The 218,697-nt window shown below is 71.5% G+C and carries 247 protein-coding genes, 2 tRNA genes and 4 pseudogenes (1 of these 253 only partly in view); 152 read left to right on the top strand and 101 right to left on the bottom strand.

The features are described 5' to 3' along the window. The 11 genes from ACRRSS_RS01265 to ACRRSS_RS01215 all read right to left on the bottom strand — a co-directional run. On the bottom strand, positions 1-1,091 hold the 5' portion of the coding sequence (locus tag ACRRSS_RS01265) for an FtsX-like permease family protein (RefSeq protein ID WP_435969372.1). It extends 1,390 nt beyond the left edge of the window; 1,091 of the gene's 2,481 nt are visible here — the first part of the coding sequence; the start codon lies at positions 1,089-1,091; the stop codon falls past the left edge of the window. Then, positions 1,088-1,885: an ABC transporter ATP-binding protein gene (locus ACRRSS_RS01260; RefSeq protein ID WP_435969371.1), complete on the bottom strand. Its 798-nt coding sequence runs from the start codon at positions 1,883-1,885 to the stop codon at positions 1,088-1,090. Before ACRRSS_RS01260 ends, ACRRSS_RS01265 begins: the two co-directional genes overlap by 4 nt. Positions 1,886-1,978: 93 nt before the next feature. Continuing rightward, on the bottom strand, positions 1,979-5,446 hold the full coding sequence (gene tmk, locus ACRRSS_RS01255) for a dTMP kinase (RefSeq protein ID WP_435969370.1): 3,468 nt from the start codon (positions 5,444-5,446) through the stop codon (positions 1,979-1,981). Between the two features lie 168 nt (positions 5,447-5,614). Next, on the bottom strand, positions 5,615-8,455 hold the full coding sequence (topA, locus tag ACRRSS_RS01250) for a type I DNA topoisomerase (protein WP_435969369.1): 2,841 nt from the start codon (positions 8,453-8,455) through the stop codon (positions 5,615-5,617). 273 nt (positions 8,456-8,728) lie between these two features. Continuing rightward, complete coding sequence (locus tag ACRRSS_RS01245) at positions 8,729-8,926, bottom strand: hypothetical protein (RefSeq protein ID WP_435969368.1); 198 nt, start codon at positions 8,924-8,926, stop codon at positions 8,729-8,731. A 144-nt stretch (positions 8,927-9,070) separates the two neighbouring features. Continuing rightward, on the bottom strand, positions 9,071-9,559 hold the full coding sequence (locus ACRRSS_RS01240) for a hypothetical protein (RefSeq protein ID WP_435969367.1): 489 nt from the start codon (positions 9,557-9,559) through the stop codon (positions 9,071-9,073). Further along, positions 9,556-11,136: a DUF7059 domain-containing protein gene (locus ACRRSS_RS01235; protein ID WP_435969366.1), complete on the bottom strand. Its 1,581-nt coding sequence runs from the start codon at positions 11,134-11,136 to the stop codon at positions 9,556-9,558. Before ACRRSS_RS01235 ends, ACRRSS_RS01240 begins: the two co-directional genes overlap by 4 nt. A gap of 183 nt (positions 11,137-11,319) precedes the next feature. Beyond that, entirely contained in the window at positions 11,320-12,030 is a 711-nt protein-coding gene (locus ACRRSS_RS01230; RefSeq protein ID WP_435969365.1) for a small secreted protein, read from the bottom strand. Positions 12,031-12,191: 161 nt separating this feature from the next. Beyond that, a complete protein-coding gene (locus ACRRSS_RS01225) occupies positions 12,192-14,501 on the bottom strand; it encodes a sodium-translocating pyrophosphatase (RefSeq protein WP_435969364.1) in 2,310 nt (769 codons plus the stop codon). Positions 14,502-14,660: 159 nt separating this feature from the next. Then, the gene (locus ACRRSS_RS01220; protein WP_435969363.1) at positions 14,661-15,119 is read right to left on the bottom strand and encodes an ATP-binding protein; all 459 of its coding nucleotides are present in this window, start codon (positions 15,117-15,119) and stop codon (positions 14,661-14,663) included. 15 nt (positions 15,120-15,134) lie between these two features. Continuing rightward, positions 15,135-15,488, bottom strand: a complete 354-nt coding sequence (locus ACRRSS_RS01215) for an STAS domain-containing protein (RefSeq protein ID WP_015034520.1) — start codon at positions 15,486-15,488, stop codon at positions 15,135-15,137. Positions 15,489-15,568: 80 nt separating this feature from the next. On the opposite strand from ACRRSS_RS01215, the gene ACRRSS_RS01210 reads away from it, so the two are divergent. Continuing rightward, a complete protein-coding gene (locus tag ACRRSS_RS01210) occupies positions 15,569-18,241 on the top strand; it encodes a DEAD/DEAH box helicase (RefSeq protein WP_435969362.1) in 2,673 nt (890 codons plus the stop codon). A 40-nt stretch (positions 18,242-18,281) separates the two neighbouring features. On the opposite strand, the pseudogene ACRRSS_RS01205 reads toward ACRRSS_RS01210, so the two are convergent. From ACRRSS_RS01205 to ACRRSS_RS01180, 6 genes and pseudogenes are all read right to left on the bottom strand, one after another. Then, positions 18,282-18,572: pseudogene (locus tag ACRRSS_RS01205) on the bottom strand (Rv3654c family TadE-like protein); the annotation flags it as partial. Then, complete coding sequence (locus ACRRSS_RS01200) at positions 18,569-18,961, bottom strand: TadE family type IV pilus minor pilin (protein WP_435969361.1); 393 nt, start codon at positions 18,959-18,961, stop codon at positions 18,569-18,571. The gene ACRRSS_RS01200 and the pseudogene ACRRSS_RS01205, both read right to left, overlap by 4 nt. Then, complete coding sequence (locus tag ACRRSS_RS01195) at positions 18,948-19,154, bottom strand: DUF4244 domain-containing protein (protein ID WP_435969360.1); 207 nt, start codon at positions 19,152-19,154, stop codon at positions 18,948-18,950. Before ACRRSS_RS01195 ends, ACRRSS_RS01200 begins: the two co-directional genes overlap by 14 nt. 141 nt (positions 19,155-19,295) lie before the next feature. After that, a complete protein-coding gene (locus ACRRSS_RS01190) occupies positions 19,296-20,060 on the bottom strand; it encodes a type II secretion system F family protein (protein ID WP_435969359.1) in 765 nt (254 codons plus the stop codon). Then, complete coding sequence (locus ACRRSS_RS01185; protein ID WP_435969358.1) at positions 20,057-20,983, bottom strand: type II secretion system F family protein; 927 nt, start codon at positions 20,981-20,983, stop codon at positions 20,057-20,059. Before ACRRSS_RS01185 ends, ACRRSS_RS01190 begins: the two co-directional genes overlap by 4 nt. After that, positions 20,983-21,294, bottom strand: a pseudogene (locus tag ACRRSS_RS01180) (TadA family conjugal transfer-associated ATPase); the annotation flags it as partial. The gene ACRRSS_RS01185 and the pseudogene ACRRSS_RS01180, both read right to left, overlap by 1 nt. Before the next feature lie 53 nt (positions 21,295-21,347). Between ACRRSS_RS01180 and ACRRSS_RS01175 the strand changes: the two are divergent. From ACRRSS_RS01175 to ACRRSS_RS01130, 10 genes are all read left to right on the top strand, one after another. Further along, complete coding sequence (locus ACRRSS_RS01175; protein ID WP_435969357.1) at positions 21,348-22,895, top strand: recombinase family protein; 1,548 nt, start codon at positions 21,348-21,350, stop codon at positions 22,893-22,895. A gap of 198 nt (positions 22,896-23,093) precedes the next feature. After that, positions 23,094-23,279: a hypothetical protein gene (locus ACRRSS_RS01170; RefSeq protein ID WP_435969356.1), complete on the top strand. Its 186-nt coding sequence runs from the start codon at positions 23,094-23,096 to the stop codon at positions 23,277-23,279. Between the two features lie 1,365 nt (positions 23,280-24,644). Then, on the top strand, positions 24,645-24,887 hold the full coding sequence (locus tag ACRRSS_RS01165) for a hypothetical protein (protein WP_435969355.1): 243 nt from the start codon (positions 24,645-24,647) through the stop codon (positions 24,885-24,887). A 2-nt stretch (positions 24,888-24,889) separates the two neighbouring features. Then, positions 24,890-25,765: a P22 phage major capsid protein family protein gene (locus ACRRSS_RS01160; protein ID WP_435969354.1), complete on the top strand. Its 876-nt coding sequence runs from the start codon at positions 24,890-24,892 to the stop codon at positions 25,763-25,765. Positions 25,766-25,777: 12 nt separating this feature from the next. Further along, positions 25,778-26,248 carry a hypothetical protein gene (locus ACRRSS_RS01155; protein ID WP_435969353.1) on the top strand — a complete coding sequence of 157 codons (471 nt, stop codon included), beginning with the start codon at positions 25,778-25,780 and terminating at the stop codon, positions 26,246-26,248. Then, positions 26,248-27,033: a hypothetical protein gene (locus ACRRSS_RS01150; protein WP_435969352.1), complete on the top strand. Its 786-nt coding sequence runs from the start codon at positions 26,248-26,250 to the stop codon at positions 27,031-27,033. The genes ACRRSS_RS01155 and ACRRSS_RS01150 overlap by 1 nt, the downstream gene beginning before the upstream one ends. A 574-nt stretch (positions 27,034-27,607) precedes the next feature. After that, positions 27,608-27,850 carry a hypothetical protein gene (locus tag ACRRSS_RS01145; RefSeq protein ID WP_435969351.1) on the top strand — a complete coding sequence of 81 codons (243 nt, stop codon included), beginning with the start codon at positions 27,608-27,610 and terminating at the stop codon, positions 27,848-27,850. Positions 27,851-27,856: 6 nt separating this feature from the next. Next, positions 27,857-28,369, top strand: coding sequence for a DUF6879 family protein (locus ACRRSS_RS01140; RefSeq protein ID WP_435969350.1), 513 nt, complete (start codon positions 27,857-27,859; stop codon positions 28,367-28,369). Between the two features lie 12 nt (positions 28,370-28,381). Then, positions 28,382-29,230, top strand: a complete 849-nt coding sequence (locus tag ACRRSS_RS01135; RefSeq protein ID WP_435969349.1) for a helix-turn-helix domain-containing protein — start codon at positions 28,382-28,384, stop codon at positions 29,228-29,230. A gap of 1,050 nt (positions 29,231-30,280) precedes the next feature. Then, positions 30,281-31,807, top strand: a complete 1,527-nt coding sequence (locus ACRRSS_RS01130) for a recombinase family protein (RefSeq protein ID WP_435969346.1) — start codon at positions 30,281-30,283, stop codon at positions 31,805-31,807. 36 nt (positions 31,808-31,843) lie between these two features. Here the strand turns inward: ACRRSS_RS01130 and ACRRSS_RS01125 are convergent, their stop codons facing one another. Further along, positions 31,844-32,281, bottom strand: coding sequence for a hypothetical protein (locus ACRRSS_RS01125; RefSeq protein WP_435969345.1), 438 nt, complete (start codon positions 32,279-32,281; stop codon positions 31,844-31,846). 150 nt (positions 32,282-32,431) lie between these two features. Then, complete coding sequence (locus ACRRSS_RS01120; RefSeq protein ID WP_435969344.1) at positions 32,432-32,848, bottom strand: hypothetical protein; 417 nt, start codon at positions 32,846-32,848, stop codon at positions 32,432-32,434. Between the two features lie 262 nt (positions 32,849-33,110). Between ACRRSS_RS01120 and ACRRSS_RS01115 the strand changes: the two genes are divergently transcribed. From ACRRSS_RS01115 to ACRRSS_RS00875, 49 genes are all read left to right on the top strand, one after another. Next, on the top strand, positions 33,111-33,404 hold the full coding sequence (locus ACRRSS_RS01115; RefSeq protein WP_435969343.1) for a helix-turn-helix domain-containing protein: 294 nt from the start codon (positions 33,111-33,113) through the stop codon (positions 33,402-33,404). Then, positions 33,401-33,580 carry a hypothetical protein gene (locus ACRRSS_RS01110; protein ID WP_435969342.1) on the top strand — a complete coding sequence of 60 codons (180 nt, stop codon included), beginning with the start codon at positions 33,401-33,403 and terminating at the stop codon, positions 33,578-33,580. The genes ACRRSS_RS01115 and ACRRSS_RS01110 overlap by 4 nt, the downstream gene beginning before the upstream one ends. A 73-nt stretch (positions 33,581-33,653) precedes the next feature. Next, complete coding sequence (locus tag ACRRSS_RS01105; RefSeq protein WP_435969341.1) at positions 33,654-33,890, top strand: hypothetical protein; 237 nt, start codon at positions 33,654-33,656, stop codon at positions 33,888-33,890. Continuing rightward, positions 33,887-34,009 carry a hypothetical protein gene (locus ACRRSS_RS01100; RefSeq protein ID WP_435969340.1) on the top strand — a complete coding sequence of 41 codons (123 nt, stop codon included), beginning with the start codon at positions 33,887-33,889 and terminating at the stop codon, positions 34,007-34,009. Before ACRRSS_RS01105 ends, ACRRSS_RS01100 begins: the two co-directional genes overlap by 4 nt. Further along, positions 34,006-34,479 (top strand): hypothetical protein, encoded by a 474-nt coding sequence (locus tag ACRRSS_RS01095; RefSeq protein WP_435969339.1) that lies wholly within the window; start codon positions 34,006-34,008, stop codon positions 34,477-34,479. Before ACRRSS_RS01100 ends, ACRRSS_RS01095 begins: the two co-directional genes overlap by 4 nt. Next, positions 34,479-34,853, top strand: coding sequence for a hypothetical protein (locus ACRRSS_RS01090; RefSeq protein ID WP_435969338.1), 375 nt, complete (start codon positions 34,479-34,481; stop codon positions 34,851-34,853). Before ACRRSS_RS01095 ends, ACRRSS_RS01090 begins: the two co-directional genes overlap by 1 nt. Then, entirely contained in the window at positions 34,850-35,296 is a 447-nt protein-coding gene (locus tag ACRRSS_RS01085) for a hypothetical protein (protein ID WP_435969337.1), read from the top strand. Before ACRRSS_RS01090 ends, ACRRSS_RS01085 begins: the two co-directional genes overlap by 4 nt. Further along, on the top strand, positions 35,293-35,880 hold the full coding sequence (locus tag ACRRSS_RS01080; RefSeq protein ID WP_435969336.1) for a zinc finger domain-containing protein: 588 nt from the start codon (positions 35,293-35,295) through the stop codon (positions 35,878-35,880). The genes ACRRSS_RS01085 and ACRRSS_RS01080 overlap by 4 nt, the downstream gene beginning before the upstream one ends. After that, positions 35,873-36,157, top strand: a complete 285-nt coding sequence (locus tag ACRRSS_RS01075; protein ID WP_435969335.1) for a hypothetical protein — start codon at positions 35,873-35,875, stop codon at positions 36,155-36,157. Before ACRRSS_RS01080 ends, ACRRSS_RS01075 begins: the two co-directional genes overlap by 8 nt. Then, positions 36,154-36,357 carry a hypothetical protein gene (locus ACRRSS_RS01070; protein ID WP_435969334.1) on the top strand — a complete coding sequence of 68 codons (204 nt, stop codon included), beginning with the start codon at positions 36,154-36,156 and terminating at the stop codon, positions 36,355-36,357. The genes ACRRSS_RS01075 and ACRRSS_RS01070 overlap by 4 nt, the downstream gene beginning before the upstream one ends. 3 nt (positions 36,358-36,360) lie before the next feature. Beyond that, the gene (locus ACRRSS_RS01065) at positions 36,361-36,768 is read left to right on the top strand and encodes a hypothetical protein (RefSeq protein ID WP_435969333.1); all 408 of its coding nucleotides are present in this window, start codon (positions 36,361-36,363) and stop codon (positions 36,766-36,768) included. A gap of 72 nt (positions 36,769-36,840) precedes the next feature. Then, a complete protein-coding gene (locus ACRRSS_RS01060) occupies positions 36,841-37,920 on the top strand; it encodes a hypothetical protein (protein ID WP_435969332.1) in 1,080 nt (359 codons plus the stop codon). Between the two features lie 39 nt (positions 37,921-37,959). Further along, complete coding sequence (locus ACRRSS_RS01055; protein ID WP_435969331.1) at positions 37,960-38,241, top strand: hypothetical protein; 282 nt, start codon at positions 37,960-37,962, stop codon at positions 38,239-38,241. Further along, entirely contained in the window at positions 38,238-38,900 is a 663-nt protein-coding gene (locus ACRRSS_RS01050; RefSeq protein ID WP_435969330.1) for a LuxR C-terminal-related transcriptional regulator, read from the top strand. Before ACRRSS_RS01055 ends, ACRRSS_RS01050 begins: the two co-directional genes overlap by 4 nt. Positions 38,901-38,909: 9 nt before the next feature. Further along, the gene (locus tag ACRRSS_RS01045; RefSeq protein ID WP_435969329.1) at positions 38,910-39,197 is read left to right on the top strand and encodes a WhiB family transcriptional regulator; all 288 of its coding nucleotides are present in this window, start codon (positions 38,910-38,912) and stop codon (positions 39,195-39,197) included. After that, entirely contained in the window at positions 39,194-39,325 is a 132-nt protein-coding gene (locus ACRRSS_RS01040; protein ID WP_435969328.1) for a hypothetical protein, read from the top strand. Before ACRRSS_RS01045 ends, ACRRSS_RS01040 begins: the two co-directional genes overlap by 4 nt. Beyond that, the gene (locus ACRRSS_RS01035) at positions 39,325-39,957 is read left to right on the top strand and encodes a hypothetical protein (protein WP_435969348.1); all 633 of its coding nucleotides are present in this window, start codon (positions 39,325-39,327) and stop codon (positions 39,955-39,957) included. Before ACRRSS_RS01040 ends, ACRRSS_RS01035 begins: the two co-directional genes overlap by 1 nt. Next, entirely contained in the window at positions 39,899-40,750 is an 852-nt protein-coding gene (locus tag ACRRSS_RS01030; RefSeq protein WP_435969347.1) for a hypothetical protein, read from the top strand. The genes ACRRSS_RS01035 and ACRRSS_RS01030 overlap by 59 nt, the downstream gene beginning before the upstream one ends. Then, entirely contained in the window at positions 40,747-41,193 is a 447-nt protein-coding gene (locus ACRRSS_RS01025) for a hypothetical protein (protein WP_435969326.1), read from the top strand. Before ACRRSS_RS01030 ends, ACRRSS_RS01025 begins: the two co-directional genes overlap by 4 nt. Further along, a complete protein-coding gene (locus ACRRSS_RS01020) occupies positions 41,190-41,882 on the top strand; it encodes a hypothetical protein (RefSeq protein ID WP_435969325.1) in 693 nt (230 codons plus the stop codon). The genes ACRRSS_RS01025 and ACRRSS_RS01020 overlap by 4 nt, the downstream gene beginning before the upstream one ends. After that, complete coding sequence (locus tag ACRRSS_RS01015) at positions 41,879-42,382, top strand: helix-turn-helix domain-containing protein (RefSeq protein WP_435969324.1); 504 nt, start codon at positions 41,879-41,881, stop codon at positions 42,380-42,382. Before ACRRSS_RS01020 ends, ACRRSS_RS01015 begins: the two co-directional genes overlap by 4 nt. A gap of 130 nt (positions 42,383-42,512) precedes the next feature. After that, entirely contained in the window at positions 42,513-42,761 is a 249-nt protein-coding gene (locus tag ACRRSS_RS01010) for a MerR family transcriptional regulator (RefSeq protein WP_435969323.1), read from the top strand. A 165-nt stretch (positions 42,762-42,926) separates the two neighbouring features. After that, positions 42,927-43,139: a hypothetical protein gene (locus tag ACRRSS_RS01005; protein ID WP_435969322.1), complete on the top strand. Its 213-nt coding sequence runs from the start codon at positions 42,927-42,929 to the stop codon at positions 43,137-43,139. Continuing rightward, positions 43,136-43,336, top strand: coding sequence for a hypothetical protein (locus ACRRSS_RS01000; protein ID WP_435969321.1), 201 nt, complete (start codon positions 43,136-43,138; stop codon positions 43,334-43,336). The genes ACRRSS_RS01005 and ACRRSS_RS01000 overlap by 4 nt, the downstream gene beginning before the upstream one ends. After that, positions 43,333-43,506 (top strand): hypothetical protein, encoded by a 174-nt coding sequence (locus tag ACRRSS_RS00995; protein ID WP_435969320.1) that lies wholly within the window; start codon positions 43,333-43,335, stop codon positions 43,504-43,506. The genes ACRRSS_RS01000 and ACRRSS_RS00995 overlap by 4 nt, the downstream gene beginning before the upstream one ends. Before the next feature lie 339 nt (positions 43,507-43,845). Beyond that, positions 43,846-44,328 carry a phage terminase small subunit P27 family gene (locus ACRRSS_RS00990; RefSeq protein ID WP_435969318.1) on the top strand — a complete coding sequence of 161 codons (483 nt, stop codon included), beginning with the start codon at positions 43,846-43,848 and terminating at the stop codon, positions 44,326-44,328. A gap of 18 nt (positions 44,329-44,346) precedes the next feature. Then, positions 44,347-46,155, top strand: coding sequence for a terminase large subunit (locus tag ACRRSS_RS00985; RefSeq protein ID WP_435969317.1), 1,809 nt, complete (start codon positions 44,347-44,349; stop codon positions 46,153-46,155). A 17-nt stretch (positions 46,156-46,172) separates the two neighbouring features. Beyond that, on the top strand, positions 46,173-46,355 hold the full coding sequence (locus tag ACRRSS_RS00980; RefSeq protein ID WP_435969316.1) for a hypothetical protein: 183 nt from the start codon (positions 46,173-46,175) through the stop codon (positions 46,353-46,355). A 2-nt stretch (positions 46,356-46,357) separates the two neighbouring features. Next, a complete protein-coding gene (locus tag ACRRSS_RS00975) occupies positions 46,358-48,370 on the top strand; it encodes a phage portal protein (RefSeq protein WP_435969315.1) in 2,013 nt (670 codons plus the stop codon). Between the two features lie 177 nt (positions 48,371-48,547). Further along, positions 48,548-49,243 (top strand): hypothetical protein, encoded by a 696-nt coding sequence (locus tag ACRRSS_RS00970; RefSeq protein ID WP_435969314.1) that lies wholly within the window; start codon positions 48,548-48,550, stop codon positions 49,241-49,243. A 55-nt stretch (positions 49,244-49,298) separates the two neighbouring features. Next, positions 49,299-50,519 (top strand): phage major capsid protein, encoded by a 1,221-nt coding sequence (locus ACRRSS_RS00965; protein WP_435969313.1) that lies wholly within the window; start codon positions 49,299-49,301, stop codon positions 50,517-50,519. Positions 50,520-50,573: 54 nt separating this feature from the next. Further along, positions 50,574-50,951, top strand: a complete 378-nt coding sequence (locus ACRRSS_RS00960; protein WP_435969312.1) for a hypothetical protein — start codon at positions 50,574-50,576, stop codon at positions 50,949-50,951. An 81-nt stretch (positions 50,952-51,032) separates the two neighbouring features. After that, complete coding sequence (locus ACRRSS_RS00955) at positions 51,033-51,404, top strand: hypothetical protein (RefSeq protein WP_435969311.1); 372 nt, start codon at positions 51,033-51,035, stop codon at positions 51,402-51,404. Between the two features lies 1 nt (position 51,405). Then, positions 51,406-51,990 carry a hypothetical protein gene (locus tag ACRRSS_RS00950; protein WP_435969310.1) on the top strand — a complete coding sequence of 195 codons (585 nt, stop codon included), beginning with the start codon at positions 51,406-51,408 and terminating at the stop codon, positions 51,988-51,990. Then, positions 51,987-52,313 carry a phage head closure protein gene (locus ACRRSS_RS00945; RefSeq protein WP_435969309.1) on the top strand — a complete coding sequence of 109 codons (327 nt, stop codon included), beginning with the start codon at positions 51,987-51,989 and terminating at the stop codon, positions 52,311-52,313. Before ACRRSS_RS00950 ends, ACRRSS_RS00945 begins: the two co-directional genes overlap by 4 nt. Before the next feature lies 1 nt (position 52,314). After that, positions 52,315-52,689: an HK97-gp10 family putative phage morphogenesis protein gene (locus ACRRSS_RS00940; protein ID WP_435969308.1), complete on the top strand. Its 375-nt coding sequence runs from the start codon at positions 52,315-52,317 to the stop codon at positions 52,687-52,689. Continuing rightward, entirely contained in the window at positions 52,686-53,114 is a 429-nt protein-coding gene (locus ACRRSS_RS00935; protein WP_435969307.1) for a DUF3168 domain-containing protein, read from the top strand. The genes ACRRSS_RS00940 and ACRRSS_RS00935 overlap by 4 nt, the downstream gene beginning before the upstream one ends. A gap of 70 nt (positions 53,115-53,184) precedes the next feature. Next, complete coding sequence (locus ACRRSS_RS00930) at positions 53,185-53,523, top strand: hypothetical protein (RefSeq protein ID WP_435969306.1); 339 nt, start codon at positions 53,185-53,187, stop codon at positions 53,521-53,523. 3 nt (positions 53,524-53,526) lie between these two features. Then, on the top strand, positions 53,527-53,958 hold the full coding sequence (locus tag ACRRSS_RS00925; RefSeq protein ID WP_435969305.1) for a phage tail tube protein: 432 nt from the start codon (positions 53,527-53,529) through the stop codon (positions 53,956-53,958). Between the two features lie 16 nt (positions 53,959-53,974). Beyond that, positions 53,975-54,388: a hypothetical protein gene (locus tag ACRRSS_RS00920; protein ID WP_435969304.1), complete on the top strand. Its 414-nt coding sequence runs from the start codon at positions 53,975-53,977 to the stop codon at positions 54,386-54,388. Beyond that, the gene (locus ACRRSS_RS00915) at positions 54,385-54,705 is read left to right on the top strand and encodes a phage tail assembly protein T (RefSeq protein ID WP_435975218.1); all 321 of its coding nucleotides are present in this window, start codon (positions 54,385-54,387) and stop codon (positions 54,703-54,705) included. The genes ACRRSS_RS00920 and ACRRSS_RS00915 overlap by 4 nt, the downstream gene beginning before the upstream one ends. Continuing rightward, a complete protein-coding gene (locus ACRRSS_RS00910) occupies positions 54,702-56,732 on the top strand; it encodes a phage tail tape measure protein (protein WP_435969303.1) in 2,031 nt (676 codons plus the stop codon). The genes ACRRSS_RS00915 and ACRRSS_RS00910 overlap by 4 nt, the downstream gene beginning before the upstream one ends. Positions 56,733-56,734: 2 nt before the next feature. After that, positions 56,735-59,473, top strand: a complete 2,739-nt coding sequence (locus ACRRSS_RS00905; RefSeq protein ID WP_435969302.1) for a hypothetical protein — start codon at positions 56,735-56,737, stop codon at positions 59,471-59,473. A 9-nt stretch (positions 59,474-59,482) separates the two neighbouring features. Continuing rightward, positions 59,483-59,968 carry a hypothetical protein gene (locus ACRRSS_RS00900; protein ID WP_435969301.1) on the top strand — a complete coding sequence of 162 codons (486 nt, stop codon included), beginning with the start codon at positions 59,483-59,485 and terminating at the stop codon, positions 59,966-59,968. 12 nt (positions 59,969-59,980) lie between these two features. After that, positions 59,981-60,250: a hypothetical protein gene (locus ACRRSS_RS00895; RefSeq protein ID WP_435969300.1), complete on the top strand. Its 270-nt coding sequence runs from the start codon at positions 59,981-59,983 to the stop codon at positions 60,248-60,250. Between the two features lie 67 nt (positions 60,251-60,317). Continuing rightward, the gene (locus tag ACRRSS_RS00890) at positions 60,318-61,160 is read left to right on the top strand and encodes a hypothetical protein (RefSeq protein ID WP_435969299.1); all 843 of its coding nucleotides are present in this window, start codon (positions 60,318-60,320) and stop codon (positions 61,158-61,160) included. A 2-nt stretch (positions 61,161-61,162) separates the two neighbouring features. Next, a complete protein-coding gene (locus ACRRSS_RS00885; RefSeq protein WP_435969298.1) occupies positions 61,163-61,405 on the top strand; it encodes a hypothetical protein in 243 nt (80 codons plus the stop codon). A 30-nt stretch (positions 61,406-61,435) separates the two neighbouring features. Beyond that, entirely contained in the window at positions 61,436-61,768 is a 333-nt protein-coding gene (locus tag ACRRSS_RS00880; protein ID WP_435969297.1) for a hypothetical protein, read from the top strand. Continuing rightward, positions 61,765-62,487, top strand: coding sequence for a collagen-like protein (locus ACRRSS_RS00875; protein WP_435969296.1), 723 nt, complete (start codon positions 61,765-61,767; stop codon positions 62,485-62,487). The genes ACRRSS_RS00880 and ACRRSS_RS00875 overlap by 4 nt, the downstream gene beginning before the upstream one ends. 47 nt (positions 62,488-62,534) lie before the next feature. Here ACRRSS_RS00875 and ACRRSS_RS00870 read toward each other — a convergent pair whose 3' ends face one another. Genes ACRRSS_RS00870 through ACRRSS_RS00860 form a run of 3 tightly spaced genes read right to left on the bottom strand, consistent with a single transcriptional unit; the run spans position 62,535 to position 64,191 of the window. After that, complete coding sequence (locus ACRRSS_RS00870) at positions 62,535-63,410, bottom strand: helix-turn-helix domain-containing protein (protein ID WP_435969295.1); 876 nt, start codon at positions 63,408-63,410, stop codon at positions 62,535-62,537. 12 nt (positions 63,411-63,422) lie between these two features. Continuing rightward, positions 63,423-63,959: a DUF6879 family protein gene (locus tag ACRRSS_RS00865; RefSeq protein ID WP_435969294.1), complete on the bottom strand. Its 537-nt coding sequence runs from the start codon at positions 63,957-63,959 to the stop codon at positions 63,423-63,425. Continuing rightward, a complete protein-coding gene (locus tag ACRRSS_RS00860; RefSeq protein ID WP_435969293.1) occupies positions 63,928-64,191 on the bottom strand; it encodes a hypothetical protein in 264 nt (87 codons plus the stop codon). The genes ACRRSS_RS00865 and ACRRSS_RS00860 overlap by 32 nt, the downstream gene beginning before the upstream one ends. Positions 64,192-64,818: 627 nt before the next feature. Here ACRRSS_RS00860 and ACRRSS_RS00855 point away from each other — a divergent pair. Both ACRRSS_RS00855 and ACRRSS_RS00850 read left to right on the top strand, forming a co-directional pair. Then, positions 64,819-65,307, top strand: coding sequence for a glycine-rich domain-containing protein (locus tag ACRRSS_RS00855; RefSeq protein WP_435969292.1), 489 nt, complete (start codon positions 64,819-64,821; stop codon positions 65,305-65,307). Positions 65,308-65,322: 15 nt separating this feature from the next. After that, positions 65,323-65,556 carry a hypothetical protein gene (locus ACRRSS_RS00850; protein ID WP_435969291.1) on the top strand — a complete coding sequence of 78 codons (234 nt, stop codon included), beginning with the start codon at positions 65,323-65,325 and terminating at the stop codon, positions 65,554-65,556. Here the strand turns inward: ACRRSS_RS00850 and ACRRSS_RS00845 are convergent. After that, on the bottom strand, positions 65,537-65,767 hold the full coding sequence (locus ACRRSS_RS00845; RefSeq protein ID WP_435969290.1) for a helix-turn-helix transcriptional regulator: 231 nt from the start codon (positions 65,765-65,767) through the stop codon (positions 65,537-65,539). The two genes, ACRRSS_RS00850 and ACRRSS_RS00845, sit on opposite strands and share 20 nt — an antisense overlap. Before the next feature lie 281 nt (positions 65,768-66,048). Here ACRRSS_RS00845 and ACRRSS_RS00840 point away from each other — a divergent pair, with 281 nt between their 5' ends. Further along, on the top strand, positions 66,049-67,575 hold the full coding sequence (locus ACRRSS_RS00840; RefSeq protein WP_435969346.1) for a recombinase family protein: 1,527 nt from the start codon (positions 66,049-66,051) through the stop codon (positions 67,573-67,575). A gap of 36 nt (positions 67,576-67,611) precedes the next feature. Here ACRRSS_RS00840 and ACRRSS_RS00835 read toward each other — a convergent pair whose 3' ends face one another. Next, positions 67,612-68,049 (bottom strand): hypothetical protein, encoded by a 438-nt coding sequence (locus tag ACRRSS_RS00835; RefSeq protein ID WP_435969345.1) that lies wholly within the window; start codon positions 68,047-68,049, stop codon positions 67,612-67,614. A 150-nt stretch (positions 68,050-68,199) separates the two neighbouring features. Further along, the gene (locus tag ACRRSS_RS00830) at positions 68,200-68,616 is read right to left on the bottom strand and encodes a hypothetical protein (protein ID WP_435969344.1); all 417 of its coding nucleotides are present in this window, start codon (positions 68,614-68,616) and stop codon (positions 68,200-68,202) included. Between the two features lie 262 nt (positions 68,617-68,878). Here ACRRSS_RS00830 and ACRRSS_RS00825 point away from each other — a divergent pair, with 262 nt between their 5' ends. From ACRRSS_RS00825 to ACRRSS_RS00585, 49 genes are all read left to right on the top strand, one after another. Continuing rightward, a complete protein-coding gene (locus ACRRSS_RS00825) occupies positions 68,879-69,172 on the top strand; it encodes a helix-turn-helix domain-containing protein (RefSeq protein ID WP_435969343.1) in 294 nt (97 codons plus the stop codon). Then, the gene (locus ACRRSS_RS00820) at positions 69,169-69,348 is read left to right on the top strand and encodes a hypothetical protein (protein WP_435969342.1); all 180 of its coding nucleotides are present in this window, start codon (positions 69,169-69,171) and stop codon (positions 69,346-69,348) included. Before ACRRSS_RS00825 ends, ACRRSS_RS00820 begins: the two co-directional genes overlap by 4 nt. A 73-nt stretch (positions 69,349-69,421) precedes the next feature. Next, positions 69,422-69,658, top strand: coding sequence for a hypothetical protein (locus tag ACRRSS_RS00815; RefSeq protein ID WP_435969341.1), 237 nt, complete (start codon positions 69,422-69,424; stop codon positions 69,656-69,658). Continuing rightward, positions 69,655-69,777 carry a hypothetical protein gene (locus ACRRSS_RS00810; RefSeq protein WP_435969340.1) on the top strand — a complete coding sequence of 41 codons (123 nt, stop codon included), beginning with the start codon at positions 69,655-69,657 and terminating at the stop codon, positions 69,775-69,777. The genes ACRRSS_RS00815 and ACRRSS_RS00810 overlap by 4 nt, the downstream gene beginning before the upstream one ends. After that, positions 69,774-70,247 carry a hypothetical protein gene (locus ACRRSS_RS00805; RefSeq protein ID WP_435969339.1) on the top strand — a complete coding sequence of 158 codons (474 nt, stop codon included), beginning with the start codon at positions 69,774-69,776 and terminating at the stop codon, positions 70,245-70,247. The genes ACRRSS_RS00810 and ACRRSS_RS00805 overlap by 4 nt, the downstream gene beginning before the upstream one ends. After that, a complete protein-coding gene (locus ACRRSS_RS00800; protein WP_435969338.1) occupies positions 70,247-70,621 on the top strand; it encodes a hypothetical protein in 375 nt (124 codons plus the stop codon). Before ACRRSS_RS00805 ends, ACRRSS_RS00800 begins: the two co-directional genes overlap by 1 nt. Continuing rightward, positions 70,618-71,064: a hypothetical protein gene (locus ACRRSS_RS00795; RefSeq protein ID WP_435969337.1), complete on the top strand. Its 447-nt coding sequence runs from the start codon at positions 70,618-70,620 to the stop codon at positions 71,062-71,064. The genes ACRRSS_RS00800 and ACRRSS_RS00795 overlap by 4 nt, the downstream gene beginning before the upstream one ends. After that, on the top strand, positions 71,061-71,648 hold the full coding sequence (locus tag ACRRSS_RS00790) for a zinc finger domain-containing protein (RefSeq protein WP_435969336.1): 588 nt from the start codon (positions 71,061-71,063) through the stop codon (positions 71,646-71,648). The genes ACRRSS_RS00795 and ACRRSS_RS00790 overlap by 4 nt, the downstream gene beginning before the upstream one ends. Next, the gene (locus ACRRSS_RS00785) at positions 71,641-71,925 is read left to right on the top strand and encodes a hypothetical protein (protein ID WP_435969335.1); all 285 of its coding nucleotides are present in this window, start codon (positions 71,641-71,643) and stop codon (positions 71,923-71,925) included. The genes ACRRSS_RS00790 and ACRRSS_RS00785 overlap by 8 nt, the downstream gene beginning before the upstream one ends. Beyond that, positions 71,922-72,125, top strand: coding sequence for a hypothetical protein (locus ACRRSS_RS00780; RefSeq protein ID WP_435969334.1), 204 nt, complete (start codon positions 71,922-71,924; stop codon positions 72,123-72,125). The genes ACRRSS_RS00785 and ACRRSS_RS00780 overlap by 4 nt, the downstream gene beginning before the upstream one ends. 3 nt (positions 72,126-72,128) lie before the next feature. After that, a complete protein-coding gene (locus ACRRSS_RS00775; RefSeq protein ID WP_435969333.1) occupies positions 72,129-72,536 on the top strand; it encodes a hypothetical protein in 408 nt (135 codons plus the stop codon). 72 nt (positions 72,537-72,608) lie between these two features. Next, entirely contained in the window at positions 72,609-73,688 is a 1,080-nt protein-coding gene (locus ACRRSS_RS00770) for a hypothetical protein (protein ID WP_435969332.1), read from the top strand. Positions 73,689-73,727: 39 nt separating this feature from the next. Beyond that, positions 73,728-74,009 carry a hypothetical protein gene (locus ACRRSS_RS00765; protein ID WP_435969331.1) on the top strand — a complete coding sequence of 94 codons (282 nt, stop codon included), beginning with the start codon at positions 73,728-73,730 and terminating at the stop codon, positions 74,007-74,009. Next, entirely contained in the window at positions 74,006-74,668 is a 663-nt protein-coding gene (locus ACRRSS_RS00760; RefSeq protein ID WP_435969330.1) for a LuxR C-terminal-related transcriptional regulator, read from the top strand. Before ACRRSS_RS00765 ends, ACRRSS_RS00760 begins: the two co-directional genes overlap by 4 nt. A gap of 9 nt (positions 74,669-74,677) precedes the next feature. After that, entirely contained in the window at positions 74,678-74,965 is a 288-nt protein-coding gene (locus ACRRSS_RS00755; RefSeq protein ID WP_435969329.1) for a WhiB family transcriptional regulator, read from the top strand. Next, the gene (locus ACRRSS_RS00750) at positions 74,962-75,093 is read left to right on the top strand and encodes a hypothetical protein (RefSeq protein ID WP_435969328.1); all 132 of its coding nucleotides are present in this window, start codon (positions 74,962-74,964) and stop codon (positions 75,091-75,093) included. The genes ACRRSS_RS00755 and ACRRSS_RS00750 overlap by 4 nt, the downstream gene beginning before the upstream one ends. After that, on the top strand, positions 75,093-76,517 hold the full coding sequence (locus tag ACRRSS_RS00745) for a hypothetical protein (RefSeq protein ID WP_435969327.1): 1,425 nt from the start codon (positions 75,093-75,095) through the stop codon (positions 76,515-76,517). Before ACRRSS_RS00750 ends, ACRRSS_RS00745 begins: the two co-directional genes overlap by 1 nt. After that, positions 76,514-76,960 (top strand): hypothetical protein, encoded by a 447-nt coding sequence (locus ACRRSS_RS00740; RefSeq protein WP_435969326.1) that lies wholly within the window; start codon positions 76,514-76,516, stop codon positions 76,958-76,960. The genes ACRRSS_RS00745 and ACRRSS_RS00740 overlap by 4 nt, the downstream gene beginning before the upstream one ends. Beyond that, on the top strand, positions 76,957-77,649 hold the full coding sequence (locus tag ACRRSS_RS00735; RefSeq protein ID WP_435969325.1) for a hypothetical protein: 693 nt from the start codon (positions 76,957-76,959) through the stop codon (positions 77,647-77,649). Before ACRRSS_RS00740 ends, ACRRSS_RS00735 begins: the two co-directional genes overlap by 4 nt. Continuing rightward, positions 77,646-78,149 carry a helix-turn-helix domain-containing protein gene (locus tag ACRRSS_RS00730; RefSeq protein WP_435969324.1) on the top strand — a complete coding sequence of 168 codons (504 nt, stop codon included), beginning with the start codon at positions 77,646-77,648 and terminating at the stop codon, positions 78,147-78,149. The genes ACRRSS_RS00735 and ACRRSS_RS00730 overlap by 4 nt, the downstream gene beginning before the upstream one ends. Before the next feature lie 130 nt (positions 78,150-78,279). Continuing rightward, entirely contained in the window at positions 78,280-78,528 is a 249-nt protein-coding gene (locus tag ACRRSS_RS00725) for a MerR family transcriptional regulator (protein ID WP_435969323.1), read from the top strand. Between the two features lie 165 nt (positions 78,529-78,693). Further along, a complete protein-coding gene (locus tag ACRRSS_RS00720; protein ID WP_435969322.1) occupies positions 78,694-78,906 on the top strand; it encodes a hypothetical protein in 213 nt (70 codons plus the stop codon). Then, the gene (locus tag ACRRSS_RS00715) at positions 78,903-79,103 is read left to right on the top strand and encodes a hypothetical protein (RefSeq protein WP_435969321.1); all 201 of its coding nucleotides are present in this window, start codon (positions 78,903-78,905) and stop codon (positions 79,101-79,103) included. Before ACRRSS_RS00720 ends, ACRRSS_RS00715 begins: the two co-directional genes overlap by 4 nt. Further along, the gene (locus ACRRSS_RS00710; protein ID WP_435969320.1) at positions 79,100-79,273 is read left to right on the top strand and encodes a hypothetical protein; all 174 of its coding nucleotides are present in this window, start codon (positions 79,100-79,102) and stop codon (positions 79,271-79,273) included. The genes ACRRSS_RS00715 and ACRRSS_RS00710 overlap by 4 nt, the downstream gene beginning before the upstream one ends. A gap of 49 nt (positions 79,274-79,322) precedes the next feature. After that, positions 79,323-79,640 (top strand): holin, encoded by a 318-nt coding sequence (locus ACRRSS_RS00705; RefSeq protein ID WP_435969319.1) that lies wholly within the window; start codon positions 79,323-79,325, stop codon positions 79,638-79,640. 119 nt (positions 79,641-79,759) lie between these two features. Continuing rightward, complete coding sequence (locus ACRRSS_RS00700; protein WP_435969318.1) at positions 79,760-80,242, top strand: phage terminase small subunit P27 family; 483 nt, start codon at positions 79,760-79,762, stop codon at positions 80,240-80,242. An 18-nt stretch (positions 80,243-80,260) separates the two neighbouring features. Then, a complete protein-coding gene (locus tag ACRRSS_RS00695) occupies positions 80,261-82,069 on the top strand; it encodes a terminase large subunit (protein ID WP_435969317.1) in 1,809 nt (602 codons plus the stop codon). 17 nt (positions 82,070-82,086) lie between these two features. Further along, positions 82,087-82,269 (top strand): hypothetical protein, encoded by a 183-nt coding sequence (locus tag ACRRSS_RS00690; RefSeq protein WP_435969316.1) that lies wholly within the window; start codon positions 82,087-82,089, stop codon positions 82,267-82,269. 2 nt (positions 82,270-82,271) lie between these two features. Continuing rightward, the gene (locus ACRRSS_RS00685) at positions 82,272-84,284 is read left to right on the top strand and encodes a phage portal protein (RefSeq protein WP_435969315.1); all 2,013 of its coding nucleotides are present in this window, start codon (positions 82,272-82,274) and stop codon (positions 84,282-84,284) included. Between the two features lie 177 nt (positions 84,285-84,461). Continuing rightward, complete coding sequence (locus tag ACRRSS_RS00680) at positions 84,462-85,157, top strand: hypothetical protein (protein ID WP_435969314.1); 696 nt, start codon at positions 84,462-84,464, stop codon at positions 85,155-85,157. Positions 85,158-85,212: 55 nt separating this feature from the next. Further along, the gene (locus tag ACRRSS_RS00675; protein ID WP_435969313.1) at positions 85,213-86,433 is read left to right on the top strand and encodes a phage major capsid protein; all 1,221 of its coding nucleotides are present in this window, start codon (positions 85,213-85,215) and stop codon (positions 86,431-86,433) included. Between the two features lie 54 nt (positions 86,434-86,487). Further along, on the top strand, positions 86,488-86,865 hold the full coding sequence (locus ACRRSS_RS00670; RefSeq protein WP_435969312.1) for a hypothetical protein: 378 nt from the start codon (positions 86,488-86,490) through the stop codon (positions 86,863-86,865). Positions 86,866-86,946: 81 nt separating this feature from the next. Then, the gene (locus ACRRSS_RS00665) at positions 86,947-87,318 is read left to right on the top strand and encodes a hypothetical protein (RefSeq protein ID WP_435969311.1); all 372 of its coding nucleotides are present in this window, start codon (positions 86,947-86,949) and stop codon (positions 87,316-87,318) included. A gap of 1 nt (position 87,319) precedes the next feature. After that, complete coding sequence (locus ACRRSS_RS00660; protein WP_435969310.1) at positions 87,320-87,904, top strand: hypothetical protein; 585 nt, start codon at positions 87,320-87,322, stop codon at positions 87,902-87,904. Further along, positions 87,901-88,227: a phage head closure protein gene (locus ACRRSS_RS00655; RefSeq protein ID WP_435969309.1), complete on the top strand. Its 327-nt coding sequence runs from the start codon at positions 87,901-87,903 to the stop codon at positions 88,225-88,227. The genes ACRRSS_RS00660 and ACRRSS_RS00655 overlap by 4 nt, the downstream gene beginning before the upstream one ends. A gap of 1 nt (position 88,228) precedes the next feature. Next, positions 88,229-88,603 carry an HK97-gp10 family putative phage morphogenesis protein gene (locus ACRRSS_RS00650; protein ID WP_435969308.1) on the top strand — a complete coding sequence of 125 codons (375 nt, stop codon included), beginning with the start codon at positions 88,229-88,231 and terminating at the stop codon, positions 88,601-88,603. Next, the gene (locus ACRRSS_RS00645; RefSeq protein ID WP_435969307.1) at positions 88,600-89,028 is read left to right on the top strand and encodes a DUF3168 domain-containing protein; all 429 of its coding nucleotides are present in this window, start codon (positions 88,600-88,602) and stop codon (positions 89,026-89,028) included. Before ACRRSS_RS00650 ends, ACRRSS_RS00645 begins: the two co-directional genes overlap by 4 nt. 70 nt (positions 89,029-89,098) lie before the next feature. Then, positions 89,099-89,437 (top strand): hypothetical protein, encoded by a 339-nt coding sequence (locus ACRRSS_RS00640; RefSeq protein ID WP_435969306.1) that lies wholly within the window; start codon positions 89,099-89,101, stop codon positions 89,435-89,437. A gap of 3 nt (positions 89,438-89,440) precedes the next feature. After that, entirely contained in the window at positions 89,441-89,872 is a 432-nt protein-coding gene (locus ACRRSS_RS00635; RefSeq protein ID WP_435969305.1) for a phage tail tube protein, read from the top strand. A gap of 16 nt (positions 89,873-89,888) precedes the next feature. Next, positions 89,889-90,302 (top strand): hypothetical protein, encoded by a 414-nt coding sequence (locus ACRRSS_RS00630; protein ID WP_435969304.1) that lies wholly within the window; start codon positions 89,889-89,891, stop codon positions 90,300-90,302. Then, positions 90,299-90,619 (top strand): phage tail assembly protein T, encoded by a 321-nt coding sequence (locus tag ACRRSS_RS00625; RefSeq protein ID WP_435975218.1) that lies wholly within the window; start codon positions 90,299-90,301, stop codon positions 90,617-90,619. The genes ACRRSS_RS00630 and ACRRSS_RS00625 overlap by 4 nt, the downstream gene beginning before the upstream one ends. Continuing rightward, positions 90,616-92,646, top strand: a complete 2,031-nt coding sequence (locus tag ACRRSS_RS00620) for a phage tail tape measure protein (protein WP_435969303.1) — start codon at positions 90,616-90,618, stop codon at positions 92,644-92,646. Before ACRRSS_RS00625 ends, ACRRSS_RS00620 begins: the two co-directional genes overlap by 4 nt. Before the next feature lie 2 nt (positions 92,647-92,648). Then, the gene (locus ACRRSS_RS00615; protein WP_435969302.1) at positions 92,649-95,387 is read left to right on the top strand and encodes a hypothetical protein; all 2,739 of its coding nucleotides are present in this window, start codon (positions 92,649-92,651) and stop codon (positions 95,385-95,387) included. 9 nt (positions 95,388-95,396) lie between these two features. Next, positions 95,397-95,882 (top strand): hypothetical protein, encoded by a 486-nt coding sequence (locus ACRRSS_RS00610; RefSeq protein WP_435969301.1) that lies wholly within the window; start codon positions 95,397-95,399, stop codon positions 95,880-95,882. A 12-nt stretch (positions 95,883-95,894) separates the two neighbouring features. Next, the gene (locus tag ACRRSS_RS00605) at positions 95,895-96,164 is read left to right on the top strand and encodes a hypothetical protein (protein ID WP_435969300.1); all 270 of its coding nucleotides are present in this window, start codon (positions 95,895-95,897) and stop codon (positions 96,162-96,164) included. A 67-nt stretch (positions 96,165-96,231) separates the two neighbouring features. Beyond that, positions 96,232-97,074: a hypothetical protein gene (locus tag ACRRSS_RS00600; RefSeq protein ID WP_435969299.1), complete on the top strand. Its 843-nt coding sequence runs from the start codon at positions 96,232-96,234 to the stop codon at positions 97,072-97,074. A 2-nt stretch (positions 97,075-97,076) separates the two neighbouring features. Beyond that, positions 97,077-97,319 (top strand): hypothetical protein, encoded by a 243-nt coding sequence (locus tag ACRRSS_RS00595; RefSeq protein ID WP_435969298.1) that lies wholly within the window; start codon positions 97,077-97,079, stop codon positions 97,317-97,319. A gap of 30 nt (positions 97,320-97,349) precedes the next feature. Next, on the top strand, positions 97,350-97,682 hold the full coding sequence (locus ACRRSS_RS00590) for a hypothetical protein (RefSeq protein ID WP_435969297.1): 333 nt from the start codon (positions 97,350-97,352) through the stop codon (positions 97,680-97,682). Next, positions 97,679-98,401, top strand: a complete 723-nt coding sequence (locus tag ACRRSS_RS00585; protein ID WP_435969296.1) for a collagen-like protein — start codon at positions 97,679-97,681, stop codon at positions 98,399-98,401. The genes ACRRSS_RS00590 and ACRRSS_RS00585 overlap by 4 nt, the downstream gene beginning before the upstream one ends. A gap of 47 nt (positions 98,402-98,448) precedes the next feature. On the opposite strand, the gene ACRRSS_RS00580 is transcribed toward ACRRSS_RS00585, so the two are convergent. Genes ACRRSS_RS00580 through ACRRSS_RS00570 form a run of 3 tightly spaced genes read right to left on the bottom strand, consistent with a single transcriptional unit; the run spans position 98,449 to position 100,105 of the window. Continuing rightward, the gene (locus tag ACRRSS_RS00580) at positions 98,449-99,324 is read right to left on the bottom strand and encodes a helix-turn-helix domain-containing protein (RefSeq protein ID WP_435969295.1); all 876 of its coding nucleotides are present in this window, start codon (positions 99,322-99,324) and stop codon (positions 98,449-98,451) included. A 12-nt stretch (positions 99,325-99,336) separates the two neighbouring features. Next, positions 99,337-99,873, bottom strand: coding sequence for a DUF6879 family protein (locus tag ACRRSS_RS00575; RefSeq protein ID WP_435969294.1), 537 nt, complete (start codon positions 99,871-99,873; stop codon positions 99,337-99,339). Further along, positions 99,842-100,105, bottom strand: a complete 264-nt coding sequence (locus ACRRSS_RS00570; protein ID WP_435969293.1) for a hypothetical protein — start codon at positions 100,103-100,105, stop codon at positions 99,842-99,844. Before ACRRSS_RS00570 ends, ACRRSS_RS00575 begins: the two co-directional genes overlap by 32 nt. A gap of 627 nt (positions 100,106-100,732) precedes the next feature. On the opposite strand from ACRRSS_RS00570, the gene ACRRSS_RS00565 reads away from it, so the two are divergent. Both ACRRSS_RS00565 and ACRRSS_RS00560 read left to right on the top strand, forming a co-directional pair. After that, the gene (locus tag ACRRSS_RS00565) at positions 100,733-101,221 is read left to right on the top strand and encodes a glycine-rich domain-containing protein (RefSeq protein WP_435969292.1); all 489 of its coding nucleotides are present in this window, start codon (positions 100,733-100,735) and stop codon (positions 101,219-101,221) included. Between the two features lie 15 nt (positions 101,222-101,236). Continuing rightward, positions 101,237-101,470: a hypothetical protein gene (locus tag ACRRSS_RS00560; protein WP_435969291.1), complete on the top strand. Its 234-nt coding sequence runs from the start codon at positions 101,237-101,239 to the stop codon at positions 101,468-101,470. On the opposite strand, the gene ACRRSS_RS00555 is transcribed toward ACRRSS_RS00560, so the two are convergent. The 3 genes and pseudogenes from ACRRSS_RS00555 to ssd form a co-directional block, all read right to left on the bottom strand. Further along, the gene (locus tag ACRRSS_RS00555) at positions 101,451-101,681 is read right to left on the bottom strand and encodes a helix-turn-helix transcriptional regulator (protein ID WP_435969290.1); all 231 of its coding nucleotides are present in this window, start codon (positions 101,679-101,681) and stop codon (positions 101,451-101,453) included. The two genes, ACRRSS_RS00560 and ACRRSS_RS00555, sit on opposite strands and share 20 nt — an antisense overlap. Before the next feature lie 233 nt (positions 101,682-101,914). Then, positions 101,915-102,757, bottom strand: a pseudogene (locus ACRRSS_RS00550) (TadA family conjugal transfer-associated ATPase); the annotation flags it as partial. Beyond that, positions 102,754-103,899 carry a septum site-determining protein Ssd gene (gene ssd, locus ACRRSS_RS00545; RefSeq protein ID WP_435969289.1) on the bottom strand — a complete coding sequence of 382 codons (1,146 nt, stop codon included), beginning with the start codon at positions 103,897-103,899 and terminating at the stop codon, positions 102,754-102,756. The gene ssd and the pseudogene ACRRSS_RS00550, both read right to left, overlap by 4 nt. Positions 103,900-104,351: 452 nt before the next feature. On the opposite strand from ssd, the gene ACRRSS_RS00540 reads away from it, so the two are divergent. Then, positions 104,352-105,203, top strand: coding sequence for an HAD family hydrolase (locus ACRRSS_RS00540; RefSeq protein ID WP_435969288.1), 852 nt, complete (start codon positions 104,352-104,354; stop codon positions 105,201-105,203). Between the two features lie 472 nt (positions 105,204-105,675). Here ACRRSS_RS00540 and ACRRSS_RS00535 read toward each other — a convergent pair whose 3' ends face one another. Next, entirely contained in the window at positions 105,676-106,494 is an 819-nt protein-coding gene (locus tag ACRRSS_RS00535; RefSeq protein WP_435969287.1) for an oxidoreductase, read from the bottom strand. Positions 106,495-106,596: 102 nt separating this feature from the next. Between ACRRSS_RS00535 and ACRRSS_RS00530 the strand changes: the two genes are divergently transcribed. Next, the gene (locus ACRRSS_RS00530; protein ID WP_435969286.1) at positions 106,597-107,583 is read left to right on the top strand and encodes an ATP-binding protein; all 987 of its coding nucleotides are present in this window, start codon (positions 106,597-106,599) and stop codon (positions 107,581-107,583) included. Positions 107,584-107,600: 17 nt separating this feature from the next. Here ACRRSS_RS00530 and ACRRSS_RS00525 read toward each other — a convergent pair whose 3' ends face one another. Further along, entirely contained in the window at positions 107,601-108,977 is a 1,377-nt protein-coding gene (locus tag ACRRSS_RS00525; protein WP_435969285.1) for a hypothetical protein, read from the bottom strand. 302 nt (positions 108,978-109,279) lie between these two features. On the opposite strand from ACRRSS_RS00525, the gene ACRRSS_RS00520 reads away from it, so the two are divergent. The 6 genes from ACRRSS_RS00520 (at position 109,280) to ACRRSS_RS00495 (ending at position 117,444) form a co-directional block, all read left to right on the top strand. Continuing rightward, the gene (locus ACRRSS_RS00520; protein ID WP_435969284.1) at positions 109,280-111,670 is read left to right on the top strand and encodes a SulP family inorganic anion transporter; all 2,391 of its coding nucleotides are present in this window, start codon (positions 109,280-109,282) and stop codon (positions 111,668-111,670) included. 325 nt (positions 111,671-111,995) lie between these two features. Then, positions 111,996-113,951, top strand: a complete 1,956-nt coding sequence (acs, locus tag ACRRSS_RS00515; RefSeq protein WP_435969283.1) for an acetate--CoA ligase — start codon at positions 111,996-111,998, stop codon at positions 113,949-113,951. A 301-nt stretch (positions 113,952-114,252) separates the two neighbouring features. Next, a complete protein-coding gene (nhaA, locus tag ACRRSS_RS00510) occupies positions 114,253-115,650 on the top strand; it encodes a Na+/H+ antiporter NhaA (RefSeq protein ID WP_435969282.1) in 1,398 nt (465 codons plus the stop codon). Positions 115,651-115,707: 57 nt separating this feature from the next. Next, a complete protein-coding gene (locus ACRRSS_RS00505; RefSeq protein WP_435969281.1) occupies positions 115,708-116,193 on the top strand; it encodes a phage holin family protein in 486 nt (161 codons plus the stop codon). Beyond that, positions 116,190-117,128, top strand: a complete 939-nt coding sequence (locus ACRRSS_RS00500) for an alpha/beta fold hydrolase (protein ID WP_435969280.1) — start codon at positions 116,190-116,192, stop codon at positions 117,126-117,128. The genes ACRRSS_RS00505 and ACRRSS_RS00500 overlap by 4 nt, the downstream gene beginning before the upstream one ends. Before the next feature lie 118 nt (positions 117,129-117,246). After that, positions 117,247-117,444 (top strand): hypothetical protein, encoded by a 198-nt coding sequence (locus ACRRSS_RS00495; RefSeq protein WP_435969279.1) that lies wholly within the window; start codon positions 117,247-117,249, stop codon positions 117,442-117,444. A 12-nt stretch (positions 117,445-117,456) separates the two neighbouring features. On the opposite strand, the gene ACRRSS_RS00490 is transcribed toward ACRRSS_RS00495, so the two are convergent. The 3 genes from ACRRSS_RS00490 to nth form a co-directional block, all read right to left on the bottom strand. Further along, the gene (locus ACRRSS_RS00490; RefSeq protein ID WP_435969278.1) at positions 117,457-118,656 is read right to left on the bottom strand and encodes a MarP family serine protease; all 1,200 of its coding nucleotides are present in this window, start codon (positions 118,654-118,656) and stop codon (positions 117,457-117,459) included. Between the two features lie 66 nt (positions 118,657-118,722). Beyond that, positions 118,723-119,532, bottom strand: a complete 810-nt coding sequence (locus ACRRSS_RS00485) for an NUDIX hydrolase (protein ID WP_435969277.1) — start codon at positions 119,530-119,532, stop codon at positions 118,723-118,725. Between the two features lie 70 nt (positions 119,533-119,602). Continuing rightward, positions 119,603-120,427: an endonuclease III gene (gene nth / locus ACRRSS_RS00480; protein WP_435969276.1), complete on the bottom strand. Its 825-nt coding sequence runs from the start codon at positions 120,425-120,427 to the stop codon at positions 119,603-119,605. 254 nt (positions 120,428-120,681) lie between these two features. On the opposite strand from nth, the gene ACRRSS_RS00475 reads away from it, so the two are divergent. Next, positions 120,682-121,356, top strand: a complete 675-nt coding sequence (locus tag ACRRSS_RS00475; protein ID WP_015034542.1) for a Crp/Fnr family transcriptional regulator — start codon at positions 120,682-120,684, stop codon at positions 121,354-121,356. A gap of 77 nt (positions 121,357-121,433) precedes the next feature. Here the strand turns inward: ACRRSS_RS00475 and ACRRSS_RS00470 are convergent, their stop codons facing one another. From ACRRSS_RS00470 to ACRRSS_RS00450, 5 genes are all read right to left on the bottom strand, one after another. Then, on the bottom strand, positions 121,434-122,318 hold the full coding sequence (locus ACRRSS_RS00470) for a prohibitin family protein (RefSeq protein WP_435969275.1): 885 nt from the start codon (positions 122,316-122,318) through the stop codon (positions 121,434-121,436). A gap of 170 nt (positions 122,319-122,488) precedes the next feature. Then, positions 122,489-123,319 (bottom strand): MBL fold metallo-hydrolase, encoded by an 831-nt coding sequence (locus tag ACRRSS_RS00465; protein WP_435969274.1) that lies wholly within the window; start codon positions 123,317-123,319, stop codon positions 122,489-122,491. Beyond that, positions 123,316-124,329, bottom strand: a complete 1,014-nt coding sequence (locus ACRRSS_RS00460) for an NUDIX hydrolase (protein ID WP_435969273.1) — start codon at positions 124,327-124,329, stop codon at positions 123,316-123,318. The genes ACRRSS_RS00465 and ACRRSS_RS00460 overlap by 4 nt, the downstream gene beginning before the upstream one ends. A gap of 87 nt (positions 124,330-124,416) precedes the next feature. Further along, a complete protein-coding gene (locus ACRRSS_RS00455) occupies positions 124,417-124,887 on the bottom strand; it encodes a RidA family protein (RefSeq protein ID WP_435969272.1) in 471 nt (156 codons plus the stop codon). Continuing rightward, complete coding sequence (locus ACRRSS_RS00450; protein WP_015034547.1) at positions 124,884-125,042, bottom strand: DUF4177 domain-containing protein; 159 nt, start codon at positions 125,040-125,042, stop codon at positions 124,884-124,886. Before ACRRSS_RS00450 ends, ACRRSS_RS00455 begins: the two co-directional genes overlap by 4 nt. Before the next feature lie 123 nt (positions 125,043-125,165). Here ACRRSS_RS00450 and ACRRSS_RS00445 point away from each other — a divergent pair, with 123 nt between their 5' ends. After that, complete coding sequence (locus ACRRSS_RS00445) at positions 125,166-126,128, top strand: ArsA family ATPase (RefSeq protein ID WP_435969271.1); 963 nt, start codon at positions 125,166-125,168, stop codon at positions 126,126-126,128. Between the two features lie 152 nt (positions 126,129-126,280). Then, positions 126,281-127,558 (top strand): ArsA family ATPase, encoded by a 1,278-nt coding sequence (locus tag ACRRSS_RS00440; protein ID WP_435975217.1) that lies wholly within the window; start codon positions 126,281-126,283, stop codon positions 127,556-127,558. A gap of 120 nt (positions 127,559-127,678) precedes the next feature. Here ACRRSS_RS00440 and ACRRSS_RS00435 read toward each other — a convergent pair whose 3' ends face one another. Next, a complete protein-coding gene (locus ACRRSS_RS00435; RefSeq protein WP_015034550.1) occupies positions 127,679-128,023 on the bottom strand; it encodes a WhiB family transcriptional regulator in 345 nt (114 codons plus the stop codon). 583 nt (positions 128,024-128,606) lie between these two features. Here ACRRSS_RS00435 and ACRRSS_RS00430 point away from each other — a divergent pair. Beyond that, on the top strand, positions 128,607-130,850 hold the full coding sequence (locus ACRRSS_RS00430; RefSeq protein ID WP_435969270.1) for a transglycosylase domain-containing protein: 2,244 nt from the start codon (positions 128,607-128,609) through the stop codon (positions 130,848-130,850). A 124-nt stretch (positions 130,851-130,974) separates the two neighbouring features. Here ACRRSS_RS00430 and ACRRSS_RS00425 read toward each other — a convergent pair whose 3' ends face one another. Beyond that, positions 130,975-131,439, bottom strand: coding sequence for a GatB/YqeY domain-containing protein (locus ACRRSS_RS00425; RefSeq protein ID WP_435969269.1), 465 nt, complete (start codon positions 131,437-131,439; stop codon positions 130,975-130,977). 74 nt (positions 131,440-131,513) lie between these two features. On the opposite strand from ACRRSS_RS00425, the gene ACRRSS_RS00420 reads away from it, so the two are divergent. The 3 genes from ACRRSS_RS00420 (at position 131,514) to ACRRSS_RS00410 (ending at position 133,318) form a co-directional block, all read left to right on the top strand. Then, positions 131,514-132,452 (top strand): metallophosphoesterase, encoded by a 939-nt coding sequence (locus ACRRSS_RS00420; RefSeq protein WP_435969268.1) that lies wholly within the window; start codon positions 131,514-131,516, stop codon positions 132,450-132,452. A 16-nt stretch (positions 132,453-132,468) separates the two neighbouring features. Next, positions 132,469-133,206 (top strand): Pr6Pr family membrane protein, encoded by a 738-nt coding sequence (locus ACRRSS_RS00415; protein ID WP_435969267.1) that lies wholly within the window; start codon positions 132,469-132,471, stop codon positions 133,204-133,206. A 38-nt stretch (positions 133,207-133,244) separates the two neighbouring features. Next, positions 133,245-133,318: transfer RNA gene (locus ACRRSS_RS00410), tRNA-Pro, on the top strand. A gap of 120 nt (positions 133,319-133,438) precedes the next feature. On the opposite strand, the gene ACRRSS_RS00405 is transcribed toward ACRRSS_RS00410, so the two are convergent. Then, a complete protein-coding gene (locus ACRRSS_RS00405; protein ID WP_435969266.1) occupies positions 133,439-134,317 on the bottom strand; it encodes a glycosyltransferase family 2 protein in 879 nt (292 codons plus the stop codon). A gap of 287 nt (positions 134,318-134,604) precedes the next feature. On the opposite strand from ACRRSS_RS00405, the gene ACRRSS_RS00400 reads away from it, so the two are divergent. Beyond that, positions 134,605-135,780: a protein kinase domain-containing protein gene (locus ACRRSS_RS00400; RefSeq protein WP_435969265.1), complete on the top strand. Its 1,176-nt coding sequence runs from the start codon at positions 134,605-134,607 to the stop codon at positions 135,778-135,780. A gap of 30 nt (positions 135,781-135,810) precedes the next feature. Here the strand turns inward: ACRRSS_RS00400 and ACRRSS_RS00395 are convergent, their stop codons facing one another. Then, the gene (locus ACRRSS_RS00395) at positions 135,811-136,092 is read right to left on the bottom strand and encodes a hypothetical protein (protein ID WP_435969264.1); all 282 of its coding nucleotides are present in this window, start codon (positions 136,090-136,092) and stop codon (positions 135,811-135,813) included. 173 nt (positions 136,093-136,265) lie between these two features. On the opposite strand from ACRRSS_RS00395, the gene ACRRSS_RS00390 reads away from it, so the two are divergent. Continuing rightward, the gene (locus ACRRSS_RS00390; RefSeq protein ID WP_435969263.1) at positions 136,266-138,104 is read left to right on the top strand and encodes an alkyl/aryl-sulfatase; all 1,839 of its coding nucleotides are present in this window, start codon (positions 136,266-136,268) and stop codon (positions 138,102-138,104) included. A 27-nt stretch (positions 138,105-138,131) separates the two neighbouring features. Here ACRRSS_RS00390 and ACRRSS_RS00385 read toward each other — a convergent pair whose 3' ends face one another. Continuing rightward, complete coding sequence (locus ACRRSS_RS00385) at positions 138,132-139,151, bottom strand: YdcF family protein (RefSeq protein ID WP_435969262.1); 1,020 nt, start codon at positions 139,149-139,151, stop codon at positions 138,132-138,134. A 141-nt stretch (positions 139,152-139,292) separates the two neighbouring features. Beyond that, a complete protein-coding gene (locus ACRRSS_RS00380; protein ID WP_435969261.1) occupies positions 139,293-140,636 on the bottom strand; it encodes a tetratricopeptide repeat protein in 1,344 nt (447 codons plus the stop codon). 209 nt (positions 140,637-140,845) lie between these two features. On the opposite strand from ACRRSS_RS00380, the gene ACRRSS_RS00375 reads away from it, so the two are divergent. Beyond that, positions 140,846-141,880 carry an Lrp/AsnC family transcriptional regulator gene (locus tag ACRRSS_RS00375; protein ID WP_435969260.1) on the top strand — a complete coding sequence of 345 codons (1,035 nt, stop codon included), beginning with the start codon at positions 140,846-140,848 and terminating at the stop codon, positions 141,878-141,880. A 26-nt stretch (positions 141,881-141,906) separates the two neighbouring features. On the opposite strand, the gene ACRRSS_RS00370 is transcribed toward ACRRSS_RS00375, so the two are convergent. Then, positions 141,907-142,737 carry a class I SAM-dependent methyltransferase gene (locus ACRRSS_RS00370; RefSeq protein WP_351895207.1) on the bottom strand — a complete coding sequence of 277 codons (831 nt, stop codon included), beginning with the start codon at positions 142,735-142,737 and terminating at the stop codon, positions 141,907-141,909. 62 nt (positions 142,738-142,799) lie between these two features. Between ACRRSS_RS00370 and ACRRSS_RS00365 the strand changes: the two genes are divergently transcribed. Both ACRRSS_RS00365 and ACRRSS_RS00360 read left to right on the top strand, forming a co-directional pair. Then, entirely contained in the window at positions 142,800-144,644 is a 1,845-nt protein-coding gene (locus ACRRSS_RS00365; protein WP_435969259.1) for a prolyl oligopeptidase family serine peptidase, read from the top strand. Positions 144,645-144,667: 23 nt separating this feature from the next. Continuing rightward, on the top strand, positions 144,668-145,408 hold the full coding sequence (locus ACRRSS_RS00360; RefSeq protein WP_435969258.1) for an SURF1 family protein: 741 nt from the start codon (positions 144,668-144,670) through the stop codon (positions 145,406-145,408). Between the two features lie 113 nt (positions 145,409-145,521). Here the strand turns inward: ACRRSS_RS00360 and ACRRSS_RS00355 are convergent, their stop codons facing one another. The 7 genes from ACRRSS_RS00355 to ACRRSS_RS00325 all read right to left on the bottom strand — a co-directional run bounded on the left by ACRRSS_RS00355 (position 145,522) and on the right by ACRRSS_RS00325 (position 151,867). Continuing rightward, positions 145,522-146,691 carry a hypothetical protein gene (locus ACRRSS_RS00355; protein ID WP_435969257.1) on the bottom strand — a complete coding sequence of 390 codons (1,170 nt, stop codon included), beginning with the start codon at positions 146,689-146,691 and terminating at the stop codon, positions 145,522-145,524. Further along, positions 146,688-147,419 (bottom strand): SigE family RNA polymerase sigma factor, encoded by a 732-nt coding sequence (locus ACRRSS_RS00350; RefSeq protein ID WP_435969256.1) that lies wholly within the window; start codon positions 147,417-147,419, stop codon positions 146,688-146,690. The genes ACRRSS_RS00355 and ACRRSS_RS00350 overlap by 4 nt, the downstream gene beginning before the upstream one ends. A 264-nt stretch (positions 147,420-147,683) precedes the next feature. Beyond that, positions 147,684-148,742 (bottom strand): aspartate-semialdehyde dehydrogenase, encoded by a 1,059-nt coding sequence (locus tag ACRRSS_RS00345; protein ID WP_435969255.1) that lies wholly within the window; start codon positions 148,740-148,742, stop codon positions 147,684-147,686. Then, a complete protein-coding gene (locus ACRRSS_RS00340; RefSeq protein ID WP_435969254.1) occupies positions 148,739-150,019 on the bottom strand; it encodes an aspartate kinase in 1,281 nt (426 codons plus the stop codon). The genes ACRRSS_RS00345 and ACRRSS_RS00340 overlap by 4 nt, the downstream gene beginning before the upstream one ends. Before the next feature lie 128 nt (positions 150,020-150,147). Continuing rightward, positions 150,148-150,807 (bottom strand): DUF5063 domain-containing protein, encoded by a 660-nt coding sequence (locus ACRRSS_RS00335; protein ID WP_435969253.1) that lies wholly within the window; start codon positions 150,805-150,807, stop codon positions 150,148-150,150. Between the two features lie 35 nt (positions 150,808-150,842). Further along, positions 150,843-151,442, bottom strand: a complete 600-nt coding sequence (recR, locus tag ACRRSS_RS00330) for a recombination mediator RecR (protein WP_351895192.1) — start codon at positions 151,440-151,442, stop codon at positions 150,843-150,845. Positions 151,443-151,531: 89 nt separating this feature from the next. Further along, entirely contained in the window at positions 151,532-151,867 is a 336-nt protein-coding gene (locus ACRRSS_RS00325; protein WP_030209773.1) for a YbaB/EbfC family nucleoid-associated protein, read from the bottom strand. Positions 151,868-152,135: 268 nt separating this feature from the next. Between ACRRSS_RS00325 and ACRRSS_RS00320 the strand changes: the two genes are divergently transcribed. Continuing rightward, positions 152,136-152,840: an SLATT domain-containing protein gene (locus ACRRSS_RS00320; RefSeq protein WP_435975216.1), complete on the top strand. Its 705-nt coding sequence runs from the start codon at positions 152,136-152,138 to the stop codon at positions 152,838-152,840. A 115-nt stretch (positions 152,841-152,955) separates the two neighbouring features. On the opposite strand, the gene ACRRSS_RS00315 is transcribed toward ACRRSS_RS00320, so the two are convergent. The 3 genes from ACRRSS_RS00315 to ACRRSS_RS00305 all read right to left on the bottom strand — a co-directional run bounded on the left by ACRRSS_RS00315 (position 152,956) and on the right by ACRRSS_RS00305 (position 155,947). Then, the gene (locus ACRRSS_RS00315; protein WP_435969252.1) at positions 152,956-153,606 is read right to left on the bottom strand and encodes a hypothetical protein; all 651 of its coding nucleotides are present in this window, start codon (positions 153,604-153,606) and stop codon (positions 152,956-152,958) included. A gap of 198 nt (positions 153,607-153,804) precedes the next feature. Continuing rightward, positions 153,805-154,515 (bottom strand): GntR family transcriptional regulator, encoded by a 711-nt coding sequence (locus tag ACRRSS_RS00310; protein ID WP_435969251.1) that lies wholly within the window; start codon positions 154,513-154,515, stop codon positions 153,805-153,807. Positions 154,516-154,582: 67 nt separating this feature from the next. Next, complete coding sequence (locus ACRRSS_RS00305) at positions 154,583-155,947, bottom strand: aspartate aminotransferase family protein (protein ID WP_435969250.1); 1,365 nt, start codon at positions 155,945-155,947, stop codon at positions 154,583-154,585. 210 nt (positions 155,948-156,157) lie between these two features. On the opposite strand from ACRRSS_RS00305, the gene ACRRSS_RS00300 reads away from it, so the two are divergent. Both ACRRSS_RS00300 and ACRRSS_RS00295 read left to right on the top strand, forming a co-directional pair. Continuing rightward, positions 156,158-156,781 carry a DJ-1/PfpI family protein gene (locus tag ACRRSS_RS00300; protein WP_435969249.1) on the top strand — a complete coding sequence of 208 codons (624 nt, stop codon included), beginning with the start codon at positions 156,158-156,160 and terminating at the stop codon, positions 156,779-156,781. A gap of 7 nt (positions 156,782-156,788) precedes the next feature. After that, entirely contained in the window at positions 156,789-157,280 is a 492-nt protein-coding gene (locus ACRRSS_RS00295) for a MarR family winged helix-turn-helix transcriptional regulator (protein WP_435969248.1), read from the top strand. 136 nt (positions 157,281-157,416) lie between these two features. Here ACRRSS_RS00295 and ACRRSS_RS00290 read toward each other — a convergent pair whose 3' ends face one another. From ACRRSS_RS00290 to ACRRSS_RS00280, 3 genes are all read right to left on the bottom strand, one after another. Next, positions 157,417-158,304, bottom strand: a complete 888-nt coding sequence (locus ACRRSS_RS00290) for a glycoside hydrolase family 19 protein (RefSeq protein ID WP_435969247.1) — start codon at positions 158,302-158,304, stop codon at positions 157,417-157,419. 179 nt (positions 158,305-158,483) lie between these two features. Further along, positions 158,484-159,425: an FG-GAP repeat domain-containing protein gene (locus ACRRSS_RS00285; protein ID WP_435969246.1), complete on the bottom strand. Its 942-nt coding sequence runs from the start codon at positions 159,423-159,425 to the stop codon at positions 158,484-158,486. A gap of 243 nt (positions 159,426-159,668) precedes the next feature. Further along, entirely contained in the window at positions 159,669-160,610 is a 942-nt protein-coding gene (locus tag ACRRSS_RS00280) for an NADP-dependent oxidoreductase (protein WP_435969245.1), read from the bottom strand. Between the two features lie 183 nt (positions 160,611-160,793). On the opposite strand from ACRRSS_RS00280, the gene ACRRSS_RS00275 reads away from it, so the two are divergent. After that, positions 160,794-162,338, top strand: a complete 1,545-nt coding sequence (locus ACRRSS_RS00275) for a substrate-binding domain-containing protein (RefSeq protein ID WP_435969244.1) — start codon at positions 160,794-160,796, stop codon at positions 162,336-162,338. 26 nt (positions 162,339-162,364) lie between these two features. Continuing rightward, positions 162,365-164,293: a serine/threonine-protein kinase gene (locus tag ACRRSS_RS00270; RefSeq protein WP_435969243.1), complete on the top strand. Its 1,929-nt coding sequence runs from the start codon at positions 162,365-162,367 to the stop codon at positions 164,291-164,293. Positions 164,294-164,394: 101 nt separating this feature from the next. Here ACRRSS_RS00270 and ACRRSS_RS00265 read toward each other — a convergent pair whose 3' ends face one another. Then, positions 164,395-165,678, bottom strand: a complete 1,284-nt coding sequence (locus tag ACRRSS_RS00265; RefSeq protein WP_435969242.1) for an adenylosuccinate synthase — start codon at positions 165,676-165,678, stop codon at positions 164,395-164,397. Positions 165,679-165,820: 142 nt separating this feature from the next. On the opposite strand from ACRRSS_RS00265, the gene ACRRSS_RS00260 reads away from it, so the two are divergent. Further along, positions 165,821-166,669, top strand: a complete 849-nt coding sequence (locus ACRRSS_RS00260) for a diacylglycerol kinase (RefSeq protein ID WP_435969241.1) — start codon at positions 165,821-165,823, stop codon at positions 166,667-166,669. A gap of 31 nt (positions 166,670-166,700) precedes the next feature. Here ACRRSS_RS00260 and ACRRSS_RS00255 read toward each other — a convergent pair whose 3' ends face one another. The 18 genes from ACRRSS_RS00255 to ACRRSS_RS00170 form a co-directional block, all read right to left on the bottom strand. Continuing rightward, complete coding sequence (locus tag ACRRSS_RS00255; RefSeq protein ID WP_435969240.1) at positions 166,701-167,897, bottom strand: cytochrome P450; 1,197 nt, start codon at positions 167,895-167,897, stop codon at positions 166,701-166,703. Positions 167,898-167,923: 26 nt separating this feature from the next. Beyond that, positions 167,924-168,586, bottom strand: a complete 663-nt coding sequence (locus tag ACRRSS_RS00250) for a response regulator (RefSeq protein WP_435969239.1) — start codon at positions 168,584-168,586, stop codon at positions 167,924-167,926. After that, positions 168,583-169,929 carry a sensor histidine kinase gene (locus ACRRSS_RS00245; RefSeq protein WP_435969238.1) on the bottom strand — a complete coding sequence of 449 codons (1,347 nt, stop codon included), beginning with the start codon at positions 169,927-169,929 and terminating at the stop codon, positions 168,583-168,585. The genes ACRRSS_RS00250 and ACRRSS_RS00245 overlap by 4 nt, the downstream gene beginning before the upstream one ends. 85 nt (positions 169,930-170,014) lie before the next feature. Beyond that, positions 170,015-170,884 (bottom strand): alpha/beta hydrolase family protein, encoded by an 870-nt coding sequence (locus ACRRSS_RS00240; RefSeq protein WP_435969237.1) that lies wholly within the window; start codon positions 170,882-170,884, stop codon positions 170,015-170,017. 103 nt (positions 170,885-170,987) lie between these two features. Beyond that, the gene (kynU, locus tag ACRRSS_RS00235) at positions 170,988-172,241 is read right to left on the bottom strand and encodes a kynureninase (protein WP_435969236.1); all 1,254 of its coding nucleotides are present in this window, start codon (positions 172,239-172,241) and stop codon (positions 170,988-170,990) included. Next, the gene (locus tag ACRRSS_RS00230; protein ID WP_435969235.1) at positions 172,234-173,082 is read right to left on the bottom strand and encodes a tryptophan 2,3-dioxygenase; all 849 of its coding nucleotides are present in this window, start codon (positions 173,080-173,082) and stop codon (positions 172,234-172,236) included. The genes kynU and ACRRSS_RS00230 overlap by 8 nt, the downstream gene beginning before the upstream one ends. A gap of 118 nt (positions 173,083-173,200) precedes the next feature. After that, positions 173,201-174,103 (bottom strand): DUF3152 domain-containing protein, encoded by a 903-nt coding sequence (locus ACRRSS_RS00225; protein WP_435969234.1) that lies wholly within the window; start codon positions 174,101-174,103, stop codon positions 173,201-173,203. 108 nt (positions 174,104-174,211) lie between these two features. Then, positions 174,212-174,625: a DUF3151 domain-containing protein gene (locus ACRRSS_RS00220; protein WP_435969233.1), complete on the bottom strand. Its 414-nt coding sequence runs from the start codon at positions 174,623-174,625 to the stop codon at positions 174,212-174,214. 174 nt (positions 174,626-174,799) lie between these two features. Continuing rightward, on the bottom strand, positions 174,800-176,254 hold the full coding sequence (locus tag ACRRSS_RS00215; RefSeq protein WP_435969232.1) for an MFS transporter: 1,455 nt from the start codon (positions 176,252-176,254) through the stop codon (positions 174,800-174,802). Positions 176,255-176,335: 81 nt separating this feature from the next. Continuing rightward, complete coding sequence (locus tag ACRRSS_RS00210) at positions 176,336-178,321, bottom strand: Ig-like domain repeat protein (RefSeq protein ID WP_435969231.1); 1,986 nt, start codon at positions 178,319-178,321, stop codon at positions 176,336-176,338. Positions 178,322-178,471: 150 nt separating this feature from the next. Further along, positions 178,472-179,632: a MalY/PatB family protein gene (locus ACRRSS_RS00205; protein WP_435969230.1), complete on the bottom strand. Its 1,161-nt coding sequence runs from the start codon at positions 179,630-179,632 to the stop codon at positions 178,472-178,474. A gap of 78 nt (positions 179,633-179,710) precedes the next feature. After that, positions 179,711-180,733 (bottom strand): class II fructose-bisphosphate aldolase, encoded by a 1,023-nt coding sequence (fbaA, locus tag ACRRSS_RS00200; protein WP_435969229.1) that lies wholly within the window; start codon positions 180,731-180,733, stop codon positions 179,711-179,713. A 221-nt stretch (positions 180,734-180,954) separates the two neighbouring features. After that, entirely contained in the window at positions 180,955-181,494 is a 540-nt protein-coding gene (gene pyrE / locus ACRRSS_RS00195; RefSeq protein WP_351895139.1) for an orotate phosphoribosyltransferase, read from the bottom strand. Between the two features lie 113 nt (positions 181,495-181,607). Further along, positions 181,608-182,393 (bottom strand): aldose 1-epimerase, encoded by a 786-nt coding sequence (locus ACRRSS_RS00190; protein ID WP_435975215.1) that lies wholly within the window; start codon positions 182,391-182,393, stop codon positions 181,608-181,610. Positions 182,394-182,471: 78 nt separating this feature from the next. Further along, positions 182,472-183,485, bottom strand: a complete 1,014-nt coding sequence (locus tag ACRRSS_RS00185; protein ID WP_435969228.1) for an SRPBCC family protein — start codon at positions 183,483-183,485, stop codon at positions 182,472-182,474. Positions 183,486-183,561: 76 nt separating this feature from the next. Further along, positions 183,562-185,277, bottom strand: coding sequence for a spermidine synthase (locus ACRRSS_RS00180; protein ID WP_435975214.1), 1,716 nt, complete (start codon positions 185,275-185,277; stop codon positions 183,562-183,564). A gap of 96 nt (positions 185,278-185,373) precedes the next feature. After that, positions 185,374-185,892 (bottom strand): DUF2617 family protein, encoded by a 519-nt coding sequence (locus tag ACRRSS_RS00175; RefSeq protein ID WP_435969227.1) that lies wholly within the window; start codon positions 185,890-185,892, stop codon positions 185,374-185,376. Positions 185,893-186,307: 415 nt separating this feature from the next. Beyond that, entirely contained in the window at positions 186,308-186,574 is a 267-nt protein-coding gene (locus ACRRSS_RS00170; protein WP_435969226.1) for a hypothetical protein, read from the bottom strand. A gap of 92 nt (positions 186,575-186,666) precedes the next feature. Between ACRRSS_RS00170 and ACRRSS_RS00165 the strand changes: the two genes are divergently transcribed. Continuing rightward, positions 186,667-187,845 (top strand): pyridoxal phosphate-dependent aminotransferase, encoded by a 1,179-nt coding sequence (locus tag ACRRSS_RS00165; protein WP_435969225.1) that lies wholly within the window; start codon positions 186,667-186,669, stop codon positions 187,843-187,845. A 65-nt stretch (positions 187,846-187,910) separates the two neighbouring features. Here the strand turns inward: ACRRSS_RS00165 and ACRRSS_RS00160 are convergent, their stop codons facing one another. The 4 genes from ACRRSS_RS00160 to clpB form a co-directional block, all read right to left on the bottom strand. After that, positions 187,911-188,447, bottom strand: a complete 537-nt coding sequence (locus tag ACRRSS_RS00160; RefSeq protein WP_351895128.1) for a YbjN domain-containing protein — start codon at positions 188,445-188,447, stop codon at positions 187,911-187,913. A 72-nt stretch (positions 188,448-188,519) separates the two neighbouring features. After that, on the bottom strand, positions 188,520-188,843 hold the full coding sequence (locus ACRRSS_RS00155; RefSeq protein ID WP_435969224.1) for a type II toxin-antitoxin system PemK/MazF family toxin: 324 nt from the start codon (positions 188,841-188,843) through the stop codon (positions 188,520-188,522). Then, on the bottom strand, positions 188,840-189,064 hold the full coding sequence (locus tag ACRRSS_RS00150; RefSeq protein ID WP_223834870.1) for a hypothetical protein: 225 nt from the start codon (positions 189,062-189,064) through the stop codon (positions 188,840-188,842). The genes ACRRSS_RS00155 and ACRRSS_RS00150 overlap by 4 nt, the downstream gene beginning before the upstream one ends. A gap of 24 nt (positions 189,065-189,088) precedes the next feature. Continuing rightward, a complete protein-coding gene (clpB, locus tag ACRRSS_RS00145; protein WP_435969223.1) occupies positions 189,089-191,692 on the bottom strand; it encodes an ATP-dependent chaperone ClpB in 2,604 nt (867 codons plus the stop codon). A 121-nt stretch (positions 191,693-191,813) separates the two neighbouring features. On the opposite strand from clpB, the gene ACRRSS_RS00140 reads away from it, so the two are divergent. Next, positions 191,814-192,218: a pyridoxamine 5'-phosphate oxidase family protein gene (locus tag ACRRSS_RS00140; RefSeq protein WP_435969222.1), complete on the top strand. Its 405-nt coding sequence runs from the start codon at positions 191,814-191,816 to the stop codon at positions 192,216-192,218. Between the two features lie 187 nt (positions 192,219-192,405). Here ACRRSS_RS00140 and ACRRSS_RS00135 read toward each other — a convergent pair whose 3' ends face one another. Together ACRRSS_RS00135 and ACRRSS_RS00130 are read right to left on the bottom strand one after the other, a co-directional pair. Beyond that, complete coding sequence (locus tag ACRRSS_RS00135; RefSeq protein ID WP_024755935.1) at positions 192,406-192,726, bottom strand: hypothetical protein; 321 nt, start codon at positions 192,724-192,726, stop codon at positions 192,406-192,408. Then, positions 192,723-193,022 carry a hypothetical protein gene (locus tag ACRRSS_RS00130; RefSeq protein WP_435969221.1) on the bottom strand — a complete coding sequence of 100 codons (300 nt, stop codon included), beginning with the start codon at positions 193,020-193,022 and terminating at the stop codon, positions 192,723-192,725. The genes ACRRSS_RS00135 and ACRRSS_RS00130 overlap by 4 nt, the downstream gene beginning before the upstream one ends. 107 nt (positions 193,023-193,129) lie before the next feature. On the opposite strand from ACRRSS_RS00130, the gene ACRRSS_RS00125 reads away from it, so the two are divergent. After that, complete coding sequence (locus ACRRSS_RS00125; RefSeq protein ID WP_351895116.1) at positions 193,130-194,134, top strand: helix-turn-helix transcriptional regulator; 1,005 nt, start codon at positions 193,130-193,132, stop codon at positions 194,132-194,134. 28 nt (positions 194,135-194,162) lie between these two features. Beyond that, positions 194,163-194,636 carry a hypothetical protein gene (locus ACRRSS_RS00120; RefSeq protein WP_435969220.1) on the top strand — a complete coding sequence of 158 codons (474 nt, stop codon included), beginning with the start codon at positions 194,163-194,165 and terminating at the stop codon, positions 194,634-194,636. A gap of 102 nt (positions 194,637-194,738) precedes the next feature. Here ACRRSS_RS00120 and ACRRSS_RS00115 read toward each other — a convergent pair whose 3' ends face one another. The 4 genes from ACRRSS_RS00115 to dnaK form a co-directional block, all read right to left on the bottom strand. Next, on the bottom strand, positions 194,739-195,182 hold the full coding sequence (locus ACRRSS_RS00115) for a heat shock protein transcriptional repressor HspR (protein WP_435969219.1): 444 nt from the start codon (positions 195,180-195,182) through the stop codon (positions 194,739-194,741). A gap of 4 nt (positions 195,183-195,186) precedes the next feature. Further along, the gene (gene dnaJ / locus ACRRSS_RS00110; RefSeq protein ID WP_435969218.1) at positions 195,187-196,371 is read right to left on the bottom strand and encodes a molecular chaperone DnaJ; all 1,185 of its coding nucleotides are present in this window, start codon (positions 196,369-196,371) and stop codon (positions 195,187-195,189) included. A gap of 93 nt (positions 196,372-196,464) precedes the next feature. Next, positions 196,465-197,115, bottom strand: a complete 651-nt coding sequence (gene grpE / locus ACRRSS_RS00105) for a nucleotide exchange factor GrpE (protein ID WP_435969217.1) — start codon at positions 197,113-197,115, stop codon at positions 196,465-196,467. Next, positions 197,115-198,959, bottom strand: coding sequence for a molecular chaperone DnaK (dnaK, locus tag ACRRSS_RS00100; RefSeq protein WP_435969216.1), 1,845 nt, complete (start codon positions 198,957-198,959; stop codon positions 197,115-197,117). Before dnaK ends, grpE begins: the two co-directional genes overlap by 1 nt. A gap of 292 nt (positions 198,960-199,251) precedes the next feature. On the opposite strand from dnaK, the gene ACRRSS_RS00095 reads away from it, so the two are divergent. Both ACRRSS_RS00095 and ACRRSS_RS00090 read left to right on the top strand, forming a co-directional pair. Next, positions 199,252-199,740 (top strand): sugar transferase, encoded by a 489-nt coding sequence (locus ACRRSS_RS00095; RefSeq protein WP_351895106.1) that lies wholly within the window; start codon positions 199,252-199,254, stop codon positions 199,738-199,740. Positions 199,741-199,847: 107 nt separating this feature from the next. After that, positions 199,848-202,127, top strand: a complete 2,280-nt coding sequence (locus ACRRSS_RS00090; protein ID WP_435969215.1) for a (Fe-S)-binding protein — start codon at positions 199,848-199,850, stop codon at positions 202,125-202,127. A 57-nt stretch (positions 202,128-202,184) separates the two neighbouring features. Here the strand turns inward: ACRRSS_RS00090 and ACRRSS_RS00085 are convergent, their stop codons facing one another. Beyond that, complete coding sequence (locus ACRRSS_RS00085) at positions 202,185-202,910, bottom strand: hypothetical protein (RefSeq protein ID WP_435969214.1); 726 nt, start codon at positions 202,908-202,910, stop codon at positions 202,185-202,187. A gap of 175 nt (positions 202,911-203,085) precedes the next feature. On the opposite strand from ACRRSS_RS00085, the gene ACRRSS_RS00080 reads away from it, so the two are divergent. Continuing rightward, complete coding sequence (locus tag ACRRSS_RS00080; RefSeq protein ID WP_435969213.1) at positions 203,086-203,970, top strand: Yip1 family protein; 885 nt, start codon at positions 203,086-203,088, stop codon at positions 203,968-203,970. A 196-nt stretch (positions 203,971-204,166) separates the two neighbouring features. Then, positions 204,167-205,600 carry a recombinase family protein gene (locus ACRRSS_RS00075; protein WP_435969212.1) on the top strand — a complete coding sequence of 478 codons (1,434 nt, stop codon included), beginning with the start codon at positions 204,167-204,169 and terminating at the stop codon, positions 205,598-205,600. Positions 205,601-205,742: 142 nt separating this feature from the next. Here the strand turns inward: ACRRSS_RS00075 and repSA are convergent, their stop codons facing one another. Further along, a complete protein-coding gene (gene repSA / locus ACRRSS_RS00070; protein WP_435969211.1) occupies positions 205,743-207,122 on the bottom strand; it encodes a replication initiator protein RepSA in 1,380 nt (459 codons plus the stop codon). A gap of 35 nt (positions 207,123-207,157) precedes the next feature. Further along, a complete protein-coding gene (locus ACRRSS_RS00065) occupies positions 207,158-207,586 on the bottom strand; it encodes a hypothetical protein (RefSeq protein WP_435969210.1) in 429 nt (142 codons plus the stop codon). Positions 207,587-207,791: 205 nt separating this feature from the next. On the opposite strand from ACRRSS_RS00065, the gene ACRRSS_RS00060 reads away from it, so the two are divergent. Both ACRRSS_RS00060 and ACRRSS_RS00055 read left to right on the top strand, forming a co-directional pair. After that, the gene (locus ACRRSS_RS00060) at positions 207,792-208,565 is read left to right on the top strand and encodes a GntR family transcriptional regulator (protein WP_386400850.1); all 774 of its coding nucleotides are present in this window, start codon (positions 207,792-207,794) and stop codon (positions 208,563-208,565) included. After that, a complete protein-coding gene (locus tag ACRRSS_RS00055) occupies positions 208,562-209,125 on the top strand; it encodes a GNAT family N-acetyltransferase (RefSeq protein WP_435969209.1) in 564 nt (187 codons plus the stop codon). The genes ACRRSS_RS00060 and ACRRSS_RS00055 overlap by 4 nt, the downstream gene beginning before the upstream one ends. A 1,159-nt stretch (positions 209,126-210,284) precedes the next feature. On the opposite strand, the gene ACRRSS_RS00050 is transcribed toward ACRRSS_RS00055, so the two are convergent. Then, complete coding sequence (locus ACRRSS_RS00050; RefSeq protein ID WP_435969208.1) at positions 210,285-210,794, bottom strand: phosphoribosyltransferase; 510 nt, start codon at positions 210,792-210,794, stop codon at positions 210,285-210,287. Positions 210,795-210,807: 13 nt separating this feature from the next. Continuing rightward, positions 210,808-211,383, bottom strand: coding sequence for a dCTP deaminase (gene dcd, locus ACRRSS_RS00045; protein ID WP_351895094.1), 576 nt, complete (start codon positions 211,381-211,383; stop codon positions 210,808-210,810). 402 nt (positions 211,384-211,785) lie between these two features. On the opposite strand from dcd, the gene ACRRSS_RS00040 reads away from it, so the two are divergent. Then, positions 211,786-211,856 (top strand) — tRNA-Gly (locus tag ACRRSS_RS00040). A 224-nt stretch (positions 211,857-212,080) separates the two neighbouring features. Here the strand turns inward: ACRRSS_RS00040 and ACRRSS_RS00035 are convergent. The 3 genes from ACRRSS_RS00035 to ACRRSS_RS00025 are packed head-to-tail and all read right to left on the bottom strand — an operon-like array spanning position 212,081 to position 214,146. Next, positions 212,081-212,284, bottom strand: a complete 204-nt coding sequence (locus tag ACRRSS_RS00035; protein ID WP_435969207.1) for a hypothetical protein — start codon at positions 212,282-212,284, stop codon at positions 212,081-212,083. A gap of 51 nt (positions 212,285-212,335) precedes the next feature. Beyond that, positions 212,336-213,019, bottom strand: a complete 684-nt coding sequence (locus ACRRSS_RS00030; protein WP_435969206.1) for a response regulator — start codon at positions 213,017-213,019, stop codon at positions 212,336-212,338. After that, on the bottom strand, positions 213,016-214,146 hold the full coding sequence (locus ACRRSS_RS00025) for a sensor histidine kinase (protein ID WP_435969205.1): 1,131 nt from the start codon (positions 214,144-214,146) through the stop codon (positions 213,016-213,018). The genes ACRRSS_RS00030 and ACRRSS_RS00025 overlap by 4 nt, the downstream gene beginning before the upstream one ends. Before the next feature lie 196 nt (positions 214,147-214,342). Here ACRRSS_RS00025 and ACRRSS_RS00020 point away from each other — a divergent pair, with 196 nt between their 5' ends. Beyond that, on the top strand, positions 214,343-214,711 hold the full coding sequence (locus ACRRSS_RS00020; RefSeq protein ID WP_435969204.1) for a DUF6223 family protein: 369 nt from the start codon (positions 214,343-214,345) through the stop codon (positions 214,709-214,711). Between the two features lie 32 nt (positions 214,712-214,743). Here ACRRSS_RS00020 and ACRRSS_RS00015 read toward each other — a convergent pair. From ACRRSS_RS00015 to ACRRSS_RS00005, 3 genes and pseudogenes are all read right to left on the bottom strand, one after another. Then, positions 214,744-215,432: pseudogene (locus ACRRSS_RS00015) on the bottom strand (APC family permease); the annotation flags it as partial. 71 nt (positions 215,433-215,503) lie between these two features. Further along, entirely contained in the window at positions 215,504-217,141 is a 1,638-nt protein-coding gene (locus ACRRSS_RS00010) for a flavin monoamine oxidase family protein (protein WP_435969203.1), read from the bottom strand. A gap of 20 nt (positions 217,142-217,161) precedes the next feature. After that, positions 217,162-218,697 (bottom strand): APC family permease, encoded by a 1,536-nt coding sequence (locus tag ACRRSS_RS00005; RefSeq protein ID WP_435969202.1) that lies wholly within the window; start codon positions 218,695-218,697, stop codon positions 217,162-217,164.

The raw sequence follows: 218,697 nt of genomic DNA, 5'->3' as shown, positions 1-218,697 counted from the left end.
CCCAGGAACACGGGTACGGCCAGGGCCGCGCCGACCAGGGCCGCGAGGCCCGCCACCCGGGTCACCTCCCGGCCGGCCGCCGCCCGCACCTGACGGGGGGTCGCGCCGACCGAGAGGAGCAGTTCCCGCTCGCCGGCGCGCTGCTGGAGCGCCTGGGCGACGAGCGAGGCGAGGACGAGGACGGCGACGAGGACGAAGGTGCCGGAGACGGCGGCGAGGAGCTGGAGGAGCTCCATGCGCGCGGGGGGCGCGGCAAGGTGCTCGGCGCCGCCCCGTCCGTCGCCGGTGAGCGCCCGCAGCGGCTGCCCCGAGGCGGTGTCCTTGAGCCCGGCCCGGTCCAGGGCGGCCCGCACGCGCGCGTGGAGGGTGTCCACGGACACACCGGGCTCGGCGAGAACCCCGACGGCGTCGACGGCACCACCGGGAGTGGCGGTCCCAGCGGCCCCAGTGGCCTCAGCGGCTCTGTCGGCCCCGTTGGCCCCGGCGTTCCCGGCGAGCCTCTCCGCCTCGCCCGCCGTGACGTACAGCGCGGCGGGCCCTTCGGCGACGCCGACGACCTCACGGCCGGCGACGGTGTCCCCGACCCGGGCCCCCGCACCGGATCCCAGGACGGCCTCCCCGGCCCCGCGCGGCTCCCGCCCGTCGAGCAGGCGGTACGGGGCGAGCCGGGCCGCCTCCCAGGAGCGCCCGGTGAAGGTCGTGCTCCCGGCCGCGCCCGCCCCCGGCTCCCGTACGACGAAGGTGGGGTCCGGCACCGCGGCCAGGACGCCCGGCACCGCCCGCAGCAGGTCGACGGCCGCGCCGGGTACCCGTACCCGCTCCGTCAGACCGGCCGTCTCCGTGGTCGGCTCACCGCCCCACGGCTTCGTCGTCCAGCTGATCTCCTGGTCGCCGGCGACGACGACGGGCGCGGCCGCGTACCGCTCCACGCGCGCGTGGCCCAGTCCGGTCGAACCGAGGGCGAGGGCCAGGGCGCCGAGGAGCGCGGAGGTGACGGCGACGGCGGCGAACACCGCCGCCCACGCCTTCCTGTGGGTCCGCAGGGACCGGGCCGCGAGCAGCCGGACCGCGGGATTCCGCAGCGGCTTCACCGGGCCACCGCCGTACGCCTGCGTCCCGCGTCGACGTGAGCGCCGAACATCTCCCGTACGCCGGGCTCGTCCGGACGGTGCAGGTGACCGACGAGCCGGCCCCGGTCGAGGAAGACGGCCTCGTCCGTCCAGGCGGCGGCCACCGGGTCGTGGGTGACGAGGACGACGGTGGTCCCCCGCTCGTCGACCGCGCGGCGCAGCAGCGCGAGGACGCCGGCCGCCGTGACCGGGTCGAGGGCGGCGGTCGGCTCGTCGGCGAAGACGACCTCGGGGTCGTTGACCAGAGCGCGGGCGATCGCCACCCGCTGCCGCTGGCCGCCGGACAGGTTCTCCGGCATGTCCCCGGCCCGGTCGGCGAGTCCGACGGCGGCGAGTCCGGCGAGGGCGCGGGCGTCGAGTTCCCGGCCTTCGCGGGCTCCGGCGAGGAGCAGGGGCAGGGTGACGTTCTCCCGCACGTCGAGGGCGGAGACGAGGTTCAGCGACTGGAAGACGAAGCCGACGCGGTCCCGCCGGAGCCGGGTGAGTCCGGCGGCCTTCAGCGTGGCGAGGTCGGTGCCGCCGATCCGTACGGTCCCGGTCGTCGGCCGTTCTAGTCCCGCCGCGCACCGCAGCAGGGTGGACTTGCCGGATCCCGACCGGCCCATCACCGCCACGAACCGGCCGCGCGGCACGGCCAGGCTCACCCCGTCGAGGGCGGGGGCCCCGCGTCCGTACGTCCGGCCCACCCCGTCGAGGGTGAGGGCGGCGTCCAGGGCGCGGGGGGTACCGCTCTCCGTCACTGCAGTCGTCGTCATGCCGACAACGCTAGAAAAGACCAGCTCACAGCGGTATGGGGCTGGCTTCCGACTGGAGGGTGGAGCTAGCTCCACCCTCCAGCGCGAAAGGGCTCAGCGGCGGCGTCGGCGGCCCTCGTCCTCGTCGTCGTGCGGGCCGAACAGCTCGTCCGCGAGCGTCGGCAGATCGTCGAGCGGGGTCTCCTCCGCCCAGTCGGAGCGGCGACGCGGCCGGCCGTTCTCGTCGAGCTGGGGCAGCTCGCGGGTCCGGTCGTTCGCACCGTCCGCCTCCTCCCGCGCGTCGCGGAAGATGCCCTGCGGCACCCGGTCGACGGGGTCGGACGCCCGCGCGTCCCGCACGGGAGGCAGCACGGCGGTCGACTCGGCGTCCCGCACGGCGGCCGGCTCCGCGTCCCGTACGGGGGGCAGGACGGCGGTCTCGTCGGCGCCGCGCGTCTCACGGATCCGGGGCAGGACGGCCGTCTCGGCCTCCGGCTTCCCGGTCTTCCCGATCTTCACGACGGGCGTGGCGACGGTGACCTCTTCGGGCGATACGGTCGGCGCGTCGGGCTCGCGGTCCCGCCGGGGGTCCGCCGACGTGTCCGCCGGGGCCTCCTGCTTCCCGTCCCGCCGCCCGGCCGTCCGGGGATCGGTCCGCGGGTCCGGCTTCACGATCGGGGTCGCCTGGGTGACCTCGTTCGCCGAGATCTCGGTGGCCCGGGCCTCGGCCTCGGCGGCCGCCTTCTCCTGAGCCGCCTCGGCCTCCGCCGCGGCCTTCGTCGCGGCGGCGGCCTGCTTCTCGGCCGCGGCCCGCTCCCGGGCCGCCTTCGCCGCCTCGGCCCGCCGGGCGGCGGCCAGCTCCGCCGCCGCCTGCTCGGCGGCCGCCCGCTCCGCGGCGGCCTTGGCGGCGGCCTCGGCCGCGATCCTCTCGGCCGCCGCCTTCGCCGCGGCCTCCTCCGCCGCCTTCGCGGCGGCGGCGGCCTCGGCCATCCGGCGGGCCTCCTCGGCGCGGAGCAGCGCCGCTTCGGCCTTGCGCTGCTTCTCCAGGCGGCGTTCCTCCGCCTCGGCCCGCAGCCGGGCCTCCTCCTCGGCCTCCGCGCGGAGGCGTTCCTGCTCCTCCTGGCGGGCCTTCTCCTCGGCCGCGAGGCGCTTGCGCTCCTCCTCGGCGGCGATCCGGGCCTCCTCGGCCTTGCGCCGGGCCTCCTCCGCCTGCCGTTCGGCCTCCAGGCGGCGCGCTTCCTCCTCCTCGCGCCGCTTGCGCTCCTCCTCCTCGGCGCGGAGCTTGGCGAGCTGTGCCTGGCGCTCGCGCTCCAGGCGCTCCTCCTCGGCCTTGCGGGCGGCCTCTTCCTCCGCGCGGCGCCGCGCCTCCTCCTCGGCCTTCCGGCGGGCCTCCTCGACGGCCTTCACCTCGGCCTCGGAGAGCGGCAGCATCCGGTCGAGCCGGTGGCGTACGACGGTGGTGACGGCCTCGGGCTCCTGGCCCGCGTCGACGACGAGGTAGCGGCTGGGGTCGGCGGCGGCGAGGGCGAGGAATCCGGCCCGTACGCGCGCGTGGAACTCCGGCGGCTCGGACTCCAGGCGGTCGGGCGCCTCGGTGAACCGTTCCCGCGCGGTCTCCGGGGAGACGTCGAGGACCACGGTCAGGTGCGGGACGAGACCGTCGGTCGCCCAGCGCGAGATACGGGCGATCTCGGTCGGGGAGAGGTCGCGGCCGGCGCCCTGGTAGGCCACGGACGAGTCGATGTAGCGGTCGGAGAGGACGATCGCGCCCCGCTCCAGGGCGGGCCGGACCAGGGAGTCGACGTGTTCGGCGCGGTCGGCCGCGTACAGCAGGGCCTCCGCGCGGTTGGAGAGCCCCGCCGACGACACGTCGAGGAGGATCGAGCGGAGCCGCTTGCCGATCGGGGTGGCGCCGGGCTCGCGGGTGACGACGACCTCGTGGCCCTTGGCGCGGATCCACTCGGCGAGCGCCTGGACCTGCGTGGACTTGCCGGCCCCGTCGCCGCCCTCCAGGGCGATGAAGAAGCCGGTCGGCGAGGGCGCCTGCGCCGGGTCGGAGCCGCGGACCGCGTCGCGCAGGTCGCGGCGGAGCGGGACGCCCGCGCGGTCGTCGGTCTTCGCGAGGACGAGCGCGGCGACCGGCAGCAGCAGGGCGCCGATCAGCGCGAGGGTGAAGGCGGCGCCGCCGTGCGCGAAGACGAAGTCGCCGGAGGCGAGGCGGTGCGGGCCGATCGCGGCGGCGAGCAGCGGGGCGGCGAGCGCGCCGATGCCCATGCCGACGCGGGCAGTGGCCTGGAGGTGCTCGGTGGTCCGGGCCCTGCGGGGCTCCTCGGTCTCCTGGTCGACGAGGGTGTGACCGGTGTTCGCGGCGACGCCGGCGGCGTAGCCGGCGAGGACGGCGAGGAACAGCACGGTCGCCGTGTCCGGGACCAGGCCCATGGCGATCAGCGCGATCCCGGTGACGGCGGTCACGAGGGCGAGCAGCCGGCGCCGGGACAGGACGGGCAGGACGGAGCCCGCGGTGCGGATGCCGACGGCGGTGGCGCCGCTGAGCGCCAGGATCAGGAGCGCGTACGTGACGGGGCCGCCGCCCAGGTCGTACGCGTGGAGCACGGCGAGGGACGCGGCCGCGGCGATGGCGCCGGCGACGGTGGCGCAGGTCAGGACGAAGAGGGAGAGGGCCCCGGTACGGCCCTTCTCGACGCCGCCCGTGGAAGCCTCGTCGGACGCTGCCTTGCCGCTCTTCTCGGCGGCCGGCCGGCGAAGGCCCTCCAGGGGCGAGCGCGGCCGGGGCGTCGCCCCGCCGGGCAGTGCCATCGCGTAGAGGACGGTGACGGAGGCCGCGAAGAGGCCGGCGGCGACGTACGAGGCGAGGGCGGCCTGGTGCAGCGAGAACCAGTCGATCCCGGCGCCGAGCAGGTTGCCGACGAGCGTGGCGACGAGCAGGATCCCGGCCGCGGCCGGGACGGCGAGGAAGCCGGTGCGCTGGGAGAGCCGCCGGAGCGCGGCGAGGTGGTCGGGCAGCGGCCGTACGGCGCCGCCCTCGATCGGCGGGGCGGGCAGCAGCGCGGGCGCGGCGCCCTCGCGGCTGATGGTCCAGAGCCGTTCGGCCGCGCCGGTGACGAAGACGGTGCCGAGCAGGTACCAGAGGGCGCTGCCGGGGGTCCAGTCGATCCACAGGGGGGCGATGACGAGCAGCGCGATCCGGACACCGTCGGCGCCGATCATGGTCCAGCGCCGGTCGAGCGCGCCGCCGGGCCCGGTGAGGGCGGTCAGCGGTCCGAGCAGGACGGCGCCGAAGAGGACGGAGGCGAGCAGCCGCGCGCCGACGACGGCGGCCACGGCGAGCGCGGCCCCCCGGTAGCCCCCTCCGAGCGCGCCCTCGGTCACGGCGGCCTGGAGGCCGAGGAGGACGAGGACGAGGAGGGCGAGGACATCGCCGGTGCCGCCGACGAGGTGGGCGCTCCACAACCTGCGCAGTGGCTGATGGCGCAACAGGGCGCGTACGGCACGCTCCCCGGAATCCGCGACGAGTGCGGCGTCGGAATCGCCGAGGCGGTCTGGCTGCTCTGCTCGCGTCATCCGTCCACCCTATCCGGACGGGATCGCTCCCCGCGGCCCCCGCCCGAACATCCGGACGAGCCTGTGACACGGCGAACGGTGGGGGCGGAGGCACCCGCCTCCGCCCCCACCGTGCTCACGCCGTCGCGCTCACCCGCTGCCGCGCGGGAGGGCTCCCGCGCGGAGGGACTACTCCGGCTTCGCCGCCGCCGTCTTCTTGGCCGCGGTCGTCTTCTTCGCCGTCGTGGTCTTCTTGGCGGCCGTCTTCTTGGTGGCGGTGGTCTTCTTCGCCGCCGTCTTCGTGGCCGTCTTCTTCGCGGTGGTCGCCTTCTTGGCCGGGGCCTTCTTGGCGGTCTTCTTCGCCGGTCCCTTGGCCCGCTTCTCGGCGAGCAGCTCGTAGCCGCGCTCGGGAGTGATCGTCTCCACGCTGTCGTCGGTGCGCAGGGTGGCGTTGGTCTCGCCGTCCGTCACGTACGGGCCGAAGCGCCCGTCCTTGACGACCACGGGCTTCTCGCTGACGGGGTCGGTGCCCAGCTCCTTCAGCGGCGGCTTGGCCGCGGCCCGGCCCCGCTGCTTGGGCTGGGCGTAGATCGCGAGCGCCTCTTCGAGGGTGACCGTGAAGAGCTGCTCCTCGTCGGTGAGCGACCGCGAGTCCGTGCCCTTCTTCAGGTACGGGCCGTAGCGGCCGTTCTGCGCGGTGATCTCGACGCCCTCGGCGTCCGCGCCGACGACCCTGGGCAGGGACATCAGCCGGAGCGCGTCCTCCAGGGTGACGGTGTCGAGGGTCATCGACTTGAAGAGGGAGGCCGTGCGCGGCTTCACCGCGTTCTTGCCGGTCTTCGGGGTGCCCTCGGGCAGGATCTCGGTGACGTACGGGCCGTAGCGGCCGTCCTTCGCGACGATCTGGTGGCCGCTGACCGGGTCGGCGCCCAGCTCGAAGTCGCCGCTCGGCTTGGCGAGCAGTTCCTCCGCGAGCTCGACGGTCAGCTCGTCGGGCGCGAGCTCCTCGGGGACGTCGGCGCGCTGGTGGCCCTCGGCGTCCTTCTCGCCGCGCTCGACGTACGGGCCGTAGCGGCCGACGCGGAGCACGATGTCGTTGCCGACGGGGAACGAGGAGATCTCGCGGGCGTCGATCGCGCCGAGGTCGGTGACCAGCTCCTTGAGGCCGCCGAGGTGGTCGCCGTCGCCGTTGCCCGCGTCGGCGGCACCGCTGGAGGCGGCCGTACCGCCCTCGGTCTCACCGAAGTAGAAACGCTTCAGCCACGGCACGGACTTGGCCTCGCCGCGGGCGATGCGGTCGAGGTCGTCCTCCATCCGGGCGGTGAAGTCGTAGTCGACGAGGCGCCCGAAGTGGGTCTCCAGGAGGTTGACGACGGCGAAGCTCAGGAAGGACGGCACGAGGGCCGTGCCCTTCTTGAAGACGTAGCCGCGGTCGAGGATCGTGCCGATGATCGACGCGTACGTCGACGGGCGGCCGATCTCGCGCTCTTCCAGCTCCTTGACCAGCGAGGCCTCGGTGTAGCGGGCCGGCGGCTTGGTCGCGTGGCCGTCCACCGTGATCTCGTCGGCGGTGAGCGCGTCGCCCTCGGCGACCTGCGGCAGGCGCCGCTCGCGGTCGTCGAGCTCCGCGTTCGGGTCGTCGGCGCCTTCGACGTACGCCTTCATGAAGCCGTGGAAGGTGATCGTCTTGCCGGAGGCGCTGAACTCGGCGTCCCGGCCGTCGGACGCCCGGCCGCCGATCTTCACGGTGACCGAGTTCCCGGTCGCGTCCTTCATCTGGGAGGCGACGGTCCGCTTCCAGATCAGCTCGTAGAGGCGGAACTGGTCGCCGGTCAGGCCGGTCTCCGCCGGAGTGCGGAAACGATCACCCGAAGGACGAATCGCCTCGTGCGCCTCCTGGGCGTTCTTGACCTTGCCGGCGTAGACGCGCGGCTTCTCCGGCAGGTAGTCGGCGCCGTACAACTGCGTGACCTGGGCCCGCGCCGCCGAGACGGCGGTGTCGGACAGGGTCGTGGAGTCCGTACGCATGTAGGTGATGAAGCCGTTCTCGTACAGCTTCTGCGCCACCTGCATGGTCGCCTTCGCACCGAAGCCCAGCTTGCGGCTCGCCTCCTGCTGGAGGGTGGTGGTCCGGAAGGGGGCGTACGGGGAGCGGCGGTACGGCTTCGACTCGACCGAGCGCACGGAGAACGAGGTGTCGGCGAGCGCGGCGGACAGGGCCCGCGCGTTCGTCTCGTCCAGGTGGAGCACGCTCTCGCTCTTCAGACGACCGTCGGAGCCGAAGTCACGGCCCTGTGCGACGCGCTTGCCGTCGACCGACGCGAGGCGCGCGACCAGCTGGGACGGGTCCGAGGCGTCACCGGAGCGGCCGGTGCCGAAGGTGCCGGTGAGGTCCCAGTACTCGGCGGAACGGAAGGCGATGCGCTCGCGCTCCCGCTCGACGACGAGCCGGGTGGCGACGGACTGCACGCGGCCGGCGGAGAGCCGCGGCATGACCTTCTTCCACAGGACCGGCGAGACCTCGTAGCCGTACAGCCGGTCGAGGATGCGGCGGGTCTCCTGGGCGTCGACCATGCGCTGGTTCAGCTCGCGCGGGTTGGCGACGGCCTCGCGGATCGCGTCCTTGGTGATCTCGTGGAAGACCATCCGGTGGACCGGGACCTTGGGCTTCAGGACTTCCTGGAGGTGCCACGCGATGGCCTCGCCCTCGCGGTCCTCATCGGTGGCGAGGTAGAGCTCGTCGGACTCGGCCAGCAGCTCCTTGAGCTTCCTGACCTGCGCCTTCTTGTCGGCGTTGACGACGTAGATGGGCTGGAAGTCGTGCTCGACGTCGACTCCGAGCCTTCGCACCTCACCCGTGTACTTCTCGGGCACCTCGGCGGCGCCGCTGGGGAGGTCTCGGATGTGCCCGACGCTCGCCTCGACGACGTAGCCGGGGCCGAGGTAGCCCTTGATCGTCTTCGCCTTGGCAGGCGACTCGACGATGACGAGTCGGCGGCCGCCGTGTGCGGCTTCGCTGGTCGGGGACAACTTCGCTCTTCTCTCCGGATCGACACTCTCTGGGCACGTACGGTGCTGGCACGCACGGCAGCGGCACGGACGGTGACGCTTCCGTCGCTGCGGAGTGTGACGGTACAACCCGCCCCCGTGTCAAACGGCGAAAGCCCGCAACGGCCACTCGAACGGTAACCCGAGTCCTGGCATTCCTGCCGCCCGGACTCCCGGTCGGGCGGGGCGGGACCTCCGCGCCGGGGCGTGGAGAGAGATCCGGAGCGAGGTCCGGAGAGGGGGTCGGAGCCCGGTTCAGAGCCTGCCGAAGCACCAGACGCCGAGGAGGAGGAAGGCGGCTCCGGAGAGGCTCGTGACCGCCATGGCCGTCCGCGGGGCGACCCCGTACGCCACGGGCTCACGGTGCAGCGTCCGCACGGTGGTCCACAGCAGCAGCGCACCTCCGAACAGCGTGAACGCCGCCCCCGCGAAGATCGCCGGCCCGCTCTCCATGCCCGTACCCCGTTCCGTCCACGTGCGGTGTTCGTCTCCCGAGGCCGAGGCTGACACCTCCGGGCGTCATGGGTGCGAATTCCGGGTGAACGACGCGGAGCGTCTCGTACGGTTTCACGAAGATGGCCGGTAGTGACCCATTCCTCACATGGTGTCGAGCGTGGTCCGGCGGCGGCTGCCGCGTCCGAGGAGGCCGAGCAGGGCGACGGCGAGTCGGGCCCAGCCGGCGCCCACCGCGAGCTCCGCCCCGAGCAGGGCCCCGTCCGGACCGCCGCCCGCGGTCAGCCCGCGCGCCGCGTCCGCCGCCCGGTCGGCCGAGCACTGCTCGCGGACGAACGCGGGGTCGGTGGCCCGCGGCGGGTCCAGCTCCTCGTGGACGTGGGCGGTGCCGACGGGGCGGGGCAGCAGGAAGTCGGAGACCTCGTACCGCCCGTCGGCGAACAGGTCCCACAGCGGCCGGAGCCGGTCGTCCTCCCGCCACACCGCCCGCACCCGCCCCACCCGCTCCTGGTACGGCCAGGAGGGGGCGCGGTGCGGCGGCGCGAGGTGCGTGGAGCAGAACGCGTCCCGCGGCGGGCTGTTCACGATCCTGGTCGCCCCGAGCGAGACCTCGTCCGGCTCGATGCGGATCAAGCCCCGTACTCCTCGGACGTCCGCTCCCCGGCGGGGGTCTCCTCCCCCACGGGCAGCAGGAAGCCCTCCTCGACGAGCAGCCGGATGGCCTGCGGGGTGCGGTCCCGCAGTATCACCGGATCCTCGCCCATCAACTGCCCGATCGCGTCGAGGATGCGGCCCGCGGTCAGGGTGCCGTCGCAGACGCCGGCGAACCCCGCGCCGATGTGGTCCACCCTGGTGGCGCGGCGCATGCCCCGGTTCTGCCTGAGCACGACGTGCTCGGGGTCCTCGGCGCCCGGCAGCCCGACCTGCTCCTGCACCACCTCGGGCGCGAGCGTGAACCGGTCGGCGAGGAGCGCGGCGTCGTCGTGGGCGCGCAGGTAGTCCTGGCGCTCGAAGTGGGCGCGGACGGTGGGGCCGAGGGGCTGCTCGACCGGGTGCGGCCACTCCTCGACGAGGATCGACGGCTCGACGGCTCCGGAGGCCACGGCCCCGTTCCGCCGGATCGTGATCCAGCCGAAGCCCACCGCGCGCGTCTTGCGGGCCTCGAACTCGTCGAGCCAGCGGCCGTACGCCTCCTGGTACGCGTCCGGGTCGCCGTGGTGGTCGCCGCTGTCCCGCAGCCAGAGCTCCGCGTACTGGGTGACGTCCTGGACCTCGCGCTGCACGATCCAGGCGTCGCAGCCCGCGGGCACCCAGGACCGCAGCCGGTCCTGCCACTCCTCGCCGTCGACGTGCTGCCAGTTGGCGAGGAACTGGGCGTACCCGCCGTCGTTGAGCCGCTCGCCCGCCTGCTGCACGAGCGTGCGGCACAGGTCGTCGCCGCCCATCCCGCCGTCCCGGTAGGTGAGGCGGGCACCGGGGGAGATCACGAACGGCGGGTTGGAGACGATCAGGTCGTACGTGTCGCCGTCGACGGGCTCGAAGAGCGAACCCGTGAGCAGCTCGGCCTCGCGGGCCCCGGAGAGGGCGAGCGTGAGCCGCGTGAAGTCCAGGGCGCGCGGGTTGAGGTCGGTGGCGGTCACCAGGGTGGCGTGCTGGGCGGCGTGCAGCGCCTGGATGCCGGAGCCGGTGCCGAGGTCGAGCGCGGACGAGACGGTCGTGGGGACGGTGATGCCGGCGAGGGTGGTGGAGGCACCGCCGACGCCGAGGACGACGGCCTCCTCCGCCTGGCGGCCGCCCCTGCCGCTGCCGCCGGCGCCGCCGACCGCGCAGCCGAGGTCGGAGACGATGAACCAGTCCTCGCCGTCCGGCCCGCCGTACGGCCGGACGTCGACCGTCGCGGACACGGAGTCGCCCTCGCGGACCACCCAGCCGTCGGCGAGGGCCTCGGCGAGCGGGAGCGCGGCGGCGGCCCGGTCGTGCCCGACGGCCTCCTGGAGCAGGAAGAGCCGGACGAGGGTCGCCAGTGGGGAGTCGCCGCGGGTGGCGCGCAGGGCGGGCACGGTCTCGCTGCGGGCGAGCGCCGCGTAGGCCGGGGCGCCGAGCAGCTCGAGCAGCCCGTCGGCGGTGAAGTCGGCGGCGAGCAGGGCCTCGCGCAGACGGGTGGCGTGCGCGGGCACCGGGAGGCGGGGGGGCAGGCTGGTCGTACTCACCGCTCCATTGTGACCGCCGCCACCGACAACAGGGCGGCCGACCCGACGGGGGCCGCCGGATCGGCCCGGGGACCACGACCCGCCCGCGGTCGGATCGGCCGGGGCGAGTGGCCCACCCGCGGCCGGACCGGCACGGGCGTGCGGCCCGTCCAGGACCGGATCGGCCCCGGGCGGGCGGTCCGGCTACTCCTCGGTCTTGGCCGTCGTCGACTTCTTGGACGGCTTGGTGGACGCCTTCCCCGTGGGCTCGGCGGAGTCCGAGCCCTTGCCCGATGCGTCGGAGGTGTCGGAGGAGTCCGGGGTGGAGCCGGGCTTCGGGGAGGCCGAGCCGGAGGCCTTCGGCGGGACCGAGGCCGTGGGCTTCTGGCAGCCGGGCTGCTTGGCCATCGCCTGGCCCAGCTCGCCCTCCTCCAGCTTGGACAGGGCGTTCTGGTCCATCTTCTCGATGCGGGTCAGACCGTCGGCGACGCCCTGGAGGCCGTCCGCGAACTTCTGCTGGTTCGTCGGGTCCAGCGCGTCGACCTGCTTCTTGAGCCCCTCGTACGCCACCGCGGTGGCGTTGAGCTCCTTGATCGCGTCCTGCTGGACCTTCTCGCCGTTCTCGACGGGCGGGGCGCCGGCGCTCTCCACGGCCTTGGCTAGCGCCCGGTCGGCGTTCGCGATGTCCTGGAACGCCTTCGAGTCGGCGGCCTGGATCTCCGCGGGCTTGCTGTCGGCAGCCGTCGAGATGATGATCTGGTGGGCGTCGGCCCGCTTCTGGATCTGGGGCTTCGCCTGGTCGCAGAACGTCTTCGCCCAGTCGTCCACCTTGTTGCCCTCGTCGTCGCTGCAACCCGACAGCGCGAGCACCAGTACCGCGCCGCCGGACAGTGCGGCCGCAAGCTTCTTGTTCACCGGATCGGTCCCTTCCAAGGCTCTCGGCCCCGGAACATACACGCCGAACGGGCTACATCCACCTTTCGTAGGACTGATTCGTCCTGTATTGCAGCCTTTTGAACCAAGGGAGAGACCTCTCACGTTCTTCGCGGGCATACGGAAATGAGACGGACGCCACGTCAGGAGACGGTCACCGAACGCCTCTTGGAGACCCACACGGCCACCACGACGACGAGGAGCGCGAACCCCGCGACGGCCCACCGGAGTCCGGGGCTGGCGTCGGCCCCGTAACCGAACTGCACGACCGCCGGAGCGATCAGGAGGGCGACCAGGTTCATCACCTTCAGAAGCGGGTTGAGCGCCGGGCCCGCTGTGTCCTTGAACGGGTCTCCGACCGTGTCCCCGATGACGGTCGCCTCGTGCGCCTCGCTGCCCTTGCCGCCGTGGTTCCCGTCCTCCACCAGCTTCTTCGCGTTGTCCCAGGCGCCACCGGAGTTGGCGAGGAAGACCGCCATCAGCGCGCCCGTGCCGATCGCTCCGGCGAGGTACGAGCCGAGCGCGCCGACGCCGAGCCCGAAGCCGACCGCGATCGGGGCCATCACGGCGAGCAGCCCGGGCGTGGCGAGTTCACGCAGCGCGTCCCTGGTGCAGATGTCGACGACCCGTCCGTACTCCGGCTTCTCGGTGTAGTCCATGATCCCGGGGTGCTCGCGGAACTGCCTCCGCACCTCGTAGACCACCGATCCCGCCGACCGGGACACGGCGTTGATCGCGAGCCCCGAGAAGAGGAAGACGACCGCCGAGCCGAGGATCAGCCCGAAGAGGTTGTTGGGCTGCGAGATGTCCATCGAGAGCGTCAGCTCGTCCGCCCTCGCGCCGACCTCGACGACCGAGGTCGCGATCGCGTCGCGGTACGAGCCGAAGAGCGCCGAGGCCGCCAGGACGGCGGTGGCGATGGCGATGCCCTTGGTGATGGCCTTCGTCGTGTTGCCGACGGCGTCCAGCTCGGTGAGGACCTGGGCCCCCGCGCCCCGCACGTCCCCGGACATCTCCGCGATGCCCTGGGCGTTGTCGGCGACCGGGCCGAAGGTGTCCATGGCGACGATCACCCCGACGGTGGTGAGCAGGCCCGTGCCGGCGAGGGCGACCGCGAACAGCGCGAGCATGATCGAGGCTCCGCCGAGCAGGAACGCCCCGTACAGCGTGAGCCCGATCAGGAGCGCCGTGTAGACGGCGGACTCCATGCCGAGGGCCACGCCCGCGAGGACGACGGTCGCGGGGCCGGTGAGCGAGGACTTGCCGACGTCCCTGACCGGTCGCCGGCTCGTCTCCGTGAAGTAGCCGGTGAGCTGCTGGATCAGCGCCGCCAGGACGATGCCGAGGGCGACGGCGACCAGCGCCAGGACCCGGGGGTCGCCGGGGTGGTCGCGGATGCCCGGCACCGTGACGCCCTCGAGCTCGGCGTAGGAGGACGGCAGGTACGCGAAGGCGGCGACGGCGACACCGGCGAGCGAGATCACCGCCGAGACGAGGAATCCGCGGTTGATCGCGCTCATCCCGCTTCGGTCGGTGCGCCGTGGGGAGACCGCGAAGATGCCGATCACCGCGGTGACCACGCCGATCGCGGGCACGATCAGGGGGAACGCGAGGCCGTGGTCGCCGAAGGCCGCCGTGCCGAGGATGAGCGCCGCGACCAGCGTCACGGCGTACGACTCGAAGAGGTCGGCCGCCATGCCCGCGCAGTCGCCGACGTTGTCGCCCACGTTGTCGGCGATGGTGGCCGCGTTGCGCGGGTCGTCCTCCGGGATGCCCTTCTCGACCTTGCCGACCAGGTCGGCGCCGACGTCGGCGGCCTTGGTGAAGATGCCGCCGCCCACGCGCATGAACATGGCGATGAGCGCGGCACCGAGCCCGAATCCCTCAAGGACCTTGGGCGCGTCGGCGGCGTAGACGAGGACGACACAGACCGCCCCGAGCAGTCCGAGGCCCACCGTGCACATCCCGACGACCCCGCCCGTACGGAACGCGATCCGCATGGCCCGGTGCGCGACCTCGCCCGGGTTCCGCTCCGGCTCGCCCTCCGCGGGGGTGGCCTCTCTGGCGGCCGCGGCGACACGCACGTTCGCCCGTACGGCGAGCCGCATGCCGATGTACCCGGTGACCGCCGAGAAGAGCGCCCCGACCAGGAAGAACAGGGAACGCCCCGAGCGCTGCGACCAGTTGTCCGCGGGCAGCAGCAACAGCAGGAAGAACACGGCGACCGCGAAGACGGCGAGGGTCCGCAGCTGCCGCGCGAGGTAGGCGTTGGCCCCCTCCTGCACGGCGGCGGCGATCTCCCTCATCTTCGCGGTGCCCTCGCCGGCCTTGAGCACCTGGCCGACGAGGAGCCGCGCGACGAGCAGCGCGACGAGGGCGACGGCGCCGACGACGTACACGATCGTGCGGTTCCCGCTCGTCAGCACTGCCGCGGCGAGAGAAGTGGGGTACATGGGGACGGATCATAGGGAGACGAACCGGTGCATACGGGGATGCGGCTGCCCCCCGCGCGGATGCACCAACGAGATACACGGCGTGACGAGAAGAGGCCCTGCGGGGCAGGGCCTCTTCTCGTCACGCGTACAGCGGGCCTCTCGCCTGACCCGTACGGGTCAGGACAGGACGTCCGCCGAATTCACCGGCCAGCTCATCCGGATCGTGCCGCCGTCCTCGCCGGCGCTCACCTCGACGTCGTCGACGAGCCCGCGGATCACCGCGAGACCCATCTCGTCCTCGCCGTCGGCGTCGTCGAAGTCCTCGACCGGGGCCGCACTCCGCGCGCCGGGGACACCGGCGGCATCGGCCGCCGCGACCCCCGCGCCCGGGACCTCGTCGCCGACCTCGATGGAGAACGTCTTCTCCTCCTCGGTCAGCACGACTCTGATCGGCGTGGTGACGTCGTTGCTGCGGTGCAGCCCGACCGCACGGGAACAGGCCTCACCGACGGCGAGACGCACCTCGTCGAGGACCGCCTCGTCCACCCCTGCCCGGCGCGCCACCGCGGCCGCCACCAGGCGGGCCGTGCGGACGTGCTCGGGCTGAGCGCTGAAGCGGAGTTCAACGGTGGCCATACGAACCCCCTGGGCTCAGTCGACGGCGTTGACGGCCTCGTCGACCGAGGTGTGGATCGGGAACACCTTGGTGAGACCCGTGATCCGGAAAATCTTCAGAATGCGCTCCTGGTTGCAGACCAGACGCAGCGAGCCCTCATGCGCGCGAACGCGCTTCAGGCCGCCGACCAGCACACCGAGGCCGGTGGAGTCGAGGAAGTCCACGCCCTCCATGTCGACGACCAGGTGGTAGCTGCCGTCGTTCACCAACTCGACCAACTGCTCGCGCAGCTTGGGCGCGGTATACACATCAATCTCGCCACCGACCTCGACGACCGTACGGTCGCCACCAGCGCCGGACACATTGCGAGTCGACAGGGACAGGTCCACGGATCCTCCAGCACCTTGCTATCGAACGATCGTTCTCTCGGGTCTCCAGGGCGGAGTCGGGGAACCGATCGCCAGCCGCGATGGCATTCAATCACTTACCAGCAGCCATGCACGACGCCTTGGAAGCATTGTCCGTCATGGCAGTGACACACTCGGTGCCGATGGCCAAGAACCACCGCCCCCGTCGTCCGGCCGGGGAAACGGGCAGCCGCCCCTCCCCCGGCATGGTCCTCGACCGGCTCTCCTCGGGCGAGAGCCGGGCCGCGCGCATCACTCATACGGAGCACATGCCCGCCCGGGAGGGTCGTCATGCAGTCTGGCCGCACCGCATCCGTCCGGAGGTGATCGCGGCGATCCAGGCGGCCGGAATCGAGCACCCCTGGGCCCACCAGGCGGAGGCCGCCGAGCACGCCCTGGACGGCGAGTCCGTGGTGATCGCCACCGGCACCGCCTCGGGCAAGTCGCTCGCCTACCTCGCCCCGGTCCTCACCACCCTCCTGGACGGCGCGGAGGCCCCCAACGGACGCGGGACCACCGCCCTCTACCTCTCGCCCACCAAAGCCCTCGCCGCCGACCAGCGGCGCGCCGTGCGGGAGCTGGCCGCCCCGCTCGGCAACCGGATCCGCCCCGCCGTCTACGACGGCGACACGCCGGTCGAGGAACGCGAGTGGGTCCGCCAGTACGCGAACTACGTCCTGACCAACCCCGACATGCTGCACCGGGGCATACTCCCGTCCCACCCCAGATGGGCCTCCTTCCTGCGCTCCCTGCGCTATGTCGTGATCGACGAGTGCCACACCTACCGGGGCGTCTTCGGCTCCCACGTCGCCCAGGTGCTGCGGCGCCTGCGCCGGATCTGCGCCCGGTACGGCTCCGACCCGGTCTTCCTCCTCGCCTCCGCCACCTCCGCCGAGCCCGCCCTCGCCGCCGGCCGGCTCACCGGCCTGCCCGTCACCGAGGTCTCCGACGACGCCTCCCCGCGCGGCGAACTGGTCTTCGCCCTGTGGGAGCCGCCCCTGACCGATCTGCACGGCGAGCGCGGCGCGCCCGTACGCCGCACCGCCACCGCCGAGACCGCCGACCTGCTGACCGACCTGACCCGGCAGGGCGTCCGCTCGGTCGCCTTCGTCCGCTCCCGGCGCGGCGCCGAACTGATCTCGGTGATCGCCCAGGAACGGCTCGCCGAGACCGACCGCTCGCTCGCCCGCCGGGTCGCCGCCTACCGGGGCGGCTACCTGCCCGAGGAGCGCCGCGCCCTGGAACGCGCCCTGCACTCCGGCGAGCTCCTCGGCCTGGCCGCCACGACCGCCCTGGAACTGGGCGTGGACGTCTCGGGCCTGGACGCCGTCCTGATCGCCGGCTACCCGGGCACCCGGGCCTCCCTCTGGCAGCAGGCGGGCCGGGCGGGTCGCTCGGGCGAGGGCGCCCTCGCGATCCTGATCGCCCGCGACGACCCGCTGGACACCTTCCTGGTCCACCACCCGGAGGCGATCTTCGACCAGCCGGTGGAATCGACCGTCCTGGACCCCGACAACCCCTACGTGCTCGCCCCCCATCTCTGCGCCGCCGCCGCGGAGCTCCCCCTCACCGAACCCGACCTGGCCCTCTTCGGCCCGGCCGTCCCCGACCTGCTGCCCCAGCTGGAGGCCGCGGGCCTGCTGCGCCGCCGCTCCACCGGCTGGTACTGGACCCGCCGCGAGCGGGCCGCCGACCTCACCGACATCCGGGGCGGCGGCGGCAGCCCCGTCCGGATCGTGGAGTCCGGCACCGGCCGGCTGCTCGGCACCGTCGACGAGGCCGCCTCCCACACCGCCGTCCACGAGGGCGCCGTCCACCTCCACCAGGGCCGCACCTACCTGGTGCGGGAACTCGACCTGAAGGACTCCGTGGCCCTCGTGGAGGAGGCCGTCCCGCCGTACTCCACCACCGCCCGCGACACCACCTCCATCACCGTCCTCGACACCGACACCGAGATCCCCTGGGGAGCCGGACGCCTCTGCTTCGGCTCCGTCGAGGTCACCAACCAGGTCGTCTCCTTCCTGCGCCGCCGGCTGATCACGGGCGAGGTCCTCGGCGAGACCAGGCTCGACCTGCCGCCCCGCACCCTGCGCACCCGGGCCGTGTGGTGGACGGTCACCGAGGACCAGCTCGACGCCGCCCGGATCACCCCGGAGATCCTCGGGGGCGCCCTGCACGCCGCCGAGCACGCCTCCATCGGCATGCTGCCGCTGTTCGCCACCTGCGACCGCTGGGACATCGGCGGCGTCTCCGTACCGCTCCACCCCGACACCCTGCTGCCCACCGTCTTCGTGTACGACGGGCATCCGGGCGGCGCGGGCTTCGCCGAGCGCGCCTTCCACACGGCTCGCGCCTGGCTGACGGCCACGCGGGAGGCCATCGCCTCCTGCGAGTGCGAGGCAGGCTGCCCCTCCTGCATCCAGTCCCCGAAGTGCGGCAACGGCAACGACCCGCTCCACAAACGAGGCGCTGTGCGCCTCCTCACGGAACTCCTCCGGGAGGCCCCGGAGGAGGGGCCGGAGGAGCAGCCGGAGGGGCCGTCGGAGGTCCCGGCGCAGGGGCTGTCGGAGCAGTCGGAGGTCCCGGCGCAGGGGCCGGAGACCCGGGGGGCCCTGGAGCGGCCTGAGGCACCTGCCGAGGTCCCGGAAGCCCCACTGACCCCTCGGGCGCCGGGGGAGGTCCCGCAGGCCCCTGGGACCCCGCGGGAGGGCCCGGAGGTCCCGCCCGCGACCTGACCTCCGGCCGGTAGGGTCCCCGCACGACCCGGGCGGTCACCTCCGCGAGGTCGCCCCGCACGGCGCACGCCACCAGCTCGGCACCCTGCGCGGCGGCCACCCGGGAGGCGGCCCCGCAGGCCTCGGCCTCGCCCCACAGCGCCCGGTCGGCGGCGGCGAGGGCGGCCAGGTCGGCGGCCCCACCGGCCCGGTGCCGCGCCGCCACCGCCTGACCGAGCGCGAGCACCGCTCCGAACACGACACACAGCGCACAGGCAGCGAAGGCCACCCACACGGTCGCCGCCCCCCGGTCGGACCGGCGGCCTCCCCCTTCCCGGACCTCGGGCGTCATGGTGCGCTCCCTGCCACCGGATCGCCGCCCGCCGTTCCAGCCCCCACGGCCGCCGTGTCCTCCGCGAGAGCCGCCGCCTCCGCCCGCAGGGTCAGCCCCATGCCCCGGGGGCCCGGAGCCGCGACCTCCACCGACACCCGCCACAGTTCCCCGGACCGCTTCACCGACACCCGGGCGCCCTCGGGCGCGGCGGCCCGGGCGGCCGACTCGGCGGCCGGCACGGGCTCGGCACGGGCCGCGACCCGTGCTCCCGCCCGTGCCGCGTCCACGCACCGGATCTGAGCGGCCGCGGCCGCCAGAGCCCAGAGCAGGGCCACCGTGAACAGGGCGAGGACGGGCAGCACCATCGCCGCCTCCACCGTCACGAAGCCCCGGTCAGAACGGCGCATCGAGGGCCTTCCCGATCACCGACTCCAGCGTTCCGGAAACCGTCCCGCTGGTCACGATCTTGTAGAGCACCGCGGCGAAACCAGCCGCCGCGATCGTCCCCACCGCGTACTCGGACGTGGTCATCCCCGCGTCCCCGCGTGCGGCCGCCCGCCGAGCCCGCCACCAACCCCGAACCGTCACCTTGCCTGCCATGCCGACCTCCTCGAATCGTCGTGCCATGTCGTCCCTCGCCATGTCCTGCCGTGCCTTGCCGTGTCCGGCGATGTCGCGCCGCGTCCAGCCGCGCCGATGCCGTGTTCCCGTCGTCCGTCCTTCATCCGTCCATCCGTCCCGTCACCCGCCCAGGAGGGCCGTCGCGAGGCCGATCACCACCGGGGCCACCCCCACCGCGAGGAAGGCGGGCAGGAAGCAGAGCCCCACGGGCGCACTGATCAGGACCTGCGCCCTGCGCGCCCTGGCCGCCGCCGCACGGGCGCGGGCCGACCGCAGCGCGGCCGCGTGCCGGGCGACCGCCTCGGCGGCGGGCGCCCCCGAGGAACCGGCCCGTTCCATGCAGCGAGCCAGGCCCTCGGCTCCCGGTATCGCGCCGAACCTCCGCCACACCTCGGCCGGTTCTCCCCCGAGCCGCAGCTCGGCCGCCGTACGGGTCAGGCGCTCGCCCAACAGGCCGCCCAGGGACCGCCCGACGGCCTCCGCCGCCTCCCCGGGCCCGGCACCAGCAGAGGCGCAGGCCGCCAGCAGATCGGCGGCGAGCGGAAGATCACGCACCGCCTCCTCGCCGTCCACCGGCGGAGTGGACCGGCGCGCCGAGCCCTGCCGCACCCCCGCGCCCACCAGGCCCCCGGCCAACAGGCCGCCGAACACGCCGAACAGCACCCAGGCGAGTCCGGCCGCCCCCAGAGGAACCGCCCAGTGCCCCACCCACCGGGGCAGCCCGGACCGCGCTTTCGGAGGCCGTGGCGCCGGGGCCGGAAGCAGACCCCTCAGGCGTCGCCGCATCCCGCGCGCCCGTCGCCCGCACACCACCTCCACGATCGCCCGGTCGCACCAGACCACCACCGCCACGACGACAGCCACCACCCGCAGGGCCTCGATCACGCCCGCTCCCCTCCCCGTACGATCCGCGCGGCCCACCAGAGCCCGGCCGCCTCCAGAGCACCGCCCACGACGAGGCAGCCCAGGCCGGCCGGGGTGTGCAGCAAGACCCGTAACGGGTCCGCGCCGAGCGCCGTCCCGAGGGCGACGCCGGCCAGCGGAAGCAGCGCAAGGACCGCCACCGTCGCCCAGGCGCCGGCCAGTTCGGCGCGCAACCGATCCCGCTGTTCGTGGTGGTCCCGCAGGGCGGCTTCGAGCCGTTCGAGCCCGGCGGCCAGGCCCGCGCCACCGTCCACGGCCACCTGCCAGCAGGCCGCCATGCCCGCGAGTCCGTCGGCGCCGTCCTGCCCGGCCGCCCTGCGCAGCGCCTCCGGCACGTCCCCGCCGAACCGGGCCGCCGCCAGCACCGCCGCCTCCTCACCGCCCAGCGCGCCCGTCTCCCGGGCAGCGAAGGACAGGGCCTGGGAGGGCTGCCATCCGGCTCTCAGTTCGCCGACGACGGCCCCGCACAGCGCCACCACACGCTCCGCCCCCGCCTCGCACTCCTTGCGCCGCTCGGCCGCCCGCAGTCGCCGCCCCACCAGCGGCACCGCGACCGCCCCCGCCACCAGCGGAAGCGGGGACCCGCCGAGCAGCGCGACCACTCCCGCCACCGGCAGGCACAGCCAGGCGCGGCGCGCCCGCACGACGGTCCACCAGCGCGCGAGCACCGCGGGCCGCAGCGCACCGAGCACAGCGCGCACACCGGACACACCCCGAGAACCGGCCGCACCACCGGCACTCCGCTCACCAGGACCGGCACCGACGAGCACCGCCCGCGCCCTGCCTTCACCCCGCCGCCACTCGACCGCCCACCAGAGCGCCCGCAGCGCGCAGACCGCCAACGCCGCCTGGGCCACCGCCCGTACCGGCTGTTCCACCAACATCACGACCCCTCTCCGATCAGCGATCCGAGGCGCTCCCAGCCGCGCTCCCGCACGAACCCGGTGGCGCCCCAGCGCAGCGCGGGAACCGTCCGCACGAGGCCCTCCCGGTCCCGCTCCAGGACGTGCACCTCGGCGATGCGCCGCCGCCCGTCCCGGTCCCGCGCCAGGTGGAGCACGGCCGACAGGCCGGCCCCCAACTGGCTGTGCAGGGCCGCCCGGTCGAGTCCCGCCGCCGTCCCCAGGGCTTCGAGCCGGGCCGGTACGTCCGCCGCCGTGTTGGCGTGGACGGTTCCCGAGCCGCCCGGGTGTCCGGCCTAACCGTGCACAACGGTCCAGGTCTTTACAGACACACCTAGAGGTCTGCATGAGCCCCAAGACCGTAGTCATCTATGACCGCCTGTCCCGCCTCTTTGCCGAGGAAGCACCCGACCACCGCATAGCCATCTGCAAGGCGTACGCCGCACAGCGCGGGTGGAGGGTGGTACACGTCGCCACGGACACCAACGTCAGCGGTGCCAGCAAGCTGGAAGACCGGCCCGGTATGCGCGAGGTGCTGACCTGGCTTCCCCGCGCTGACTACGTGCTCGCCGCGAAGCTGGACCGGTACGCGCGAAGCGTCCACGAATTTTCACGCTTGGTTGAGGCCGCTGCTTCAACCAGGGCAACGGTCGTCACAGCAGACGGGATGGTGTCTCCGGAAAACGGATCGTTCCTCGCTAACCTGCTTGCCGCGTTCGCCGAGTACGAGCGCGACATGATCACGTCCCGCATCACCGCCAGCAAGGAGCACTTCCGGTCGCGCGGCAACCACCTCGGCGGGTTGGCGCCCTACGGCTACGCGGTTAGCGGTCCGATTAATGACAAGCGGTGGGTCATTGACGAGAGCGCAGCCGCAGTAATTCGGGACTGCGCTGACAAGCTCATCAATCATGGCGCAACGCTGACAGGACTTACCCGCGAACTCAACGAACGGGGGGTCCTTCCTCCCGCTGATCACGCAAGGCAGCGGGACGGCCGGAAACTGCGCGGCAATAGGTGGCATCTGACCACGCTTCGCGACGTGCTTTATACGCCTGCCGTTCGCGGGTGGCTTGTGCAGTCCGTGCCCGGCCAGAAGCGAAGCGCCGTCACGAATCAGCCCGTACTCGACTCAGAAGCTAAGCCCATTTCTACCGGCCCCGAAATCCTCGACGGAGAGACGTGGGCAGCCGTACGCGCAATCATCGACGGAAAGTCGAAGGGGCGCGGCGCCGAGCGGACCGGTAAGGCGCTACTCCTGCACATCGCACTGTGCTCGGAATGCGACGGGCCCATGTACCGGCAGCGTCGCGAGGTGAACGGCAAGGACTACAGCACGTACGTTTGTCGCGCCGGAGTGGGAAAGCAGGGAATCCACCGACCCAACGTCATTACCGCGCATTACCTAGACGAACTCGTTACCACCGACTACCTCAAGCGGTTCGGCTCGTTCGAGCTTAAGCGTTGGGCGGAACCGGATGGCAGCGCGGTACTGCAAATCTCCGAAGTGACGACACAGATTGAGCGCTTGGCCGGAAACCTCGCGCAGCTTGACCCGAACGGGATGGCGGCGCGGCTCGCCATTACCCAACTGGCAGCACTTGAGAAGCGAGAGGCTGAATTGCGCACGGAAGCCGACCACGCCGAAGGCCGATGGGTGGCGACCAACGGCACGGTGGCCGACGAATGGGAGCGGCGTAACGACGAGGGGAGAAGGGCATTGCTGGCCGACTTGGGCGCGCGGGTGATCGTACGTCCGGCTACACCGGGGGCACCGAAGCGGTTCGATGCCTCGCGGGCGTCCGCAACATTCGAGGGTCCGGCATGGGTTCGGGAGACCGACCCGGCTACCGCTGAACTGAGAGCGATCGCGATGGACGAGGCAGCAGTGTAAGGCAGCAGAGGCCGCGTAAGCGTCTCCGAGAGCCCCGGTGAGGGATTCCCCCGCCGGGGCTTTCCCATGCCCGCAGGCGCCCGCTCGGTGGCGCTTTACTCGCACACTCCCTGTCCCTCGAAGGCGGGCTTAACCGGCTCACCTAATGGACAGCAGCAGGCCGCCGAACCGGCGCACCGAAACCCAAGAGGACGAAAGATGTTTGAAACTCCCGCCGCCGCCTCCCTCTACGTGCTCGACGAAATGCTTCCCACGCTGCGGGGAATTATCGCCAAGCTTGCTATCAGCGACCCCGGGGTAATGGCTTCACTCGACGGCTACACCGACATTATTGAAGACGTTATGGCGTTCGACGTGCTGGGCTTCCGAGAGATTGAACGCTGATACCGGGGTTTCCCCTTAGGAATTTAGGCGGACTAACGCGGAATGGCCACCGCCTTACGCGGACTTTCGCGAAATCGCCCCGGAGTCCGTAGCCCCTTAAGCGGACTAACGCGGGACACCCAACCACATACGACGGACATTAGAGGAGACCACTCAGTGAATAACCTCCCTTCCACTCTCGGCCAGGGAAGCCGCCGCATGATCCGCAATCACCTACAGCAGGCGGAGCAGGCAGCGCGAGAAGCCCTATTCGCGGGCACCCTCACAGCGCCACAGGTGCACGATTCCATCGTTAGCGCACTGGAGATTGCCGACGCCCTCTTGTTTCCCATTGGCGGTTGCGCCGGGCCCGACTGCACACACCCCGTACCAGACAGGGGAATAGGGCGCCCCGCCTACTACTGCTCGCGCCGCTGCAAGGACCGGGCCGCCTACCGAAAGAAGCGGGAAAAGGCACAGCGGAGCCAGCGAGGAGAGGGATAGGTTTTCTCTCTTTATGTTGAGTGTTGATTCTGAGAGAAAATCTCTTGAGTGTAAGGGTTTCCTAGTAGCTCAAGAACTCTTGTCGCAGAACCAGCACTCGACACACCGGCCACCTCCTAACGTTAGGAGATGGGTACAAATATTCGAATTCTCTAACCCCCAGCCGGCTGGAATCTGGGGGTTTTCTCATTTGGGGGTTCCTCTTGCATTTCCGCCGTGCCCACGATTGGACTGCCGCCGCTTCGCTGCTAGGCATCGAGTACAACCCATCCGCCACGTCCGCACGTTCCGCCATCGAGGAAGCGGGGTTCATCACCCGCGACCTGACCGCCGAGGCCGATGGGGAGTCGCACCGTGCGCGGGGCCGTGAGGGCGATATCCCGCAGCCTTACCCCGAGGTCGCTGTACGGGCTTCTGCGGCCCGTTCCCTGCGTGACGCGATGGATGACCCTTGGCGGCCCCTGTGGGAGCTTCACACGGGCGCTGAACGGCTTCTGAGGCTCACTGTCCGGCAGCGCTCCCGAACCCTTGCCGTATCTAAGTCGTGGGCGACGGCCGCCGGTTGGGTGGACATGAGCCACGGACAGAAGCGGTTTACGGGCAACTGCCGTGAGTGCGCACGGGATTTCAGCGTCACCCGCCCCGCTGTCTCGTCTCGCCGCTGGCCGCAGATATGTGACGGATGCAAGGTCGAGCGGGAGCGCGCCCGGAAGCGGGATTGGGCACGGCGCAACCGCGCCAAGGCCGCGTAGACGCCTACTTATGAATATGGGCCGGAGACGTTAACCGGCCTGCCCCTTAGAAATAGCGCGGTTAGTTGGTGCGCCCCCTGGCGGTCATTGCGACTGCTGGGGGGCGCTTCTGTTTTGATTGGAATTCTCTATGTCCCCTGACCTCAAGGCTGACGCGCAGTTCGCCTTTAACCAGTACCGCACGGGCGCTGTGACCGACCCCTATTCGGTTCTCGACGCTCACCGCCTATTCGCCGTCGAGCTGCTTTGCGATGACCTCGTGACCGCCGACGACGTACGCGAGTCGATTCACGGCCTTATCGCTGTGCTCAACATCGTGACCGATTATCGCAAGACGCACCCGACCAACACCGTTCTTTCTGAGGAGGTCTAACAATGGCCAACATCTTTGCCGTAAGCAATGTCGTTGCCAAGAACGCTGCCTCGCTACTCAAGGCCGAGCTAGTTCTAGGTCGCCTCGTATTCCGCGAGGCCGAGGCCGAGTTCATCGGCGGCCGGGGCGACACGGTACGCGTGCGCATCCCGCGCATTCTCCAGGCGTCCAAGTTCACCGGGTCCACCTCGGCTATCAGCACGCCGCTAAATGAGCAGACGATTTCCGTCAAGCTCAACACTCACGCGATGCAGCCGCTAGAGCTGACCGCTAAGGACATGACGCTTGAGGTAGAGAACTTCAGCGCACAGGTTCTCATGCCGCAGGTCGCCGGTGTCGCGGAGATGATCGAGGAAGAGATTGCCGGTGTGATGCAGCCTGTTATCAACGCTGCCACCCTGACGATTAATCCCGCCAATCCACGTGATGCGATTACCGAGGCGGGCGAGATTCTCGACACCCGCAAGGTTGGCGCTAAGTCTCGCGTCCTAGTGGTGAGTCCAAAGGTAAAGCGCATTCTCCTTATGGACCCGAACCTTTCGGCCGTGGATTCTGCCGGTTCGCCGTCCGCGCTCCGTGACGCCATTGTGGGCCGCCTGCACGGATTCGACGTCTACATGTCGCCATTCATCACCGGCGGGGCCGTGGCAATGACTACAGAGGCTTTCGCCGCTGCCATCAAGGCACCTGCCAAGCCTGAGTCCGTTTCCGGCGCGTCGGCAACGGATGACGATAACCAGGGCTACGCGATGACTTGGTTTGTTTCTTTCAATGGCGAGACCCGAACGGAAATGAGCGTCGTTGAAGCGTTCGTTGGCGCTACCGTCCTGGATTCGCAGCGAGCAGTTGGCCTCAAGCTGGCCACCACCCCGGCATAAGGAGGGGTGATTGTGGCCGAGATCGAGAATGCACCCGAGGCGCCACAGGAGCCCGCTGGAAGCCCCAATGAGGCACCCGAGGTGGGATCGGTCCCCGAGATCGGCTCCACCTCGGAGGTGGGCACTGAGGGCCCCTCGCTAGACGGTCTGCGGGCGGAACTGGAGCAAGTCTCTATGTCGCTCCGAACGTCCGAGGACCTACGCCAGCAAATCAACGCGCAATTGGACGACGTCGAGGCTCGCGTAAAGACTGCTGAGACGGCCCTAGAACGTGAACGTGCGGCTCGCCGTTACGGCCTGCCGGATGACCTGATGGGTTTCCTTCGAGGCGAGTCTGCCGAGGAGCTGGCAGCGGAAGCCGCAACGCTGGCTAAGTACGCGTCGGCGCGCGGCTCTGGCCTTGGCGAGGGAGGTCTTGACCCGAGCGATAGCGGTAACGGGGGAGCCGTCGATCGAATTCTCCGAAAGGCGCGTGAGCTTTAGTGAGTCGTCAATCTGAATTTGACGCCGCTTCGCTGGCCTATCGGCAAGCTCAGGTAGAACTCTCCGAATTGCTTGTGGGTCGGGTCATGTCCTGGTGGCGTGGCCTGACTCCGCAGCGAGCGGCCGAGGGATCACCCGCTGTGGTACGAGAGTTCCAGGCTCTCGTCAGTTCGTCGCGTACCCGCTCACACGCCGAGGGCCTGAAGTACCACAATGCAGCGCGGGAGGCGGCGACCGGCAAACCGGCGCCCGAATCCGTATGGGCGGGTCGGGACCTATCCGCCGAGGCAGGCCAGTCCAAGGCGTCGTACTACGTCCACACGGCCCCGCTGCGCGAGGAAGTACGGCGCGGGCGGTTGGATGACCCGGATTTCCTCAAGTCCCTTGACGAGACGATGAGTAAGGCGGGCCGGACTCTCGCGCTAGACGCTGGCCGACTCGCTGAATCGGGCGGCCGCGATGCTCTGGCCGAGGCTCGGGAGAATGATGCCGAGGTGATCGGTTGGTATCGCAAGACAGACCCCGATCCGTGCGGATTCTGCGCAATGATTGCCAGCCGAGGGGCGGCCTATTCCAAGTACATGGAGCCCGACCAATTCCATCGGGGATGCCACTGTCAGACGCTACCGCTGTTCCGAGGGGTCGAGATTCCCGCCGAGGATGCCGCCAAGCGGGATGAGTACCTAGCGCGCTGGAATGCGACGGACGGCAGCGGGGCCGACCAACTGAGCAATTTTCAGACGGAGTTCAATGCAGAGCGAAAGGCGCGACGTGATGGACAGTGAGAGCAAACCCTCTTGCCGGTACTGCGGCGTTAAAGAGATCAGCCCCCGGTGTCCTCTCCGAGGGGTGCGAGAGGGAGCATGCCGCATGGTCACGACCATGTCTTGGGATGAGTTCCATAAGTGGAAGGCAGAAGGGAAGCAGCGCCGCTGACCGCGCAGCCTTGCTTTCAACGGTGACATTCGGTGGCGAAAGGGGTGGGGGAGGACCCAAAAACCGATCCTTTGGGCACCGCAAGGTCTTGGCACCTCTCTCCGTGTACAGGTTTTGGAGTCGCCCAAACTCCCTTGGACCGCAGTTGAACACGGATTGTCACGCAGCCTCGCCGGGCCGCCTTCGAAATTCGGCGACTTCCCGGCCGGCTGCGACCCTGGCCCCAGCATTCCCAAGGGTTCCACAGCCTTCGATCCCAAACCCGAGCCCCCGTGGCCGCTCCTCCCTGGGGCTGGCGACGGGGGCTTGTCTATGTGTCCGACATCGGCTCAACCTCGTTGTCTGGACGCCCTCTTGCGCTGTTCAGCCGTTGGGGGGAGGCTCGTGCACGTTGGTGCAACCCACTCGACAACGGGAGCGGACATGGCCCTACGGTTCCTTGGAATCATCCCGAACAGCCCGGACACGGATTCGCCCACGATCTGGCTGGATGAGGAAACGGGAGATCTTCTGATCCAGTCGTACACAGCGACTGAGGAGGAGGTGAAGGCGTGCAAGGAAATCGGTTCGATTTCTGGCCATTCCTCGGATGTGCCGGAACACGAGACGATCATTCGCCTCCCCAAGGTCATGCTCAAATTCCTTCCTAAGCCCGACAGCGAGTAAGAGGCAATGACAAACCCGGTACTTGAGGGCCTGGCCAAGGCCAAGGAGTCGGCCGTACATCTTGAGATGCGCGACGCCTACCAACCCAACGACCCCGAGTTCATTGCCTGGCAGCAGGGCAAGCGGCTCGACCCCGCTGATAGGTCGTCGTGGTGGCGTCCATTCCTGGACGTGGTATCCGAGGTGACGGGGCGCGGGGTTGTAATGCAGCGTGCCCGGATCGTCTCTGAGCCGGTGACGGACTACATTCGCTACGAGCATGACGTGACGTTTCCGAACGTGGCGGCTGGCGAACAGGTACGCTGGTTGCCCCGGCGCAATGCTGCGGATATCGCGCTGCCAGGCACAGATTTCTGGTTGTTCGATGGCGAGACGGTTCTATTCACCTACTTCTCCGGGATTGGTGAAGTCGTAGACCGTGAATGGCGCACCGAACCCGCCGTTGTGGACCTGGTGAGGTCGGCATTCGCATCGGTCTGGGAACGGGCCACGCCTCACGACGAATACCGGGTTCGCTGAGTTCTAGAAACCATGGGCGTCTCTCCATCTTCCAGCGCGCAGCAGGCCCGGCAGGCTCTAGCGGATCGACTCGCTGAGCTTTGCCGGGATGCTGGCCTGACGGGCCGCGATATCGCCGAGCGCTGCGATTGGCACCCGTCCAAGTCCTCTCGGATCATGAACGCCAAGACGCCGCCGTCGGCTGACGATATTCGGGCGTGGTGCCGGGCGACTGGTGCCGAGGATCAAACAGACGATCTTGTTGCCTCGCTGCGGACTGCCGAGGGTGCATGGATCGGTTGGCGGCGCATGGAACGCACTGGCCTAAAGCAGGCGCAGGAAGCCCGCTTGCCGCTGTACGAACGCACCCTGCGTTTTCGTTGCTATTCCTCGTGGCTCGTACCGGGATTGATTCAGACGCGCGCATATACGGAATCTGTTTTGCGGGCGGTTCAGCGGAGGCGCGTGGAAATTGACGACGTTGCCGAGGCGGTTGCCGCGCGGATGGAACGTCAGCGTGTGCTCGACGAGGGTGGCCACCGCTTTGCGTTCCTCTTTGAGGAATCTGTGTTGCGGAACAGCCTTGGCGAAATTGATGTTCAAATTGGCCAACTCGAACACCTACTTACACTCGGTTCGCTTCCCAATATCAGTTTGGGAATTGTGCCCACGCGCCTAGCTCGGTCGCGAATGCCAGTCGAGGGGTTTTGGATCTTCGATTCTGCACAGGTAAACGTCGAGTTGGTGTCGGGCTACCTCACGCTGACACAGCCCAGCGAGGTAGCCATGTATGCCGACACGTTCGCGGAGCTGGCCGATCTCGCTGTCTACGGAACGAACGCGCGTCGGCTGATCACATCGGCAATGGATGCCCTCGGGTAAGTGGCGTGCAATCGCGTGCAATCTCCTGTGAGTTCACTCGGTGCGCTCCCTAGCGTGGTCGGCACACGGACGACTGCGAAGGGGCGGACCGGGCATGAAGACCGAGCCGACTAGGTACAGCACCGCACCGATTGAACTCCCCTACCGGCTTGACGAGTTGGAGCCAACGCCCGTAGACGGATGCGCCGGTTGCAGGGAGCTAGCCAACGTCCGGGACCGTGCGCGAACGGGTGGCGACTGGACGACCGTGTCTGACTGCAACGTCCTCATGCGGAAGCACCCCGAGGGGCACTAGTGACGACGGCCCCAGAAAGGCCGCGTACGGCCCTCAGGGCGCCTCGGAGGCGGCGGGCGGTGGAACCCTCCGAGTCGTCCCGTCCGGCGTCCTACTGCGGCATCTGTGCCGGGCATCGTGCCATCTGGTGCGACGGGTGCTGTGGGTTCGCTGGATGCGAGCTATGCCGCTGGACCTACAAGCGCCCATGCCCCGAGTGCGTCGGCGGGGAAGCGGGGCGCATTCGATGGTGAGGCGGTATCACTGGCGGCTCGCTGGACTCTTCCTGTGGGGAGTCCTCGGGTACGTCCTCACGGCCTCTCGTTAGGTTTCCCGTCCCTCCCGTGATCGCGGCGGTGCGAAGCGGTAGGGGCGGGAGGACAGACCCGGCCGGTTGGGTCACTCCGATGGCCCGGCCGACCGGACGGTGACGCTCCCGACCGGACAAGCCTTGTGCAGGGGCAGGACGTGCCCCATCTGAGCTGACGTGCTCAGGCACTCGCCCCGGTCCGCCCTCGTATGCGGGGTGCCGCTTCGGCGGTGAGGGCGTCGCGCTGGCCCCGTCTGTGTGCTGCCCCCGTGGCGCATGGGCGGGGCTTCTGCGCTCCCCCAACGGGTCGCGTTTCCAAGCAAGTTGGGCTGCTGGCGGGTTCTCTCCGAGCGGCAACCCCCTGCATGTATGGTTTGGGCAGGCACTCACCTTCATGGCCCGTGTTGAGGGCGGCCAGGAGGTCACTTAACCTCGACCAAGCACCAATACTTTGGGGAGGGACAGCATGGCCCCCAGCTCAGACCGGCTGCCGACACGGGCCGGTATCTACTGTCGGCTTTCGTACGCACCGGATGGCAGCCTGGAGAAGGTCGAACGGCAGGAGGCCGACTGCCGCGAGCTCGCGCGACGGCTCGGGTGGCCGGTGTCGGAGGCGCATGTCTTCCCCGACAACAGTCGCTCGGCGTGGCAGAAGAACCGGAAGCGCCCGCAGTGGGACCGGATGCTGTCCTCGATCGAGGCCGGCGAGATCGACGCCGTGATCGTCTACCACGGCGACCGGCTGATCCGGCAGCCGTACGACCTGGAGAAGCTCATCGGCATCGCCGAGAGCAAGGGGATCCGGGTGGCCTCTCCCTCCGGCACCCGCAACCTCGACTCGCCCGATGACAGGTTCATTCTGCGCATCGAGGCGGCGCAGGCCTGCCGCGAGTCCGACAATACGTCCCGCCGCGTGCTGCGCGGGCACGCCAGTCGGCGCGCGAAGGGGCTCACGACCGTGGGAGGCCGCCGGCCCTTCGCCTTCGGCGTCCAGGTCGGCACGAAGATGCGGCCGGACCGGGAGACCGGAGAGGATGTGGAGGTTCCCGTCTTCGACCTGACCCGGCACTGTGAGGCCGAGGCCGAGGGGGCCAGAGGGGCAGCTGACTACCTCCTGGCGAGCCGGAACCAGTCCGCGACCGTCCGGTGGATCAACGAGCGACACACGACCACCGAGGGCAACCCGTTCAACGCGAAGAGCCTGAGGAACGTACTGACGGCACCCCGCATCGCTGGGCTCATCGAACACGAGGGGGAGCTCTACAAGGCTGCGTGGCCGCCAGTGCTCCCTCGGGACGTCTGGGAGGCCGTACGGGCCTACTACCAGGCTTCGGCCTCCGTAACGCCGTACTACGGCAGCGAGCGCACGAACTTGCTCTCGGGGGTCGGCGGGGCGGAGTGTGGTCCGTGCAGCGAGGACCAGGCTCAGTCCGGAGTGAAGGAGGTCAAGCCCAGCTTCCTCCGTACGAAGCCGAGCGGCGGCCGGAACCGGAAGCATGTTCGGCTCTACTACTGCCCCGTGTGCCGGCGGGTTGGGCGGAACCAGGCCCTGCTCGACGGTTACGTCGAGGGCCGCGCCGTGGCACTGCTGAACGACCCGCGGTTCCTCACCGAGCTCAGCACCGCGCCGGACCACCCGGACCTGACGGCCGAGCTCCTCCAGCTGGAGGAGCGCAAGGCGACGCTGACGCATCAGGTGGAGAACATGGCGCAGTTCCCGAACGTGCGCCCCGAGCTCGCGTTCGCGGCGCTGGCTTCGTTTGACGCGGAGATCGCGAGGATCCGGTCTCAGATCGCCGCCACGGCCGAGCAGCGGCTACTGGCTCGCGTGGCCGGCGTCACCCTGGAACGGTGGAAGGCCCTGCCCGTGGACGTGCGGTCCGCGACCGTGCGGGCGTTGTTCCGGGTGGTGGTCCTGCCGACTCAGCAGAGGGGCCCCGGGTTCGACACGAGCAGCGTCCGAATCGAACGGAAGCGTTCGAAGCGCTCGTAGCGAAGAGGGCCGGGCCGCGTGGCCCGGCCCTCTTCGCTAGCTCGCGGTGACCCAGGTCTGACGCCAGAGGCCGTCGCCGACGATCCGTGCGAGGTAACGATTCATCTCGCGACAGAGCCGCTCGGTCGCGTCGTCCTTGTGGATGAGCCAGGTGAAGCGGGAGGGCCCCTCCAGGGGGGCACAGGGGAGGGAGCCGGGCAGGGGGCGTCGCTCCCAGCGGGCATCGGCAACGCCGAGCCCCTCGGCCGGTTGTTCGAATCTCTGGGGGTCGGTGATGGGGGTCTGCTCCCATCGCCTCTCGGCGAGGAGGGCGCGATGGAAAATGTTCAGCTCTACGCACAACCTTTCCGTGGCTTCGCTGGTCAGAATCTCCACAACCGCCAGACCCGGCGTTTCCCTGATGCGACATACCTTGCCCAGGGGCAGCGTCGAGCCAGACACGAGCTCGTAGCGCGCTTCTGTCACCTCTTGCATACGTGGCACACCCCCACAGGAGCCGACACATATCGCATGTATGTTCGAATCATGCGGCGTATCGGAGCTTACGGTTCCGCCCCCAGGCAGGCCCCCATAATGCACCGCATATGCCGCACGGACTAGCGGTTACTCGAAAGTCACCGAGAGTCAGTCAGTCTGGGACCCCATCCGGCTCCAGTCCTCAGCGATCTTCCGCAGCTTCAACCGGTCCTCGGGACTCAGCGTCTCGTAATGCCGCAGCATGAGGAGCGTGTCACCGTCCAGGGTCTCGCCCTCGACGCGCACCGAGTCGATGCCGTGAAACTGGGCGCGGCTGGCGTCCTGGACCAGCCGTACCGGGAGCCCGAGGCCGGCCGCGAGCCCGCGCAACCGCTCAGGCCCGGGCGTCTTCACGGGCTTGCCGTTGATCAGGTTCTCCAGCGTGCCGCGGGTCCACTGGGGCCCCTCGTCCGGACGCTCCGGGTCAACAGTGCGGCTGGCTAGCGTCCGGTAGCTCACTGCCAGCTTGTCCTTCTGGGACGCCACCAGATCTGCCAGATCTCTTCGTGCCGTTCCTTCGGGCATGACCATCCTCATCTCAGGCCGCGTGGGCTCAGTGTCCATGTGACCGGGGGAGTGCGCGCGCCGTCTCCCCAGTACAACGCGCCGCACTACTCAGTGTTCTAGGCACAGTGTCCAGGTTCTTGGGCGCCGCGCGCCAGTCCGTCCGCTTGATGTTGACCGAATCCGTACACCCACCCTGCCCAACTTTCTGGACAGTCTGCCCAACAGGTGCCATGCTGGCCCTGCCCAAGTTTTTGGACAACTCGCCCAAGTTGAGGTTTGCATGGATCCCGTCCAGAAGTACCGGCTGATCAACCCGGCTCTGATGCGCACCCTCATGCAGCGCACTGGCACGGGATCCAGCATCAGCAACCGCGAGCTCGCGGCAGCCGCAGGCGTCTCGCACGGAACGATCGACAACCTCCTCAACGGAGTCCACAAGATCCAGAAGGAGCCGGTGGCGTACGCCATATGCCAGACCATCGGCGTCGACCTGCTCATCCTCTGGGCGCCCATCGGGCGCGCAGTTCCCGCCACCGACGACGTTCGCTCGGGCCCGATGGCGGTGGCCCTGTGATCTGCCGGACGCCCGAGGAGGCGTTCGAGGCCGGCCTGCACGAGGCCTGCGAACACGGCGTGCACCCGGCGGCCTGCCAGACGTGCCAGCTGAGCGAGCCGGAAATCACCCGCCTCGTCGTGCTCTACCGCGACCACCTGCCGCAGACCGCCGCCTCGTCGTCGCGCGCGGCCTGATCCACAAGTTCGGGCGGTGGGCCCTGCATGGCCCACCCGACCCCTCGGCACCTCAACCACGAATCGAGGAACCGTGAATCACCGTACCCAACTCCCGACCGAGCCCGAGCCCGAGGCCTCCCGCCTCGTCCAGGCCGCCAACGGGAGCCGTTGGCGCACCGCCGGCCGCGCCTCGAACGGCGAGCAGCTCTACGTGCTCGACGGCACCCCGCTCGACACGTGCCCGATGTGGGTCCGCGCGAGGGAGAGCGAGCTCGTCGACATCACCGGTGGCCCGCTCACGGCCGTGGACGAGGGGGCGGCCGCATGAGCGACACCGCCGTCGCCGCCGTCGCGGCCCTCGTCTGGGTCCTGGGCGTCCTCGCCCTCCGGGCCGCCCTCACCTCCGACGTCCGCCGTACGGCGCGCCCGAAGGGGAGGCACCGGTGACCGGCCTCATCACCCCCGAGCGGCTCGCCGAGATCCTCGCGGGTCAGCACACCTACCGCACGACGGAGCAGCTGGATCGGGACGTCCGTGACCTCCTGGCCGAGCGCGAGCAGCTGCTCGCCGATGCGGCGGCCCGGGGGAAGGACACCGGCACCGCTGGCGAGTCCACCCCCGCGCCGTACCGCGCCACGTCGGCCGAGGTCAGGTTCACCGTCTACGGCTCCGTGCAGCTGCTCGACCCGGCCGTCCGCAGCCTCCCGGCGGATTACTACGGCCACTACTACCGCCAGCTCGGCGGCTGGCTCCCCGACACGTGGAGTGGCGAAGTGCCGCGCGGCACGGAGCACATGGAGTTCGCGCACCTGCCGGGCCTCGTCATGCCGGCCGACATCAACGTCCAGGTCTCGACGACGACGACCCGAGACGGCTCGCGGTACATGGCGATCGAGTGGCGACGGGAGCGCCCCTGATGGCCACCGACCCCAGCGACTTCTGTCCCAACGAGCAGTGCGGCGGCCACCGGGACGCGTGCGGCTGCCCGGCCGACCTCAACACCCAGTCCCTCATGGTCTGCCTGGTCTGCGGCGGTCGGTGGTGGCGGCCGTACGGCGGCACCTCGACCCGCTGCCCGCACCCCGACTGCGGCCAGGACATGTCCCTCGTCTCCGTCCCGGCCGCCCGCCGGCCGGAGCGCGGCGAGGACGGCCAGCCGCTCGACACCGACGACGACCCCGACGGGGACGAGTGCCACGCCGAGTTCATCGACGGCTCCTGGACCAACTGCGGCTGCCCGGACTGCGAGCAGCGCCAGGACGACGACAACGAGATGGAGCTGTACGGATGACCGGCCCCGAGCACTACCGCGAGGCGGAACGCCTCCTGGCCATGGCCCACCGCTTCACGTACGGCGACGGCGCGGACCCGGCCACCGGCGCCGCGCTGGCCGCCGAGGCCCAGGGCCACGCCACGCTCGCCCTGGCCGCCGCGCAGCTGACGCCCGCCGCGTCCTCGGGGGCCGTCACGGTCTACCGCGCCACGTACGAGCACAGCCCGTTCCCGGTCGGCCTGTACGCGAACCCCGAGGCCGCCCGGGCGCACTGCGAGGCCCTCGTCAGCGACGAGCACCCCGCGGACGTCGCGCTGCTCTTCGAGTGGGCCGTGGACGAGGACGAGCCCGAGACGGTGTGCGAGCTGGACGTGCGGATCGGCGACGAGCTGACGCCCACCGGCTACAGCGTCACGGCTGTGGTGGCCGAGGCCGCCTACGACCCGGAGGCCGACGCGTGATGGAAGCCCCCGCCCTGACTCTCCCGCAGCTCTCCGTGGCGTGCCCGGCGTGCGGGTCGGCCGCCAGCCGACTGTGCACCAGCCACAGTGGGAGCCGCTCCCGCCGCGACACCGTCCACCAGGAGCGCCGCGCCGCCTGGGGCGCGCTCCAGACCGAGAAGGCGAAGGCCCGGGCCGCCCACGTGGCCGCGCCGACGCCGACGCCCGTCGAGGTGCCGCCCGTCGACACGATCGAGCACGGCACGACCCGCGGGTACGAGCAGCACCGGCGCCGGAAGGTGCCCCAGTGCCAGCCGTGCCGGGACGCCCTCAACGCCCAGAACCGTGAGCGTCGGGCGGCGCGCCAGGGATGGAACGGTGGGCTGGCCGGTACGCCGAAGGCCCCGGCCCCGGTGCCGACCGGCCGGGACTGCCCGGTCCTGGGGTGCGGCGAGCTCGCCTCGACCCCGCAGCCCGCGGCCTCGATGGTCCACGTCGTGTGGCCCTTCTCCCGCGAGCCCGGTCGCTGGTACTGCCCCGGCGCGTGCCAGGCGTACGGGCTGGCCCTTGCCGAGGTCCGCGCGATCGGAGACCGCGATGCGTGACGCCCTCGCCCTGGCCGTCCTCGGCCTGCTCCTCCTCGGCGCGGCCACCGTCGTCGTCGGCGCCGTGTGCATCACGGTCGCCGGCGGGCGGGCGGCGCACCGGTTCTTCTTCCCCCGGCCCCGGGTCCGGCTGCACCGGGTCGTCCCGGCCCCGCTCCAGTACGTGTGGGTGGTCTGCCACACCCCGCGCTGCGCCCACCTGGAGACCCAGCACTACCCGGCCGGTCCCGGCTACGTGGCCTGCCACGGCTGCGGCACCGTCCGCCCCCGGCCGTGACCCGCCCGTCCCGGCCGTGCGAGCTTCCCGGCCCGCACGGCCAGGGGCCGCCCCGCCTGTACGTCACCGGCTGGCGCTGCGACCGCCACACCCCCGCCGCCCTCGCCGGACGCCCCGAGGCCCCGCCCGGGCCCGGCTGGCCCCCCGGCAACTACCTCAACGCCCGTACCACCGAACCGCCTCCACGCACCCAGGAGTAGCCCATGAGCACCATCCCCACCCCCGGCGACGTCTACCACCGCACGGCGCACCCGCTCATCGCCCCCGGCCCGCACGACCCCGCCGTGGACGAGCCGTTCCGCTCCCTGTGGGAGCGCGGGATCAACGGCTCCCACCTGCTCAGCCACACGAAGTTGGTCGCGCTGACGCTGGCCACGCAGGCCGACTGGGCCACCGGCGACATCCCCATCCCCGGGCGGGTCAGCCTCGGCCATCTCATCGAGCTGACGGCTCTCCACCCGGGCCGTGTCGTCGTCTCGCTGAACGTCCTGGAGGAGCGCGGGTGGATCGCCCGCGACAGCCGTCGACGGCGCTGGAACGTCGCGACCGTCTCGCTCACGATCCCCGGCCCGATCATGCGCCGTCTCAAGGCCGGCGGCCCCGCCTCCTGATGGCCCCGGCCGGGGCCCGCGCCCCGGCCTCCAGGCCCCGCACCGCCTGTACCGACCTGAGAGGCACACCCCGTGGACGACGAGCAGCAGACCCGACCGACGGGCGGCAGCGTGCCGCACGCCTGGGGCAACGCGCTCGCACGCCAGTGGGCCGCGCAGATGCCCCGCCCCCTCACCGGAGGATTCCTCACCACCTTGTACGCGGTGCGCCAACTCGCGTCCGCTGACGGCCGTCTGCGCTACGAGCGGGACGGCGCCGCCATCACCCTGCCGCAGATCGCCACAGCGAGCCGCTGCGACCTCAAAGACGTCCGCGTGTACCTGACGGCGGCCGTCGCCGCAGGCGTCCTGGCGATCGTCGAGGACGGCCACGGCCAGGGCCGGACGAGGGGGCGCGCCGTGATGTACGCCCTGCTCCTGAGCCCCTCGCCGGACTGGGAGCGCGCCGCCGGCCTCGTCTGGATCGCGCAGCAGGAGAAGAAGGAGAAGCGTGCGGCCGCCGCCGCCCGCAAGGCCGCCCAGGCTGCCGCTACCTCGGGGGACAGTGCCCCTACCTCCGACGCCGCTACCTCGGGGGACAGTCCCCCTACCTCTGAGGGGTCTACCTCGGGGGACAGTGCCCCTAGGTCGGCCGAGGAGGGGTGGGGGGACAGTGCCCCTACCCAGGTAGGGGGACAGTCCCCCGAGGGGGTAGGGGCACAGTGCCCCGACCACCCAGGAAGTACCCATGTACTACCCCATGACGTAGCTGAGGTTGTACCTCAGCTACAGGACGTGCGCGGGCCCGCGAGCGAGACGACGATCCCTCAGCAGCCCGACAAGGCACACCACCGCCGCTGCGCGGGCGGCTGCGGCCAGCCCGTCATCCGGTCCGGCCGGATGCTGTGCACCGGATGCGAGCGCCGCGCCCAACAGCCCCCTCAGCAGCCCTCAGGGCCCATACAGGGCGCGTTCATGATCTCGATGCCCTCCGGGACCCCTCCGGCCCCACGAAGCGCCCCACAGGCCCCTCAGGGCGCTTGGCCCCAGGTGGACCCGTTCGCGCCGCTGCGCACCTGCGAGTGCGGCCGGACGTACCGCGCCGTCTCCGCTGGCGGCTGCCCCGACTGCCTCGACGCCGCCGACCGCGAGCGCACCACCGGCACCGGCTGACCCCGCCCCCGCCCGACCCTCACGACCCTGGAGTCCTCGATGACCAGTCCGTCCAGCGCGACGCCCTGCCCGTCGTGCGACCAGCCCATCCGCTGGGCCCTCAACGCCACCACCGACCCCGCGGGCAACCTCGGCGCCTACACCGACGGCACCGGCCGCCTCCGCGTCCGCGTCCTCACCGCCGAGCGGCCCACCCTGGAGGGCGCCGAGTGGCGCGCCATGCCCCACGCCGCCACCTGCACCCGCCCCCAGCCCCGCCGCACCGTCCCCCGGCAGCGCACCGGCGTCCGCCCCGCCCCGTGGCGGGGGTGGACCCGATGACCGACCGGCAGACCCTCGTCCCGGCCGCCGTCGCCGCCGTCATCGCCACCCAGGCCCTCACCCGCCTCGGCCACCGCATCACCACCGAGGAGGCGACCCTCCTCGGGCACGCCGCCATCGAGGCCCTGGCCGTCGACGGGTGGATCATCGCCCCGGGGTCCGCCGGGATGCGCCGCCTCTCCCAGGTGTCACCCACCCTGTGGGAGCACGACCTGCCCGTCCTGGCCGGCCTCGCCCGCGGCCGCACCGCCCGCGAGATCGCCACCGAGACGCACACCCCCGAGCCCACCGTGCGCCAGCGCATCGCCCGCCTCATCGGGCGCACCGGCGCCGCGAACTCCGCCGAGCTGCTGTCCATCGCCTACCGGTCCGGATGGATGGCCGACCTGGCGCCCGAGCCGCGCGGGCGCGTCACCCTCACCGAGCCCCAGCGGCAGATCCTCGCCCTGCTCGCCGATGGCCTCGACAACCAGGCCATCGCCGACGTCCTCGGCATGCCGCTCAACACCGCCGTGGGCCACATGCGCCGCGTGTACGCCGCCCTGGACGCCACCCGCCCCGGCCAGCGCAACCACTCCTCGCGCTGCCTCGCCGTCGCCCTCGCCTACCAGCACGGCCACCTCCCGCTCCCCGCCCGCACCACCGCTTCTGCCGCCTAGGAGGCCCTCATGTACACCGCCCCGCGCCGCCGCCTCGGGCCGACGAGGACCACGCCCACCGTCCGCGACTCCGGCCCCGTCAGCCGCGGCCTCTGCACCGAACTGGACCCCGACCTGTTCTTCCCCGAGCGCGTCAACGCGGCCACCATCCACGCCGTCAAATCCATCTGCGTGGACTGCCCGATCCGAACGGCCTGCCTGAACCAGGCCCTCGACAACGGCGAGCAGTACGGCATCTGGGGCGGCCTGGACGAACGGGAGCTCCGCACCCTGCGCCGCCGCACCAAGACGGCGTGATGACCGCCCTGGCGCTCCCCGCCGCGTACGTCGCCCTCGTCGCCCTGGCCGCCGCCGCCCTGCTCGGCCACACCACCCGCATCCCCCGCCGGCGCACCCGCGCCCACCAACCTCAGGAGCGCCCCTGATGACCGAGAACCTTCCGCCCACCGAGCCGTGCACCGACCCCCGTCACATCGGGCCCATCCGCGAGCAGCTCGGCTGTAACGGGCCGGAGTCCGGCCCCAAGACGCCGACCCCCGTCGAGGAGCAGCCGCGCATGCCGACCGGCGACCACTTCACCGAGGCCGCCATCCGCCGCAGCGCCTACCTCGACGCCGCCCGCGAAGCCACCGAGGCCGCCAAGCTGTTCCCCGACGACCTGGAGTGCGCCGACACCATCAACGCCCTCGAAGGCTTCGCCCAGCGGTTGCAGCGCCTCGCCGCCCACTACACCACCGCCGAGCAGCCCAGCGGCATCACCTGGGAGGCCCGCGCCGACCACGCCGTACGCCTCTACGCCCGCACCGCGATCGAGCTGGAGGACTCGAAGGCCGAGGCCGCCCGGCTCCGCGCCGAGCGCGCCACGCTGATCCAGCAGCGCGACCGCATCGCCGACGACACGATCAAGGCCCTCATCGGCGCCGAGCAGTGCGTCCAGCACCCGACCGCGCCCCGCATCGGCGACATGTGCGGCGACTGCACCCAGTACCCCCGCCGACATGACGGAGAGGCCCGAGGACACCGTCCGCCGGTTCGCCCGCCGTCTCAACGCCGTTGAGCGCCTGGTCGGCGGTCGCCCCGGCTACCACACGGTCACCGTCAAGCAGCTGCTCACCGCCATGAGCGACGCCGACGACGAGCCGTTCATCCCCCGCACCGAGCGTGCGTACTGGCTGGACATCGCCGACGCCCTGAACGCCGCCGGCCGTGTCGGCATGGCCGTCGGCATCGACCTCGACGGCACCCTCACCGACCACAACGCCTGGTCCGTGGTCTGGAACCGCGAGACCGCCCGCTGGGAGCTCGCCGGGTACGACGACGCCAGCGCCCAGGACCCGACCACCGCCGACGACCCCACCCCGCTCCGCTGGGGCCTCGACGACGTCATGCACGGCGACGACGACACCGTCACCGTCTGCCTCTCCGGCCCCGCCCCCGACCGCCGTCCGTACGCCCTGGAGCTCGACCCCGACCGGGCCCGGGCGCTGCGCACCGCCCTCGCCCCGCCCCGCCCCTCCTCCGACGGCGAGGCCGTCTCGCCCGAGGAGGGCATCGACGAGGCCCGCGCCTGCATCGCGCACGTCCTCGGGCTCTTCCTCGACCGCGTCCCCCGCGCCGAGCTGGAGGCCGACATCATGGCCGACTCGATCACGGACGCCATGTCCGACGAGCTCAGCGACCTCTACGAGAAGGCCGGCCGGGCCGACGCGGCCGAGGCCGCCGTGGCCCGCGCCCTCGCCTGGTGCGACGACCTCGACCGTGCCGTCCGGCTCCACCACATGGACCTCGACGCCGAGCACCCCCACGCCGTTGCCCTGCGCACCGTCATTGCCCAGGACGGCACCCTGTGACCGCCCTCCCGTTCGCGGCCGGCTTCCGGCTCCACCCGCGCCGCGGCGCGCCCCTCGACGGCGTCCTCCTGCCCAACGGCCAGTGCCTCATCGTCGAGGACGCCGAGGACGGCCTGATCACCGCCGCCCCGTCCCTCGACGACCTGACCCGCGCCTACCCCGACGCCCGCATCGAGTGGCCGCCCCCCGCCCCGACCGCGCTCCTCGCCCAGCGCAGCGCACCCGCGTGGCCGCCCGGGCGCCCCGGCCTCGACGAGCTCACCAGCGACGACCTCGACCGTCTGTACGCCGCGCGAGACCAGGCCCAGGCCGCCGTCACCCGCGTACTCGCCTGGTGCGACGAGCTCGACGCCCGGACCCGGGAAGTCACCGAGGACCCGACCGCCGTTCACCCCATCGCCTTTGGCGTCCGCTTCACCATCACGACCCGGGAGGGCTGGTGACCCCCTGCCTGATCTGCACCCACGACGCCGGACCGTCCCGTACCGCGTGCGTCCGCTGCGAGCACCGAATCCGCGGCTGGCTCGGCGAGCTCCCCCGCCAGCACGTGCTGCTCGTCGCGTCCCTGGAGCTCGGCACCCGACCCGCCCAGGGGTTCGGCGGCACCGGCCGCGCCCACTCCCCGCTCCCCGTACGCGGCGACGTCCTCACCCTCCTCGGCCCGGCCGCGCCCGGCCCCGTCCACGACACCCTCGGCGACCAGGGCGGCCCGCAGCCGATCCACGCCGTCCTGCACGCCTGGGCCGACCAGCTCGCCGAGGACCTCGGCCACCTCCTCCCGCCCATCAACCCCCGCGCCCCGTACGCCGACTACCTCGCCCGCCACCTCGGCCACGCCGTCCGCGCCAGCTGGATCGCGCACATGCACACCGAGCTCGCCGACCTCATCCGCCGCATCCGGACCGTCACGAGCACCGAGCCCCGCCGCCGCGCCCTCGACGCCCCCTGCCCGCACTGCCAGGCGTTCGCCCTCGGCCACCTCGACTGGGACACCCACATCGACTGCGAGGCGTGCGGACGGCTTCTCACGCCCGACGAGTACGAGACTCACCGCGCCGTCGTCATGCCCCCGCTCGCCCGCATCGGCGTCCTCATGGCCGCCGCCCAGCACCTCGCCCAGGAAGCGTCATGACCACCGCCCCCGAGGACGCCGACGCCATCGCGACGCGTCGCGCGACAGTCGCGCAACTGCGCGCCACCGGCCTGTCCATCCGCGAGATCGCGGCCAGGCTCGGCACCACCAAGGACACCGTCCACCGCGACACTCAGGCCCTGTCGCGCGACACCGCGACACCCTCTGACCAGGACTGTCGCACCCCTGTCGCGCCCGACATCCTGACTGTCGCTCTCCCCGCCGCGACACCGGCCACCGACCCCGCGACACCGTCGCGCGACACCGCGACACCACCCGCGACACCCGCCGTACCCACCCTCACCGTGCCCCTCGACACGGCCCTCCTCGCCGACCTCGCCACCCTCACCCGCAACGGCACCACACCCGCCCTCGCCATCCGCCGCGCCCTCGCCTACATGGCCGGCGCCTACCGCCAGGCCTGGGACGCCGACCTCTACCCGCCCGACGCCGACCCCGTCATCGAGCGGCACGCCTACACCCCGTACCGGCCCCGCTGAACGGAGCGCCCCGCATTCGACTGGACATGATCGTCACTTAGCGCAACACTGATGCCAGCACCACAGGTGCGCCCAGACACCGCCACGGCCCCCTCGACGAGGGGGCCGTCGTCGTACCCGGAGGTGAGCCGTGGCCACCCTCTACACCGCCACCGAGGCCGCTGCCCAGGCCACCCAGTGGCGCCGCCTCCTCTCCGCCGGCGCCGCCGCCGTCACCCCGATCACGGTCCGCTCCTGGGCCCGGCGCGGCCACCTCACCCCCGCCGGGATCAACGACCGCGGCCACCCCCTCTACGCCCACGTCGACGTCGCCCGCGCCGAACGCGCCACCCGCAGCCGCGCCCTACGCCTCGTCGGCATCCCCGAGACCCAGCCGTAGCGCGCCCCGCTGCTCCCCACTACCGCCCCGTCCGCGAACCACGCCGCAGGCGGGTCCCCATGCCCCTGCCGCCCGGCGATGGATCGAGGAGATCTCCCGTACGGGTGTACCCACGGTCGTGCGGCGCGCGCAGCGTCCGGGCGGCAGGTCCACTCCCCAGGAGCGATGGTGAACCCACCTCAGACCCCGTACGACTACACCCTGCACACCATCAACGAGACGGCCGGCCGCCTCAACCTGATCACCTCCGGCCGCCCCGTCCCCGGCGACGTCGCCACCAACGCGCTCATCGCCCAGTCCAACCTCGCCATCGCAGGCGCCCTCCTCGCGGTCGCCGACGCCCTGCGCGCGGACCGGCCCGCCCCCGAGCCGTCGTGATCACTCTCACCTTCCCCGCGCGGCTCGACCCGTCCGAGCCGCAGCGCAGCAACTACGCCACCACCGAGGCCTACGAGCACGCCTGGTACACCTGGCGCGCCCAACGCCGCGACGGCCGGCTCAACAGCGAGGAGATGGCCGCGCAGTTCGAGGTCATCGAGGCCCACGTCCGCTACATCTGCAGGAGGGACCCATGATCGCCGCCGACCGCCCCTCGGACATCCCCCGCTGGGTCGGAGCCCACACCCGTGTGCACCGCCAGCTCACCAGCGAGGGCGTCTCACCGCTCCTGCTCACGATCACGCTCCCGCGCATCCGTGGCGCCCTCTACGGCCTCTGGCTGCTCCTCACACGCAGGACGACCTGAGATGCCCAGCCGCGCCCCGCGACGCTGCACGACGCCCGGATGTGGCGCCATGGCCACCCCTCCCGCCTCGAAGTGCGCCCCGCACGACAAGCGCCGGCCTCGCCGCTCGGCCTCGTCCAAGGGCTACAACGCCGAGCACGAGCAGCGGTTCCGTGCCGGAGTCCTGGCGCGGGACGCCACGTGCGTGCTCTGCAGGGCCGCTCCGGCGACCCAGGCGGACCACTACCCGCTGTCCAAGCGCGAGCTGCAGGCGCGCGGGAAGCCCAGAGACGTCCCGACAGGTTTCGGGATCCGCCGTACCGGGCCGCCCGCCGTAACAGAACGTCACAGGAGGTGGCCATGGGGAAGCGAGGACCGGCACCGAAGCCCACCGCGCTGCGGGTGCTGCACGGGGACCGGAAGGACCGGATCAACACCGAGGAGCCGCGGCCCGCCGAGGGCGACATCGCCCCGCCGGCCTGGCTCCGCGACGAGGCCGTCGAGGTGTGGGACACGCTCGCCGACCAGCTGATCACCACCGGCGTGCTGACCCTGTGGGACGTCGAGGCGTTCGCCAACTGGTGCGACGCCGTCGCCCGCCGGCGCGAGGCCGCCGAGCACGTTGCCGTCGAGGGCGCCGTCGTCGAGCACCCGGTGTTCAACAAGAACGGCGACATCAGCGGCCACCGCATGGGCAAGAACGCGTGGCTCCTGGCGCTCGACGCCGCCGACGCGCAGGTGCAGCGGTACGGCGCCCGGTTCGGCCTGACCCCGAGCGACCGCGCGCAGCTGCACATCGGTGGCCAGGAGAAGCCCGGCGGAGCGGAGCGCCTGCTGTCCTGACCGATGTGAGGGGGTGCCATGACCGCCGGGACCACCACCCGCCCGGCCCGTAGCAAGGCAGCCACCAGGCCTCGCGGCCGCGCCCGGGCGATCACGTACAACCACCACAAGCGGTGGCGGCCGGCGTCGCGGCGGGGCGACGTCTGCGGGTACACCCTCGACGGCAAGACGTGCGAGCGGCGCGGCGCGCACTACTGCGAGCCGCGCGCCGACCGCGTGGTCGCGTTCTTCGCGGAGCTCCTGCGCCACCCTGCCGGCGCCATGGCCAACTCACGGTTCGTGCTCGCGCCGTGGCAGGAACACGAGATCATCCGGCCCCTGTTTGGTGAGGTCCAGTGGTCCGAGCAGTGGGGCCGGTACGTCCGCCGGTACTCGCGCGCCACGATCGTCATGGCCCGCAAGAACGGCAAGTCCGCGCTGCTGTCGGGCATCGCGCTGTACATGCTGTGCGCGGACAGCGAGGAGTCCGCCGAGGTCTACGGCGCGGCCGCCACGATCCGCCAGGCGGGCAAGGTCTTCGAGCCGTGCAAGAAGATGATGCTCAAGAGCCCGTTGTTGGCTCAGCGGCTGGAGCACATCAAGGCCGCCCGCCGGATCATCGACGAGCAGACCGGTAGCCACTACGAGATCATCACCGCCGACGCTGACAACCAGCTCGGCCACAGCCCGCACTGTTTCATCCTGGACGAGGTCCTCTCTCAGCCCGACGACAGCCTGTGGCAGGCGATGCGTACGGGCACCGGCGCCCGTACGCAGCCGCTCATGCTGGCGATCACCACCGAGACCAGCCAGCAGTACAGCTTCGGCGCCGAGTTCATCGACGAGGCCGACCGCGTCCTGGAGGACCCGTCCCGCAGCCCGCACCACTTCGCGTTCGTGCGCAAGACCCCGCGCACGCCCGACGAGCTGGAGCGGCTGCACCGGCTGTTCCCCGGGCGCCCTGATCTTCCGGTCTCCCTGGACTGGACGGACGAGGCGAACTGGCGGTGGGCGAACCCCGCGCTGGGCACGTTCCTCTCGATCCAGTCACTGAGGGAAGAGGCCGCCGAGGCGCTCGGCGACCGCAAGGCCTTGAACGCCTTCCTGCAGTTCCGGCTCAACCAGCGCGTCTCGGAGGTGTCGCGCTGGATCGCGATGGACCTGTGGGACATGAACGCCCGAGAGATCGCCCCGAACCCCGGGTGGATCGCCGGGCGTCTGGAGGGCCAGCGGTGCTGGGGCGGCCTCGACCTCTCCTCCAAGCTCGACCTCACAGCCTGGTGCCTGTACTTCCCGGGCGGCGAGATCGTGTGGCGGTTCTGGGCCCCGCAGTCCATCGCCCCGCTCCTCGACAAGCACACCGACGGGAAGTTCTCCGAGTGGGCCGACGAGGGATGGATCACGCTCACCGACGGCGACACCATCGACTACGACACGATCTACGACGACATCGAGACCGACCACAACATGTACAAGATCATCGACGCCACCTACGACAAGTGGTGCGGTGAGCCGGTCCGCCAGGCGCTCATCAAGCGGACCCGGATGAAGATGGTCGAGTCGGACACGACGTTCACGCGGATGACGCCGCCGATGAACGAGTTCATGCGCGGCCTCAAGGCCAAGGAATACGCCCACTTCGGGAACCCCGTCGCCCGGTGGATGGCGGACAACCTGGAGTGCAAGAGCCCCCGCGACGACCCCGACCGCGTCCGCCCGGTCAAGCCCTCGCGCGACAAGACCGGCAAACGCATCGACGGCATGCCCGCCGCCTTCTTCGCCATCGACGGAGGCCTGAGAGGCCTGCCCACCCCGTCCATCTACGAGTCCCAGGGCATGGCCCTCTGACCACAAGGGAGGCCCGGATGGACCGCTGGGACGTCCTCGCCCTGCTCGGCATCACGCTCCTCGGCCTCGGCCTCGGCCTGCTCGCCCCCTGGCTCGGCATCGCCGCGGCCGGCCTCGTCCTCCTGGCCGTCGGCATCACCGGCGCCCTCGGCGAACTCCGCACCGCACGCACGTCCACCCAGCTGCAGAAGGGAGCCTGACCATGGGATTCCTTCGCAGCGCCCTGTCCGGCCTGGCCACCCCGGAGAAGTGGGTGGAGGACTGGATGCGCGGCGGGTCGATGAACTCGGCCGGGATCCGGGTCGACCAGGACACCGCCCTGACCTACTCGCCCTTTTTCGCCGGGGTGCGGGTGCTGTCCGAGGACGAGGCCGGCCTGCCGCTGTTCCTCTACGAGAGGATGGCCCCACGCGGCAAGCAGCGCGCCACCAGCCACCCGCTGTACGCGCTGCTGCACGACCAGCCCAACGACATGATGTCCTCGAACTGGCTGCGGGAGGTGCTGACCAGCCACGCGATCACGTGGGGCAACGGCATCGGCCACGTCATCTCCCACCCCCGCACCGGCGTGATCGAGGAGATCTGGCCGCTGCGCCCCGACCGGGTCACCATCGGCGTGAAGCGCCTGGGGCCCGGACGGTTCGAGCGCCGCTACCGGTACGACGACGACGTCAACGGCATCCACACCGTCCTCCTGCCTCACGAGGTCCTGCACATCTCCGGCCTCGGCTACGACGGCGTGCAGGGCTACCCCATCGTCGAACTCGCCGCCAACTCGATCGGCCTCGGCCTGGCCACCGAGCACCACGGCGCCAAGGCGTTCAGCAACGGGGCCGCGCCCGGTGGCGCACTGACGCACCCCGGCAACCTCTCCCCCGAGGCGAGGCGCCGGATGGCGGACGACTGGGAGAACATCCACAAGGGCATCGACCGCGCGCACCGCGTGGCGATCCTGGAGGAGGGCGTCACCTTCCAGCAGGTCGGCATGCCCAACGACAGCGCGCAGTTCCTGGAGACCCGCCAGTTGCAGGTCACCGAGATGGCCCGCTGGCTCCGTCTGCCGCCGCACAAGATCGGCGACCTGGAGCGGGCGACCTTCAGCAACATCGAGCACCTGCAGCTCGACTACGTCGGCTCCGCGCTGAACGTGTGGCTCGTCCGCTGGGAGCAGGCGATCCTCACCCAGCTCCTCCTGCGCGAGGAGCGGAAGACGTACTACGCCGAGCACCTCGTCGACTCGCTGCTCCGCGGCGACACCCTCACCCGCTACCAGGCCTATGCCGTGGGCCGCCAGTGGGGATGGCTCTCGGCCAACGACGTGAGGGACAGGGAGAACATGAACCCCGTCAAGGGCGGCGACGACTACCTCGTCCCGCTCAACATGGTCCCCGCCGGCCGCAGCGCCCCCGCGCTGGAGACCGCGGCCGCCGCCCGGGCCGCGCGCATGGCCCGGCTGCTCGCCGGACGCCTGGCCGTACGGGAGTCCCTCGCCGAACGGTGGGGAGCGAAGATCCAGGAGTCCGACCAGGAGGTAGCCGACCTCGAAGCGAAGAAGGTCGGCGCCCTGATCGCCGAGCACCTGACCCCCGAGCGCGGCCGGCACCGCTCGCTCGCCGCGTTCCTCACCGCGCTGCGCCTGCTCTACGCCGAGGACGGCCCGATCATGGAACGGCTCGCCGAACTGTGGGTCCCGATCATGACCGCGTTCGCCGACGACGTCGCCGTCCAGGCCGCCGAGGCGGTCGCGTTCGAGGAGAGCGTCGACCTGTCCGTGTGGGCCCAGGCATACGCCCTGTCGCACGCCTCGTACCAGGTGTCGTCCTCGTTCGGCCAGCTGCGCGCCGTGGTCGAGGCGACCGAGGGCACGCCGGAGGACATCGCCGAGGCCGTCGCCGAGCGGCTCGCGAAGTGGCAGGCCGAGCGCCCCGAGCAGACCGCGCGGTGGGAGGCCTCGCAGCTGCCGAACGCGGCCGCCCGCGAGACGTGGAAAGAGGCCGGCGTGAAGTCGGTCCAGTGGGTGGCGCGCGGGTCGAAGAACTGCCCGTACTGCCAGCGCCTCGACGGCGCCGTACGGGAGATCGAGACGCCGTTCGTCGCCAAGGGCGACGAGGTCGAGGGCGAGAACGAGGGCGAGAAGCTCGTCGCCAAGCGCAACACCTTCCACCCCCCGGTACACCCGGGCTGTGACTGCGAGGTGATCCCCGTTGTCGAGTAACCAGCGCATCGAGAAGGGCCGCTGCACCGCATGCGGCCAGCCGGCCGAGCGCAGCCCGACCGGGACGTGGTGGCACACCGCCAGGTCCTGCGGCCTGATCGCCCCGCGTGCCGAGTTCAGGCCCCGGCAGCAGACCAGTCCGCGTGACCGGCAGGTCCATGAACCGAGGAGGAACCGATGAAGGGACAGCGGCACTACGTGCGCGGCTACGTCCAGCGCGCCGACGGCGACGAGGCGGGAAAACCGCTGACGATCATCGCCGCGACCGAGGGCCGCAAGGGCGACGGCCTGAACCTGACCATGAAGGGCGCCGAGCTCGGCCGGTTCGAATCGAACCCCGTCGTCGGGTACGGGCACTCGTACTGGGGCCGTGACGGCCTGCCGATCGGCCGGTCCGACCGGACGTGGATCGACGGCGACAAGCTGCGCATGAGCATTGCCTTCGACCAGGAGGACGAGTTCGCCCGCACGGTTGAGCGGAAGTACCGCGGCGGCTTCATGAACGCGTTCTCCATCGGGTTCGACGTCTGGAACATCGACGACGCCGGAGTACCCGAGGGCTGGGAGCTGTTCGAAGTCAGCGCGGTGCCCCTGCCGATGGACCCCAGCGCGATCGTCGAGTCCGGCCGCCAGCTCGCCATGGCCCGCGGGCTCCTCGACATCCCCGACGCCCTGACCGAGGCCGACATCGAGCGGCTTTCCCACGCCGTACGCGCGGGCGCGGTGCTGTCGAAGAAGAACAAGGGACTCGTCGAGAACGCGCGCGACGCGCTGCAGGAGCTCCTCGACGCGGCCGGCGGCAACGACGAGGACGACGAGCGGTCCGCCCCGCCCGTCGACCAGGCCCGCCTGCTCCGGCTCGCCGGAATCTGATCCCCCCGCGCCGCGCAGCCGCGCGGGCACCCACACCCACCGAAGGGAACACCCGATGGCCAACATCCGGGAGCTGCGCACCAAGCGCACCAAGCTCGGCGCCGACGCCCGAGCGATCATGACGCAGGCCGAGACCGAGGGCCGCTCGATGACGCCCGAGGAGGAGGTGCGGTTCGACAAGTTCATGGAGGAGCGCGACGGCGTCGACCGCACCATCGAGCGGGTCGAGAAGCTGGAGGACGAGGAGCGCGGCCTGGAGGACCTGGAGCGCGGCGGGAAGCCGGGCGGCGACGAGGCGATGGGCGCGCTGCGTGCCTACCTCCTCGGGGGCCGGTCCGTCCTGACCGAGCGGCAGGCCCGCGCGCTCAACGCCGGCCACGACCCCGAGGGCGGGTTCCTCGTCGCGCCGCAGCAGTTCGTCAAGGACCTCCTCAAGGGCGTGGACGACATGGTCGCGCTGCGCGGCCTGGCGACCGTTCACCAGCTGACCCAGGCCGAGTCCCTCGGCGTGCCCACGCTGGACACCGACCTGAACGACGCCGACTGGACGAGCGAACTCGCCACCGGCAACCAGGACGACGCGATGCGGTTCGGCAAGCGCGAGCTCCGCCCGCACCCGCTGGCCAAGCGGGTCAAGATCAGCCGCAAGCTGATGCGCGCCTCGACGACGAACCCCGAGACCCTCGTGCGCGAGCGCATGGGCTACAAGTTCGGCGTCACCGCCGAGAAGGCCTACATGGTCGGCGACGGGAACCAGAAGCCGCTGGGCCTGTTCACCGCGAACTCCGACGGCATCCCCACCTCGCGGGACGTCGACGTCTCCACCTCCGGCACGGGGTTCACGAACGTCGCCGCGGGCAACGCGGCGGACGACCTGATCACCGCGAAGTACACGCTCAAGGGCGCCTACCACCGCAACGCGCGGTGGCTGTTCCACCGGCTGATGGTCGCCTCCGTGCGCAAGTTGAAGGACGGCGACGGCAACTACATCTGGGCCGCCGGCCTGTCGGACAGCGAGCCGGACAAGATCCTCGGCCTGCCGTTCATCATGTCCGAGTTCGCCCCGTCGACGTTCGGCGACGGCGACTACGTCGGCATGCTCGGCGACTTCTCGTACTACTGGATCGCCGAGGCCCTGCAGTTCGAGGTCCAGCGCCTCAACGAGTTGTACGCCGAGTCGAACCAGGTCGGGTTCATCGGCCGCCAGGAGGCCGACGGCATGCCCGTCCTCGCCGAGGCGTTCGTGCGTCTGCAGTCCAACGACGTCGTGCCGTAACCCCGGGCCCCCGCCCCGGTCCAGCGCAGCCCACCCAGACGAGGAGCAGCACCCATGCGCAGCGACATCAAGAACCACCTCGACATCGCCACCACCCTGACCCCGGCCGCGCGGGTCGACACCGCGACCGGGACCGGGGTGGACCTGGCGAACTACGACGCGGCCGCCGTCGTCATCACCACCGGCGTAGTCGCCAACGGCGCGTTCTCCATCGAGGTCCAGGAGTCCGACGCCCTCGGCTCCGGCTACACCGCGGTGGCCAACGGCGACCTGGACGGCACCGAGCCCGCGACGCTGACCGCGTCCACGGTCACCGTGATCGGCTACCACGGCATCAAGCGGTACATCCGCGTGGTGGCCACCGACGCCGGCACCGGTGACGCCAGCTTCGGCGTCACCGTCATCCGCGGCAAGGGCCGCGTCAAGCCCTGACTCCACCCCGCCCCCGCACGGCCACCGGGCCCCGCCACCACCGGCGGGGCCCGGCCGTGTTCCCGACACCTGGAGGACCCCATGCGAGTCGAGATGCTGCGGCTCATGGCCAACCCGAAGTACGGCAACCAGCCCGAGGGCGCGATCGTCGACATGGACGACGCCGACGCCGAACGGCGCATCGCCGCCGGGGACTGCCGGCCGCTCGACGAGCCGAAGAAGAAGCGCGGCGCCCGTACGGCGGCCAGGACCGCCACCCCGCCCACGCCCCCGGCGCCGCCCGTCGAGCCGGACGTGCCCGTCGAGGCCATGACCGTCGACCAGCTGCGCACGTTCGCGGCCGAGCAGGACATCGACCTCGGCGAGGCCCGGCTGAAGGAGGACATCCGGGCCGTCGTGGCCGCCGAGCTGGAGCGCCGCCGCGACGAGGACGACGAGGGCGGGGGCTCCTGACATGGCGTACGCCACGGCGGACGAACTCCGCCGCCTCCTGCGCATCGAGTCCTTCACCGAGGACGAGACCGCCACCGCCGAGCTGTTGATCGAGCTCGCGCAGGGGGTCATCGAGGGCGAGACCGGCCAGGCCCTGGAGCAGTCCACCGACACCGTGATCCTCGACGGCCCCACCGACGAGGACCCCCGCTACCACCCGGCCACCGGCTCCCGGAAATTGATCCTTCCGCGCTGGCCCGTGACGGCCGTCGCCTCCGTCAGCCTCACCGACGAGGCCGAGCCGCTCGTATTCGGGCCGGTCGAGGACTACACGTGGTCGGCCGCCGGGATCCTGCACCGCCGCGGTGGTGACTGGCCCAGCCAGGACCGGGCCGTCGAGGTCACCTACACCGCCGGGTACAGCACCATCCCCCCGGGGCTCAAGCGCATGTGCCTGCGCCTGGCGGTGTCCGGCTGGGCCAACCCGGAGTTCCTCTCCGCCGAGACCCTCGGCGACCACTCCCGCCAGTTCTCCGCCGAGGCCCTCGGGATGGAGCTCACCCCGGCCGACCGGCGCACGCTCGGCGCGTACCGGGCCCGGACATGATCGGCCGGTGGCTGAACCGGACCCTGGAGGTCTGGCGCGAGACCACCACCGACGACGGCTACGGCGGCCAGGAGTCGACGTGGGTCCGCCAGGGCGAGGTACGGGGCAAGGTCGACCAGCCGTCCGCGTCGGACAGGGTGCTCGCGCAGCAGGCGAGCGCCGAGCACACCCACGACGTGTACCTCCTGCCCGGTGCCGACGTCGCGCGCGGCGACGAGCTGCGCGGCGGGGGCCAGGTCCTCGACGTCCGGTCCGTCGTCGAGCCGTCCAGCACCCGCTACCGCAAGGCCGAGTGCCGGTCGATCGAGCGGCAGGGAGGGTGAGATGACCCGCTCCGGGATGACCGTCGAGATCCTCGGCGCCGACCGGCTGCGGACCCAGCTGGAGGAGCTCGGCGAGGACATCATCGCCGCGCTGAAGAAGGCCGTGAAGGAGTCGGCCGAGGCCGTCAAGGCCGACACTCAGCGCGACGTCGCCAAGGACACCCGCAACCTGCACGACAAGGTCGACGTGGCCTACAAGGACGACGACCTGACCGCGCTCGTCGGCTGGCACAACGACACCGAGTTCTACGCCCGGTTCCTGGAGTACGGCACCCGCCGGGTCCAGGCCCGGCCCGCGCTGCGCCCCGCCCTGGAGGCCGAGCGCGGACGGTACAAGGCACGGCTGACCGACGAGGTGCGGAGGGCGCTGAGATGACGACCATCCCGCCGCCCGTCTCCCCGATGCTCCAGATCCAGGGAGCCATCCGGGCGCTGCTCGTCGACGACGACGCGCTGCAGGCGCTCGGCGCCACCGTGTACGACTACCTGCCCGAGGACGTCCCGTACCCGTTCATCGTGATCGGCGAGGCCACCGAGATTCCGGCCAACGCCCACGACCGGTTCGGGTGGGAGACGACCCCGGTCCTGCACGTCTGGGACAAGGCCCGCGGGTACAAGCGGGTGCTGCAGATCGGCGGCCGGCTGACCGCGCTCCTCGACCACCAGGCGCTCGACGTCCCCGGATACGACCACGTCGTCACCCGGTTCGAGTTCGCGCAGCCGCTGACCGACCCCGAGCCGCCGGGCACCATCCGCCACCTCGTCCAGCGCTACCGCGTCGTCACCGCGCAGCCCCGCTGACCCTCTCCTCTCTCGCCCCGGCCCGGCACCGGCCCGGGGCTCACCCCTGTTCCAGAAAGGAAGTGCCCCGATGGCTGCACTCAACAGCACCACCGTGGCCACGGTCGGCGGCCTGGCCGACCTCGACGCGGCCGCCGTCGCCGCGGCCGGAGGCGGCGACACCGCCCCGGTAGGCGAGGGCCTGTTCCTCTACGTCAACAACGCCGGCGGCGCGACCCGCACCGTCACGATCGCCACCCCGGGGACCGTCCACGGCCACGCCATCGCGGACGCCACCCTCGTCATCGCGGCCGCCAAGCGCGGCCTGATCCCGCTCAGCAATGTGTTCCGCGGCGCCACCGGACGGGCCGCGATCACCTACGACGCCGTCACCTCCGTGACCGTCGCCGTCCTCAAGATCGGAGCCTGACCCATGGCAGGTAAGGACGCATTCGGCAGCCAGTTCCTCCGCGACTCCACCGGGTCCGGCTCGTTCGCCGTGGTCGCCAACGTGACCGACATCAGCGGCCCCAGCCGCTCCCGCGAGGCGATCGAGGTCACCGCCCACGACTCCCCCAACAAGTACCGCGAGTTCATCAAGGGCCTGAAGGACGGCGGCGAGGTCGAGATCACCCTCAACTACGACCCGGGCAACGCCTCGCACTCCGCGCTCGACGCCGATTTCGAGGAGGACGAGCTGCGGGACTACCAGGTCGTCATCCTCCCCGGCGACCCCGACGAGCACACGTGGGAGTTCGCCGCCCTGATCACCGCCCTCGGCGACGAGTACCCCACCGAGGGCCAGATGGAGCGCACCGCGACGTTCAAGATCTCCGGCATGCCCACCCTCACCCCGACCGGCTGACAGGAGCCCACCCACCATGACCTCTCTCAAGGACCTGATCCGCAAGGCGAACGACATCCGCCACCAGGACGACGTGGAGATCCCCGAGTGGGCGCCCGGCGCCCGGTTCCGGGTGTGCGGCCTGCCGTCCGGCGACTGGGAGGCCTACCAGAACAGCCTGACGAAGATGACCCGCAAGGACGAGGCGACCGGCGTCGAGATGACGATCAAGAGCCGCAAGGCCGAGATCGTCGCCAAGGCGCTGCGGGACCAGGAGTCGGGCGAGCTCGTGTTCCCCGACCTGCGCGAGGGCATCGCCATCCTGTCCAAGCGCTCTGGCGGAATCGTCAACGGCCTGTTCAACCTGATCCGTCACCTGTCCGACGAGGACCGGGACTTCTCGCAGAAGGTCCAGGCCGCCGAGGGGGATTTCGGCGACGGCCAGAGCTGAGGCTGCAGTACGACCTCAGCGCGGCCTACCGCATCCCCCCTGGCGAGGTCCTGACGCGGTTCACCGAGGAGGAGCTGATCCGCCTCGTCGCGTACCAGAACCTCTACGGGCCCCTCGGGCCCAAGCGGCTGGACATCGTGGCCGCGCGCCTGGGCATGGACGTGGCCGCCCCGCACATGCGCAGGGGCGCCCGCCCCAAGCTGAGCGACCACCTCGTGCAGTGGAGCCGCAACGCCCGCCCGCGCCGGACCGGCCGCGAGCTCCTGGCCGCCGTCAAGGGCATCCACGCAGGCTTCACAGGAAGGAGCGAACGATGACGGTTCTCGACGAGCTCCTCGTCCGGATCGGCATGGACTCCTCCGGTGTCGACGAGGGCGTCCAGGAGACCACCAGTCGCCTCGACGGCCTCGCCGCCCCGGCCGCCGCCGCCGGCCTGGCCGCCGGTGCCGTGTTCGCGGCGGGCATCGCCGGAGCGATGGACATCGCCGAGGCGCAGCACACCCTCAAGGACAGCCTCGGCCTCACCGAGGTCGAGGCCGAGCGGGCGGGCGGCATCGCCGGAGACGTGTTCTCCGACGGGTTCGGCGGCTCCATGGAGGAGGTCGCCTCCGGCCTGTCGACCGTCACCGCCGCGATGGGCAAGCTCGGAGATTTCACGGACGCCGAGCTGCAGGACATGACCAAGTCCGCCCTCGGCCTGGCCCAGACGATGGAGGTCGACGTCGCCGACGCGTCCACCGCGGCGGGGGCCCTGATCAAGCAGGGCCTGGTCGCGGACGGTACCGAGGCGTTCGACGTCCTCACGAAGGCGGCGCAGGTCCTGCCCAAGTCGATGCTGGCCGACGTGCCCGCCATCGTCAGCGAGTACGGCACCCACTTCAAAAGGATCGGCCTCGACGCCAGCACGGCGTTCGGCATGATGTCGCAGTTCGTGAAGGCCGGCGGCAAGGACATCGACCAGGCCGCCGACGTCCTGCACGAGTTCGCGAGGATCACGTCCGAGGAGACGGACCGGGCCAGCGAGGGCTTCAAGGAGCTCGGGCTGGACAGCTCGAAGATGCTGGCCGACATCGGCAAGGGCGGGAAGCCCGCGGCCGACGCGCTGCAGCTCACCCTGGAGAAGCTCCGCGGAGTCGAGGACCCGGCGAAGCGCGCGCAGCTCGGGGTGGCGCTGTTCGGCGACATGGCCGGTGAGGCAGCGGACGCGCTGCTCGCCATGAACCCCGAGACCGCAAAAGCGGCCAGCGGGATGGACCAGGCGGCCGGCGCGTCGAAGAAGATGACCGACTCGATGGAGGCCTCGCCCGCACAGCAGATGGACGCCGCGATGCGGACCCTGCAGACCACGCTCGGCGAGTCCTTCCTGCCCATCCTCAAGTCCGTGTCGTCGTTCATCGGGGAGAACAAGGACGTGATCAAGGAGTGGATGCCGATCATCCTCATCCTGGTCGCCACCCTCGGCCTCATGGCGGCCGCCATCTGGATCGTGAACATCGCGATGCTGGCCAACCCGGTCGGCCTGATCATCGCCGGGGTCGTCGCCCTGATCGCGATCATCGTCGTCCTCGTCATGAAGTGGGACGAGGTGAAGAAGGCGCTCCTGGACTACTGGGAGCAGATCCAGGCCGACGCGATCCGGGTGTGGGACGCGATCGCCGGGTTCTTCATCGACCTCTGGAACAAGACCAAGGAAGACGCGATCCGGGCCTGGGACTCGGTCGTCGACTTCTTCGCCGACGTGTGGCACTGGATCGAGGACACGTTCAACCGGGGCGTCCAGTGGATCAAGGATCTGTGGGCGCGCTGGGACATCCCGGGGATGATCAGCCGCGCGTGGGGCAGCGCCACGACCTGGCTCAGCGACCAGTGGAACTGGATCGTCAGCATGGTCAGCGGCGCCGTGGACCAGATCGGCGGGTTCTTCGGCGGCATGTGGGACGGCATCACCTACGGCCTGAAGACGGCGCTCAACGCAGCGATCTGGATGATCAACCAGGCCATCGAGGGCATCAACTTCCTGATCTCCGGCGCGAACCGGGTCCCCGGGGTGAACATCCCGTTCATCCCGTACATCCCCTTCCTCGCCGAGGGCGGCATCACCACCGGCCCGACGCTGGCGATGATCGGCGAGGGCTCCGAGCAGGAGGCCGTTCTGCCGCTGTCCAAGCTCGAGGCATTGATCAGCGCGCCGACCACGATGGCCGCGCCGTCCACCGGCAAGGTCCAGCCGATCGAGGTGATCGTGACCGCGCGCGCCGACGCGAACGGGTTCCGCGACTTCCTGCAGTACGAGGTGTCCACCACCGCCGGCGGCTCCGTCGCCCGCTACGCCGGAGAGGACTGATCATGGTTTCCCTGCCGCCGCCGCGCACCACCGAGCTCCACTACGACGGTGTCTGGAACCCCGTACGCGTCCGCGAGTCGACCCCGGTCGAGATCACGCGCGGCCTTGCGGGGAAGGGCACCCGCGCCGAGCCCGCCGTCACGGAGCTCACCCTCGGCAACCGGGGCGGCGAGGTGTCCGCCCACGACCCGACCAGCGCGCTGTTCGGCAAGATCGGCCGCAACACCCCGATCCGGCTCAGCGTGGACGCTGGCGGGCCGCACCTGGCCTTCCCGGCGAACGGGGCGCCGCTCGTCTCGACGCCCGACCACGCCTCCCTCGGCGTCGCCGGAGACCTCGACGTCCGTATCGACGTCGCCCCCAACTCCTGGATGGACACCGCCGCCCTCGTCTCCCGGCACCGCGTCGCCGGCAGCCAGGTCCACTACGTGTTCCTCGTCGGGCAGAACCGCATGCTGCAGCTGCTGTGGTCGCCGAGCGGGACGAGCGGCGCGCAGCGGTACGTCACCGCCACCGCCCCCGTCCCGTTCTACGACGGGCAGCGCGTCGTCCTGCGCGCCGTCCTCGACATCAACAACGGGGCGGGCGGCTGCACCGTCAGGTTCAGCTACGCCCGCACGCTCGACTCCGCCCTGTGGCTGCCGATCGGCGACCCCGTCACCCAGGCCGGGACCACGTCCGTGTTCGACGGCACAGCCCCGCTGGACATCGGCGACAGCGACATGTCCCTCACGCCGGACGGGTTCACCGGCCTGAACCGGGTCCAGGGCCGCGTGCACGCCGCGCAGGTCTACGACGGCACCACCCTCAAGGTCGACATGCGGCCCGAGATCCAGGCGGCCCCGGGCGCGGCCCGCTTCACCGACGGCGCGGGCAGGGTGTGGACGCTGTCCGGCAGCGCCACCCTGTCCAACCGGCACGTGCGCCTGGAGGGCGAGGTACCCGCGTGGCCGCCGGAGCGTCACATCTCCGGCAACGACTCGACGGTGACGATCGCTCCGGCCGGGGTCATGCGGCGCCTCGGCATCGGCAAGCGGCCGCTCGACTCGGCCATCCGCCGCTACCTCGCCGCGGCCGGTCCGGTCGAGTGCTGGCCGCTCACCGACGGCGCCGAGGCCACCTCAGGCGCCCCGCTCATCGGCACCACCGCGCTGCAGGTCCTGCCGGGCAGCACCTACGCCTGGGCCGACGGCGAACTCGCCCCGTGGGTGGAGCCGGTGCTGCAGGTCTCGGGCCCGGCGAAGATCGTCGCCTCCGCGCCGTCGTCCGCCCTCATGGCGTCCGAGTGGTCCGTCGACTGGTGTTTCTCGCAGCTCGAATCGCTCGTCCTGGCCTCCGTGTGGGAGCGGCCCGGCTCGGGCCGCACGTGGAACCTCGCCCTGGACCCGGCTCTCGGGACAGTCGAGCTGACCACCGTGGTCCCCGGAGGCGGAGGCGGAACGCTCGGGAGCGTCACCGCCGCCGTGTTCGACGACCGGCCCCACCACGTCCGCGTACGGACCTCCTCGGGCGGCGGCGTCGCCCAGTGGTGGCTGTACATCGACGGCGTCGAGGTCCTGACGAGCGTGGAGCTCCTCGACGCCGGGCCGCCGATGAGCGTCGAGTGGATCTGTGGCCTCGCGGGCGGAATCTTCGACTCGATGTCCCTCGGCTACGTCACGTTGTGGGGCGCTTCGGCGCCGCCCGCCGCCGACGTCTACCGGGCCTTGGTCGGCTACCCCGGAGAGACCGCCGGCGCCCGCGTGAGCAGGGTCGCCGCCGAACAGGGCGTGCCGCTGAGCCTCGACGGCGAGCCTGCCCTGACGACTCCGCTCGGCGTCCAGACCCGGGAGACGTTCCTCGACACCCTGGAGGTCGGCTCCAAGTCGGACATGGGGCTGCTCCTGGAGCGGCGCGACTCCCGCGCGCTGCAGTACCGGGCCCGGCACACCCTCTACTCCCAGACGCCGATCCTGACCCTCGACTACGCCAACGGGGTCATCTCCGGGGAGTTCCGGCCGGTCGACGACGACCGCCTCCCCCGGAACATGGTCACGGCCCGCCGCGAGGGAGGCTCTGAGCACACCGCCGTCGAGGCGAGCGGCCGCCTGTCCGTCCAGGCCCCGCCGCTCGGCATCGGGGAGTACGAGGAGGCCGACACCTACTCGCTGGCCGCCGACGAGCAGGCCACCGGGCAGGCGTGGTGGCGGCTGCACGTCGGCCTGCACGGAGGCCTGCGCTACCCCCGCGTCACCGTCGACCTGGCCCAGCCCCGCGCCCAGGCGCTCGTCAACTCCATCCTCGAAGCGAACGTCGGGGACCTCCTGCGGATTGAGAACCTCCCGCCGGAGTACGGGTTTGGCTACGTGGACCTCCTCATCCGCGGCTACAAGGAGAAGCTCAGCGAGAAGGCCTGGCGGATCACGTTCACGTGCGACCCCGGGGGCCCGTGGAACGTTGGCATCTACGACGACCCCGTACGCGGGAAGTGCGGCGCGGCCTACTCGCAGCTCACCTCCGGCATCAGCTCGACGGCGACGTCGTTCTCCGTCACCACGACGGCCGGCCTCCCCTGGATCACCACCCCCAGCGAGTTCCCCATCGACATCACCATCGGCGGCGAAGAGATGCGCGCCACCTCCATCACCGGCGCGAGCTCGCCGCAGACGTTCAACGTCGTCCGCTCGACCAACGGCGTCGTCAAGACCCACGCCGCCGCGGCCCCGGTCAACGTGGCCCGCCCGGCCGTCTACGCCCTGTAAGGAGGCCCCGTGGTCGCCCCCATCGTCCAGCCCGGACAGACGATCTACTCCGACCCCATCAACGCCCTGGTGCAGCCCCACGTCCAGGCCTCCGTCGGCAGCTTCAACGTCCCGTCCGGAGGATCCACTTACACCGCCGTGGCTTTCACCTCGACCCTCAGCGGCAACACCGCATCCATGTGGTCCGTGAGTCAGCCCACGCGGCTCATCGCCCCGACCGCCGGGGTCTACCTCATCCACGGCGGCGTGATCTGGGCCGCCGCTCTCGGCGCCGCCGATGCCCGCGGGGAGATCCGCGCCAACGGCTCCGGAACCCCGGCACCCGGCACGCGCGTCAGCACCCAGCGCGGCAGCACAGGCAACATGCAGGCCACCGCGACCGGCACCGTCACCCTCGCCGCCGGCGGCTACATCGAGCTCTACCTCAACACGCAGAGCGGTTCGACCATCGCCGCCACCACCACCCTCGGCATCACCCGCATCTCCGCCACCTGACCGGAGGACCTCATGCCCGCCTTCCCCGACTTCGACGCCGCCGGCGTCGCCTACGACCTCCACCTCTGGCACCCCGAGTGGGGCTCGGTCCACGTGTCGGTCGGCACCCCGAGCTATCCCCCCGCGAACATCTTCGACAACGAGGGCGTCGAGCTGCTCGTCCGCCAGTTCGCGCAGGACCTCCTGGCCCCGATCGGCGGAGAGAAGATCCTCGAGGTCGTCCGCCTGCAGACCCAGGCCCAGACGTGGACGCCCCCGCCGCCGGAGCCGACCAACCCCTGACCCCGCCCCGTACCCGCACGCCCCGCGCCGATCCGGCCCGGGGCTCCGTCATGTCTGGAGGCCCCTCATGGCCAAGACCGGCCCACAGCGCTACCCCGGCGCGTCCACCGCGTACTGGTACGGCGACCGGTACGACGGCGCCGCGATGGAGATCAACGCCGTCGTCTGGCACACCACCGAAGGCACCACCCTCCCCACCTACGGCGGAGGTGCCGCCGCCCCGACGCTCACCGCCGTCCCCGACTTCGCCGCCAAGAAGCTCCGCTGGTACCAGCACTTCGACATCGAGCAGTCCGCCCGCGCGCTCGTCGACCGGGCCGGCGGCATCACGACCAACCGGAACAACCTCGCGCAGGTCGAGCTCGTCGGCACGTGCGACCCGGCCACCCACCGGCGCTGGACGGCCGAGGGACGCCAGCACATCTACTGGCCCGAGGCCCCCGAGTGGGCGCTGCGCGAGGTCGCCGCGTTCGTGCGCTGGCTCCACCAGAACCACGGCGTGCCGATGACGTCGACCGTGACCTGGCGGGCCTACCCGGGCAGCTACGGCCAGAGCGCCCCGCAGCGGCTCTCCGCCACCGCCTTCAACGTCTACACCGGCCACCTCGGCCACCAGCACGTCCCCGAGGGCAACAACCACGGGGACCCCGGCAACTTCGACATGGCGCGCGTGCTGCGGTACGCCGCCGGGACCCCCGAGGAGGACCCCCACATGGCCCTGTCCAAGAGCGACGTCGCACAGGCGGTGCTGGCGTACCGCGAGAAGACGGCCGACGCCGAGAGCCAGAAGAAGGGCCGCCGGATCCCGGACGTCTACGGCTACATCGTCGGCACCTACACCACCGTCCAGACCATCGCGGCCGACCTGAAGAAGGTCGTCGCCCTGCTCACCGCCCAGAAGGAGAAGTGATCATGTCCGACGCCGACAAGCGCACCCTACGCACCATCCTCCAGACCGCCCTCGGCATCGCCGTCATCCTGCCCGCCATCGTCAACGCGGCCGGGATCCCCCAGGCCCTGCCCTGGGTCGCCGGCGCCCTCGCCGTCGCGGGAGGCCTCACCCGCGTGATGGCCCTCCCCGGCGTCCAGCGGCTGCTCCCCGGCTGGCTCCGCACCGACCAGCCCCCGCACCTGACCCTCCCGCCCCGCCAGTAACACCAGCCCCACACGACCGGAGGTCACCGCGTGGACACTGCGACGCTCGGAGCACTCGGGACCATCCTGGTCGGCGTCGCGGTGGCCGGCGCATCCCTCGTCGGTCACCGCAGCCAGTCCCGCTCAGCGCGCGACGGCCAGGTCCTCGGCGGCTACTCCACCCTCGTCGACAACCTCCAGGAGGAGCGCGACAAGCTCCTCGCGCAGCTGACCGACAAGACGACGGAGCTCGCGGCGGCGTACGCCGAACTGGCTCGCGAGCGTGCCGACACCTCAGCCCTGCAACGCCAGATCGCAGAACTCACCACCGAACGCGACGGCCTACGCGAGCGCCTCGCCGAGCTGGAAGGACGCCCCGCGTGACGCCGACGCACCGCCATCCCACCGCCCTGCGCCGCACCCTCGCTCACCGCTGGCGCGCCCTCGCGCTCACCGCCGTCCTGCTCGTTCTGTCCGGCGCCGTCGTCCTGGTGTGGATGCGGATCACCCATGAGACCGCGGCGCGCGAGGAGGCCATCACCGAGGCGAACCTGCGCGGTGACGCGGCATCCACGTTGGCCGGCGACGTCCGCGTCCTGCGCGCCCAGGTCGAGGCGCTCGGCGAGGCCCCGGCCGCGCCCGACCCGGAGGAGGCCGTTGAGGACCTACCGCAGCGCACCACCGTCCCCGTCCCGATCCCCGGGCCCGCCGGCTCCCCTGGAGTCAAGGGCGACCCCGGGGAGCCCGGAGCCACCGGAGCCACCGGGCCCCCGGGTGTCCAGGGCGAGCCAGGCCCCGCCATCACCGGTCCGCCCGGGCCGACCGGACCCGCCGGACCGGCCATCACGGGCCCGGCAGGACCCACCGGGCCGCCCGGCCCTGCAGGGCCCGCCGGGCCGCCGGGGCAGGACGGCGCCGACGGCCGGGACGGCGCCGACGGCACGACCGGCCAGCCCTGCCCCGACGGCTACACGCTGCAGCCGCTCAACGGCGACCCGAACACCCTCGCCTGCCAACGCCCGGCCGCACCCACACCCACCCCGAGCCCGCTCAAGCGCGCCGAGGCCACCGCCCTGGACCCGACCCGCCGCCAGTACCCGTGAACATCGCCCCCTCCGCCGAAGCGGAGGGGGCGATGTCCTCGTTCACCTCAAGCCGCGCCAGGCGTCTGCGCGTCCGGCAGGGTCTCTATCGCGTTGAGGACTAGGGCGCGCGCGGCCGCGCCGTACACGGCCATGCTGCGCAGCTGCTCGAACGCTGCCTCGTACAGCGCGACCTCGGTGGGCTGGGTGATGTTCACCTCGGCAGAGAGCAGCTCGACGGAGGCGAGGGCGTCGTCGTACAGGTGGAACACCTCCTGCGGCCACAGCGTCCGGCCGGGGGTGTTCATGGGAATGATGCCGAGGGAGACGGCAGGGAGGGCGCCGGCGGTGAGGAGGTGGCCGAGCTGGGCGGCCATGTCGTCGCCGCTGCCGAGCTGGTACCTCAGGGCGCTCTCCTCGATGACGACGACGAAGCGGCGGCCGGCCTGGTGGATGATCCGGGACCGTTCGACCCGGGCGGCGGCGGCCTCGGCGGAGTCGTCCGGGATGCCGAGCAACCGCGCGTTGCTGGAGAGCAGAGCGCGGATGTAGCCCTCGGTCTGGAGGATGCCGGGGACGAGGGTGGGCGAGTACACCCGGAAGGTCCTGGTGGCCTGGTAGAGACTCGTGTAGCTGGTCTGGAGCTGGCGGAGGCCGTTGCGGGCCCGCGTGCGCCACTCCTGGTACATGGTTTCGGCGTCACGGGAAAGCGCGACGAGGTCGGCGGCCTGGCCGTCGGCGCCGCAGGCCCGGCACCAGGCGACGATATCGGGGCTGGACGGCGGCGTCTTGGCAGTCTGGATCCGGGAGACCTTCGAGTGGCTCCACCCGCACCGGGTGGCGAGCTCGGTGATCGTCAGCCCCGCGTCCTCGCGCAGCTCACGCAGGTGGCGCGCAACACCCGCGCGGGCGGCCTGCGCCGAGGACGACGGGGAGACGGACATGATGAGCTCCTGCTATCGGATCTTGTACTCGGCGTGCGGGACAGCACGCTTCCACACTGCCTCAACGGCGTCGGCGTACGCCCTCACGAGGTCGGGCTCCGTACGCAGCTCCATCGGCACATCGGCCCACTCGCCGGTCCCGGTGAAGTGGTTGAGAAGAAGCCTCTGCTCGTCGAAGATCCACCCGTCCACCACCGGCAGGAGGAGGCCGACGGCCTGGTCCCGGGGGAGCCACCGCACCTCCTCGCCCGCGGCCACGTTCACTGCCGTGCCGGCGTGCTCGTACCGGATGTAGTCGCTCACCGGCTCCGACACGATCCGGACCCGCCGAATGGCCACGCCGCGAGCGGTCGCGGCCCGCACCATCTCGGCCCAGGGCGCCCAGTACGCGGAGGCCGGGTTGACGTCGCGCTCGCCGGTCTCGCGCCAGCGCCGGTAGTCGGCGGCCTCGTCCGGAACGGTGTAGACGTCCCGGAGCTCCAGGTGGATAGCCGACCGCCGGGCGCCGGCGAGCAGTTCATCGAACCGCGGCGGCTCGTTCTGCGGCATCGCAGGCCTCCCTCAGAATCGGGACCATGTGGGCAGGGATCCGTACAACCGTCTCCCCTTCGGGGACCACCTTGTCGTGGCCGGGCGCGTTCTTCTCCACGCACTCGGCGCGGGTTGCCTCGTCGGCGATGTAGCTCTGGAGCACGATGTCTCCGGCCTCCTCGTCGACCCAGGCCGTCGGGCTCCCCGTCTGCCCGGACTCCGGGTCTACGCCGATGAACTGTAGGGACATGCTCGTCTCCGTCTGTAGGAGTGTGCACTGATGTGCACCAACGTGCCGCTGCCGAGTAGTTCGGTCAAGGGTACGAACACGCCAGAGCAGCAGGTCGGCTGAATCCGTGCACAGCCGTGCACAACGCTGGTGTGCACGCACATCCGGTCCCTAGCGTCGTGCCTCGTCCCCGCTGACCGGCCGACGGGAGCCACAGCATGATGACGATCAAGGTGTACCGAGTACGCCCGGACGGGACGACCCAGGCCGTCTCACACGAGCAGATCTCGCGGCCGACCGAGATCCCCGCCACCAGCTCATTCGACCCGTGCGGATGCCCTCGCCACCGCCACGGCTGGTGCGACTTTCACAAGGGATCGTCGAGGACGTCCGTCCTGGTCGACGAGCACCGCCGCGCCTGCGCCCCATGCCGCGAGCAGCGCGGCCTCACACCTGCGGCCCGGCCATGAGTAGCCAGGGCGGAAGCGTGATTTCTGGCTACTGCCGCGGGCGGGCGCACCACACGTGCCAGCCCGGCCCCGTCGTGACCTGCTACGGCGATGTCGCGCTCGTCATCCGCTGCGACTGCTCCTGCCACAAGAAGCGAAGGCGAACAAGCCAGCCCACCAGATCTGGAGGCACCACCCAGTGAGTACGACCACCATCCCGAAGATCAAGAACCCCAGGGATCTCATCACCCCCGCCGCGTTCGAGGGAGTGGCCGCGACCGTTGTCGACAACAACGCCGGCATGGCTCTGACGGACGCCGAAAGGATCGTCGAGGAGGCACTGAAGTTCGTCGCCACCGGCGCCCGGCAGCCCGGGGGGATGCGCCCCTCGCGCACCGTCGACGAGGGCTGGCACGCGCTGATCCTGCACACGCAGGTCTACGCGCGCCTGTGCAGCGACCTGGGCCACTTCGTCCACCACGTGCCCGAGCGTCCCGACCCGACCCGCCACGACCCGACCGCCCTGGAGGGCACCCAGGCCCGGATCGAGCAGGCCGGCTACGCCGTCGACCGCACCCTCTGGCTCGGCCCGTCCAACGGCAGCGTGCCCGTCGCGGCGTCTTGCGAGCACACCAGCTGCGGCGACGCCAACTGTGAGCTGACCTGCCGCACCGACCACCCCAACTAGATAGGCTGACCGGCCATGAGCGCCCAGTGGCAGGCCCCCGAGTACGGGTCCCTCATCGAGCACCTGGCCCAGTTGCGGCAGAGTCGCCAGTACCTGGGTACCCGTCGAGGGCCTGGCCGGTGCGGTAGTTGCCGCGGTGGTCGGCGCGTCGTCCTCGTCGGCGAGGGCCGCCAGGTCCTCTACAGCGAGGCGTGTCTCGGCTGCGAGGGCAACGGCACGGCGGCGGGGGTTACTGCACCAGCTCCGTAAGCGGGGCGCCGGTTGCGCGCGCGATCAGGAGCAGGGCTCCGAGACTGGGATCAGAGATTCCATGCTCAATACGGTGGATCGTTTTGTGATCAAGGCCCACCAGAGTGCCGAGTGCGACCTGCGAGAGGTCGGCATGCAGACGGGCGTCTCGGATTCGGGCACCGATCTGCACGCGTCGGGTGAGCACCCAGGCGGGCTGTTCGGCGGGCATCCGTCAAACGTCGGTCGTTCATGATCCATTTGTCTTTACCCCTCTGGGTAAATTTCGTGATCAAGGGTAGGGTCCGACCTCATCCGGAACGCGAAATTCCAGGCTGGCCCTCCCGTGCCCCCAGGCTCAGGGAGTGGTCAGGTCGAGCCCCCTACGCCGCGGCGTAGGGGGCTCGGTCATGTCCTGGGCGCGCTGCCTAGGTCTGGCGATAGTGTTGATGTTTGCCAGGGGTTGAGGTCACTTAACCTCGACCAAGCACCAATACTTTGGGGAGGGACAGCATGGCCCCCAGCTCAGACCGGCTGCCGACACGGGCCGGTATCTACTGTCGGCTTTCGTACGCACCGGATGGCAGCCTGGAGAAGGTCGAACGGCAGGAGGCCGACTGCCGCGAGCTCGCGCGACGGCTCGGGTGGCCGGTGTCGGAGGCGCATGTCTTCCCCGACAACAGTCGCTCGGCGTGGCAGAAGAACCGGAAGCGCCCGCAGTGGGACCGGATGCTGTCCTCGATCGAGGCCGGCGAGATCGACGCCGTGATCGTCTACCACGGCGACCGGCTGATCCGGCAGCCGTACGACCTGGAGAAGCTCATCGGCATCGCCGAGAGCAAGGGGATCCGGGTGGCCTCTCCCTCCGGCACCCGCAACCTCGACTCGCCCGATGACAGGTTCATTCTGCGCATCGAGGCGGCGCAGGCCTGCCGCGAGTCCGACAATACGTCCCGCCGCGTGCTGCGCGGGCACGCCAGTCGGCGCGCGAAGGGGCTCACGACCGTGGGAGGCCGCCGGCCCTTCGCCTTCGGCGTCCAGGTCGGCACGAAGATGCGGCCGGACCGGGAGACCGGAGAGGATGTGGAGGTTCCCGTCTTCGACCTGACCCGGCACTGTGAGGCCGAGGCCGAGGGGGCCAGAGGGGCAGCTGACTACCTCCTGGCGAGCCGGAACCAGTCCGCGACCGTCCGGTGGATCAACGAGCGACACACGACCACCGAGGGCAACCCGTTCAACGCGAAGAGCCTGAGGAACGTACTGACGGCACCCCGCATCGCTGGGCTCATCGAACACGAGGGGGAGCTCTACAAGGCTGCGTGGCCGCCAGTGCTCCCTCGGGACGTCTGGGAGGCCGTACGGGCCTACTACCAGGCTTCGGCCTCCGTAACGCCGTACTACGGCAGCGAGCGCACGAACTTGCTCTCGGGGGTCGGCGGGGCGGAGTGTGGTCCGTGCAGCGAGGACCAGGCTCAGTCCGGAGTGAAGGAGGTCAAGCCCAGCTTCCTCCGTACGAAGCCGAGCGGCGGCCGGAACCGGAAGCATGTTCGGCTCTACTACTGCCCCGTGTGCCGGCGGGTTGGGCGGAACCAGGCCCTGCTCGACGGTTACGTCGAGGGCCGCGCCGTGGCACTGCTGAACGACCCGCGGTTCCTCACCGAGCTCAGCACCGCGCCGGACCACCCGGACCTGACGGCCGAGCTCCTCCAGCTGGAGGAGCGCAAGGCGACGCTGACGCATCAGGTGGAGAACATGGCGCAGTTCCCGAACGTGCGCCCCGAGCTCGCGTTCGCGGCGCTGGCTTCGTTTGACGCGGAGATCGCGAGGATCCGGTCTCAGATCGCCGCCACGGCCGAGCAGCGGCTACTGGCTCGCGTGGCCGGCGTCACCCTGGAACGGTGGAAGGCCCTGCCCGTGGACGTGCGGTCCGCGACCGTGCGGGCGTTGTTCCGGGTGGTGGTCCTGCCGACTCAGCAGAGGGGCCCCGGGTTCGACACGAGCAGCGTCCGAATCGAACGGAAGCGTTCGAAGCGCTCGTAGCGAAGAGGGCCGGGCCGCGTGGCCCGGCCCTCTTCGCTAGCTCGCGGTGACCCAGGTCTGACGCCAGAGGCCGTCGCCGACGATCCGTGCGAGGTAACGATTCATCTCGCGACAGAGCCGCTCGGTCGCGTCGTCCTTGTGGATGAGCCAGGTGAAGCGGGAGGGCCCCTCCAGGGGGGCACAGGGGAGGGAGCCGGGCAGGGGGCGTCGCTCCCAGCGGGCATCGGCAACGCCGAGCCCCTCGGCCGGTTGTTCGAATCTCTGGGGGTCGGTGATGGGGGTCTGCTCCCATCGCCTCTCGGCGAGGAGGGCGCGATGGAAAATGTTCAGCTCTACGCACAACCTTTCCGTGGCTTCGCTGGTCAGAATCTCCACAACCGCCAGACCCGGCGTTTCCCTGATGCGACATACCTTGCCCAGGGGCAGCGTCGAGCCAGACACGAGCTCGTAGCGCGCTTCTGTCACCTCTTGCATACGTGGCACACCCCCACAGGAGCCGACACATATCGCATGTATGTTCGAATCATGCGGCGTATCGGAGCTTACGGTTCCGCCCCCAGGCAGGCCCCCATAATGCACCGCATATGCCGCACGGACTAGCGGTTACTCGAAAGTCACCGAGAGTCAGTCAGTCTGGGACCCCATCCGGCTCCAGTCCTCAGCGATCTTCCGCAGCTTCAACCGGTCCTCGGGACTCAGCGTCTCGTAATGCCGCAGCATGAGGAGCGTGTCACCGTCCAGGGTCTCGCCCTCGACGCGCACCGAGTCGATGCCGTGAAACTGGGCGCGGCTGGCGTCCTGGACCAGCCGTACCGGGAGCCCGAGGCCGGCCGCGAGCCCGCGCAACCGCTCAGGCCCGGGCGTCTTCACGGGCTTGCCGTTGATCAGGTTCTCCAGCGTGCCGCGGGTCCACTGGGGCCCCTCGTCCGGACGCTCCGGGTCAACAGTGCGGCTGGCTAGCGTCCGGTAGCTCACTGCCAGCTTGTCCTTCTGGGACGCCACCAGATCTGCCAGATCTCTTCGTGCCGTTCCTTCGGGCATGACCATCCTCATCTCAGGCCGCGTGGGCTCAGTGTCCATGTGACCGGGGGAGTGCGCGCGCCGTCTCCCCAGTACAACGCGCCGCACTACTCAGTGTTCTAGGCACAGTGTCCAGGTTCTTGGGCGCCGCGCGCCAGTCCGTCCGCTTGATGTTGACCGAATCCGTACACCCACCCTGCCCAACTTTCTGGACAGTCTGCCCAACAGGTGCCATGCTGGCCCTGCCCAAGTTTTTGGACAACTCGCCCAAGTTGAGGTTTGCATGGATCCCGTCCAGAAGTACCGGCTGATCAACCCGGCTCTGATGCGCACCCTCATGCAGCGCACTGGCACGGGATCCAGCATCAGCAACCGCGAGCTCGCGGCAGCCGCAGGCGTCTCGCACGGAACGATCGACAACCTCCTCAACGGAGTCCACAAGATCCAGAAGGAGCCGGTGGCGTACGCCATATGCCAGACCATCGGCGTCGACCTGCTCATCCTCTGGGCGCCCATCGGGCGCGCAGTTCCCGCCACCGACGACGTTCGCTCGGGCCCGATGGCGGTGGCCCTGTGATCTGCCGGACGCCCGAGGAGGCGTTCGAGGCCGGCCTGCACGAGGCCTGCGAACACGGCGTGCACCCGGCGGCCTGCCAGACGTGCCAGCTGAGCGAGCCGGAAATCACCCGCCTCGTCGTGCTCTACCGCGACCACCTGCCGCAGACCGCCGCCTCGTCGTCGCGCGCGGCCTGATCCACAAGTTCGGGCGGTGGGCCCTGCATGGCCCACCCGACCCCTCGGCACCTCAACCACGAATCGAGGAACCGTGAATCACCGTACCCAACTCCCGACCGAGCCCGAGCCCGAGGCCTCCCGCCTCGTCCAGGCCGCCAACGGGAGCCGTTGGCGCACCGCCGGCCGCGCCTCGAACGGCGAGCAGCTCTACGTGCTCGACGGCACCCCGCTCGACACGTGCCCGATGTGGGTCCGCGCGAGGGAGAGCGAGCTCGTCGACATCACCGGTGGCCCGCTCACGGCCGTGGACGAGGGGGCGGCCGCATGAGCGACACCGCCGTCGCCGCCGTCGCGGCCCTCGTCTGGGTCCTGGGCGTCCTCGCCCTCCGGGCCGCCCTCACCTCCGACGTCCGCCGTACGGCGCGCCCGAAGGGGAGGCACCGGTGACCGGCCTCATCACCCCCGAGCGGCTCGCCGAGATCCTCGCGGGTCAGCACACCTACCGCACGACGGAGCAGCTGGATCGGGACGTCCGTGACCTCCTGGCCGAGCGCGAGCAGCTGCTCGCCGATGCGGCGGCCCGGGGGAAGGACACCGGCACCGCTGGCGAGTCCACCCCCGCGCCGTACCGCGCCACGTCGGCCGAGGTCAGGTTCACCGTCTACGGCTCCGTGCAGCTGCTCGACCCGGCCGTCCGCAGCCTCCCGGCGGATTACTACGGCCACTACTACCGCCAGCTCGGCGGCTGGCTCCCCGACACGTGGAGTGGCGAAGTGCCGCGCGGCACGGAGCACATGGAGTTCGCGCACCTGCCGGGCCTCGTCATGCCGGCCGACATCAACGTCCAGGTCTCGACGACGACGACCCGAGACGGCTCGCGGTACATGGCGATCGAGTGGCGACGGGAGCGCCCCTGATGGCCACCGACCCCAGCGACTTCTGTCCCAACGAGCAGTGCGGCGGCCACCGGGACGCGTGCGGCTGCCCGGCCGACCTCAACACCCAGTCCCTCATGGTCTGCCTGGTCTGCGGCGGTCGGTGGTGGCGGCCGTACGGCGGCACCTCGACCCGCTGCCCGCACCCCGACTGCGGCCAGGACATGTCCCTCGTCTCCGTCCCGGCCGCCCGCCGGCCGGAGCGCGGCGAGGACGGCCAGCCGCTCGACACCGACGACGACCCCGACGGGGACGAGTGCCACGCCGAGTTCATCGACGGCTCCTGGACCAACTGCGGCTGCCCGGACTGCGAGCAGCGCCAGGACGACGACAACGAGATGGAGCTGTACGGATGACCGGCCCCGAGCACTACCGCGAGGCGGAACGCCTCCTGGCCATGGCCCACCGCTTCACGTACGGCGACGGCGCGGACCCGGCCACCGGCGCCGCGCTGGCCGCCGAGGCCCAGGGCCACGCCACGCTCGCCCTGGCCGCCGCGCAGCTGACGCCCGCCGCGTCCTCGGGGGCCGTCACGGTCTACCGCGCCACGTACGAGCACAGCCCGTTCCCGGTCGGCCTGTACGCGAACCCCGAGGCCGCCCGGGCGCACTGCGAGGCCCTCGTCAGCGACGAGCACCCCGCGGACGTCGCGCTGCTCTTCGAGTGGGCCGTGGACGAGGACGAGCCCGAGACGGTGTGCGAGCTGGACGTGCGGATCGGCGACGAGCTGACGCCCACCGGCTACAGCGTCACGGCTGTGGTGGCCGAGGCCGCCTACGACCCGGAGGCCGACGCGTGATGGAAGCCCCCGCCCTGACTCTCCCGCAGCTCTCCGTGGCGTGCCCGGCGTGCGGGTCGGCCGCCAGCCGACTGTGCACCAGCCACAGTGGGAGCCGCTCCCGCCGCGACACCGTCCACCAGGAGCGCCGCGCCGCCTGGGGCGCGCTCCAGACCGAGAAGGCGAAGGCCCGGGCCGCCCACGTGGCCGCGCCGACGCCGACGCCCGTCGAGGTGCCGCCCGTCGACACGATCGAGCACGGCACGACCCGCGGGTACGAGCAGCACCGGCGCCGGAAGGTGCCCCAGTGCCAGCCGTGCCGGGACGCCCTCAACGCCCAGAACCGTGAGCGTCGGGCGGCGCGCCAGGGATGGAACGGTGGGCTGGCCGGTACGCCGAAGGCCCCGGCCCCGGTGCCGACCGGCCGGGACTGCCCGGTCCTGGGGTGCGGCGAGCTCGCCTCGACCCCGCAGCCCGCGGCCTCGATGGTCCACGTCGTGTGGCCCTTCTCCCGCGAGCCCGGTCGCTGGTACTGCCCCGGCGCGTGCCAGGCGTACGGGCTGGCCCTTGCCGAGGTCCGCGCGATCGGAGACCGCGATGCGTGACGCCCTCGCCCTGGCCGTCCTCGGCCTGCTCCTCCTCGGCGCGGCCACCGTCGTCGTCGGCGCCGTGTGCATCACGGTCGCCGGCGGGCGGGCGGCGCACCGGTTCTTCTTCCCCCGGCCCCGGGTCCGGCTGCACCGGGTCGTCCCGGCCCCGCTCCAGTACGTGTGGGTGGTCTGCCACACCCCGCGCTGCGCCCACCTGGAGACCCAGCACTACCCGGCCGGTCCCGGCTACGTGGCCTGCCACGGCTGCGGCACCGTCCGCCCCCGGCCGTGACCCGCCCGTCCCGGCCGTGCGAGCTTCCCGGCCCGCACGGCCAGGGGCCGCCCCGCCTGTACGTCACCGGCTGGCGCTGCGACCGCCACACCCCCGCCGCCCTCGCCGGACGCCCCGAGGCCCCGCCCGGGCCCGGCTGGCCCCCCGGCAACTACCTCAACGCCCGTACCACCGAACCGCCTCCACGCACCCAGGAGTAGCCCATGAGCACCATCCCCACCCCCGGCGACGTCTACCACCGCACGGCGCACCCGCTCATCGCCCCCGGCCCGCACGACCCCGCCGTGGACGAGCCGTTCCGCTCCCTGTGGGAGCGCGGGATCAACGGCTCCCACCTGCTCAGCCACACGAAGTTGGTCGCGCTGACGCTGGCCACGCAGGCCGACTGGGCCACCGGCGACATCCCCATCCCCGGGCGGGTCAGCCTCGGCCATCTCATCGAGCTGACGGCTCTCCACCCGGGCCGTGTCGTCGTCTCGCTGAACGTCCTGGAGGAGCGCGGGTGGATCGCCCGCGACAGCCGTCGACGGCGCTGGAACGTCGCGACCGTCTCGCTCACGATCCCCGGCCCGATCATGCGCCGTCTCAAGGCCGGCGGCCCCGCCTCCTGATGGCCCCGGCCGGGGCCCGCGCCCCGGCCTCCAGGCCCCGCACCGCCTGTACCGACCTGAGAGGCACACCCCGTGGACGACGAGCAGCAGACCCGACCGACGGGCGGCAGCGTGCCGCACGCCTGGGGCAACGCGCTCGCACGCCAGTGGGCCGCGCAGATGCCCCGCCCCCTCACCGGAGGATTCCTCACCACCTTGTACGCGGTGCGCCAACTCGCGTCCGCTGACGGCCGTCTGCGCTACGAGCGGGACGGCGCCGCCATCACCCTGCCGCAGATCGCCACAGCGAGCCGCTGCGACCTCAAAGACGTCCGCGTGTACCTGACGGCGGCCGTCGCCGCAGGCGTCCTGGCGATCGTCGAGGACGGCCACGGCCAGGGCCGGACGAGGGGGCGCGCCGTGATGTACGCCCTGCTCCTGAGCCCCTCGCCGGACTGGGAGCGCGCCGCCGGCCTCGTCTGGATCGCGCAGCAGGAGAAGAAGGAGAAGCGTGCGGCCGCCGCCGCCCGCAAGGCCGCCCAGGCTGCCGCTACCTCGGGGGACAGTGCCCCTACCTCCGACGCCGCTACCTCGGGGGACAGTCCCCCTACCTCTGAGGGGTCTACCTCGGGGGACAGTGCCCCTAGGTCGGCCGAGGAGGGGTGGGGGGACAGTGCCCCTACCCAGGTAGGGGGACAGTCCCCCGAGGGGGTAGGGGCACAGTGCCCCGACCACCCAGGAAGTACCCATGTACTACCCCATGACGTAGCTGAGGTTGTACCTCAGCTACAGGACGTGCGCGGGCCCGCGAGCGAGACGACGATCCCTCAGCAGCCCGACAAGGCACACCACCGCCGCTGCGCGGGCGGCTGCGGCCAGCCCGTCATCCGGTCCGGCCGGATGCTGTGCACCGGATGCGAGCGCCGCGCCCAACAGCCCCCTCAGCAGCCCTCAGGGCCCATACAGGGCGCGTTCATGATCTCGATGCCCTCCGGGACCCCTCCGGCCCCACGAAGCGCCCCACAGGCCCCTCAGGGCGCTTGGCCCCAGGTGGACCCGTTCGCGCCGCTGCGCACCTGCGAGTGCGGCCGGACGTACCGCGCCGTCTCCGCTGGCGGCTGCCCCGACTGCCTCGACGCCGCCGACCGCGAGCGCACCACCGGCACCGGCTGACCCCGCCCCCGCCCGACCCTCACGACCCTGGAGTCCTCGATGACCAGTCCGTCCAGCGCGACGCCCTGCCCGTCGTGCGACCAGCCCATCCGCTGGGCCCTCAACGCCACCACCGACCCCGCGGGCAACCTCGGCGCCTACACCGACGGCACCGGCCGCCTCCGCGTCCGCGTCCTCACCGCCGAGCGGCCCACCCTGGAGGGCGCCGAGTGGCGCGCCATGCCCCACGCCGCCACCTGCACCCGCCCCCAGCCCCGCCGCACCGTCCCCCGGCAGCGCACCGGCGTCCGCCCCGCCCCGTGGCGGGGGTGGACCCGATGACCGACCGGCAGACCCTCGTCCCGGCCGCCGTCGCCGCCGTCATCGCCACCCAGGCCCTCACCCGCCTCGGCCACCGCATCACCACCGAGGAGGCGACCCTCCTCGGGCACGCCGCCATCGAGGCCCTGGCCGTCGACGGGTGGATCATCGCCCCGGGGTCCGCCGGGATGCGCCGCCTCTCCCAGGTGTCACCCACCCTGTGGGAGCACGACCTGCCCGTCCTGGCCGGCCTCGCCCGCGGCCGCACCGCCCGCGAGATCGCCACCGAGACGCACACCCCCGAGCCCACCGTGCGCCAGCGCATCGCCCGCCTCATCGGGCGCACCGGCGCCGCGAACTCCGCCGAGCTGCTGTCCATCGCCTACCGGTCCGGATGGATGGCCGACCTGGCGCCCGAGCCGCGCGGGCGCGTCACCCTCACCGAGCCCCAGCGGCAGATCCTCGCCCTGCTCGCCGATGGCCTCGACAACCAGGCCATCGCCGACGTCCTCGGCATGCCGCTCAACACCGCCGTGGGCCACATGCGCCGCGTGTACGCCGCCCTGGACGCCACCCGCCCCGGCCAGCGCAACCACTCCTCGCGCTGCCTCGCCGTCGCCCTCGCCTACCAGCACGGCCACCTCCCGCTCCCCGCCCGCACCACCGCTTCTGCCGCCTAGGAGGCCCTCATGTACACCGCCCCGCGCCGCCGCCTCGGGCCGACGAGGACCACGCCCACCGTCCGCGACTCCGGCCCCGTCAGCCGCGGCCTCTGCACCGAACTGGACCCCGACCTGTTCTTCCCCGAGCGCGTCAACGCGGCCACCATCCACGCCGTCAAATCCATCTGCGTGGACTGCCCGATCCGAACGGCCTGCCTGAACCAGGCCCTCGACAACGGCGAGCAGTACGGCATCTGGGGCGGCCTGGACGAACGGGAGCTCCGCACCCTGCGCCGCCGCACCAAGACGGCGTGATGACCGCCCTGGCGCTCCCCGCCGCGTACGTCGCCCTCGTCGCCCTGGCCGCCGCCGCCCTGCTCGGCCACACCACCCGCATCCCCCGCCGGCGCACCCGCGCCCACCAACCTCAGGAGCGCCCCTGATGACCGAGAACCTTCCGCCCACCGAGCCGTGCACCGACCCCCGTCACATCGGGCCCATCCGCGAGCAGCTCGGCTGTAACGGGCCGGAGTCCGGCCCCAAGACGCCGACCCCCGTCGAGGAGCAGCCGCGCATGCCGACCGGCGACCACTTCACCGAGGCCGCCATCCGCCGCAGCGCCTACCTCGACGCCGCCCGCGAAGCCACCGAGGCCGCCAAGCTGTTCCCCGACGACCTGGAGTGCGCCGACACCATCAACGCCCTCGAAGGCTTCGCCCAGCGGTTGCAGCGCCTCGCCGCCCACTACACCACCGCCGAGCAGCCCAGCGGCATCACCTGGGAGGCCCGCGCCGACCACGCCGTACGCCTCTACGCCCGCACCGCGATCGAGCTGGAGGACTCGAAGGCCGAGGCCGCCCGGCTCCGCGCCGAGCGCGCCACGCTGATCCAGCAGCGCGACCGCATCGCCGACGACACGATCAAGGCCCTCATCGGCGCCGAGCAGTGCGTCCAGCACCCGACCGCGCCCCGCATCGGCGACATGTGCGGCGACTGCACCCAGTACCCCGCCGACATGACGGAGAGGCCCGAGGACACCGTCCGCCGGTTCGCCCGCCGTCTCAACGCCGTTGAGCGCCTGGTCGGCGGTCGCCCCGGCTACCACACGGTCACCGTCAAGCAGCTGCTCACCGCCATGAGCGACGCCGACGACGAGCCGTTCATCCCCCGCACCGAGCGTGCGTACTGGCTGGACATCGCCGACGCCCTGAACGCCGCCGGCCGTGTCGGCATGGCCGTCGGCATCGACCTCGACGGCACCCTCACCGACCACAACGCCTGGTCCGTGGTCTGGAACCGCGAGACCGCCCGCTGGGAGCTCGCCGGGTACGACGACGCCAGCGCCCAGGACCCGACCACCGCCGACGACCCCACCCCGCTCCGCTGGGGCCTCGACGACGTCATGCACGGCGACGACGACACCGTCACCGTCTGCCTCTCCGGCCCCGCCCCCGACCGCCGTCCGTACGCCCTGGAGCTCGACCCCGACCGGGCCCGGGCGCTGCGCACCGCCCTCGCCCCGCCCCGCCCCTCCTCCGACGGCGAGGCCGTCTCGCCCGAGGAGGGCATCGACGAGGCCCGCGCCTGCATCGCGCACGTCCTCGGGCTCTTCCTCGACCGCGTCCCCCGCGCCGAGCTGGAGGCCGACATCATGGCCGACTCGATCACGGACGCCATGTCCGACGAGCTCAGCGACCTCTACGAGAAGGCCGGCCGGGCCGACGCGGCCGAGGCCGCCGTGGCCCGCGCCCTCGCCTGGTGCGACGACCTCGACCGTGCCGTCCGGCTCCACCACATGGACCTCGACGCCGAGCACCCCCACGCCGTTGCCCTGCGCACCGTCATTGCCCAGGACGGCACCCTGTGACCGCCCTCCCGTTCGCGGCCGGCTTCCGGCTCCACCCGCGCCGCGGCGCGCCCCTCGACGGCGTCCTCCTGCCCAACGGCCAGTGCCTCATCGTCGAGGACGCCGAGGACGGCCTGATCACCGCCGCCCCGTCCCTCGACGACCTGACCCGCGCCTACCCCGACGCCCGCATCGAGTGGCCGCCCCCCGCCCCGACCGCGCTCCTCGCCCAGCGCAGCGCACCCGCGTGGCCGCCCGGGCGCCCCGGCCTCGACGAGCTCACCAGCGACGACCTCGACCGTCTGTACGCCGCGCGAGACCAGGCCCAGGCCGCCGTCACCCGCGTACTCGCCTGGTGCGACGAGCTCGACGCCCGGACCCGGGAAGTCACCGAGGACCCGACCGCCGTTCACCCCATCGCCTTTGGCGTCCGCTTCACCATCACGACCCGGGAGGGCTGGTGACCCCCTGCCTGATCTGCACCCACGACGCCGGACCGTCCCGTACCGCGTGCGTCCGCTGCGAGCACCGAATCCGCGGCTGGCTCGGCGAGCTCCCCCGCCAGCACGTGCTGCTCGTCGCGTCCCTGGAGCTCGGCACCCGACCCGCCCAGGGGTTCGGCGGCACCGGCCGCGCCCACTCCCCGCTCCCCGTACGCGGCGACGTCCTCACCCTCCTCGGCCCGGCCGCGCCCGGCCCCGTCCACGACACCCTCGGCGACCAGGGCGGCCCGCAGCCGATCCACGCCGTCCTGCACGCCTGGGCCGACCAGCTCGCCGAGGACCTCGGCCACCTCCTCCCGCCCATCAACCCCCGCGCCCCGTACGCCGACTACCTCGCCCGCCACCTCGGCCACGCCGTCCGCGCCAGCTGGATCGCGCACATGCACACCGAGCTCGCCGACCTCATCCGCCGCATCCGGACCGTCACGAGCACCGAGCCCCGCCGCCGCGCCCTCGACGCCCCCTGCCCGCACTGCCAGGCGTTCGCCCTCGGCCACCTCGACTGGGACACCCACATCGACTGCGAGGCGTGCGGACGGCTTCTCACGCCCGACGAGTACGAGACTCACCGCGCCGTCGTCATGCCCCCGCTCGCCCGCATCGGCGTCCTCATGGCCGCCGCCCAGCACCTCGCCCAGGAAGCGTCATGACCACCGCCCCCGAGGACGCCGACGCCATCGCGACGCGTCGCGCGACAGTCGCGCAACTGCGCGCCACCGGCCTGTCCATCCGCGAGATCGCGGCCAGGCTCGGCACCACCAAGGACACCGTCCACCGCGACACTCAGGCCCTGTCGCGCGACACCGCGACACCCTCTGACCAGGACTGTCGCACCCCTGTCGCGCCCGACATCCTGACTGTCGCTCTCCCCGCCGCGACACCGGCCACCGACCCCGCGACACCGTCGCGCGACACCGCGACACCACCCGCGACACCCGCCGTACCCACCCTCACCGTGCCCCTCGACACGGCCCTCCTCGCCGACCTCGCCACCCTCACCCGCAACGGCACCACACCCGCCCTCGCCATCCGCCGCGCCCTCGCCTACATGGCCGGCGCCTACCGCCAGGCCTGGGACGCCGACCTCTACCCGCCCGACGCCGACCCCGTCATCGAGCGGCACGCCTACACCCCGTACCGGCCCCGCTGAACGGAGCGCCCCGCATTCGACTGGACATGATCGTCACTTAGCGCAACACTGATGCCAGCACCACAGGTGCGCCCAGACACCGCCACGGCCCCCTCGACGAGGGGGCCGTCGTCGTACCCGGAGGTGAGCCGTGGCCACCCTCTACACCGCCACCGAGGCCGCTGCCCAGGCCACCCAGTGGCGCCGCCTCCTCTCCGCCGGCGCCGCCGCCGTCACCCCGATCACGGTCCGCTCCTGGGCCCGGCGCGGCCACCTCACCCCCGCCGGGATCAACGACCGCGGCCACCCCCTCTACGCCCACGTCGACGTCGCCCGCGCCGAACGCGCCACCCGCAGCCGCGCCCTACGCCTCGTCGGCATCCCCGAGACCCAGCCGTAGCGCGCCCCGCTGCTCCCCACTACCGCCCCGTCCGCGAACCACGCCGCAGGCGGGTCCCCATGCCCCTGCCGCCCGGCGATGGATCGAGGAGATCTCCCGTACGGGTGTACCCACGGTCGTGCGGCGCGCGCAGCGTCCGGGCGGCAGGTCCACTCCCCAGGAGCGATGGTGAACCCACCTCAGACCCCGTACGACTACACCCTGCACACCATCAACGAGACGGCCGGCCGCCTCAACCTGATCACCTCCGGCCGCCCCGTCCCCGGCGACGTCGCCACCAACGCGCTCATCGCCCAGTCCAACCTCGCCATCGCAGGCGCCCTCCTCGCGGTCGCCGACGCCCTGCGCGCGGACCGGCCCGCCCCCGAGCCGTCGTGATCACTCTCACCTTCCCCGCGCGGCTCGACCCGTCCGAGCCGCAGCGCAGCAACTACGCCACCACCGAGGCCTACGAGCACGCCTGGTACACCTGGCGCGCCCAACGCCGCGACGGCCGGCTCAACAGCGAGGAGATGGCCGCGCAGTTCGAGGTCATCGAGGCCCACGTCCGCTACATCTGCAGGAGGGACCCATGATCGCCGCCGACCGCCCCTCGGACATCCCCCGCTGGGTCGGAGCCCACACCCGTGTGCACCGCCAGCTCACCAGCGAGGGCGTCTCACCGCTCCTGCTCACGATCACGCTCCCGCGCATCCGTGGCGCCCTCTACGGCCTCTGGCTGCTCCTCACACGCAGGACGACCTGAGATGCCCAGCCGCGCCCCGCGACGCTGCACGACGCCCGGATGTGGCGCCATGGCCACCCCTCCCGCCTCGAAGTGCGCCCCGCACGACAAGCGCCGGCCTCGCCGCTCGGCCTCGTCCAAGGGCTACAACGCCGAGCACGAGCAGCGGTTCCGTGCCGGAGTCCTGGCGCGGGACGCCACGTGCGTGCTCTGCAGGGCCGCTCCGGCGACCCAGGCGGACCACTACCCGCTGTCCAAGCGCGAGCTGCAGGCGCGCGGGATGGACGAGCACGACCCCCGTCGAGGCCGCGGCCTGTGTGCCTCGTGCCACTCCAAGGAGACCGCCCGCCACCAGCCCGGAGGCTGGAACGCCGGGCCTCGCTACTGATCGTGAGCGCCCCGGCCGGGGGGAGGGGGCCTCCAATCCCTGGCCAGGGGACCCGCGACAGGTTTCGGGATCCGCCGTACCGGGCCGCCCGCCGTAACAGAACGTCACAGGAGGTGGCCATGGGGAAGCGAGGACCGGCACCGAAGCCCACCGCGCTGCGGGTGCTGCACGGGGACCGGAAGGACCGGATCAACACCGAGGAGCCGCGGCCCGCCGAGGGCGACATCGCCCCGCCGGCCTGGCTCCGCGACGAGGCCGTCGAGGTGTGGGACACGCTCGCCGACCAGCTGATCACCACCGGCGTGCTGACCCTGTGGGACGTCGAGGCGTTCGCCAACTGGTGCGACGCCGTCGCCCGCCGGCGCGAGGCCGCCGAGCACGTTGCCGTCGAGGGCGCCGTCGTCGAGCACCCGGTGTTCAACAAGAACGGCGACATCAGCGGCCACCGCATGGGCAAGAACGCGTGGCTCCTGGCGCTCGACGCCGCCGACGCGCAGGTGCAGCGGTACGGCGCCCGGTTCGGCCTGACCCCGAGCGACCGCGCGCAGCTGCACATCGGTGGCCAGGAGAAGCCCGGCGGAGCGGAGCGCCTGCTGTCCTGACCGATGTGAGGGGGTGCCATGACCGCCGGGACCACCACCCGCCCGGCCCGTAGCAAGGCAGCCACCAGGCCTCGCGGCCGCGCCCGGGCGATCACGTACAACCACCACAAGCGGTGGCGGCCGGCGTCGCGGCGGGGCGACGTCTGCGGGTACACCCTCGACGGCAAGACGTGCGAGCGGCGCGGCGCGCACTACTGCGAGCCGCGCGCCGACCGCGTGGTCGCGTTCTTCGCGGAGCTCCTGCGCCACCCTGCCGGCGCCATGGCCAACTCACGGTTCGTGCTCGCGCCGTGGCAGGAACACGAGATCATCCGGCCCCTGTTTGGTGAGGTCCAGTGGTCCGAGCAGTGGGGCCGGTACGTCCGCCGGTACTCGCGCGCCACGATCGTCATGGCCCGCAAGAACGGCAAGTCCGCGCTGCTGTCGGGCATCGCGCTGTACATGCTGTGCGCGGACAGCGAGGAGTCCGCCGAGGTCTACGGCGCGGCCGCCACGATCCGCCAGGCGGGCAAGGTCTTCGAGCCGTGCAAGAAGATGATGCTCAAGAGCCCGTTGTTGGCTCAGCGGCTGGAGCACATCAAGGCCGCCCGCCGGATCATCGACGAGCAGACCGGTAGCCACTACGAGATCATCACCGCCGACGCTGACAACCAGCTCGGCCACAGCCCGCACTGTTTCATCCTGGACGAGGTCCTCTCTCAGCCCGACGACAGCCTGTGGCAGGCGATGCGTACGGGCACCGGCGCCCGTACGCAGCCGCTCATGCTGGCGATCACCACCGAGACCAGCCAGCAGTACAGCTTCGGCGCCGAGTTCATCGACGAGGCCGACCGCGTCCTGGAGGACCCGTCCCGCAGCCCGCACCACTTCGCGTTCGTGCGCAAGACCCCGCGCACGCCCGACGAGCTGGAGCGGCTGCACCGGCTGTTCCCCGGGCGCCCTGATCTTCCGGTCTCCCTGGACTGGACGGACGAGGCGAACTGGCGGTGGGCGAACCCCGCGCTGGGCACGTTCCTCTCGATCCAGTCACTGAGGGAAGAGGCCGCCGAGGCGCTCGGCGACCGCAAGGCCTTGAACGCCTTCCTGCAGTTCCGGCTCAACCAGCGCGTCTCGGAGGTGTCGCGCTGGATCGCGATGGACCTGTGGGACATGAACGCCCGAGAGATCGCCCCGAACCCCGGGTGGATCGCCGGGCGTCTGGAGGGCCAGCGGTGCTGGGGCGGCCTCGACCTCTCCTCCAAGCTCGACCTCACAGCCTGGTGCCTGTACTTCCCGGGCGGCGAGATCGTGTGGCGGTTCTGGGCCCCGCAGTCCATCGCCCCGCTCCTCGACAAGCACACCGACGGGAAGTTCTCCGAGTGGGCCGACGAGGGATGGATCACGCTCACCGACGGCGACACCATCGACTACGACACGATCTACGACGACATCGAGACCGACCACAACATGTACAAGATCATCGACGCCACCTACGACAAGTGGTGCGGTGAGCCGGTCCGCCAGGCGCTCATCAAGCGGACCCGGATGAAGATGGTCGAGTCGGACACGACGTTCACGCGGATGACGCCGCCGATGAACGAGTTCATGCGCGGCCTCAAGGCCAAGGAATACGCCCACTTCGGGAACCCCGTCGCCCGGTGGATGGCGGACAACCTGGAGTGCAAGAGCCCCCGCGACGACCCCGACCGCGTCCGCCCGGTCAAGCCCTCGCGCGACAAGACCGGCAAACGCATCGACGGCATGCCCGCCGCCTTCTTCGCCATCGACGGAGGCCTGAGAGGCCTGCCCACCCCGTCCATCTACGAGTCCCAGGGCATGGCCCTCTGACCACAAGGGAGGCCCGGATGGACCGCTGGGACGTCCTCGCCCTGCTCGGCATCACGCTCCTCGGCCTCGGCCTCGGCCTGCTCGCCCCCTGGCTCGGCATCGCCGCGGCCGGCCTCGTCCTCCTGGCCGTCGGCATCACCGGCGCCCTCGGCGAACTCCGCACCGCACGCACGTCCACCCAGCTGCAGAAGGGAGCCTGACCATGGGATTCCTTCGCAGCGCCCTGTCCGGCCTGGCCACCCCGGAGAAGTGGGTGGAGGACTGGATGCGCGGCGGGTCGATGAACTCGGCCGGGATCCGGGTCGACCAGGACACCGCCCTGACCTACTCGCCCTTTTTCGCCGGGGTGCGGGTGCTGTCCGAGGACGAGGCCGGCCTGCCGCTGTTCCTCTACGAGAGGATGGCCCCACGCGGCAAGCAGCGCGCCACCAGCCACCCGCTGTACGCGCTGCTGCACGACCAGCCCAACGACATGATGTCCTCGAACTGGCTGCGGGAGGTGCTGACCAGCCACGCGATCACGTGGGGCAACGGCATCGGCCACGTCATCTCCCACCCCCGCACCGGCGTGATCGAGGAGATCTGGCCGCTGCGCCCCGACCGGGTCACCATCGGCGTGAAGCGCCTGGGGCCCGGACGGTTCGAGCGCCGCTACCGGTACGACGACGACGTCAACGGCATCCACACCGTCCTCCTGCCTCACGAGGTCCTGCACATCTCCGGCCTCGGCTACGACGGCGTGCAGGGCTACCCCATCGTCGAACTCGCCGCCAACTCGATCGGCCTCGGCCTGGCCACCGAGCACCACGGCGCCAAGGCGTTCAGCAACGGGGCCGCGCCCGGTGGCGCACTGACGCACCCCGGCAACCTCTCCCCCGAGGCGAGGCGCCGGATGGCGGACGACTGGGAGAACATCCACAAGGGCATCGACCGCGCGCACCGCGTGGCGATCCTGGAGGAGGGCGTCACCTTCCAGCAGGTCGGCATGCCCAACGACAGCGCGCAGTTCCTGGAGACCCGCCAGTTGCAGGTCACCGAGATGGCCCGCTGGCTCCGTCTGCCGCCGCACAAGATCGGCGACCTGGAGCGGGCGACCTTCAGCAACATCGAGCACCTGCAGCTCGACTACGTCGGCTCCGCGCTGAACGTGTGGCTCGTCCGCTGGGAGCAGGCGATCCTCACCCAGCTCCTCCTGCGCGAGGAGCGGAAGACGTACTACGCCGAGCACCTCGTCGACTCGCTGCTCCGCGGCGACACCCTCACCCGCTACCAGGCCTATGCCGTGGGCCGCCAGTGGGGATGGCTCTCGGCCAACGACGTGAGGGACAGGGAGAACATGAACCCCGTCAAGGGCGGCGACGACTACCTCGTCCCGCTCAACATGGTCCCCGCCGGCCGCAGCGCCCCCGCGCTGGAGACCGCGGCCGCCGCCCGGGCCGCGCGCATGGCCCGGCTGCTCGCCGGACGCCTGGCCGTACGGGAGTCCCTCGCCGAACGGTGGGGAGCGAAGATCCAGGAGTCCGACCAGGAGGTAGCCGACCTCGAAGCGAAGAAGGTCGGCGCCCTGATCGCCGAGCACCTGACCCCCGAGCGCGGCCGGCACCGCTCGCTCGCCGCGTTCCTCACCGCGCTGCGCCTGCTCTACGCCGAGGACGGCCCGATCATGGAACGGCTCGCCGAACTGTGGGTCCCGATCATGACCGCGTTCGCCGACGACGTCGCCGTCCAGGCCGCCGAGGCGGTCGCGTTCGAGGAGAGCGTCGACCTGTCCGTGTGGGCCCAGGCATACGCCCTGTCGCACGCCTCGTACCAGGTGTCGTCCTCGTTCGGCCAGCTGCGCGCCGTGGTCGAGGCGACCGAGGGCACGCCGGAGGACATCGCCGAGGCCGTCGCCGAGCGGCTCGCGAAGTGGCAGGCCGAGCGCCCCGAGCAGACCGCGCGGTGGGAGGCCTCGCAGCTGCCGAACGCGGCCGCCCGCGAGACGTGGAAAGAGGCCGGCGTGAAGTCGGTCCAGTGGGTGGCGCGCGGGTCGAAGAACTGCCCGTACTGCCAGCGCCTCGACGGCGCCGTACGGGAGATCGAGACGCCGTTCGTCGCCAAGGGCGACGAGGTCGAGGGCGAGAACGAGGGCGAGAAGCTCGTCGCCAAGCGCAACACCTTCCACCCCCCGGTACACCCGGGCTGTGACTGCGAGGTGATCCCCGTTGTCGAGTAACCAGCGCATCGAGAAGGGCCGCTGCACCGCATGCGGCCAGCCGGCCGAGCGCAGCCCGACCGGGACGTGGTGGCACACCGCCAGGTCCTGCGGCCTGATCGCCCCGCGTGCCGAGTTCAGGCCCCGGCAGCAGACCAGTCCGCGTGACCGGCAGGTCCATGAACCGAGGAGGAACCGATGAAGGGACAGCGGCACTACGTGCGCGGCTACGTCCAGCGCGCCGACGGCGACGAGGCGGGAAAACCGCTGACGATCATCGCCGCGACCGAGGGCCGCAAGGGCGACGGCCTGAACCTGACCATGAAGGGCGCCGAGCTCGGCCGGTTCGAATCGAACCCCGTCGTCGGGTACGGGCACTCGTACTGGGGCCGTGACGGCCTGCCGATCGGCCGGTCCGACCGGACGTGGATCGACGGCGACAAGCTGCGCATGAGCATTGCCTTCGACCAGGAGGACGAGTTCGCCCGCACGGTTGAGCGGAAGTACCGCGGCGGCTTCATGAACGCGTTCTCCATCGGGTTCGACGTCTGGAACATCGACGACGCCGGAGTACCCGAGGGCTGGGAGCTGTTCGAAGTCAGCGCGGTGCCCCTGCCGATGGACCCCAGCGCGATCGTCGAGTCCGGCCGCCAGCTCGCCATGGCCCGCGGGCTCCTCGACATCCCCGACGCCCTGACCGAGGCCGACATCGAGCGGCTTTCCCACGCCGTACGCGCGGGCGCGGTGCTGTCGAAGAAGAACAAGGGACTCGTCGAGAACGCGCGCGACGCGCTGCAGGAGCTCCTCGACGCGGCCGGCGGCAACGACGAGGACGACGAGCGGTCCGCCCCGCCCGTCGACCAGGCCCGCCTGCTCCGGCTCGCCGGAATCTGATCCCCCCGCGCCGCGCAGCCGCGCGGGCACCCACACCCACCGAAGGGAACACCCGATGGCCAACATCCGGGAGCTGCGCACCAAGCGCACCAAGCTCGGCGCCGACGCCCGAGCGATCATGACGCAGGCCGAGACCGAGGGCCGCTCGATGACGCCCGAGGAGGAGGTGCGGTTCGACAAGTTCATGGAGGAGCGCGACGGCGTCGACCGCACCATCGAGCGGGTCGAGAAGCTGGAGGACGAGGAGCGCGGCCTGGAGGACCTGGAGCGCGGCGGGAAGCCGGGCGGCGACGAGGCGATGGGCGCGCTGCGTGCCTACCTCCTCGGGGGCCGGTCCGTCCTGACCGAGCGGCAGGCCCGCGCGCTCAACGCCGGCCACGACCCCGAGGGCGGGTTCCTCGTCGCGCCGCAGCAGTTCGTCAAGGACCTCCTCAAGGGCGTGGACGACATGGTCGCGCTGCGCGGCCTGGCGACCGTTCACCAGCTGACCCAGGCCGAGTCCCTCGGCGTGCCCACGCTGGACACCGACCTGAACGACGCCGACTGGACGAGCGAACTCGCCACCGGCAACCAGGACGACGCGATGCGGTTCGGCAAGCGCGAGCTCCGCCCGCACCCGCTGGCCAAGCGGGTCAAGATCAGCCGCAAGCTGATGCGCGCCTCGACGACGAACCCCGAGACCCTCGTGCGCGAGCGCATGGGCTACAAGTTCGGCGTCACCGCCGAGAAGGCCTACATGGTCGGCGACGGGAACCAGAAGCCGCTGGGCCTGTTCACCGCGAACTCCGACGGCATCCCCACCTCGCGGGACGTCGACGTCTCCACCTCCGGCACGGGGTTCACGAACGTCGCCGCGGGCAACGCGGCGGACGACCTGATCACCGCGAAGTACACGCTCAAGGGCGCCTACCACCGCAACGCGCGGTGGCTGTTCCACCGGCTGATGGTCGCCTCCGTGCGCAAGTTGAAGGACGGCGACGGCAACTACATCTGGGCCGCCGGCCTGTCGGACAGCGAGCCGGACAAGATCCTCGGCCTGCCGTTCATCATGTCCGAGTTCGCCCCGTCGACGTTCGGCGACGGCGACTACGTCGGCATGCTCGGCGACTTCTCGTACTACTGGATCGCCGAGGCCCTGCAGTTCGAGGTCCAGCGCCTCAACGAGTTGTACGCCGAGTCGAACCAGGTCGGGTTCATCGGCCGCCAGGAGGCCGACGGCATGCCCGTCCTCGCCGAGGCGTTCGTGCGTCTGCAGTCCAACGACGTCGTGCCGTAACCCCGGGCCCCCGCCCCGGTCCAGCGCAGCCCACCCAGACGAGGAGCAGCACCCATGCGCAGCGACATCAAGAACCACCTCGACATCGCCACCACCCTGACCCCGGCCGCGCGGGTCGACACCGCGACCGGGACCGGGGTGGACCTGGCGAACTACGACGCGGCCGCCGTCGTCATCACCACCGGCGTAGTCGCCAACGGCGCGTTCTCCATCGAGGTCCAGGAGTCCGACGCCCTCGGCTCCGGCTACACCGCGGTGGCCAACGGCGACCTGGACGGCACCGAGCCCGCGACGCTGACCGCGTCCACGGTCACCGTGATCGGCTACCACGGCATCAAGCGGTACATCCGCGTGGTGGCCACCGACGCCGGCACCGGTGACGCCAGCTTCGGCGTCACCGTCATCCGCGGCAAGGGCCGCGTCAAGCCCTGACTCCACCCCGCCCCCGCACGGCCACCGGGCCCCGCCACCACCGGCGGGGCCCGGCCGTGTTCCCGACACCTGGAGGACCCCATGCGAGTCGAGATGCTGCGGCTCATGGCCAACCCGAAGTACGGCAACCAGCCCGAGGGCGCGATCGTCGACATGGACGACGCCGACGCCGAACGGCGCATCGCCGCCGGGGACTGCCGGCCGCTCGACGAGCCGAAGAAGAAGCGCGGCGCCCGTACGGCGGCCAGGACCGCCACCCCGCCCACGCCCCCGGCGCCGCCCGTCGAGCCGGACGTGCCCGTCGAGGCCATGACCGTCGACCAGCTGCGCACGTTCGCGGCCGAGCAGGACATCGACCTCGGCGAGGCCCGGCTGAAGGAGGACATCCGGGCCGTCGTGGCCGCCGAGCTGGAGCGCCGCCGCGACGAGGACGACGAGGGCGGGGGCTCCTGACATGGCGTACGCCACGGCGGACGAACTCCGCCGCCTCCTGCGCATCGAGTCCTTCACCGAGGACGAGACCGCCACCGCCGAGCTGTTGATCGAGCTCGCGCAGGGGGTCATCGAGGGCGAGACCGGCCAGGCCCTGGAGCAGTCCACCGACACCGTGATCCTCGACGGCCCCACCGACGAGGACCCCCGCTACCACCCGGCCACCGGCTCCCGGAAATTGATCCTTCCGCGCTGGCCCGTGACGGCCGTCGCCTCCGTCAGCCTCACCGACGAGGCCGAGCCGCTCGTATTCGGGCCGGTCGAGGACTACACGTGGTCGGCCGCCGGGATCCTGCACCGCCGCGGTGGTGACTGGCCCAGCCAGGACCGGGCCGTCGAGGTCACCTACACCGCCGGGTACAGCACCATCCCCCCGGGGCTCAAGCGCATGTGCCTGCGCCTGGCGGTGTCCGGCTGGGCCAACCCGGAGTTCCTCTCCGCCGAGACCCTCGGCGACCACTCCCGCCAGTTCTCCGCCGAGGCCCTCGGGATGGAGCTCACCCCGGCCGACCGGCGCACGCTCGGCGCGTACCGGGCCCGGACATGATCGGCCGGTGGCTGAACCGGACCCTGGAGGTCTGGCGCGAGACCACCACCGACGACGGCTACGGCGGCCAGGAGTCGACGTGGGTCCGCCAGGGCGAGGTACGGGGCAAGGTCGACCAGCCGTCCGCGTCGGACAGGGTGCTCGCGCAGCAGGCGAGCGCCGAGCACACCCACGACGTGTACCTCCTGCCCGGTGCCGACGTCGCGCGCGGCGACGAGCTGCGCGGCGGGGGCCAGGTCCTCGACGTCCGGTCCGTCGTCGAGCCGTCCAGCACCCGCTACCGCAAGGCCGAGTGCCGGTCGATCGAGCGGCAGGGAGGGTGAGATGACCCGCTCCGGGATGACCGTCGAGATCCTCGGCGCCGACCGGCTGCGGACCCAGCTGGAGGAGCTCGGCGAGGACATCATCGCCGCGCTGAAGAAGGCCGTGAAGGAGTCGGCCGAGGCCGTCAAGGCCGACACTCAGCGCGACGTCGCCAAGGACACCCGCAACCTGCACGACAAGGTCGACGTGGCCTACAAGGACGACGACCTGACCGCGCTCGTCGGCTGGCACAACGACACCGAGTTCTACGCCCGGTTCCTGGAGTACGGCACCCGCCGGGTCCAGGCCCGGCCCGCGCTGCGCCCCGCCCTGGAGGCCGAGCGCGGACGGTACAAGGCACGGCTGACCGACGAGGTGCGGAGGGCGCTGAGATGACGACCATCCCGCCGCCCGTCTCCCCGATGCTCCAGATCCAGGGAGCCATCCGGGCGCTGCTCGTCGACGACGACGCGCTGCAGGCGCTCGGCGCCACCGTGTACGACTACCTGCCCGAGGACGTCCCGTACCCGTTCATCGTGATCGGCGAGGCCACCGAGATTCCGGCCAACGCCCACGACCGGTTCGGGTGGGAGACGACCCCGGTCCTGCACGTCTGGGACAAGGCCCGCGGGTACAAGCGGGTGCTGCAGATCGGCGGCCGGCTGACCGCGCTCCTCGACCACCAGGCGCTCGACGTCCCCGGATACGACCACGTCGTCACCCGGTTCGAGTTCGCGCAGCCGCTGACCGACCCCGAGCCGCCGGGCACCATCCGCCACCTCGTCCAGCGCTACCGCGTCGTCACCGCGCAGCCCCGCTGACCCTCTCCTCTCTCGCCCCGGCCCGGCACCGGCCCGGGGCTCACCCCTGTTCCAGAAAGGAAGTGCCCCGATGGCTGCACTCAACAGCACCACCGTGGCCACGGTCGGCGGCCTGGCCGACCTCGACGCGGCCGCCGTCGCCGCGGCCGGAGGCGGCGACACCGCCCCGGTAGGCGAGGGCCTGTTCCTCTACGTCAACAACGCCGGCGGCGCGACCCGCACCGTCACGATCGCCACCCCGGGGACCGTCCACGGCCACGCCATCGCGGACGCCACCCTCGTCATCGCGGCCGCCAAGCGCGGCCTGATCCCGCTCAGCAATGTGTTCCGCGGCGCCACCGGACGGGCCGCGATCACCTACGACGCCGTCACCTCCGTGACCGTCGCCGTCCTCAAGATCGGAGCCTGACCCATGGCAGGTAAGGACGCATTCGGCAGCCAGTTCCTCCGCGACTCCACCGGGTCCGGCTCGTTCGCCGTGGTCGCCAACGTGACCGACATCAGCGGCCCCAGCCGCTCCCGCGAGGCGATCGAGGTCACCGCCCACGACTCCCCCAACAAGTACCGCGAGTTCATCAAGGGCCTGAAGGACGGCGGCGAGGTCGAGATCACCCTCAACTACGACCCGGGCAACGCCTCGCACTCCGCGCTCGACGCCGATTTCGAGGAGGACGAGCTGCGGGACTACCAGGTCGTCATCCTCCCCGGCGACCCCGACGAGCACACGTGGGAGTTCGCCGCCCTGATCACCGCCCTCGGCGACGAGTACCCCACCGAGGGCCAGATGGAGCGCACCGCGACGTTCAAGATCTCCGGCATGCCCACCCTCACCCCGACCGGCTGACAGGAGCCCACCCACCATGACCTCTCTCAAGGACCTGATCCGCAAGGCGAACGACATCCGCCACCAGGACGACGTGGAGATCCCCGAGTGGGCGCCCGGCGCCCGGTTCCGGGTGTGCGGCCTGCCGTCCGGCGACTGGGAGGCCTACCAGAACAGCCTGACGAAGATGACCCGCAAGGACGAGGCGACCGGCGTCGAGATGACGATCAAGAGCCGCAAGGCCGAGATCGTCGCCAAGGCGCTGCGGGACCAGGAGTCGGGCGAGCTCGTGTTCCCCGACCTGCGCGAGGGCATCGCCATCCTGTCCAAGCGCTCTGGCGGAATCGTCAACGGCCTGTTCAACCTGATCCGTCACCTGTCCGACGAGGACCGGGACTTCTCGCAGAAGGTCCAGGCCGCCGAGGGGGATTTCGGCGACGGCCAGAGCTGAGGCTGCAGTACGACCTCAGCGCGGCCTACCGCATCCCCCCTGGCGAGGTCCTGACGCGGTTCACCGAGGAGGAGCTGATCCGCCTCGTCGCGTACCAGAACCTCTACGGGCCCCTCGGGCCCAAGCGGCTGGACATCGTGGCCGCGCGCCTGGGCATGGACGTGGCCGCCCCGCACATGCGCAGGGGCGCCCGCCCCAAGCTGAGCGACCACCTCGTGCAGTGGAGCCGCAACGCCCGCCCGCGCCGGACCGGCCGCGAGCTCCTGGCCGCCGTCAAGGGCATCCACGCAGGCTTCACAGGAAGGAGCGAACGATGACGGTTCTCGACGAGCTCCTCGTCCGGATCGGCATGGACTCCTCCGGTGTCGACGAGGGCGTCCAGGAGACCACCAGTCGCCTCGACGGCCTCGCCGCCCCGGCCGCCGCCGCCGGCCTGGCCGCCGGTGCCGTGTTCGCGGCGGGCATCGCCGGAGCGATGGACATCGCCGAGGCGCAGCACACCCTCAAGGACAGCCTCGGCCTCACCGAGGTCGAGGCCGAGCGGGCGGGCGGCATCGCCGGAGACGTGTTCTCCGACGGGTTCGGCGGCTCCATGGAGGAGGTCGCCTCCGGCCTGTCGACCGTCACCGCCGCGATGGGCAAGCTCGGAGATTTCACGGACGCCGAGCTGCAGGACATGACCAAGTCCGCCCTCGGCCTGGCCCAGACGATGGAGGTCGACGTCGCCGACGCGTCCACCGCGGCGGGGGCCCTGATCAAGCAGGGCCTGGTCGCGGACGGTACCGAGGCGTTCGACGTCCTCACGAAGGCGGCGCAGGTCCTGCCCAAGTCGATGCTGGCCGACGTGCCCGCCATCGTCAGCGAGTACGGCACCCACTTCAAAAGGATCGGCCTCGACGCCAGCACGGCGTTCGGCATGATGTCGCAGTTCGTGAAGGCCGGCGGCAAGGACATCGACCAGGCCGCCGACGTCCTGCACGAGTTCGCGAGGATCACGTCCGAGGAGACGGACCGGGCCAGCGAGGGCTTCAAGGAGCTCGGGCTGGACAGCTCGAAGATGCTGGCCGACATCGGCAAGGGCGGGAAGCCCGCGGCCGACGCGCTGCAGCTCACCCTGGAGAAGCTCCGCGGAGTCGAGGACCCGGCGAAGCGCGCGCAGCTCGGGGTGGCGCTGTTCGGCGACATGGCCGGTGAGGCAGCGGACGCGCTGCTCGCCATGAACCCCGAGACCGCAAAAGCGGCCAGCGGGATGGACCAGGCGGCCGGCGCGTCGAAGAAGATGACCGACTCGATGGAGGCCTCGCCCGCACAGCAGATGGACGCCGCGATGCGGACCCTGCAGACCACGCTCGGCGAGTCCTTCCTGCCCATCCTCAAGTCCGTGTCGTCGTTCATCGGGGAGAACAAGGACGTGATCAAGGAGTGGATGCCGATCATCCTCATCCTGGTCGCCACCCTCGGCCTCATGGCGGCCGCCATCTGGATCGTGAACATCGCGATGCTGGCCAACCCGGTCGGCCTGATCATCGCCGGGGTCGTCGCCCTGATCGCGATCATCGTCGTCCTCGTCATGAAGTGGGACGAGGTGAAGAAGGCGCTCCTGGACTACTGGGAGCAGATCCAGGCCGACGCGATCCGGGTGTGGGACGCGATCGCCGGGTTCTTCATCGACCTCTGGAACAAGACCAAGGAAGACGCGATCCGGGCCTGGGACTCGGTCGTCGACTTCTTCGCCGACGTGTGGCACTGGATCGAGGACACGTTCAACCGGGGCGTCCAGTGGATCAAGGATCTGTGGGCGCGCTGGGACATCCCGGGGATGATCAGCCGCGCGTGGGGCAGCGCCACGACCTGGCTCAGCGACCAGTGGAACTGGATCGTCAGCATGGTCAGCGGCGCCGTGGACCAGATCGGCGGGTTCTTCGGCGGCATGTGGGACGGCATCACCTACGGCCTGAAGACGGCGCTCAACGCAGCGATCTGGATGATCAACCAGGCCATCGAGGGCATCAACTTCCTGATCTCCGGCGCGAACCGGGTCCCCGGGGTGAACATCCCGTTCATCCCGTACATCCCCTTCCTCGCCGAGGGCGGCATCACCACCGGCCCGACGCTGGCGATGATCGGCGAGGGCTCCGAGCAGGAGGCCGTTCTGCCGCTGTCCAAGCTCGAGGCATTGATCAGCGCGCCGACCACGATGGCCGCGCCGTCCACCGGCAAGGTCCAGCCGATCGAGGTGATCGTGACCGCGCGCGCCGACGCGAACGGGTTCCGCGACTTCCTGCAGTACGAGGTGTCCACCACCGCCGGCGGCTCCGTCGCCCGCTACGCCGGAGAGGACTGATCATGGTTTCCCTGCCGCCGCCGCGCACCACCGAGCTCCACTACGACGGTGTCTGGAACCCCGTACGCGTCCGCGAGTCGACCCCGGTCGAGATCACGCGCGGCCTTGCGGGGAAGGGCACCCGCGCCGAGCCCGCCGTCACGGAGCTCACCCTCGGCAACCGGGGCGGCGAGGTGTCCGCCCACGACCCGACCAGCGCGCTGTTCGGCAAGATCGGCCGCAACACCCCGATCCGGCTCAGCGTGGACGCTGGCGGGCCGCACCTGGCCTTCCCGGCGAACGGGGCGCCGCTCGTCTCGACGCCCGACCACGCCTCCCTCGGCGTCGCCGGAGACCTCGACGTCCGTATCGACGTCGCCCCCAACTCCTGGATGGACACCGCCGCCCTCGTCTCCCGGCACCGCGTCGCCGGCAGCCAGGTCCACTACGTGTTCCTCGTCGGGCAGAACCGCATGCTGCAGCTGCTGTGGTCGCCGAGCGGGACGAGCGGCGCGCAGCGGTACGTCACCGCCACCGCCCCCGTCCCGTTCTACGACGGGCAGCGCGTCGTCCTGCGCGCCGTCCTCGACATCAACAACGGGGCGGGCGGCTGCACCGTCAGGTTCAGCTACGCCCGCACGCTCGACTCCGCCCTGTGGCTGCCGATCGGCGACCCCGTCACCCAGGCCGGGACCACGTCCGTGTTCGACGGCACAGCCCCGCTGGACATCGGCGACAGCGACATGTCCCTCACGCCGGACGGGTTCACCGGCCTGAACCGGGTCCAGGGCCGCGTGCACGCCGCGCAGGTCTACGACGGCACCACCCTCAAGGTCGACATGCGGCCCGAGATCCAGGCGGCCCCGGGCGCGGCCCGCTTCACCGACGGCGCGGGCAGGGTGTGGACGCTGTCCGGCAGCGCCACCCTGTCCAACCGGCACGTGCGCCTGGAGGGCGAGGTACCCGCGTGGCCGCCGGAGCGTCACATCTCCGGCAACGACTCGACGGTGACGATCGCTCCGGCCGGGGTCATGCGGCGCCTCGGCATCGGCAAGCGGCCGCTCGACTCGGCCATCCGCCGCTACCTCGCCGCGGCCGGTCCGGTCGAGTGCTGGCCGCTCACCGACGGCGCCGAGGCCACCTCAGGCGCCCCGCTCATCGGCACCACCGCGCTGCAGGTCCTGCCGGGCAGCACCTACGCCTGGGCCGACGGCGAACTCGCCCCGTGGGTGGAGCCGGTGCTGCAGGTCTCGGGCCCGGCGAAGATCGTCGCCTCCGCGCCGTCGTCCGCCCTCATGGCGTCCGAGTGGTCCGTCGACTGGTGTTTCTCGCAGCTCGAATCGCTCGTCCTGGCCTCCGTGTGGGAGCGGCCCGGCTCGGGCCGCACGTGGAACCTCGCCCTGGACCCGGCTCTCGGGACAGTCGAGCTGACCACCGTGGTCCCCGGAGGCGGAGGCGGAACGCTCGGGAGCGTCACCGCCGCCGTGTTCGACGACCGGCCCCACCACGTCCGCGTACGGACCTCCTCGGGCGGCGGCGTCGCCCAGTGGTGGCTGTACATCGACGGCGTCGAGGTCCTGACGAGCGTGGAGCTCCTCGACGCCGGGCCGCCGATGAGCGTCGAGTGGATCTGTGGCCTCGCGGGCGGAATCTTCGACTCGATGTCCCTCGGCTACGTCACGTTGTGGGGCGCTTCGGCGCCGCCCGCCGCCGACGTCTACCGGGCCTTGGTCGGCTACCCCGGAGAGACCGCCGGCGCCCGCGTGAGCAGGGTCGCCGCCGAACAGGGCGTGCCGCTGAGCCTCGACGGCGAGCCTGCCCTGACGACTCCGCTCGGCGTCCAGACCCGGGAGACGTTCCTCGACACCCTGGAGGTCGGCTCCAAGTCGGACATGGGGCTGCTCCTGGAGCGGCGCGACTCCCGCGCGCTGCAGTACCGGGCCCGGCACACCCTCTACTCCCAGACGCCGATCCTGACCCTCGACTACGCCAACGGGGTCATCTCCGGGGAGTTCCGGCCGGTCGACGACGACCGCCTCCCCCGGAACATGGTCACGGCCCGCCGCGAGGGAGGCTCTGAGCACACCGCCGTCGAGGCGAGCGGCCGCCTGTCCGTCCAGGCCCCGCCGCTCGGCATCGGGGAGTACGAGGAGGCCGACACCTACTCGCTGGCCGCCGACGAGCAGGCCACCGGGCAGGCGTGGTGGCGGCTGCACGTCGGCCTGCACGGAGGCCTGCGCTACCCCCGCGTCACCGTCGACCTGGCCCAGCCCCGCGCCCAGGCGCTCGTCAACTCCATCCTCGAAGCGAACGTCGGGGACCTCCTGCGGATTGAGAACCTCCCGCCGGAGTACGGGTTTGGCTACGTGGACCTCCTCATCCGCGGCTACAAGGAGAAGCTCAGCGAGAAGGCCTGGCGGATCACGTTCACGTGCGACCCCGGGGGCCCGTGGAACGTTGGCATCTACGACGACCCCGTACGCGGGAAGTGCGGCGCGGCCTACTCGCAGCTCACCTCCGGCATCAGCTCGACGGCGACGTCGTTCTCCGTCACCACGACGGCCGGCCTCCCCTGGATCACCACCCCCAGCGAGTTCCCCATCGACATCACCATCGGCGGCGAAGAGATGCGCGCCACCTCCATCACCGGCGCGAGCTCGCCGCAGACGTTCAACGTCGTCCGCTCGACCAACGGCGTCGTCAAGACCCACGCCGCCGCGGCCCCGGTCAACGTGGCCCGCCCGGCCGTCTACGCCCTGTAAGGAGGCCCCGTGGTCGCCCCCATCGTCCAGCCCGGACAGACGATCTACTCCGACCCCATCAACGCCCTGGTGCAGCCCCACGTCCAGGCCTCCGTCGGCAGCTTCAACGTCCCGTCCGGAGGATCCACTTACACCGCCGTGGCTTTCACCTCGACCCTCAGCGGCAACACCGCATCCATGTGGTCCGTGAGTCAGCCCACGCGGCTCATCGCCCCGACCGCCGGGGTCTACCTCATCCACGGCGGCGTGATCTGGGCCGCCGCTCTCGGCGCCGCCGATGCCCGCGGGGAGATCCGCGCCAACGGCTCCGGAACCCCGGCACCCGGCACGCGCGTCAGCACCCAGCGCGGCAGCACAGGCAACATGCAGGCCACCGCGACCGGCACCGTCACCCTCGCCGCCGGCGGCTACATCGAGCTCTACCTCAACACGCAGAGCGGTTCGACCATCGCCGCCACCACCACCCTCGGCATCACCCGCATCTCCGCCACCTGACCGGAGGACCTCATGCCCGCCTTCCCCGACTTCGACGCCGCCGGCGTCGCCTACGACCTCCACCTCTGGCACCCCGAGTGGGGCTCGGTCCACGTGTCGGTCGGCACCCCGAGCTATCCCCCCGCGAACATCTTCGACAACGAGGGCGTCGAGCTGCTCGTCCGCCAGTTCGCGCAGGACCTCCTGGCCCCGATCGGCGGAGAGAAGATCCTCGAGGTCGTCCGCCTGCAGACCCAGGCCCAGACGTGGACGCCCCCGCCGCCGGAGCCGACCAACCCCTGACCCCGCCCCGTACCCGCACGCCCCGCGCCGATCCGGCCCGGGGCTCCGTCATGTCTGGAGGCCCCTCATGGCCAAGACCGGCCCACAGCGCTACCCCGGCGCGTCCACCGCGTACTGGTACGGCGACCGGTACGACGGCGCCGCGATGGAGATCAACGCCGTCGTCTGGCACACCACCGAAGGCACCACCCTCCCCACCTACGGCGGAGGTGCCGCCGCCCCGACGCTCACCGCCGTCCCCGACTTCGCCGCCAAGAAGCTCCGCTGGTACCAGCACTTCGACATCGAGCAGTCCGCCCGCGCGCTCGTCGACCGGGCCGGCGGCATCACGACCAACCGGAACAACCTCGCGCAGGTCGAGCTCGTCGGCACGTGCGACCCGGCCACCCACCGGCGCTGGACGGCCGAGGGACGCCAGCACATCTACTGGCCCGAGGCCCCCGAGTGGGCGCTGCGCGAGGTCGCCGCGTTCGTGCGCTGGCTCCACCAGAACCACGGCGTGCCGATGACGTCGACCGTGACCTGGCGGGCCTACCCGGGCAGCTACGGCCAGAGCGCCCCGCAGCGGCTCTCCGCCACCGCCTTCAACGTCTACACCGGCCACCTCGGCCACCAGCACGTCCCCGAGGGCAACAACCACGGGGACCCCGGCAACTTCGACATGGCGCGCGTGCTGCGGTACGCCGCCGGGACCCCCGAGGAGGACCCCCACATGGCCCTGTCCAAGAGCGACGTCGCACAGGCGGTGCTGGCGTACCGCGAGAAGACGGCCGACGCCGAGAGCCAGAAGAAGGGCCGCCGGATCCCGGACGTCTACGGCTACATCGTCGGCACCTACACCACCGTCCAGACCATCGCGGCCGACCTGAAGAAGGTCGTCGCCCTGCTCACCGCCCAGAAGGAGAAGTGATCATGTCCGACGCCGACAAGCGCACCCTACGCACCATCCTCCAGACCGCCCTCGGCATCGCCGTCATCCTGCCCGCCATCGTCAACGCGGCCGGGATCCCCCAGGCCCTGCCCTGGGTCGCCGGCGCCCTCGCCGTCGCGGGAGGCCTCACCCGCGTGATGGCCCTCCCCGGCGTCCAGCGGCTGCTCCCCGGCTGGCTCCGCACCGACCAGCCCCCGCACCTGACCCTCCCGCCCCGCCAGTAACACCAGCCCCACACGACCGGAGGTCACCGCGTGGACACTGCGACGCTCGGAGCACTCGGGACCATCCTGGTCGGCGTCGCGGTGGCCGGCGCATCCCTCGTCGGTCACCGCAGCCAGTCCCGCTCAGCGCGCGACGGCCAGGTCCTCGGCGGCTACTCCACCCTCGTCGACAACCTCCAGGAGGAGCGCGACAAGCTCCTCGCGCAGCTGACCGACAAGACGACGGAGCTCGCGGCGGCGTACGCCGAACTGGCTCGCGAGCGTGCCGACACCTCAGCCCTGCAACGCCAGATCGCAGAACTCACCACCGAACGCGACGGCCTACGCGAGCGCCTCGCCGAGCTGGAAGGACGCCCCGCGTGACGCCGACGCACCGCCATCCCACCGCCCTGCGCCGCACCCTCGCTCACCGCTGGCGCGCCCTCGCGCTCACCGCCGTCCTGCTCGTTCTGTCCGGCGCCGTCGTCCTGGTGTGGATGCGGATCACCCATGAGACCGCGGCGCGCGAGGAGGCCATCACCGAGGCGAACCTGCGCGGTGACGCGGCATCCACGTTGGCCGGCGACGTCCGCGTCCTGCGCGCCCAGGTCGAGGCGCTCGGCGAGGCCCCGGCCGCGCCCGACCCGGAGGAGGCCGTTGAGGACCTACCGCAGCGCACCACCGTCCCCGTCCCGATCCCCGGGCCCGCCGGCTCCCCTGGAGTCAAGGGCGACCCCGGGGAGCCCGGAGCCACCGGAGCCACCGGGCCCCCGGGTGTCCAGGGCGAGCCAGGCCCCGCCATCACCGGTCCGCCCGGGCCGACCGGACCCGCCGGACCGGCCATCACGGGCCCGGCAGGACCCACCGGGCCGCCCGGCCCTGCAGGGCCCGCCGGGCCGCCGGGGCAGGACGGCGCCGACGGCCGGGACGGCGCCGACGGCACGACCGGCCAGCCCTGCCCCGACGGCTACACGCTGCAGCCGCTCAACGGCGACCCGAACACCCTCGCCTGCCAACGCCCGGCCGCACCCACACCCACCCCGAGCCCGCTCAAGCGCGCCGAGGCCACCGCCCTGGACCCGACCCGCCGCCAGTACCCGTGAACATCGCCCCCTCCGCCGAAGCGGAGGGGGCGATGTCCTCGTTCACCTCAAGCCGCGCCAGGCGTCTGCGCGTCCGGCAGGGTCTCTATCGCGTTGAGGACTAGGGCGCGCGCGGCCGCGCCGTACACGGCCATGCTGCGCAGCTGCTCGAACGCTGCCTCGTACAGCGCGACCTCGGTGGGCTGGGTGATGTTCACCTCGGCAGAGAGCAGCTCGACGGAGGCGAGGGCGTCGTCGTACAGGTGGAACACCTCCTGCGGCCACAGCGTCCGGCCGGGGGTGTTCATGGGAATGATGCCGAGGGAGACGGCAGGGAGGGCGCCGGCGGTGAGGAGGTGGCCGAGCTGGGCGGCCATGTCGTCGCCGCTGCCGAGCTGGTACCTCAGGGCGCTCTCCTCGATGACGACGACGAAGCGGCGGCCGGCCTGGTGGATGATCCGGGACCGTTCGACCCGGGCGGCGGCGGCCTCGGCGGAGTCGTCCGGGATGCCGAGCAACCGCGCGTTGCTGGAGAGCAGAGCGCGGATGTAGCCCTCGGTCTGGAGGATGCCGGGGACGAGGGTGGGCGAGTACACCCGGAAGGTCCTGGTGGCCTGGTAGAGACTCGTGTAGCTGGTCTGGAGCTGGCGGAGGCCGTTGCGGGCCCGCGTGCGCCACTCCTGGTACATGGTTTCGGCGTCACGGGAAAGCGCGACGAGGTCGGCGGCCTGGCCGTCGGCGCCGCAGGCCCGGCACCAGGCGACGATATCGGGGCTGGACGGCGGCGTCTTGGCAGTCTGGATCCGGGAGACCTTCGAGTGGCTCCACCCGCACCGGGTGGCGAGCTCGGTGATCGTCAGCCCCGCGTCCTCGCGCAGCTCACGCAGGTGGCGCGCAACACCCGCGCGGGCGGCCTGCGCCGAGGACGACGGGGAGACGGACATGATGAGCTCCTGCTATCGGATCTTGTACTCGGCGTGCGGGACAGCACGCTTCCACACTGCCTCAACGGCGTCGGCGTACGCCCTCACGAGGTCGGGCTCCGTACGCAGCTCCATCGGCACATCGGCCCACTCGCCGGTCCCGGTGAAGTGGTTGAGAAGAAGCCTCTGCTCGTCGAAGATCCACCCGTCCACCACCGGCAGGAGGAGGCCGACGGCCTGGTCCCGGGGGAGCCACCGCACCTCCTCGCCCGCGGCCACGTTCACTGCCGTGCCGGCGTGCTCGTACCGGATGTAGTCGCTCACCGGCTCCGACACGATCCGGACCCGCCGAATGGCCACGCCGCGAGCGGTCGCGGCCCGCACCATCTCGGCCCAGGGCGCCCAGTACGCGGAGGCCGGGTTGACGTCGCGCTCGCCGGTCTCGCGCCAGCGCCGGTAGTCGGCGGCCTCGTCCGGAACGGTGTAGACGTCCCGGAGCTCCAGGTGGATAGCCGACCGCCGGGCGCCGGCGAGCAGTTCATCGAACCGCGGCGGCTCGTTCTGCGGCATCGCAGGCCTCCCTCAGAATCGGGACCATGTGGGCAGGGATCCGTACAACCGTCTCCCCTTCGGGGACCACCTTGTCGTGGCCGGGCGCGTTCTTCTCCACGCACTCGGCGCGGGTTGCCTCGTCGGCGATGTAGCTCTGGAGCACGATGTCTCCGGCCTCCTCGTCGACCCAGGCCGTCGGGCTCCCCGTCTGCCCGGACTCCGGGTCTACGCCGATGAACTGTAGGGACATGCTCGTCTCCGTCTGTAGGAGTGTGCACTGATGTGCACCAACGTGCCGCTGCCGAGTAGTTCGGTCAAGGGTACGAACACGCCAGAGCAGCAGGTCGGCTGAATCCGTGCACAGCCGTGCACAACGCTGGTGTGCACGCACATCCGGTCCCTAGCGTCGTGCCTCGTCCCCGCTGACCGGCCGACGGGAGCCACAGCATGATGACGATCAAGGTGTACCGAGTACGCCCGGACGGGACGACCCAGGCCGTCTCACACGAGCAGATCTCGCGGCCGACCGAGATCCCCGCCACCAGCTCATTCGACCCGTGCGGATGCCCTCGCCACCGCCACGGCTGGTGCGACTTTCACAAGGGATCGTCGAGGACGTCCGTCCTGGTCGACGAGCACCGCCGCGCCTGCGCCCCATGCCGCGAGCAGCGCGGCCTCACACCTGCGGCCCGGCCATGAGTAGCCAGGGCGGAAGCGTGATTTCTGGCTACTGCCGCGGGCGGGCGCACCACACGTGCCAGCCCGGCCCCGTCGTGACCTGCTACGGCGATGTCGCGCTCGTCATCCGCTGCGACTGCTCCTGCCACAAGAAGCGAAGGCGAACAAGCCAGCCCACCAGATCTGGAGGCACCACCCAGTGAGTACGACCACCATCCCGAAGATCAAGAACCCCAGGGATCTCATCACCCCCGCCGCGTTCGAGGGAGTGGCCGCGACCGTTGTCGACAACAACGCCGGCATGGCTCTGACGGACGCCGAAAGGATCGTCGAGGAGGCACTGAAGTTCGTCGCCACCGGCGCCCGGCAGCCCGGGGGGATGCGCCCCTCGCGCACCGTCGACGAGGGCTGGCACGCGCTGATCCTGCACACGCAGGTCTACGCGCGCCTGTGCAGCGACCTGGGCCACTTCGTCCACCACGTGCCCGAGCGTCCCGACCCGACCCGCCACGACCCGACCGCCCTGGAGGGCACCCAGGCCCGGATCGAGCAGGCCGGCTACGCCGTCGACCGCACCCTCTGGCTCGGCCCGTCCAACGGCAGCGTGCCCGTCGCGGCGTCTTGCGAGCACACCAGCTGCGGCGACGCCAACTGTGAGCTGACCTGCCGCACCGACCACCCCAACTAGATAGGCTGACCGGCCATGAGCGCCCAGTGGCAGGCCCCCGAGTACGGGTCCCTCATCGAGCACCTGGCCCAGTTGCGGCAGAGTCGCCAGTACCTGGGTACCCGTCGAGGGCCTGGCCGGTGCGGTAGTTGCCGCGGTGGTCGGCGCGTCGTCCTCGTCGGCGAGGGCCGCCAGGTCCTCTACAGCGAGGCGTGTCTCGGCTGCGAGGGCAACGGCACGGCGGCGGGGGTTACTGCACCAGCTCCGTAAGCGGGGCGCCGGTTGCGCGCGCGATCAGGAGCAGGGCTCCGAGACTGGGATCAGAGATTCCATGCTCAATACGGTGGATCGTTTTGTGATCAAGGCCCACCAGAGTGCCGAGTGCGACCTGCGAGAGGTCGGCATGCAGACGGGCGTCTCGGATTCGGGCACCGATCTGCACGCGTCGGGTGAGCACCCAGGCGGGCTGTTCGGCGGGCATCCGTCAAACGTCGGTCGTTCATGATCCATTTGTCTTTACCCCTCTGGGTAAATTTCGTGATCAAGGGTAGGGTCCGACCTCATCCGGAACGCGAAATTCCAGGCTGGCCCTCCCGTGCCCCCAGGCTCAGGGAGTGGTCAGGTCGAGCCCCCTACGCCGCGGCGTAGGGGGCTCGGTCATGTCCTGGGCGCGCTGCCTAGGTCTGGCGATAGTGTTGATGTTTGCCAGGGGTTGAGGTCGACGGCCTCGGCGCCGCGCACCTCGCCGACCACGAGCCGGTCCGGCCGCATCCGCAGCGCCTGACGGACGAGGTCCCGGAGGGTCACGAGGCCGGCGCCCTCCTGGTTCGCGGGCCGCGCCTCAAGCCGCACCACATGCGGGTGGTCCGGTCGCAGCTCCGCCGAGTCCTCGGCGAGGACGATCCGCTCCCGCTCCCCCACCAGGCCGAGCAGGGAGGCGAGCAGCGTGGTCTTTCCTGTCCCGGTACCACCGCTGACCAGGTACGACACCCGGGCGTCGATCAGGGCGCGCAGGATCGGGGCACCGCCCGGCGGCACCGTGCCCGCCGCCGCCAGCTCCTCCAGGGTGAAGGCGCGGGGGCGCACGACCCGGAGCGACAGGCAGGTCGATCCGACCGCCACCGGTGGCAGCACGGCGTGCATCCGGGTGCCGTCGGGCAGTCGTGCGTCCACCCAGGGCCGGGCGTCGTCGAGCCTGCGTCCGGCCACCGCCGCGAGCCGTTGCGCGAGCCTGCGCACGGCGGCGGCGTCGGGGAAGGACACCGGGGCCCGTTCGAGGCCGGCTCCCCGGTCCACCCAGACCCGGTCGGGCGCCGAGACCAGGACGTCGGTGACGGCGGGGTCGGCGAGCAACGGTTCGAGGGGGCCGGTGCCGATGAGCTCGCACCTCAACTCCTCCGCCGCGCCGAGCACTTCCGCGTCCCCGAGGAGCCGCCCCTGGGCCCGCAGGGCCGCTGCCACCCGCGCCGGGGTGGGATCGGAGCCGCTCGCCGCGAGCCGCTGGCGCACGGCGTCGAGAAGCCCCGCGCCACCGCCCGCTCCCCCTGCCCCGGTCATGCCGCACCCCCGGGCACGAGGGCACGGGCCCAGAAGGCGTCGCAGAACCGGCCGAGCGGTCCACGGGGCTCGGCGCCCGGTGGCACCCCCGCGTCCTGGTCGGCCACGATCCCCGGGTCGTAGGGGAGTTCACCGGCCAGCGGCAGCCGCAGCGCGTCGGCGACCCATCGCTCGTCGAGCCCCGCCGCGTACGGTCCGCGGACCACGACGCGCAGGTCGCGCACGACGGCGGAGAGGGTCGAGGCGACCCGGTGGGCCGCCGCGACGGCCCTCAACTCGCCAGGGACGACGAGCAGTCCGAGGTCGAGCTGGGCCAGGGCCTCGGCGGCCGCCGCGTCCGTTCCGCGCGGCAGGTCGACCACGACGACCCCGCCCCGTCGGCGGGCCGCGGCGAGCACGGACCGCACGGACTCGGGCGGCACCGGCGCCGCGGGCTCCCTGCCCCAGCTGAGCACCCGGACGCCCCGCACGGACGGCAGGGACTCCTCCAGGGCGCCGCCGGCCAGGCGCCCCTTGGAGGCGGCGAAGTCGGGCCAGCGTCTTCCCTCCTCGCGCTCGCCGCCGAGCAACACGTCGAGCCCTCCGCCCAGCGGGTCGCCGTCGACGAGCAGGGTGCGCCGCCCGGTCCGGGCGGCGGCGAGCGCGAGGCCGCAGGCGAGGGTGGAGGCACCCGCACCCCCTCGGCCGCCGACGACGCCGACGGTCAGGGCCTGCCGGCCCACGCCCTCGGCCGCGTCGGCGATGCGATCGACGAGGAGGCTCTCGGCGTCCGGCAGTCGCAGCACGCACTCCGCGCCGGTCTCGACGGCCAGCCGCCACACCCCCGGATCCTCCTGGTCGCGGCCGACGAGGACGATGCCGGGGCGGCGCGCCGCTCCCCGGCAGCGGGCGGCGGCGTCGTCGCCGACCAGGACGAGCGGCGGGTCGGTCCAGCTCGCCCGCCGCTCCGGCACCCGGTGGTGCACCTCGGGCTCGACCCCCGCCGCGGCGCACAGCCGCAGGAGGTCGTCGAGGAGCCCGAGGTCCTCGGTGACGATCAGCGGCCCCGTGCGGCGCGGTTCGTCCGCGCCGGGCGTCTCCGGCCCGCTCGGCGCCGAAGTCCACGCCGTACCCCTGGCCCCGGAAGTCCTGGATGCCTCCATGGCACACACTCCTGTCGTGTTTCCTGCCGTCCGCGAACTTCGCGACAGGAATCACCGTGGGGCCGTGCCGAAAATCCTGGGGAGCGTGCCGAAAAACTGTGGATATCCGAAGCCCTGTGAATATCTTCGCCACCCGCCCGGGGGGCTGTTCGGAACGGAACCCGCCGGTTACCGTGAGTGACGAATCAAGAGTCCGGCGACGCGTCGGACGGAAGCGCGGCCGACGGGCTGGAGAAGGGAGATGGCGGTGTCACACAGGGCCAAAACGGCTCCGGACATGCGACGACCCCCGCCGGGGGGGAGAGCGGGGGTCGTCTTTCCGGCCGACTCGGGGGGGGGAGGAGCCGGGCCGGGTTAGCACGGTCGCGAACGATCCGTGACTTCCATGGTGTACCCGAGAGCCTTCTCAGGCAAACCCACGCGCCCCAGCGTACGCCGAATGGCGGGCACCTATGCTCAGGCTTGTGGAAAACCACTCCTTGCCGCGCACAGCCGCCTTCTTTGACCTGGACAAGACGGTCATTGCGAAGTCCTCGACCCTGACCTTCAGCAAGTCCTTCTACCGGGGCGGACTGATCAGCCGCCGCGCCGCCCTGCGGACGGCCTACATCCAGTTCGTCTTCCTGGCGGGTGGGGCCGATCACGACCAGATGGAGCGGATGCGCGAATACCTCTCCGCTCTCTGCAAAGGCTGGAACGTCGCCCAGGTGAAGGAGCTCGTCGCCGAGACCCTTCACGACCTGATCGACCCGATCATCTACGACGAGGCGGCGTCCCTCATCGAGGAGCACCACGCCGCCGGCCGCGACGTCGTGATCGTCTCGACCTCCGGCGCCGAGGTCGTCGAGCCGATCGGCGAGATGCTCGGGGCCGACCGTGTGGTCGCCACCCGGATGGTGGTCGGGGAGGACGGCTGCTTCACCGGTGAGGTGGCGTACTACGCCTACGGCCCGACGAAGGCCGAGGCCGTCCGGGAGCTCGCGCTCTCGGAGGGGTACGACCTCTCGCGCTGCTACGCGTACAGCGACTCGGCGACCGACATCCCGATGCTGGAGGCCGTCGGCCACCCGTACGCGGTCAATCCGGACCGTGCACTGCGCCGTGAGGCCGCGGCTCAGGAATGGCCGGTTCTCACCTTCGAGAAGCCGGTACGGCTCAAGCAGCGGCTCCCCGAGTTCCGCATGCCGCCCCGTCCCACCCTCGTCGCCGCGGCGGCGGTGAGTGCGGCGGCCGTGGGGGCCGGGCTCGTCTGGTACGCCGCCCGGCGGCGGCAGGCCGCGCACGCCTCCTCGACCCTTGGATGACTTTGCCCTGATATGAACCGTGGGCAAGAGAAGTGGAGCCAGCACTTTCGCTTCTACCCCGACAGGAGTAGAAAGGAATCAGGCCCGCGAGACCAAGGACATCCGAGAGGATCACCTGTTGAGCATGAAGGCCCCACGGACCTAGCACAGAAGCCGAGCACCCACGCGACGTCGACCCGTCGATTACGGGCCAGCTGCACCAGGCCACGGGCAAAGTTCCCGGCCTGATGGGCATATATCGAGGACGCTTGGTAACTGGGTGGACGTGCCAGCGGCGGTACCTGAACGGGTGCCGCCGCAACCCTTTCAGGGCCCCCGCGAGGGGGCCCTGAATCATGTCGGCCCCCACCAGCCCTCTGCGCGACCCCAACACCGACCCGAGCCGACCCAACGCGACCCGACCCAAGCCGACCGGACCGGGCCCGACCCCACCCCGACCGGACCGGACCGGGCCCGACGGGGCCGACCCGGATCAGGCCGCGCCGCGCTGCAGCGCCTCACAGACGGCCGTCGACTCACGGACACCCAGCTCGACCGAGCGCCCGCAGTGCGCGATCCAGCCGCCCACGCCCTCCGGGGTCCCCGACAGATACCCCTCGAAGGCGGCGAGGTACGCGGCCCGTCCCTGTTCCGCGTGGCCGACCTCCGCCGGGCAGATCGCCTTGGGGTCGAGCCCGCTGCCGACCAGCGCGATCCGTTCCGCCGCCCGCGCGATCAAGCCGTTGTACGAGGTGAAGGGGCGCAGGGCGAGCAGCTCGCCGTGGACCACCGCGGCCGTCACGAGCGCGGGGGCGTCGCCGCCCGCGACGATCAGTTCCGCCAGGCCGTCGAGCCGTCCCGCGACCTCGGCGGGCGTCGGTGCCGGGGTCGTGACCAGCGGCTCGTCGACGCTCTCGCCGTCCAGCCGGGGCCGCCCCACCGACTCGCCGGGGTCGCCGGCGGCGACCAGGTGGAACCGGGCGAGCACCCGCAGCGGCGACTGACGCCAGATGGAGAGCAGCTGCCCGGCCTCGGAGCCGAGCCTCAGGGCGGCTCCGACCGTGCGGGCCTCGGGGTCGGCGCTGAAGTCGCTGCGGCGGCGGACCTCTTCCAGGGCCCAGTCGGCACCGGAGAGGGCGGCCGAGCCGCGCGCGCCGCGCAGGGCCGCCTCGGAGGAGATCTCGATGCTGCGGCGGCGCATCACACGGTGGCCGTAGACCCGGTCGACGGCCTTGCGTACGGAGTCCACCGCGTCGGCGACGCCCGGCAGGGAGCCGAGGGCGGCCAAGGGGTCAGAGGCGTGCGTACTCATAAGTAGGGAGGCTACGCGCCCCGTGGGCCCGCCCCACGATGGAGTGGTCTTCTTCACGCACCTTGACCACGGGGTGCGTTCATGCCACTACGCTAGGTGAACATGAAGATCGCTTTCGTGGGGAAGGGCGGCAGCGGCAAGACGACGCTGTCCTCGCTCTTCATCCGCCACCTCGCCGCCAACGAAGCCCCGGTCGTAGCCGTCGACGCCGACATCAACCAGCACCTGGGCGCCGCGCTCGGCCTGACCGAGGGGGAGGCCGCCGGGCTGCCCGCCATGGGCGCGCACCTGCCGCTCATCAAGGAGTACCTGCGGGGCACGAACCCGCGGATCGCCTCCGCCGACACGATGATCAAGACGACGCCGCCCGGGGAGGGCTCGCGGCTGCTGCGGGTCCACGAGGAGAACCCGGTGTACGAGGCCTGCGCGCGGACGGTCCCGCTCGACGACGGGGACATCCGCCTGATGGCGACCGGCCCGTTCACGGAGTCGGACCTCGGGGTCTCCTGCTACCACTCGAAGGTCGGTGCGGTGGAGCTCTGCCTGAACCACCTGGTCGACGGCGCCGACGAGTACGTGGTCGTCGACATGACCGCCGGCTCGGACTCCTTCGCCTCCGGCCTCTTCACCCGCTTCGACATGACCTTCCTGGTCGCCGAGCCGACTCGCAAGGGCGTCTCGGTCTACCGCCAGTACAAGGAGTACGCGCGGGACTTCGGGGTCGCGCTCAAGGTCGTCGGCAACAAGGTGCAGGGCCGGGACGACCTCGACTTCCTGCGCGAGGAGGTCGGCGACGACCTGCTCGTGACGGTGGGCCACTCGGACTGGGTCCGCGCGATGGAGAAGGGCCGCCCGCCCCGCTTCGAGCTCCTGGAGGCGGAGAACCGCATGTCGCTCCAGGCCCTCCAGGACGCGGCGGACGACTCGTACGCCGACCGCGACTGGGAGCGCTACACGCGCCAGATGGTCCACTTCCACCTGCGCAACGCGGAGAGCTGGGGCAACGCCAAGACGGGGGCCGACCTGGCTGCCCAGGTCGACCCCGACTTCGTGCTCGGCGAACCGATGGCCCTACCGCAGCTCGGCTGACGGCCCGGCCGAGGGGCTCAGCGCCGTTCAGCCTGCTTGGCGTCCGCCGCCGGAACGGGCATGTCCGCCGCCGGGGCTGCCGCGTCCGCCGCCGAACCCGCCACGCCCGCCGCCGGTGCGGTCGCCGGGGCGGCCGGGGCCGCCGGCTGGGAGGCGAGGAAGGTCTTCCAGCCGGCCGCCGGTGCCTCGCCGACCTTCAGGGTGCGCATCTTGGCGATGACGTCGGGGTCCTGGGCGTCGAGCCAGTCGGCGAGCTGCCGGAAGGACACGCACTTGACGTCCTTCTGCACGCACACCGTGGCGATGGTCTCCTCGATGGCCCGCATGTACGTGCCGCCGTTCCAGGACTCGAAGTGGTTGCCGATGACGAGCGGCGCCCGGTTGCCCTTGTAGGCGCGTTCGAAGGCCTGCACCAGGCCGTCCCGCATCTGGTCGCCCCAGTACTCGCGCTGGTTCGGGTCGCCCTGGGTCGTGCCCGGGGACTGGTTGACCAGGAAGTTGTAGTCCATGGACAGCGTCTGGAAGGCGCGGCCCGGCATCGGCACGAGCTGGAGCGACAGGTCCCACAGGCCCAGGTCCTTCTTGGGCCAGATCTGGTCGTTGACGCCGCTCGTGTCGTAGCGGAAGCCCAGCTGCGCCGCCGCCCGGACGAAGTTGGTCCGGCCCTCCAGGCAGGGGGTGCGGGCGCCGACGAGCTCCTTGTCGTAGTCGAACGGCAGCGGCTGCTCCGCGCGCAGCCCCGAGTTGGTCTTCCAGTTCTTGACGAAGGACTTGGCCTGTTTGATCTCGCTCTTCCACTCCTCGACGGACCAGGTCCCGACGCCGCCCTCGGCACCGCAGAAGTGCCCGTTGAAGTGGGTGCCGATCTCGTTGCCCTCCTGCCACGCGCCGCGCAGTTCGCGGACGGTGGCACGGATGCCCTCGGTGTCGTTGAAGCCGATGTCGGAGCGCCCCGCGTTGTGCTGCGGCGGGTCGTAGAGGGCCTTCTTCTCCTCGGGCAGCAGGTACACGCCGCTGAGGAAGTACGTCATGGTGGCGTCGTACTTCCTGCCCACCGAGCGGAAGTGGGAGAACAGCTTCTGGCTGTCCTCGCCGGCGCCGTCCCAGGAGAAGACGACGAACTGCGGCGGCGTCTCACCCGGCTTGAGCTTCTGCCAGACGGGCTGGCGGGGCTGGGCGCCGGTGAAGGCCGTGGAGCCGTCGCCGATCAGGCGGGGCACGGTCTGCGGGGCCGCGGCCGGTCCCTTCTTGGTGCCGGCGCCGCCCTGCGCGCCCTTCGTGGCGGTGCCGTCGGAGCCCGAGCAGCCGGCGAGGCCGGTGATCAGGGCGACGGCGAGGGCGCCGGCGGCGAGCGTCTTCCTCTGGGCAGTGGTCCTTCTCCCGGCGGCTGTCATCCGCCCACCTCTCCTCGGTTCCGTGCGAGCGGCGTCAACGTCGCACCGCGACGACCGGAGAGATGAAACGACAAGCGGCAATACGTCCACCTATCACCGGAACCGGTGAATCATTGCCCTGTTTGCCCCGAAAATAATGCCGGAGACTTTACTCTCCATTACGATCCATTTACCGAGCGTTGATCCTCGCCCCTGGCGGGGACCCCATCGGGAATCCCGCCGCTGCACGCCGTGACCCACGGCCGCGAGCCCCCATGTTCGTCCCCACGAACCGCGACCGCGCTGCCCCGGAGGAGACGGGAATGACCCTCTGCACCCCCGACCGCACCACGACCCGACCCCGCGTCCAGCGGCCCCACAGCCCGCCGGAGCGGCCCCGCCGCTTCCGCGTCGCGGGCGCCGACCTGTCCGCCTCGATCGCCGTCTTCCTGATCGCGCTGCCGCTCTCGCTCGGCATCGCGCTCGCCACCGGAGCCCCGCTCCAGTCCGGCCTCGTCGCCGCCGCCGTCGGCGGCCTGGTGGCCGGCCGGTTCGGCGGCTCCCCGCTCCAGGTGAGCGGCCCCGCCGCCGGCCTCACGGTGGTGACCGCCGAGCTCATCCAGCTGTACGGCTGGCGTACCACCTGCGCCATCACCGTCCTCGCCGGATTCGCCCAACTCGGTCTGTCCGCCCTCCGGGTGGCCCGCTCGGCGCTCGCCGTGTCGCCCGCGATCGTGCACGGCATGCTGGCCGGCATCGGCGTCACCATCGCCCTCGCCCAGCTCCACATCGTGCTCGGCGGCACCCCGCAGAGCTCCGCCGTCGACAACGTCCTCGGCCTGCCCGCCCAGGTGGCGCACGTCCACCCGGTCGCGCTCGGCCTCAGCGCCCTCACCGTGGCCGTGCTCCTGTGCTGGCCCCGGCTGCCGGGCCGCGCCGGGAAGCTCGTACGGAAGGTCCCGGCCGCGCTGGTCGCGGTGGCCGGAGCGACGGTGGTGGCGACCCTCGCCGGGCTCGCCGTGCCCCGCGTCGACCTGCCGTCCTGGAGCAGCCACGCCCTGCCGGGCCTGCCCGAGGGCCCCGTGCTCGGCATCCTGGCCGGGGTGCTCACGATCACCCTGGTCACCAGCGTGCAGTCCCTGCTCTCCGCCGTCGCGGTCGACAAACTGGTCGCCGCCCGCGCGGACGGCGGCGTCGGCGTCCCGCGCTCGAACCTGGACCGCGAACTCGCCGGCCAGGGCGCGGCGAACATGCTCTCCGGCGCGCTCGGCGGGCTGCCGGTCGCCGGAGTCGCGGTCCGCAGCGTCGCCAACGTCTCGGCGGGCGCGGTGAGCCGCTCCTCCACGATGCTGCACAGCCTCTGGATCGTGCTCGCGGCGCTGCTGCTCGTTCCCGTGCTCGACCTGATCCCGCTGCCCGCGCTCGCCGCCCTGGTGATGGTGGTCGGCATCCAGATGGTCAGCATCACCCACATCCGTACGGTCACCCGGCACCGCGAGGTCGTCGTCTACGTGGTGACCGTGTCGGGTGTCGTCCTCATCGGCATCCTGGAGGGTGTCGCCCTCGGCATCGCCGTGGCCATCGCGGTCGCCCTGCAGCGGCTGACCCGCACCCGGATCACCCGCGAGGAGCGGGACGGGCGCCATCTGCTGCACGTCCGGGGACAGTTGACCTTCCTCGCCGTGCCCCGGCTCAGCCGGGCCCTGCACCAGCTGCCGCGGGGGTCCGACGTGGTGGTCGAACTGGACGGTTCCTTCATGGACCACGCCGCCTACGAGACGCTGAGCGACTGGACCGCCGGGCACCTCGCCCACGGCGGCACGGTCGAGACGACCGGCCCGGCCGGCGTGCGGATCGCCGAGCCCTCCCCCGCCACCGCCGCGGCGGCCGCCGCGCACACCTGCTGCCGCCCCTGGACGCCGTGGCACAACCACCAGTGCGGGGAGGCGCCGGCCGACCCGCCCCAGGAGAGCGCCGGGACCACCGAGCCCGCCACGCCCGCCGGGCCCCGGCGTACGACGGGGCTGCATCTGGCGAGCGGCATCGGCAAGTTCCAGCGGAACACGGCCCCGCTCGTACGGGACGAGCTCGCGCGGCTCGCCCGGGAGGGCCAGAGCCCCTCACAGCTCTTCCTGACCTGCGCCGACTCCCGCCTCGTGACCAGCATGATCACGTCGAGCGGGCCCGGCGACCTCTTCACCGTGCGCAACGTCGGCAACCTCGTCCCGCTGCCCGGTGAGGAGAGCGGCGACGACTCGGTGGCGGCGGCGATCGAGTACGCGGTGGACGTGCTGCGGGTGCAGTCGATCACCGTCTGCGGACACTCCGGCTGCGGCGCGATGCAGGCCCTGCTGAACGGCGGCCCGGACGACCCGCCGAGCCCGCTCCGGCGCTGGCTGCGGCACGGTCGGCCCAGCCTGGAGCGGATGGCCAGCCGGCGCCACGCCTGGGCCCGGATCTCCGGACGCCTCCCGGCGGACGCGGTCGAGCAGCTCTGCCTGACCAACGTGGTCCAGCAGCTGGAGCACCTGCGGGCGTACGAGCCGGTGGCGCGGCGGCTCGCCGAGGGCACGCTCACGCTGCAGGGCATGTACTTCCACGTGGGCGAGGCGCAGGCGTACCTGCTCGCCGGTACGGACGAGCTGCACAGCTACGACGACGTCTTCACCCAGGTCATGCCGACGGATGTCCGGGAGACGGCGCACGCGTGCTGACACCGGCGCACGCGGGCCGACACCCGGCGCAGGCGTGCTGACACCGGCACACGCGGGCCGGCACCGGGGCGGCGGGGTCTGGCTCCGATCCGGCCCACCCAGGCGGCGGGCGCGCGTCCTGAACCATCCGCCCTCCCCGTCCGTGAGACTGTGTGGCCCCTTCTCCCACCGCTCGGGAAGAAGGGGCCACCCCGCGTCGAGCCACGTCAAGGCACTCACAGGTCTAAACCAATTCCCTGGAGACTCTTGTCACCCGGGCATCTGACTGATGAGGTATGACGCGGGACACATACGCACAGAGGACGCCCTGGGAAAGGGAGATGTCGTGAGCAACGAAAGCCTGGCCAATCTGCTTCGGGAAGAGCGACGGTTTTCGCCGCCCGCCGAGCTGGCCGCGCACGCCAACGTGACGGCGGAGGCGTACGAGCAGGCCAAGGCGGACAGGCTGGGCTTCTGGGCCGAGCAGGCCAAGCGCCTGACCTGGGCCACCGAGCCGACCGAGACCCTCGACTGGTCGAACCCGCCGTTCGCCAAGTGGTTCGCGGACGGCGAGCTGAACGTCGCGTACAACTGCGTCGACCGGCACGTCGAGGCCGGCCACGGCGACCGGGTCGCCATCCACTTCGAGGGCGAGCCGGGCGACAGCCGCGCGATCACCTACGCCGAGCTGAAGGACGAGGTCTCCAAGGCGGCCAACGCCCTGACCGAGCTGGGTGTCCGCAAGGGTGACCGCGTCGCCGTCTACCTGCCGATGATCCCCGAGGCCGCCATCACGATGCTGGCCTGCGCCCGCGTCGGCGCCGCCCACTCGGTGGTCTTCGGCGGCTTCTCGGCCGACGCCGTGGCCTCCCGCATCCAGGACGCCGACGCCAAGCTGGTCGTCACCGCCGACGGCGGCTACCGCCGAGGCAAGCCGAGCGCCCTCAAGCCGGCCATCGACGAGGCCGTCGCCAAGTGTCCGCAGGTGGAGCACGTCCTCGTGGTCCGTCGTACGGGCCAGGACACCGCGTTCACCGAGGGCCGCGACGTGTGGTGGGACGACATCGTCGCCCGCCAGTCCGCCGAGCACACCCCGGAGGCCTTCGAGGCGGAGCACCCGCTCTTCATCCTCTACACCTCCGGCACCACGGGGAAGCCGAAGGGCATCCTGCACACCTCCGGCGGCTACCTCACGCAGGCCGCCTACACCCACCACGCCGTCTTCGACCTCAAGCCGGAGACCGACGTCTACTGGTGCACCGCCGACATCGGCTGGGTCACCGGGCACTCGTACATCGTCTACGGCCCGCTGGCCAACGGCGCGACGCAGGTCATGTACGAGGGCACCCCGGACACCCCGCACCAGGGGCGGTTCTGGGAGATCGTGCAGAAGTACGGCGTCACGATCCTCTACACCGCGCCCACGGCGATCCGCACGTTCATGAAGTGGGGCGACGACATCCCCGCCAAGTTCGACCTGTCGAGCCTGCGGGTGCTCGGCTCGGTCGGCGAGCCGATCAACCCCGAGGCCTGGGTCTGGTACCGCGACCACATCGGCGCCGGCAGGACCCCGATCGTGGACACCTGGTGGCAGACCGAGACCGGCGCGATGATGATCTCGCCGCTGCCGGGCGTCACCGAGACCAAGCCGGGCTCCGCACAGCGCCCGCTGCCGGGCATCTCCGCGACCGTCGTCGACGACGAGGCCAACGAGGTCCCGAACGGTGGCGGCGGCTACCTGGTCCTCACCGAGCCGTGGCCGTCGATGCTCCGCACCATCTGGGGCGACGACCAGCGCTACATCGACACGTACTGGTCCCGCTTCGAGGGCAAGTACTTCGCCGGTGACGGGGCCAAGAAGGACGAGGACGGCGACATCTGGCTGCTCGGCCGGGTCGACGACGTCATGCTCGTCTCGGGCCACAACATCTCGACCACCGAGGTCGAGTCGGCCCTCGTCTCGCACCCGGCTGTCGCCGAGGCGGCCGTCGTCGGCGCGGCCGACGAGACGACCGGTCAGGCCATCGTCGCCTTCGTCATCCTGCGCGGTTCGGCGAGCGAGGACGAAACCCTGGTCGCCGAGCTGCGCAACCACGTCGGCACGACCCTCGGCCCGATCGCCAAGCCGAAGCGGGTGCTGCCGGTGGCGGAGCTGCCGAAGACCCGCTCGGGCAAGATCATGCGCCGTCTGTTGCGCGACGTGGCCGAGAACCGTGAGCTGGGGGACGTCACCACCCTCACGGACTCCTCCGTCATGTCGCTCATCCAGACCCAGCTGCCGGCCGCCTCCAGCGAGGACTGAGCGGCGACGCGCACGACCCGTACGACGTGAACGCCCGCCCCGATCCGCTGGGGGCGGGCGTTCACGTATCAGCGGCGGTCCCTCTTCCAGGGGTCGGCATCGTTTCCCCCGGGCCCCGCCCGGCGGACCGCATCCGGCAGGACGAACGGGGCAAATCTCCCTAAAGTAATTCTCGCCGGACACGACCCGCACTCGTTAGGTAGAGTAAGGACCGCGTCAATGACGCGACAAGAAACCTAGGTGCGCCGGGAAGTCTGGTCGGCATGTGCTCTGCCCTGCCCACCGACCGGAGGATTCCCCCGTGGCCGCGCCCTCACCGACCGAACGCAAGTTTCTCGGCCGTCTCTCCCTGCCCGAGCGGCGCTACCTCACCGACGCCCTGCGCGCCGAGACCGTCGGCGGCATCCTGCTCCTCGCCGCCGCCGTCGTCGCCCTCGTCTGGGCCAACACCCCGCTGAGCGGCAGCTACGAAACCGTCAGCGACTTCCACATCGGCCCCGCCGCCCTCGGGCTCGACCTGTCGATCCAGCACTGGGCGGCCGACGGCCTCCTCGCGGTCTTCTTCTTCGTCGCCGGCATCGAGCTCAAGCGCGAGCTCGTCGCGGGCGAGCTGCGCGACCCCAAGGCCGCCGCGCTCCCCGTCGTCGCCGCGCTCTGCGGCATGGCCGCGCCCGCCCTCGTCTACGCCCTGGTCAACGCCGTCGGCAACGGCTCCATGGACGGCTGGGCCGTCCCCACCGCGACCGACATCGCCTTCGCGCTCGCCGTCCTCGCCGTCATCGGCACCTCCCTGCCCTCCGCGCTGCGCGCCTTCCTGCTCACCCTCGCCGTCGTCGACGACCTCTTCGCGATCCTGATCATCGCGATCTTCTTCACCAGCGACCTGGACTTCGCCGCGCTCGGCGGAGCCGTGGCCGGCCTCGTCGTCTTCTGGCTGCTGCTGCGCAAGGAGGTCCGCGGCTGGTACGTGTACGTCCCGCTGGCGCTGGTCATCTGGGCCCTCATGTACAACAGCGGCGTCCACGCCACGATCGCCGGTGTCGCCATGGGCCTGATGCTGCGCTGCACCACCCGGGAGGGCGAGAAGCACTCCCCCGGCGAGCACATCGAGCACCTCGTCCGCCCGCTCTCGGCCGGCCTCGCCGTCCCGCTCTTCGCGCTCTTCTCGGCGGGCGTGAGCATCTCCGGCGGCGCGATCCACGACGTCTTCACCCAGCCGGTCACCCTCGGCGTGGTCCTCGGACTCGTCGTCGGCAAGGCCGTCGGCATCTTCGGCGGCACCTGGCTCGCCGCCCGCTTCACCCGGGCGGAGCTCAACCCCGACCTGGCCTGGCCGGACGTCTTCGCCATCGCCTCCCTCGCCGGGATCGGCTTCACCGTCTCGCTGCTCATCGGCGAGCTCGCCTTCGCCGGGGACGCCACCCTCACCGACGAGGTGAAGGCCTCGGTCCTCATCGGCTCGCTCATCGCGGCCGTCCTCGCCTCCGTCCTGCTGAAGCTGCGGGTACGGAAGTACCAGGCCCTCGTCTCCGAGGAGGAGCGCGACGAGGACCAGGACGGCATCCCCGACATCTACGAGCAGGACAACCCGGAGTACCACCTGCGGATGGCCGAGATCTACGAGAAGAAGGCCGCCGAACACCGTGAGCGCGCCCAACTGGCGGGGGCACCGCGCGACGGGGCCGACCGTCCGGCATGATCTGAGTCGGACCGCGTAGAAGAGAACTCGGACCGCAGAAGAGAAGAGGGAGCAGCGATGAGCGATCCGTTCGACGGAACCGAGCGCAGCCTCGGCCAGCTGGTCGCCTCGGCGACCGCCGAGATGTCCGCGCTGGTGCACGACGAAATCGCCCTGGCCAAGGCCGAACTGCGCCAGGACGTCAAGCGCGGTGTGTTCGGCAGCATCATGGGAATCGGCGCCGTCGTGGTGCTGCTGTTCTCGCTGCCGATGCTGAGCTTCGCGCTCGCGTACGCCATCAACACCTGGACCGGCGGGCACAACGGCAACGGGGGCTGGAACCTCGTCTGGTGCTTCCTGCTGTCCTTCGCCTTCAACGTGCTGCTCGCGGCCCTCCTCGGGGCGATCGCGGTCGCCAAGTTCAAGAAGGTCAAGCCGCCGGAGAAGTCCATCGCCTCCGCGAAGCAGACGGCCGCGATCGTGCAGAACGTGAAGCCGCACCCCCGCCCGGCGCAGCGCCCGGCGCTGGAGAAGGCCTCCGCTGTGGCACGCTCGTCCGTATGACCCTTCCCGAGAGCGGCAACGGCGGGCCCGTACGACTCGACGGGCCGTGGACCCATCGCGACGTGGCGGCCAACGGCGCCCGCTTCCACATCGCCGAGATGGGCGACGGCCCGCTGGTGCTGCTCCTGCACGGCTTCCCGCAGTTCTGGTGGACCTGGCGCCACCAGCTGCCCGTGCTCGCGGAGGCAGGCTTCCGGGCCGTCGCGATGGACCTGCGCGGCGTCGGAGGCAGCGACCGCACCCCCCGGGGTTACGATCCCGCCAACCTGGCTCTCGACGTCACCGGCGTGATCCGCTCGCTCGGCGAGCCGGACGCGGCACTGGTCGGGCACGACCTCGGCGGCTACCTCGCCTGGACGGCGGCCGTGATGCGGCCCAAGCTGGTGCGCCGGCTCGTGGTCTCCTCGATGCCGCACCCGCGCCGGTGGCGCTCGGCGATGCTCTCCGACCTCTCCCAGTCGCGGGCCGGCTCGCACATCTGGGGCTTCCAGCGGCCGTGGCTGCCGGAGCGTCAGCTCGTCGCGGACGACGCGGCCCTCGTGGGCGGGCTGATCCGGGACTGGTCGGGGCCGGGGCCCCGTCCCGACTCGGACGAGGAGGCGATCGACGTGTACCGGCGCGCGATGCTGGTCCCGTCGACGGCGCACTGCTCGATCGAGCCGTACCGCTGGATGGTCCGCTCGCTGGCCCGCCCGGACGGCATCCAGTTCAACCGGCGCATGAAGCGGCCGGTGCGGGTGCCGACGCTCCATCTGCACGGTTCCCTGGACCCGGTGATGCGGACCCGGAGCGCGGCGGGGTCGGGCGAGTACGTGGAAGCGCCGTACCGCTGGAGGCTCTTCGACGGCCTCGGCCACTTCCCCCACGAGGAGGATCCGGTGGCCTTCTCCACGGAGCTGGTCAACTGGCTGAAGGACCCCGAGCCCGACCGCTGACGGTCCCTCTCCTCGGGGACGTACGGACTTCCTTCGAACGGCCATGTGCCCCGCGCATACTCCAATTGGCGGGTCCCCGGGCGGTTACCGACCTTGGGGCACGGGCAGACGTCGAGGTATGGGCTGGACGCACGACTACGGTGACACGACAGCACGCAACCGCCGCTCGGCCTCCGCGCCGGGCTCCCGCGAGGGGGGTGGCCCGCCGGACCCCGGCGCCACGCACGCCGTGCAAGGGGTGGGAATCTCGCGCATCCTGCGCCGCCGGGCCCGCTGGGTCTCGGCCCGGCTCCGGCATCCCCGCGACACCCCCTAGCTGACCCCGGGACTACAGGGCGCAGGCCTGGGTGTCGACCTGCTGGTCGGCGGCCCGGCCGCGCTCGATGTCCTCGCGGATCTCGTCGACCGTCAGGGCGTAGCCCGTGTTCGCGTCGTCGCGGGAGCGGGCGAAGATCACACCGGACACCTCGCCGTCCTCGGTGAGGAGCGGGCCGCCGGAGTTGCCCTGGCGGACCGTCGCGTACAGCGAGTACACGTCCCTGCGCACATCGCCCCGGCTGTAGATGTCGGGGCCGTCCGCGTTGATGCGGCCGCGTACGCGCGCCGAGCGCACGTCGTACGAGCCGTTCTCCGGGAATCCGGCGACGATCGCGCCGTCGCCGCTGCGGGCGTCCTCGTCGGTGAAGGCGAGCGGCTTGGCCTTGAGGTCCGGCACGTCCAGGACGGCGATGTCGCGCTGCCAGTCGTAGAGGACGACCTTGGCGTCGTAGAGCCTGCCCTCGCCGCCTATCTGGACGGTCGGCTCGTCGACCCCGCCGACGACGTGGGCGTTGGTCATGATGCGTCGGTCGGCGAAGACGAAGCCGGTGCCTTCGAGGACCTTGCCGCAGCTCTGCGCGGTGCCGACGACCTTCACGATGGAGCGCTGGGCACGGTCGGCGACCGGGCTGTCGGCGAGCGCCGGGTCGGGGGGCATGACCGGGGTGATCGGCTCGTTGGCGAAGGGGCTGAAGACCGGCGGGAAGCCGCTGCGGGCCAGTGTGGAGCTGAAGTCGTCGAACCAGCCGGACGCCTGATCCGGCATCACCTGCTCCACCCCGCGCAGGACCTTGGAGTTCCGCACCTCCTTGCCCAGCGTGGGCAGGGTCGTGCGGGCGAGGGCGGAACCGATCAGCCAGGCCACGAGCAGCATGGCGACGACGTTGACCAGGGCGCCGCCGGTGGCGTCGAGGGCCCGCGCGGGTGACCAGGTGATGTGCCGGTGCAGCTTGTTGCCGAGGTGGGTGGTGAAGGCCTGGCCGACGGAGGCGCAGACGATGACCACCATCACGAAGACGACCGTCGCCGTGGTCGAGACCTCGCTGTCGTCGGTGAGCTGGTCCCAGAGGATCGGGAGCAGCAGCACCGCGACGAGACCGCCGCCGAGGAATCCGATCACGGACAGGATGCCGACGACGAAGCCCTGGCGGTACCCGATGACCGCGAACCACACGGCGGCGAGCAGCAACAAGATGTCCAGCACGTTCACCGTCAATTGCCTCGCAGATTCGTTTCCGGTCGCCCGGCGTCAGCCTCTTCGCCGGGGTTCAGCCTGTCATGAGCGCCAGTCGAGCGGGACCTGCTTGGAGTGGTCCCACGGGCGCTCCCAGCCGGAGAAGTGCAGGAGCCGGTCGATCACCCCGGCCGTGAAACCCCAGACCAGAGCGGACTCGACCAGGAATCCGGGGCCCTGGTGGCCGCTCGGGTGGACGGTGGTCGCGCGGTTCGCGGGGTCCGTGAGATCCGCCACGGGGACGGTGAAGACCCGGGCGGTCTCTCCGGGGTCGACGACCCCCACGGGGCTCGGGGTGCGCCACCAGCCGAGGACGGGGGTGACGACGAAGCCGCTGACCGGGATGTAGAGCTGGGGCAGCACGCCGAAGATTTGGACGCCCGCCGGGTCGAGCCCGGTCTCCTCCTGGGCCTCGCGCAGGGCGGCGCGCAGCAGTCCGCCGTCCGCCGGGTCGCCGTCCTCGGGGTCGAGGGCGCCACCGGGGAAGGAGGGCTGTCCGGCGTGGGAGCGGAGGCTGCCGGCCCGCTCCATGAGGAGCAGCTCCGGCCCCCGCTCTCCCTCGCCGAAGAGGACGAGGACGGCGGACTGGCGGCCGGCGCCGCTCGCGGGCGGCAGGAAGCGGCTGAGCTGCTCGGGCTCGACCGTGCGGGCGGCGTGGTCGACGGGTTCGAGCCAGCCGGGCAGCCCGTCCCGGCTGAGCAGACCACCGGTGCCGGGGGCGGCGCCTCGGCCGGTCGCGCCGTGGCGGGCGTCGGGGGCCGAACCGTGACGGGCGTCGCGGACGTCCTGGACGTCCCGGACCCGTCCGTCGCGGACGTCCTCGCCGTGGATCTCTTCGTCAGTGCGCGTCATAGGCACCCCCGTGTTTCACAACGCCATCGATGGACGGGTTCGTTCCCTGCGGTCCGGTCGGCCGAGGGGCTCAGCCGCTCGCGCCGAGCGGGGGTGCCGGCCGGCCCGGGTAGCCGGGCGGCGGGTCGAGCCGCTGGCCGGGGAAGCCGCCCATCTCGTACTTGAGCAGCTTCCTCGCCTTCTCGGGGTCGGTCTCGCCCTCCCCGTACGCGGGGCAGAGGTGGGTGATCGGGCAGGCGCCGCAGGCCGGCTTGCGGGCGTGGCAGATGCGGCGGCCGTGGAAGATCACCCGGTGCGAGAGCATCGTCCACTCGCTCTTCGGGAAGATCGTGGCGACCTCGGCCTCGATCTTCACGGGGTCGTCGGACTCGGTCCACCTCCACCGCCGGGCGAGCCGCATGAAGTGGGTGTCGACGGTGATGCCGGGGACCCCGAAGGCGTTGCCGAGGACGACGAAGGCGGTCTTGCGGCCGACGCCGGGGAGCTTGACGAGGTCCTCCAGGCGGCCGGGGACCTCGCCCCCGAAGTCGTCCCTGAGGGCTGCGGCGAGGCCCATGATCGACTTGGTCTTCGCGCGGAAGAAGCCGGTGGGGCGGATGAGCTCCTCGACCTCCTCGGGCACGGCGGCGGCGAGGTCCTCGGGCGTGGGGTACTTCGCGAAGAGCGCGGGGGTGGTCTGGTTGACCCGCAGGTCCGTGGTCTGCGCCGAGAGGACGGTGGCGACGAGCAGCTCGAAGGGGCTGCGGAAGTCGAGCTCCGGATGGGCGTACGGGAAGACCTCGGCGAGCTCGCGGTTGATCCTGCGGGCGCGGCGGACCATCGCGAGCCGCGACTCGGGCTTCGCCGCCTTCCGATTTGCAGCTTTCACCCGTTTCGACACGCCGCGTTCGCCCACGGCGGAATTACCTTCGGCCGACACTCTTTCAGCCCCCTTGGCCTGCGCTCTCACCGGCGAGTTGGACACCCGACCAGCCTAGGGGCCACCACCGACATCCGCCCCGGGCGTGGCCGATCAGCTCCCAATTGGGCCCCTGACGTACGGACGGGCGGCTCGGTACGTCAAACTTGTTGTGATTGATCGCACTGTTTTGCACGTCCGGCATCATGGGACGCAGGTCCCTGAGCAGGTCGACAGTATGGAGAGAACTCGTGGACGACGTTCTGCGGCGCGCCCCGCTCTTCGCGGCGCTCGATGACGAGCAGGCCGCCGAGCTGCGCGCCTCGATGAGTGAGGCGACGCTCGCCCGTGGCGACGCGCTCTTCCACGAGGGCGACCCCGGCGACCGGCTGTACGTGGTGACCGAGGGCAAGGTGAAGCTGCACCGCACCTCCCCCGACGGCCGGGAGAACATGCTGGCCGTCCTCGGTCCCGGCGAGCTCATCGGAGAGCTGTCGCTCTTCGACCCGGGCCCGCGCACCGCGACCGCGACCGCGCTGACCGAGGTGAAGCTGCTCGGCCTGGGCCACGGCGACCTCCAGCCCTGGCTGAACGCGCGGCCCGAGGTGGCCACCGCGCTGCTGCGCGCCGTCGCCCGGCGCCTGCGCAAGACCAACGACCAGATGTCCGACCTGGTCTTCTCCGACGTCCCGGGCCGTGTCGCCCGTGCGCTCCTCGACCTGTCGCGCCGCTTCGGCGTGCAGTCGGAGGAGGGCATCCACGTCGTCCACGACCTCACCCAGGAGGAGCTGGCCCAGCTGGTCGGCGCATCCCGCGAGACGGTCAACAAGGCGCTCGCCGACTTCGCCCAGCGCGGCTGGCTGCGCCTGGAGGCCCGCGCCGTGATCCTGCTGGACGTGGAGCGCCTCGCGAAGCGCTCGCGCTAGTCGCACGCCGTACGCGAGAAGGCCGCCCCGGTCGAACGGACCGGGGCGGCCTTCGTCGTGTGCCCGCCGGCGTGCGGTCAGCGCTTCGAACCGTCCACGATCACCGGGGTGGAGGAACCGTTCCCGCAGGGCACGGCGTAGACCGGGTTCTTCGCCGCGGCCTCCTTGAACGCGTCGATGCACTGGTTCGCCAGGACCCGGTCGGTCAGCGAGTCGTTCAGGATCTTGTTGGCGCGGGCGATGCCCTCCGCCTCGATCCGGCGCCGGTCGGACTCGGCCTTGGCGGTACGGGCGGCCTCGGTGGCGCGCTCGGTGGCCTGCTGCTGCTGGATCTTGCGGTCGATCTGGCCCTGGAGAGCCTCGGAGGGCTTCACGTTGCGCAGGTTGACGGTGGTCACGTCGATGCCGCGCGGGGCCAGCCGCTCCTTGATCAGGGTGCCGATCTCGGCGTTGATCTTCTCGCGGTCGGAGGCGTAGCCCTGCTCGCTGGTGTAGCGGGCGAAGACGTTACGGACGATCTCGCGGCTGTCGGGGTAGACGAGGCGCTGCTGGATGGCGTCCTCGCTGCCCGCGAGCTTGTAGAGCTCCACGGCCTTCGTCGGGACGACGGCCCACTTCACCGTCACCTCGACGTACATGACGCCGCCCTGCGAGGAGCGGACCTCGACCACGTCCTTGTCGGAGAGGTTGAGGTCGACGGGGCGGGTGGAGAAGGTCGTGACGTCGGTGAAGGGCGACTTCACGTGCATGCCCGAGGTCATGGGCGTGCCGACCTTGCCGAAGGCCACGGGCACGCCGACCTCGTACGCGCTGATCACGTACGTCATGCTCACGATCAACGAGAACAGGCCGGCCAGGACAGCGCCGAGGGCGCCGAACTTCAGCCCCTTGGAGTCGTTGGCGCGGCCGACGAAAAAGAGCACCACTGCGGCTATGACCAGCAGGATGGCGATGACGAACACGGGTTCCCCCCGGGAGCTACGGCCAGATGTAAGCGGAGCGTAAGACACACGGGAAGCCCGGGAGGTTCCCGGGGTCCGCGAGCGGACCCACGACGGGCCCGCTGCCGGACCCCGCCGACGGGCTGACGGACCGGGCCGGCCGCGCACTCCCGACCCGGACCGGCGGGCTCTCAGACCAGCCCGCGCTCCCGCAGGTACTCCAGCTGGGCCCGTACGGACAGCTCGGCGGCCGGCCACAGGGAGCGGTCCACGTCCGCGTAGACGTGGGCGACGACCTCCGCCGGGGTCCGGTGGCCGTTCTCCACCGCCGTCTCGACCTGCGCGAGCCGGCTCGCCCGGTGCGCGAGGTAGAACTCCACGGCCCCCTGCGCGTCCTCCAGGACGGGCCCGTGCCCCGGCAGGACCGTGTGCACCCCGTCGTCGACGGTGAGCGAGCGCAGCCGCCGCAGCGAGTCCAGGTAGTCGCCCAGACGCCCGTCCGGATGGGCCACCATCGTCGTGCCGCGCCCCAGGATCGTGTCCCCGGTCAGCACCGCCCGGTCGGCGGGCAGGTGGAAGGAGAGCGAGTCCGAGGTGTGGCCGGGCGTCGGGACGACCCGCACCTCCAGGCCGCCGACCGTCACCACGTCCCCCGCGCCGAGCCCCTCGTCGCCGAGCCGCAGCGCCGGGTCGAGGGCCCGTACGGCCGTGCCGGTCAGCTCGGCGAAGCGGCCGGCGCCCTCGGCGTGGTCCGGGTGGCCGTGGGTCAGCAGCGTGAGCGCGACCCGCTTGCCGAGCTTGTCGGCGGTCTCGATCACATGGCGCAGATGGGTCTCGTCGAGCGGACCGGGATCGACGACGACGGCGAGGTCCGAGCCGGGCTCGGAGAGGAGCCAGGTGTTGGTGCCGTCGAGGGTCATCGCGGACGGGTTCGGCGCGAGGACGTTCACGGCGCGGTCGGTCGCGGGCCCGGAGAGCACGACTCCGCGCGGCTGGCCGGGCAGGGCGGCGGCGTCGCTCATCGCGCACCCCCCACGGGGATGATCTTGGTGAACTCCTCGTGCCCCGGCCAGCTCAGGACCAGCTCGTCGCCGTCCAGGCGGGCCCGCGCGAGCACCGGGTCCAGATCCTGCTCCGCCGCCCCCACGAGGGCCTCTGCAGCCGTCCTGTACGGCTCCAGGGCGCGCAGGGTCGAGATCGTCGGCGGCATCATGGTCAGCTCGCCCCGGTCGTACCCCGCGGCGGCCTCCGCCGGGCGGATCCAGACGGTGCGGTCGGCCTCCGTGGAGGCGTTCCGGGTGCGCTGCCCGGCCGGCAGGGCGGCCACGAAGAACCAGGTGTCGTAGCGGCGCTGCTCGAACTCCGGCGTGATCCAGCGGGCCCACGCGCCGAGCAGGTCGGAGCGGAGCACCAGTCCACGCCGGTCCAGGAAGTCGGCGAAGGACAGCTCACGGGCGACGAGTGCCTGCCGGTCCCGCTCCCACCCCTCGCCGGTCGTGTCGCCCACGACCTCGTCCTCGGTCTCCCCGGCGAGCAGGACGCCCGCCTCCTCGTACGTCTCGCGCACGGCGGCGCAGACCACGGCCTGGGCCTGCGCGGGGTCGTCGAGACCGAGCCGGGCGGCCCAGGTCTCCCGGGAGGGGCCCGCCCAGCGCACCGGCTGCTCGTCGCGCGGGTCGACACCCCCGCCGGGGTAGGCGTACGCGCCCCCCGCGAAGGCCATCGACGTGCGGCGGCGCAGCATGTGGACGTCGGGCCCGGCGGCCCCGTCCCGCAGGAGCAGGACGGTGGCGGCGCGCCGGGGCGTCACCGGGGTGAGCTCACCGGCGGCGAGGGCGCGGATGCGGTCGGGCCACTCCGGCGGGTACCACTGGCCGTTGGACTGCTTCGACCGGCCCGAGGGCTCCGGCCGGTCCGACGAATCCGAGCGACCCGACGGCTCGGGGCGGACCGACGGCTCCGACGGCCCCGGCCTGCCCGTCGGCTCCTGCGGACTCGGCTCGCTCGACTGCTTCGGCTGACCATTCGACATGGCCGGATGCTATGCGCAAGCACCTGAATGCACGAGGGCCGGTTCCTCGCCATGAGGAACCGGCCCTGTGACACGTACGCCAGGCGGTCAGGCCTCGACCAGCTCCACCTGGACCTCGACCTCGACCGGGGCGTCGAGCGGCAGCACGGTCACGCCGACGGCGCTGCGCGCGTGCACGCCCTTGTCGCCGAGGACCGCGCCGAGCAGCTCGCTGGCGCCGTTGATGACGCCCGGCTGCCCGGTGAAGTCGGGGGCGGAGGCGACGAAGCCGACGACCTTCACGACCCGCTTGATCCGGTCCAGGTCACCGGCGACCGACTTCACGGCCGCGAGCGCGTTGAGCGCGCAGGTGGCCGCGAGCTGCTTGGCCTCCTCGGCGGTGACCTCGCCGCCGACCTTGCCGGTCAGCTGGAGCTCGCCGCCCACCATCGGGAGCTGGCCCGAGGTGTAGACGTACACGCCGGACCGCACGGCCGGCTGGTAGGCGGCCAGCGGCGGCACGACCGCCGGCAGGGTCAGGCCCAGCTCGGCGAGCTTCGCCTCGACGGCCCCGCTCACGATTTGGCCCGCTTCAGGTAGGCCACGAGCTGCTCGGGGTTGTTCGGCCCGGGCACGACCTGGACGAGCTCCCAGCCGTCCTCGCCCCAGGTGTCCAGAATCTGCTTGGTCGCGTGCACCAGAAGCGGCACCGTGACGTACTCCCACTTGGTCATGGGGCCGACTGTATCCGCTGCCGCGGGGTGGCTCTTCGAGGCGGCCCCCGAAGCTCCCCCTAGGGAGCTTCTCGGGGGCGGCCTCCTGATTGGGCGCGGCCGCCAGTGGTTAGGCTCGACAGCGTGAGCAGGCTTCAGGTCGTCAGCGGCAAGGGCGGTACCGGTAAGACGACGGTCGCCGCCGCCCTCGCGCTCGCCCTCGCGACGGAGGGGAAGCGCACCCTTCTCGTCGAGGTCGAAGGCAGGCAGGGCATCGCACAGCTCTTCGAGACGGAAGCGCTTCCGTACGAGGAGCGCAAGATCGCCGTCGCCCCGGGCGGCGGGGAGGTGTACGCGCTGGCGATCGACGCCGAGCGCGCGCTCCTCGACTACCTCCAGATGTTCTACAAGCTGGGCGGTGCGGGACGGGCCCTGAAGAAGCTCGGCGCGATCGACTTCGCGACGACGATAGCTCCGGGGGTACGGGACGTCCTGCTGACCGGCAAGGCGTGCGAGGCGGTGCGGCGGCGCGAGAAGCACGGCGGCCACACCTATGACCACGTGGTCATGGACGCGCCGCCCACCGGCCGCATCACCCGCTTCCTCAACGTCAACGACGAGGTGGCGGGCCTGGCGAGGATCGGCCCGATACACAACCAGGCACAGGCCGTCATGCGGGTCCTCAAGTCCCCCGAGACGGCGGTCCACCTGGTGACCCTCCTGGAGGAGATGCCGGTCCAGGAGACGGCGGACGGCGTCGCGGAGCTCCGGGGCGCCGAACTGCCGGTGGGGCGGGTCGTGGTGAACATGGTCCGTCCGCACGTCCTCGACGAGGCGGCGGTACGGGCCGCCTCCGGCGACCACCGGGACGCGATCGCGAGGACGCTGGTGTCCGCGGGCGTCGCGGACGGCACGACGCTGGTCGAGCCGCTCCTCGACCAGGCGGCCGCGCACGCCCGGCGGGTGGAGCTGGAGCGGGCGCAGCGGGCGGTCCTGCACGGCATCGGCGTCCCCTCGTACGAACTTCCCTTCCTGGGCGACGGGGCGGACATCGCGGGGCTCTACCGGCTGGCGAAGGCACTGCGGAAGCAAGGGGTGGGGGCGTGACGGAGAAGGCCGCCGGCAGCGGGGACGGGATCGGCAGCGGCACCGACGCTGGAGACGGGCGCGGCACCGTCGGCGGGACCAGGGACGGGCTCGGCAGCGGGAACGGGCTCGGCAGCGGGCTCGGCGGCGGGGACGGGCTCGACGCCGTTCCCGTGCTGGATCTCGACCCGCTGATCGACGACCCCGGCACCCGCATCGTCGTCTGCTGCGGCGCCGGTGGGGTCGGCAAGACGACCACGGCGGCCGCGCTCGGCGTGCGGGCGGCGGAGCGCGGGAGGCGGGTCGTCGTCCTCACCATCGACCCTGCCCGGCGGCTCGCCCAGTCGATGGGGATCGACTCCCTCGACAACACGCCCCGCGAGGTCGACGGGATCAAGGGCTCCGACGGCGGCCGGCTGCACGCGATGATGCTGGACATGAAGCGGACCTTCGACGAGATCGTCGAGGCGCACGCGGACCCCGGCCGGGCGCGGGCGATCCTGGAGAACCCCTTCTACCAGTCCCTGTCGGCCGGATTCGCCGGTACGCAGGAGTACATGGCGATGGAGAAGCTGGGTCAGCTCCGGGCCCGCGACGAGTGGGACCTGATCGTCGTGGACACCCCGCCGTCCCGGTCGGCCCTGGACTTCCTGGACGCGCCGAAGCGGCTCGGGTCCTTCCTCGACGGGAAGTTCATCAAGCTGCTCATGGCTCCGGCGAAGGTGGGCGGCCGGGCGGGGATGAAGTTCCTCAACGTCGGCATGTCGATGATGACGGGGACCCTCGGAAAGCTGCTGGGGGGTCAGTTCCTCAAGGACGTGCAGACGTTCGTCGCGGCGATGGACACGATGTTCGGCGGTTTCCGGACTCGCGCGGACGCCACGTACAAGCTGCTCCAGGCCCCGGGCACCGCCTTCCTCGTGGTGGCCACGCCGGAGCGGGACGCGCTGCGCGAGGCCGCCTACTTCGTGGAGCGGCTGGCCGCCGAGGAGATGCCGCTGGCCGGTCTCGTCCTCAACCGCGTCCACGGCAGTGGTGCCGCCCGGCTGTCGGCCGAGCGGGCCCGGGCCGCCGCGGAAAATCTTGACGAGGGGCGCATTGTGGATCAGGGGCGCGGGAAGACTGAGCGCAGTGGCTCCCCGGCCACCACGCACGAGCCGTCCGATCTCGCCACCGCCGCCGCAACTCCCGTACCCGAGGCTGCCCCCACAGCCGAACCGGCACAGGAAACAGACGTGGACGTACGACATCTCACCGCTGGACTCCTGCACCTGCATGCCGAGCGCATGCGGGTGCTCGTGCGTGAGCAGCGCACGCGTGACCGCTTCACGGCGCTCCACCCCGAGGTGGCGGTGGCCGAAGTGGCGGCCCTGCCCGGCGATGTGCACGACCTCGCCGGGCTGCGGGCCATCGGCGACCGGCTCGCGGCCGGACGGAACCCCTCGGTCTGAAGGACCCGAACCCCGTCGGGGCCCGGCCCTGTTCCGAGCACGGCCCCTCCGACACACCTCTCCGAGCCCGGCCCCGAGGGCCTGGCGGGGGTCTAGCCCACCGCGGCGTACGCGGGGGGTCTAGCCCACCGCGGCGTACGCCTCGTACGTCGCGTCGTCCTCGATCGCCACGGGCAGCAGGCCCGCTCCCCGCTCGTACTCCGTGCGCGCGGTCTCCAGGAGCCGGCGCCACGAGGTGACGGTCGGCCTGCGGCGCAGCAGGGCGCGGCGCTCGCGCTCCGTCATGCCGCCCCACACGCCGAACTCCACGCGGTTGTCGAGGGCGTCGGCGAGGCACTCGGTCCGCACCGGGCATCCGGTGCACACCGCCTTCGCCCTGTTCTGTGCCGCTCCCTGCACGAAAAGTTCATCCGGATCGGTAGTGCGGCAGGCCGCCTGCGCACTCCAGTCAGCTACCCAGCCCATACCGGCGCCGTCCTCTCCCGAATCGAGGCTCCCCCACGGCGGCAGCGGCATATTCACCGCTGCCAGTTGGGACGTTACGGAAGGTGGGCACAGCGCAACACCCCCTTCGGGCCCAATCTTGGATGGCCCGAACGGACTATGCGTGCGCGTCAGATCACCCAGGGGAGTGATGGAAGGACATGCGTGTGATAGCGGACATATCGCGCAGACATGCCGTTCCTCGACGGTTCCATTTCGGACACCGCGTGACGCATGAGCCGTAATCGGACATGAGGTTCCCATGATTCGGGGTCACGGGAATTCATGCCGATGTCACACCCGGGTCTTGATGCCGGACCACACTGCTGTGACAGTTGGGAGCAGCTTAGGCCAAGGCATATCCGTGTGTCCGGCGAATCCGAACGTAGGCGCCCCGCCCTGCCGCGCCCTCGGGTTCAGTGATCCCGCCGCCCCGCGTTCGAGCCCCGTCACGTCGGGTTCCCGACGGTCCGGCGGCCGCCGGATGTCACGGTCTGGTACTCGAACGCTCCGAGGGGCACCCGCTCCCGCGGATCGCACATCACTACGGATTAGGCTGCCCCCCATGGCAAAGAAGCGCTCGGGCGGTGGTCTGACCGGGACCCAGCAGGCCGCCAAGTTCCTCGGTGTCAGTGTGCTCTCCGGAGCCGTGCTGGCGGGCATCGCCCTGCCCGCGGCCGGGGCACTCGGGCTGGCCGCGAAGGGCACGGTGGAGGGGTTCGACGAGATCCCCTCCAACCTGAAGACCCCACCGCTGAGTCAGCGCACCAAGATCCTGGACTCCGAGGGCGGGCTGATCGCCACGGTGTACTCACGGGACCGGACGGTCGTCCCGCTCGACAAGATCTCCCCGTACATGCAGAAGGCGATCGTCGCGATCGAGGACGGCCGCTTCTACGAGCACGGGGCGATCGACCTCAAGGGCGTGCTGCGCGCGATCAACCGCAACGCGCAGTCGGGCGGGGTCGCGCAGGGCGCGTCCACCCTCACCCAGCAGTACGTGAAGAACGTCTTCGTCGAGGAGGCCGGTGACGACCCCGAGAAGGTCGCGCAGGCCACCCAGCAGACCATCGGCCGCAAGGTCCGCGAGCTGAAGTTCGCGATCCAGGTCGAGGAGGAGCTGGGCAAGAAGAAGATCCTGGAGAACTACCTCAACATCACGTTCTTCGGGCAGCAGGCCTACGGCATCGAGGCCGCCTCCCAGCGCTACTTCTCCAAGCGCGCCGCCGACCTGAGCCTCGGCGAGGCGGCGATGATGGCCGGTCTCGTCCAGTCGCCCAGCCGCTACGACCCGATCAACGACATCCAGGAAGCCACCAAGCGCCGCAACGTGGTCCTCCAGCGGATGGCCGACGTGAAGGACATCAGCCAGGCCGAGGCCGACCAGGCGAAGGCGACCCCGCTGAAGCTGAAGGTCAAGACGCCGAAGAACGGCTGCATCACCGCCGTCGACGGCGCCGGCTTCTTCTGCGACTACGTCCGCAAGACGATCCTCAACGACCCCGTCTTCGGCAAGACAGCCGAGGAGCGCCAGAAGCTGTGGAACCTGGGCGGTCTCACCGTCAAGACCACGCTCGACCCGCGCGCGCAGGCCGCCGCCAACGAGGCCGCCGTCGCGAAGATCAACAAGGACGACCCGGTCGCCGCCTCGGTGGTGCAGGTCCAGCCCGGCAGCGGCAAGATCCTGTCGATGGGCCAGTCCCGCCCGTACGGCCTGGACCAGAAGCAGCACCAGACCACGCTCAACCTCGCCGTGGGCAGCCGGATGGGCGGCACCACCTACGGCTTCCAGGTCGGTTCGACCTTCAAGCCGATCACGGCGGCGGCGGCGCTGGAGAAGGGCCTGAGCCCGGCTCAGAGCTTCGACACCCCGTGGAAGATCACCCTGCAGGAGAGCGACTTCACGCGCTGCGACGGCAGGCCGGCCGGCAACCTCGACTGGCCGGTGCAGAACGAGCTCGAGTCCGAGAAGGGGGCGTACGACATGACGAGCGCCCTCGGCAAGTCCATCAACACCTACTTCGCCAAGCTGGAGCAGATGGCCGGCCTCTGCGAGACGCTGACGATGGCGAAGAACGTCGGCTACCAGCGCGAGCTGGGCAAGCCCATCAAGCAGAGCCCGTCGGTCACCCTCGGCAGTGTGGAGAGCACCCCGCTCGACATGGCGACGGTCTACGCGACCTTCGCCAACCGCGGCATCTACTGCACCCCGATCGCGATCGAGTCGGTCACCGCCGCCACCGGTGACAAGCTCAACGTGCCCGACACCAAGTGCACCCGGGCGATGAGCGACCGGACCGCCGACACGCTCAACCAGATGCTGAAGGGCGTCGTCGAGGACGGTACGGGTACGAAGGCCGGCCTCAGCGACCGCGACAACGCGGGCAAGACCGGTACCACCGAGGGCCGCAAGGACGCCTGGTTCGTGGGCTACACCCCGAACCTCTCCACGGCCGTCTGGGTGGGCGACGACGTCGGCGAGCGACGCGAGATGTACGACATCACCATCGGCGGCGTGACGTACGACAAGGTCTGTGGTGGCTGCCTTCCCGGCCCCATCTGGAAGATCGCGATGACGGGCGCCCTGGACGCCGGCGAGACGCCGAACTTCGCCCCCATCTCCGTGCCGCGGGCCGAGAAGCCCAAGGACCCGGAGGACGGGGACGAGGGCCCGAACAAGCCGGGCAAGCCGAACAAGCCCGGGAAGCCCGGTAGGCCCGGCGACGACAAGCCGAACGACCCGTTCGCCGGGATCACGCTCCCGCCGGGCGTGATCGGCGGGCCCGGCGACGGCAACGGCCGCGGCTGAAGCCGCTGACGCGGTAGAGGTACGAGGCCGGCGCCGTACGGAGAGACAGGAAGGGCGCCCCACTTCGGTGGGGCGCCCTTCCTCGTCCGTCGGTCCGCGGGGACCGGCCCGCGAGCCCGGGGGTTCAGCCCGCGAGCAGCTTCTTCACGGAGGCGGCGACCCGCCCGCCGTCGGCCTGGCCGGCCACCTTCGGGTTCACGATCTTCATGACGGCGCCCATGGCACGGGGGCCCTCGGCGCCCGCCGCCTTCGCCTCCTCGACGGCCGCCGCGACGATCCCGTCGATCTCCTCGTCGCTGAGCTGCTTCGGCAGGTACGCGTCGAGGAGGACGCCCTCCGCCTTCTCGCGCTCGGCGGACTCCGTGCGACCGCCCTGGGTGAAGGCCTCCGCGGCCTCGCGGCGCTTCTTCGCCTCCTTGGCGATCACCTTCTGCACCTCGTCGTCGGAGAGTTCGCGCTTGGTCTTGCCCGCGACCTCCTCCTTGGTGATCGCGGTGATGGTCAGCCGCAGGGTCGAGGAGCGCAGTTCGTCGCGCTCCCGGATCGCGGCGTTGAGGTCGGCCTGGAGCTTCGCCTTGAGGGTGGTCATGGGGTCAAGTGTGGCAGGTGAGCCGCCCCACCCGCCCGCGCATTTACGCTCCGCGGGTCTGCGACGATGGGGGGATGCGCGCACGCTACGGGATCCCCCTGAAGATCACGGCTGGCCTCACGGCGACGGCCGCCGCCGGACTCGTCTACGCGGCCGGCTTCGAGGCCCGCTCGTTCCGGCTCCGCCGTGTGACGGTCCCGGTGCTCCCGCCCGGCATGAGCGACCTGCGGGTCCTCCAGGTCTCCGACATCCACATGGTCGGCGGTCAGGGCAAGAAGCGGGCATGGCTCCAGTCCCTCGCGGGGCTCCGCCCGGACTTCGTCGTCAACACCGGCGACAACCTCTCCGACCCGGACGCCGTGCCGGAGGTCCTCGACGCGCTCGGCCCGCTGATGGAGTTCCCGGGCGTGTACGTCTTCGGCTCCAACGACTACTACGGTCCCCGGCTGCGCAACCCCGCCCGCTACCTGATGGAGAAGGCCCAGGGCCGCCACGGCCTCAACGGCAACAAGCCCGTCGTCGGCGCCGTCCACAACCCCTGGGAGGGGATGCGGGACGCCTTCGACGCGGCGGGCTGGGTGAACCTCACCAACACCCGCGGCCGGCTCAAGCTGCCCCAGGCGAACCTCGCGTTCACCGGTCTCGACGACCCGCACATCAAGCGCGACCGGTACGAGCGGGTGGCCGGCGGCCCCGACGCCGAGGCCGACTTCACCATGGGCGTCGTCCACGCCCCGTACCTGCGCTCGCTCGACGCCTTCACGGCCGACGGCTACGAACTGGTCCTCGCCGGCCACACCCACGGCGGACAGCTCTGCATCCCCTTCTACGGGGCGCTCGTCACCAACTGCGACCTGGACACCGACCGGGTCAAGGGGCTCTCCACCCACACGGTCGCCGACCGGACCTCCTACCTGCACGTCTCCGCGGGCTGCGGCACCAACCGCTTCACCCCGGTCCGCTTCGCCTGCCCGCCCGAGGTCACCCTGCTCACCCTGACGGCCCGCGGGTAACCCCTACGGTGGAGGGATGATCACGCCCCGCACCGCGGCCGTGCCCGCCTCCGCCGTCCTGCCTGCCCCGCCCCGCCGCCCCTGGGCGGCGGCCTTCCGGAGCCTGGTCGCCCTGTCGGCGGCGACGGGCCTGGTCATCGAGTGCGTCCACGGAGACCTGCCGGTCGTCCTGAGCTTCTTCACCATCTGGTCCAACATCCTGGTCACCCTCGCCCTCGGCTGGGGCGCCGCCCGCGCCTGGACCCGCCGCCCTCCCCTGCCCGCCCTGTGGACCGGCGGGGTGCTGCTCTGCGTCACGGTGGTCGGCCTCGTCTTCCACCTGGTGCTCGACAACCCCGCGAGCGGGTTCGGCCAGGCCGAGGAGATCGCCCGCCTCACGGGCGCGAGGGCCGTCGCCAACCAGCTCCTCCACACCGTGACCCCGCTCGGCACGGCCCTCGACTTCCTGCTGCTCACCCTCCCCGGCGCCCTCCGGTGGCGCCACGCCGCCCAGTGGCTCGCGGTCCCCGGCCTCTACCTCGCCTTCGCCCTGGTCCGCGGCGCCCTGCTCTCCCCCGGCACCCCGACCCGCTACCCGTACCCCTTCCTCGACGTCACCGCCCACGGCTACCCCGTCGTCCTCACGAACGCGGTCGTCCTCGGCGCCGTCTTCTACGCCCTGGGCCTCGCGATCGTCGGCCTGGACCGCGTCCGCCCCGCCCCGCGACCCCCAGAAAACCGGATTTCGTCTCAGCGCGCGCGTGGGCTAAAGTAAGCGATGTCGCCGCGACGTGAACAACAGAGCAGTGACATCGGGGTGTAGCGCAGCTTGGCAGCGCGCTTCGTTCGGGACGAAGAGGTCGTGGGTTCAAATCCCGCCACCCCGACAGCCGACATTCAGGGCCTGATCCGCTTACGCGGGTCGGGCCCTGAGTGGTTTCCGGGGGCGGTTCGGGGGCCCCGGGGAGCCGCCTCGTGGGCGGCTCCCCGTGCTCCGGGCGGGGGCGTCAGATCACCGGCGGGCGGCCGAGGCGGGTCATCCGGCGGACCGTGGACCAGCGCATGGGGTGGCGGGGGCCGCCCGAGCGGCGGACGCCTTCCGCGAAGCCGGCGAACCAGGACGCGAGGCCCGGCAGGGAGCGGGTGCGGGCCACGGTGAGGAGGGTCCAGACGCCCAGGTAGACGGGGACGAGCAGGGCCGGCAGGTTGCGCTTGGCCAGCCAGACGCGGTTGCGGGCGGTCATCCGGTAGTAGACGGCGTGCCGGGCCGGGCTGGTCTTCGGGTGCTGGAGGAGGAGCTTCGGCTCGTAGACGACCTTCCAGCCCGCGTCGAGGGCGCGCCAGGCGAGGTCGGTCTCCTCGTGGGTGAAGAAGAAGTCCTCCGGCCAGCCGCCGATCTCGTCGAGCATCGGCATCGACAGGCCGTGGCCGCCGCCGAGGAAGGTGGTGACCTCGCCACCCCGCATCGGGTCCTTCGCCCCGAGGCGCGGGACGTGACGGCGCTGCGTCTCGCCCGTCTCGTCGGCGATGCGGAACGACACGACGCCCAGGAAGGGATCGGCCTCGTACAGGTCGGCCAGGCGGCTGAAGACGTCCGTGTCGACGAGCAGGCCGTCGTCGTCGAGGTCCACCACCACGTCGACGTCGCCGAAGTCGCGCAGCGTCTCGATCGCGACGTTCCGGCCGCCGGACACGCCCCTGTTCTCGGGGAGTTCGACCCCGGTCACGCCCTCGGGGAGCTCCGGGAGCGTCCCGGTGCCGTTGCCCACGACGACGATCCGGGCGGCCGGTTCGTCCTGTCGTGCCACGGCGTCGAGCAACGCCCCCAGCTCCGCCGGGCGCGTGCCCATCGTCAGTACCGCCACACCCACACGAGGTCGCGCCACGCCCTGCTCCGTTCCCTGCTCACCGACGTTCGCCGGTACCCACTCCGGACGCACTCCGGGCCGCGATGCTAACCGGCCGAGGCCACCCGCCGTTCATCCGCACCTCGGTCGGCGTCCATCGGAGGAGGGTGGGCGAGGGGGAGGGCCGGTCGGGAGCGGGGGGCCGGGGCCGTCTTCCCGGCGGTCGGCGCGCGTACCGGGGGGAGCGCGGCGAACGGCGTGGTCGGACGGCTCTACGCTGGTTCCCTTCCGTCAAGTTGATCGAATGTCGAAGGGGTGGTCTTCAGGTGCTGGTCGCGGACCGATATCGGCTTCATGTGTGTATCGGCCGGGGCGGCATGGGTGAGGTGTGGCAGGCCACCGACGAGGTCCTCGGCCGCGACGTCGCGGTGAAGCTGATGCTCGCGCACGGGACCGACCCCTCCGCCGCCGACCGGTTCCGGCTGGAGGCGCAGACCGCCGCCCGGCTGAGCCACCCGCACGTGGTGGGCGTCTTCGACTTCGGCACGTGGGACGGAAAGCTGTTCCTCGTCATGGAGTTGGTGGAGGGCGACAGCCTCGCCGGGAGTCCCTCCGATCCGCTGGTGCTGCCGGCCGAGCGGGTCGCCGTGGTCGCCGCCCACGCGGCCGCCGGTCTCGCCGCGGCGCACCGGCAGGGTGTCGTGCACCGGGACATCAAGCCGGGGAACCTGCTGGTCGACGCCGACGGGACGGTGAAGCTGGCCGACTTCGGCATCGCGCGCTTCGTCGACGACCCGTCGGGGGCGCTCACGACGACCGGTCAGATCGTGGGCACGGGGCTGTACCTGGCTCCCGAGCGGGCCCTCGGGCAGTCCGCGTCACCCGCCTCCGACGTGTACTCGCTGGGCTGTGTGCTCTACCAACTCCTCACCGGGCGTCCGCCGTTCCGCGCGGATACGGCCACCGCCCTGCTGTACCAGCACATCGACACCGCCCCGATGCCGCCCGGCCGGCTGGGGGTGGCGCTGCCGCCCGAGTTCGAGACGTACCTGCTGAGCCTGCTGGCCAAGCAGCCGGAGCAGCGGCCGCCGGCGCAGGCCATCGCGGACTGGTTCTCCTCCGGCGCGTGGCGCGCCTACTCCGCGCCGGCCCCGGCGCACCACCGGCCCCCGGCGGCGCACCGCGCTCCCCATCACGCCCCTCAGCGCAGCGCGGGCCGGTCGTCGGCCGCCGCCACCGGCCCCGCGCCCCTGCCGCCGTCCGTGCCCATGCCCGCACCGGCTCCCAGACCCGCGCCCGGGCGCGGGCGTGGACCCGCGTCTGGGCAGATCCGCAGACCGGCGCCGACCGGCGCCGGCACGTCCCGGCGGCGGGAGCGGCCCGGCACCTCCGGAGGCGGTCTCGCGGAGCTCTCCCGGCGCCGTCCCCGCAAGACGGCCGCCGTGGCCGGTGCCATCGCCTTCGTGGTCTTCCTGGTCATCGGGATGGCCTGGCTCTCCTGAGGCCGCCCCGCGGTCGGGCGGCCCCTCCGCTCAGTAGGCCCTCGGCGCCATCACCTGCGGTTCCCCGTCCGCCGTCGCGATCAGCAGGCAGCGCGGTGTGCCGGGCCCCGGGGTGACGCGTACCGACACCGGTGTCGGTGGGTCGGTCGGCAGCTCGATCGGGACGGTGAGGGGTCCGTCGCCCTTGCTCTTGGCGTACCCGGTCTCCTTGCCGTCGACCAGGATCTCGACGATCCAGCTGTGCCCGGTGTGCACGGTCGTGGAGACCGAGTGTCCGAGGTGGTCGATGTGGAAGTGGTGCCGTCGGCTCATGGGTCACCTCCGTACCTCCAGAGTAGGGAGGGAGCGCCGGGTCCGCCGTCCCGACGACGGCCGGAGTGCGGCCGGAATGCGGCCGGAATGCGGCCGGAGTGCGGCCCCACCGGCCCGGTGTTCAGATGGACCGGTACGCCGATCACCGCCCGCGCGGAACGGAGCACCGGTTCATGAGCGACACCCTGCCCTCCTTCGAGGACACCACCGACTTCGAGAACGCCGACCGGGGTTTCCTCGGCGCCCTCGTGCCCGGCACGGTCACGGCCGCCGACGGCCGGACCGTCTGGGACGGCGATGTCTACGGCTTCCTGAAGGCGGAGTGCCCCGACACCGCGCACCCGAGCCTCTGGCGCCAGGCGCGGCTCTGTTCCCGGCAGGGCCTGTACGAGGTCACCGAGGGCATTTACCAGGTGCGGGGCCTGGACCTGTCGAACATGACGATCGTCGAGGGCGAGCGCGGGATCGTCGTCCTCGACCCCCTCATCTCCACCGAGACCGCGGCGGCCGCGCTCGCGCTCTACAAGGAGCACCGCGGCGACCGTCCGGTCACCGGCCTGATCTACACCCACTCGCACGGCGACCACTTCGGCGGCGCCCGCGGTGTCCTGCCGCACGGCGCGGAGGAGGGGGTCCCGATCCTCGCCCCGGCCGGTTTCCTGGAGCACGCGGTCAGCGAGAACGTGTACGCGGGCAACGCGATGACCCGCCGCGCGAGCTACATGTACGGGGCGAACCTGCCGAAGGCGCCGGACGCCCAGATCAGTGCAGGCCTCGGGCAGACCACCTCCCTCGGCACCGTCAGCCTGATCCCGCCGACCGTGGACATCACGGAGACCGGCCAGGAGGAGACGGTCGACGGGGTGCGGATCGTCTTCCAGCTGACGCCGGGCACCGAGGCCCCGGCCGAGATGAACTTCCTCTTCCCCGACCACCGCGCCCTGTGCCTGGCCGAGAACGCCACGCACAACATGCACAACGTCCTGACCCTGCGCGGCGCGGTCGTCCGCGACGCGCGGATCTGGGCCGCGTACCTCGACGAGGCGATCGACTTCTTCCACGGGCGGTACGACGTCGGTTTCGCCTCCCACCACTGGCCGACCTGGGGCCACGACAACGTGGTGGAGTTCCTGGCCGGGCAGCGCGACCTCTACGCGTACCTGCACGACCAGTCGCTGCGGCTGCTCAACGAGGGCCTCACCGGGCCGGAGATCGCCGAGCGGATCGAGCTGCCGCCGGCCCTGCAGAAGTCCTGGCACGCGCGCGGCTACTACGGCTCGCTCCACCACAACTCCAGGGCGGTCTACCAGCGCTACCTGGGCTGGTTCGACGGCAACGCGGCCCATCTCTGGGAGCACCCGCCGACCGAGCTCGCCCAGCGGTACGTGGACGTGGCCGGCGGCCCCGCCGCGACCCTCGCCAAGGCCCGCGCGTACGCCGAGGAGGGCGACCTGCGGTTCGCGGCGACCCTCCTCGACCACCTGGTCTTCGCCGAGCCGGACGACGCCGAGGTGTACGGCGAGGCGAAGGAGGCCCTCGCCTCCGTGTACGACCGGCTCGGGTACGGCTCCGAGAACGGCACCTGGCGCAACTTCTACCTCACCTCGGCGCAGGAGCTGCGGGACGGCGTCTCCGGCGACATGGTCGACACGACCAACCCCGAGATGGCGACGGCCCTGACCGTTCCCATGCTCGTCGACTCGATCGCCGTCCGGATCGACGGCCCGCGCGCGTGGGACGAGGACCTGACCATCGACCTCGTCGTCGCGAACGAGGGGCGCCGCCGGCTCACCCTGCACAACGGGGCCCTCACCCACCGGGCCGTCGAGGGCGAGCCCAGGACGCCGGCCGGGCTCACCCTCTCCCTGGGCAAGGCACAGCTCCTCGGCCTGCTCGCCGGCGAGGAGCTGCGGGAGCTCGGGATCGGAGTGGAGGGCGATCCGGCCCTGCTGGCCCGGCTGTTCTCGTACGTGACGACGCCCGATCCCCGGTTCCCGATCGTCACCCCGTGAGGTGGTCCCGATGACCGAGCGCCGTCCTCAGCGGCTCGCCCACGCGAGCGCCCCGAGCAGGATCAGGGTCAGGCAGATCCCGAGGTTGACCACCTTGTACTGGAGGAAGACCGCGACGAACTCGCGGATGGTCGCCGACGGCCAGAAGTAGGCGGCGGTCGGCGAGCCCACCACCTGGCCGTTCACGCCCGCCCTGCGGGCCGAGAGGGCGGCCCGGAAGGCGTGGAAGTTGTTGGTGACGATCACGCACGAGGAGCCCGGCCGGTCCCGCTCCATCAGCTCCCTGGTGAAGAGCATGTTCTCCTCGGTGGTCCGCGAGCGGTCCTCGCGGACCAGGGCCTCCGGCGGGAACCCGCGCGCGACGAGGTAGTCGGCCATCGCGTGGGACTCGGGGAGTTCCTCGTCGGGCCCCTGCCCGCCCGAGGTGACGAGGACGGGGGCGTCGCCGTCCCGCCGCTCGTACGCGGCCAGCCTCTCGTACACCTCGCGTCCCCGGTCCAGACGGCTGGCGAGGAGCGGGGGCACCCGGCGGCCGCCGACCAGGCCGGAGCCGAGGACGACCACGTAGTCGGCGTCCCGGCGGATCCGCATCCGGCCGTACAGGTAGGCGTAGCCGACGAAGCAGACGAAGAGGAAGGAGACGTAGCCGAGGACGAAGAGGGTGGTGACGACCACTATCCGCAGGGTCCAGGACTGGATGGCGGCCGCGGACACGGCCAGGGCCATCACCCCGAACATGCCGAGCCCGGCGAGGAGCGAGAGCAGGTTGCCCGGACTTCTGCCCTCCTTGCGGACCATCTTCACGCCGTTCCACGTGAGCAGCCCCGCGAGGACCACCGGGCCGAGCCCGAGCACGAGGAGCGCGACGACCATCACGGACTCGGCGACTCCGGGCGGGGCGTCGTCGATCCCCGCGATCAGTCCGATGCCGAGGAAGGTGACGGCGAGGCCGAGGAGCACGGCGTTGCCGAAGCGGCGCCGGTCCCGCCGCACGCCGAGCCCGAAGAACAGCAGGAAGACCGTGGCCACGGCGAAGGCGAAGGACATGCCGGCCATCGTAGGCACGGCGACCGACAACGGTGTGAACGCGGGGGGCGTCCCGGGCCGGGGTGCGCTGATGAACCCGGGGCGGGTCCGGGCCGGCCGCCGGAAGGCTGCGATGGACCCCGGTTCGGGCCGGGGCCGGTCCTACCCCTCCCCCGCCAGCGCGAACAGGCCGCGCCGCGCGCCCTCTTCGTACGCGCACCGCAGTTCCCGGCCGTCGAGCAGCGACCTGAGGACCGTCTCGCTGCGGGCGCGGGTCGCGACGCAGTGCTCCGCCGGCCGGTACGAGGAGTCGAAGACGGAGCTCCGCAACAGGTCCACCGCGCCCAGCAGATGGGCCGCCTCGTCGCGCCGTCCGGCCGACACCCGGATCTGCGCCAGGAGTTCCGCCCCGGCGGCCGCGCCCGCCGCCGAACCCATCCGCAGGTGCTCGCGCACCGCCCGCCGGGCGTGCGCGGCGGCCCGCTCCAGCTCTCCGTCCCACATGGCGAGCTCGGCCCGGACGTGGTGCGCCCAGGCCTCGGTACACACGTCGCGGCCGACCCGGGGCCACCGGCTCTCGCGGTCCAGCTCCCCCTGGTCCAGCGCCTCCTGCGCCGCCTCGGGGTCCGTGGGGCACAGGGCGAGCGCCAGGCCGACCCAGCACGCCTGCCGGGTCGGCCCGAACTCCGGGTACTCCACCATCAGCGCGAGCGCCTCCCGGAACTCGTCCGCCGCCGCGCGCGTACGCCCCTGGTAGAGGGCGGTCGCGCCCCGCAGATGGGCGAGCAGCCCCAGGGCGCGGTCGTCCCCGTCCCGTACGGCCGCCGCCCAGGCCCGGGCGAGGAGCGGGTCGGCGTCCTCGGGGCGGCCCGACTCCAGCTCCAGGAAGGCGGCGAGCCACAGGGCGCGGGCGGTCGGCTCCCCGGCGGACAGGGAGAGGGCGTGGCGCAACCGGACCCGGCCCTCGGCGGCCCGCCCGCAGGCCACCCAGAGGAACCAGAGGGAGACGACGACCTCGACCGCCGTGTCCGCCTCGGCGCTCGGCGAGAGCGGCGCGGTCGTCGGGTCCATGGCGGCTGCCAGGTCGGGGAGTTCGCGCAGGGCCAGGTCGCGCGCGTCGCACTGGCGGCCGCTCTGCCACCGGTCGGCGGCCCGCCTGGCGAGTTTCACGCACCAGCGCCGGTGGCGCAGGACGACGGCCCGGCGTTCGCCGCGCTCGGTGAGCCGGCGGGCCCCCACGGCCCGCATGGGGTGCGGCATCCAGTAGCGGGGCACGTCGCTCTCGCCGTCGAACAGGTCGTCGACGGCGAGGAGGGCGGAGGGGGCGAGCCGGTCGAGGACCGACAGGACCGCCGTCGGGGGCAACGCGCGCCCGGCGCACACCTCGCGGACCGCGTCGCGGCCGAAGGCTCCCTCGAAGACGGAGAGCCGCTCCCACAGGAGCCGTTCGGCGGGCCCGCAGCGGTCGTACCCTTGCTCGGCGGCGGCGAGCTGCTCGGGGCTCACCGGCTCTCCCCAGAGCAGCGTCGGCCCACCGGTTCCCGGTGGATTTCCGAACCTCATCCGCTTCCCCGTCCGCTTCCCCGTCCGTGACTTACACCCGATCCGATGGCGAACAAACGCCGATGCGGCTTGAATGCATACGCCTCGGTCCACATCCTGGGGCGCCCTGGGACCCACACCCACGGTTTGCCGGGGATCGACCAGGGAGGGAAATGAGTACCGAGGAATCCGTCCTGGGAGAGGCGGATCTTTCGCTGATCCACGCACTGCAGGTCGCCCCGCGCGCCAGCTGGACCCAGCTGTCGACGGTCCTGGGGCCGACCCCGGACACCCTCGCCCGGCGCTGGGAGCACCTCACGGGCGGCGGCTACGCCTGGAGTTCGCTGCTCGCCGCCCGCCACGCCACGGACGCGATGCTCTACGCCTGGGTGGAGCTGGAGTGCGTCGCGGGCGCCGCCGAGGCCACCGCGGGCGAGGTCTCGGCCGATCCGTGCACCCTCGGCGTCCACCAGGTGACCGGCGACGCCGATCTGGTCCTGCTCGTGGTCTGCCCCGACCTGTACGCGCTCGACGCCTACCTCTCCGGGCGGGTGCGGCTGCTGCCCGGGGTGCTCCGGGCCCGGACCCAGGTCGTCACCCGGCTGCACAACCGCCCGTACCGGTCGCGGATCGAGCAGCTCACGCCGTCGCAGGTCCAGCTCCTCACGGAGCTCACGGGCGGGGACCGGCGGGCGCGGGCGGCGTCGCGCCCCCACCCCAACCTCACGGAGCTCGACCGCCGGCTGGTCGCGGAGCTGGCGGGGGACGCCCGCCGCAGCGCCGCCGAGCTGGCCCGGCAGTGCGGTACGAGCGAGTCGACGGTACGGCGGAGGCTGGACGTCCTCACGGCGGGCGGCGTCCTCCACCACCACTGCCTGCCGGCCCCGAGGTTCTCCGGGCGCCCGGTGTGGGCGATGGTCACGACCGACGTGCCGCCCCTGGAGGTGCCGACGACGGTGGCGGCGCTGGGGCGGCTGCGCCAGACCCGGCTGGTCACCTCGGTCACCGGCCCGCACAACCTCGCGGTCGCCCTGTGGCTCCGTACGGTCGACGAACTGCACGAGGTCACGGCGGCGCTCGTACGGGCCGCCCCGGCGCTCCGGATCGCGGGCACCGCGCTCTCGCTGCGCACCCACAAGATAGGGGCCCAGGTCCTCGGGCCGGACGGCCGCCGGACCCACCACGTACGTCCTGACACGCCCGCCTGACACGCCCGCCTGAGCGTGGCCCCTTCTCAGGCCGGCCTGGACGCCTTGACCGAGTACATCAGCGGGATGCGGGGGCGGTCCGCCGGGAAGCGGTAGTAGCCGTCCTCGTGCCGCTGGAGCGCTCCGTAGCGGGGGAAGAGCGAGGCCTCGTGCTCGTGCAGGAACTCGATCCGCAGACCCGCCTTCGCGAGGGCGGTGACGACCTCGCCGACCGGGTGCACCCATTCCACGCTGCGGTTGTGGACGGTGGCGGCGTCGAGTTCGGCGTACGTGCCCGGGGAGGTGTCCACCCAGGGTTCGCGGACGAAGTAGTCGTGCACGATCCGGCTGCCGGTCTCGTCGTCGAGCGAGTCGGTGAACGGATGGAACTCCGCCACGTACAGGAAGCCGCCGGGAGCGACGAGCGAGGCGGCGGTCTCCGCCCAGCGCTCGATGTCGGGCAGCCAGCTCAGCGCCCCGCTGCCGGTGTAGACGATGTCGTACGCGCTGTCCGGGACGGCCTCGGCGGCGTCGTACACGTCGGCGGCGACGAAGGCCGCCCGGTCCTGGGTGAGGCCCAGGTCGGCGGCGAGCGAGCGGGCGGTCTCGACGGCCGGCTCGGAGAAGTCCAGGCCGACCACGTGCGAGGCGCCGTGGCGCGCCCAGGAGAGGGTGTCCAGGCCGATGTGGCACTGGAGGTGCAGCAGGGAGCGTCCGGTGACGTCGCCGACCTCCGCGAGTTCGAAGTCCCGCAGGGCGTCCTTGCCCGCCCGGAAGGTGTCGAGGTCGTAGAAGGCGCTGGCGGCGTGGATCGGGACGCGCTCGTCCCAGCGCGCGCGGTTGGCCTCGCGCCAGTCCTCGGGGATCGGTGAGTACATGTCGGCGAGGTTATCCACAGGTTGAGGGGGACGCGACCTGATTGTCCGCCGCGCGGAGCATCATGGGAGCCATGACTGAGAGCAAGAACGCCGGGCTCGACGACGGGCTCACCGACCGGACCCCCACGTGGGAGCGGCGCTTCCGCGCACCGCGTGTCTCCCTGCCCGAGTGGGCCGAGGAGGCCCCCCACCGCTCGCTCTTCGTGTCGAACGCGACGGGGACGTACGAGCTGTACGCCTGGGACCGGTCGACCGGGGAGCAGCGGCAGGTCACGGACCGGCCGAACGGCACGACGGACGGCACGCTGTCGCCGGACGGCGCCTGGATCTGGTGGTTCGCGGACACCGACGGGGACGAGTTCGGCGTGTGGATGCGCCAGCCGTTCGGCGGCGGCGCGGACGAGCCGGCGGTGCCCGGCCTCGACGCCTCCTACCCGGCGGGGCTGGCCATCGGCCGGGAGGGCACGCTGGTGGTGGGCCGCTCCACGGACGAGGACGGCTCGACGATCCACCTCGTGCGCCCCGGGGCGGACGCCCCGGTCGAGGTCTACCGGCACCGGGAGTCGGCCGGGGTCGGCGACCTGTCGTACGACGGCGCGCTGATCGCCGTCGAGCACACCGAGCACGGGGACGCGATGCACTCGGCGCTGCGGGTGCTGCGCGCCTCGGACGCGAGCGTGCTCGCGGAGCTCGACGACACCAAGGGCGGCACGGAGGAGCTGGGGCTGTCGGTCCTCGGCTTCGCCCCGGTCGCCGGGGACACCCGGCTGCTCGTCGCGCACCAGCGGCGCGGCCGGTGGGAGCCGATGCTCTGGGACGTGGCGGCGGGCACCGAGACGGAGCTCTCGCTCGACCTGCCGGGCGACGTGTCGGCCGAGTGGTACCCGGACGGCTCCGGCCTGCTGATCGTGCACAGCTTCGAGGCCCGCAGCGAGCTGTGGCGATACGAGATCGCCACCGGCGCCCTGGTCCGGCTGGAGACCCCGCCCGGTTCGGTGTCGAGCGCCACGGCCCGCCCGGACGGCAGCGTGGAGTACCTGTGGTCCTCGGCCGCCGAGCCGCCGGTGGTGCGCTCCACGGACGGCGGTGTCGTCCTCGATCCGCCCGGTCCCAAGGCCCCGCCCTCGGTGCCCGTGGAGGACGTGTGGGTGGAGGGCCCCGGCGGCAGGGTCCACGCGCTGGTGCAGCGCCCGGCGGGCGAGGGCCCCTTCCCGACCGTCTTCGAGGTGCACGGCGGCCCGACCTGGCACGACAGCGACGCCTTCGCCTCGGGCCCGGCGGCCTGGCTGGACCACGGGTACGCGGTGGTGCGGGTCAACTACCGCGGCTCGACGGGGTACGGCCGGGAGTGGACGGACGCGCTCAAGCACCGGGTCGGCCTGATCGAGCTGGAGGACATCGAGGCGGTCCGCGCGTGGGCGGTGGAGAGCGGCCTCGCCGACCCGGCCCGGCTCGTCCTGTCGGGCGGCTCCTGGGGCGGCTACCTCACCCTCCTCGGCCTCGGGACCCGGCCCGACGCGTGGGCGGTCGGTCTCGCGGCGGTCCCGGTCGCGGACTACGTCACGGCGTACGAGGACGAGATGGAGGCCCTCAAGGCGCTGGACCGGACGCTGCTCGGCGGCTCCCCCGAGGAGGTGCCCGAGCGGTTCGCGGCCTCGTCGCCGCTGACGTACGTGGACGCGGTGAAGGCCCCGGTGCACATCTCGGCCGGCGTCAACGACCCGCGCTGCCCGATCCGTCAGATCGAGAACTACGTCGACCGGCTCGCGGCCCGGGGCGCGGTCCACGAGGTCTACCGGTACGACGCGGGCCACGGCTCGCTCGTGGTGGAGGAGCGGATCAAGCAGGTCGCCCTGGACCTGGCGTTCGCCGCGAAGCACCTGGGGACCCGGCCGACGGAGGGCTGAGGTCCCTTGCGTACCGTGGGGGCGTGTACCGGTTCCTGAGAACGCCCCGCTGGTGGGGGATCAACGTCTTCGTCCTGCTGGCGATCCCGTTCTGCGTCTTCATGGGGACCTGGCAGATGGGCAAGTTCGAGGATCGCGTCGAGTCCCATCAGGAGGCGGAGGAGCGGCCCGCCGCGAGCACGCTGAGGGCGGAGCCGCTGGACGCGCTGCTCCCGGTCAGCAAGGAGACCTCGGGCCGGTCGGCCGAGGCACGCGGCCGGTTCGGGGACCAGTTCCTCGTCCCGGGCCGCGAGCTGGACGGCCGGACCGGTTCGTACGTCCTGACGATGCTGCGGACGGACGCCGGACGGTCGCTGCCGGTGGTCCGGGGCTGGCTCCCCACGGGCGCGAAGGCCCCCGCGCCGCCGTCCGGCGAGGTCACGGTGGTGGGCGCGCTCCAGGCCTCGGAGAACCCGGGCACGAAGGGCGTCCGCACGGCCGGCGGGCTGCCCGAGGGCCAGCTCGGGATGATCAGCGCGGCGGCTCTGGTGAACGTGGTCACGGACGACGTGTACGACGCCTGGATCACCCTCGCCGACTCCCCCGCGGGCCTCAGCCCGGTCCCGGCGGCCGCGGCGGCGGGCACGAGTCTGGACGCCAAGGCGTTCCAGAACCTCGGCTACACCGCGGAGTGGTTCGTCTTCGCGGGCTTCGTGATCTTCATGTGGTTCCGCCTGGTGCGCCGCGAGGCGGAGGCGACCCGCGACGAGGCACTGGGCCTGTAGTCGGCACGGCCCCCGGAACCGGGGCCCGAGGGCCGCTCCTGTTCCGGGGGTCGTGAACCGGTCCGTGTTCCGGGGGCCGATGGCCCGATCCGTGCTCCGGGGGCCCGGGTGGCTCAGCCGGCCAGGACGCCGGTGCGGTAGATGGTGCCCGCGCAGGCGTTCGGGATGGATGCCGAGGCCGAGGGGCCGCCCGGTTCCGCGACATGGCTGACCAGGACGCTGCCGTCCGCGAGGCCGCCGTCCGCGCGGAGCAGCTGCGGTGCCGCGCCCGCGTCCGCGCCCCCTTCCGAGCCGGTGCCCGGCACGGTGCCGCCGCCACCGGAGCCCGCGCCCTCGGTGGGTTCGGGGTCGCCCGTGGGCTCCGTCGGCGGGACCGTCGTGGGCGGTGTGGTCGGCTCCTCCGTCGGCGGGGGCTCGGTGGGCGTCGGGGTGGTCCCGGTCGTGCGGCAGGTCTCGCTCGGCACCCAGACGAACTTCACCTCGTAGGAGCCGCTCGGCTTCAGGAGGAGCGAGGACGACTCCTGCGAGGGGTCGGGCAACCCGCTCCCGCCGTCACCCGAGGTGTGCCGGACCACCGAGATCCGGCCCGGGTCGGCCGCACCGCGGGCCTCGAAGCTGACGATCCCGCTGCCGTCCACGACGCAGTCCTGGCCGGAGACGTTGGCGATGCGGAAGGTGCCGTACACCCGGCCCTCGCCGTCGGGTCCGCCGGCGTCGGCGCCGCTGACACCGAGCTGGCCTGCCCCGCACCGCGGCGTGGAGCCGTCGCCCCCGCCCTGCGGCTGGCGCGGACCGCTGCCGGAGATACCGGGACCGGGCCGCTGCGGCTCGCCCTCGGAACCGTCGGCCGCGCCCTGGCTCGGGGACACGCTGCTCGCGGGGGCCGTGGAGCTCTTGCCGCCCTCGACGCCGGTCTCGGTGCCGGTGCCGCCCTGGGCCTCCTCGCCGTGGCCCGCGTTCACCGGGTTGCCGGCGGCCGAGACGCCACCGGAGGCGGCGACGTGCACGAAGGCCGGTACGGCCGTGCCGATGAGGACGGCCGCGGCGGCGGCACCCACGATCGCCTGCCGCTTGCGGGCGCGCCGGGCGGGCACGGCGCGGCGCAGGTGCTCCAGCGAGCCCTGGGAGGGCTCCAGGCCGGACACCGCGCCCTGGAACAGCCGCCGCAGCGCGAGTTCGTCGTCTCCGTCGCCCTCGCCGGGCTCGATGTTCACCATGCGCTGTCCACTCAGATCGTCACGTTCGTCTCGGGCGTCGCCGTCCTTGGCAGGTGCCTCGCTCATGACGTCGTCGCCCCCATCGCGACGCGCAGCGCCGCGATGCCCCGCGAACCGTACGCCTTCACCGAGCCCAGGGATATTCCGAGCGCCTCGGCGACCTGGACCTCGGTCATGTCCGAGAAGTACCGCAGGGCGAGCACCTCGCGCTGGCGCCGCTGGAGTCCGCGCATCGCCCTGATGAGGTCCTCGCGCTCCAGCTGCTCGTACGCCCCCTCCTCCGCGCTGGCCATGTCCGGCATCGGCTTGGACAGCAGCTTGAGTCCGAGGATGCGGCGGCGCAGCGCGGACCGGGAGAGGTTGACGACGGTCTGGCGCAGGTAGGCGAGCGTCTTCTCCGGTTCACGGACCCGCTTGCGGGCCGAGTGGACGCGGATGAACGCCTCCTGGACGACGTCCTCGCAGGAGGCCGTGTCGTCGAGGAGCAGCGCGGCGAGACCGAGCAGCGACCGGTAGTGGGCGCGGTAGGTCTCGGTCAGGTGGTCGACGGTGGTCCCGGCCGCGGAGGCGCCTTCGGCGCTCGTCCGGGGCGACGGGATGCCGTCCACCGCGCTCGCGCGGGATCCGGTGGGCACGGGCGCGATCACCGGCATGCCGCCGAGAGGGCGCGGGCGCCTGAACGCGCTGACCGCTGGGGTGCGTACGGGGACGACGCCGGCGCTCCGCACGGGGAGCACCGCCGTGCCCGCGCCGCGCAGCGGGGCGATGGTCGCGATGTCGAGTACCTCTGCCACGCATGTTGGACACGCTTCCCCCCGGCAGGGTTGTACGCGTACGCCACCCTTTTCAAGGGTGAGTTGTTCATCCCCATGCGTAACTGTTCTCCCCCTATGCCCCACTTCCACAGCGTGTTCCGCGCCACACGGCCGTGGGTGCACGCAGAGACGCCCTCCACCCAACTACTGGTTGCAGCAAGGGGGAAGAGCATCGTCAACCACGGCATCACCGCAGTTCAAGAGGTATCTGACGCCTATTTGCTCACAGGTCGTTCACAGATCCTACAAAGCTGTGACAACCGATTCCGCGATCTGGAGGGCGTTGAGGGCCGCTCCCTTGCGCAGATTGTCGGCGCAGACGAAGAAATCGAGCGCCCGCTCGTCGCCCATGGAGCGCCGCACCCGCCCGACCCAGGCGGGGTCGGTGCCGACGACGTCGGCGGGGGTGGGGAAGTCGCCCGAGGCGGGGTCGTCGTACAGCACGACCCCGGGCGAGGTCGCCAGGATCTCGTGCGCGCGCCCGACCGGCACGGGATGCTCGAAGCGGGCGTGCACGGAGACGGAGTGCCCGGTGACGACCGGGACCCGCACGCAGGTGGCGGCGACCCGCAGGGCGGGAAGTCCGAGGATCCGGCGGGTCTCGTCCCGTACGCGCTCCTCCTCCGAGGAGGCCCCGTCGGCGCCCGCCGTGCCCGACCAGGGCAGGACGTTGAGCGCCAGGGGCCCGGGGAAGGGGCCGGTGGTGTCGCCGACCGCCCGCCGTACGTCGCCGGGGTGGGTGCCCAGTTCGCCGCGGCCGGCCACCAGGCCGAGCTGGGCCCGGAGCGCCTCGACGCCCGCCTGCCCGGCCCCGGCGCCGCTGGCGGCCTGCTGGGCGGTGACGACGAGCTCGGTGAGCCCGAACTCGGCGTGCAGGGCGCCCACGGCGACGATCAGCGCCAGGGTGGTGCAGCCGGGGCTCGCCACGATGCCCCGGGGCCGTACGCGCGCCGCGTGGGCGTTGGTCTCGGGGACCACGAGGGGCACGTCGGGGTCCGCCCGGAAGGCGGCGGAGGTGTCCACGACGACGGCGCCCTTGGTGGCGGCGACGGGCGCCCAGCGGGCGGCCACCGCCTCGGGCACCAGGAAGAGCGCCAGGTCGACGCCTTCCAGCGCCTCCTCGCTCAGCGCGAGGATCTCGCACTCCTCCCCGCGCACGGGGGCCTTGCGGCCCGCCGAGCGCGGGGAGGCGAGGAGGCGTATGTCGCCCCAGACGTCCGCGTGGTACGTGAGCATCTGGAGCATCACCGAGCCGACGGCCCCGGTCGCACCGACGACCGCGAGCGTCGGCTTCGGTGTCATCGGCCGGTGCCTCCGTAGACGACGGCCTCGTCCGAGTCGCTGTCCAGGCCGAAGGCGCTGTGCACGGCGCGCACGGCCTCGTTGACGTCGTCGGCGCGGGTGACGACCGAGATGCGGATCTCGGAGGTCGAGATGAGCTCGATGTTCACGCCCGCGTCGGAGAGCGCGCGGAAGAAGTCCGCGGTGACGCCCGGGTTGGTCTTCATCCCGGCGCCGACCAGGGAGATCTTGCCGATCTGGTCGTCGTAGCGGAGCGAGTCGAAACCGATCGCGCTCTTCGCCTTCTCCAGGGCGTCGATGGCCTTGCGGCCCTCGGCCTTGGGGAGGGTGAAGGAGATGTCCGTGAGGCCGGTGGAGGCGGCAGACACGTTCTGCACGATCATGTCGATGTTGATCTCGGCGTCCGCGACGGCACGGAAGATGGCCGCGGCCTCGCCCGGCTTGTCCGGCACGCCGACGACGGTGATCTTCGCCTCGGAGGTGTCGTGGGCGACGCCCGAGATGATGGCCTGCTCCACCTTGCGGCTCTTTTCTTCGGAGTGTGGCTCGTTGCTGACCCAGGTGCCCTGCAGTCCCGAGAAGGACGAGCGGACGTGGATCGGGATGTTGTAGCGACGCGCGTACTCGACGCACCGGTGCAGCAGCACCTTGGAGCCGGAGGCGGCGAGCTCCAGCATGTCCTCGAAGGAGATCCAGTCGATCTTCTTCGCCTTCTTCACCACCCGCGGGTCGGCCGTGAAGACGCCGTCGACGTCGGTGTAGATCTCACAGACCTCGGCGTCGAGCGCCGCCGCGAGGGCCACGGCGGTGGTGTCGGACCCGCCACGGCCCAGCGTGGTGATGTCCTTCTTGTCCTGGGACACGCCCTGGAACCCGGCGACGATGGCGATGTTGCCCTCGTCGAGGGCGGTACGGATCCGGCCCGGCGTGACATCGATGATGCGCGCTTTGTTGTGGACCGAGTCGGTGATGACACCGGCCTGGCTGCCCGTGAAGGACTGGGCCTCGTGGCCCAGGTTCTTGATCGCCATGGCCAGCAGGGCCATGGAGATCCGCTCTCCCGCGGTCAACAGCATGTCGAACTCACGCCCGGCAGGGATCGGGGATACCTGCTCGGCGAGATCGATCAGCTCGTCCGTCGTGTCGCCCATCGCGGAAACCACGACGACCACCTGGTGGCCGTTCTTCTTGGCATCCACGATCCGCTTGGCGACGCGCTTGATGCCTTCGGCATCGGCAACGGAGGAGCCTCCGTACTTCTGCACGACAAGGCCCACGTGCGCTCCTCGCTCAGTGTGTGCCGCAGCCGGTGCTGCGATCGGCTCAGTCTAACGAGCGACCCGCGAACACCTACGTGATACCGGATGGTGAGACAGAGCGCTCACGGAGTGATCATCACGCGCTCTCAGAGCCGCTCGGGCAGCCCCAGCGGAGCACCGATCTCCTCCGCCATCACCCGGCCCGCCTCCTCGGCGAGGTCGTCCTCCGTCAGGTCCTCGTCCGTGTCCAGGCCGTCGAGGGCCGCGAGGGGCTGGTCGAGGCGGACGTGGGCGACGAGGGACTGGAGGGCGCGGAGGGTGGCCGAGGCGGTGGGTCCCCAGTTGGAGAAGTACGAGAACTGCCACCACCACAGGGCCTCACTGGTCCGGCCCGCCCGGTAGTGGGCCAGGCCGTGCCGCAGGTCGGTGACGATGTCGGCGAGGTTGTCGGAGATGCGGGCCGGGACCGGGACCTTGCGCGGCTCGTACGGGTCGAAGACCTCCGAGAAGACGTCGACCGGGTCGAGGAGCACGGCGAACCGCTCGCGCAGGTCGTCCACGTCCGGCTCGGGACCGGTGTCCGTCTCGTACTGCTCGTCCGGGAGGATGTCCTCGTGCGCGCCGAGCCGCCCGCCCGCCAGGAGCAGCTGTGAGATCTCCAGGAGCAGGAAGGGGACCGCGCTGTCCGGCTCGTCGCCCTTGGCGACCTCGGTGGTCGCGACGATGAAGCTCTCGATGGAGTCGGCGATCTGGACCGCGAAGTCGTCGGGGTTCTGCGTGATCGCGTGCAGCGTGGGGTCAGACATCGAGGAGCCTCCCTGAGAGCGCGCCGGCCCGGTCGTCATACATCTAGCAGCCTCCGCCCCTCGAAAGCACGGCCGAGGGTCACTTCGTCGGCGTACTCCAGGTCGCCGCCGACGGGGAGCCCGCTCGCGAGCCGGGTGACCTTCAACCCCATGGGCTTGATCATCCGCGCCAGGTAGGTCGCGGTGGCCTCGCCCTCCAGGTTCGGGTCGGTCGCGAGGATCAGCTCGGTGACGGCGCCGTCGGCGAGCCGCGCCAGCAGCTCGCGGATGCGCAGGTCGTCCGGGCCGACGCCGTCGATCGGGCTGATCGCGCCGCCGAGGACGTGGTACCGCCCCCGGAACTCGCGGGTCCGCTCGATCGCGACGACGTCCTTGGGCTCCTCGACCACACAGATGACGGTCAGGTCGCGGCGGGGGTCGCGGCAGATGTTGCACTGCTCCTGCTGGGCCACGTTGCCGCAGACCGCGCAGAACCTGACCTTCTCCTTGACCTCCAGGAGCGCGTGCGCGAGCCGGCGGACGTCCGTCGGCTCGGCCTGGAGGATGTGGAAGGCGATCCGCTGCGCGCTCTTGGGACCGACGCCGGGCAGCCTGCCCAGTTCGTCGATGAGGTCCTGAACCACGCCTTCGTACACGGAACGCCCCTTCAAGGGAGTGCTTGATTCTTACGGTAGTGGCTGAAAGCGAGCCTTAGAAGCCCACGGGGGTGAGGGAAGCGGGGGGCTCAGAAGCCCAGGCCCGGCATTCCGCCCATGCCCTGCGCCAGCGGACCGAGCTTGGCCTGCTGGAGCTGCTGCGCGTTGTCGTTGGCGGCCTGGACGGCGGCCACGATCAGGTCGGCGAGCGTCTCGGTGTCCTCCGGGTCGACCGCCTTCGGGTCGATCACGAGGCCGCGCAGGTCGCCGGAGCCGGTCACGGTCGCCTTGACCAGGCCACCGCCCGCCTGTCCCTCGACCTCGGTCGCGGCCAGCTCCTGCTGGGCGCGGGCGAGGTCCTGCTGCATCTTCTGGGCCTGCTGGAGAAGCTGCTGCATGTTGGGCTGACCACCACCGGGAATCACGGTCACTCCTGAGGTTCGGTACGTCCGTATGTCGGTACGCCGAGCCTACGTGGTCCCCGCTCGCCCCGCCTCCATCACTCTTTCGGGTGAGAAACTGCGGGCTCCTCTACCTGATCAACACCCTCTTGCGGGCGGAAATCCTGGGATTCCGGGCCCGTCGCCCACCATTCGGCGGTAGGAAGGGCAGGCACCACGTGCACCGCACGTCACAGAAGGACACGAGCGCTGAGCTGAACAGAGGAGTCCCCCGGTGAGCCAGCAGCCGGAGATGCAGCCACCGGGGCCCCCCGGGGGAGACGTCCACCGCGATCTGACCGGTACGCCGTTCCCCCTGGGCGACTGGGGCGAGCCCGCCGAACGGCTCGACGAGCTGTACCGCCGGGTGGAGTCCCACGCCCTGCGCACCGCCGAGTGGTACCTCTCCGACCGCGCCCGGAAGCGCCGCGGTGCCCGGATCCTGCGGATCGGCACGGCCGCCGGGGTGATCGCCGGCGCCGCCCTCCCGCTGCTCGACCTGACCGGCGTGACGGAGGGCACCGTCGGCTGGGGCTACCTCTCGCTGCTGCTCGGCGCCGCCTGCGTGGCCTGCGACCGGTACTTCGGCCTGACGTCCGGCTGGATGAGGGACGTGGCGACGGCACAGGCCGTGCAGCGCCGTCTCCAGGCCCTCCAGTTCGACTGGGCCTCGGAGAGCGTCCGGGAGGTGCTGGGCCCCACGGAGGGCACCGCCAGCGAGGCGGCCGAGCGGTGTCTCGGCGTGCTGCGCCGCTTCTCGGAGGACGTGACCGAGCTCGTACGGGCGGAGACCGCGGACTGGATGGTCGAGTTCCGCTCGGGTCCGGCGCCGCTCGCGCTCCAGTCGGTGGGCGTGATGCCCGCCCGGCCCGAGAGCTCCCACCCCTCGGGCCGCTTCCCGCTGCCGCCCGGGACCCGTCCGAACATGCCGCGCCAGCGGCCCCCGGAGGCCCGCTAGGGCCGTCCGGGGGCCGCTGGGTGCCGGGGGGCCGCTCGGCCTCCGGGCCCGCCCCGCTCCGAGCCGCCGACCCTGGACGCTCGGCCCTGGGCGCCCGGCCCGGGCCGGGGCGGGGTCAGCTGAGGATGATCATGGAGCCCTGTGCCAGGCTCCGGGTCGCCGCCGCGTGCAGGCCCAGCCACACATGCCGCTCCCGGGCGAAGGGGCCGCCGTCCAGGGGGGTCGCCACGGCCGGCTCCTCCAGGGAGGTCGGCCGCTCCGGCGGCAGGGGGGCCGCCGGCGGGTTCGCCGGGTCGATACCGATCGAGGGCGCCACGAACTGGAGCTCCCGCAGCAGCCCGTACGAGGAGCCGAGCGGCCCGCCGCCCTCCAGGAGCTCGTCGCTGGCGAGCGGCACCGGGAAGTCGACCGGGACGTACGCGCCCGCGTGGTCGTAGTGCCAGACCAGGTGCGACTGCTGGGCGGTCGCCTCGAACATCTCCAGGAGCTGTTCGTAGTCCCCGCCGAGCTCGCCGACCGGTTCGACCGGCAGCCCGCACATCTGGAGGAGGTACACCCGCCGCAGGAAGTGCAGGGCCTCGTAGTCGAAGCCGGCGATCGGGGCGACGTCACCGGAGAGTCCCGGCATGTACGCGTAGACGGGCACGGTCGGCAGACCGGACGCGCTGAGCACGGCGTCGTACTGGGCGATCTCTTGGGCGAAGGGGTTGTCGGGGCTGTGGCACAGCACGTCGACGAGGGGGACCAGCCACAGGTCACAGGCCAAGGGACGCTCTCTCTCCGTCAGTTGCGGGGGACGCTCGCGGGGCGTACGCCAGGCATTTGCAGGGACGGCCAGGTTAGTCGGCGCCCCACGGACACCGTCCACCCGCTGAGGAACTGCCCCCGGAGGCCCGGCCTCAACCCGAACTCGGGCCCCGGCCCCACGCGCCCCGCCACCGGTGCGCGCCGGCCGGCCCCGGCCTCAGTGGGCCCGAGCCTCCAGGTACCCCGCCCATTCCAGCGAGTGCGCGTTGTACTGCCGTACGACCGTCACGGCCGCCTGCGCGTCCCCGCGGGTGATCGCGTCGACCAGCTCGACGTGGTCGCTCCACAGCCAGCCCAGCATGTCCCGCTCGGAGCGCAGGTAGGGCACGGAGAAGACCCAGGCCTGGACGCGGAGCCGGTGCAGGAAGTCGGCGATGTGGTCGTTGGCGGAGACCAGGCGTCCCAGCTCGCGCCAGTAGCGGATGTCGTACCCGATGAGGACGTCGAGGTCCCCGGCGCGGGCCGCGCGGGCCGCCGCCTCGCCCCTGCGCCGTACGGAGACGAGCGCGACGCCGATCCCGAGGTCGGGTCGCGGGGCCGCGGCGGGGGGCAGCGGCACGGCGGGCGCGTGGCGGCGGAAGATGCCGTCGACGACGAGCATCCGGGCCTCGACCATGGCCCGGTAGTCGTCGACCGAGTACTGGTGGACGCGGAAGCCGCGGTGCTGGTCGGAGTCGAGGAGGCCTTGCGCGCAGAGGTCGACGAGGGCTTCGCGTACGGGGGTCGCGGACACCCCGTACTGCTCGGCGATCTGCTTGACCGTGAACTCCTCGCCCGGCTGGAGACGGCCCGCGAGCACTTCGTCACGGAGCGCGTCCGCGATCTGCTGTCGCAAGGTGTTGCGGGTGACAGCTCCGCTCGCGGGCATGGGTCGGCCCCCTCCGTCCGGCTCCGGACACCCTAGTCCAGACGGAGGGGGCCTCTCCGGGTCGCGGTCAGACGGTGTGCTCGTCGGCGACCGAGAGGGCCGCGTCGAGGGCCGCGAGGCCTTCCTTGGCCTCCGCCTCGGTGACGTTGCAGGCGGGGACGGCGTGGGTGCGGTTCATGTTGACGAAGGGCCACAGGCCGTTCTTCTTCGCCGCGGCGCCGAAGGCGGCCATGGGCGCGTTGGCCTCGCCGGCCGCGTTGTACGGGACGAGCGGCTCGCGGGTCTCGCGGTTCCTGACCAGGTCGAGCGCCCAGAAGACGCCCAGGCCGCGGACCTCGCCGACGGACGGGTGGCGCTCGGCGAGCTCGCGCAGGCCGGGGCCGAGGACGTGCTCGCCGATGTGGGCGGCGTTCTCGACGACCTTCTCGTCCTCCATCACCTGGAGGGTGGCGACGGCGGCGGCGCAGGCGAGCGGGTGGCCGGAGTAGGTCAGTCCGCCCGGGTAGGGGCGCTTGTCGAAGGTGGCGGCGATCTCGGCGTTGATGGCGACGCCGCCGAGGGGCACGTAGCCGGAGTTCACGCCCTTGGCGAAGGTCATCAGGTCGGGCACGACGTCGAAGTGGTCGGCGGCGAACCACGCGCCGGTGCGGCCGAAGCCCGCCATGACCTCGTCGAGGACGAAGACGATGCCGTACCGGTCACAGATCTCGCGGACGCCGGCGAGGTAGCCGGGCGGCGGGGTCATGATGCCGGCGGTGCCGGGGACGGTCTCCAGGATGATCGCGGCGATGGTCGCCGGACCCTCGAAGGCGATCGTGTCCTCCAGGTGCTGGAGGGCCCGCGCGCTCTCCTCCGCCTCGGTGGTGGCGTAGAAGGGCGAGCGGTAGAGGAACGGCGCCCAGAAGCGCACGACGCCGGCCGAGCCGGTGTCGGAGGGCCAGCGGCGCGGGTCACCGGTCAGGTTGATCGCGGTGGAGGTGGCGCCGTGGTACGAGCGGTAGGCGGAGAGCACCTTCGTACGGCCGGTGTGCAGCCGGGCCATGCGGACGGCGTTCTCGACGGCCTCGGCGCCGCCGTTGGTGAAGAAGATCTTGTCCAGGTCGCCGGGGGTCCGCTCGGCGATGAGGCGTGCGGCCTCGGAGCGGACGTCGATGGCGAAGGCGGGCGCGAAGGTGGTGAGCTTCGCGGCCTGCTCCTGGATGGCGGCGACCACGCGGGGGTGCTGGTAGCCGATGTTGGTGTAGACGAGGCCGCTGGTGAAGTCGAGGTAGCGGTTCCCGTCGTAGTCCCAGAAGTACGAACCCTCGGCGCCGGCGACGGCGAGCGGGTCGATCAGGCCCTGGGCGGACCAGGAGTGGAACACGTGCGCGCGGTCGGCGGCCTTGACGGCGGCCCCGGCCTGGGGATCGGGTTCGATGACATGAGGGGTCATGGGTCGAGGGTAAGGAACCGCAGGTGGGAAGGCCATGGCCATCCTGTCCACCGAGACCGGGGCGGACGCGACACCTTGTTCCCTCGCTCCTTCGCGTCGGCCTCCCCGCCGTCCCGCGCGGCTTCCCTCCCGTCTCCCGTACGGATCCCCCACGGCTTCGACCCGCACCGCCCCATTGACAGCATGCTGTCGCCATGACAGTCTTCTGTCATGGGAACCGAGAGCGACACCAAGACCGTCCACCTCGCCGTCTACGACACCCTCGCCGACTGGGAGACGGGCCACGCCACCGCCTGGCTCGCCCGCGCCGGCTACACGATCAGGACCGTCGGCCCGGTCGCCGGAGAGCCCGTCACGACCCTCGCCGGCATCCGGATCGTCCCCGACCTCGCGCTCGCCGACCTCGCCCCGGGGGACAGCGCCCTGCTGATCCTCCCGGGCGCCGAGAAGTACGACGAGGGCGACGACCTGGCCCCGTTCACCGCCAAGGCCCGCGCCTTCCTCGACGCCGGGGTCCCGGTCGCCGCGATCTGCGGGGCCACGGCCGGCCTCGCGAAGGAGGGCCTGCTCGACGACCGCCCGCACACGAGCGCGGTCTCCTTCTACCTCGACGCCACCGGCTACAAGGGCGGCGAGCACTACACGGACGCGGACGCGGTGACCGCGCCCGGCGCGGCCGGGACCGGGGACCTCGTCACGGCGGGCCCCACGGAGCCGGTCGCCTTCGCGCGCGAGATCTTCGCCGTGCTCGGCGCGTACGAGGGCAAGCGGGACGCCTGGTACCGCCTCTTCCACGACTCGGACCCGGCGGCCTTCGCCGAGCTGAACTCCTGAGGACCCCATGAGCCGCGCACCGCAGGACGCCCTCTCCAGGACGGCCCTGGGCGTCTTCCGTCTCAACGGCCAGTTCCTCGCCGTCTCCGAGGAGCTGGCCGGGCCGGCGGGCCTGACCGCCGCCTGGTGGCAGGTCCTCGGAGCCGTACTCCCCGAGCCGTTGCCCGTCGCCGGGATCGCCCGCGCCATGGGCATCACCCGGCAGAGCGTCCAGCGGATCGCGGACCTGCTGGTACGGGAGGGGCTCGCGGCCTACGAGCCGAACCCGGCCCACCGCCGCGCCAAGCTCCTCGCCCCCACGGAGGCGGGCCGGGCGGCGATCGGCCGCATCGAGCCGGGGCACGCGCGCCTCGCCGCCGCGCTCGTGGGGGAGTTGGGCGGCCAGGAGGCCTTCGACGAGACGGTGCGGGTGCTGGAGCGGCTGTCCGGGGCGCTGGAGCGGGCCGGCGGGGCGTACCGGTCCGCTACGGACCCGTCGGACCCCGCGGACCTTCCCTGAGGGCTCCCGACACGTACCGCGTCGCCCGGAGGTCCGTCCCGCCGGCGGTTCCCCTCTCGCCCCGCACACGACGGCGGGCCCCACGTCGCCGTGGGGCCCGCCGCCAGGACCGCCGTTGTCCCCCGGCGGTGGCCGGTCAGCAGTACAGGTTCGCCCCGGTGGGGACGCCCAGGATCTGGGTGAACTGCTGGTACTTGGTGACCCGGCTCTGGACCTGGGCCGGGTTCGCCCCGTTGCACTCCAGGGTGCCGTTGATGGAGCGGATGGTCTCGCCGAAGCCGACGCCGTTGACCATGGCGTTGTGGCCGGTCATGGTGCCGGGGCCGCTCTGGGTGTTCCAGTACCAGAGGCCGGTCTGCATGGCGACGGACGGGTCCTGCTCGACGCGCCACGGGTTGTTCAGCAGGTCGATGCCGAGGGCGTCACCGGCGGCCTTGTAGTTGAAGTTCCAGGAGAGCTGGATGGGGCCGCGGCCGTAGTAGGCGGCCTGGCCGGCGGGGCAGCCGTAGGGCTGGTTGCGGTCGCAGTAGTGCGGGTAGTTGGCGGTGTTCTGCTCGACGATGTAGTAGAGACCGCCCGTCTCGTGGGAGACGTTCGCGAGGAAGGCCGCGGCCTCCTGCTTCTTCACCGTGTCGCTGCCGGTGTTGGCGAAGCCGGGGTAGGCCTTGAGGGCGGCGGTGAGGCCCGCGTACGTGTAGAAGGGGTTCCGGTTCGGGAACATCTGGTTGAACTGGGCCTCGGAGACGACGAATGAGGGGTTCGGTTGCTCGCCGCCCCCGCCCGTGCCACAGGCGCCCTCGTCGCGCCAGACGTCGGAGGAGCCGGGGCGCTCGTTCTGGGTCCACCACTTGGCGTACCAGTTGCGGCCGCTGTACGAGGCGGTCATGCCGCCGGTGTAGACGCTGCCGGAGTTCCAGGCGCCGACACAGGCGGGGGCGGCGCCCGCCGAGGCGGTGGGGAGGAGGACGGCGAGACCGACGGCCGTACAGAGCGCGGCCAGGAGGACGCCCAACTTGCGCAGCATGCGTGTTCCTTCCGGGTGGGGCCGGTGGGGGAAGCCACAGCGAAGCGCGATTGGTCTGGACCTGTCAAGGTCCAGACCAGAACTTGTGACGGACGGGGCGCGGACACGGAACAGCCCCGGGCCCGGAAGACCGGGACCCGGGGCCGCACCCGGGAGTCAGGACCGCAACGGGCCCGCGACTACAGCAGGTTGTAGATCTGGAAGCCGTGACCGATCTTGACCGGCTGCCGGAACGGCGCCGCGGCGCTGCCCGAACCCGAGTAGCGGAGCAGGTCGCCGTTGGGCTTGCGGGCGATCAGGTCCGACCGGCCGTCGAGGTCGAGGTCACCGACCGAGAGGATCCGGTCGAAGGTGTTCCACCCGCCGCCGATCTTCGTACGGGCGGCGAAGGGGGCCTTGTAGTCGCCGGTGCCCTTGTAGAGCCACAGGACGCCGGTCTTGTCGCGGGCGACGATGTCGGCCTTGCCGTCACCGGTCAGGTCGCCCTGGCCCTCGACCTGGGTGTACTGGTCCCAGCCGCCGCCGACCCGGTGGCGCGGGGTGACCTTGCCATCGGGGTAGGCGAGGTACGACCAGAGGACACCGGCCTTGTCGACACCGAGGAGGTCGGCCTCCTTGGCGCCGCCGATGCTGCCGGGGGAGAGGACCATGCGGTAGGTGTTCCAGCCCGTGCCGACCTGGTACTCGTGGTACTCCAGCTCCTCGTCGATGTAGCTGTAGTCGAGCGTGCCGTCCTTGTAGACGGTCCAGCCACCGTCGGCCGAGCCGTCCTTGTCGTTGTCGACGTCGATCGAGTCGGCCCAATCGGGCACCGGGATCGCGATGTGGTCGCGGGGCTCGAAGCCACCCGCGTGGTTCGGGAAGTACAGGTAGAACTCGAAGTTCTGCTTGTGGACGGCCACCATGGCGAAGCTCGGCGTCTCGACCGGAGCGTCGGCGGCGGCGAACGCCCCCGCCCTGGCGGACTCCCGGCCCTGCTGGTGCTCGGCCACGGCCTCGGCGCGCGCCCGGCCGGCCGGGTCGCCGGCGGCGAAGGCCGTACCGGCGGTGGCGGCCAGGGCGACCGTGGCGGCGAGGGCGGCGAGGGCGCCCCGGAGCGCGCGGCTGCGTCGGATGGTCATGATGATTCCCCCCTGGGACTCATTCCTCAGATGTGGTCGACGGCGACGCGCTCGCGCGACCGCCGGACACCGGAAGCCTCTCACGGGGGTACGACAACACCCGGGCCGGGCCCGGGTGTTGTGGGGTGGGACGGAGTCGGCTCGATGGGGTTGGATCAAAGGGGCCGGATCGACCGGGTCGGATCGACCGCATCGGATCAGCCAGGTCAGATCGACCGGGTCGAACAGGTCGCGTAGGTCGCGTCAGATCAGCAGCACGATCCGGCCGGGGCGGCGGCCCGCCTCCGCGCGTCGGTGGGCCTCGGCGGCCGACTCCAGGGGGAGGACGTCCGCCACCCGGGTGATCAGCTCCCGGTTCGCCACCTTCTCCAGCGTCTCCTTCAGCCGGGCGGCGTCCGGCCTGGCCCGGACCGGCTCCACGCGGATGTTCCGCTCCCCGGCCGGCTCCTGACCGGGGACGAGCGCGACGAAGACCCCGTCGTCCTTCAGGGCCGGCAGGAGCGCACCGCCGGTGAACGATCCGTCGAAGACCGCGTCCACCCGGTCCGGATCGCCCTCGACCACCCGGGCGACCACCTCCTGGGGCGTTCCGCGCTCGACGACGTGCGCCGCGCCGAGGACGTTCAGTTCCCGCTCGTCGCCCTCGTGGGCGACGGCCACCACCCGCAGCCCGGCCGCCGCGGCGTACTGGACCGCGAGACGGCCCACGACCCCGCTCGCACCGGTCACCAGCAGCGTCGAGCCCTCCGGGAGCCGCAGCCGGTCCAGGCCCTGCTGCGCGGTCAGCGAGGCCAGCGGGACGGACGCGGCCACGGTGAACTCCACGTCGTCCGGGATCGGGGCCAGCCAGGCCGGATCGGCGCGGATCACCTCCGCGTACGTGCCGTGCCCCGTCAGCTCCTCGTACCAGGGCACGAAACCGGCCACACGGGTCCCCTCCGCCATCCCGGGCACGGGGTCGAGCAGGGTGCCCGCGAAGTCCGTCCCCAGGACGAACGGGGGCTTGAGATCGCCGACCACGCCGGCGTACTCGCCGGCCCGGATCCGCAGGTCGGCCTGGTTCACACCGACCGCCTTGAGGCGCACCCGCACCTTGCCGGGCTCGTCCCCGGCCTCCGGTTCGGGCCGGCGGGCCATTCTGAGCACCTCGGGTCCGCCGTAGGCGGTCACTTCGACGACACGCATCGGGTACTCCTCAGACAGAAGGCCCCCTCGTGGCCATTACACCCACGCTCCCCACCCCCGGCAACCTCTGATGACCCGTCCGCGCCGGTTCGCTCCGGGGCCAGGCTGACGGAAGGAAGAACTCCAGGCGGCGGGCGGCGACGTACTCCCCGCGACCGCACACGTGTCCGTACCGTCGCGCGGGTGGACTGGCTCACCGCTGAGAACCTCATCGCCGTGGTCACCGCGCTCCTCGGTGTCCTCGTCTCGACCGGCGCCGTCTGGTACGAGCGGCGCGTGCCGCACCAGCGGCGCGTCGGCTACCGCGTCCAGCTGGACACGGCCATCGGGAACACCGCCGCGAACGGCGCCCCGACCGGCCCCGGAGCGGTCGTCCGGCGCGGCTTCTTCGACGCGAGCCCCGACCTGTCCGACGCCACCCTCGTCCTGCTGCGGATCGAGAACGACGGGGCCCTGTCGATCACCCGCGAGCACTACACCGACGGTGACGACCACGGGCTCACGGTGGAGTTCGGCGGACGGCGGCACGTGAAGGCGGTCGTCGTCACCGCGCCCGACCACCCCCGGCTGCTCAGCCACTTCCCCGACACCTGGACCGGCCCGGCGGAGGGCGCCACCAGCATCCTGCTGCCCAAGGTGCCGCTCAACCGGGGCTCCCACTACAAGCTGCTCGTGCTGCTCGCCGGCGGCCCCATCGGCAGCCCCGTCACGGTCGACGGCAACATCGCCGAGGGTCACGTCCACCTCAACCACAGCACCACCCCCGACGACAAGGCGCCCGTCTTCAGCCGGGCCGCCCGGACCGTCACCGTCGTCCTCACCGTCTGTGTGGTCGCCCTCGCGGCGATCATCGTGCGGGAGCAGGAGCCGCCGCCGATCGGCTGCGCCCGGGGCACCCTCACCGTCACCGGCTCCACGGCCTTCGCGCCCGTCGTGCGGGAGCTCGCGAGGAAGTACGAGAAGGACTGCGAGGGCGCGACCGTCGTCGTCGAGGCGCACGGCTCGACCGCCGGGATACGGGCGCTGGCCGAAGCCGGGGCGAAGTCGGCCGAGGGCTCCCCCGCCGTCGTCGCGCTCTCCGACGGGCGCAAGCCCGGCGGATACCCGCAGCTGCGGGAGAGCATGGTCGCCGTCTCCCTCTTCACCCTCGTCGTCCACGACGGCATCCCCGTCGACGACCTCACGCTCGACGAGATCCGCCGCGTCTACCGCGGCGAGATCACCAACTGGAGCACGCTCGTGCCCGGCCTGGACCAGCCCGTCCTGCTGGTCAGCCGGGACGCCGGCTCCGGCACCAGGGAGGTGTTCCAGCGCCGGGTCCTGGGACGCAACGAACCCGCCCACTCCTCCCGGGACTGCGAGCACGCCGACGACCCCGAGGCGAAGGTCGTCCGCTGCGAACTCGACTCCACGGAACAGGTCCTGGCCACCGTCGCCCGGCTCCCCGGGGCCATCGGCTACACCGAACTGCGCTCCGGCAGCGGCCTCAAGGGCCTGCACCGGGTCGCGATCGACGGGCGACGGCCCGTCCTGGAGGAGCTGGGCGAGTCGGGCTACCCGTACCGGGAGATCGAGTTCGCCTACACCTGGGGCGAACCGCCGGCGGACTCGCTGACCTCCAGCTTCCTCACCTATCTGAACCGGGGCAGCGGCCAGGACGTCGTCCGCACCCACGGCCACCTGCCCTGCGCCACCCCGAAGGGGCTGCGGATCTGCGGAGACGGGTGACGCGCGGTCTGGCATGCTCTGACGACGTGGAGCCTTTGAACGCGGAAGACCCGGTCAGCATCGGCCCGTTCCGTCTGCTCGGCCGCCTCGGGGTCGGGGGGATGGGCCGGGTGTTCCTGGCGCGTTCGGCCCGCGGGCGGACGGTCGCGGTGAAGGTGGTGCACGCGGAGCTGGCGGCCCAGGACGAGTTCCGGCGCCGGTTCGCCCGCGAGGTCGCCGCCCTGGAACGGGTCGGCGGTACGGGCACCGCGCCCGTGCTCGGCTCGGACACCGACGCCGAGTCGCCGTGGGTCGCCATCGGCTACGTGCCGGGGCCCTCGCTGCGGACCGTGGTCGGCGACGAGTTCGGGCCGCTGCCGCCCGTGACCGTGAAGGCACTGGCCTCCGGGCTCGCCCGTGCCCTCGTCCACATCCACGCCGCGGGGCTCGTCCACCGCGACCTCAAGCCTTCGAACGTACTGCTGACCGTCGACGGCCCCCGGCTCATCGACTTCGGCATCGCCCGCGCCGTCGACACCGTCGCCGAGGGCGGCAACCTGACCACCACCGGGGCCGTCGTCGGCTCCCCCGGCTTCATGTCGCCCGAGCAGGTGCGCGGCGACCGTCTCACCCCCGCGTCGGACGTCTTCTGCCTCGGCACGGTCCTCGCCTACGCGGCGACCGGCCGTTCCCCCTTCGGGACGGCGGACAGCGGCGTCCACGCCACCATGTTCCGCATCGCCCACGACGAGCCCGACCTGACAGATCTCGCGCCCGAGCTGTCCGGACTGATCCGCGCCTGCCTCGCCAAGGAGCCGGCGGGCCGCCCCTCCGCCGCCGAGATCGCCGAGACCCTCCCGGTCCCCGACCCCTGGCTGCCGGCGGACGTGCTCGCCCGGCTCGGCCGGCACGCCGCCCGGCTCCTGGAGGCGGAGACGGACAGCGCGACCGGGACCGGGACCGGGGACATGAGCGGGGCCGGGGCCGGGGCGCGAACCGGGACCACGGGTCCCGCCTCCGGCGACCCGGCCACGCCCCTGTCCGCACCGTCCACCGCCTCCACTGCGCCCCAGCCCCGGGCCCCCGGGCGCCCCCGCCGCACCGCCCTGATCGCCGGCCTCGCGGCCCTCGCGGTGGTGGCCGCGGCCACCGTCACGTACTCCCTCTGGCCCGACCCGGACACCGGCGGCGAACAGAAGAACAGGGGCGGGGGCGGGACCGACGGCGTCTCCGCCCGCCCCTCCGGGATCGTCCCGGCCGCCTTCCTCGGGGCCTGGGAGGGCGTGCTCCAGGGCTCCCCCGACCACCCGAGGGAGACCGCCCGGATCGAGATCTCCCAGGGCGCGGCGGGCGCCAAGAACGCCGTCTACGTCCAGGTCACCGAGAACCGGATGTGCATGGGCCGCTCCCGGCTCGTCTCGGCCGACGAGGACAAGGTCGTCTTCGGCGAGTCCGACGTGACGACCAGCGTGCCCGCACAGCGCTGCGTGCCCGCCGCCCACCAGACCCTCACCCTGCGCTCCCCCGACGTCCTCGAATGGAGCTCGGGCGCCGCGAAGGCCACCTTCCGCAAGGCTCCCACCGGCACCGAGGTCGTCCCCGCCCGCTACCTCGGCCGCTGGTCGCGCATCCCCGCGCCGGAGGTCTACGGCGAGAACGACGACCGCTACACCTCACAGGTGACGATCACCCAGGGCCCGGTCGGCGCCCCGGTGGTCGGCGTCGTCAACGGCTACCCGCGCACCGTCGACGGCGTGCCCACCTCGGAGGACTGGTACTGCGGCACCACGGCCGTCCTCGCGGGCGTCGGCAACCTGCTGATCATCGGCCCGACCACCCGGGACGGCAACGCCTGGGACCGCGAATGCCAGGAGGGCCTCGCCGGCTACCTGCTCGTCGACAAGCTGAAGGGCAAGGACCGGCTCCTCATGTACCCGATGCTCGACGGCGAGCCGAACGAGTACTACCGGAGCTAGGAGTTCCCGAACGGCGGGTCCGGCGGGTCCGGCGGGTCCGGCGGGGACATGCCGAGGGCCCGCACCCCGGCGTACGGGGTGCGGGCCCTCGGGCGTCCCTCCTACAGGAAGGAGTTGATCTCGATGGTCTCGGTGCGGCCGGGGCCGACGCCGATCGCGGAGATCGGGGCGCCCGACATCTCCTCCAGGGCCTTCACGTACGCCCGCGCGTTCTTCGGCAGGTCGGCGAAGGTCTTGGCCTTGGTGATGTCCTCGGACCAGCCCGGGAGCATCTCGTAGATCGGCTTCGCGTGGTGGAAGTCGGTCTGCGAGTACGGCAGCTCCTCGACGCGCTTGCCGTCGATCTCGTACGCGACGCAGACCGGGATCTGCTCCCAGCCGGTGAGCACGTCGAGCTTGGTGAGGAAGAAGTCGGTCAGGCCGTTGACCCGGGTCGCGTACCGGGCGATGACCGCGTCGAACCAGCCGCAGCGACGGTCACGGCCGGTGGTGACACCGCGCTCGCCGCCGATGCGGCGCAGCGCCTCGCCGTCCGCGTCGAAGAGCTCCGTCGGGAACGGGCCGGCGCCGACACGGGTCGTGTACGCCTTGAGGATGCCGATGACCCGGCTGATCTTCGTCGGGCCCACGCCGGCGCCGGTGCAGGCGCCGCCCGCGGTCGGGTTCGACGAGGTGACGAAGGGGTACGTGCCGTGGTCCACGTCGAGGAGCGTGCCCTGGCCGCCCTCGAAGAGCACGACCTTGTCCTCGTCGAGCGCGTTGTTGAGGATCAGCGTGGTGTCCGCGACGAACGGCTTGATCTGCTCCGCGTACTGGAGCATCTCCTCGACGATCTGCTCGGCGTCGATCGCGCGACGGTTGTAGAGCTTGGCGAGCAGCTGGTTCTTGCCCTCCAGCGCCGCCTCGACCTTCTGGACGAGGATCGACTCGTCGTACAGGTCCTGGACCCGGATGCCGACACGGTTGATCTTGTCGGCGTAGGTCGGACCGATGCCGCGACCGGTGGTACCGATCTTCCGCTTGCCGAGGAACCGTTCCGTCACCTTGTCGAGGGTGACGTTGTACGGGGTGATCAGGTGAGCGTTACCGCTGATCAGGAGCTTGGACGTGTCGACGCCACGCTCGTTCAGTCCGCTCAGCTCGGAGAGCAGGACCGCCGGGTCGACGACGACACCGTTTCCGATCACCGGGGTACACCCCGGCGACAGGATTCCGGAAGGGAGAAGATGCAGCGCGTACTTCTGGTCGCCGACGACGACGGTGTGGCCGGCGTTGTTGCCGCCCTGGTAACGCACTACATAGTCAACGGATCCACCGAGCAGGTCGGTGGCCTTTCCCTTGCCCTCGTCACCCCACTGAGCACCGAGCAGCACAAGTGCGGGCACAGGCGTACACCCCTTCCGGGTGGGGCATGTCCAAGGTCAGGGGCCGAGGCCGCCTCACCGGTGTGCCCCGGAATAGACGAAGCCCCTGGCGCAATAGCGCAAGGGGCTCTTGCACAAAGATGCTACCCGAGGAAGGACCGAGGTGTCGGCTCACGACCAGCTGCTGGTGGTCATCGACCCGGTCGCCCGCCGAAGTGACGGCGAGTCCGTACGGATCGCGAAAGATGTCCTGTCCGCGGGCGCGGAAGCGAAGATCTGCCTTCCGGACAGCCCGGAGGAGTTCGCCCGCGCCCTGTCCCGGCGCGGCGCACGGCGCCCCGTGGTGATCGGGGACGACCGCGCGCTGCTGCATACGGTGGCCCTCCTCCACCGGGAGCGGGAGCTCTCCGGAGGGGCCCTCTCCCTCGTCCCGATCGGCCATCCCGACGCCCTGGAAGTCGCCCACGCGCTCGGCGTGCCGCGCTCCACCCCGGCGGCGGCGCGGGCGGTGCTCCACGGGACGGTGCGGCGCCTGGACCTCCTCGTCGACGACAGCGACGGCGTCGTCCTCGGCGGCCTCCGCATCCCCGGCATACCCGCCGTCCCGGCGCTCTCCTCGGCGGCACCGTCCGTCTGGGGCACCTGCCGCTCCCTGGTCCGCACCCTGGTCCGCCCGGCCCCGACGGTCCTCGCCGTCCGCGCGCTCCGGCTGCGGGTCGAGGCGGACGGCGTGCTGCTCGCCGACGTCGACACCCTTCTGGACAGCCTGACCGTCCGCTCGGTGCGGGGCGCCGCCGAGGTGACCGTCCACCCGTCGGCCGCCCCGCCCCGGCACGCCGTCGCCCGCACCCTCACGGTCTCCGGACCGGACTTCCGCTACCGCGCGGACGGCCGCCTCACGGGCCCGGTCCGCCGCCGGACCTGGACGGTCAGGGCGGGCGCCTGGGGTCTGACCCTGCCCCGGGGAACCGTCCCGGAGTCCGTCACGGACGGGCTGGGGGCCACACCCTAGGGGGCCCGCACGGGGCCACCCCCGGGCGGCCTCACACCTCCACCAGCAGCTCCTCGAACCCCCGGATCACGTAGCCCGGCTTCCGTACCGGCTCCGCCGCCAGTCGCATTCCCGGCGCTTGGCTCAGCAACTCACCGAAGACCGCGGTGAGTTCGAGGCGGGCGAGCGGGGCGCCGAGGCAGTAGTGGATCCCTGCGCCGAAGGTGATGTGGGGGTTGTCGGCGCGGGTGAGGTCGAGGGTGTCGGCCGTCGGGCCGAAGCGGGCCGGGTCGCGGTTGGCGGAGCCGAAGAGGAGGGCCACCTCGGAGCCGCGCGGGAGGGTCACGCCGCCGATCTCGATGTCGTCGAGGACCCAGCGCTCGAACATCTGGAGCGGGGTGTCGTAGCGGAGAAGTTCGTCCACAGCTGTGGACAACTTTTCGGGATCCGGCCGGACGCCCTCCCTGAGCAGCGTCCACCAGCCGTTGACCGTGGTGTTCACCGTGGCCTCGTGGCCCGCGTTCAGAAGGAGGACGCAGGTGGAGATCATCTCCTGCTCCGTCAGCTCCTCCACGCCGACGAGCCCCGATATCAGGTCGTCGCCCGGGGTCTTCCGGCGCCGTGCGATCAGCTCCCTCAGGTAGTCCGAGAACTCGACCGAGGCCTCGACCGCCCGACGGGCCGTCTCCTCCGAGGGGTTCAGCTCGAACATCCCGCAGATCGCCGCCGACCAGGGCCGCAGCCGCCCCCGCTCCTCGTCGTCCTCCGGGATGCCCAGCATCTCGGCGATCACCGCGACCGGCAGCGGCTCCGCGACGGCGGCCTGGAGGTCGCCGCCGCCCGCCGCCACCAGCTCCCCGACCAGATCGGCGGCGAGCCGCCGTACCGTCGGGGCCAGGTTCTCCACCGTCCTCGGCGTGAACGCCTTCGACACCAGGCGCCGGATCCGGCCGTGGTCGGCCGCCTCCAGGTCGAGCAGCCCGTGGTCGTTGAGCGTGTGGAAGGGCTCGTGCGCGGCGGCCGGGGCCTCCTGCCCGAACTCCTCGTGGGTGAAGCGGTGGGTGTACGTGCGCCCGAGCCGCCGGTCCCTGAGGAGCGCCGACACGTCCGCGTGGTGCGGGATCAGCCACTGGCGGGTCGGGCCGTGCCAGTGGGCACGGCCCGCCGCCCGCAGCTCGGCGTAGGCGGGGTACGGATCGGCGACGAACTCCGGGGACCAGGGGTCGTACACAGTGTCAGCAGCGTCCATGGGCGGACGCTACCCCCGTCGGGGCCTCAGCCGCCGACCCTCACCAGACCCGCCTCGTACGCGAACACCGCCGCCTGCGTACGGTCCCGCAGCCCCAGCTTCACCAGGACGCGGCTCACGTGCGTCTTGATCGTGGACTCGGCGACGACGAGGTGCTCGGCGATCTCGGAGTTCGACAGGCCCTGGGCGATGAGCACGAGGACCTCCGTCTCACGCTCCGTCAGCTCCCCGATCCGCGCCATCGCGGGCGGGCGCGGGGAACTCCCGGGCGCCTTCGCGAACTCGTCGATCAGCCGCTTCGTGACGGTCGGCGCGAGCAGCGCCTCACCGGCCGCGACCACCCGCACCCCGTCCGCGAGCTGCCGGGCCGAGGCGTCCTTGAGCAGGAAGCCGGAGGCGCCGGCGCGCAGCGCCTGGTACACGTACTCGTCCAGGTCGAAGGTGGTCAGGACGAGGACCTTCGCGTCCGCGTCGGCGGCGACGATCTCCCGGGTGGCCTCGATGCCGTTCAGCTCGGGCATCCGGATGTCCATCAGGACGACATCGGGGTGGAGGGCGGCGACCTGGGCGATCGCCTCCCGGCCGTTGACGGCCTCGCCGACGACCTCGATGTCGGGCATCGCGCCGAGCAGCACCGAGAAGCCCTCGCGGACCATGATCTGGTCGTCGACGATCAGTACACGGATCACTGGTCGGCCCCCTCACGGGTCTCTTCACGGACCTCTTCACGGCTCACGGGGATGAACGCGGCCACCTCGTAGCCACCGTCCGCGGTGACCTCGGCCGTCATCTCCCCGCCGAGCATCGTCACCCGCTCCCGCATGCCGGTGAGGCCGTGGCCCGCGCCCGGCGAGGGCTTGACCAGGCCGCGGGCCGGGCCGTTGGCGACGCGCAGTCCGAGACCGCCCAGGACGTAGCTGACCTCGACCTTGGCGGCGGCGCCCGGCGCGTGCCGCAGCACGTTCGACAGGGCCTCCTGGACGATGCGGTACGCGGAGAGCTCCACGCCCTGCGGCAGCTCCCGCACCGCGCCGGTCACCGTCCTGTCGACGACGAGCCCGGCCTCGGTGACGTTGCGGACCAGGGTGTCCAGGTCGCCGAGGGTCGGCTGCGGGGCGTCGGGCGCCTCGTAGTCCTCGGCGCGCACGACTCCGAGGATGCGGCGCAGCTCGGTCAGCGCGGCGACCGCGTTCTCGCGGATGGTGAGGAAGGCCTGCTCCAGCTCCGGCGGCGGGTTCTCGACCCGGTACGGGGCGGCCTCCGCCTGGATGGCGACCACCGACATGTGGTGGGCGACGACGTCGTGGAGTTCGCGGGCGATGGTGGTGCGCTCCTCCAGGACGGTCCGCCTGGAGCGCTCCTCGGCGGTCACGGTCTGCTGGGCGGTGACCTCGCGGTCGGCCTGGCGGCGGACCTGGAGGACGGTGACGGCGAGCAGGACCAGGGCGGCGACGAAGAGCATCGGGACGGAGTCGGAGCTCCGGCCGATGCCGAGGAACATCTCCGTGAAGAGGCAGTAGGCGGCCGTCACGAGCCACATCCACGCCGAGGCGCGGGGCCGGGAGCGGGCGGCGACCACGCCGAGGACCACGAGGTGGGAGAAGAACGTGATGTGCGACCAGGGCCAGCCCGCGTTGTAGCCGGCGAGGTAGCCGATGACGGGCGCGGTGGCGAGCGAGGCCCAGAAGGCGAGGACCGGCCGCACCAGGGTGAGCAGCACGATCGCGGGCGGGGTGCAGACGAGCACCAGCGTCAGCGGGGCGAAGCTGGTGTCGAACTCCTCGTACGCCATGGCGAAGGAGATCAGGGCGAAGAACGCCACGACGGCGTGCGGGAACAGTCCGAGGTGCGGCCGTATCCCCTTCGGGACGAAGCGGGCCACCTTGGGGTTCACGTCGACCGGCTGGAGCGGCCGGTAGGCCACCGCGTGGTGGAAGAGTTCCTGCCGCAGCCCGCCGAGGACGACCTGGACCAGGTGGAACTCGGGGGCGCGGCTCGTCTCGGGGGTCTGTGTCTGAGTCACGTCGCCCACGGTACGGGGGCCGCCGGGAACGGTCGTCCCGCTCGGTACGGATCCTGATCCGTCCCCCCTGAGTACTACGAGGTCCCCCGCACCCTCACCAGGCCAGCTGGGCGATCTCCTCCGCGACCACCGCGCAGGCGTCCGCCGCCGGGTCGATCAGGGGGAAGTGGCCGACCTCTTCGAGGAGCGTGAGGCCGATCGTCTCGCCCGCCCGCGCGGCCGTCTCCACGTAGGCGTCGGCGACGCCGTACGGCACGTCGACGTCCTCGCGGCCCTGTACGACGGTGGTCGCGATCCCGGTCGGCAGCAGCGCCGACGGGTCGGCGTGGGCCGCCCGTTCCCTGTACGCGGACGGGTCGCCGAGCAGTTCGGTGACCGCGCCGCCGCACACGCCGAGCTCGACCGCCCGCCCGAAGTGGGCGATCGGGGCGAGGGCGACGACCCCGCGGAGGGCGGGCGGGGCGGGCAGCCGCCACGGGGAGCCGACGGGCAGGACGTGCCGGGCGGCGGCCCAGAGGGCGAGGTGGCCGCCGGCCGAGTGGCCGGTGAGCACGGTCCGCGCGGTGTCGGCCCCCGGCAGGTGCGCGGCGGTCAGCTCCGGCAGGGCGTCGAGCGCGGCGGCCACGTCGTCGAAGGTCTCGGGCCAGCGCCCGGCGACCGGGGCCGCGCCACCCTGTCGGGGGATGGCGCCGCCGCGCCGGTACTCGACGTTGGCCACGGCGAAGCCCCGGCGGGCCAGGAAGTCCACGAAGGGTGTCAGGTGCCGCCGGTCGTACGGCGCCCGCCAGGCCCCGCCGTGCAGGGCGACGACGAGCGGCGCCCGCGCGGGTCCGCCGTGCGGGGCGTAGAAGTCGATCACCTGGTCCGGGTGGTCGCCGTAGGCGGCGGTGGCGTCGGGGGCGACGGCCGGGTGCGAGAAGGCGGACGCCTCTTCGGCGGCGCCGCGCGCGGCGGGGTCCGGCATGCTGTGCCAACCTCTCGGGTACGGGGCCGGATTGGCCTGACCTGCGGGGACGGTACCAGGAGTGGAGTCCCCGCAGATCAGGCGATCATCGGACCGTCGTCCCTCAGGCGGGGAGGTCGGTCAGGACCTCCGAGAGGATCCGCGCCGCCCGCTCCGCGTCGGCGAACCCGACGTACAGCGGGGTGAAGCCGAACCGCAGGACGTCGGGGCGGCGCAGATCGCCGACGACACCGCGCCTGATCAGCTCGGCCATGACGGCGGGCGCGTTCGCGCAGCTCAGCGCGGCCTGGCTGCCGCGCTCTCCGTGCGCCTCGGGCGTCACGGTGGCGACCCGGCCCTCCGGCACGTACGCGCGCACGCACTCCAGGAAGAAGTCGGTGAGCGCGAGGGACTTGGCCCGTACGTCCTCGATCGCGACCCCGTCCCAGACGTCGAGCGCCGCTTCGAGGGCCAGCATGGAGAGGATGTCGGGCGTGCCGACCCGGCCCCGCACGGCGCCCGCGGCCGCCTCGTACCCGGGGGTCATGGCGAACGGGTCGCTGTGCGAGTTCCAGCCGGGCAGCGGCGAGTCGAAGGCGGCCTGGTGGCGCTCGGCGACGTACAGGTAGGCCGGTGAACCCGGCCCGCCGTTCAGGTACTTGTACGTACAGCCGACGGCCAGGTCGACCCCGTGCGCGTCCAGGCCGACCGGCAGGGCGCCCGCGCTGTGGCACAGGTCCCAGACGGCGAGCGCGCCCGCCGCGCGCAGGGCCGCGGTGATGCCGGGCAGGTCGTGGAGCCGGCCGGTGCGGTAGTCGACGTGGTTGACGAGCGCGGCGGCGGTACGCGGTCCGGCGGCCCCGGCCATGCCGGCCGGGGCGACGGGCACGATCCGGTGACCCGTCATCCGCGCCGCGGACTCCGCGATGTACCCGTCCGTGGGAAAGGTCGTCGCGTCGACGAGGATCTCGTCGCGTCCCTCACCGGCGAGCCGGGCGGCGGCGACGACCGCCTTGAAGACGTTCACGCTGGTCGAGTCGCCGACCACGATCTGTCCGGGCGCCGCGCCGACGATCGGCGCGATCCGGTCGCCGATCCGCTCGGGCGCGGTCCACCAGCCGGATTCGTCCCAGGAGCGGATGCGCAGCTCGCCCCACTCGCGGGTGATGACGTCGGCCATCCGGGCGGGGACGTGGGCGGGCAGCGCGCCGAGCGAGTTGCCGTCGAGGTAGACGGTCCCGGCGTCGAGGGCGAACCTCTCGCGGTGCTCGCCCAGTTCGTCGGCGGCGTCGAGTGCGAGCGCTCGCTGTGCCAGGGTCTCGTCCCCGAGCGGATCGGACGTGCCCCCGGTCTCGGTCACGGTGGTCGTCTCAGACATGGCTGCGCGCCGTCCACAGCTCGGGGAAGACGTTCTTCTGGGCCCGCTTCTCCAGCCAGGCCACGCCCGCCGAACCGCCGGTGCCGGTCTTCGCGCCCATCGCGCGCCGGGTCGCCACCAGGTGGTCGTTGCGCCAGCGCCAGACCAGTTCGGCGACGTCGCTCAGGGCCTCGCCGAGCCGGACGAGTTCGCCGTTCTGGTCGGCGTCCGCGTAGATCCCGGCCCAGACGGCCTCGACCTCGGCGGAGGGCTCGTAGCGCTGCGCCAGGTCACGGCCGAGGACCGCGGCCGGAACGGGCAGGCCGCGCCGGGCGAGCAGCCCGAGGACCTCGTCGTACAGGCTCGGCTCGTGGAGCGCCTTCTCCAGCTCGGCGTGGACGCGGGGCGCGCCCCGGTGCGGGACGAGCATGGACGCGGACTTCTCGCCGAGGAGGAACTCCATCCGCCGGTACATCGCGGACTGGAAGCCGGAGCCCTCGCCGAGCGCGGACCGGTAGGCGTTGAACTGACCGGGGGTGAGCTGGGCGAGGGGGCGCCAGGAGTGGTTGAGGGCCTCCAGCTCGCGCACGGAGCGCTTGAGGGCGTCCATGGCGACGGGGACGTCGTCCTCGCGCAGGGCGCGGCTCGCGGTCTCCCACTCGTGGACGATCACCGTGAACCACAGCTCCATGACCTGGGTGGTGACCAGGAAGACCATCTCGCCGGGGTCGTCCGAGCGGAGGTGCTGGAGGTGGGTGAGGACGTCCGCCTGTACGTAGTCCTCGTACGGCGTCGTGCCGGCGAAGTCGAGGTTCGGGTCTACGGCGACCGAACCGGCTCCGGCATCGGGGAAGGTGGACATTTCTGTCTCCTCGATACGTATTACCGGGTAGCGGTCCGCTCCACCGCGCGCACGTCGTACGCACGGGAGCCCCGGTCCCCTCGGGGGGCGCGCTGCGTCGCGCGCCGTCCCAAGCGCATCATGACACGATCGGCCCGGTGATGTAGCTCCCGTCTTCGTCATACGGAAACGCGTTCGAGCGACATCCGTCCAGCCCCTTGATCTGCTGCATCATCGCGGGGGCGGGCCTGCCCGGGCCCGGGCAGCCCATGTGCTCCCGGATGCCGATCTCGTGCCCGACCTCGTGGTTGATGATCAGGTGCCGGTACTCGGCGGCCTCCCCGGCGAAGGTCGGCGAGCCGAGCATCCACCGCTTGAGGTTCACGACGACCCCGTCGGTGGTCTCGCAGTTCAGCTCGCCTCCGGTGTCCATGCCCTGCGCGAGGCAGAGGGCGTCGGCCGTGTCCGGGGTGGCGATCCGGATGACGAAGTCGGCGTTCTCCGAGACCAGCTGGAAGCGGCCCCGGCCGTGCGCGGCCCAGCCGCGCGGATGCGCCAGGATCCGCTGGATCTCGGCGGCCGTCCCGGGTGCCGACAGCGGGATGCCCTTCTCGACCTCGACCCGGTAGCGGCGCAGGACGCCACCGTCCCCGACCGGCTCGCCGGAGGCCCGCGCGGTGGTGAAGGTACCGGCGCCGGACTGCGGCACGGCGGGCTTCCGCTTCGGGGTGGACTTCTTCGGCGGGAGCGCCGTCTTCACCGGCGGTTTCGTCGGTCTGGGCTTCCTCGGCTCCGCCGTCGTGGGCCGGGGCGTGGGAGCGGCCGTCGTCGGGGCCGGGCTCTCCGTCGTCGGGGCCGGTGCGGGGAGGGTGGCGACCGGGGGCGCCGACACCGCCGGGGGCGGTTCCTCGAAGTGGGCGAGGGCGGCCCCCGCGCCCAGCGCGACCGTCATCAGGGCCAGCGTCGGCAGGGCGATCCGGGAACCGGACCTCCGCGTTCTGCCGGTGCGTCGCCGTCCTGCGGGTGCTGCACGTCTGCCCACGACAGAATTCCCCCCTCGGGTCCTGCGGTCCCGGGGATCGTACCGGCCGTTTCGAACGCCCTTTCCCCCACGAGGGGGAAAGGGCGCCCGTCGGACAGCGGGGGAACGTCAGCCGAGCGTCTCCGCCGCGGTCTGCGAGGAGTCCCGCAGGAAGGTCGAGCAGCGCTCGTACTCGTCCTTCTCGCCGATCTCGCCGGCCGCGCGGGCCAGCGCGTGCAGCGCGCGCAGGAAGCCGCGGTTCGGCTCGTGCTCCCACGGCACCGGGCCGTGGCCCTTCCAGCCGTTGCGGCGCAGCGAGTCGAGACCGCGGTGGTAGCCGGTACGGGCGTAGGCGTACGACTCGACGACCGCACCGCGCTCGTACGCGTCGTCGGCGAGCTGGGCCCAGGCGAGCGAGGAGGTCGGGTACTTCGCGGCGACGTCCGCCGGCGCCGTGCCGTTCGCGAGCAGCTCGCGCGGCCCCGGGTCGTCGGGCAGGTGGGTGGGGGCCGGTCCCCCCAGAAGGTTCTCGTGGATGGCCATGGGGCCCAGTCTGCCTCAGTCCCGAGGGCCCCAGCCCCCACACCCGGCTCCCGCGACCGCCCCGGCCGTCGGCCCTCGTGCCCGCTGCCCGCTGCCCGCTGCCCGCTGCCCGCTGCCCGCTGCCCGAGGGTGCGCCCCGGCCCCGTGCCCGCTTCCCGGAGGGCACGGCCAGGTTCAGGCCGACGCGTCCCGCTGTCCCGGGTCCAGCGGCGGCGACGTCACCCCGCAGTGCACCCGGCACTCCGGGTGGCAGTCCGCCCGCGCCCGGGTCCGCATCGTCGTCCAGGCGATCACCGCGCCCACCACCAGGATCCCCGCGCACATCGGCATCGCCCGCCGGAACGTCGCCCCGAACTCCTCCGCCGAGCGGTACGCCTCCGGGCCCATCCCGGCGAGCAGCGGCAGCGCCGCCACCGCGAGCAGTCCGGCCGCCCGCGCCGCCGCGTTGTTGATGCCGCTCGCCAGGCCCGCCCTGGACACGTCCACCGAGGCGAGCACGGTCGCGGTCAGCGGCGCGACCAGCGCCGTCATGCCGAGCCCGAGCACCAGCACGGCCGGCAGGACGTCCCGGACGTACGAGGCGTCCTCCCCGACCCGGAGCATCAGGAGCATGCCCGCGGCGCACAGCAGCGGCCCCGCCGTGAGCGGGATCCGGGGCCCGATCCGCTCCCCCACCTCCCCGGACTTCGCCGAGAGCAGCAGCATCAGGACGGTCGTCGGCAGCAGGGCCGTACCGGCGCCGAGCGCGGAGTAGCCGGACACCACCTGGAGCTGGAGGGCGGCCAGGAAGAAGAAGCCGCCGAAGGCGGCGTACACGCACAGGGTGACCAGGTTGACCGAGGTGAACATCCGGGAGGCGAAGATCGACGGCGGGGCCATCGCCGCCTCGCCGCGCCGCCGCTCCACCCCGACGAACCCGGCCCCGACGACGATCCCGGCCGCCCCCGCCCACCAGGCCGCGCCGATCAGCCCGTACGTCACGAGGGCGAGCGCCGCCGCGCCCAGGGCCGCGCCGAGCACGTCGAAGCGGCCGTGCGCGGTCTCGTCCCGCGACTCGGGCACGTGCCGCAGGGCCACGGGGACGCAGAGGGCGGCGAGCGGCACGTTCAGCAGGAACACCCACCGCCAGCCCGGCCCGTCCACCAGCCAGCCCCCGACGAACGGCCCGACCGCCGCCCCGACACCGCCGAAGCCGGACCAGAGCCCGACCGCCCTGGCCCGGTCGTCCTGGTGAAAGCTCGCCTGGATCAGCGCCAGGGAGCCGGGGGTGAGCAGCGCCCCGCCCACGCCCTGGAGGGCGCGTGCGGCGATCAGCACCCCGGCGTTCGGGGCGAGGCCGCACAGGAGCGAGGCGAGCGCGAACCACACCACCCCGATGACGAAGACCCGGCGCCGCCCGTACCGGTCGCCGAGCGCCCCGCCGAGCAGGATCAGCCCGGCTAGGGTCAGCATGTAGGCGTTGACCGTCCACTGGAGGACGGCCAGGTCGGCGCCCAGGTCCTCGCCGATGTGGGGGAGGGCGACGTTGACGACGGTGGAGTCGAGCAGCACCATCCCGGAGCCGAGGACGGTCGTGAACAAGATCCATCGCCCGGTCCCCGAGGCCATCCGCACGTCCCGCACGCCCATGGATGCATGGTCCCCCGAACGCCGAAGCCCCGCCCACCGGAATCCGAGGAGACGGTGGACGGGGCGGCGGTGGCCGGTGGGTCAGCGGGTTACGTTGAAGTACTTCCACGCGCCGTGGATCGTGGTGTTCACGTTGTCGCCGGACACGCCGTCCACGTACGCCGTGCGGACCCGGGCGCGGACGCCGGCCGCTCCGGCGCCGTCGAACAGGACGTACGCCATGCCGCCGCTGTTCAGCCGGACGTAGTCCTCGGAGCCCGTGCGCCAGGCACCGGCGTACCAGACCTGGACCTCGTACTTGGTCGTACGGCCCGGGTACGGGTTGTTCCACGCGGTGACCAGCACGTCGCCGGTCTGGTGGTACGTCTGGTACCAGATGGTGCCGATCTTCGACCACTTGTAGTGCCGGGACAGCGAGGTCGTCAGACCGGCCCGGGTGTACACGGTGGAGCCCACGTGGGCCCGGCCGGAGCGGGTGTCACCGGCGAAGTCCGCTGTCACCCAGGTGTCGCGGGTCATCCGGGTCGTCACCGACAGCTTGCCCGCCGAGTTGACCGTGCCGCGCTTGAGCAGCCGCTTGGGCTCCGAGCCGTACGGGTCGGCCCAGATCTCCACCACCCGGTTCCGGTACGACCAGCCGAGGGACGCCGTGTACGTCACGTGGGTGCCGTAGTCGACGGTGCGACGGTTCTGGTCCAGCTTCAGGTACGTCGAGAAGGGCGCCACCTGCACGGCGGCCGTCCCGGTGGAGTAGGCGTGCTTGGCGTCGCCCTGGTACGCCACCCGGTACGAGACCTTTCCGGCCGCGGCCGGGGTGTCCGGGAACGAGAACGTGCCGTTCGCCGCCATCGACCGCGTTCCCAGCGCCTTGCCGCCCGGGTTCTCGGCGTCGTACCGCGTCACGGTGAGCGGAGTGCCTGACGGCAGCCGCAGCGTGGAGGCGACCGAGCCGGAGACGGTGAGCGGCTTGTTGATCGGCGCGCCGGCCGGGGCCTTCACCGTCACGGTGACGGCGTGCAGCTTCGGCGACGTGTAGATCCGGAGCGAGTACGCCGACTGGCCCGGCAGCTGCACCGGGACGAAGAGGCGGGTGCTGTCGGGCGCCCACTCCATCCCGTCGTACGCCGGCCAGGACTGCGTGTCCCGGACGCTCGCCGGGGTCCCGGAGCCGCCCGCGAAGACGAAGACGTCGCCGACGTCGTCACGGTCGCCCGTCGCGCCGGCCACGGTGCCGTCCGGGGCGACGGCCACGCCCTCCGAGCTCCAGGAGACCGGGAAGGCCTCCAGCTCGGAGAGGTCGGTCAGGCTGAGCCGGGTGAGCGAGGTGACCCGGTCCGCCGCGACGACGCTCTTGCCGTCGGGGGCGATCTCGATGTCCTTCACGAACCCCTGGCGCTGGGTGGACGTGCGGACGACCGGCGTACCCGACCCGGTGTCGTACACCACGATCGGGCCCGAGCTGATGGCGCCGTCGGCGGCGACGAGCGTGTCCGGCGCCGCCGGGTCGGTGCGGAGCGTGGGCGGACTCGACCAGTCGGCACCCGTCGTGAGGGCCAGGGCCACGGTCGGCACGGCCGTGGTCAGATCGACCGACCCGAGCTCCGAGTCCCAGTTCTGGCCGTACCCGAACCAGAGGCGGCCGTCGACCGCCGCGACGGTCGAGGGCTTGGTGCCCTGCCCCGTCGGGTACTCGGCGGTCACGGCCAGCTGCGCGGTGTCGATGGCGACGAGTTTGTCCGCGTTCTCCAGTGCCGCGTACACCGTGCCCGAGTCGGCGGAGAGGTCGAGGTCACGGACGTAGGCCAGATCGGGGATGGCCTTGACGAACCTGCCCGCGAAGTCGGTGACGACGACGCGGCTGTTGTACGTGTCGCTGAAGTACAGGCGCTGGTGGACACCGTCGACGACCATGTCGCCGACGGTTCCGACGTTCAGCGGCACGACCGAGTCGGCGGCGGCGGGAGCCGCCGAGCCCGCGACCAGCGCCGCGGAGCCGAGAAGGACCGCGAACGACGTCGCGGCGGAGAGAGCGCGCTTGCGCACGATGAAGAGCCCCCCAAAGAGCATGGTTCCGGCCCCTCAACACGGGGCACGGTGCACGAAGACTAGAACACGCCTGCGACACCCCGCCTCCCGGTATCCACACCGCTCGCGACCGGGCCGCCACCGTCCCCTCAGGTCTGCCCCGCCGCGCGCGACCGGGCCGCCGCCGTTCCCTCAGGTCTTCCGCAGGCGCGCCGCCGCCCGGACCAGGGCGTCCACGCCCCGCTCGGCCTTCTCACGGGGGCAGCCGACGTTGAGCCGGACGAAGCCGGGCGTGCCGTACACCCCGCCCGGCATGATCGCGACCTTCTCCACCGTCACCAGTTCCTCCTGGAGCCGGGTCTCCTCGATGCCGAGCGGCCGCAGGTCGATCCAGGCCAGGTAGCCGGCCTGCGGGGGCGCCCAGTCGACCCCGGGAAGACCCGCCGCGAGGCGCTCCCGGACCGTGCCCATGGTGCCCGCCACGTACCCGCGCAGTGCGTCCAGCCAGTCGGCGCCCTGCCGGTACGCGGCGATGTGGGCGGTCAGGGAGAGCACGGCGGGAGAGGCCAGGCCCTCGCCGGTCTCCATCCGCCGGACGAAGGCGGTGCGCTCGTCGGGGTCGCCGATCAGCCCGTACGAGCCGGAGAGGGCCGGGAAGTTGAAGGCCTTCGTGCCCGAGGTGACCAGGGCCCAGCGGCGGCCCCGGCCCGGCTCGGCGACGCGGGTCCACGGGATGTGGCGGTGGCCGTCGGTGGTCAGGTCGGCGTGGATCTCGTCGCTGACGACGGCCGCGCCGTGGCGCTCGGCCAGCTCGGCGAAGACGGTGAGCTCCTCCTCGGTCCACACCCGGCCGGTCGGGTTGTGCGGGGAACAGAGCAGCAGCATCCGGCTGTCCGGCCGGGCCAGCTCCCGTTCGAGGGCTTCGAGGTCCCCGAGCGGTACGCCGCGCAGCTCGCGGCCCAGTCCGGTGACGGCCTTGCGGAAGCCGTCGTAGGTGGGGGTGTGCACGACGACGCCGTCACCGGGCTCCGTCCACATCCGCAGCAGCTGCGAGAGCTGGTTGAGCACGGACGGCGCGTACACCAGCGCCTCGGTGTCGATCTCGGTGCCGTACCGGCTCGCGTACCAGTCCCGGATCGCCTCGCGGAACTCGCCGAGCCGCCAGTCGGTGTAGCCGAAGACCCCGTGGTCGACCCGCTCGCGCAGGGCGGCGAGCACCTCGGGCGGGGAGGCGAAGTCCATGTCGGAGATGGTGAAGGGGAGCAGGTCGGGGACGCCGAAGCGGTCCGCGATCCCGTCCCACTGGACCGACCAGGTGCCGTGCCGGTCTATCTCACGGTCGAAGTCGTACATCGGGCCCTCTCGTCGACGACGCGCGAAGGGCCCGGCACCTGGGGAGGTACCGGGCCCTTCGCTCACACGATCACCGCGTTACTTCAGCTTGGTGCCGGTCGAGCGCAGCGCCGCGCACGCCTCGGTCACGCGGACGGCCATGCCGGCCTCGGCCAGCTTGCCCCAGGTGCGCGGGTCGTAGGTCGACTTGACGCCGACCTCGCCGTCGACCTTGAGGACGCCGTCGTAGTTCTTGAACATGTGGTTCGCCACCGGACGCGTGAAGGCGTACTGGGTGTCGGTGTCGAGGTTCATCTTCACGACGCCGTTCTCCAGGGCCGTGGCGATCTCCTCGGCCGTGGAGCCCGAGCCGCCGTGGAAGACGAAGTCGAACGGGGAGGCCTTGCCGTACTTCTCGGCGACACCGGCCTGGAGGTCCTTGAGGAGCTCGGGGCGGAGCACGACGTTGCCCGGCTTGTAGACGCCGTGCACGTTGCCGAAGGAGGCGGCGAGCAGGTAGCGGCCCTTCTCGCCCAGGCCGAGGGCCTCGGCGGTGCGGAGCGCGTCGTCGACGGTGGTGTAGAGCTCGTCGTTGATCTCGTGGCTGACGCCGTCCTCCTCGCCACCGGTCGGGGTGATCTCGACCTCAAGGATGATCTTGGCGGCGGCGGCCTTCGCGAGCAGCTCCTGGCCGATGGCCAGGTTGTCCGCGAGGGTCTCGGCGGAGCCGTCCCACATGTGCGACTGGAACAGCGGGTTCTCGCCGCGCGCGACGCGCTCGGCGGAGACCTCGATCAGCGGACGGACGTACGCGTCCAGCTTGTCCTTCGGGCAGTGGTCGGTGTGCAGCGCGACCGTGATGTCGTACTTCGCGGCGACGATGTGCGCGAACTCGGCCAGGGCAACGGCGCCCGTGACCATGTCCTTGTTGTACTGGCCGCCCAGGAACTCGGCTCCACCGGTCGAGATCTGGATGATGCCGTCGCTCTCGGCCTCCGCGAAACCGCGCAGAGCGGCGTGCAGGGTCTGGGACGAAGTCACGTTGATGGCCGGGTAGGCGAACTTGCCTGCCTTCGCCCGGTCGAGCATCTCGTTGTAGACCTCGGGGGTTGCGATGGGCATTCGTCCGCTCCTTGTGATGTGCGGGGTGTGTGCGTTGCTGTCCCTGACCTGGGGGCGACGTCATCGTCGACCCCATCCTTTCAGACTCTCGTCCGGGCTCCCACGGGCATGGCACACCAAGGGGCGGGGTGTTTCACGTGAAACACCCCGCCCCTTCGCAAAAATGCAGGTCAGGACCGCTCTCACCCGGGTCCAGGACCTAAGTCACGACTTCGCGGCGGTTACGCCAGGTCGAGATCGGCCAGCCGGTAGCCGGTGAGGTACGTCAGACCCGCTCCGTCGATGGCCTCGGCGGCGCCCCGGTCGACGATCGTGGCGACGGCGACGACCTCGCCACCGGCCTCGCGGACGGCCTCGACGGCGGTCAGCGGCGAGCCGCCGGTGGTCGAGGTGTCCTCGACGACCAGGCAGCGGCGGCCCTTGACGTCCGTGCCCTCGATCCGGCGCTGCATGCCGTGCGCCTTCTGCGCCTTCCGTACGACGAAGGCGTCGAGGCGCTGTCCGCGCGCGGCGGAGGCGTGCAGCATCGAGGTCGCGACCGGGTCGGCGCCCAGGGTCAGACCGCCGACGCAGTCGAAGTCCAGGTCGGCCGTGAGGTCGAGCATGACCTGACCCACCATCGGCGCGGCCTCGCCGTCCAGCGTGATCCGGCGCAGGTCGATGTAGTAGTCGGCTTCCAGACCCGAGGAGAGGGTCACCTTGCCGTGCACCACGGCCTTGTCCTTGATCTGCTGGAGCAGCTCAGCGCGTACGTCAGTCATGCCCCTGAGCTTAGAGGGCGTGCTCGGAGGCGGCGCCCGCAGCTCCGGGGCGACGGAACCCCTCGGGTCCACGCACCCCTCGGGCGCCGGAACCCCTCGGGCCCACGCACCCCTCAGAGGCGGCGCCAGGTCCAGGTGCTCTCGATCTCCAGGGGGTCGATCGGGGTGACCAGGCGGGGGTGGGTGTTGAGGCCGTTCGGCGGACCGGACTGCGGCTCGACGCAGACGGCCTCCTCGGGCTCGTCGTAGACGACGACCCAGGGGGCGCGGCTCGTGACCTTCAGCTCCAGCTCCTCCGGCCAGGTGAGGGTGACGTCGACGCCGTCGGGCATGCCGAAGCAGTCGTCCCAGGGGCCGGGGGTGGGGTCGATCCGGCGTCCGGTGGGGAGGTGGTTCTCGCCGCGCTCCTCCTGCCAGGCGGGGGTGAAGTCGAGGCGCACGTCCTGACCGCCCCGGCCGAGGTTGCGCAGGAACCAGGGGTGCCAGCCGGCCTGGGCCGGGAACGAGTCGTCGTAGGTCTCGACCCCGAAGCGGAGGGTGAGGGAGTCCTCGGCCAGCTCGAAGACCTGGGTGACCGTGCCCTTGTACGGCCAGGGGTCACCCAGCTCGCAGGTGAGGACGGCCTCGGTCGCGGAGGTCCTGGCGGTCTTCCAGGCGAGGTCCCGGACGGTGCCGTGGATGGCGTGCGGCGGCGCGTTGACCGGGAGCTGGTGGGTGGTGGCCCCGTTCCGGAAGCGGCCGTTCTCGGTCCGCCCGCACCAGGGCACCATCGGGAAGCACCCGAAGCGTTCGCCCTGGCGCAGCAGCTCGGTCCCGCCGATCCGCAGGCTCTCGATCCGGCAGCCGTTCTCGGGGCTGATGGTCAACTCGGCGTCGCCCGCCGTCAGTCGCGTCTGCATGCTCACGCCCCGACCCTAATCGTGCGGGACCCCGAACGTGGGCGACCCTTTCCGGGCAGGTTTCAGCGTCGTCGGCTTTCAGCGTCGTCGACGCAGGGCCCGGCCGACGACGACGGCGGAGGCGAGCGCGAGGGCCGCCGCCGGCGCGATCCAGCGCAGGGTGGCCCCGGCGCTCGTCGCCTCGGTGGCGGGAACGGGCGCGTACCGGCCACGCGGTGGGGCGTGGTCGACCTCCTCGGCGCTCCGCCCGATCATGGTGCGGCGGGCGTGGGCGGCCTCGGCGGCGGGCTGCGGGGCGGGGAACTCGATCGGGGTGTCGGCGAGGCTCTCGTCGAGGACCGGATCGAGGGAGGGCGGCGGGACCAGCGCGTCGAAGGCGGACTCCCGAGGCTCCTCGACGCCGTCGTCGACCCCGTCGTCGTCGGTGTCGGCCTCGGTGGTGGGCTCGGTGGTGGGCTCGGAGGCCGCCGCTCCCCCGGACGCGGAGGCGCCGGCCGGCACCGACCCCGCCTCGGGCGACGGCGACTCCAGCGAGGACGACGGCCCGGGCACCGGCGAAGACGACTCCGGCCCCGAAGACGACCCCACGATCTCGTCCGGCTTCTCGCCCGGGTTCTCCTCCGGCTTGTCGCCCGGCTTGTCGTCCGGCCTCTCGCCCGGCTTGCCGTCCGCGAGGGCGGCCAGTGCCTCCACGAACTTGTCGAGCAGGCGGGCGCCCGCCGTGGACCGGGCCTCCTCCGTCGCCTCGGCGAGCCGGCCGACCGCCGTCAGGCCGCCCGTGAAGCTCAGGCTGGTGCCCTCGGCCACCGGGGTGAGGACGACGGTCAGCGACAGCTCCGCCGTGCCCTTGCCCCGGGCCTCGGTGCCCTGGCCCTCGTAGGTGATCGCCCCGTCCCGCTCGACGACCTTCAGGGCGCCCCGGTAGGTGATGGTGTTGCCGCCGACCCGCACCTTGAGCCGGCCCGTGAGGGGACCCGCCTCCGCGTCGGCGTCCCGCTGGAGGCCGGGTACGCAGCGCACCACCCGGGCGGGGTCCGTGAGCGTCTCGCGCAGGACGTCGGCCGTGACGGGAACGAACACCTCATGCTCCATGGAAGCCGAGCCTACTCAGGCCGGGGCGCGGCGTCGCCTGTTCCGCACCACGGCCCGCTTCTCCCGGCCGCCCCCGTCAGCCGCCGTACCGCGGGTGCACCAGGGTCGAGGGGGGCAGTTCGGGGCCCCGGCCCCGTTCGGCGCGGCGCGCCGCGGCCGCCAGGGTCCCTTCGCCGAGCGAGCGCAGCCGGGGCGCGTCGGCGGCGAGACCGAGGACGGGCGGGCGGCTGCCGGGAAGGGCGAGGAGGAAGCCCCAGTCGCCGGGCCCCTGGCCGGTGCCGCTGGAGCGGTCGGCGCGGTCGGGTCCCGCGGCGAAGCCGGGGGTGCGGCCGCTCGCGCTGTACGGGCGGGTCGCGAACCCGGCGGCGCGCAGGGTGGCGTCCACGGTCCAGTAGGTACGGGGCCGGCCTGCGACCGACCCGGCGTGCACGGCGAACCGGCCGGCGGGGGTGAGGACCTGGCCCACGAGCCCGTAGAACTCCTCGGAGTACAGCTTGGTGCTGGGGGTGATCCCGGGGTCGGGCAGATCGGAGATCACCACGTCGTACCGTTCCTGCACACGGTCGGTGGCGCCGCGGAGCCAGTGGAAGGCGTCCGCGTGGACCACCCGGACCCGCCGGTCCCGGAAGGCCTGCGCGTTGAGCGTGGCGAGCGCCGGGTCCGTACGGGCGAGGCGGACGACCCCCGGGTCGAGTTCGACGACGGTGACGGAGCGGACCCCGGGGTAGCGCAGGGCCTCGCGGGCGGCCATGCCGTCCCCGCCGCCGACGATGAGCACGCGCGCGTGCGCTCCGTTCATCGCGGGGTGGACGAGCGCCTCGTGGTAGCGGTACTCGTCCTGGCCCGCGACCCGGAGGCGCCCGTCGAGGAAGAGGTCGGGCGGGCCCTCACGGCTTCCCGTCACCACCACTTCCTGGAGCTCGGTGTGGAGGGCGACCCGCACCCGATCCCCGTACACGGCCCGGCGCGCCGCCTGTTCGAAGTCGTCGACGAGCACGGTCGCCGTGGCGAGGACGGCGAGGACCGACACGTTCACGGCGATGAGCAGGGCCCGGGAGCGGGGGGTCAGGTCGCGGCGGAACACCCAGAGGACGAGGCCGCCGCCGGCCACCGCGTTGACCGCGCCCGTGACGAGGGCGCCGGTGAGCTGGCCGAGCCAGGGCAGCAGCAGGAAGGGAAAGGCGAGGCCGCCGACCAGCGCGCCGACGTAGTCGGCGGCGAAGAGGTCGGCGACCGTCCCCGCGGCGTCGTCCTCGTCCCCGGGTGAGCCCTTCCGTCCGGTCCGGCCGGAGCGCCCGGAGCGCCCGAACCGCACCGAGCGGCCCGAACGGCCCGGTCCGGAGCGGTCCGCCGGCCCGGGGGCCCGCTGTATGAGCGACATCAGGAGCGGGATCTCCGCGCCGATGAGCACCCCGATCGCGAGCGAGAACGCCACGACCACGTACCGCGATTCGCCGAGCCAGGCGAAGGACGCGTACAGCACCATCGCCGAGCAGCCGCCGATGAGCGCGAGTCCGGCCTCGACCAGGCCGAAGCCGACGGCGGCACGGCAGCGCAGTCGCTTGGCGAGGAGCGAGCCCACCCCCATGGCGAAGACCATCACGGAGAGCACGACGGAGGCCTGGGTGACCGAGTCTCCGATCAAGTAGGAGGCGAGCGCGACCAGTTCGAGTTCGTAGACCAGACCGCACGCGGCGCAGACGAAGACCACGGCGAGGACCGGGAACCGCACCGTCCGGCGCGGCGGCTCGGGCCGCCGCACGGGCGCCCGCCGCACCCTCTTGGGTGGCATGGTCACGGTCGGCTCGATCATGAACGTAACGCTACGTCACGACCCGCACGCCCCTTGTCACCCACACGAGTGCACCTGGGGCGCCCAGGGGGCGTATCAGAGCGTTGCAGGCATACGTGCGCCGATACGGGTCCTGGTCACCACGAGCTGCCCTTCCTGGGGGTAGGCGTGCCAGGTGCGCCACCGCACCTGCCCCTCGTGGCGCTGCGCCAGCATCGCCGTGAAGGCGTGGGGAGAGCCGGGGAAGGTCCCCGCGAGTCCGTTGGGGTGGTCGGCGACGAGCGCGAGCAACTCCTGCGCACGCCCCGCGAAGGAGCCGTGCGAGAGCGTCTCGACACGCGCCGCGAATTCGTACTCCCATTCGCCGACGCGCTTGGACACGCCGAGCGGGAGCGGGGTGCTGCTGCCGGGCATACAGGCGACGGTCTCCGAGCAGCTGCGGCCCTCCTCTTCCAGGAGGACCTGGTGGGAGGCGCCGAGAAGCCTCAACTGGAGCTTGGCGCCGGAGAGTTCGAGGTCGAGCATGGCGAGGGCGGGCAGCGGCTCGCGCCCGAGGGCCCAGGCCAGGTCGGCCGCGCGGGTATCGGTGTAGGAGGTTTTCAGGGTGGTGAGCATGGGTCGGCTCCGCAAACACGGTTTGACGGGTGGGCCGGGGCGCCCCGGTGAAGGGTTCAACGGCAGTGGGGAATCGCCGGCTCGGGTCCACACACAGTCCGAGGGCTGTCTCTGTCAGGAGCGAGAGAACCACGGACCCCGAGCGACTCGCAGCGGTTTTACCCAACTTGCTGTGTTTTCCAACCCCTTCGGGGACCCCACAGTTCACTTGTTCACTCGGTATCGATCGCCATGTCCGCACCGCATTGCCGACGTCACGTGCCTCGGGGGTGTCTTGTCGATCACGCCGTGAGCCCGGCCTGATCGACAAGGCGCCCCCGAGGGCCGGTCACACCGGTCCCGGGACCGTCACGAAGGTCCCGGGACCGTCACCCGGTCCCGGGACCTTCAGGAGCCTCGGACGCCGTCGCGGTGCTCAGCTGCTGCCGCAGCCCCCGCCGCCGCCACAGCTCGACCCGCCGGAGCTGGAACCTCCGCAGCTCGACCCGCTGGAACCGCAGGAGCCGGCGCCCCCGCCGCAGCTCGCGCCCCCGCCACCGTTGATCCAGGTGCCGCCGTCGCCGCCGCGGGACCGCCCGCCGGACCGCCGCGGCCGGCCACCGCCACCACCGAGCCCCTGCTTGACGCTGAAGACGACGACACCGAGGACCGCGATCCCCAGGAAGACGAAGATGATCGACATCAGTACTACCCCCCGTTCTCTTGTGCGAGGGGGATTCCCGGTACGACGCCCCGCCAAAGCGCACTTGAGCAAGTCCAGAGCTTGGCTCCAGGATGGCCGTCATGACACGCCCCCTGCTCAACCGCCGGCTCGCCGAATTCGGGACCACGATCTTCGCCGAGATGTCCGCGCTCGCCGCCAGGACCGGGTCGATCAACCTCGGTCAGGGCTTCCCCGACACCGACGGCCCCGAGGAGATCCGGGAGGCCGCGGTCCGCGCGCTGCGGGACGGCCGCGGCAACCAGTACCCACCCGGCCCCGGCGTCCCCGAGCTGCGGTCCGCGATCGCCGACCACCAGCGGGAGCGGTACGGCCTCACCTACGACCCGGACACGGAGGTGCTCGTCACCGCCGGCGCCACCGAGGCGATCGCGGCGGCGCTGCTCGCCCTGGTCGTGCCGGGCGACGAGGTGATCGCCCTGGAGCCGTACTACGACTCGTACGCCGCCTGTGTCGCGATGGCCGGCGGGACCAGGGTCCCGGTCACCCTCCACCCCCACGAGGGCGCCTACGTCCTCGATCTCGACGAACTGCGGGCCGCCGTCACCGACCGGACCCGGCTGATCCTCCTCAACACCCCGCACAACCCGACCGGCACGGTCCTCACCCGGGCCGAACTGACCGCCGTCGCCGAACTCGCGATCGAGCGGGACCTGCTCGTCGTCACCGACGAGGTCTACGAGCACCTGGTCTTCGACGGTGCCGAGCACCTGCCGATCGCGAGCCTCCCCGGGATGCGGGAGCGCACGGTCACCATCGGCTCGGCCGGCAAGACGTTCTCGTTCACGGGGTGGAAGGTCGGCTGGATCACCGCGAGCCCCGAGCTGACCGCCGCCGTCCGCTCGGCCAAGCAGTTCCTCACGTACGTGTCCTCCGGCCCCTTCCAGTACGCGATCGCCGAGGCGCTCCGCCTCCCGGCCACGTACTTCGACACGCTCCGCGCGGACCTCGCGGCCAAGCGGGACCTGCTGAGCGAGGGCCTCGCGCAGGCGGGCTTCGAGGTCTACCGCCCGGCGGGCACCTACTTCGTCACCACCGACGTCCGCCCGCTCGGCGCCGAGGACGGCTTCGCCTTCTGCCGCTCCCTGCCCGAGCGCGCCGGTGTCGTCGCCATCCCCAACGCCGTCTTCTACGACCACCGCGAGGCCGGCGCCCCCTTCGTCCGCTTCGCCTTCTGCAAGAAGACCGAGGTCCTGGAGGAGGCGGTCTCCCGGCTCAAGCGGCTCGTCTGAGCCCTGACGCACGAGAGCCCGGCCCCTCGGAAGGGGCCGGGCTCTCGTCGTGGTGCGGGAGGGGCTCAGGCCTCGTCGTCGCCCGCGGCCTTGTCCTCCGGGGACTCCAGGCCGAACTGCTCGACGACCCACTTGTCGAACTCGATGGAGGCGCGGACCCAGCTGACCGTGGAGGACACGAAGTGCTCCAGGGCGACGCCGGTGCCGATCAGCATCTGGGCCTCACCGATGAGGCGGAGGGTGGCGGAGCCGTCCTCCTCCTCGTGCAGGTGCGTGTAGACCTTGGGCCACAGGGTGCGGCGGTTCCAGTCGTCGATCGCGTCGAGGACCTTGGCGCGGTCGTCGGCGGAGTGCGGACGGTCGTAGAACGTCCGCACCGAGAAGACCTGCTGCTCGTCCTCGCCGCGGAACATGAAGTACGTGCGGAACTCCTCCCACGGCGCCGCGAGGTCACCCTCGTCGTCGACGACGTACTTCAGCTCCATCTGCTCGAGGAGCTGCTTGACGAGGTCCTGGTCGGGGACGACGGGGCCCGCCGGTCCTGCGGCCTGAGGCTGGGGCTGGCCCCCGAAATTCGGAATCGAGGACGGGTCGATGCTCACCGTGTATTTCCCTTCGTACGGATGCTCGCCATCCTCCCCCATGCCGGGCCGGTTATGGCAACCCCGGACCTCTCAGAAGAGGCCGAGCTTGATCAGGAGGGCCCGGTCGAGGTCCCGCAGCTCCTCGGCGTCGAGCGCGCCCTTGAAGGCCCCGAAGCGCGCGGCCGGGTCGACGGAGTAGATCTGGTCGGTGAGAATCCGTGTCGTCCGGCCGTCGAACTCGATCTCCGGCCGGTAGACCGTCGGAGCGGCGCTGGTCGACGTCATGGCGACCGTCACCATCGAGGTCGCGAACTGGTCCGACTGGATCACGACGGCGTAGCGATTCCCCTGCTGCTCGTGTCCCCGCGCGCCGGGCAGTTGCCGGATCTCGACGATCGCCCCCCGGAAGATCACTCGGCGACACCCATGAAGCGCTGGATCGCCAGCATCTCGGCCTGGTCGTCGGGGTCGGCCGCCACGCGGGCCGCGTCGGCCTTCGCCTGCTCGATCAGCCGCTCCTTGTAGGTGCGCAGGAGGGCGTAGCGCACGGCCTCGCTGCGCGAGCCGAACTCCTCCGCGAGTGCCCTTATGGCTGCCTCCATGGACTCGTCCGTACGGACGTTGAGAGTTCCCATGGAGGCAGCGTATCGCAGAACGTGTTACAGGGTCTTGCCGGTGCCCTCCCCCACGATCAGGCCGTCCTCGAAGCGGTCCACGCGGACCGTGTCGCCGTCCACGACCTCCCCCGCGAGGATCTCCTTGGCGAGCCGGTCGCCGATCGCCGTCTGGATGAGCCGGCGCAGCGGCCGGGCGCCGTACGCGGGGTCGTTGCCCTCCTCGGCGAGCCACTCCAGGGCCTCCGGGGTGACGTCCAGGGTGAGCCGCCGCTCGGCGAGCCGCTTCGCGAGCCGGTCGATCTGGAGCCGCGCGATCCGGCCCAGCTCGGCCCGGTCGAGGGCGGAGAAGACCACCAGGTCGTCCAGCCGGTTGAGGAACTCCGGCTTGAAACTGGCCCTGACGACGTCCATGACCTGCTGCTTCTTGACGTCCTCCGTGGTCAGCGGGTCGACCAGGTACTGGCTGCCCAGGTTCGAGGTGAGGATCAGGATGGTGTTGCGGAAATCCACCGTCCGGCCCTGTCCGTCGGTCAGCCGCCCGTCGTCCAGGACCTGGAGCAGGACGTCGAAGACCTCCGGGTGCGCCTTCTCCACCTCGTCGAGCAGGACCACGCTGTACGGGCGCCTGCGGACCGCCTCGGTGAGCTGGCCGCCCTCCTCGTACCCGACGTAGCCGGGAGGCGCGCCGACCAGGCGGGCGACGCTGTGCTTCTCGCCGTACTCCGACATGTCGATGCGGATCATGGCCCGCTCGTCGTCGAAGAGGAAGTCCGCGAGCGCCTTCGCCAGCTCCGTCTTGCCGACGCCCGTGGGGCCGAGGAAGAGGAAGGAGCCGGTGGGCCGGTCGGGGTCGGCGATGCCGGCGCGGGTGCGGCGCACGGCGTCGGAGACGGCCCGCACGGCCTCGGACTGGCCGATCAGCCGCCGGCCGAGCTCGTCCTCCATGCGCAGCAGCTTCTGCGTCTCGCCCTCCAGGAGACGGCCGGCGGGGATGCCCGTCCAGGCGCCCACGACATCGGCGATGTCGTCGGGTCCGACCTCCTCCTTGACCATCGTGTCCTTCGACGACTCCTGCTGGGCCTCGGCCTCGCTCGCCTCCTCCAGATCCCGCTCCAGGGCCGGGATCTCCCCGTAGAGCAGCTTGGAGGCGGTGTCGAAGTCGCCGTCGCGCTGGGCGCGCTCGGCGCGGCCGCGGGCCTCGTCGAGCCGCTCCTTCAGCTCGCCGACCCGGTTGAGGGACTGCTTCTCCTTCTCCCAGCGGGCGGTGAGGCCGCGCAACTCCTCCTCGCGGTCGGCGAGGTCGCGCCGCAGCTTCTCCAGGCGCTGCTTGCTCGCCGCGTCCGTCTCGTTCTTGAGGGCCAGCTCCTCCATGCGGAGCCGGTCCACGGAGCGCTGGAGCTCGTCGATCTCGACGGGCGAGGAGTCGATCTCCATCCGCAGCCGGGAGGCGGCCTCGTCGACGAGGTCGATGGCCTTGTCGGGGAGGAAGCGGGAGGTGATGTACCGGTCGGAGAGGGTCGCGGCGGCCACCAGCGCGGAGTCGTTGATCTGCACCTTGTGGTGGGCCTCGTACCGGCCCTTGAGGCCGCGGAGGATCGCGACGGTGTCCTCGACCGTGGGCTCGGCGACCAGGACCTGCTGGAAGCGGCGCTCCAGGGCGGGGTCCTTCTCGATCCGCTCGCGGTACTCGTCGAGGGTGGTCGCGCCGACCATGCGCAGCTCGCCGCGGGCCAGCATGGGCTTGAGCATGTTGCCCGCGTCCATGGCGGAGTCGCCGCCGGCGCCCGCGCCGACGACCGTGTGCAGCTCGTCGATGAAGGTGATGATCTGGCCGTCGCTCTCCTTGATCTCGGAGAGGACGGTCTTGAGGCGCTCCTCGAACTCGCCGCGGTACTTGGCCCCGGCGACCATCGCGCCGAGGTCGAGCGAGACGAGCCGCTTGTTCTTCAGCGACTCGGGTACGTCGCCCTTCACGATCCGCTGGGCGAGGCCCTCGACGACGGCGGTCTTGCCGACGCCGGGCTCACCGATGAGGACCGGGTTGTTCTTGGTGCGGCGGGACAGCACCTGCACGACGCGGCGGATCTCGTGGTCGCGGCCGATGACCGGGTCGAGCTTGCCCTCGCGCGCGGCCGCCGTGAAGTCCGTTCCGAACTTCTCCAGCGCCTTGTACTGCCCTTCCGGGTCGGGTGTGGTCACCCGGCGTCCTCCCCTGCTCTTCTCGAACGCGTCGAGCAGCTTCGATGCGCTCGCGCCCTGCGCGTCGAGGATCTCACCGGCGCGGCCGCCCTTGGCGGCGATCCCGACGAGGAGGTGCTCGGTGGACAGGTAGTCGTCGCCGAGCTCCTTCGCCCGCCGGTCGGCGTCGGCGATGACCGCGAGGAAGTCGCGGCTGGGCTGCGGGGGCGCGACCGTCGACCCGGTGATGCTCGGCAGGGTGGCGAGCAGCCGCTCGGCGCCCGCCCGCACGGCGGCCTGGTCGGCCTCGACCGAGGCGAACAGGTCGACGATGTTCTCGTTGTCCTCTCCCGTGAGCAGCGCGAGCAGCAGGTGGGCGGGGGTCAGGTCGGCGTGTCCGTCGGACACGGCGCGGCTGCTGGCCGCGTTGATCGCGTCCCGGCTCCGGTTGGTCAGTTCGGCGTCCACGTGCGGTGCTCCTCCTGGGTTCTCGTGGGTCCTCCTCCTATGACTTCTCCAGGGTACACAAAGTTGAGTCGATCGCACTCAAGGTGTCGGGGCGAGACCTCACCCGGGTAGTTTCCGGGGCATGGCCACCGACCCGAAGAACCCCACCGACTCGTACCTCGGCTTCTGGCGCGAGTACCACATGAGCACCCTGACCACCCCGCGCCCGGACGGCACCCCGCACGTCGTGGCGGTGGGCGTCACGTACGACCCCGAGAACGGGTACGCGCGGGTCATCACCAACAAGCACAGCCGGAAGGTGGCCAACGTCCTGGCGGCGGGCACCGAGGGCGCGCGGGTCGCCGTCTGCCAGGTCGACAAGGGGCGCTGGGCCACCCTGGAGGGCGTCGCCCGCATCCGTACGGAGGCGGAGGTCGTCGAGGACGCGGTGGCGCGCTACGCGGAGCGCTACGGACGCACACCGGCGCCCAACCCGGACCGGGTCGTCATCGAGATCACCCTCACCCGGGCGATGGGCCGCGCCTGACCCCGTACGGGAAAGCCCCTCGCGTCCGGCACGACCTGGAGCACTCCCGTACGGAGAGCGGGAAAGCCCGGACCCCCGCGTACGGGACGAGTCCGGGCAGCACAGCGGCGCCATCGCGTTTCAGGTCCGCGATGGCGCCGCTGTGTGGGGGAAGTGCCGGAGCGATCTACAACGACGGGGGAATCGCTCAGGCACTGCGGGGGGTGGCGGTGATGGTCTCGGGCTCGATCAGCTGGTGGTCCCGCTGGTCGAGGTTGACGAAGATCATGCCGTACCGGATGGCACAGCGGATCGGCTGTGGTGCGCCCCGGGGGCGGCGCAGGCAGCGGTAGGCGCGGACGTCCTCGTCCTGCTCCCGTGCCACGACGATGGGCTCTCCGAAGAGGGTGACCTTCAGCGCGTCGCCACGGTGGGGGATGGCGGTCGCGAGGTCGACGAAGTGCCAGCCGGATCGGTAGGCCGAAGCCATCTCCCGGCGGAACCGGCGGTCATCTGGCGGGACGCTCACGCTCCCGCACCCTTGGTGGCGAACTCCCAGGACGGCTCCCCGGGGCCGGCGAGCACGGCACGCCCCGCGGCGGTCTCCCACGAGGGCTCGCTCCGGACGGGGGCGACCTCCCACGAGGGCTCGGGACGGGCGAGCACGTCGTGTCCCGGAGCGGTCTCCCACGAGGGCTCGTCCGGCCCCGCCACCACCGAGTGCGCCGGGTGACTCTCCCACGAGGGCTCGCCGTCGAGCGCGAGCACACCGAGAGCAGCCGCCGCAACGGCTATGGCGCTAAGTGCACGAACCATCCTGGTCATGGCCGATCTCCACCTCTTTTGATCACTACCTCCCCCCCGCGTCTTAGACGATGGCTCACTCACGCTCCTTTCCACCAGCCAAGCCGGGCATCATGTTCCTGTAATTCATGACCCTGAGGGGGGTGCAAATGAGGCTCGAATGTGACGTGTCAGGTCATAACCACAGTCACGGTGAACTATGCGACGTGGGCAAGGAGCTGTACGCGAACGCGCTCCGCACGGGTCGAATCGCCCGTTCCGAGGCCGAGGCCGCCCCCTGCCTGAAGGAACTGTCCCTCCTGCACCCGGATCCGGACGACAGCCAGTGGCTCCATCCGATCCCGCCCTCGATCGCGCTCAACCAGCTCATCCACCCCATCGAGCAGGAGATACAGGCGCGGCGCCAGCACGCCATCGCCCTGGCCGACGCGTTCGAGCCGTTCCTCGCCATCCACACCCAGGACCCCTCGGCCACCCAGGCGATCACCGTCCTCGAAGGCCTCAGCGTCATCAACGCCACGCTGGACCGCGTCATCAACGAGTGCACCGTGGAGCTCCTCACCATCCAGCCCGGCAGCGGCCGCCGCCCCGAGACCCTGGAAGCCGCCCTGCGCCGCATGGAGCCGCTCCTCGACCGCGGTGTCCGGATGCGCACGCTCTACCAGCACACCGCCCGCCACCATCCGGCCACCCTCGCCTACGTCGAGCGCGTCGCCCCCTACGGGCTGGAACTGCGCACCCTCGAAGAGATCGTCGACCGGCTGATCATCGTCGACCGCAAGGTCGCCTTCGTGCCCGCCCGCAGCGACCGCCAGGTCGCCCTCGAACTGCGCCACGAGGGCCTCGTCCAGTACCTCGTGGGCGTCTTCGACCAGTTCTGGCTGCACGGGGTGCCCTGGGAGGAGGAGATCCCCTACAGCCCGTCCGTGGACGGCATCGGCGGCGTCCAGCGCTCCATCGCCAAACTCCTCGTCGAGGGCCACGTCGACGAGGCCATCGCCCGCCGCCTCGGCATGAACGTCCGCACCTGCCGCGCCCACATCGCCAAGCTCGCCGCCACCCTCGGCAGCGGCAGCCGGGCCCAGCTCGGCTACCTGATCGCCCAGTCGGGCATCCTCGATCAGGACAACTGACCAGCGTCGAACGGGACAACCGACCACCGTGTACATACAGATCGACCTCGACGGGCCCGCCGGGACCCTTCGGGTCTCCGGGCACGGGCTGCCCACCGTGGAGCTCGTACGGGCCCCCGGAACCACCCCGAACACCCACACCCCCATCGGGACCCGCAAGCCCGCCCTGCTCGCCCTCACCGTCGACGGGGAGCCCGCCCGGCTCAGGCCCGCGCGGGGCCGGCTGCTGCGGCGCTCCTACCGGGTGGACGTCCGCGTCGACGGGATCCGCTACCGCCTCGCCCCCTGCACCCACGTGGACAGCCGGTTCACCCGCGACGGGCGGACGCTCGGCACCCTGGAGTCCTCGGGGGACGGCACGGTGGACGCCGACTGGGACCCGGCCGTCGACCCCACCCCGCTCGACCGGGCCGTCGGCACCGCGCTGGCCGCCGCGTTCGGCACCGGCGCGGCCCCCTGGTGGGAGACCCTCGGCGACATCGTGGCCGAACTCATCCCGTAGCCGGGGACGCACGGGACATGCGCGAGGCCGTAGCCGGGGCCGCACCGCACACGCGCGAGGCCCCTTCCACACCCGTGGAAGGGGCCTCGTCGCTTCTCTGTCCTACTCGCCGCGCTTGGGGCGCCAGACCACCAGCGCGCTCGCCTGCTGCACGTCCTGGTACGGCACCAGGTCGCGCCGGTACGAGGCGTGCACCTGGGCCTCGCGCTGCCGCATCGCCGCCGCCGCGCCGTCGACGGCGGACGACAGCTCCGCGATCCGGCTCTGCAACGCCGCGACCTGGTTCTCCAGTTCGATGATGCGCTTGATCCCGGCCAGGTTGATGCCCTCGTCCTGCGACAGCTGCTGCACCTGACGGAGCAGCTCGATGTCCCGGGCCGAGTAACGCCGGCCGCGGCCCGCCGTGCGGTCCGGGGAGACCAGACCGAGACGGTCGTACTGCCGCAGGGTCTGCGGGTGGAGACCGGAGAGCTGGGCCGCCACCGAGATGACGTACACCGGCGACTCGTCGGTCAGTTCGTACGGATTGCGTCGGCGCCCGTCCACCGGGTCACGCTCCCTTCGCGGCCTGGAACAGCTCCGCCCGGGGGTCCTCGGAGGCGGTCGCCTCGCGGTAGGTCTCCAGGGCGTCACGTGCCTTGTCGTCCAGCTCCTTCGGCACCGCGATCTCGACCGTCACGAGGAGGTCGCCGCGGCTGCCGTCCTTGCGGACCGCGCCCTTGCCCCGGGCGCGCATGGTCCGGCCGTTCGGGGTGCCCGCGGGCAGCTTCAGGGTGACCGCGGGGCCGCCGAGGGTCGGCACCTTGACCTCGCCACCGAGCGCCGCCTCCGTGAAGGAGACCGGCACGGTGACGGTGAGGTTGTCGTCCTTGCGGCCGAAGACCGGGTGGGCGTCGACGTGCACGACGACGTACAGGTCGCCGTTCTGCCCGCCGCGCTCGCCCGGCGCTCCCTTGCCGCGCAGCCGGATCTTCTGGTTGTCGCTCACCCCGGCCGGGATGCGGACCTGCATGGTGCGGGAGGACTTGGCACGGCCGCTGCCCTTGCAGACCTCGCAGGGGTTCTCGGCGATGAGGCCGCGGCCCTTGCAGTCCACGCAGGGGTCGGTGAGCGAGAAGCCGCCGCCGCTGCCGCGCGAGACCTGTCCGGTGCCGACGCAGGTCGGGCAGACCCGGGGGGTGCCGTTCTTGTCGCCGGTGCCCGAACAGGCCGTGCACGGCTGCTGGCTGGACATCCGCAGCGGTACGGTCGCGCCCTCGATGGCCTCGGTGAAGCTGAGCGTCACCTCGGACTCGATGTCCTGACCGCGCCGCGGCTGGGTACGGGTGCCCGCACCGGCGCCGCGGTTGAACAGGCCGCCGAAGACGTCCCCGATACCGCCACCGCCGCCACCGAAGCCGCCGCCCGCACCGCCCTGGGCGCCACCTCCGAAGAGGTCGCCCAGGTCGAAGTTGAACGAGCCGCCGGCCCCGGGTCCGCCGGCTCTGAAGCCACCGTTCCCGAAGAGGGCGCGGGCCTCGTCGTACTCCTTGCGCTTCTTGGGGTCGCCGAGGATGTCGTTGGCCTCGGAGATCTCCTTGAAGCGCTCCTCGGCCCTGGTGTCGCCCTTGTTGGCGTCCGGGTGGTTCTCGCGGGCGAGCTTCCGGTACGCCTTCTTGATCTCGGCGTCGGTGGCGTCCTTGGGGACGCCGAGAACCTTGTAGTAGTCCTTCTCGACGAAGTCCTTCGTGCTCATCGACGTCCCTCCTTCCGGACCGCTCCGGTGTTCGTCACTGCTCCGGTGACCGCCGGGGGTCCGGCGGTCACCCCTGCTCCGAGGATCGGCGCGTCACCCCTCTTCGGGGGCACCGCTCTCCTCGTCGGAGGCCTTGCTCTCGTCCTTGGCCGGGGTCGCGCCCGGCTGGGGCTCGGCGACGGCCACGCGGGCGGGCCGGATGGTCCGCTCGCCGATCCGGTACCCCGGCTGCAGGATCGCCACGCAGGTCGTCTCGGTGACGTCCGGCGCGTACGAGTGCATCAGGGCCTCGTGGATCATCGGGTCGAAGGGCTCGCCCTCCTTGCCGAACTGCTGCAGACCCATCTTGGCGACGACGGTCTCCAGCGATTCGGCCACCGACTTGAACCCGCCCACGAGCTCGCCGTGGTCCCGGGCCCGGCCGACGTCGTCGAGCACCGGAAGCAGGTCGGACAGGAGGCCGGCGACGGCGATCTCCTTGACCGTGACCCGGTCCCGCTCCACGCGGCGGCGGTAGTTCTGGTACTCGGCCTGGAGCCGCTGGAGGTCCGCGGTGCGCTCGTCGAGCGCCGTACGGGTCTGGTCCAGCTGCGCCAGCAGGGCTACGTCCGTAGCGTCCCCGGCCGGGGCCGCCCCCTCCGCCTTGTCGGCGGGGGCGGCGGCAGCGGCGGTATCGGGCTCCTCGGGCGGGCCGTCGGCGGGGACGTCGGGCTTCTCCTCGAAGCCCGGGGTCTCCTCCGACATCAGGCAGCGCCGCCCTTCGGCTTGTCCTCGTCCACGATCTCGGCGTCGACGACGTCGTCGTCGGCCTGGGCCTGCTGGGCACCGGCGTCGCCGCCGGCGGCCTGGGCGCCCTGGGCGTCGGCGTACAGCGCCTGGCCGAGCTTCTGGGAGACGGCCGCGACCTTCTCGGTGGCGGTGCGGATCTCGGCGGTGTCCTCGCCCTTGAGCTTCTCCTTCAGCTCGACGAGCGCGGCCTCGACCTCGTCCTTGACGTCGCCGGGAACCTTGTCCTCGTTGTCCTTGAGGAACTTCTCCGTCTGGTAGACGAGCTGCTCGCCCTGGTTGCGGGACTCGGCGGCCTCGCGGCGACGGTGGTCCTCGTCCGCGTACTGCTCGGCCTCCTGGCGCATCCGGTCGACCTCGTCCTTCGGCAGCGAGGAGCCGCCGGTGACGGTCATCTTCTGCTCCTTGCCCGTGCCCAGGTCCTTCGCGGTCACGTGCATGATGCCGTTGGCGTCGATGTCGAAGGCGACCTCGATCTGCGGGACGCCACGCGGGGCCGGCGGCAGACCGGTCAGCTCGAACATGCCGAGCTTCTTGTTGTACGCCGCGATCTCGCGCTCGCCCTGGTAGACCTGGATCTGCACGGACGGCTGGTTGTCCTCGGCCGTCGTGAAGATCTCGGACCGCTTGGTCGGGATCGTGGTGTTGCGCTCGATGAGCTTGGTCATGATGCCGCCCTTGGTCTCGATGCCGAGGGACAGCGGGGTCACGTCGAGGAGCAGGACGTCCTTGACCTCACCCTTGAGCACACCGGCCTGCAGGGCGGCGCCGATGGCGACGACCTCGTCCGGGTTGACGCCCTTGTTGGCGTCCTGACCGCCGGTCAGCTCCTTGACGAGCTCGGCGACGGCCGGCATACGGGTCGAACCACCGACGAGGACGACGTGGTCGATCTCGGAGAGGTTGATGCCCGCGTCCTTGATGACGTTGTGGAACGGCACCTTGCAGCGGTCGAGCAGGTCCGAGGTCAGCTGCTGGAACTGGGCGCGCGTGAGCTTCTCGTCCAGGTGCAGCGGGCCCTCGGCGGAGGCCGTGATGTACGGCAGGTTGATCGAGGTCTCCGTGGAGGAGGACAGCTCGATCTTGGCCTTCTCGGCGGCCTCGCGGAGGCGCTGGAGGGCCATCTTGTCCTTGGCCAGGTCCACGCCGTGGCCGTTCTGGAACTGGGTCACCAGGTAGTCGACGACGCGCTGGTCCCAGTCGTCACCACCGAGGTGGTTGTCACCGTTGGTGGCCTTCACCTCGACGACGCCGTCGCCGATCTCCAGGAGGGACACGTCGAAGGTGCCGCCACCGAGGTCGAAGACGAGGATCGTCTGGTCGTCCTTGTCGAGGCCGTACGCCAGGGCGGCGGCGGTCGGCTCGTTGACGATGCGCAGGACGTTGAGGCCCGCGATCTCACCGGCCTCCTTGGTGGCCTGACGCTCGGAGTCGTTGAAGTACGCCGGGACGGTGATGACCGCGTCGACGACCTTCTCGCCCAGGTAGGCCTCGGCGTCGCGCTTCAGCTTCTGCAGGATGAAGGCGCTCATCTGCTGCGGGTTGAAGTTCTTGCCGTCGATCTCGATCTTCCAGTCGGTGCCCATGTGGCGCTTGACCGACCGGATGGTCCTGTCGACGTTGGTGACGGCCTGACGCTTGGCCACCTCGCCGACGAGCACCTCGCCGTTCTTCGCGAAGGCGACGACGGACGGCGTGGTCCTGGCGCCCTCGGCGTTGGTGATGACGGTGGGCTCGCCGCCTTCCAGAACGCTGACGACGGAGTTAGTCGTGCCCAGGTCGATGCCGACCGCACGTGCCATTTCGATTCCTCCAGCTGACGTACTTGAGTGGATCTGACTCAAGGATGCACGACGGTTCTCGATGAGTCAACAGACCTGAGTGGAGGGGACTCAACTCTTCGCCCTTTATCTCACTCATACACGGCCGGGCGCGCGTCGATCCCGGACCGGACGGGGTGACGCGTGAGAGAGTCCGGTTGCCCCTTGCCGGGCAAAGCAGGCATATCCCACGAATATCCCATGATTCTCAAGTCCCGGGTCCACGGATCCCCGTGTCCCCGCTCCTCGGTCGCCGCTCGGAAGGGTGTGGGGAATGACGGCCAAGCGCACGTTCGACGTCGTGGGCGGGCTCGCCCTCCTGGTCGCACTGTCCCCGCTCCTCGCCGCCGTCGCCCTCTCGGTCGCGCTCGGCGGGGCCACCCCCGGCCGGGGCGTGCTGCGCCGCCGCACGGTGGCCGGACTCGGGGGGCGGCCCTTCACGATGCTCACCTTCCGCACGAGGAGCCCGCTGGCCGCCCTGCCGCTGCTGCTGCACGTCGTCGGGGGCCGGATGTCGCTGGTCGGACCGTGTCCACTGACCCCCTCCCACCGCGAATGCGCGGGCGAGGGACGCCGTCGGCTCTCCGTACGACCGGGGCTCACCGGCCCGTGGCAGATCAGCGGACGCTCGGACCTGCCGTGGGAGGAGCGCGAGCTGCTCGACCTCCACTACGTGGACCACCACTGGCTGGGGATGGATCTGTCGATCCTGGCGCGTACGCTTCCAGCAGTCCGCAGGCGGCGCGCGGCAAGGTTTGCCTGAGCGACACAGATCACCGCGAGCTCCGCTACAGCACGGGGCCCCGAACGGGTAATCTCAGCACGGACTCCATAAGTTACCGCTTAGTAGGCCCGCCCGAGGAGCCCCTCATGCAACTCGCCGCGATCATCGTGTCGATCGCCATCACGGTGGTGGCCGTCGCGCTGTTCGGCCGTGCCACCGTGCAGATCTACCGGTTCGTGCGTCTCGGGCAGCCCGTGCCCGCCGGCACCCGCACCGGCGACCCCACCCAGCGCACGCTCACCCTGGTCAAGGAATTCCTCGGCCACACCCGGATGAACCGCTGGGGCATCGTCGGCTTCGCGCACTGGTTCGTGGCCGTGGGCTTCTTCTCGCTGCTCCTCACGATCGTGAACGCCTTCGGCCAGCTCTTCCAGGCCGACTGGCTGATCCCGATCATCGGCGACTGGCTGCCGTACGAGATCTTCACCGAGTTCCTCGGCCTGATGACGGTCCTCGGCATCGTGACCCTCATCGTGATCCGGCAGCTCAGCAAGCCGACCAAGGCGGGCCGCAAGTCCCGCTTCGCCGGCTCCAAGACGGGCCAGGCCTACTTCGTCGAGGCCGTCATCCTGATCGTCGGCCTCTGCATCATGACGCTGCGCGCCCTCGAAGGCGTCCAGCACCACGTGACGAGCTGGGAGCCGGGCTTCTTCGCCTCGTACCCGCTGATCGCGCTGCTCGACGACCTCGACCTGAGCACGATCCAGCACCTCACCTACTTCGTCGCGGCGCTCAAGATCGTCACGTCCTTCACCTGGATGATCACGGTCTCGCTGAACACGAACATGGGTGTCGCCTGGCACCGCTTCCTCGGCTTCCCGAACATCTGGTTCAAGCGGAACGCCGACGGCTCCACCGCGCTCGGCGGGCTCCTGCCGATGACGACGGCCGGCAAGGAGATCGACTGGGAGGACCCGGCCGAGGACGCCGTCTTCGGTGTCTCCCAGGTCGAGCAGTTCTCCTGGAAGGGCATCCTCGACTTCTCCACCTGCACCGAGTGCGGCCGCTGCCAGTCGCAGTGCCCCGCCTGGAACACCGGCAAGCCGCTCTCCCCCAAGCTCCTCATCATGTCGCTGCGCGACCACGCGCACGCCAAGGCCCCGTACCTGCTCGCCGGCGGCGGCAAGCTGGATCCATCAGCGCCTGGCGGCGCGGGGTCGGGCAACGAGAAGGCCACCGAGGAGCAGCTCAAGGACGTCCCCGCCTCCGCGATCGCCGAGGCCGAGCGCCCCCTCATCGGCACCGCCGAGGAGAACGGCGTCATCGACCCCGACGTCCTGTGGTCCTGCACCACCTGCGGCGCCTGCGTCGAGCAGTGCCCGGTCGACATCGAGCACATCGACCACATCGTCGACATGCGCCGCTACCAGGTGATGATCGAGTCCGCGTTCCCGTCCGAGGCGGGCACGATGCTCAAGAACCTGGAGAAGAAGGGCAACCCCTGGGGCCTGGCGAAGAAGCAGCGCGTCGAGTGGACCAAGGAGGTCGACTTCGAGGTCCCGATCGTCGGCAAGGACGTCGAGGACCTCTCGGAGTACGACTACCTGTACTGGGTCGGCTGCGCGGGCGCCCTGGAGGACCGGGCCAAGAAGACCACCAAGGCCTTCGCCGAGCTGCTGAACATCGCGGGCGTCAAGTTCGCGATCATGGGCGGCGACGAGAAGTGCACCGGTGACTCCCCCCGCCGCCTGGGCAACGAGCCGCTGTTCCAGCAGCTCGCCCAGGAGAACGTCGCGATGCTGAACATGGCGTTCGGCGAGGACGACGAGGACGAGTCGACGAAGAAGCCGAAGTCGGCGAAGCGGATCGTCTCGACCTGCCCGCACTGCTTCAACACCATCGCCAACGAGTACCCGCAGCTCGGCGGCGAGTACGAGGTCATCCACCACACCCAGCTGCTCCAGCACCTCATCGACGAGGGCAAGCTGGTCCCGGTGACCCCGGTCGACGGCCTCATCACCTACCACGACCCGTGCTACCTGGGCCGTCACAACAAGGTCTACACGCCGCCGCGCGAGATCATGTCCGCCGTCCCCGGCCTGCGCCAGCAGGAGATGCACCGCCACAAGGAGCGCGGCTTCTGCTGCGGCGCCGGTGGTGCCCGGATGTGGATGGAGGAGCGGATCGGCAAGCGCATCAACAACGAGCGCGTCGAGGAGGCCCTGTCCCTCAACCCGGACATCGTCTCCACCGCCTGCCCGTTCTGCCTCGTCATGCTGACCGACTCGGTCAACGGCAAGAAGAACGAGGGCAAGGCCAAGGAGTCCGTCACGGTCGTGGACGTGGCCCAGCTGCTCCTCGAATCGGTGAAGACCCCGGCCGACCCCGAGCCGGAACCGGCCGAGGAGCCGGAGCCGGCCGTCTGACCCGGACATGAGAGGGCCGCCCCGCGAGAGATCGCGGGGCGGCCCTTTTCCGTGTCGTCAGACCTTCCTGGCGACGTGCTTCTCCACGAGCCTGCCCCAGAAGTCGTAGACCGAGCTGCCGGCGCCCTGCTTCGGGGTGTCGATGGCGGCGAGCTCGTACCGGTGCCCGCCGGCGTCGACGAGCCTGTACGTCCAGCCGTGGTGGCCGGCGGCCGGGTGCCTCAGGTCGAGGGTGGCGACGGCGTGACCGTTCGGCCGGCTGATCTCGACACGGGGCCAGGACGCGCTCTTGTGGAACCGGGCGGTGTTCCCGTCGGGGAGCGTCACCTCGGCGGAGGCCTGCCCCGGGGCCGGCTTCGGAGCCGGCTTCGGGGCCGGCTTCGGGGCCGGCTCGGGCTTCTGCTTCGGGGCGGGGGTCGGCTTCGGGGCTGGGGCGTCCTCGATCCAGGAGGTGACGGTGCCGTCGGGCCGGAGGACGACGTGGAGCCCGTTGTTCCGCCCGTGGACGGGCTGCCCGTCGGTGCTGGTGAGGGTGCCGATCAGGGACCCGTCGGCGTAGATCTCGGCGGAGAAGCGGCCGGGACCGTCCTGGTAGACCTTGGCGAGGGAGCCGTCCGCGAGATCGACGTTCCGCCAGAAGACGGACTGGCCGCTCGTGGCACCGGCCCCCGGAACCCGGTCCGGCCCGTCGGCGGCGAAGGCTCCGGCGGCCGGCAGGAGGAGGGCGGCGACAGCCCCGGTGGCGACGGCGGCGGTACGGGTGGAACGACGGGTGACACGCATCGGAAGGGCTCCTTGCTCGGGTCGCTGACATCTCCGAAGCTACGAGTACGACATTGAGGCGATACGTCGGATTTGTAACGAACGCCCGGCCTTTCCCCCTAGGGGATGTCACAGCTCAGTGGCAAGCACCGGCCCGAGGAGCGCCCGCGCGGCGGAAGCGGGTACGTTCGACGACGTGGCTGGATTCAGGAACGGACGCGGCCGGGACAACCGCCCCCCGCAGCACCAACAACCGCAGCAGGCGCCGTACGGGTACAACGCGGCCCCGCCGCCGTACCCGCAGCAGCAGTGGCCCCAGCAGGGCCCGGGCCAGGGCCCGGCCCCGTACGGGCAGCAGCAGAGCGGCGGGCAGCAGCAGTCCTACGGGGAGCCGGAGTACTTCGGCGAGCCGCACGGCGGCCCGCAGCACCCGCAGGCGGCGACGGCGAACAACCCGGGCCACACCCAGATGTTCAGCGTCGACGACCCCTACGGCGACGCCTCGACCCACCGGCCCGGCGCCGCCCCCGTCCCCACGGGCCCCCGGCTGCCGTGGAAGGCGCTCCTGAGCGGCATCGTGCTGCGCCCGGCGGACACGTTCCTGCGGATGCGGGACCACGCCGTCTGGGGCCCGGCGCTGATCGTCACCTTCCTGTACGGGCTCCTCGCCATCTTCGGCTTCGACAAGGCGCGCGACGAGGCCATCGACGCGACCCTCTCGACGGCGATCCCGTACGTCCTGATGACCGCCCTCGGCTTCGTCGTCGGCGGGCTGATCCTGGGCGCGGTGACGCACACGCTCGCGCGCCAGCTCGGCGGCGACGGGGCCTGGCAGCCGACGGTGGGCCTGTCGATGCTGATCATGTCGATCACGGACGCGCCCCGGCTGGTCTTCGCCGTCTTCCTGGGCGGCGAGAACGGCCTCGTCCAGGTGATCGGCTGGCTGACCTGGCTGGCGGCCGGAGCGCTCTTCACCGTCATGGTGAGCCGCTCGCACGACCTGCCGTGGCCGAAGGCGCTGGGCGCGTCGGCGATCCAGCTGGTGGCCCTGCTGAGCCTGATCAAGCTGGGCATGCTGTAGGGACGGACGACGAAGAGGGCCCCGCCGGCACACGGCGGGGCCCTCTTCCCATGTCCGGGACGGGCTCAGGCGTCGAGGACCTGACCCTCGCGCTTGACCACGGGCGGCTCGACCGACCATGGCAAATGGACTAGATGACGGTAGTAACCTGCTGCGGTACAGACGGACCAGGTCGCAGGCAGGGGAGGCCCCGATCATGGCGCGCAAGGTGGGCATCTACACGCGGATCTCGCGCGACGACGAGGGCGAGGCCCTGGGCGTCGCCCGCCAGCGGACGGACTGCGAGCGCCTGGCGGACCTCCGCACCTGGCTGCCGGTGAAGGTCTACGAGGACAACGACGTGTCCGCGTTCAAGCGGAACGTCGTCCGCGAAGAGTTCGAGCTGATGCTCAAGGACTTGAAGGCCGGCCTGATCGACGGAGTGGTGTCGTACGACCTCGACCGCCTCGCCCGCCAACCCCAAGACCTTGAGCGGTTGATCGAGATCTACGACGATCGCCCGCGGCTGGAGTTCGCGACCGTCACCAATGACGTGAACCTCGGCACGGCGGACGGCCGGACCATGGCCCGGATCATGGTGGCGTTCGCCAACAAGTCGTCGCACGACACGTCACGACGGCTCAAGCGCAAGCACCTGGAGCTGGCCCAGCAGGGCAAGAGCAACGGCGGCCCGGCACCGTACGGGTGGCAGAAGGACGACCGCGACAAGGTGGACCCCGAAGCGGCACGGCACATCCGCGCGGCACAGAAGGAAGTGCTCGCCGGGGTCCGCATCGGCACCATCCGTACGAGGTGGCAGGAAGAGGGGCTGGGGAACCCTCGCGCCGGCACCAAGCGGATGGCCCACCACCACGTCGAACACATCCTGACCAATCCACGGCTTGCCGGGTACCGGACCTACCACGGCGAGATCCTCCACGGCGGGGACGGCAAGCCTGTCGTGGGCGAGTGGGAGCCGATCAACTCCCCGGAGGAGTGGGAGGCGGTCTGCGCGGCCATCTCCGAGCGCAAGCAGAGCAAGGCCGGCCAGACCCTCGCGCGTAAGTACCTGCTCTCTGGGATCGCCCGCTGCGGCCTGTGCAAGAGCAAGATCCGGGGCCAGGTCAACCATAAGTGGCAGCCGGGATCCAAGGGCGCGCAGTACACCTATCAGTGCTCCAAGGTGAACGGCGGATGCGGCAAGGTCGGCCGCGTCGGTGAGCCAGTGGACAGACTCATTGCCCGCCTCGTGCTCCAGGAGCAACGGGAGAAGGCCGCCACAACGACCGTGCCAACTGAGGAACGCTGGACCAAAGAAGAGGAGTTGGAATCGCTCCTCCTCGACATTGCCCAGCTCATCGAGGCGGAGAAGGCCAAGACGATCACTGTCTCCACGCTCCTGCAACTGCTTCCCGGCAAGGAACGCGAGCGGGACGCCTTGAAACTGGAACGGGCCCGCTTCTACAAGGAACAGAAGCAGGCTGAGGCTAAGGGCAAGACGGCCGATCTCACTGAGGGAGAGTTCTTCGATCTCCCAATCGAGCGACAGCGAGAGATCGTGCTGCATAGCCTCACCGCCGTGATGATCCACCCGGCTGGCCGGGGGCGTCGCATTTTTGACCCCAGTCTGGTCGAACCAGTCTGGCAATGATGCTCAGGCACGCCCCTGGAGTGTGAGCGCCCGACGAACCCACTCCTCATCCCGCTCAGGAGCCCGCCGAAGGTGGATCCGGATCCACTCCTCCGTCGTGAGGACCTCTGCCGCCGTCTGTTCCTGACGAGCCTTTGATTCCTTAACTGCCGTACTCATCAAGCACACCTCCAGCCAGTTCTTCACGTGCGGTGTCTCGGTTGGTGCGGATGTCGCGGGCGATGCTGGCGGCGAGCCAGGACTCGCCGGGTGTGTGGCCGTGTCCGGCGTAGCTCCAGTGGGCGATCACGAGGATGGAGCCCTCCGGGTCGTCGTCCGGGTCCGGCAGGCCCCGCTCCCGTCGCTCCTGAGCGGCGCGGTAGTCGGCGCGGGTCTGGCGCAGGGCGCCGAGGGTGGTGGAGTAGGCGCGGGACTTGGTGGAGAAGTGGCCCCGGAAGCCGAGCATGTGCGACCAGCGCGCCAGCATCCGGCCCGGATAGGCGCCGTCGAGGGTCCAGCAGGCTTCGATCAGGCGCCGGGTGTGCTCGGGAACGTCGAGCCGGTCCAGCTCCGCCGGTTCCCCGATACGGCGGTCCACCGTGCCGGTCGTCTCGGCGGCCTTGGTGGCGTACTTGGCGACGTAGGAGGCGACGGCCTGCTCGGTCAGCTCCTCCCGGCCGAGCGCGCCGATCGGCTGCACGTCCACCTGACTGCCCCACCGCAAAGTCCGCTCGGGGTAGGTGCCGGCGGCCGGAACAGTGACGGCGACCCGGGCGGCAGCCGCGCGGATCGCATCGTCGAGCAAGGTGACCGAGGCCCAGGCAGGCGGGGCGGTGTCGGGGCCGTCGGGGCCGTCGAGGCGGACCACGGCGTGGAAGTGGATCGCGCCGCGTTTCTGGAACTCGGCGACTTTCCCGAAGGCCACCCGGCACGACTCCTTCAACGCGGCCTGGGTGATCCCGGCGCGGGCGGCGATCTCCCGGCGCAGGTAGATGGTGAAGCGCTGCCAGAGATGTCCGGCGTGGTTGTTCCACAGCACCGCGCCCGCGTAGTCGTACCGGGCCGGGTCCAGGGCCGTACCGAGCGCGGGGTCGTGTTCAGCGTGGGCGGTACCGCAGCGGCAGCGGCCGGAAGCGGGGCGGTTGTGCACCGGGCCGAAGGAGGGGGCGGTCAGGGTCGCGAAGACCCGGGGGTGGTCCCGCACCTTGGCGGGGACGTTCTTCCGCTCATCGCCCGTGATCCCGGCCCGGATCAGGTGGTACGTGTCCCCCGCGTACGTCCAGGCACACGAGGGACAGCGGGAGGCCCGGCGGTTGCCACAGGCGACCCGTAACCGGCCACCCGGCTCATCGGCCGTCGAGTACGAGTACAGGACATCGCCCGTGCGGCGGTCGCGGGTGACGGTGGTGCCGGACAGGTGGATCGGATCCGAGCAGCCCCCCGTACGCCGGATCTGTTCACGCCAGCGGTCGAAGCCGGGGGTGTTGGCGACCCGGAGAAGGTCGGCCAGGGCGAGGGGGTCTTGCCCGAGGGCCGCCGCCATGGGAGCGACAGCGGCCGGGGCAACGGGGAATTGCGTCACGCGGCCACCGCCAGGGCGATATCGGCGGTCTCGAACATCGGCCGGTCGGAACGCTCCATAGCGGCGGCACTGACCCCCGGCACCGGTCCGAGAGAGACCATGGAGGCCATACGCTGCGTCAGGTGGAACCGCTTCTCGACAGGGAAGCGAGCGACGTGAGCAGCGGTGTGGCGGGGCCCGGCCTCGTCCTCGACCCACAGCCTCAGGTACCCGCTGGTGAACGCGGCCGACCGGTACAGCTCCTCCAGCCCCAGCCGAGCCGCGCCCTGGACGATCCAGTCGCACAGCTTCGCGTCGTCGCCCCTGCGATACCGGTACGACGTCGGCATGTCCGAGGCGTAGAGCGCGACGGAGCGTTCCATGTTCGACAGGTCCCGGACCGAGATCCGTCCGGAGTGCACGAGCGTCAGGGTGGCAGGCATCATGAGTACGCCCCTTGAGGGTCTGGGGAGCGGCTGACTGCTTGGCGGTAGGTGGCCGCTCCCTAGCTGCACAACGAGCCTCTTGGCCCGCTTGCTCAACTTGTTGGGACAAGTTGATAGAGATGATGCTGCACCCGTCGCCGTGGGGCGTCAAGCACTTTGCGCTTACATGTACCAACAAGTTGACTGAGTGCGTCATGATGGACCCATGAGCAAGCAGCCGAAGTACCGACAGGTGGCCGACGCCCTGCGTCGTGAGATCGACAGTGGCGCCTACGGACCCGGCGCGCGGCTCCCCTCAGAGGCCGAACTCTCAGCCCGCTTCGATGCCTCCAGGAACACGGTCCGTTCCGGCCTGAGCCTGCTGGTCGGCGAGGGACTGATCACGTCCAGCCAGGGGCTTGGGTACGAAGTGCGGGAGCACGAAGTCTTCGAGCTCAACGCATCCCGGTTCGAGAACCTGACCTTCCCGCAGAACGGCGACGCGTACTCCACGGACGTCACGAACGCAGGGCGCCGGCCGCACCAGACCTTCCGGGTCGAGCTGACGACCGCACCCGCGTACATCGCCGAGCGACTGAAGGTCGAAGTCGATTCGCGCGCGGTGCTCAGGTTCTGCCACCGATTCGTTGACGATGTGCCGTGGTCCACTCAGGCCACGCACTACCCGGACTGGCTCGTGGAGATGGCACCCCGGCTGACCGAGCCCGGAGACATTGCCGAGGGGACCACCCGGTACCTGGCGAGCCTTGGAATCGAGCAGGTGGGTTACGCGGATGAGATCGCGACCCGGATGCCGACCCCCGACGAGGCCCGCCTCTTGGAGATCGGTGCAGGGGTTCCGGTTCTCCTGTGGACCCGAACGGGCTACTCGACTGAGCGTCCGATCCGCTGCACCGTGACGACCTTCCGGGGCGACCTGAACCGGATGAACTACGAGATCGGCGACCTGTCCGCCCGAAGCGAGAACGAGCCTCAGTGAGAATCACCCCCGCCATCCCCGCCGACCTGTCTCGGCTCCTCGCGTTCCGCACGGAAGCGGCGTCCTGGCTCAGCAAGCTAGGCAGCGATCAGTGGCGCCGTCCATACCCGGCTGACAAGCTCTTGGCGACGATCGAGGCCGGGACGGTGTTCATGCTCCGCGATGGCGAGCACACCGCAGGAACGATCACCCTGACGCCCGAAGCGGAAGACGGTCTGTGGTCGGAGGAAGAACTGAGCGAGCCGTCCATGTTCGTCAACAAGCTCACGGTGGCCCGCGAGTACGCAGGGAAGAACCTCGGCGGCAGGCTGCTCGACTGGGCGGGAGACCGTGCCTGCCAGTCGTCGGCGAAGTGGCTCCGGCTCGATGCGTGGACGACGAACACAGCCCTTCAGCGCTACTACTTGGGGCAGGGTTTTGAGCATGTCCGGACCGTCCTCGAAGGCAGCGCCGTCAACGGCGGACCACGTGTATCAGGATGGCTTGCACAACGTCCGGCGCAGCCGACTGACCACGGTTTGACAGACGAGACGCCGAGTCCGCAGCCCATCGAAGAGTGAGCCTGTTACAGGTTTCTCTACCTCATCAAGACCCGCGCACGGCGCGGGAGCGCGCCGCCTTTACGGCGGGGCCGCCGCCACTGTCTTCGCCAGCGGCGGCCCCGCCCGGCGGCACGCACGCCTGACAGCCCGGGCTGATGGGCAGCCAAAGCAGGCCTTCAAGCACGGCAACCGTCACATGGCACGCGTAGCCACGAGCGCTGCCGACTGCGGCCAAGAGGGGCGTCCAAAAGACGGCCAGCGGCGAGGGAGGGGTGGCCTCTTGCGCGGGGCCGGCCGACTGCCGGGCCTGAGGGGAGCGGGGCGCCGTACCCCTGCCGTCACGGATTACGGGAGCGTGAGGCGACCGCACCACCGGGAAGGGGCGGGCGGGGAGCAGCTGCTGCCGCGAGGTGGCAGAGGCCGGTGTGGTCGCTCCGCGTCGGTACAGCTATCACCGTGGTTGATGAGCGTGTCGTGTGGACACCTATCGGTGCACACCGCCTGCATCGCCCATAGCACATTTGGCGGGCTTTGGAGGCACATTCGGGATGACCGGAAAACTGGTCGACCCGAGCCCCTGACCAGCGGAAACGTCACCTGAAAACGCTATTCGTGGTTAAGAGGCAGTTAGCTGCTCGCGGGGCTAACTAGGGCTAGCTAAGGCTAGACAGCTATAGTGGGTAGGCACGAGAGGGTTGGCCAAGTGCCTTGGCCCCAGCGATCTTCGCGAGGAAGCCCTGTGCCTAGATCCTCCAGCACGGAGGCCCGGCTCTGGTGGCTAGACCAGAACCGGGCTCGTGCGTGGAGTTACCGAAGCGGGTCCGGCCGAGTAACAGACGGTCGGACCCGTTTCTCTTGGGCCCGCCATTCGTCCGGCTCCTCTTCTGTCGCACTTATCGCGCGAACTGCTCCACACAGCCTGCGATCGCCGAGATTGCCGCGAGAATCGCGATCACCACCTCGGCCCTCGTAAGGTTCCGACGATGATCGCGGTCCGGCTCATCCGACTTCCGCAGATCTGCCATGTCACACTTCCAGTCCGGTCGTGCTAACCCCTCACGGGGTCTTCGGCTCTGGTGTCCGAAGCTCGGGATGGACCGGAAGTGGACGGCAGAAGCATATCTGGCGGCAGTGACACTCGGTGCGGACGAATGTGCGCCCCCGCCAGGATTTCCCCCTAGAGGGCTTCTTTGTTCTCCTTGATCGGCTGGCCCGACCTACTTACTGGAGGCAAGACACTCCAGGGGAAGTTGATCCACTCGTCGGTCTTCTTCCACACGTACTCGCACTTCACGAGGGAGTGGGACTTCTCGTAGATCACGGCGGAACGGACCTCGGCGACGTGGTCGACGCAGAAGTCGTGGACGAGCTTGAGCGTCTTGCCGGTGTCGGCGACGTCGTCGGCGATCAGGACCTTCTTGTCGCTGAAGTCGATCGCGTTCGGCACGGGCGCCAGCATGACCGGCATCTCCAGCGTGGTGCCGACGCCGGTGTAGAACTCCACGTTCACGAGGTGGATGTTCTTGCAGTCCAGGGCGTAGGCCAGACCGCCGGCGACGAAGACCCCGCCGCGGGCGATCGACAGCACGACGTCCGGCTCGTAACCGTCGTCCGCGACGGTCTGCGCCAGCTCGCGGATGGCGCGCCCGAAGCCCTCGTACGTCAGGTTCTCGCGTACCTCACTCATGCCTGCGACCGCCTCACACCTGGGTCCGATGGAAGTTCATGAACGAGCGGGAGGCCGTCGGCCCCCGCTGGCCCTGGTACCGGGAGCCGTACCGCTCACTCCCGTACGGGAACTCGGCGGGCGAGCTCAGCCGGAACAGGCACAGCTGCCCGATCTTCATACCCGGCCAGAGCTTGATCGGCAGGGTGGCGAGGTTCGACAGCTCCAGGGTCACGTGCCCGGAGAACCCCGGGTCGATGAACCCGGCGGTCGAGTGCGTCACGAGACCCAGCCGCCCCAGAGAGCTCTTCCCCTCCAGCCGCGAGGCGATGTCGTCCGGGAGGGTGATGACCTCGTAGGTCGAGGCGAGCACGAACTCGCCGGGGTGGAGGATGAACGCCTCGTCCCCCTCCGGCTCGACCTCACGGGTCAGGTCGAACTGTTCGACGGCGGGGTCGATGTGGGGGTAGCGGTGGTTCTCGAACACCCGGAAGAAGCGGTCAAGCCTCACGTCGATGCTCGAGGGCTGCACCATGGATTCGTCGTACGGGTCGATGCGCACCCGTCCGGCATCGATCTCGGCCCGGATGTCCTTGTCTGAGAGAAGCACGCCCCCACGATACGCAGAGGGCGCGGACCTGCCCCAATCGGCAGGGTCCCGCGCCCCTGGCACCCGTCAGCGCCGCCCGGACTCCACCGGCACCGCATGCCGCAGCCGCGCACACCGCGGACACCGGATGAGCCGCCCCGGCCCGATGCGCCCGGCCCCGAGCTGCTGAAGCGGGAACGAAGCGGTACTGAACACATGCCCCTCGGCACAACGGACGACGGTGCGCTCCATCGGACCCATCAAGTCCCTTCCCCTACACATGTGGTGGACGAGCAGCCACATTAGGGGATGAAGGGGACACCCTCCAGACGGCACTCCGCACACGCCGAGGCACGAACTTCGGCTCGAGTGGCGCATGGGGTACAGTGTGCAACCATGCGGCACGGTTCATCCGGCCGCTGTGCGGATGTAGTTTAATGGTAGAACATGAGCTTCCCAAGCTTATAGCGCGGGTTCGATTCCCGTCATCCGCTCTTGAACGAAGCCCCAGGTCAGCGACCTGGGGCTTCGTCGTTGCCTAGACCTCTCGGCCCTTCCCTCCGCGTGCCCCGAGCCACGAGCCGCGGCACCCGCGCGAATTCGCTCTCCCAAAGAGGCGCTTGGCCGAGGGCCCCTGGCGGTCAGTCGTGGCGGGGGGCCTTGACCGCTGAGATCAGCAGGATGACCGCGAGCGCGGGGGTGAGGACCAGGGCGGGGATCACCCCAAGTAGGAGTCCCCGCCGAGGAGCGCGCCGGCGATCGAGCCCGTGGCCATGAGTCCGGCGAAGCGCAGGTCGGCGCCGAGGACGGCGAAACCGCCGTCGCGGCTGTAGCGGGCGAACGCGACGAGCATCGTGGGCAGGGACACCAGCAGGGACAGGCTGCCCGCGAGCTTGATGCGGGGGCGAGATCTGCGATGCATCCGAGCTCTTGGCCTTGCACATCACAGCCGCGTACGAGCCGTGCGGCGCATCTACCCGGCGTGGGGTGGCGAGCTGCGTGGGGTGACCAGGCCGGATTCGTAGGCGAGGACGACGAGTTGGGCGCGGTCGCGGGCGTGGAGTTTGGTCATGGCCCGGTTGACGTGGGTCTTCGCGGTCAGGGGGCTGATCACCATGCGGGTCGCGATCTCGTCGTTGGACAGGCCCTGCGCGACCAGGACGACTGCTTCACGTTCGCGGCCGGTCAGCTCCTCCAGAGACGTGCCGGTGCCGCTGGAGGTGGGGGGCGGCTGGGTGACGTACCGGTTGATCAGCCTGCGGGTGATCGAGGGTGCGAGGAGGGCGTCGCCGCGCGCGGCCACGCGTACGGCGTGCAGGAAGTCCTCCGGGAAGATGTCCTTGACGAGGAATCCGGCGGCGCCGGCGCGCAGTGCGTCGAAGACGTGTTCGTCCAGGCCGTAGTTGGTCAGGATGACGACGTGCACTCCGGCGAGGGCGGGGTCGGCGGCGATGCGCCGGGTCGTCTCGATGCCGTCGAGGACCGGCATCTGGATGTCGATGAGTGCGACGTCGGGCAGGTGTTCTCTGGCAAGCTCCAGGCCTTGTTGCCCGTTGGACGCCTCGGCCACGACCTCGATGTCGTCTTCGAGGTCGAGGAACGCGCGGAATCCGCTGCGGATGAGCGGCTGGTCGTCGACCAGCAGGACACGGATCATGATGCTCGTTCCACGGGAAGTTCGGCCTGGACGGTGAATCCGCCTTCGCGGCGCGGTGCTGCCCGGAGATGTCCTCCGAGGGCGGTGGCGCGTTCGCGCATCCCGAGCAGTCCGACGCCCGGGACCGGTGCGGCGTCCGATGTGGCCCTGCCGTCGTCGTCGACCTGGAGGGTGACGGCGTCCGGGCGGTAGTCGATGTGGACCGATGCCGTGGTGGCGTCCGCGTGACGGGCGATGTTGGTGAGCGACTCCTGCACGATCCGGTAGACGGTGCGGCCCACCGCGGCCGGGACGTCGTGCCGCTGTCCCGCGATCGTCAGTTTCGTCTCCAGACCCGGGCCGCCTGCCCGTTCCACCAGTTCGGGGATGTGGTCGAGGCCGTGCGGCGGGGTGGTGTCGTCGTCGCGCAGGGCCTCCAGGGTGGCGCGGAGCTCCCGGGAGGCCTCCCGGCCGGCCTCCCGGATCGCCAGGAGGGCCTCCGGTACCTCTTCGCCGCGCTTGAGAGCCACATGGACGGCGGCTTCGGACTGCACCTTGATGACCGAGATCTGATGGGTGAGCGAATCGTGCAGCTCCCGCGCGATGTACAGCCGCTCCTCGTCGGCGCGGCGCCGCGCGGTCTCCTCCCGGGTGCGTTCGGCTTCGTCGGCCCGCTGTTCGGCCTGCCTGAGGGCTTCGCCGGCGGCGCCGGCGGCGATGAGCCAGGCGATCTGGAGGGCGCCCCGGGCCTGCGCGAACGCCTGACCGGTGTCGTGCAGGCCCGAGGCGAGGGCCGCGAGGGGGAGCGCCGCCAGCACGGCCACGCTCACCACCACCGTGACGCGGCGGTGCCCCGCGCGCATCGCCGCGTACACCGCGAAGAGGAACGCGACGGCGGCCACGTCGAAGCCCGCCGCCTGGTAGCCCACCGCGCAGAGCCCGGTGATGGCGAGGACGGCGATCGGAGCACGGCGGCCCGCGGCCAGCGCCAGGCCGCCCACGGCCAACAGCGCGTAGCCGAGCAGGCCCAGGCCCATGGTGGAGTGCTGCCCTGACGACAGACCGGTGACCAGCAGCGCTGCCGCCACGCCCACTGCGATCAGCCAGTCCCTGACAACGGCCGGAACCCGGACCCGTCCTATGTTCATGCGCGCACCGTAGCCCCTGGCCCTCGGGGGCGAATCCCGCTCGCGGACGAGCGGGCGGCTACCACGGGGGCAGTAGCTCGGCGGCACCTGCCGCGTCGGTGGTAGAGCGAAGTGTCTGCGCTTGCCGGACGACCTGCCGGGGCCGGGCCGACATGCTCGAACCACATCCAGTCGTGGGAAGAGAAGGAGCACCCTGATGTCCGCTCGTAGCCTGGCGCACGCCTCGGTCCAGCCGCTCGCCGCCGGTGTCACCGACTTCAGCGTCGGGCGGCTCGGAGCCACCACCGGCGGGCTGCTGGGGCTGGCCGCCGTGGTCATCGCCGTGCTCGCGGTAACCCGCCCCCATGGCCGTCTCGGCATTGCCAAGGGGGCGCTCGGGGCCACGGCGGCCGTGACCGCGGGGCTGATCGCCATGGCCCTCGGCGCTCTGGTCGCGGCGACCGCCGACGGTGGACTCGGCACCGGCAACGGGCTTGGCGGGGCCTACGTGGCCCTGCTGCTGGGACTGACCGGCACTGTCCTGGGCGGGTGGGCGGCTCTGATCCGTTCCCGCAGCACCCGTTGACCACGGCGGAGGATACGTGTCGGCCGCGGTCACGCCCTGCGGGCGGTCACCGCGCGACGTACCGCGGAGGCTGCGGCGCCGGCGGCCAGGACCGCGGCGCCGGAGATCACCGACGAGGCCGGGAGGGCGATGCCGAGAGCGATCGGGATGGCCCTCCGGATCGTGCGGGCGGGATCGCGGACCTCCTCGCCGAGGGTGGCGATGCGGGCGTAGCCGGCGAAGGCGAAGAACAGCAGGCCCGCGGCGTGGAGCACCCCGCCGAAGGTCGCGTCGTCACCGATGCCGAGCCCGGCGGTGTCCGCGTCGCCGGAGCTGAGCGCGGCGACGACCACGGCGGCCAGCAGGGCCAGGACCACGGCGACGATGACGCGGGTGAGCCAGGCGGACTTCCGCACCTCGGCGTAGTCGACGGCGGTCAGCGCCACCACGGCCGCGACCGCGACCGCGTGGGCCTGTCCGGGCCACACGTACGAGCCGACGGTCAGCGCCATGGCCGCGCACGAGGCGGTCTTGCCGACCACGAACGCCCAGCCGGCGAGGTACCCCCGAACTCGCCCAACCGCTCCCGCCCGTGGACGTACGTACCTCCCGAGGCGGGGTAGCGGGCGGCCAGGCGCGCCGAGGACATCGCGTTGCAGTACGCCACCACCGCCGCCAGTGCCAGGCCGAGCAGCAGACCCGACCCGGCCGCACCGACCGCCGGACCCAGGGCCGCGAAGATCCCCGCCCCGGTGCGCGGGCCAGGGACACCGCCCCTCCACCGGGAGGTGGCGGAGCCCCTGGCGGCGCCGGCTACGTAAGCGCTGTGATGACCTCGCGTGCCGCCCGTTCGCCTTCGGTCGCGCCGCCTTCCATGAAGCCCTGGAAGTCGTAGCTGCAGTGCTCGCCGCCGATGTGGACGTTGCCCTGCGCGGTGCCCTCGTAGCGGGCGTAGCGGTGGAGGTAGCCGGTGGGCCAGTAGGAGTAGGCGCCGAGGGAGTAGGGGTTGCGGTGCCAGGCCGACAGTTGGGCGCGTCCGTTCCATGCTGCCTTGGTGCCGGGGAAGAACGCGTCGATGCCGGTGAGCATCCGGTTGGCCAGGGCGCGTACGTAGGGGTCGGTCTCGGTGGCGAAGGGGGTCGCGGGTGTGAGCGCGCCGGCCAGGGTGCCTCCCCCGTACTGGAGCAGGATGCCTCCGTTGCCGGGCTGGACCTTGGTGGTGTCCCAGGTCTGCTGGATGTCGGTGTCGGTGAAGCAGTCGCCCGCGGAGACGCCGGGCCAGGGGCCGGCGCCGCGCCAGGGCCGGCTGGTGAACTGCATGTTGAGCTTGGTGCAGTAGCCCATGCGCGCGTCGCGCAGGAGGCTCTTCATGAGCGGGTCGAATCCGGCTGCGGTGAGGTCGATGCGTTGCAGTACGGGCAGCGGCAGGCACAGGATGGTGTGGTCGGCTGTGACGGTGCGGGTGGTGCCGGACTCGTTGAAGGTGAGGGTTTGGGTCCCGTCGGCATTGGCTCTGACGGCGGTGAGTTCGCGGCCCATCAGAAGGGATCCGGCGGGCAGGGTCTGTGCGATGGCGTGCGGAAGTTGGTCGTTGCCACCGGTGATGTGGTAGCGCTCGTTGGACAGGCCCCAGACGTTGAAGTGGCCGGGGTTGGGCTGGTAGCCCATCAGGAGGACCAGGGCGAGGGCCGACTGGTCGACGGTGTCGGCGCCGTACTCGACGTTGTAGGCGACGTCGATGAACTGGCCCAGGCGTGAGGTGTGGCCGCCGGGGACGCGGGTCTCGATCCACTGGTACAGGGACATGTTGTCCAGGGCGGTGCCGGTGGGGGTGGTGGTGTTCCAGGAGACCTCGCCGGCGTCCTGGAGGTCTCGGCGCAGGGCCTGGTAGACGGCCTTGAAGTCTTCGTCGGCCTGGGAGCGGGGGTAGTAGGTGCCGTCGAACCAGAGGACTTCTTCGGCTCCGTTCGGTCCGCCGCCGAGGAAGTCCTCGATGGGCAGGTTGAAGCGGCGGCACAGTTCGAGGATCTTCTTGTGGCTGGTGTCGATCAGCTCGCCGCCGATCTCGGAGGTCTGGCCGTAGGCCCAGTGGGCACGCTGGGTCCACATGCGGCCGCCGACCCGGGTGGGGTCGGCCTCGTAGAGGGTGGAGGCGATGCCCGCGTCCTTGAGGGTGAGGGCCGCGGTCAAACCGGCGATGCCGGCGCCGACGACGGCGATACGGGGGTTGCCGGTCGGCGGCTTCTTGTCGTCGGGGGCGGTCTCCGCCCGGGCGGGAACGGTGGCGGCGGCGCCGGCCAGCGCGGTTCCGAGGCCGAGGGCGGCGGCGCGCTCCAGCAGGGCGCGGCGGCTCATGCTCCGCACGTCGGCGGCGGGCAGGGCCAGGCGGCGGGCGGCGGCGTGTTCGGCGGCGAGTCGCCTCAGGGCGTGCATGACGGAGGTTCGGGCCATGGTGGCGGGCTCCCTGGGATTCAGACGTTCGCGACGGAGGGGGACGCGTTCTCGGTGCTGCAGTCGTCGGTGCCGGCGTCCTCGGTGCGCTCGGTCGCGTCTTCCAGGACGATCCGGCCGATCACCTCGTAGCGCTCGGGCGCCTTGAACTTGAGGTAGAAGCCGAGGGCCAGGCCGCCGAGGAAGACGGCGGCGACGATCCAGGGGATGAGGGTGAAGACGAGGGAGTCGGCGGCCAGCCCGGCCGCCGTCTTCATGTTGACCACCAGCAGGACGACGACGGCGCTCATCGCGATCCCGCCGAGCAGGGGGGCGGTGAAGGTCTTGAACCAGTGCCGGTCCTCGGGGTGGTTCTTGCGGAAGTAGCCGATCACGGCGAAGGAGCAGAGGGTCTGGACGATGAGGATCGCCATCGTTCCGAGGATCGCGAGCAGGGTGTAGAGGTGAATGTAGGGGTCCTGGCCGGTGAGCCAGAACGCGGCGACCAGGACGATCGCGATGGCGCTCTGCACGAGGGAGGCGACGTACGGGGAGCCGTGCCGGATGTGGGTACGGCCGAGGGCGGGGTGCAGGAAGCCCTCGCGGCCGATCGCGTAGAGGTAGCGGGCGGCGCACTGGTGGAAGGCCATGCCGCAGGCGAAGGACCCGGTAAGCAGGAGCCACTGGAAGGAGTCGACGGCCCAGGAACCGATGAACTGCTGGGTGGGTGCGAAGAACAGGTCCAGGGGGTTGGTGGAGGCGGACAGCTCCACGGACTTGGACAGGCCGTTGCCGGCGATGGTCATCCAGGAGACGAAGATGTAGAAAAGGCCGACGCCGACGACCGAGATCAGGGTGGCCTTCGGGATCACCCGCTTGGGGTCACGGGACTCCTCGCCGTACATGGCGGTCGATTCGAATCCGACCCAGGACCAGAAGGCGAAGAAGAGACCGAGGCCGGCGGAGGCGCCGGTGAAGGCGTTCTTCGGGTTGACCGGTTCCAGCGGGATGCCGTCCGGGCCGCCGCCCGCGACCATTACCGCGATCGCGACGGCGAGCAGGACGGCTATCTCCCCGATCAGCATCACGCCGAGCGCCTTGGCGGTGAGGTTGATGTCGAAGTGCGCGAGAACAGCGGTGACGCAGAGCATCGCGGCCGCGTACAGGATCCAAGGGAGTTCGACGCCGAGTTGGTCGTGCACGGTCGTCTTGGCGAAGTACGAGAACACGCCGACGATCGAGGCCTCGAAGACGATGTAGGCGAGGACGGCGAGCATCCCGGAGGCCATCCCCGCGATCCGGCCCAGGCCGTGAGAGATGTATCCGTAGAAGGCCCCCGCAGCCGTGATCCGCTTGGCCATGGCCACGTAGCCGACGGCGAAGACCGTCAGGACGACGGTGGCGAAGAGATATCCGGCCGGGGCCCCGATACCGTTGCCGAAACCGACGGCGATCGGCAGGTTTCCGGTCATGGCCGTGATCGGCGCGGCAGTGGCCACGGCCATGAACACCACCCCGACCAAGCCGACCGAGTTGGCCTTGAGCCGGTGGACTTCACCGCTGGGACTGTGGGACAT

The organism is Streptomyces sp. Qhu_M48, assembly GCF_051305195.1.
Taxonomy (GTDB): Bacteria; Actinomycetota; Actinomycetes; order Streptomycetales; family Streptomycetaceae; genus Streptomyces.
Note: the sequence above shows the minus strand (reverse complement) of the source record. Positions and strands in the feature narration are given on the sequence as shown.

Excerpts from the sequence above, each read along its gene's own strand:
- ACRRSS_RS00785 (WP_435969335.1), top strand. The coding sequence starts at position 71,641 with ATGCGTGACGCCCTCGCCCTGGCCGTCCTCGGCCTGCTCCTCCTCGGC.
- ACRRSS_RS01005 (WP_435969322.1), top strand. The coding sequence starts at position 42,927 with ATGGTGAACCCACCTCAGACCCCGTACGACTACACCCTGCACACCATC.
- ACRRSS_RS00935 (WP_435969307.1), top strand. The coding sequence starts at position 52,686 with ATGACGACCATCCCGCCGCCCGTCTCCCCGATGCTCCAGATCCAGGGA.
- ACRRSS_RS00140 (WP_435969222.1), top strand. The coding sequence starts at position 191,814 with ATGGCCACCGACCCGAAGAACCCCACCGACTCGTACCTCGGCTTCTGG.
- ACRRSS_RS00890 (WP_435969299.1), top strand. The coding sequence starts at position 60,318 with ATGGCCAAGACCGGCCCACAGCGCTACCCCGGCGCGTCCACCGCGTAC.
- ACRRSS_RS01140 (WP_435969350.1), top strand. The coding sequence starts at position 27,857 with ATGACAAACCCGGTACTTGAGGGCCTGGCCAAGGCCAAGGAGTCGGCC.
- ACRRSS_RS00905 (WP_435969302.1), top strand. The coding sequence starts at position 56,735 with ATGGTTTCCCTGCCGCCGCCGCGCACCACCGAGCTCCACTACGACGGT.
- ACRRSS_RS00300 (WP_435969249.1), top strand. The coding sequence starts at position 156,158 with ATGGGAACCGAGAGCGACACCAAGACCGTCCACCTCGCCGTCTACGAC.
- ACRRSS_RS00310 (WP_435969251.1), bottom strand. The coding sequence starts at position 154,515 with ATGCCCGCGAGCGGAGCTGTCACCCGCAACACCTTGCGACAGCAGATC.
- ACRRSS_RS00020 (WP_435969204.1), top strand. The coding sequence starts at position 214,343 with ATGTCCGCTCGTAGCCTGGCGCACGCCTCGGTCCAGCCGCTCGCCGCC.
- ACRRSS_RS00775 (WP_435969333.1), top strand. The coding sequence starts at position 72,129 with ATGAGCACCATCCCCACCCCCGGCGACGTCTACCACCGCACGGCGCAC.
- ACRRSS_RS00710 (WP_435969320.1), top strand. The coding sequence starts at position 79,100 with ATGATCGCCGCCGACCGCCCCTCGGACATCCCCCGCTGGGTCGGAGCC.
- ACRRSS_RS00030 (WP_435969206.1), bottom strand. The coding sequence starts at position 213,019 with ATGATCCGTGTCCTGCTGGTCGACGACCAGCCGCTCATCCGCAGCGGA.
- ACRRSS_RS00670 (WP_435969312.1), top strand. The coding sequence starts at position 86,488 with ATGCGCAGCGACATCAAGAACCACCTCGACATCGCCACCACCCTGACC.
- ACRRSS_RS00630 (WP_435969304.1), top strand. The coding sequence starts at position 89,889 with ATGACCTCTCTCAAGGACCTGATCCGCAAGGCGAACGACATCCGCCAC.
- ACRRSS_RS01245 (WP_435969368.1), bottom strand. The coding sequence starts at position 8,926 with ATGGAGAGCGGGCCGGCGATCTTCGCGGGGGCGGCGTTCACGCTGTTC.
- ACRRSS_RS00940 (WP_435969308.1), top strand. The coding sequence starts at position 52,315 with ATGACCCGCTCCGGGATGACCGTCGAGATCCTCGGCGCCGACCGGCTG.
- ACRRSS_RS01120 (WP_435969344.1), bottom strand. The coding sequence starts at position 32,848 with ATGCCCGAAGGAACGGCACGAAGAGATCTGGCAGATCTGGTGGCGTCC.
- ACRRSS_RS00505 (WP_435969281.1), top strand. The coding sequence starts at position 115,708 with ATGAGCGATCCGTTCGACGGAACCGAGCGCAGCCTCGGCCAGCTGGTC.
- ACRRSS_RS00320 (WP_435975216.1), top strand. The coding sequence starts at position 152,136 with ATGCAGCCACCGGGGCCCCCCGGGGGAGACGTCCACCGCGATCTGACC.
- ACRRSS_RS01050 (WP_435969330.1), top strand. The coding sequence starts at position 38,238 with ATGACCGACCGGCAGACCCTCGTCCCGGCCGCCGTCGCCGCCGTCATC.
- ACRRSS_RS00865 (WP_435969294.1), bottom strand. The coding sequence starts at position 63,959 with ATGCCGCAGAACGAGCCGCCGCGGTTCGATGAACTGCTCGCCGGCGCC.
- ACRRSS_RS00125 (WP_351895116.1), top strand. The coding sequence starts at position 193,130 with ATGACCCTGAGGGGGGTGCAAATGAGGCTCGAATGTGACGTGTCAGGT.
- dnaK (WP_435969216.1), bottom strand. The coding sequence starts at position 198,959 with ATGGCACGTGCGGTCGGCATCGACCTGGGCACGACTAACTCCGTCGTC.
- ACRRSS_RS00175 (WP_435969227.1), bottom strand. The coding sequence starts at position 185,892 with ATGCTCACCACCCTGAAAACCTCCTACACCGATACCCGCGCGGCCGAC.
- ACRRSS_RS00500 (WP_435969280.1), top strand. The coding sequence starts at position 116,190 with ATGACCCTTCCCGAGAGCGGCAACGGCGGGCCCGTACGACTCGACGGG.
- ACRRSS_RS00605 (WP_435969300.1), top strand. The coding sequence starts at position 95,895 with ATGCCCGCCTTCCCCGACTTCGACGCCGCCGGCGTCGCCTACGACCTC.
- ACRRSS_RS01195 (WP_435969360.1), bottom strand. The coding sequence starts at position 19,154 with ATGGCAGGCAAGGTGACGGTTCGGGGTTGGTGGCGGGCTCGGCGGGCG.
- ACRRSS_RS00085 (WP_435969214.1), bottom strand. The coding sequence starts at position 202,910 with ATGCGTGTCACCCGTCGTTCCACCCGTACCGCCGCCGTCGCCACCGGG.
- ACRRSS_RS00295 (WP_435969248.1), top strand. The coding sequence starts at position 156,789 with ATGAGCCGCGCACCGCAGGACGCCCTCTCCAGGACGGCCCTGGGCGTC.
- ACRRSS_RS00700 (WP_435969318.1), top strand. The coding sequence starts at position 79,760 with ATGGGGAAGCGAGGACCGGCACCGAAGCCCACCGCGCTGCGGGTGCTG.
- ACRRSS_RS00485 (WP_435969277.1), bottom strand. The coding sequence starts at position 119,532 with ATGACGCGCACTGACGAAGAGATCCACGGCGAGGACGTCCGCGACGGA.
- ACRRSS_RS00215 (WP_435969232.1), bottom strand. The coding sequence starts at position 176,254 with ATGGGCGTGCGGGACGTGCGGATGGCCTCGGGGACCGGGCGATGGATC.
- ACRRSS_RS00390 (WP_435969263.1), top strand. The coding sequence starts at position 136,266 with ATGAGCGACACCCTGCCCTCCTTCGAGGACACCACCGACTTCGAGAAC.
- ACRRSS_RS00205 (WP_435969230.1), bottom strand. The coding sequence starts at position 179,632 with ATGTACGACTTCGACCGTGAGATAGACCGGCACGGCACCTGGTCGGTC.
- ACRRSS_RS01075 (WP_435969335.1), top strand. The coding sequence starts at position 35,873 with ATGCGTGACGCCCTCGCCCTGGCCGTCCTCGGCCTGCTCCTCCTCGGC.
- ACRRSS_RS00375 (WP_435969260.1), top strand. The coding sequence starts at position 140,846 with ATGAGTACCGAGGAATCCGTCCTGGGAGAGGCGGATCTTTCGCTGATC.
- ACRRSS_RS00960 (WP_435969312.1), top strand. The coding sequence starts at position 50,574 with ATGCGCAGCGACATCAAGAACCACCTCGACATCGCCACCACCCTGACC.
- ACRRSS_RS00345 (WP_435969255.1), bottom strand. The coding sequence starts at position 148,742 with ATGACACCGAAGCCGACGCTCGCGGTCGTCGGTGCGACCGGGGCCGTC.
- ACRRSS_RS00795 (WP_435969337.1), top strand. The coding sequence starts at position 70,618 with ATGACCGGCCCCGAGCACTACCGCGAGGCGGAACGCCTCCTGGCCATG.
- ACRRSS_RS01100 (WP_435969340.1), top strand. The coding sequence starts at position 33,887 with ATGAGCGACACCGCCGTCGCCGCCGTCGCGGCCCTCGTCTGGGTCCTG.
- ssd (WP_435969289.1), bottom strand. The coding sequence starts at position 103,899 with ATGGAGGCATCCAGGACTTCCGGGGCCAGGGGTACGGCGTGGACTTCG.
- ACRRSS_RS00760 (WP_435969330.1), top strand. The coding sequence starts at position 74,006 with ATGACCGACCGGCAGACCCTCGTCCCGGCCGCCGTCGCCGCCGTCATC.
- ACRRSS_RS00290 (WP_435969247.1), bottom strand. The coding sequence starts at position 158,304 with ATGCTGCGCAAGTTGGGCGTCCTCCTGGCCGCGCTCTGTACGGCCGTC.
- ACRRSS_RS00695 (WP_435969317.1), top strand. The coding sequence starts at position 80,261 with ATGACCGCCGGGACCACCACCCGCCCGGCCCGTAGCAAGGCAGCCACC.
- ACRRSS_RS00495 (WP_435969279.1), top strand. The coding sequence starts at position 117,247 with ATGGGCTGGACGCACGACTACGGTGACACGACAGCACGCAACCGCCGC.
- ACRRSS_RS00370 (WP_351895207.1), bottom strand. The coding sequence starts at position 142,737 with ATGTACTCACCGATCCCCGAGGACTGGCGCGAGGCCAACCGCGCGCGC.
- ACRRSS_RS00010 (WP_435969203.1), bottom strand. The coding sequence starts at position 217,141 with ATGGCCCGAACCTCCGTCATGCACGCCCTGAGGCGACTCGCCGCCGAA.
- ACRRSS_RS00835 (WP_435969345.1), bottom strand. The coding sequence starts at position 68,049 with ATGCAAGAGGTGACAGAAGCGCGCTACGAGCTCGTGTCTGGCTCGACG.
- ACRRSS_RS00645 (WP_435969307.1), top strand. The coding sequence starts at position 88,600 with ATGACGACCATCCCGCCGCCCGTCTCCCCGATGCTCCAGATCCAGGGA.
- ACRRSS_RS00430 (WP_435969270.1), top strand. The coding sequence starts at position 128,607 with ATGGCAAAGAAGCGCTCGGGCGGTGGTCTGACCGGGACCCAGCAGGCC.
- ACRRSS_RS00435 (WP_015034550.1), bottom strand. The coding sequence starts at position 128,023 with ATGGGCTGGGTAGCTGACTGGAGTGCGCAGGCGGCCTGCCGCACTACC.
- ACRRSS_RS00075 (WP_435969212.1), top strand. The coding sequence starts at position 204,167 with ATGGCGCGCAAGGTGGGCATCTACACGCGGATCTCGCGCGACGACGAG.
- ACRRSS_RS00925 (WP_435969305.1), top strand. The coding sequence starts at position 53,527 with ATGGCAGGTAAGGACGCATTCGGCAGCCAGTTCCTCCGCGACTCCACC.
- ACRRSS_RS00980 (WP_435969316.1), top strand. The coding sequence starts at position 46,173 with ATGGACCGCTGGGACGTCCTCGCCCTGCTCGGCATCACGCTCCTCGGC.
- ACRRSS_RS00165 (WP_435969225.1), top strand. The coding sequence starts at position 186,667 with ATGGCCGTCATGACACGCCCCCTGCTCAACCGCCGGCTCGCCGAATTC.
- ACRRSS_RS00090 (WP_435969215.1), top strand. The coding sequence starts at position 199,848 with ATGCAACTCGCCGCGATCATCGTGTCGATCGCCATCACGGTGGTGGCC.
- ACRRSS_RS00560 (WP_435969291.1), top strand. The coding sequence starts at position 101,237 with ATGAGCGCCCAGTGGCAGGCCCCCGAGTACGGGTCCCTCATCGAGCAC.
- ACRRSS_RS00255 (WP_435969240.1), bottom strand. The coding sequence starts at position 167,897 with ATGGACGCTGCTGACACTGTGTACGACCCCTGGTCCCCGGAGTTCGTC.
- ACRRSS_RS00450 (WP_015034547.1), bottom strand. The coding sequence starts at position 125,042 with ATGACCAAGTGGGAGTACGTCACGGTGCCGCTTCTGGTGCACGCGACC.
- ACRRSS_RS00530 (WP_435969286.1), top strand. The coding sequence starts at position 106,597 with ATGAAGATCGCTTTCGTGGGGAAGGGCGGCAGCGGCAAGACGACGCTG.
- ACRRSS_RS00570 (WP_435969293.1), bottom strand. The coding sequence starts at position 100,105 with ATGTCCCTACAGTTCATCGGCGTAGACCCGGAGTCCGGGCAGACGGGG.
- ACRRSS_RS00755 (WP_435969329.1), top strand. The coding sequence starts at position 74,678 with ATGTACACCGCCCCGCGCCGCCGCCTCGGGCCGACGAGGACCACGCCC.
- ACRRSS_RS00460 (WP_435969273.1), bottom strand. The coding sequence starts at position 124,329 with ATGTCGAATGGTCAGCCGAAGCAGTCGAGCGAGCCGAGTCCGCAGGAG.
- ACRRSS_RS00425 (WP_435969269.1), bottom strand. The coding sequence starts at position 131,439 with ATGACCACCCTCAAGGCGAAGCTCCAGGCCGACCTCAACGCCGCGATC.
- ACRRSS_RS01065 (WP_435969333.1), top strand. The coding sequence starts at position 36,361 with ATGAGCACCATCCCCACCCCCGGCGACGTCTACCACCGCACGGCGCAC.
- ACRRSS_RS00420 (WP_435969268.1), top strand. The coding sequence starts at position 131,514 with ATGCGCGCACGCTACGGGATCCCCCTGAAGATCACGGCTGGCCTCACG.
- ACRRSS_RS00600 (WP_435969299.1), top strand. The coding sequence starts at position 96,232 with ATGGCCAAGACCGGCCCACAGCGCTACCCCGGCGCGTCCACCGCGTAC.
- ACRRSS_RS01130 (WP_435969346.1), top strand. The coding sequence starts at position 30,281 with ATGGCCCCCAGCTCAGACCGGCTGCCGACACGGGCCGGTATCTACTGT.
- ACRRSS_RS00230 (WP_435969235.1), bottom strand. The coding sequence starts at position 173,082 with ATGTCCACCTTCCCCGATGCCGGAGCCGGTTCGGTCGCCGTAGACCCG.
- ACRRSS_RS00220 (WP_435969233.1), bottom strand. The coding sequence starts at position 174,625 with ATGGCCATCCACGAGAACCTTCTGGGGGGACCGGCCCCCACCCACCTG.
- ACRRSS_RS00050 (WP_435969208.1), bottom strand. The coding sequence starts at position 210,794 with ATGAGTGAGGTACGCGAGAACCTGACGTACGAGGGCTTCGGGCGCGCC.
- ACRRSS_RS00955 (WP_435969311.1), top strand. The coding sequence starts at position 51,033 with ATGCGAGTCGAGATGCTGCGGCTCATGGCCAACCCGAAGTACGGCAAC.
- ACRRSS_RS00860 (WP_435969293.1), bottom strand. The coding sequence starts at position 64,191 with ATGTCCCTACAGTTCATCGGCGTAGACCCGGAGTCCGGGCAGACGGGG.
- ACRRSS_RS00005 (WP_435969202.1), bottom strand. The coding sequence starts at position 218,697 with ATGTCCCACAGTCCCAGCGGTGAAGTCCACCGGCTCAAGGCCAACTCG.
- ACRRSS_RS00675 (WP_435969313.1), top strand. The coding sequence starts at position 85,213 with ATGGCCAACATCCGGGAGCTGCGCACCAAGCGCACCAAGCTCGGCGCC.
- ACRRSS_RS00690 (WP_435969316.1), top strand. The coding sequence starts at position 82,087 with ATGGACCGCTGGGACGTCCTCGCCCTGCTCGGCATCACGCTCCTCGGC.
- ACRRSS_RS00580 (WP_435969295.1), bottom strand. The coding sequence starts at position 99,324 with ATGTCCGTCTCCCCGTCGTCCTCGGCGCAGGCCGCCCGCGCGGGTGTT.
- ACRRSS_RS01085 (WP_435969337.1), top strand. The coding sequence starts at position 34,850 with ATGACCGGCCCCGAGCACTACCGCGAGGCGGAACGCCTCCTGGCCATG.
- ACRRSS_RS00240 (WP_435969237.1), bottom strand. The coding sequence starts at position 170,884 with ATGCCGGACCCCGCCGCGCGCGGCGCCGCCGAAGAGGCGTCCGCCTTC.
- ACRRSS_RS01185 (WP_435969358.1), bottom strand. The coding sequence starts at position 20,983 with ATGTTGGTGGAACAGCCGGTACGGGCGGTGGCCCAGGCGGCGTTGGCG.
- ACRRSS_RS01030 (WP_435969347.1), top strand. The coding sequence starts at position 39,899 with ATGACGGAGAGGCCCGAGGACACCGTCCGCCGGTTCGCCCGCCGTCTC.
- ACRRSS_RS00840 (WP_435969346.1), top strand. The coding sequence starts at position 66,049 with ATGGCCCCCAGCTCAGACCGGCTGCCGACACGGGCCGGTATCTACTGT.
- ACRRSS_RS00635 (WP_435969305.1), top strand. The coding sequence starts at position 89,441 with ATGGCAGGTAAGGACGCATTCGGCAGCCAGTTCCTCCGCGACTCCACC.
- ACRRSS_RS00825 (WP_435969343.1), top strand. The coding sequence starts at position 68,879 with ATGGATCCCGTCCAGAAGTACCGGCTGATCAACCCGGCTCTGATGCGC.
- ACRRSS_RS01220 (WP_435969363.1), bottom strand. The coding sequence starts at position 15,119 with ATGGCCACCGTTGAACTCCGCTTCAGCGCTCAGCCCGAGCACGTCCGC.
- tmk (WP_435969370.1), bottom strand. The coding sequence starts at position 5,446 with ATGACGCGAGCAGAGCAGCCAGACCGCCTCGGCGATTCCGACGCCGCA.
- ACRRSS_RS00355 (WP_435969257.1), bottom strand. The coding sequence starts at position 146,691 with ATGAGCGAGGCACCTGCCAAGGACGGCGACGCCCGAGACGAACGTGAC.
- ACRRSS_RS01035 (WP_435969348.1), top strand. The coding sequence starts at position 39,325 with ATGACCGAGAACCTTCCGCCCACCGAGCCGTGCACCGACCCCCGTCAC.
- ACRRSS_RS00965 (WP_435969313.1), top strand. The coding sequence starts at position 49,299 with ATGGCCAACATCCGGGAGCTGCGCACCAAGCGCACCAAGCTCGGCGCC.
- ACRRSS_RS00305 (WP_435969250.1), bottom strand. The coding sequence starts at position 155,947 with ATGACCCCTCATGTCATCGAACCCGATCCCCAGGCCGGGGCCGCCGTC.
- ACRRSS_RS00975 (WP_435969315.1), top strand. The coding sequence starts at position 46,358 with ATGGGATTCCTTCGCAGCGCCCTGTCCGGCCTGGCCACCCCGGAGAAG.
- repSA (WP_435969211.1), bottom strand. The coding sequence starts at position 207,122 with ATGGCGGCGGCCCTCGGGCAAGACCCCCTCGCCCTGGCCGACCTTCTC.
- ACRRSS_RS00615 (WP_435969302.1), top strand. The coding sequence starts at position 92,649 with ATGGTTTCCCTGCCGCCGCCGCGCACCACCGAGCTCCACTACGACGGT.
- ACRRSS_RS00365 (WP_435969259.1), top strand. The coding sequence starts at position 142,800 with ATGGGAGCCATGACTGAGAGCAAGAACGCCGGGCTCGACGACGGGCTC.
- ACRRSS_RS00685 (WP_435969315.1), top strand. The coding sequence starts at position 82,272 with ATGGGATTCCTTCGCAGCGCCCTGTCCGGCCTGGCCACCCCGGAGAAG.
- ACRRSS_RS00280 (WP_435969245.1), bottom strand. The coding sequence starts at position 160,610 with ATGCGTGTCGTCGAAGTGACCGCCTACGGCGGACCCGAGGTGCTCAGA.
- ACRRSS_RS00810 (WP_435969340.1), top strand. The coding sequence starts at position 69,655 with ATGAGCGACACCGCCGTCGCCGCCGTCGCGGCCCTCGTCTGGGTCCTG.
- ACRRSS_RS00555 (WP_435969290.1), bottom strand. The coding sequence starts at position 101,681 with ATGCCCGCCGAACAGCCCGCCTGGGTGCTCACCCGACGCGTGCAGATC.
- ACRRSS_RS01210 (WP_435969362.1), top strand. The coding sequence starts at position 15,569 with ATGGCATTCAATCACTTACCAGCAGCCATGCACGACGCCTTGGAAGCA.
- ACRRSS_RS00920 (WP_435969304.1), top strand. The coding sequence starts at position 53,975 with ATGACCTCTCTCAAGGACCTGATCCGCAAGGCGAACGACATCCGCCAC.
- ACRRSS_RS00385 (WP_435969262.1), bottom strand. The coding sequence starts at position 139,151 with ATGTCCTTCGCCTTCGCCGTGGCCACGGTCTTCCTGCTGTTCTTCGGG.
- ACRRSS_RS00990 (WP_435969318.1), top strand. The coding sequence starts at position 43,846 with ATGGGGAAGCGAGGACCGGCACCGAAGCCCACCGCGCTGCGGGTGCTG.
- ACRRSS_RS00970 (WP_435969314.1), top strand. The coding sequence starts at position 48,548 with ATGAAGGGACAGCGGCACTACGTGCGCGGCTACGTCCAGCGCGCCGAC.
- fbaA (WP_435969229.1), bottom strand. The coding sequence starts at position 180,733 with ATGCCCATCGCAACCCCCGAGGTCTACAACGAGATGCTCGACCGGGCG.
- ACRRSS_RS00535 (WP_435969287.1), bottom strand. The coding sequence starts at position 106,494 with ATGAGTACGCACGCCTCTGACCCCTTGGCCGCCCTCGGCTCCCTGCCG.
- ACRRSS_RS01090 (WP_435969338.1), top strand. The coding sequence starts at position 34,479 with ATGGCCACCGACCCCAGCGACTTCTGTCCCAACGAGCAGTGCGGCGGC.
- ACRRSS_RS00800 (WP_435969338.1), top strand. The coding sequence starts at position 70,247 with ATGGCCACCGACCCCAGCGACTTCTGTCCCAACGAGCAGTGCGGCGGC.
- ACRRSS_RS00210 (WP_435969231.1), bottom strand. The coding sequence starts at position 178,321 with ATGCTCTTTGGGGGGCTCTTCATCGTGCGCAAGCGCGCTCTCTCCGCC.
- ACRRSS_RS00620 (WP_435969303.1), top strand. The coding sequence starts at position 90,616 with ATGACGGTTCTCGACGAGCTCCTCGTCCGGATCGGCATGGACTCCTCC.
- ACRRSS_RS00025 (WP_435969205.1), bottom strand. The coding sequence starts at position 214,146 with ATGAACATAGGACGGGTCCGGGTTCCGGCCGTTGTCAGGGACTGGCTG.
- ACRRSS_RS00885 (WP_435969298.1), top strand. The coding sequence starts at position 61,163 with ATGTCCGACGCCGACAAGCGCACCCTACGCACCATCCTCCAGACCGCC.
- dnaJ (WP_435969218.1), bottom strand. The coding sequence starts at position 196,371 with ATGAGCACGAAGGACTTCGTCGAGAAGGACTACTACAAGGTTCTCGGC.
- ACRRSS_RS01175 (WP_435969357.1), top strand. The coding sequence starts at position 21,348 with ATGAGCCCCAAGACCGTAGTCATCTATGACCGCCTGTCCCGCCTCTTT.
- ACRRSS_RS00720 (WP_435969322.1), top strand. The coding sequence starts at position 78,694 with ATGGTGAACCCACCTCAGACCCCGTACGACTACACCCTGCACACCATC.
- ACRRSS_RS00465 (WP_435969274.1), bottom strand. The coding sequence starts at position 123,319 with ATGAGCGACGCCGCCGCCCTGCCCGGCCAGCCGCGCGGAGTCGTGCTC.
- ACRRSS_RS00660 (WP_435969310.1), top strand. The coding sequence starts at position 87,320 with ATGGCGTACGCCACGGCGGACGAACTCCGCCGCCTCCTGCGCATCGAG.
- ACRRSS_RS00930 (WP_435969306.1), top strand. The coding sequence starts at position 53,185 with ATGGCTGCACTCAACAGCACCACCGTGGCCACGGTCGGCGGCCTGGCC.
- ACRRSS_RS00035 (WP_435969207.1), bottom strand. The coding sequence starts at position 212,284 with ATGCATCGCAGATCTCGCCCCCGCATCAAGCTCGCGGGCAGCCTGTCC.
- ACRRSS_RS00395 (WP_435969264.1), bottom strand. The coding sequence starts at position 136,092 with ATGAGCCGACGGCACCACTTCCACATCGACCACCTCGGACACTCGGTC.
- ACRRSS_RS00985 (WP_435969317.1), top strand. The coding sequence starts at position 44,347 with ATGACCGCCGGGACCACCACCCGCCCGGCCCGTAGCAAGGCAGCCACC.
- ACRRSS_RS01055 (WP_435969331.1), top strand. The coding sequence starts at position 37,960 with ATGACCAGTCCGTCCAGCGCGACGCCCTGCCCGTCGTGCGACCAGCCC.
- ACRRSS_RS00665 (WP_435969311.1), top strand. The coding sequence starts at position 86,947 with ATGCGAGTCGAGATGCTGCGGCTCATGGCCAACCCGAAGTACGGCAAC.
- ACRRSS_RS01225 (WP_435969364.1), bottom strand. The coding sequence starts at position 14,501 with ATGTACCCCACTTCTCTCGCCGCGGCAGTGCTGACGAGCGGGAACCGC.
- ACRRSS_RS00185 (WP_435969228.1), bottom strand. The coding sequence starts at position 183,485 with ATGGAGCATGAGGTGTTCGTTCCCGTCACGGCCGACGTCCTGCGCGAG.
- ACRRSS_RS00525 (WP_435969285.1), bottom strand. The coding sequence starts at position 108,977 with ATGACAGCCGCCGGGAGAAGGACCACTGCCCAGAGGAAGACGCTCGCC.
- ACRRSS_RS00595 (WP_435969298.1), top strand. The coding sequence starts at position 97,077 with ATGTCCGACGCCGACAAGCGCACCCTACGCACCATCCTCCAGACCGCC.
- ACRRSS_RS00995 (WP_435969320.1), top strand. The coding sequence starts at position 43,333 with ATGATCGCCGCCGACCGCCCCTCGGACATCCCCCGCTGGGTCGGAGCC.
- ACRRSS_RS00655 (WP_435969309.1), top strand. The coding sequence starts at position 87,901 with ATGATCGGCCGGTGGCTGAACCGGACCCTGGAGGTCTGGCGCGAGACC.
- ACRRSS_RS00950 (WP_435969310.1), top strand. The coding sequence starts at position 51,406 with ATGGCGTACGCCACGGCGGACGAACTCCGCCGCCTCCTGCGCATCGAG.
- ACRRSS_RS01145 (WP_435969351.1), top strand. The coding sequence starts at position 27,608 with ATGGCCCTACGGTTCCTTGGAATCATCCCGAACAGCCCGGACACGGAT.
- ACRRSS_RS01260 (WP_435969371.1), bottom strand. The coding sequence starts at position 1,885 with ATGACGACGACTGCAGTGACGGAGAGCGGTACCCCCCGCGCCCTGGAC.
- grpE (WP_435969217.1), bottom strand. The coding sequence starts at position 197,115 with ATGTCGGAGGAGACCCCGGGCTTCGAGGAGAAGCCCGACGTCCCCGCC.
- ACRRSS_RS00415 (WP_435969267.1), top strand. The coding sequence starts at position 132,469 with ATGATCACGCCCCGCACCGCGGCCGTGCCCGCCTCCGCCGTCCTGCCT.
- ACRRSS_RS00180 (WP_435975214.1), bottom strand. The coding sequence starts at position 185,277 with ATGCCACCCAAGAGGGTGCGGCGGGCGCCCGTGCGGCGGCCCGAGCCG.
- kynU (WP_435969236.1), bottom strand. The coding sequence starts at position 172,241 with ATGTCTGAGACGACCACCGTGACCGAGACCGGGGGCACGTCCGATCCG.
- ACRRSS_RS01045 (WP_435969329.1), top strand. The coding sequence starts at position 38,910 with ATGTACACCGCCCCGCGCCGCCGCCTCGGGCCGACGAGGACCACGCCC.
- ACRRSS_RS00520 (WP_435969284.1), top strand. The coding sequence starts at position 109,280 with ATGACCCTCTGCACCCCCGACCGCACCACGACCCGACCCCGCGTCCAG.
- ACRRSS_RS00065 (WP_435969210.1), bottom strand. The coding sequence starts at position 207,586 with ATGATGCCTGCCACCCTGACGCTCGTGCACTCCGGACGGATCTCGGTC.
- ACRRSS_RS01015 (WP_435969324.1), top strand. The coding sequence starts at position 41,879 with ATGACCACCGCCCCCGAGGACGCCGACGCCATCGCGACGCGTCGCGCG.
- ACRRSS_RS01170 (WP_435969356.1), top strand. The coding sequence starts at position 23,094 with ATGTTTGAAACTCCCGCCGCCGCCTCCCTCTACGTGCTCGACGAAATG.
- ACRRSS_RS00910 (WP_435969303.1), top strand. The coding sequence starts at position 54,702 with ATGACGGTTCTCGACGAGCTCCTCGTCCGGATCGGCATGGACTCCTCC.
- ACRRSS_RS00765 (WP_435969331.1), top strand. The coding sequence starts at position 73,728 with ATGACCAGTCCGTCCAGCGCGACGCCCTGCCCGTCGTGCGACCAGCCC.
- ACRRSS_RS01200 (WP_435969361.1), bottom strand. The coding sequence starts at position 18,961 with ATGCGCCGTTCTGACCGGGGCTTCGTGACGGTGGAGGCGGCGATGGTG.
- ACRRSS_RS00650 (WP_435969308.1), top strand. The coding sequence starts at position 88,229 with ATGACCCGCTCCGGGATGACCGTCGAGATCCTCGGCGCCGACCGGCTG.
- ACRRSS_RS01165 (WP_435969355.1), top strand. The coding sequence starts at position 24,645 with ATGTCCCCTGACCTCAAGGCTGACGCGCAGTTCGCCTTTAACCAGTAC.
- ACRRSS_RS00190 (WP_435975215.1), bottom strand. The coding sequence starts at position 182,393 with ATGCAGACGCGACTGACGGCGGGCGACGCCGAGTTGACCATCAGCCCC.
- ACRRSS_RS00745 (WP_435969327.1), top strand. The coding sequence starts at position 75,093 with ATGACCGAGAACCTTCCGCCCACCGAGCCGTGCACCGACCCCCGTCAC.
- ACRRSS_RS00870 (WP_435969295.1), bottom strand. The coding sequence starts at position 63,410 with ATGTCCGTCTCCCCGTCGTCCTCGGCGCAGGCCGCCCGCGCGGGTGTT.
- ACRRSS_RS00895 (WP_435969300.1), top strand. The coding sequence starts at position 59,981 with ATGCCCGCCTTCCCCGACTTCGACGCCGCCGGCGTCGCCTACGACCTC.
- ACRRSS_RS01135 (WP_435969349.1), top strand. The coding sequence starts at position 28,382 with ATGGGCGTCTCTCCATCTTCCAGCGCGCAGCAGGCCCGGCAGGCTCTA.
- ACRRSS_RS00170 (WP_435969226.1), bottom strand. The coding sequence starts at position 186,574 with ATGTCGATCATCTTCGTCTTCCTGGGGATCGCGGTCCTCGGTGTCGTC.
- ACRRSS_RS00945 (WP_435969309.1), top strand. The coding sequence starts at position 51,987 with ATGATCGGCCGGTGGCTGAACCGGACCCTGGAGGTCTGGCGCGAGACC.
- ACRRSS_RS00150 (WP_223834870.1), bottom strand. The coding sequence starts at position 189,064 with ATGGGAACTCTCAACGTCCGTACGGACGAGTCCATGGAGGCAGCCATA.
- ACRRSS_RS00095 (WP_351895106.1), top strand. The coding sequence starts at position 199,252 with ATGACGGCCAAGCGCACGTTCGACGTCGTGGGCGGGCTCGCCCTCCTG.
- ACRRSS_RS00705 (WP_435969319.1), top strand. The coding sequence starts at position 79,323 with ATGGCCACCCCTCCCGCCTCGAAGTGCGCCCCGCACGACAAGCGCCGG.
- ACRRSS_RS01115 (WP_435969343.1), top strand. The coding sequence starts at position 33,111 with ATGGATCCCGTCCAGAAGTACCGGCTGATCAACCCGGCTCTGATGCGC.
- ACRRSS_RS00130 (WP_435969221.1), bottom strand. The coding sequence starts at position 193,022 with ATGACCAGGATGGTTCGTGCACTTAGCGCCATAGCCGTTGCGGCGGCT.
- ACRRSS_RS01160 (WP_435969354.1), top strand. The coding sequence starts at position 24,890 with ATGGCCAACATCTTTGCCGTAAGCAATGTCGTTGCCAAGAACGCTGCC.
- ACRRSS_RS00845 (WP_435969290.1), bottom strand. The coding sequence starts at position 65,767 with ATGCCCGCCGAACAGCCCGCCTGGGTGCTCACCCGACGCGTGCAGATC.
- ACRRSS_RS00335 (WP_435969253.1), bottom strand. The coding sequence starts at position 150,807 with ATGTCTGACCCCACGCTGCACGCGATCACGCAGAACCCCGACGACTTC.
- ACRRSS_RS00060 (WP_386400850.1), top strand. The coding sequence starts at position 207,792 with ATGAGCAAGCAGCCGAAGTACCGACAGGTGGCCGACGCCCTGCGTCGT.
- ACRRSS_RS00285 (WP_435969246.1), bottom strand. The coding sequence starts at position 159,425 with ATGACCATCCGACGCAGCCGCGCGCTCCGGGGCGCCCTCGCCGCCCTC.
- ACRRSS_RS01125 (WP_435969345.1), bottom strand. The coding sequence starts at position 32,281 with ATGCAAGAGGTGACAGAAGCGCGCTACGAGCTCGTGTCTGGCTCGACG.
- ACRRSS_RS00830 (WP_435969344.1), bottom strand. The coding sequence starts at position 68,616 with ATGCCCGAAGGAACGGCACGAAGAGATCTGGCAGATCTGGTGGCGTCC.
- ACRRSS_RS00730 (WP_435969324.1), top strand. The coding sequence starts at position 77,646 with ATGACCACCGCCCCCGAGGACGCCGACGCCATCGCGACGCGTCGCGCG.
- ACRRSS_RS00575 (WP_435969294.1), bottom strand. The coding sequence starts at position 99,873 with ATGCCGCAGAACGAGCCGCCGCGGTTCGATGAACTGCTCGCCGGCGCC.
- ACRRSS_RS00540 (WP_435969288.1), top strand. The coding sequence starts at position 104,352 with ATGCTCAGGCTTGTGGAAAACCACTCCTTGCCGCGCACAGCCGCCTTC.
- ACRRSS_RS00850 (WP_435969291.1), top strand. The coding sequence starts at position 65,323 with ATGAGCGCCCAGTGGCAGGCCCCCGAGTACGGGTCCCTCATCGAGCAC.
- pyrE (WP_351895139.1), bottom strand. The coding sequence starts at position 181,494 with ATGACTGACGTACGCGCTGAGCTGCTCCAGCAGATCAAGGACAAGGCC.
- ACRRSS_RS00640 (WP_435969306.1), top strand. The coding sequence starts at position 89,099 with ATGGCTGCACTCAACAGCACCACCGTGGCCACGGTCGGCGGCCTGGCC.
- ACRRSS_RS00680 (WP_435969314.1), top strand. The coding sequence starts at position 84,462 with ATGAAGGGACAGCGGCACTACGTGCGCGGCTACGTCCAGCGCGCCGAC.